The organism is Sagittula marina (assembly GCF_014196795.1).
Classification (GTDB): Bacteria; Pseudomonadota; Alphaproteobacteria; order Rhodobacterales; family Rhodobacteraceae; genus Sagittula; species Sagittula marina.
Window position 1 is genome coordinate 1 of record NZ_JACIEJ010000002.1, and the last position, 229652, is coordinate 229652.

Below are 229652 nucleotides of genomic sequence, written 5' to 3' on the forward strand. Positions count from 1 at the left end.
GGTGTTCCGAGAACCGCGTCGAGTGGCATTACATCGCGCCGGGAAAACCGATGCAGAATGGCTTCGTGGAGAGTTTCAACGGTCGGATGCGCGACAAGCTGCTCAACGAGACCATGTTCCGCAACCTGGCCCATGCCCGTGTCGTGATCGCCGCCTGGGCTGCCGACGACAACATCGAACGCCCGCATTCGGCTTCAGGTTACGAGACCCCGGCCGACTATGCGCGGACCCTGACCACCGCAATCGCCCGCCCCGCTGCGCGAGATGAAAGCTCCGCGCGTCGGACGATTGCTCAACCTGCGCCAATCGGCGTAAACAACCCTCGGACTCCGGTCGCGGCTGGATGAAAGTTCAGGGCAGGTCAGGTGTTGCAGATGAGTGGAGCGGCGACGACAGAAACTCTTCTTCAGCGCTTGGCGCACGCGCAGGTGGTACTGGCCGGCTTAGTAGTGGAAGACACTGCCTTCCTGCCGTTCTTCGAGCGGGTCGAGCAAGAGATTGAAATGCTCAGAAGCAAGAGTCAGGCTCTGGAGCGTGCGCGAAAACTGGCAGCGGGTTAACAGAAATCGTTTGGCACTCTCGGCATGATCGGGAGTGCCTTCCTGTTTCAAAGGGCGATAAGGCTGATGCACTCGAGTGCTCTCCTCGGCGAAGCGCCGTTACCGTATTGCTCACGACTAAGCTGGTGACCCATGAAGTCTCTCCTTATGCGCTCATCGACGCCCGCTTCGAGAAGACGGTCCTCAAAAGCGTGGCGTAGCCCATACATCGAGTGCTTTGGTGTCTCCATCAGTCCATTCCCCCTGAGGAACTTGTTGATGGTCGCAGATAGGCCGGGCTTGTCGCGATAGCGCGGAAACCCGTCACGGTATTCCCTGAAGGCCTCTAGGCTGACGCCTGCCAAGGGAATGTCGCGAATCGCGCGGTCGGTCTTTACTTCCCGCTCGTCAGGCCGGATTTCGATCATGGGTACGGCGCCCTCCAGCTTTATACGTTGAGGCAGCAAAGCTGCGCCCTCGATGGGACGGTAGCCTGTGTTGATCATGCCCAAGAGAATGCAGCGCGCCTGAGTGTTCAAACCTTTCAGGGCATCGGGCTCGAGCAACCGGTCCCTGATCCAATTCGTGCTGAACGGGCATCGCGGCTCCTTTCGGCCTTCCTTGAAACTTAGACCGCTGACAGGCAGATCGTATCCAAGTCGCTTCAGGTCATTGACCCTCTTCAGAACCTTTGAGAAGTGTGTGAGGTCTTTGTTCGCCGTGCTCGCCTTGCAGGAGCTCTCGTTTATGCGATCCGCCCACCATGCCCTGAAATCCAGCATGTCGTCGCGACTGATCCCTGAAACAGCCTTGTCTCCGACAACATCGACAAAGTTCTTGAAGGCCTTGATCACGGGATTGCGCATCCGGCGGATCTGATCGTCGCTCTTTCCCCGCTGATCAGTCTCCGTCAGTTCCCAGTAGAGGTCCAAGGCGCGTGTCACGGTGATCTTTGGGGGAGGCGTCGTGCCAAGCAGGGCGCTGGCGGCCTGAAGGCGCGCTTTTCTAGACCCTGCGCCAACCGCCTCTACTCGGGTGACGATGTCTTCGACCGGCCCTTGAAGAAGTTCGTTTGCTTCGATGAACTTGAAGCCCTTGGCCTCGGCGAGGTCGCGTGCAGCGTGCCAGCGCTCCTCGGGCACAGAGGAGGCGCCATTGAGCATGGCGTCCCACTCACGGATCATCTCTGCCCAAGCGCTTTCTGCACGATTTTTCAGCCAAAGTCTTGGAGTCGGTATCCAGCGAGATCCAGACTACCTTTCTGGATTCGACCGAGGCGTATTTCCTCGGGACACGCTTGACGAGTTCGAGATTACCGTTTTTTGATCTTGACTTGATGCTCATCAGGTCCTCTCCGCGCAGTGCTGCGAGGGGCATAATGTGCAGCATATTGTACAGCAAGATGTACAGCAGAAACGACGAGATTGCACAAAGAGCGCAACGCGCTTGACGTAAAACTCTTTATTTTCAGATGTTTGCGTGTTGTCACCACAAAAAGGTGATGGCGGAGACGAAGGGATTCGAACCCTCGAGACCCTTCCGGGCCTACTCCCTTAGCAGGGGAGCGCCTTCGACCACTCGGCCACGTCTCCGCTAACCCGTTTAGAGAGGCATTGCCTGAGAAACAAGGCGAAAATTGATCTTTTTTGGCAGGTCTTGCCGCGCAATAAATATCATATATGTTCGATGAGGTCACCGAAAAACCTTTTTCAATCAATGCGTTGATGACGGGAAAAACCACGACTCCGAAGGTTCATCAGCCATAAAAGCATGTAGGCTCCGATCATCTCGCGCGGGAATGCTATAATTGCGAGACTGGATTTCGTCGCTCTCGCACGTGGACGCTCCGCCGCCCCCCTGCCAGGCGCGAATTTCCGTTGAGACCCGCAGGTGGCCAACTCCTCGTAATGAAAGACGCACCGCCCCCATTCATCTGCAGAGGCAGGCGCGTTCGACGCTTGCACTCCAATCTAAATGCGACACGCCTGCCTTGCCTGGCAACCTTGGCTGGCACAGGGAGCGAGCCTATGGCGATCCGGCTGAACGGACAGCTTCGGAAACCTGCTCGGCGGTGGTGCAGCTACTGTGTGTTGGCTTTTGACGCTATTACGGCGTCGCCGCAGACTGCGTGTAGAAAGTGTTCCTCCCCCTCTGGGGGCCGACCAAGCTCAAAGCAGGCGCAGAAATATGGACGATAGAATGAATACTCTGCCGTCACTGGTTCTTCGATCCCGCGGAGTGAACCTTTAGCGCCGCGGTCGACGGACACGTCGCCGGCTCTCAGCAAAGACAGGGAAGGCCGTTGCCAAGGCTCATCCGTTCGCGTCTCAAGGTCTTGACCCCGGCAAGCGCTTCGCCATGATCGCTTAGGGTTTAGACCGGATAATATTGCGCCCTACAGCGCGGCAGTGGTGTTGCCGGCCTACGACATGAAAAGGGGAGTTGTCCCCAAATCGTCACTGAAGGCGGCGATGACCGACGTGGGGTGACACGTCAGAAACACGCTAACGCCGCAGGTGACGAAGCATGGATTCAATCGCATAAAACGCAAACAAGCGAGTGCAAGCCGCAGGTTGGACTGGCGGAGTTCTCGGGCTTCCGGTGTCTTAAAAAAGATATCAAGTATTATCAGAGCTCTCCTGTACCCTCTAAGGAAACAGGCAAAACAAAAAACCGCGCCCACACCTGACGGCGGACGCGGTTTCCAACAACCTAAGCTAACCCTTTTGGGTCAAGTGTTGAACAAGAAGTGCAGCACGTCGCCGTCCTGTACGGTATAGTTCTTGCCCTCGGCGCGCATTTTTCCAGCTTCCTTTGCCGGGGCCTCACCGCCCAAGGAGACGAAATCCTCATAGGCGATGGTTTCTGCGCGGATGAACCCCTTTTCGAAATCACCATGGATCACGCCTGCTGCCTGCGGGGCAGAGGTGCCGTGTTTGATCGTCCAGGCACGGGCTTCCTTGGGGCCGACGGTGAAATAGGTTTCCAGTTCGAGCAGCGCGTACCCTGCCTTGATCAAGCGATCCAGACCGGCCTCTTTCAAGCCCAGTTCACCAAGGAATTCTTCGGCTTCCTCGGCGTCCAGCTGTGAAATCTCTTCCTCGATCTTGGCAGAGATCACCACATGCGCATTGCCCTGTGCTGCGGCCATCTCGGCCACTTTTTGCGACAGCGCATTGCCTTCCGCAGCCTCGCCCTCATCCACGTTACAGACGTAAAGGATCGGCTTGGACGTCAACAGTTGCAGCATCTTCCACTGCTTCTGGTCGTCCTCATCCACCTCGACCACGCGTGCGGGCTTGCCCTCTTCGAGCACGGCCAGGGCCGCCTTCATCAGCCGCTCCTGCTGCACCGCTTCCTTGTCGCCGCCGCGCACCTTCCGCGTGATGTTTTGCAGCCGCTTTTCCAACGACTCCATGTCCGCGATGATCAGCTCTGTCTCGATGGTTTCCGCATCACTGACAGGATCGACACGCCCATCCACGTGGGTCACGTCCTCGTCTTCGAAACAGCGCAGCACGTGCGCAATCGCATCCGTCTCGCGGATGTTGGCCAGGAACTGGTTGCCCAGACCCTCGCCTTTCGAGGCGCCCTTGACCAGACCGGCAATGTCCACAAACGTCATCCGCGTGGGAATGATCTGCTTGGAGCCGGCAATGGCCGCCAGCTTCTCGAGACGCGTATCGGGCACGGCCACGTCACCGACGTTCGGCTCGATTGTGCAAAACGGAAAGTTCGCTGCTTGCGCCGCTGCCGTTTTTGTCAATGCGTTGAAGAGCGTCGACTTGCCCACGTTGGGCAGCCCCACGATTCCCATTCGAAAGCCCATGCGCGTCTCCTGTTATCCGAGGCTGTGTCCAAGACGGGCCGCTTCTATGCGCAGGGCGACGTGGGCGCAAGGTGCTGCTACGGTAAACCCGCGCACATCAAGGAGAGACCAGCGATGAAAGTTCACCCCTACCTGACGTTCGACGGCACCACGGCGGAGGCAATGACCTTTTACCAGGCCGCGCTCGGTGGCGAGCTGACCATGATGATGTACAGCGACATGCCTTCCGGTGCCGACATCCCCGAGGGTGCCGGCGAAAAGGTCGCCCATGCGCGCCTCGAGCTTGAGAACATTATATTGCAAGCCTCTGACAGATTGGACGGCTCGGGCGCAGGGTTCAAAGGCTTCGACCTGCAGATTGACCTCAGCGATGTGGAGAAAGGTCGTGCGCTGTTTGACGCGCTGGCCGAAGGTGGGGACATCCTGATGCCTTATGGCGATGTGTTCTGGGCACGCGCCTTTGGCACGCTGCGCGACAAGTTCGGCGTGCCGTGGATGATCCACGTCGGCTAGCCACTTGAACGCAAAAAGCGCCGGAGCCCCGGCGCTTTGCAGTTTCCAAGTCGATATGGTTTCAGCCGAAACGGTTCGGCGCCGGATCGGGCTTTTTTGCGAACCAGACGATCAGAATGATCGCGCCGATCAGCGGGATCAGACCGATCAACAGCCACCAGCCACTCTTGTCGATGTCATGCAGGCGTCGCGCCCCGATGGAAAGGCTCGGCACGATGATCGCCAGCGACCACAGGCCCGACAACACGCCAATTCCCAACATAAAATCCACAAGGCTGAAAACGATGGACCCCGCGAAGCAGCCCAGCCAAGCCTTCCAGTACTCACCGCGGTTCGCTCGTCCCTCGAACACGATGTAATTCTGAAAGAAACGCGTCAGAGCTTCCTGAAAGCTGACGTCTTCGTGATAGTTGCGGCCAGCCGTGGCCATTTCTGCAGTGGTGTCCATGGAATTGCTCCCTCAAATGCTCTTCGCAAATGTATTGATCTTGTCAAATGCCCAAACATGGGCTTGCTCGTTCGCGCATTAGATCATCTCCCCCCAAACGCTTTCAATCGGGAAATGACGCTAGGTCAGGAATTCCTGCCCACCGCTTTGGTCAGGAAGCCGTCATGCCTGCGGCAAATATCATGCGGCCATGCGACCAGAATCGCCAGATCAGCAGAGCGCAGGCCACGCTCAACCCCAGCACAAGACCCATCCAGACCCCAACCGCGCCCCACCCCAGCGTAAAGCCGAAGACCAGCGCGCCGGGCATCCCGATGCCCCAGTAGGACAGCGCGGCCAGCACCATGGGCACCCGCGTGTCATGCAAACCTCGCAGCATTCCAAGGTAGTTCACCTGCAACGCGTCCACCATCTGGAAAAGCGCGGCCAGGGCCATCAACTGCACGCCCACCGCGATCACCGCAGCGCGCTGTGGCTCGCTCGGGGCGACGAACAAACCGACCAGAAACTCCGGCAGCGTCAGGAAGATCGTGATCGACATCAACGCCACGACGACGCTCAAAACCGTGATCACTTGCGCACCACGGAACATATGGTCCACATCGCCCCGGCCCATTGCATTGCCCGCACGCACCGTGGCCGCATTCGACAGCCCCAGTTGAACGACAAACGTGGCGGTCGAAATCTGCAACGCCACCCCGTGCGCCGCCAGCGGCACTGTCCCCAGCCAGCCCATCAGCACCGAGGCGCCAGCGAACAAAGCAACTTCGGCCAGCGTGGTCAGGCCAATCGGCAGCCCAAGTGAGAACACCCGTGCGAACATCTCCCAATCGGGTCGCCAGAAGCGCGCGAACAAGGTGTGCTCCGGCAGGCGGCGCAACGCGTATGCCACAATCAACCCAAGCGAGATCGCATGCACCGCCAAAGACGCCAGTGCCGCGCCCGCGATGCCCATTTCCGGCAGACCCAGCTTGCCGAAAACCAGCAGGTAGTTCAGCGCCCCGTTCACCACGGCCGCCGCCACTGTCACCCACAACACGACCCGGGTCAGCTCCAACCCGGCAAGGTAATTTTTCATGACCATGACGCCAAGCGCGGGCAGCATACCCCACCCAGCGATCCGCAGGTAGGTCTGCGCCATCTCCGCGATCTCCGGCGTCTGACCCAAGGCCAGAAGCACCGGGCCAGAGAACCACAAAAGTGGCATCACCATCGCAAAATACAGGATCGACCACCACAAGGCCATACGCGTGGCGCGGCGGATGCCCACCTCGTCCTCGCGCGCGGCATAGGTTGCCACCATGGGCAGGATCGCCCAGGCGTAGCCCGATCCGAAAAGAAACAGCGTGAAAAATGCAGAGGTTGCAAGCACCAGCGCCGCCAGTTCGGGCACGCCGTACCAGCCCACCACGATTGTGTCGGTCAGTCCGATGGCGAATTGCGCCAGGTGCCCGCCTACAAGCGGCAAGCCAAGCTTCAGAATCGCGCGCAAATGGTCGGGATATGTCATTACGGGGGCTGTCATCCTAGCGCCCTACCCCGGCCCCCTCGCCCTAGCAAGAGGCAGCAGGTCACGACGCCGACACACGCTGCGCACAATCCTTGCGTGCTTTTTGCACGACTTTATGCCGAATTTTCGTAAAGTGATGTGAAATCAGTCATCTGACAGATCCGACCGGCGAATCTTTTTCCAAGATGCCAGGATCTTTCTGAACGTCCGGACTGCGGAGATCCACTGCGTGAGGCTTGCCAATACCACCCACTTTTCGACGCGTGGCTGTAATGGCCGCCGGAAAACCTGATACAGCAGGTCGGCCCAAGGCAGATCGACCACATCCGGGAAATGCCCGGCACCCTCGTCATGAAATGTCTTCTCCGGACGGCATATGCTCCCTTTCAAAGGCCTTGGCACATGATGCGGGGATTGACTGATGACTTCGCCGGGATGATTGGTATCCCGCCGACCCGTCCCCCTTTGGACAGCTGCGTAGCGGGAGGCGCTCCCCATGTCGCGCGCTAAAACGGCTCGGCGGGAAGCATCGCACTGTTTTTTCCAAATCTGAACCTCACGGCTTTTGGCTCGTGACGAACTGGTCGCCACAGTCCCCCGGCTCAATGGTGCATAATGATGGCCGTACCAGAACAGCCTGCTGTTTTTGGCAAGGACGTCAGGGCGCAGGCTGTTGATGTGGTTTGAGATGAACCAGGGCAATTTGATCCCGATAGGACACACCAATGCGAATGGCGTTGCAGAAATAACGGCAATCTTGCGCGCTGTCGCCGTAGGCGCCTTCTGTTTGCCGATGCATTATTGCCGTCCTCGCAAAAGCCCGCCTGAGGTCATGTCACTTCGGCCCATTGATTTTCCCCACCGCTTACGGCAACAGATCAAGGACTTTATCCGGAGACAGCCATGACCCGTATCGAATCCAAGTTCGCCCACCTGAGCACAGACGGCAAAAAAGCCTTTGTCGCCTATATCATGGCGGGCGATCCGACTGCGGAAAAGTCGCTCGATGTGATGAAGGGTCTGCCCGCCGCCGGCGTCGACATCATTGAACTCGGCCTGCCGTTCACGGACCCGATGGCCGATGGCGAGACCATTCAGCTTGCTGGTCAGCGTGCGCTGGCAGGCGGGATGACGCTGCAAAAGACCCTCGATATGGTCAAAGCGTTCCGCGAGACTGATAACGAGACGCCAATCGTGCTGATGGGATATTACAACCCGATCTACAATCGGGGCGTAGACAAATTCCTCGCCGACGCTGCAGAGGTTGGCATCGACGGCCTCATCATCGTGGATTTGCCGCCCGAAGAGGACGATGAGCTCTGCATTCCCGCGCAAAAGGCGGGCCTGAATTTCATCCGCCTCGCCACGCCAACCACCGATGACAAACGTCTGCCCAAGGTCATGCAAAACACCTCCGGCTTTGTTTACTACGTCTCCATCACCGGCATCACCGGTGCGGCAGCGGCACAGGCGGCTGATGTCGCCCCCGAGGTTGCGCGGATCAAAGCGGTTTCCGATCTGCCCGTGATCGTCGGCTTTGGCGTGCGCACCCCGGAAACCGCGAGAGAGATTGCCGCTGTTGCAGATGGCACCGTCGTTGGCTCCGCCATCGTGGCCCAGATCGCCGATGGCAAATCAACTGCGGATATCCTTGCTTTCGTCAAATCTCTCGCCGACGGTGCGCATAGCGCCTGAATCCTCAAGGTTTCGGCCCAAAAGGCGCGCCATCTCACGCGCGAGGTGTTCGCGTCTGACCGGTTTGCTCACATGGGCATCGATCCCGTTTTGCAGGTATCGGTTCACCTGATGGGTCATGGCGTTGGCTGTCAACGCCATGATCGGCACCGGTGGCAGTCCTTCCGCCGCCTCCCAAGCGCGGATCTCTGCGGCCGCTGTCAACCCGTCCATCACCGGCATATTCACATCCATCAAGATCAGGTCGAAACGCCCGTCCTTTTGACGCGTCACCGCCTGCGCACCATCTTGCACAAAGTCCAAGGTCAAATCGAAGGGCTTCAAGATCAGCTTCAGCACGTGCTGGTTGGTCAGGCTGTCTTCGGCAACCAAGATGCGCCATGCCCGCTGGCTCAGCACGTCTTCGGGTTCTAAAACCGGGAGACGTTGCCCGCGACGATTACAGTGTGGTGCGTTTTCGAGGTGCACTGTTGCCCGAAACAAGGCGCCGCCTGCGGCGGAGTCCTCATAGGTCAGATCGCCCCCCAACAAACGACAAAGACGCTGAGAGATCGCCAAGCCCAAACCGGTGCCTCCATGAACCCGATTTACCGTTTCATTCGCCTGGCTGAACGCATGGAACAGCCGCTTTTGCTCCGCCTTGGGAACGCCAGGCCCGGTGTCATGGACTTCGATGGTGAGAATTTGATCCACTTGCGAAACCACGGTACGGACGGCACCCACCTCGGTAAACTTCACCGCATTGGACAACAGGTTGCCGATCACCTGCCGTAGCCGCGTAGGATCGCTGACACGCAAATCGCTGGTATCCACCAAGACGTCGAGACTGAACTCCAGCCCTTTTGCTGCCGCCACCTCTGCGTACAGCGAGCGTAGTTCGCGGCATAGCGCCCCGAGGTCGAACCGGCGTTGCTCCACCTCCATCTTGCCTGCTTCGATCTTGGACAGGTCGAGCAGATCGTCGAGGATCGCCAACAACGCGCGTCCAGACGTCAGGATCGTATCCGCCATCTCTGCTTGCGTTGCGTTCAAATCACTGTCTTGCAAGCCAGTCGTCATGCCAAGGATAGCGTTCATCGGGGTGCGGATCTCGTGGCTGATCACGGCAATGAAGGCGCTCTTGGCGGCGTTCGCGGACTCAGCCTGCGTTTTGGCCCGCTCCAGCTCCTGTGTGCGCCGGGCCACCTCCTCCTCAAGCACCTCGGCCTGACAGCGCAACGCCTCGTTTGCCTCCCATAAAGCCCGGCTCTTTTCTTCGAGGAGATCCTCCGCCTCCTGCCGCGACCGCACCGCGCGCTCGTATCGCCGTCGCGACACGCGGTCCGATGCTGAAGGCGGATCCTCGATCATGCTATGCCAGCCCCCGGCTCGCGCGGCGTGTCCTCCGCCCCGTGCGAAACGTCTGTCCACTGGCCTGCGATTTCAATCATGGTGATGTCAAAGGTGGCTTCCCGATCTGAATCGCGGGACACCTCCACTGACACTTTGTCACCAAAGGCATCTGCGCAGGCTCTGATGAGCCCCTCGCAAAATGCCACCAAGGGTCGCTCCGACACATAGCGCATCCGAAGCCGTCGCGGTCCATCCCAAGCAGTCTCGAACCGAGGTAGCTCAGCATCGGGGTACAGCTTGCGCACCTCCACATGCACCTCGTTTTCGATCGCGGCGAGCATCTCCAGCGACGATGCTTTGCCTTCAAAAAAATGCGGGTAGAACACTTTGAAACGATCCAGCATCCAGCACCCGAAAGCGCGTTGGAGATCCTCCCCGGACATGCCCGTTCTGGCTGACAACGCGCCAACGATCGCCACCAGCTCCGAACAGGGATAATTGCCCACCCGGCTGTAGGCCCCGCCCGATGCCAGAGCCAATTGATCCAGCACCTCATCAAGCGCCTCTTCCCCCACGGTCTGCTCTGCCATGGTCAGCAATTCCGTAAAAACAATCCCCTTCACGATCGGACCCTCGCATGCGCACACGCATACCTGATAGCCGCATCACATGAACAATCGCTTTAAACATCTTGCTCCACGCACACCGCATTGGTAACAATCCCTTACCAATTTTAACGGCACGGAGGTGATCATGCCCACCATCACCAATATCGAAGATCTCAAACGCCTCCACCGCCGCCGCGCGCCCAAGATGTTCTACGACTACTGCGAAAGCGGTTCATGGTCGGAACAGACCTTCCGCGAGAACACCTCCGACTTCGATCAAATTCGCCTCCGCCAGCGCGTTGCCATCGACATGGCCAACCGCAGCACGGCCACCCAGCTTATCGGTCAGGACGTGGCCATGCCCGTCGCCCTCGCCCCCGTCGGCCTCACCGGCATGCAAAATGCGGACGGCGAGATCAAAGCTGCCAAAGCCGCAGAAAAATTCGGCGTCCCCTATTGCCTGTCCACCATGTCCATCTGCTCCATCGAGGATGTGGCTGCCAACACCTCCAAACCCTTCTGGATGCAGGTCTACACCCTGAAGGACGACGACTTCATGCGCGGCCTCTTCGACCGCGCCAAGGCGGCCAACTGTTCCGCGGCCGTCATCACTGTCGACCTGCAACTGCTTGGTCAAAGACACAAAGACCTGAAAAACGGTCTCTCTGCCCCGCCCAAGCTCACGCCCAAATCCATCGCAAACATGGCGACCAAGGTGCCTTGGGGCCTTGAGATGCTCCAGACCAAGCGCCGCTTCTTCGGCAATATCGTCGGCCACGCCAAGGGCGTCAACGATCCCGCTTCGCTCACGACATGGACGGCTGAATCCTTTGACCAGTCGCTCAATTGGGACCGCATCCGCGAGTTTCGCAAGATGTGGAATGGTCCGCTCATCATCAAGGGGATCCTGGACCCCCGCGATGCGATTGAGGCTTGCAATGTCGGTGCCGACGCTATCGTTGTTTCCAACCACGGCGGTCGGCAGCTCGACGGTGCGCTTTCTTCGATCCGCGCGCTGGAGCCGATCATGGATGCCGTCGGCGACAAGATCGAAGTCCACCTCGACAGCGGCATCCGCTCCGGCCAGGACGTGCTCAAAGCGGTCGCCATGGGGGCCAAGGGCGCCTGGATTGGCCGTGCTTATATTTACGGCCTTGGGGCCATGGGCGAGGCTGGCGTGACCAAGGCGCTGGAGGTCATTCACAAGGAACTCGACACCTCCATGGCGCTCTGCGGCCACCGCGACGTGAACACCGTGGACCGCGACATCCTGATGGTGCCAAAGAACTTTTCCGGCGACTGGTCCTGACGTCCCGAAACGCAAAAGGCGCGCCAGACCCTCGTCTGACGCGCCTTCATACAGCACAATAAACAGTTAGGCTTTGTCGCGCGCCATCCGCGCCTTGCGCAAAGCAGCGGTCTTGGCGTCGCGTTTCTGGGTCTCGGTGTCGATCAATTCCTTTGCCGCATCAGAGGTCTTCTCCATCGCGGTCTTGGACGGCTTCTTTGACGCCTCGATGCTCTCAGGCACCTCCGGCCGCTTCATCCCGGTGCGCCCAGACATCATTTCTTCGAACGTAGGTTTCATGTCAGCACCTCTTTGGTCGTGAAAATTACAGCGTGCAAAGTCATGAAGCCCCCTCCTGAACACCGCCCGCAAGATGCGACGGCCCGTTTCTCGAAGCCTACAACACATTTCGATGAAGCGCGACGAGAAGAACGTAATTGAAGTAAGCCATTGAGGCGGTTCGTCAAGATCAAGCCTGATACGAGAGGGCACCGAACGCGGGCTTCGGTCGCAAAGAAGTCTGCGGCTTAGTCATAAAAGACTGGTCCCGCCGCCGCGTCACGCGTTTCGAGACATAGCTGCCTTTCAAGCGCGAAACGACGATGTCCGAAAGTAAATTCACGCTGGGGCAGTCCGAGGCCGGGTCGCCGGAATATCAAGGGTGGGTCACACCCATTGGGCCGCGGGCTGGATTGGCCACAACACACGCGCCTCGTCCCACGACACGACCGCCAATTGCGTTCTGTCTGCGGTCAGCGCATTTGCGGCCAAATAGGTCAATTTGATGATAGAGAGTTTTGGCCCATCGTGACCGCCGAGGCGCGAACGATGAAAAAGCCCGCGAAGATAGCCTGCGAAAAGCTCTTCAAAGACATCAGGCGGGCAACCCGCAAACAGTGTTCCCCCTGGAGAAATCAGAAGCGGTTTCGATGGCCTGCGCGGTGAAGACACACGTGCGAGATCGCATCCCAGACGTGGTGCGCACCAATTCGGTCAAACTGGCGCTCAAGGGATCGGCCGAAATTCATTTGGATAAAGCCGCCTTTGGTCCCAACTACCTGATGCGGGGCGGCGAATTAAGGCTGAACATGCATCATAGCAGCCCCCGCAGAGAACCTCATAAATTGTTTTTGATATCAAAGCATAAGAGCTTTTGCGGCTTCCAGTTTCCCCGCAGATTGCTAAAACCGCGGAACACAATTAGCTCACTGTTGGCAAAAGATGCTTTCGCTGCGAGACATGGCTCACATCTGAATTCAGGGCGCTACCCCCTTACCCGGGTCCATGGCCGCTCCAGAAACGCCTTGCCAAGCCAGTCGATCCATCCTAAAGGCTCCGCTTCACGCGGGGTGACAGCCTTGGAGGCACCCCCATCATCTAGGAGATACAACATGGCTGGTGAGATTCCCGATCTTCACGCCGAGGTCCGCGCGGGGGCAGGCAAGGGCGCCGCTCGTGCAGCACGCCGTAATGGCATGGTCCCCGGCGTCGTCTTTGGTGGCGACAACGACCCGATGTCCATTCAGATCCCCTTCAACGTGCTGTTGAAGAAGCTGAAAGAGGGCCGCTTCAAGTCCACGCTTTTCAACCTGAAGGTCGAAGGCCAGGACGACGTCCGCGTCATCTGCCGCGACGTTCAGCGCGACGTGGTAAAGGATCTGCCGACCCACTTCGACCTGATGCGCCTGCGTCGTACGTCGAAAGTGAACCTCTTCATCCCCGTTGAATTCATCGGCGAAGACGTTGCTCCCGGCATCAAAAAAGGCGGCGTTCTGACCGTTGTCCGTCCGGAAGTCGAACTGGTTGTGACTGCGGGTGACATCCCCGAGAAAATCACCGTGGACCTGTCCACGCTGAAAATCGGCGACATCGTTCACATTTCGGACGTGACCCTGCCGGAAGGCGCGAAGCCGACCATCGACCGTGACTTCGTCATTGCCAACATTTCGGCTCCGTCGGGTCTCGCAGCATCTGACGACGACGATGAGGTCGAAGAGACCGAAGTCATCAACCAGAAAGACGAAACCGTCTGATCTGGCTACCGACATTGTCGGACGACTTTCGAAGGCCCTCACCCCGGTGAGGGCCTTTTGCGTGTCACGGGGTCAAAACTTGTACCGCCTCGAACACCTCCAGTTCCGGCGGGCCCTGGTACATGCTGGCGGACGATTTCGCCCCGCTGTGCGCCTTGCGAAACGCCTCTGATGTGGTCCAAGCCTTGAAGCTGGCCTCATCCTCCCAGACCGTATGCGACGCATAGAGGATATGGTCCGCCCGTTCCGGGCCTCTCATCATAGCGAAGCTGACAAAACCTGGTACCTCCTTCAGGTGGCTGTCGCGCCCGCGCCACATGTCTTCGAAGGCCTGCGCCTCGGCCGGCACCACCTTGAATCGGTTCATCGTGAGATACATCGCCTTGCTCCGTTTGTGTTTGGCCCGTTGTGACTTGGGCCCGATCTGGACTACATAGGCGTAACGCAGCACAGGCGGAGGGCAAGGTGCAGATATTCGTGGGCCTCGGCAATCCGGGGAACAAATACGCCGGCAATCGACACAACATCGGCTTTATGGCGCTCGATCGTATCGCGGAGGATCATGGCTTTGGGCCGTGGAAGGCCAAATTCCAAGGCCAGATCGCAGAAGGTCGGCTGGGCGGTGACAAGGTTGTGCTTTTGAAGCCCGCGACCTTCATGAACCTGTCCGGCCAATCCGTGGGCGAGGCCATGCGCTTCTATAAACTGGAACCAAGCGACATCACCGTTTTTCACGACGAGCTGGATCTTGCGCCGAGCAAATGCCGGGTCAAGATGGGTGGAGGTCATGCCGGGCACAACGGGCTGCGGTCAATCCATGCCCACATCGGAGAAGCCTACCGCCGGGTGCGTCTGGGCATCGGCCATCCCGGCCGCAAGGAGATGGTCGCTGCCTACGTGCTGCACGACTTCCACAAGGCCGACGAAGCGTGGCTTGATGATCTGATGCGCGGCTTGTCGGATGGCGCACCGCACCTGGCAGATGGCGATCAGGGCAAGTTCCAGAATGCCGTCGCACTGCGCACAGCCCCTCCCCGCTCCTCAAAACCGCCCAAGGCGAAGAGCGAGGCGCCTGAACCATCGCCGGAGCCCCCCACGGAAGACGCACGCAATCCGCTGCAACGTCTTGCAGACAAGTTCCGCTAAGATGCTGCGTCGGGCCGGATATGCTTGCCTGATCTTACTGGCCGCACTCGCGGCATTCGCGCTCTGGAACCGAGAGGCTTTGGTCCGTCTGGCTGCGGTGAACGCACTGTTTGACGAAGACAGGATCGTTCATAATTTCAGCCATATGGACGAGCTGTTTCTCAGCGCCCCAATGCACATGACGGGCCAGCCTGTGCCTTTGCCCGAAGGTCCGGCCTTGGTCATGCCCAATGATTGGGAGGACTGGCTGGCGCGGCGATCGGTGACAGGCGTCGTGGTGCTAAAGGATGGCGCACGGGTGCATGAAAGCTATCACCTTGGCACCACCCAGGACGATCAGCGCATATCGTGGTCGGTGGCGAAATCCTATTTGTCGGCGCTCTTCGGCGTGTTGCTGGACGAAGGTCATGTCGAGAGCCTGGACGTGATGGTCACTGAGATCGTGCCAGAGCTGCGTGGATCTGCCTATGAGGGCGTGAGCCTGCGCAACGTGTTGCAGATGTCCTCTGGCGTGTCGTTCGACGAGGACTACCTGGATTTCTGGAGCGACATCAACAAAATGGGCCGGGTTCTGGCGTTGGGCGGCTCAATGGACGCTTTTGCCGCCGGTCTTGACGCGCGGGAGCGCCCTGCGGGCGAACGCTGGCAGTACGTTTCCATCGACACGCATGTTCTTGGGATGGTGGTGCGCGCTGCCACGGGACGGTCCTTGCCCGATCTGATGCAACAGAAGATCCTTGACCCCATAGGCGCGTACGGCACCCCCTATTACCTGATCGACGGGCATGGCGTGGCCTTTGCGCTGGGAGGATTGAACCTGACCACCCGTGATTTTTCCCGACTGGGAGAGGTTTTCCGACTGGAGGGCCAGTTCCAGGGCAAGCAAATCGTGCCGCACGACTGGGCTGTGGAGAGCGTCACCGCCTCTGCCCCCACCGCGACGGGACGGAAGGGATATGGCTATCAGTGGTGGACCCCTTCTGACGCCCGCGCTGGCGAATTCATGGCTCAGGGTGTCTATGGGCAATATGTGTACGTCGATAAGCAGAGCGGCACCGTGGTTGCGGTGAACGCCGCGGACCGTCAGTTTCGTGCTGCGGGTGCGTCGGACGACGCGCTGAACATGATGCGCCGTATCGCGCGACCCGAAGAGGAGTAGAGATGCGTAAAGATCCAGAGATCAATGTGTTGGGTGAACCGATCACGTCCTGTTCGACCGACCCGCTAACCGGGTTCTTTCGTGATGGGCACTGCAATACCTGCGCCGAGGATCACGGCAGCCATACGGTCTGCGCCGTGATGACGGCGGAGTTTCTGGCCTTCTCCAAGTACGTTGGCAACGATCTGTCGACGCCCCGGCCCGAATTCGGCTTTGCCGGGTTGAAGGCCGGCGATCACTGGTGCCTGTGTGCGGGTCGTTTCCTGCAAGCCCACGACGAGGGATGTGCCCCCAAGGTCAATCTGTCCGCGACGCATCAGGGGGCGCTGGAGATCGTGCCGATGGATGTGCTTGAGACACATGCCTTCTGCGAAAGATGATCTGTCGGCTTCGCGGTCCGGTTTCCAAACAAAAGGGCTTAGCGACTTCTCAAGGCCAGACACGCCCCAAGATGGTGCGCTGAACTGCGATACTTCTGTAGTTCAAGGACGTGATCTGCTCGGACAAGTTCCTCCACCGCCTTTGTGCAAGGCGGCGCGCCGAAGACGCGGGCCAACGGGCCAGTGAAGCCGCCTCCCCCTGTTGTGATCATGACGACCGTCAAACACAGGTTATGAGGAAAGTACGATGATGTGCCGCATTCACAATCGGGCGCGATGAGAGTGCAGCACACAAAGCGATTATTGGGGACATTCGCTTTGCGGTTCGTGCTTGATTTACGCACCATTCCACTGCGGGTGGACGTCATTTCAGCAGGAAAGCCGCAATAAATCCAAGGTGAAAGGCCGTAAACTGTTCTACGGCCTTATCAGCCCGGAGCGTTACCCCATGTCAAAGCCAAGATGCTTTGCCACGGTGAAGATGTCCTTGTCGCCGCGACCGCACATGTTCATGCAGATGATGTGATCCTTCGGCAGCTCTGGCGCGATCTTCATCACATGCGCCAGTGCGTGGGAGGGTTCCAACGCAGGGATGATGCCTTCGGTCTCGCAGCACAGCTGAAAGGCTTCGAGCGCCTCCTTGTCGGTGATCGACACATATTTGGCGCGGCCCACGTCATGCAGCCAGGAATGCTCCGGCCCAATCCCCGGATAGTCGAGACCAGCAGAAATCGAGAAACCTTCGAGGATCTGGCCGTCCTCATCTTGCAGCAGGTAGGTGCGGTTGCCGTGCAGAACGCCGGGACGCCCGCCGGTGAGGGAGGCGCAGTGCTCCATCTTGTCGTTGACGCCCTTGCCGCCGGCCTCGACCCCGATGATGTTCACCGACTTGTCGTCGAGGAACGGATAGAACAGGCCCATGGCGTTCGATCCACCACCGATCGCGGCGATGATGGTGTCGGGCAGACGGCCCTCTTGTTCCATCATCTGCTCCTTGGTTTCCTTGCCGATGATCGACTGGAAATCGCGGACCATTGCGGGGTACGGGTGCGGACCGGCGACAGTGCCGATGCAGTAGAACGTGTCGCGCACGTTGGTCACCCAGTCGCGCAGTGCGTCGTTCATCGCGTCCTTCAGCGTGCCCCGACCGGAGGTCACGGGAATGACCTCTGCGCCCAGCAGCTTCATACGGAAGACGTTGGGCTGCTGACGCTCGACGTCATGCGCACCCATGTAGACAACGCATTTCAGGCCGAACTTGGCGCAGACCGTCGCGGTGGCCACACCATGCTGCCCCGCGCCGGTTTCGGCAATGATGCGGGTTTTGCCCATGCGACGGGCGAGGATGATCTGGCCCAACACGTTGTTGATCTTGTGCGCGCCAGTATGGTTCAGCTCGTCGCGCTTGAGGTAGATCTTGGCACCGCCCAGACGGTCCGTCAGACGCTCAGCGAAATAGAGCGGCGAGGGCCGACCAACGTAGTGTTTCCACAGCCAGTCCATCTCCTCCCAGAAGGAATCGTCGGTCTTGGCCTTCTCATACTCTTCTTCGAGCGCGAGGATGAGCGGCATGAGCGTTTCGGACACAAAGCGCCCGCCGTGGATGCCGAAACGACCCTTTTCGTCTGGGCCGGTCATGAAGCTGTTTACGAGATCGTCCATTGCGCCTCTCCCCTGTTTGACCGCAACTGAATAGAGGATGCGGGGCGGTAAAGGCCAGAGGCAAACTGCCGCTGCCGCCCCTAGTCGCCAGGGTTTGATCGTGACGTTGGGCTTGCGTCCTTGGAAACGCGCGGCTTTGGTGGCTGCTAGACGCTGATGAAGGCCAAATGTCTGGCGCCCTGTCAGTGGCACCTCGCCTGCGACGGTTAAAGTAGCCAGATTCGCGCCAATGCTGTCTACTGGGTTCTCAGGAGGTTTCGTGCTTGCGCAACTCTGTCACCGAAGGCGGCGTGACCGGCGACGAGGTGGACCTGACACATGCCAGTCATACGGGCATCGCGGTAGAAGTTGCGCGCTATTTCGCGGGCAGCGGGTGCAACGAACACGCCAGCGTTGATGCGTGTGGACGAAGCGCCTATAGCCCGAGGCTATCCTCCTTTTGCATTTGATGGTGCTGACATGACTCTGACCCGACGTGATTTTTTGAATGCCTGTGGCCTTGCTGCTCTGGCAGCTGCGCTGCCCGGTGGCCTTCTGGCGGCCTACGCACCGCGCCCCGACGGGTGGAAGACGTTCTCTCTGACCACGCGGGTCGATCTGCCCGCAGATGGCAAAGCTGCGCAGGCCTGGGTGCCGGTGCCCTACTTTACCGCAGACGAGTGGACGCGCCCCGGCGAGACCACGTTTGCCACGAATGGTGACGCGGAGCTGGTGGTGGATGACGTGCAAGGCGTGGCCTTTGTCCATGCGCGCTGGGAGGCAGGTCAAACGCCGGAGTTGCAGGTGGTCTCCACGGTAGAAACCCAGAGCCGCCATGTGCCACTGACAGAAACCGGCGCGACCATGAGCGACGCCGAGCGCGCCGAACTGACCGCGCCAACAGATCTGATCCCCACCGATGGCATCGTGGCAGAGACAGCCGCCATGATCACCGACGGCGCGGTCAACGATCTGGACCGTGCGCAACGCATCTACGACTGGGTCGTGACCGAGACAGAGCGCAATCCGGACACCCGCGGTTGTGGACTGGGCGATGTGGCGTCGATGCTGCACACGGGCGATCTCACCGGCAAATGCGCCGACCTGAACGCGCTCTATGTTGGCCTGGCGCGGGCCTCCGGCCTGCCGGCGCGCGACTTGTATGGTCTGCGCGTGGCGCCATCGTCCTTCGGATACAAGGCGCTTGGCGCGGGTTCCGAGGTGGTCACCGGCGCGCAACACTGCCGCGCGGAGGTCTTTGTCGAGGGCATCGGCTGGCTGCCGGTCGATCCGGCAGATGTGCGCAAGGTTGTGCTCGCCGGGGCGGACGAAGGGCTGACGCTCGACACGCCGAAGGTCGTCGACGTGCGCAAAGGCTTGTTTGGCGCAGCCGAGGGCAACTGGGTCTGCCTGAACGATGCGCATGACGTGGTGCTGCCGGGGTCCACGCGCGGCGCGCTGCCGTTCCTGATGTACCCGCAGGCGGAAATCGATGGCCGCGCCCAGGACGAACTGGACCCGTCAAGCTTTACCTACACAATCACGGCACAGACGGTCTAAGGGCCGCCCGTTCCAGCGCGGGGTAACGCAAAGTCAGCGTGATCCCGCGCGCCACAAACGACACCATCAAAGCTGCCCAAAGCCCGTGATTGCCCAAAACCGGCATCAGGGCAAAAACGGCCGCGGCATAGACCATCGCAGAGAGCGCCATCATGTTGCGCATGTCGCCGGTCCGCGTTGCGCCGATGAAAATGCCGTCGAGCATGAAAGACGCCAGCGCCACGATCGGCGCGGCCACGATCCACGGCAGATAGGTCATGGCCGCTTGCTGGACCTCCGGATCCTTGGTCATCAGAATGATGATCGCATCGCCGAACAGCCAGAACCCCAGCATGAACATTGCGGTACTCCCCAAGCCCCAAAGGCTGGTTATCCACGCCGCCTGTCGCAACCGGCCCAGTGCCCGCGCGCCCAGCGCCTGCCCCACCAGCGCCTCCGCGGCAAAGGCAAAGCCATCGAGCGCGAAGGAAATGATGTGCATGAATTGCAGCAACACCTGATTTGCGGCCAGTGTCACCGCACCAAATCGCCCGCCCAGCAGCAAAAAGCTGACAAAGATAGCCTGCAACAGCAGCGAACGGATCATGATGTCAGTGTTGACCACGGCCATCCGCTTTAGCCGCACACGGTCAAAGATCCGCGCCCAGTCCCGCCATGCGGGACCCTGAAAGGCGACCCGGCAAAGGTACAGCCCCATAGCCAGGCCGGACCATTCCGCGAGGAAGGTCGCAAAGGCGACGCCGCTCACCCCCCAGCCGAATCCCAGCACAAAGGCCAGATCCAGACTCACGTTTACTCCGTTCATCCAAAGCTGAAGGATCAGAACGTCGCGCGTGCGTTCCTGCGCTATAAGCCAGCCATTGATCCCGTAAATGGCCACGGCGGCGGGGGCCGACCAGACGCGTATGGTCATGTAATCGCGCGCCAGAGCTTCGACCTCTGGCCCGGCGGGCGACACGGCAAAAGCGCCCGCAAAGATCAGGCTTTGCAGCAGGACCAGAGCCGCGCCGCCAGCAAGACCGATCATCAACGCCCGCGTCAACAAAGCGGCGACCTCTGCGCGGTCCCCCTGCCCCGTGGCCTGCGCCGTCAGACCGGCCGTGCCCATACGCAGAAACCCGAAAATCCAGTAGATCGCGCTGAGCACGATGGCCCCGACGCCCACGGCCGCGATCGGCTCTGGCGCGGGAATCTGCCCTACGACGCCCGTGTCCACGGCTCCGAGGATCGGCACGGTGATATTGGCCAGAAGAATTGGCATGGCGATCTTCAGAACGCGGGTGTGGGTTATGGGGGTAGCCACGGAAACCTCTTGGCAAGACGTTCCGCGACAGGACCCCGACACGCACCGAAGGTCAAGCGAGCGCCCTTTTCTTTGGACTGAAAATATCCACGTGGCGCATATGGCGCCCGCAAAGCGCGCCGGTCACTTGCCGGCGCCCGGTGACCCTAGTCTTTGCGCGGCATCAGGAAGTGCGCCGTGGCCTGCGCCAACGGCCTGTCACGGTTGTCTTGCCATGCCTCCGCCCGGACCGACGCATAACGCCGACCTGACCGCGTCACAAAGGCCCGCGCATAAGCGTCACGGGGCAGACCGGAGCGCAGGTAGTCCACGGTAAAATCAATGGTTTTCGGCAGGCGTGGAAGCTTGCCCTGTGCCATTTCCTCTGCATCCAACACGCCCGATTCCACATCGCCCCAGAGCCATGTCCAATTGAGCGTGACCATTGCCGTGATTTCGAGAAAGGCCGCCGTCACCCCGCCGTGGATCGCGGGCAGATTTGGATTGCCAATCAACGCCTCATGAAACGGAAGAACCGCCGTCAGCTCATCTCCGCGCCGGTCGAATTGCACGCCGAGCCACGAAACATAGGGCATGCCATTGACCAACGCCGAGAGCGCCGCATCACGACGTTGTTTCACCACTTGGACAGGTTCGGGAGCTGGCCGCGTCATCATTTCCCCTCCTCTACGGTACCTTGTTCCACTGTGAATGCGCCAGTTGCCGTGGCCACGGGCCGGTCGGTGTCATCATCCAGCGCGGTGGCCCGCACAAAGGCAACCGATCGCGTGATGTGGTAGCATTCCGCCCGCGCAACGATGGTCTGGCCCGGTGTTGCCGGGCGCATGTAGTCGATACGCAGGTTGATGGTGGCCGTTCCGGCGGGGGCGCGTGGGTGGCTCATCACCGCTGCGCCGCCACAGGTGTCCATCAAGGCCGACACCGCGCCACCGTGAATGACCCCGGTTTCAGGATCTCCGATAAAGCGTGGGTCGTAGGGCATCTCGATTTGTGCCGTACCGTCGCCAATTTCAGTGATACGCATTCCAAGTGCTTGGGAATGCGGGATGGTCTCGATGAATTGCCTGGCAATTTCGGCCTTGTCGGCGGTCATGATCTGTCCTGATATATTTTTCGCGAACGGTGGCACGCAGCGGCGCAGGGGTCAATCATGTGCGGGATGGTTGTCCTTCCGGACGCGGCGGAATAGCCTGTGCTCAGGGTAGAGGAGAAGCAAAGCGATGGAAAATGTGCGTCTGAGCTTCAAGGAAATGTGCGCGAAGTTCGATGTGACTCCGCGGACCTTGCGATATTATGAATATATCGAGCTTTTATCCCCCGAGCGCGAGGGGCGGTCCCGGTACTATGGACCGCGCGAAATCGCCCGGATGATCCTGATTCTGCGCGGCCGCAAATTCGGATTTCAGCTGGAAGACATCCGCCAGTGGTTACAGATCTACGAAAAAGAAGGCACGCAAGCGCAGATGGAGGCGTGGGTGGACATGGCCGATCGGCAGCTCCGTGAACTCGCGGAGCAGAAGGCTCAGATCGAGGAAGCCATGGCCGATTTGAAGGCCCTCAGAGACGAGACATCGGCCAGCCTGAACGCTTGACGTTAGGGACGGCTTGGTCCGGCAAAAAGGCGCTTGGACACTGGCGGATAGCCGCTCAGACCCATGAATCGCCAGCCAAAGCGGTTTGGCTAAAGCTTATCATTGGTCAGGACGTTACGTCACGGGTGGGGAATACCGGACCCGTGCGGGCTTGTGTGCTGCGCCAGAGTTACGACATGAGCATATGTCGAATGCAGGAAGCCACGTAAGCAAAAAAGTGACGCAGCGTACAGGTTACGTCAACAGAATTTCTTGTTGTAAGGATGGGACGTTACTCGCCCCCTCTGCGTTGGGCCTACGCAAACAAGGATACGCGAGATGACAACAGATGAAAAAATGATGACGATTCGGGAGATGTGCGACACCTACGATGTGACCCCGAGAACACTGCGTTTTTATGAACAGAAGGAGCTGCTGACCCCTATCCGGGAAGGTCAGAAGCGTCTGTACACAAAGCGCGAGCGGGCACGGTTGACGCTGATTTTGCGCGGCAAGCGCTTTGGCTTCAGCCTTGAGGATATTCGCCAGCTTCTGGATCTCTATGCCGTGGGCGACCAGCAGCGTACGCAGTTGGAAAAAGCCTATGAGATTGCGGAAACGCGAATGGCGGACATGGTCCGGCAACGCGATGATCTGGATGCCGCCATCGGCGAGCTGAAGGAACAAATGGAGTGGGGCGCAAAAATGATCGCCTCAATGGAGAATAAAGAGGCGGCGGAGTAACTTCGCTGCCGTTGACCCGAGATGCAAACCTCGGGTGACGATTAGGGAGAGAGACCATGCCGAGCTACAACGCACCCGTCAAAGACCAGATGTTCGTGTTGAACGACCTTCTCAAGGTCGCAGAGCAGGACATTCCGGGGTACGACGACCTCGACCGTGAGACATTGGAAGCCATCCTTGACGAAGCAGGCAAGGTGGCGCGTGACGTTCTGGCCCCGCTGAATGCGGTTGGCGACCAGCAGGGCTGTGTTCTGGAAAACGGTGTGGTACGCACGCCGGATGGCTTCAAAGCCGCCTTTGATCAAGTCCGCCAAGGCGGCTGGACGGCTTTGGACTGCGATCCCGAGTATGGCGGGCAAGGCTTGCCATATGTGGTGGCAACGGCCGTTGGTGAACAGTTTTCCGCCGCCAACATGGCGTTCAACATGTATCAGGGTTTGACCCACGGGGCCTACTCCGCGATCCACGCTCATGGCTCTGACGCGCAGAAGGCGACGTACCTGCCTAAAATGGTTACGTGTGAGTGGACCGGCACAATGAACCTGACGGAGCCGCATTGCGGCACCGACCTCGGCCTGATGCGGACCAAGGCCGAGCCACAGGATGACGGCAGCTACAAGATCACCGGGCAGAAGATCTTTATCTCAGCCGGTGATCACGACATGTCCGAAAATGTCATCCACCTTGTTCTGGCAAAGATCCCCGGTGGGCCGGATGGCATCAAGGGCGTGTCCCTTTTCATCGTCCCAAAGTTTTTGGTGAACGAAGATGGCACTGTCGGCGAGCGCAATGGCGTTTCCGTTGGCAACCTCGAAGATAAGATGGGCATTCACGGTAACTCCACCTGCGTGATGAACTACGACGAGGCGACCGGCTACCTGATCGGGACCGAGCATAAAGGCATGCGCGCAATGTTCACCATGATGAACGAAGCGCGCGTGGGCGTCGGCCTTCAGGGATATGCGCAATCGGAAGTCGCCTATCAGAACGCTCTGGCCTACGCCAAGGATCGGCTTCAGGGCCGGTCTGTGACAGGTGTGGAAAATCCCGATGGCCCAGCCGATCCGCTTATCGTGCACCCCGATATTCGCCGCAGCCTGTTGGACCAGAAGTCGTTCAACGAAGGCGCGCGTGCGTTCACTTTGTGGGGCGCTCAAATGATCGACCGGGCACACCGCAATAACGATGCGGCGGCGTTGGGACTGATCTCGTTGATGACACCGGTCGTGAAGGGTTTCCTGACCGACCGCGGGTTCGATATGTGCATCCAGGCGCAGCAGGTTTACGGCGGTCACGGCTACATTGAAGAATGGGGCATGTCCCAATTCGCCCGCGACGCGCGGATCGCCATGATCTACGAAGGCGCAAACGGTGTTCAGGCGCTGGACCTCGTTGGCCGCAAGCTGGCGCAGGATGGCGGGAAACATGTCATGGCATTCTTCTCCATGGTGACTGAGTTCATCAAGGAGACGAAGGGCCGCTCTGAGACCTTTGACGCGGACTTCCGCGAACCTCTCAAGGCGGCGTCCAAGGATCTGCAAGCAGCGGGCATGTTCTTCATGAACAACGGGATGAAAGCGCCCAATGCGGCGCTGTCGGGATCTTATGATTTCATGCATCTCTTCGGCCACGTCTGCCTTGGCCTGATGTGGGCGCGCATGGCGATTGCCGCAGAGGACCGGCTGGCCGCGGGTGACAGCGACGCTGCGTTCCTGAACGCCAAAATCGCAACCGGGCGCTACTATATGGCACGCCAACTGCCCATGACTGCGACGCATCTGAAGCGGATCGAGAGCGGAGCCGATCCTGTGATGTCTCTGGACGCGGAGCATTTCTGAGAGGAAGGTGGGCTAAACCCCACCCAGCCTTTCGGGAGGCCAGATGCCCAAACGTTTTCGCCTGACCCGCCATTTTCCAATCGCAATGACAGAGGACGGCTACCGCAATCTGAAACGGTTCGCACATGAGGCGGGGTTGGACGAGGGAGAGGCGCTGTCATTCCTGTTCGAATATTTCGATCGGGTCACAGACTCTGAGGCGTTGGGGTATCACCTACGGCAGTTCAACAGCGATCTGGAGGAGCGCAAGTCATGATAAATAGCCCCATATTCAAAGCCTTGACGGTGGCTGCAATGTTGTTGCCTGCAGGGTTCGCCCAAGCAGATGCACCGACAATGGACGCGCTGACGGGCAGAGTGACATCGCTCGAGGGAGAGATCGAGAACGGGGATCTGGCGGCGACATTGGACTACATGCCCCCTGCCCTGCTGTCCCATCTGGGTGGTCTGGCCGGAACCGATGCCACCGGGTTCAAGGAAATGCTGCGCACGCAAATCACCGATGTCGTGACGGCCGGGGATTTGCAAGGTGCGACCTACGATGTGGAGCTGGACGGGGCCGAAGTAGCGCAAACCGACACCGGCCGCGCCTATGCTTTGCTGGAAGCCGTCTCTGCTTTTCCCGGGCTTGGCGTGCCTGAAATGCGCACTGGCATGGTGGCGCTGATGGATGATGAGACGTGGTATCTGGTGCGATTGGAAACGCCGATGCACGGGGCGATGTTGGCGGAGGTGTATCCTGATTTGGCAGGACCACTGGATATTCCAGCAAGGTAGAATGTCTTGGTGAACCAGGTGCAGATGGGAAGAGCAAAAGCGCGATAAAAATGAGTACCTATAGAAGCAGAGAAGCAGAAAGGCCGGTTTTCGAGCCCCGCCGCGGGGCAGCATGCGGCCTTCCTGCCGAACCCGAGCCGTTGGCTAGGAACGGGGCTTCTCCACTTGCGGTCATCGGCTCTTCAGCCTGTACCGCGCACACATGTTAAGGGCGTTAAGGTTAATGCTCCGTGAGCAAAGACCGACTTTGCTTTAGAAATACCTCCTCGGGGGACCAAGGGTGTGAAACGCCTGATGGGGAGGAGAACAGAAATGCGACGGGAGGACGGCGCAATGACGATGAAACTCTACTGCTTTGGAGAGTCCGGGCATTCTTACAAAGCGGCTCTGGCGCTGGAGCTTGCGGGGCTTGACTGGGAGCCGGTCAAGGTCGATTTCTTTGGCGGCGAAACCCGCAGCCCCGAGTATCGCAGCGACGTCAACGAGATGGGGGAATGCCCCGTGCTTGTTGATGGCGACATCCGACTGACCCAGTCTGGCGTCATTCAGCAATATCTCAGCGATACATACGGCCATTTCGGCGGCACTACGCCAGACGAAAAGCGAGAAGTGCTCCGTTGGATTCTTTGGGACAACCACAAGCTTTCGTCCATGGCGGGCATGACGCGCTTTCTGATGAACTTCATGCCTGCTGAAAAACGCCCCGAGGAAGTGATCGCTTTCAACCAGGGGCGGCTGCAATCGGCTTACAAAACCTTGGACGCTCACCTCGATGGTCGCGAGTGGATCGTGGGCGATGCGCCGACAAATGCCGATCTGACCTGCTGCGGTTACCTGTTTTACCCCGAAGCGTTCGGCTTTGTCCGCGCGTCCTTCGGCAACATTGATCGCTGGCTGTCCAACATCGAAGCGCTCGATGGGTGGAAAGCCCCCTATGACCTGATGCCCGGCTCCCCTGCGGACCGCGCCTGATTATTCCGACGCCAGAAGGACATACCATGACCGAAGCCTATATCTACGACGCCGTTCGGACCCCCCGCGGCAAGGGCCGCAAGGACGGGGCCTTGCACGAAGTGACTTCGTTGCGCCTGTCCGCCCAGGTGCTGAACGCGGTAAAGGAGCGCAACGGCCTCGAAGGACATGCCGTCGAGGACGTCATCTGGGGCAATGTGACCCAAGTGATGGAACAGGGAGGCTGTCTGGCGCGCTCTGCCGTGTTGGCCTCTGATCTTGATGAATCCATCCCCGGCCTGGCGATAAACCGGTTTTGTGCCTCTGGCATGGAAGCCGTGAACCTGGCCGCAAACCAGGTCAAAGGTGGCGCGGGACAAGCCTATATCGCGGGCGGCGTCGAAATGATGGGCCGTGTTGCCATGGGCAGCGATGGTGCGGCGATTGCCGTGGACCCCAGCGTTGCGATGGAAAGATATTTCGTGCCGCAGGGCATCTCCGCCGACATCATTGCGACCGAGTACGGCTTCAGCCGTGACGACGCCGATGCTTTGGCCGTGGAATCTCAACGTCGCGCCGCGGCTGCCTGGGAAGACAACCGGTTTTCCAAATCGATCATCACCGTGCGCGACCAGAACGGCCTCGCCATCCTTGATCATGACGAGTACATGCGCCCCGGCACCGATATGCAGGCGCTTGGCAGCCTTAAACCCTCGTTCAAGGAAATGGGCGAGGTCATGCCCGGCTTCGACACCATCGCCATGATGAAGTACCCGCATCTGGAGCGCATCAACCACATTCACCATGCGGGCAACTCTTCCGGTATCGTGGATGGGTCAGCCGCTGTGCTGATCGGCAACAAGGAGTTCGGCGAAGCTCATGGGCTGAAACCGCGCGCGCGCATCCGGGCCACCTGCAAGATCGGCACCGACCCCACCATCATGCTGACCGGACCGGTGCCCGCGACCGAGAAGATCCTCAAGGACAGCGGGATGTCGATTTCCGACATTGATCTTTTCGAGGTGAACGAAGCATTCGCCTCGGTGGTGCTGCGGTTCATGCAAGCCTTCGACGTGGACAGCAACAAGGTGAACGTGAACGGCGGTTCGATCGCCATGGGCCATCCACTGGGTGCCACCGGCGCGATCATCATCGGCACACTGCTTGACGAGCTGGAGCGCACCGGCAAGGGCACTGGCCTTGCGACGTTGTGCATCGCTTCCGGCATGGGCGCGGCCACAATCATCGAAAGGGTCTGATACCGGATGTCTGGGCAGGAGGAACGGGGATGCGCCATCGCGGCGCAGACGCCAATCACGGTCGGAATGGCGCGAAAATGCGCCGATTCAGACGTGTTTGCCCGGCATATCCTCTTGCCCGACGCCATAGTCGCAAGCGCGGGTTTAGTCGTTGTCGATACGGCTGAGCGCATGGGCGACATCTACACTGCATCTGAAAACAAATTGGCGAGGCACGACATCGCGCTTTTTGGAAGCACCGGGTTTTGCGCGGTCGTTGCGCCGAGACATCAAATCTCGTCCGCGCAGCTGACTACGACATTCGCAATGGAAACAACTGGACACTCGCCCTGCCCTCTTCCGTCCGCGATGCACAGATCGGCGAGAGAACGGAGCATTTCCATCCTCCGGACCGGTGGCTCGCCGGTGCTGTCTTTCGCCAACGAAAAGGATCATTCCTGATGCCGAAGATCGACATCGACAGCGTTCCGATCCGGACCAATTCCAGCTACCCGGCGCCTTTTGATGCATCCGTCACCGGGCGCAGCTCACAACGTCTGGGTGACGCCGCCGGGTTAACGCAATTCGGCGCAAATCTGGTGCGGCTGTTGCCGGGAGCAAGGGCCTCGCTGCGGCACTGGCATGAAAATCAAGATGAATTCGTCATGGTTACATCTGGCACATTGGTGCTGGAGGAAGACAGTGGCGAGACCGAACTGTCTGCGGGCGACTGCGCTGGCTTCAAGGCCGGCGTCGCCAATGGGCACAGCATGGTGAACCGCTCCGATGCGGAGGCTGTTTTTCTGGTGATCGGAACGCGGACCGACACGGAGGTCGCGCATTACACACAAGACGACCTGCGCATGGAAATGTCCGGCGGCCAGACGCGCTTTATGCCGCGAGAGGGCCGCGCACCGGCCGATAAGCCCGAGGACGGTGCCGGGATCTTTGCTCCGATTTCTGCCAACCTGACGGAGGCCTTGGTGGGCGGGCGTTTCGAGGCATATCGTGCGGCGTTTCACATGCCAGCAACGATCAATCCGCGGGTTGGCGAAGGCTACACCATCTCGACAGAAGAAGAGATGCGACAGGATTATGCCCTCTATCTACAGGCCGCAACCGAACAGGGGATCACGGAGATCGACCGCCGCGTGCAGCGGACGTTTTTCCTCAGCCCCGATGTGTGTGTGGTTGAGGCGGAGGTACATTTCCGCAACGCCGCGGGGGTAACCCTGGTCGAGCCCTTCGTCACCACCTTTCGCGTGGAGCTTCGCGGCGGTGAGTGGCGCATCGGACGGGTGATCAGCTCGCTGGGACATATCAATTGGACGCATGGCCTGTCGGGCATCAGCGCGGACATGAAATTCGAACTGGATTGAGCGCGCAAACGCGCCACGAGGCAATGGGAGAGACTGAAATGGCTGATTTCACGATGGATAAAGGCGCCGATGGCGTCGCCGTCATCACTTGGGACGTTCAAGGCAAATCCATGAACGTCATGTCGATGGAGGCCTGGCCCGAACTCGACGGGCTGATCGACGACGCGCTGGCCGATGACGCGGTGAAGGGCATCGTAATCACCTCTGGCAAAGCGGACAGCTTTGCTGGCGGCATGGACCTGAATGTCATCGCTCAGATGAAAGACAGCGCTGGCGACGACCCGGCCCGGGGGCTGTTTGAGGGGGTGATGGGCGCGCATGGCATCCTGCGCAAACTGGAACGCGCGGGTATGGATCCCAAAACCAACAAGGGCGGCAAGCCTGTAGCGGCAGCGCTGCCGGGCACCGCGCTTGGCATCGGTCTGGAAATTCCGTTGGCCTGCCACCGCATCTTCTGCGCCGACAATCCAAAGGCCAAGATCGGCCTGCCGGAAATCATGGTCGGCATTTTTCCGGGCATGGGCGGCACCACGCGTCTGGTGCGCAAACTGGGCGCAATGGGCGCCTCCCCCTACCTGCTCGAAGGCAAGATGATGGCCCCGGCCAAGGCGAAATCGGCAGGCATCATTGACGAGGTGGTCGAGGATCCGCTGGCCGCTGCCAAGGAATGGGTTCTGTCCGCCAAGGACGCCGATATCCTCAAGCCATGGGACGCCAAGGGCTACAAGATGCCCGGCGGCGCGCCTTACCACCCGGCAGGGTTCATGACGTTTGTCGGCGCCTCCGCCATGGTGCACGGCAAAACCAAGGGCGTCTATCCGGCGGCCAAGGCGCTGCTGTCGGCCGTCTACGAAGGCGCGCTGGTGCCGTTCGATACCGCGCTGAAGATCGAGGCACGTTGGTTCACCAATGTTCTGATGAACCCCTCGTCGGGCGCCATGATACGTTCGCTGTTCATCAACAAGGAAGCGCTTGAAAAGGGCGCGGTGCGGCCCGCCCAAGTGCCTGATCAGACCGTCAGGAGAGTTGGCGTTCTTGGTGCGGGCATGATGGGCGCCGGCATCGCTCTGGTCTCGGCTCAGGCCGGCATCGAGGTGGTGCTGATCGACCAGAAGCAGGAGGCTGCCGACCGCGGCAAGTCCTACAGCGCCGACTACATGGACAAGGGGATCGCCCGAAAGAAGGCCACGCCCGAGAAAAAGGACCAGATCCTGTCACGCATCACGGCGACAACGGACTACGCCGCGCTTGCTGACGCCGATCTCATCATCGAAGCGGTTTTTGAAGATCCCAAGATCAAGGCCGAGGTGACCAAGGCCGTCGATGCAGTGACAAACGCCGACTGCATCTTTGCCACGAACACCTCTACCTTGCCGATTTCGGAGCTGGCGAAAGCGTCCAAAAACCCGGAGCAGTTCATCGGCATCCACTTCTTCTCTCCGGTGGAGAAGATGATGCTTGTGGAAATCATCAAGGGCAAGAAAACCGGGGATCGTGCGGTGGCCAAAGCGCTCGATTTCGTGCGCCAGATCCGCAAGACGCCGATCGTCGTGAACGACGCGCGGTTCTTTTACGCCAACCGGTGCATCATTCCCTACATAAACGAAGGCATCCGCATGGTGAAGGAAGGCGTGTCGCCAGCCCTCATCGAGAACGCCGCCAAAATGATCGGAATGCCGCTGGGCCCGCTGCAGCTGGTGGATGAGACTTCCATTGATCTGGGCGCCAAGATCGCACGCGCGACCAAGGCCGGGATGGGCGACGCCTACCCCGATGGTGAGGTCGACGAAGTGATTTTCTGGATGGAAGAACAAGGACGTCTGGGCCGCAAGACCAAGGCGGGCTTTTACGACTATGACGAAAAGGGCAAGCGTCAGGGCCTTTCCGAGACGGTGAAAGCGCAGTATCCGCAGTCCGGTGACCAACCCAGCGTGATCGAAGTGCAGCACCGCCTGCTGTTCGTGCAGTGCCTTGAAGCCGTGCGCGCGTTGGAAGAAGGCGTCCTGATGGACATCCGCGAAGGTGACGTGGGCGCGATTCTGGGCTGGGGCTTTGCGCCTTGGTCTGGTGGTCCGTTGAGCTGGTTGGACATGATTGGCACGCCTTACGCGGCTGAACGCTGTGATCAGCTTGAAGAGACATATGGCACACGCTTTCACTGCCCGGATCTGCTGCGGGAGATGGCGAACAAGAACCAGACCTTCTATCGTCGGTTTGCTGTAAAAGCCGACGCGGCGTGAGCATTCTGACCAGACCATTGGAGGAGGGGAATTCGCAGTCCCCTCCCCTGCCGGATGTGTTGAAGATCCAGCCGTGATCCCGAGTGACACTCGCGTCAAAACAGTCGAATGCCCCTGCAAGAATTTGCAGGGGCATTTTGTTTCTGCCCCAGGGCGAACATCCAAAGACTGTATTGGAAAGCGGGTTTGGACGTTGAGCGGCCTGAAATTGCAGAGCATTTGGTCAACCACCCCGCTCAGGACATCCAGTGTTAGCGTCGCACGCACAGAGAGGGGAGCCAAACTCTGGTTTTATGCCTGCGCTTTGCTTCAAAGGCTTTTCCAACACTGTCCGGTCAAAGGTGACGTTCGGGTCTGGTGGAAAGGCTCAAAAAAACCAACGGTGTTAGCAAGAACGAATCTGCCAGCGACCTGGAGTCCTCGATGAAGAACATGATGAAATCCGCCACAATCGCAGGAGTGATTGTCGTCACGTCTTGCGTGCAGGCGATTGCGGCTGACAACATGGCCGGCGTTCAGAAAATCACGGTCGCTTCCGAGGAACGGGGAGCCGATCTGGAGGTGACGATCTGGTACCCAGCCTCTACCGGCGGCGAGAGCGTGAGCTTGGGCGAGAACATCTTCTTTGAGGGGACACCGGCCCTGCAGGGAGCATCCGTGCGCGACGGTACATTCCCCCTCGTGCTGCTGTCCCACGGGGCGGGTCTGGCCGGTCGTGCCGAGGCGATGAGCTGGATAGCCGCCCCACTGGCACAGGACGGCTTTATCGTCGCCGCGCCCACGCATCCCGGGAACACCGGACGGGACCGCTCGGCCGCAGAAACCATGAAGCTCTGGTTGAGGTCATCCGACATTTCAGCGACGCTTGATGCGATCAAGGAGGACCCGACGCTCCATCCACATCTTGCGAACGATCAGATCGGGGTTCTGGGCTTGTCGATGGGCGGCAACACTGCGCTTTCTCTGGTCGGTGCCAGGCTCGATCCCGAGCTTTTTGCAAGCTATTGCGACACGGATGAGCTCAACGCGTCACTGTGCGATTGGATGAACCAGAGCGGCGTAGATCTCCACAAGATGGACAAGAGGGCCGCCGGGCGAAACAATGCCGACCCCCGGATCCGTTTCGCCATGGCAATCGACCCAGCACCAGCAGATATCTTCGCCCTTGCATCCCTTGATGAGGTTTCGGTTCCGGTTTCCATCGTGAACTTGGGCAAATTGGCCGAAATACCTCAAACCATTCAGGCGTCGGAGATCGCTGCCGCCATTTCCGCCTCGAATTATCAGGTGATCGAAGATGCCAGTCACGCGTCCATGTTCCCTGAGTGCAAGGCAAACGCTGCCGAAATTGCTCTTGAGGAAGGCATCGAGGACCCGATCTGTACCGACGGGAATGGCGTCTCCCGTGACGCAATCCATGCTCAGCTCATAGAAATGACCATTGCGGCGTTTCGCAAGGCCATGCCTTCCGAGAGCTGATATCGCAGGTCGCCAAAATGGGTTTTACAGCCGCACCCGTTGTTGAGATGCCAAATTTGCGATCTGCACGTCTCCGGAGCATGCTCTGAAACATGTCGAGCATCAGCTCGGCGCGCGATAAGCGTGCTTGTTGCCCAAAGTGCCATCAGTAGGTTTTTGTCCGATGTTATTTGGCGTCGGAGGGTGCTCTTGATGAACGTGATCTTCTTCGAATGCCAGCCCTTGATCTGGAATGAGGCATCGAACGCCATCGGTTCGAGAGGATGCCGAATCCGCGGCGCCGTGGTCTTGTTGATCCCCAGCAGCCACGCACCGTGCGAAAGCCGAAGGAGGGCTCCTCCTCGATCCACTGCCCGGCAGCACATGCGCAGCATGTGTGAGATGGCGGAGCACCAATTCGGTTTTCACCAGCGCCTCGGCGATCTTTCCAGCCTTTCCCAAGGCCTTTTCTTGTTCCAGCGCATTCGCCAGTTACACGGTCGAGAAGAAGCGCACCCGCTTGCGATGATGCTAGGGGCAGTATTGTGCGACTGCGCAGCCGTATTCTGCTCAGTCGTTTTGGCCGTCTCCGCAGCCGAAGCATCCGGAAACAAGTCTTTTCGAGCCGGGTGATCGCAAGACACGCGCCAGCCTTCACTGTAATATGGGAGTGAAGGTGCAGTACCATCTTGCGCTACTATGGGATGCGTCCGCCTGGCATCAGTTGAGCGCCTGAGAATAAGCATGAGGCCGGTTGCAGCAGCACGCCGGAGTAAAAAGATGAAATCAAATGTGGAGCTGTATGTGGGGATGAAAAATCAGAGCGCGGAACTTCTGAAATTCATCATGCCCCTACATAAGATTTTGGCGGAGGCTCAGCCCGCCAAAGTCTAATTGCAAATTGGCGAAAACTGTAGGTTTTTCCCAATTTTTATGATTATTTTTCGATTTTATTGCAGGCAAGGTGTTGAACCATGTCGCAATACGTTGCACTCTTTTTGGCGGGTATTTTGTAGGGTAAGAAGTGCCGCGCCAAGTAAAAGAGCTATCCGCGCTGGATGTGCGCAGGTTGAAACATCCCGGACAAGGGCGCAATGCAACCTTTGCGGTTGGCGGTGTCTCAGGCCTTCTCTTGCAAATCACACCGTCCGGCGGGCGCACTTGGATTCTGCGTACGTCCGTAGGGAACAAACGCCGCGAAATCGGTTTGGGCGGTTTTCCTGATGTCACTCTTGCGCAGGCCCGCGAACGGGCGCGAGAGGTAAAGGACAAGATCCGCCAAGGCATCGACCCGGTGGAAGAACGCAAGGCCGCCCGCGCCGCGCTGGTGGCGTCGCAGCGCCGGGGCATGACCTTTGCGACCGCGACGGACAAATACCTTGCCGCCAAGCTGGACGCCTTCAAGAACGCCAAGCACCGCCAGCAATGGCAGAACACCCTGACGACCTATGCCATGCCCGACCTCGGGCCGATGCTGGTGGACGACATCACCGTGCAGGACGTGCTGCGTGTGCTGGAACCGATCTGGCGCGACAAGACCGAAACCGCGTCCCGGCTGCGCGGGCGCGTCGAATCTGTGTTGTCATGGGCGACCGTGGCGGGGCATCGCACGGGCGACAACCCGGCTCGCTGGAAAGGCAACCTCAAGGAACTTTTGCCCGCCGCTGCAAAGGTAGCAAAGCAAGCCAATCAACCCGCCGTGCAGATCGACGATGCGCCACGGTGGTTTACCGCACTGCGTCAGCGTGAAGGAATGGGCGCGCGGGCGTTGGAGTTTGCCGCTTTAACCGCCTGCCGCTCGCAAGAGGTGCGAGGCGCGACATGGGACGAAATCAACATGCAGGCCGCGCTGTGGATCATCCCGGCGGCACGGATGAAGATGGACCGCGAACACCGCGTGCCGCTCACGTCCGAGGCTGTCGCGCTGTTGGAGGTCCTGCAGCGCCATTACGGCAACCCGCTGGTGTTTCCCGCGCCCCGTGGCGGCGAACTGTCGGACATGACCCTGAGCGCGACCATGAAGCGTCTGCACAAGGCGGATGTAGAAGCGGGAGGCGCGGGTTTCGTTGACCGCGTAAGCAAGCGCCCCGCCGTGCCGCATGGTTTGCGCAGCACCTTCCGAGATTGGGTGGCCGAACGCACGACCTATCCCGGAGACATGGCAGAGGTTGCCTTGGCGCATAAAGTCGGGAACGCTGTCGAAGCATCTTATCGGCGCGGTGACATGGTTGAGAAAAGGCGGTCAATGATGGCGGATTGGTGTGGTCATTTGATCTCCGTTTTCAGAACAACGCCAGAGGATACATGACGTGGGGAAAAACTTGGTGCCTACGCGGCAAATCGTTATTGAAGATGTTACACTTCGCCATACACATTCTTCCGATATTTCCCTTCCAAATTGGGTTTTCGCGGGTGGCGATGGTGAGGTGCGCGATATCTGGGAAGTCGCCGTAACCCATCGACATGGTCGTCTACCTTCTTCCCGTCATGATTACTTCTTCGCTACTGAGAACGAGGCCAAAGAATTTGCCGAAAAAATTCTGAAAAATGGTTGCATGTTTAACGATGCGTCGATGAGTTATATCCAAAAAAAAAGAATGGTAAGGCTAATCATTGATGGGTTTGCCGGCGGCAAATGCCCAAGCCCCAAAATTACTAGGTCGTCTCTGCCTACGGCAATCACGATGAAGGCTGGATTATCTCAAGGCGAAGGGCAACCTAGTGCAGAAATCTTAGAAAACCTCGGTGCCACCCGAGTTGAGCAGCTTCAGTCGGAATTTGGAGAGGTTTGGTGGGCGGCTGCCGAGTTCGAATACTGTCAAATAAACCTCCCTTATAGCTCTCTCGCATTTATTGCTTCTGGGTATCATTTTTACCTCTTCGTCGCGGAAAACTATTTTCAAGCAGGATACCTGCTGCGTGACTTGGAGCAGTTAGCGACAAGTGTTGAGCAAGATGCAGTGCACTTAGAGAAAATGCGGGATTCCGCAAAGAAAAAGAGCGGCGATTCTTCTACGAGATTGCGTTCCAAGCGCCGCCAGAGTTTGTTGAAGGCGATCGAGCAGGTGGCGCATCGCAATCCGGACGTCGTAGGATTGGGCGAAAAACAAGTCCTGAAATTAGCATTGCCGATAGCAAAAAGTGCTGACCCCAGGTTGTGGGGGCAAGGCAGCGGACAGGTTGAAGAGTACTTGGCGGAGATCCGTCGAGGCGAGGCGGGTAAGCGCGTTAAGGCTAGGTACGAGGCAATCTTTCAGAGGCCAACCGCTTAAGGGGTTTCTCAAAAAGATGCTTGCCGCTTAATCGCTGTAGCCTATTGCGCAAACCGTTTAGGGGGCGGCGACAAAGGCTTATTTTACGCGACGCCAGCTGCCATCATGCCTTCAATTGCAGTACATTGGAGGCTAAAAAAAGATGGCACACACCTACCTTTCCGACACACAAGTCGCGGCGCGATACGGCGTACATCGGTCTTGGCCATGGCGTCGGGCAAAGCTTGATTCAACCTTTCCACAGCCGGTTGCCCTGACTCCCGGCTGTACACGGTGGAAACTTGCTGATCTTGAAAATTGGGAGGCACGGCAATCCGCCTAACCTTAACCGCCACCCAAGAAAGGGGCGGCGGCTAGGTATAAAGTTTTCTTGGCTAGACACCCGAAAGCTATCCCACCCCGCCCAGCCTATCAACGACTAAGGCTGAAAATGGCATACAAAAATTCGGAAGAAACTCCCGATCTCACATCTTGCGAAAGTGGTTTGAACCGCGATTTCTCGATGTTCTATAGTTTTTTGGTTGCACGCAGAGTGCGAAGTTTATGCGCAGATTGTTGCCTCTCTAACTTGGGGGGAGAGTGATGAACGCACGCGACCTCACCCAAATGCTGCGCGGCACGTGGCGTCGCCATTATGGCACCGCGCCGTGCCCTGTCTGCCAATCAGAACAACGTCCCGGGCAGAACGCCCTGACGCTTTCTGACGGCAACAAGGGGCTGCTGGCCCACTGCAAGAAATCCGATTGCGGGTTTCGTGACATCTTGGGGGCAGTTGGCGTCGCCCCCACGGCCCCCAAGGGATTTGCCCCGCCAGATCCAGCCCATCGCGCGCGACGTGAGGCGGAGGCCAAGCGCCGTGCAGCGCAGGCCAAGCGCCGTGCAGCGCAGGCCTGCGCAGTCTGGCACAAGGCGTTGCCGATCAGTGCGACCATCGCGGAAACCTATCTGCGCGGGCGGGGCATCACCTGCGCCTTGCCCGATACGCTGCGCTTTCACCCTGACTGCTGGCATGGGGCAACAGCGCGGCGGTATCCTGCTATGGTGGCCTTGATCGACTGGGGTGTAGACTTTGCGGTGCATCGAACATACCTGCGCGCTGATGGTTGCGGCAAAGCCGACGTCGACCCGTCCAGGGCCATGCTGGGGGCAGCATCTGGCGGCGCGGTCCGGTTGACGGATGAAGGCGGGCCGCTGGTGGTGGCCGAGGGCATCGAAACTGCACTGTCGCTCGCATCAGGGCTGTTGCAACGCCCCGCGACCATTTGGGCGGCGCTGTCCACTTCCGGGCTGCGGGGCCTGAAAATCCCTTTTGAAACTGGGCGGCTGACCATTGCGCCCGATGGGGACAAAGCGGGCCGCACGGCGGCAATTGAGCTAGCCGAACGGGCGCACGCCTCTGGCTGGATCGTCTCGACCCTTCCCGTGCCGAATGGGCGCGACTGGAACGACATTCTGATGATGAAAGGGGGCATGCCATGAACACCCCGCAACCAATCCCCTTTGCGCCCGAAGGCCCGCAACCGCTGGTGCGCGAAATAGCCTCCGGTGCCGCTTATCCGGTGGATCACCTTGGCCCACTGCGAGCGGCTGTCGAGGCGGTGCAGGCCCGCACGCAGGCCCCCGTAGCCATCCCGGCGGCATCGGCTCTCACGGTGGCGTCGCTGGCGGTGCAGGGCTTTGCCGATGTCGAAACGCTGGGCGGTGCGCGTCCTTTGTCTCTATTCGCCTTGACCATCGCGCGCAGCGGTGAACGCAAAAGCAGTTGTGACGCGCCCTTGATGGCGGCATTGCGCGACCATGAGCGCGAACAAAGCCGCGCTCGTGCCGATGCTGTCACCTGCTGGCAAAATACACATGCGCTGTGGAAGGGGGAGCGCGATCGGATCTTGGGTAAGATTCGCAATGGCGGGAGTGAAATTAGAACTGCCGCGCAGGCTGATCTTAAGGCTTTGGGGGGCGAACCAAGCGCCCCGCTTTCGCAAGACCGTACCGTAACTGAGCCGACCTTCGAGGGTTTAACCAAACTCTTTGCTGAGGGTCAGCCATCTCTCGGTATCTTTTCCGATGAGGGAGGACAGTTTCTAGGTGGTCACGCAATGAACAGAGATAATCGCACGAAAACTCTCGCCGCTTTCAACGACCTGTGGCAGGGCAATCCGATACGTCGCACAAGAGCAGGGGATGGGCATGCCGTTTTTTTTGGCCGCAGGCTCGCGGTTCATCTGATGGTTCAGCCCAGCGTGGCGTATGATTTTCTGGCTGATGCAATGACGGTGGATACCGGCTTCCTACCGCGATTTCTCGTTTGTGAGCCACCGAGCACCATCGGTACGCGGTTATACAGGGAGGTCGACATGGCTTGCCAGGCTATAGGTCAATTTGAATGCCGCCTACGGAAGATACTAAATGCGCCGATGCCTTTGATGGACGACAATCAATCCTTGGATCCCCGTGGGCTGAAACTCTCCATGGAAGCCAAGTTTCGGCTGATTGAGTTTGCCAACGAAGTAGAGGTGGCCCAAGCGCCAGGACGAGACTTCGACAGCATTTCAGGCTACGCATCGAAGGCTGCTGAACAAGCGGCTCGTATATCGGGCGTATTGACACTGTGGAGCCACCTCGACGCCAAGGAAGTTTCGGCTACCACGATGGTTCATGGGATTGAGCTGGCCCGGTATTATCTTTCCGAAGCGCTCAGGTTGACTGCCGCAGCACGGGTATCACCGCAGATCAGAAAAGCTGAGAAACTACGAAAGTGGCTAATCGAAGAATGCGAGTACGATCACGTGACAGTTCGGGACATGATGCGTTTCGGGCCTAGCGGAATGCGTGAGAGGCCTCAAATTAAAGAGTCGGCCGGCGTACTGGAACAACATGGGTGGTTGATACGGCTGCCAGAGGGAACAACCATTCGCGGGTCCGCCAGAAAGGAGTGTTGGCGCATCTGCAGGAGTGGCTAGTACTACAGCGACAACCGCGACACCCGCGACAAACCTCTAATTTTGTCGCGGGTGTCGCGGTTGTCGCAAACCAAAGACGACGGTGTGGGCAGGCCGTTAGATACCCTAAGAGAAGTAGTCCGGTGTGAGTACTGTTGGGCGACACGCCATGCAGTGTATGGATCACGGGTGAAACTCAAGCTAAAGGTGAACGTCTCTGCTGGCATCTGGTATCGAAAACTACTAAATTATGAGGCCGATTGAATGAACCCCGTTGAAATCGAGCAGGCCATTTCCGACCTCGCTGAGGCCCCCTTTGATGCGGCGGAATTTCCCTATGCCTTCCTTGAGGCCTTTGGGCGCAAGGCGACTGAGATCAAGAAGCTGCGCAAGGGCGACACCAACAAGTCGGACCTTGGCGGGGTTCTGCAACGCAACAATATTCACATGGCAACCTGCGCGCCTGGCGAAGTCTCCCAGACCCTCGCCGCGCTGAAGGACAGCCCCGCCACGACCAAACACAAGGCCAAGTTCATCCTCGCCACGGACGGCCAGACCTTCGAGGCCGAAGACCTGATCGGCGGCGACACCGTGGCCTGCGCCTACAAGGACTTCCCCGATAGCTTTGGTGTCTTCCTTCCCCTCGCGGGCATCTCGACCGTCAAGCAGATCAAGGAAAGCGCCTTTGACATCAAGGCGACGGGCCGCCTGAACCGCCTCTATGTCGAGCTGCTGAAGGACAACCCCGATTGGGGCAAAGCCGAACGTCGGCACGACATGAACCATTTCATGGCGCGGCTGATCTTCTGCTTCTTCGCGGAAGATACCGACATTTTCACCACCGCCGATCTGTTCACCGGCACGATCGACCGCATGTCGAACCGCGACGGCACCAACACACATGAGGTCATAGCCGAGATTTTCCGCGCGATGAACGTGGCGACCAAGGACCGCGCGAGCGCCAACCTGCCCCGCTGGGCCGATGCCTTCCCCTATGTGAACGGCGGGCTGTTTTCCGGTTCGACCGAGGTGCCGCGCTTCTCCAAGATTGCGCAGCGCTATCTCAGCCATATCGGCGGGCTGGACTGGACCAAGATCAACCCCGACATCTTCGGCTCGATGATCCAGGCGGTCGCGGATGAGGGCGAACGCTCTGTCTTGGGCATGCACTACACCTCCGTGCCGAACATCCTGAAGGTGCTGAACCCGCTCTTCCTCGATGACCTGAACGCTGCGCTTGAGGAGGCGGGCGACAATGCCCGCAAGCTACTGAATCTGCGGAACCGCATCGCCAAGATCAGGGTGTTCGATCCGGCCTGCGGGTCGGGCAACTTCCTTGTCATCGCCTACAAGCAGCTCCGTGCGATCGAGGCCGAGATCAACCGCCGCCGGGGCGAGGCTGATCGCAAGACGGACATCCCCCTGACCAACTTCCGCGGCATCGAGATCCGGGATTTCTCGGCCGAGATTGCCCGGCTGGCGCTGATCATCGCGGAATACCAATGCGACGTGACCTATCGGGGTCAGAAGGAAGCGCTGGCCGAGTTCCTGCCGCTGGACAGTCAGAACTGGATCACATGTGGTAACGCGCTGCGGTTGGATTGGTTGGCGATCTGTCCCCCAACTGGTACGGGCGTGAAGGTGAAAGCGGACGATCTGTTTCAGACACCACTGGATCAGGCACAGATCGACTTTGAGAACGAAGGCGGGGAGACGTATATCTGCGGGAACCCACCCTATCTTGGCTCGACTTGGCAAAGCAAAGAGCAGAAAGAGGATTTGCAGCGCATTTTCGGTGGTCGAACCAAGGGTTGGAAGTCCCTCGACTATGTCGGGGGGTGGTTTATGAAAGCCGCTGACTACGGGTTACACACGCCAACAGTTTCCGCTTTTGTGTCCACAAATTCAATATGCCAAGGCCAACAAGTTCCTATTTTATGGCCCCTTATTTTCGCCACCGGCCACGAAATTTCTTTTGCCCATACTTCTTTCAAGTGGATGAATCTCGCCAGTCACAATGCTGGTGTCACTGTGGCTATCATTGCAATCTCTAATGAGCCAAAATCGTCACGCCAGTTGTACACCCTCAATGATGCCGGAGAGACTGTTCTCAAGGAAGCGGGAAATATCAACCCGTACTTGGTATCTTCTGAAAACATAGTGATCCAGAAACGTAGCAAGCCAATATCATCTCTTTCGGAGATGACATTCGGTAGCAAGCCTGTGGATGGCGGCAATCTTCTTCTATCTTCCGAGGAGATACGCGACCTGAAACTCACGGATCAACAACAAGATAAGTTCATAAAGCCCATCCTTGGCTCCGCAGAATTTATTCGCGGGCAACAACGTTACTGCATTTGGATATCTGACAGTGATCGCAAAGATGCGATGCTTATACCGACCATATCAGATCGAATTCACGCTGTGAAAGCCATGAGGCTAGCGAGCCCGAAATCTGCTACGGTTGAAACTGCTGACGTTCCGCATCGCTTTGGTGAGGTGAGGCAGGTCGGAAATGAAACGGTTATTATAGTGCCAAGTGTTTCATCTGAAGTTAGGGAGTTCCTTCCTGTTGGATTTTGCGAGGCTGGAACGATTGTAACGAACCTTTCTTTTGCAGTTTTTAATGCTGAGCTTTGGAATCTATCGATCGTTGCATCGCGGCTTCACTTGAATTGGGTTGCTACGGTATGTGGTAAGATGAAAACGGATTATCGTTACTCCAATACCCTTGGCTGGAACACCTTCCCCGTCCCCAAACTGACTGAGAAAAACCGTGAAGACCTGACCCGTTGCGCCGAAGACATCCTTCTGGCGCGCGAGGCGCATTTCCCGGCCACCATTGCGGACCTCTACGACCCCGAAAAAATGCCTGCCAACCTCCGCGCGGCCCATCACCGCAACGACGAGACCCTAGAACGCATCTACATCGGTCGCCGCTTCAAAAACGACACCGAACGCCTCGAAAAGCTCTTCGACATGTACACCAAGATGACGACGAAGGTGTCGGCGTGATAGAAGCTTTAATCGGTTTGGTAGGCGTCGTCGTCGGTAGTTTTCTTACTATCTCCAAAGATAGCTATGCCGCGTGGCGTCAGCGTAGAATGGAGGGATCTTATTCGGCTGTTAGATTGGTCTTCATTCTGCATGAGTACGCTGACAACTGCGTGGATGTGGTTCAAGATGACGGTACGAGCGAAGGCCGCCCAGCTGGCCGGACCCAAAGCGGCGAAGAGTATCATCAGGCTCAAGTTCAGCCCCCGGAGCCACCCGCTTTCCCTAGTGACATAGCGTGGCGTAGTCTACCGAATGATCTTATGCATCAAGTCTTGGGGCTCCCCAACAAGGCAAGGACGACTGATCGATATATTTCCGGACAATCCGAGTACGTCGCATTTCCTCCAGACTACGCCGAGTTTTTTGACGCAAGGCAGGAGGGTTATGCCAAGCTCGGATATGATGCCTTAGTGTTGGCCGAAAAACTTTCTGAAGAGTATGGCATAGCAGATACACACAAAGCGGATCTGGGATTTGAGTGGGACGCAAAAGCCTTCTTGCTTGAAAAAATTGAAGAATTTTCATCGCGCCGCAAGGAGCAAGAGGCGCGAAGTTCGGTCATATTCGATGTGCCGCCTCATTTCCCACCTGCTCTAGAGAATAGTTCGAATGACAAATAAATCTGTTCCCTCTGTTTCCGTTTCCTATCCGGCCAATGGCAGTTCCACCAAGTCCAACGAGCTTGGGATGCGCACTATGCAGGAGCGCGCCTATGAAAAGCGTGGCGAGCAATACCTGCTGATCAAGTCGCCGCCCGCCTCGGGGAAAAGCCGGGCGCTGATGTTCATCGCGCTCGACAAGTTGCACAATCAGGGCCTGAAGCAGGCCATCATCGTGGTCCCGGAGAAGTCGATCGGATCGAGCTTCGCCGATGAGCCGCTGTCCAAGTTCGGCTTCTGGGCCGACTGGACCGTCGCGCCGCGCTGGAACCTCTGCAATTCGCCCGGTGGTGACAGCGGCAAGGTCGGTGCAGTCAGAAAGTTCCTAGAAGGCGACGACCAGATCCTCGTCTGCACCCATGCCACCTTCCGCTTTGCCGTCGACAAGTTCGGGATCGAGGCCTTCGATGGCCGGCTGATCGCGGTGGACGAGTTCCACCATGTCTCGGCCAACCCCGACAATAAACTGGGCGCGCATCTGGGCACCCTGATCGCGCGTGACAAGGCGCATGTGGTCGCCATGACCGGATCGTATTTCCGCGGCGACACCGAGGCGGTTCTGTCGCCCGAGGACGAGGCGCGGTTCCAGACGGTGACTTACACCTATTACGAACAGCTCAGCGGCTACACCTACCTGAAGACGCTCGACATCGGGTATTTCTTCTACAGCGGTTCCTATGCCGACGAGCTCTTGAAGGTGCTCGACCCTCACGAGAAGACGATCCTGCACATCCCTAACGTCAATTCGCGTGAAAGCACCAAGGACAAGCATCGGGAAGTCGAGCACATCATCGACGCCTTGGGCGACTGGCAGGGCACTGACCCGGCAACTGGCTTCCAGCTGGTGAAGCGCCCCGATGGCAAGGTGCTGAGGATCGCCGACCTGGTGGACGATGAACCGGCCAAGCGGGACAAGGTTTCCGCCTCGCTCAAAGACCCGAGCCAGAAGAACAACCGCGATCATGTGGACATCATCATCGCGCTCGGGATGGCGAAGGAAGGCTTCGACTGGATCTGGTGTGAACACGCGCTGACCGTAGGCTATCGGTCGAGCCTGACGGAGATCGTTCAAATCATCGGGCGGGCCACGCGGGATGCGAAGGGCAAGACCCACGCACGCTTCACCAACCTGATCGCTGAACCGGATGCTTCGGAAGAAGCGGTGCGCGAAGCCGTCAACGACACGCTGAAGGCCATCGCGGCGAGCTTGCTGATGGAGCAAGTGCTGACGCCCAAGTTCGAGTTCAAGCCGAAGACCCCTGCCAGCACTGCACAGGACGGCTTTGACTATGGCGAGAACGATTATGACGAGAGCAAGTGCAATGTGGGCTTCAACGAGGAGAAGGGCACGTTCCAGATCGAGATCAAGGGCCTAACCCAGCCCAAGAGCCCCGAAGCCAACCGTATTTGTGAGAACGATCTGAACGAGGTCATCACGGCATTCGTGCAGGACAAGACCGCGATCGAGCGTGGGCTGTTTGATGAGGAAATGGTGCCGGAAGAGTTGACTCAAGTGAAGATGGGCAAGATCGTCCGTGACAAGTATCCCGAGCTGGACGAGGCCGACCATGAGGCGGTGCGTCAACACGCCATTGCCGCGATGAATTTCACGCAACAGGCCAAGAAGACGCTGTTGGGAGATGGCACCGATGCGCCGTCGAACACAGCCTTTGTCGATGGCGTTCGCCAGTTCGCCATGAGCGTCAAGGACCTGGATATCGACCTGATCGACCGGATCAACCCGTTCAGCGAAGCCTATGCGATCCTTGCCAAGACCATGAGCGAGGAAAGCTTGAAAGAGGTGGCTGCAGTGATCGAGGCCAAGAAGATCAAACTGTCCCCGGAGGAAGCCCGAGACCTCGCAAAGCGTGCTGTGAAGTTCAAACAGGAGCGCGGGCGGCTGCCGTCATTGACCTCCGCAGATGCCTGGGAGAAACGCATGGCCGAGGGCGTGGCCTTCCTCACGCGCATGAAGCAGGAGGCGATGAATGGCTAATATGTTCACCGATGATGACGATGCCCTGCTGTCCGAGCTGGGCATCGAGGTCGAGAAGAAGAAGCAGGTCGCGCGGACGCCCCGCGAGGAACGGATCATCGCGGGCTTCGAGGATATCCAGAAATTCGTCGCCGAGCATGGACGCCTGCCTCGGCATTCCGAGGACGGCGATATTTTCGAGCGGCTATATGCCGTGCGCCTTCAACGGCTGCGGGAGCTGCCGGAAGCCGCTGCGCTTCTTGCCGACCTGGACGCTGATGGCCTGCTGTCCGGAGCCGAGGTGACGCCCGTTGCCGACGATCTGGATGATGACGCATTGCTTGCAGCGCTTGGCGTCGAGGTAGAGGCATCCCCTATCACCGAGCTGAAGCATGTCCGTTCGAACGCCGAACGCAAGGAGGCGGAGGACATCGCGAACCGTCAGCGGTGTGAGGATTTCGAGACCTTCCAACCACTGTTCGAGAAGGTACAGCGCGAACTGGAGTCCGGGCAGCGTGAAACTCGCCCCTTCGAGCTGAAGGCAGAGATCCAGAAGGGTCGCCTCTTCATCGTGGAAGGGCAAAAGGCCTATGTCGCGGAGATGGGCGAGGAGACCCTTACCGATCAAGGTCGAACGGACGCCCGTCTGCGCGTGATTTTCGACAATGGCACGGAAAGCAGAATGCTGATGCGTTCGCTTCAGCGAGCTTTGAACAAGGATGAGTCTGGTCGGCGGATCACCGATTCCGTCGCGGGGCCATTGTTCGCGGACGCGCCCGAAGAGGGCGACAGCACCACCGGCACGATTTATGTTCTGCGCAGCAAATCCGATCACCCAATGGTGTCCGAGAACAGGGACGTCGTGCACAAGATCGGCGTGACCACATTGGGTGTCGAGAAGCGGATTGCCGGTGCGCACCTTCAACCTACCTTCCTGATGGCGCCGGTAGAGGTCGTGGCGACCTATGAACTCTACAACATCAACCAGACCCGACTTGAGAACCTGATCCACCGGATTTTCGGGACTGCAAAGCTCGATATCGAAATTCCGGATCGGTTTGGTCGTCCGGTGACGGCCCGAGAATGGTTCCTGGTGCCGCTTTTCGTCATCGACGAGGCCGTTCAGAAGATAAAAGACGGCACGATCACCAAGTTTCGCTATGACCCAGAGCAGGCCAGCCTCGTGTCGCACCCATAGAAAGTAGCTAAGTTTGGCGCGGTGGCCAAGCTGGCTTCCTTTAGCTGAAGCCACGCAAATTTTTATGTAGGTGTGCTCTGTTTCTGCATCTGGAGGCAGAGATTTTACAGAGTGCGAATTTCCCGCAAGGGCCTATTAAGCCGCTTGCTTGAAGCAAACATACCTGAATGCACGTGGATGTCTGGATGGGCTTAATGATAGATAATGTTGACTTTGATCGCACATGAAACTGAGCGGCTGTTGCAATCCAATGCAAATAAGAACTTTTCGTTTGATGGGTATTTAGGCGGGTAAGTCGCTTAAATCTTAAAATTTTCCTGTAAAAACAGCGTGTAATGGCGGAGGCTCAGGGATTCGAACCCTGGGGACGCTCTCACGCCCGCTGGTTTTCAAGACCAGTGCAATCGACCACTCTGCCAAACCTCCGGTCGGCGATCCTCTAGCGCGCCAATTGCGATTCTAAAAGCACTCAGTTTGAAAAATCGACAGCTCTTCAGATTGCAGGCTTTTCAGAAGGCCCGCTAAAGGCTAATCTCACGTCAAAAGGGCGCAAAACGGCCCGAACCGAGGCAACACCGCAGTTCCAAGCTGCAATTCAAAGATCATCGCAACCGGCCAACCCGGTGCGTCGTCGCGCAATGCGGCAACAGAAGGCAAGAGGCACCTGATGAGCGGTAGATATTCCAAAAGCAGACTTCTGCGAGCCCCCCTCCTCCTGACAACATGTCTGGTGTTGGTGGCCTGCACGGAGGGGCAGATGCCCGGCTTTCTTCAACCCAAAGCCCAAGGGGAGCAGGTGTCTCGCGGTGCGGCTGGCGTCAGTGGCGCTCAAGAAACCGAGCGTGATGTAGAAGCCCCTGAAATCTTTGCCGCCAAGGAACCCGGTCTTTGGGACGGCCGCCCGTCGCTGGGAGGGGTTTGGGTCGCGCATCCGGACGTCAAGGAGCCGGAACGAGCGATCATTCGCAATACCGACAACGGGCAGTACGTGATCGGTGCGCTCTTCCGTAAGGAGCGTGCAACGCCTGGCCCCCGTCTTCAGGTTTCGTCCGATGCGGCCGCAGCGCTTGGAATGCTGGCAGGCGCACCGACAACACTTGACGTCGTAGCCCTGCGCCGCGAGCAGGTTGAACCGGGCCTGGCTGCCAAGCCTTCCGGCGCGGACAAAGATCTGGTTGGCGCGACAGGTCCAGCGCTTATGACCGCCGCGCCAGATGTGAGCGAAGGCACCCTCGACCCAGTTTCGGAAAATGCGGCCAAGGCGCTGGATGCGGCCCCCACTGTAACAGCCCCTGCTCAAACTGCGGCGCTTTCACCCGCTGCATCGAAGCCGGTCCCGGTCACCGCGAAAAGCAAGCTGAGCAGACCATATTTGCAAATCGGCATTTTTTCAGTTGAGCAAAATGCCTCGAACACGGCCGTGGCCATGCGGCAGGCAGGGCTGATCCCATCAGTCAAACCCGGCACGTCATCAGGTAAGCCGTTTTGGCGTGTGGTCGTTGGCCCGGCGCAGACGACACAAGAGCGCGACGCACTGCTGAAGACGATCAAGGCGAACGGGTTCGAAGACGCCTATCCTGTCACCGACTGATCGCGGGACTTTTTGCCGCAAATAGGGGCGATTCCGCATCAAAGCTCAAAATCTGTGGCCGTATAGGCGCGGTTTCGAGCGTAGAACCATATAGCGCTCACGTCTGCGTGGCTCAGGCGATCTCCCGCCTGAAGCGGGTGACACCCGACCAGACATGCGCGATAACTGGCGCGTAGCAGATTCGATCATGGACCAGAGGCCCGCCAATGACCCGCACCATGCACAGGACCCGACAGCTTTTCGCTTCAGCCGCGCTGTTTGCGCTGATGGCGACTGGGGCGCACGCTTTTGACACCAAGGCTCGTGCGGCGTTTGTTGTAGATGTGACCACCGGCACTGTTTTGCTGAACAAGAACGCCGACGAGGCCCTGCCCCCGGCTTCCATGTCAAAACTGATGACGCTTTATATCGCCTTCGAAGCGATCCGCGAGGGGCAGTTGTCTTTGGAAGAGCGGCTTCCAGTCTCGCAGCATGCAATGTCCTATACGGGCTCCACCATGTTCCTGAACACGCAGGACAGGGTTAAGGTCGAGGATCTTCTGCGCGGTGTCATCGTCCTGTCCGGCAATGATGCCTGCGCGGTTTTGGCAGAAGCTCTGTCCCCCGACGGCACGGAACAAGGGTTCGCCCGACTTATGACGCAGCGGGCGCAGCAGCTCGGCATGACCAATTCGAAATTCAAGAACGCGTCCGGCTGGCCTGCCGAGGGTCACGTCATGTCCATGCGTGACCTCAGCTTGCTGGCGACACATATCATCAAGGACTTCCCGGATTTCTATCCGATGTTCTCGGAAAAGAAATTCGCCTTTGACGGACGCGCACCGTCGAACACGTCGAACCGAAACCCGCTGTTGTCACTTGATATCGGCGCCGATGGGCTGAAAACGGGTCACACTCAGGAGGCCGGGTACGGCCTCGTCGGGTCCGCCAAGGATAACAATCGCCGCATCATCTTTGCAATGACCGGCCTCGACAACGCGGCTGACCGCGCCGAGCAGTCAGAGGCCATCGTGAACTGGGCTTTCCGGCAATTCGCGGAACAGACCATCGTCACCGAAGGGATGCCGGTCACCCAGGCTGAACTTTGGCTAGGGGCCGAAGACAGTGTTGATCTTGTGGCGGAAAAAGACATTACACTTTTACTGCCGACCATGACCGTTGGCGGCGTTCATGCCGAAGTTGTCTATACAGGTCCGATTGAAGCGCCCGTTCAGAAGGGCCAGCGCCTTGCCGAACTGATCATCCAACCCGAAGGCCTACCTGAGACACGCGTCCCGCTGTTTGCCGGGAAGGACGTGGCCGCCGGTGGTTTTGTTGATCGCATGATGACGGTGAGCCAGGCCTTGTTCAAACGCATCGCCGATCAGCCGCGCGGCGAAGCACAGGCGCAGGTCGAAACTCAGGACGCCTCGTGAGCAAGGGGCTGTTTCTGTCCTTCGAGGGCATCGACGGCTCCGGCAAGTCCACGCAGGCTCGACTGCTGGCGGAGCGCCTGACCGCAGATGGCAGATCCCCTCTTTTGACCCGTGAACCCGGCGGCTCTGCCGGGGCCGAGGAAATCCGCGCCTTGGTTCTGCAGGGGGACCCGGATCGCTGGTCGCCCGAGACGGAATTGCTATTGTTCACTGCTGCGCGCCGAGACCACCTTGAACGGACGATCCGTCCGGCCTTGGCCGATCAGCGTGTCGTAATCTGCGACCGTTTCGCCGATTCCACGCGCATGTATCAGGGGCGCCAAGGCCTGCGACAGACTGTCGACACATTGCACGACCTGATTATCGGGCGAGAGCCAGACCTCACACTCTTGATTGACATGGACCCGAAAGCCGCCTTGGCGCGTGCCAAATCCCGCGCCACGATGGAAGAACGGTTCGAGGACTTCGGACTTGAGCTTCAACAGCAGATGAGACAGGATTTTCTTGCATTGTCGGAGGAATTTTCCGAACGGATCCACGTAATCGACGGCAATCGGCAGCCGGAAATTGTCGCCCAGGATGTTTACGCCATTGTCGCATCAGCCCTGATGGACACGGCCAGTGGCTGACATTCAGCCCGCTCCCGAGCCAGATCGCGTTGATGGTGCCCCGCATCCGCGCGAAACGCCGAAGATCTTTGGCCAGCCGCAGGCCGAGGCAGACTTTTTGACTGCATTTAATGCGGACCGCCTCCATCACGCTTGGCTGATGACCGGTCCGCGCGGTGTCGGCAAGGCTACGATGGCGTGGCGCATCGCGCGCTTTTTGCTGGCGACGCCGCCAATAGACGATGATGGCCTGTTCGGCGCGCCGCCGCCCGCCACGTCGCTTGAGATTGATCCCGAGCACCCTGTTTCCCGCCGATTGGTCGCGCGCTCGGAGCCGGGGCTGTTTCTCCTGCGCCGCGGTGGCAGTGGCACCGGGGAAAGCGAGCAGAAGAAGAACTTCGAGGATGGCAAGTTCTCCGCCCTGATCCGGGTGGATGAGGTGCGCAAGATGTCGCACTTCTTTTCCATGTCGTCGGCAGATGGCGGTCGGCGGGTTGTGATCGTGGACGCCGCGGACGAAATGAACGCTCAGGCGGCAAATGCCCTGCTGAAAATGCTGGAGGAGCCGCCCGCGCGCTCAACTATCTTGATGATCTGTCACCAACCGGCGCGCCTGCTGCCCACGATCAAGAGCCGGTGCCGGACCTTGCGCCTTTCCCCCTTGGGCCACGGCGACATGCTGGCCGCATTGTCGCAGGCCGGCGTCGACCTTCCACCCGGGGACACAGAAGCCCTCAATATTCTGTCCGAAGGGTCTGTCGGGACGGCGATCCGTCTGCATAGGCTGGACGGGCTGGAGCTCTACCGCCAAATTCTGTCTGTGCTCGGCACTCTGCCACAGCTTGACCGAAGTGCCGCATTGTCGCTGGCCGAAAGTTGCGCGGGCAAGGGGCGTGAAGATCGACTTGCCCTTCTGCTGACGCTGACGGATCGTATCGCGGCGCGACTGGCGCGGACAGGCGTGACCGGCACACCTCCGCCGGAAATTGTGCCGGGTGAAGGCAAGGTGCTCACCCGCCTGTCTCCGGATCCTGCGCGTGGGCGTGCCTGGGCACAAGCCATCCAGGATGCGGGCGACCGCGCGCGTCACGCCATTGGCGTGAACGTTGATCCCACACTTCTGGTCAACGACCTGTTCCTGCACTTGCAAGTCGCGGCCTGACGCATCGCACCGTCCTCCTGCCGTCCCACCTCGCAGGCGACTGCTGCGCCCCGTCTTTTTTTCCCCATTTGGCGTGAGAAATTGGCCTACGCGCACAAAGCCACAACATGAATCGCTGCAAGAATATTTTTTACGCGCGACAATATTGATTCGTCATTTCTCGGAACTGGGCATCCCAAAAATCCGTCGCAATACCGCTCAGGTTGCACCTTACCCTAGGTGAAATACACTTTAACACCATAAAATGCTATTTTGCGCGCCACTTTTAGAAAATTTGCCCGCTCCGAGTATGCACTTTCTGCATGGCAGCAATGACGATGCAGGCATTGTGCAAGCGCAGCATTTCCTCCATCTTGAGTTCAACAGCGACACAAGCAGTCGCAAGATTTTCGCCAACGAGGCACGGAACAATGGCAGATACAACAGAGTTCAAGACACAGGCACACGGCACGGAAGTCGCCGGTTTTGCAGGTCTGATTGCAGCATTCAAAGCGCACGTCGCACGTCGCAAGGTGTTCAACCAGACCTTCCGCGAACTGTATGCGATGTCGAACCGTGATCTGGCCGACCTTGGGTTGGTACGCGCCGAAATTCGCCGCGTCGCACTTCAGGCGTCAAAGGAAATCTAATACGGACTGGGGCTCTCCTCCTCCCTGCCCCTACCGTCTACGGCGGCGCATCTTCTCCTCCTCCCTGGATGCGTCGCCATACTAACACCGGTCCAAATGGGCCAAGACATGCCGGACCCCTCTCCTCCTCCCTGGGGTTTCCGACATCAGCGACGGTGCCTCTCCTCCTCCCTGGCACCGTCGCATCCAGATAACGGGTTTCATTCCTTTGGTCTGCGACCCAGCCATGCCGAGCCCCTCTCCTCCTCCCTGGGGCCTCGACATAAGCGGCGGCACCTCTCCTCCTCCCTGGTGTCGTCGCGCGCTTTTCAGGCAACCTCGCCCTCAAGGGCTTGGACGCCACAACATGCCGGACCCCTCTCCTCCTCCCTGGGGTTTCCGACACGAGCGACGGTGCCTCTCCTCCTCCCTGGCACCGTCGCGCTTACAACCGGCCTCCTCTTCCACGGGGATTTGGTGGCCAAGACATGCCGGACCCCTCTCCTCCTCCCTGGGGTTTCCGACATCAGCGACGGTGCCCCTCCTCCTCCCTGGCACCGTCGCACCACAGATTTGGTTCGGGGCCCCTACCCTCCTCCCTGGGGCGCTCGTATACTCGGCCCGCGATGAAACCGTCATCGCGGGCTTTTTCCATTCCTGCACATGCTTGAATTGGCCACTTAGGGATCGCCTTGGGTGGGCGGGCCGCTTTTGCGCAGCAAACAGGTCCGCGCGACCAGCTGCCCGCCCTTCCCCTTTGTCCGCCCAACAGGTAACACAGCAGGCAAAGAACGAGGGGTCCAAGCCATGCCTTTGGAAAAGACATTCAACGCCGCCGAAGCTGAACCGCGCCTGTCCGCCAAATGGATCGACAGCGGGGCTTTCCGCGCCGGGGCCAACAAGTCCCGTGACGAGAGCTTCACGATCATGCTGCCGCCGCCGAACGTGACCGGCGCGCTGCATGTGGGCCATGCCTTCAACCACACACTGATGGACATTCTTGTTCGTTGGCACCGGATGCGCGGCTTTGACACGCTGTGGCAGCCCGGCCAGGATCACGCAGGCATCGCCACCCAGCTTCAGGTCGAAAAGAAGCTGAAGGCGGAGCAGAATCTGCGCCGCACCGACATGACCCGCCAGGACTTCCTGGGCCATGTCTGGGATTGGAAAGCGCAATACGGCGATACAATCATCCAGCAGATGCACCGCTTGGGCAGTTCCTGCGACTGGGAGCGCAATGCCTTTACCATGTCCGGTGCGCCGGGCGCGCCAGAGGCCGACAGTCAGGGCAACTTTCACGATGCGGTGATCAAGGTCTTTGTCGATATGTACGACAAGGGCCTGATCTATCGCGGAAAACGCCTTGTGAACTGGGACCCGCATTTCGAAACCGCCATCTCCGATCTGGAGGTGGAGAACGTCGAAGTCGCCGGTCACATGTGGCACTTCAAATACCCTCTGGCCGATGGCGTGACCTACACCTACGAGGAAAAGGACGAAGACGGCAACGTCACCTTCTCCGAAGTGCGCGACTATATCTCCATCGCCACCACCCGACCTGAGACAATGCTGGGCGACGGCGCGGTAGCGGTGCATCCAGACGACACACGTTATGCCTCCATCGTTGGCAAGCTCTGTGAAATCCCGGTCGGCCCGAAAGAGCACCGCCGCCTGATCCCGATCATCACCGACGAATATCCGGACGCGAACTTTGGCTCCGGTGCGGTGAAGATCACCGGCGCGCATGACTTCAACGACTATCAGGTGGCCAAGCGCGGCGACATTCCGCTCTACCGCCTCATGGATCGCTCCGGCCGGATGCGCGATGACGGCGCGCCCTATGCAGAGGCCGCCAAGATTGCCATGGAGGTCGCGCAAGGCAATCGCAAGCTGACCGAGGCCGAGACCGATCTGATCAACCTCGTGCCCGATCACCTGCGCGGCCTGGACCGCTTCGAGGCGCGCGAACAGGTCGTCGCGGAGATTACCGAAGATGGCCTTGCCGTGATGACCGTTGCCACCGACCCGCGTCTGGGCAAGGCTGTCAAAAAGCCGCTCGCGCCAGAAGAAGGTGGTGAAGACCGCAGCGAAGAACTCGTCCCGCTGGTCGAGGCAAAGCCGATCATGCAGCCCTTCGGTGACCGGTCCAAGGTCGTGATCGAACCGATGCTGACCGACCAGTGGTTTGTCGAGGCCGAGAAGATCTCCGGCCCCGCCCTGGACGCCGTGCGCGATGGACGCATCAAGATCATGCCGGAATCAGGTGAAAAGACCTACTACCATTGGCTTGAAAACATCGAACCCTGGTGCATCTCGCGCCAGCTTTGGTGGGGCCACCAGATCCCCGTCTGGTACATTCCGGGCGAGGAAGACTGGTATCCGATCTGCGCGGCAACCGAGGAAGAGGCGCTCGAAAAGGCGCGCATGATGTCCGCCGAAGGCACCGAATTCCGCATCGTTGCCGATATGGCCGAGGCGGGAGAGGTCCTGTCAGCTGTCCGTGACGCCATGAACGTGGGCGACGAAGGGGCGATACGGTCCTTTGACGCCCCGATGCAGCTGCCCATGTTCCGCGACCCCGACGTGTTGGACACATGGTTCTCCTCCGGCCTCTGGCCGATCGGCACGCTTGGCTGGCCAGAGGACACGGCGGAAATGAAGAAGTATTTCCCGACAGACGTGCTCGTCACCGGTCAGGACATCCTGTTCTTCTGGGTCGCCCGCATGATCATGATGCAATTGGCCGTCACCGACGAAGTCCCCTTCCACACCGTCTATCTTCACCAGCTCGTCCGTGACGAGAAGGGCAAGAAGATGTCCAAAACCACCGGCAACGTCATCGACCCGCTGGAGATCGTGGATGAATACGGGGCCGACGCGCTGCGCTTTACCAATGCCTCCATGGCGTCCATCGGTGGCGTGCTGAAGATGTCGGTGGACCGTATCGCGGGCTATCGGAACTTTGGCACAAAGCTTTGGAATGCGTGCCGCTTCGCCGAGATGAACGAGGTCTTCACCCATCATGAGACCGCCAACGACGGCGCGTGGGTCGTGCCGGCGCAACAGACCGTCAACAAGTGGATCATCGGAGAAACCGCCCGCGTGCGCGAAACCGTCGATCTTGCGTTGCAGGAGTATCGTTTTAACGATGCGGCGAACGCGCTCTACGCATTTGTCTGGGGCAAGGTCTGTGATTGGTACGTCGAATTCTCCAAGCCGCTGTTTGGCTCCGAGGATGATGGCGTTGTCGGCGAAACCCGTCGCACCATGGGCTGGGTGCTGGACCAGTGCCTGATCATGCTGCACCCCATCATGCCTTTCATCACCGAAGAGCTCTGGGGCACGCTTGGCACACGTGAAAGCCTGTTGGTGCATGCCGCCTGGCCGACCTACGGCGCATCTGTGGCGGATCCCGCGGCAGACAAGGAGATGTCCTGGGTCATCGGTCTGATTGAGGGCGTCCGCTCTGCCCGGGCGCAGATGCATGTGCCTGCGGGCCTCTATGTGCCGATGTTGGTCACCGGCCTTGGCGCCGAGGAGCGCGGCGCATGGGACCGCAACGAAGTGCTCATCAAACGTCTCGCCCGCATCGACGGCCTGACCGAAGTTGACGCCTTCCCCAAAGGTTGCGTCACCATCCCCGTCGGCGACGCGACCTTTGGCCTGCCATTGGCGGACATCATTGACGTGGCCGAGGAAAAGGCGCGCCTTGAAAAGACGCTCGGCAAGTTGGCAAAGGAATTGGGTGGCCTGCGTGGACGTCTGAACAATCCGAAATTTGCCGCCTCCGCCCCGGATGAGGTCGTCGCCGAAGCGCGCGCCAATCTCGCCGAGCGGGAAAGCGACGAGGCCAAGATCAAAGCAGCTCTCGCACGACTGGCAGAAATCGGCTGAGCCGACTCTCTGGGTCGCGCCCGTGGCGCTACCCGCCCACAGTGGGAACCTCGCCCCGAAGCGAGACCCACATTGTAATCAAGCAACAAGAAAGCCGGTGATGTGCGTCACCGGCTTTTTTCGTTTGGTTGAGTGGATAGTTTAGCCGCGCCAGAACCGTACGGTGAACAGCGCATAGACCGCCAGCAATTCCAACCGCCCCAAGAGCATTGCAAAGCTCAAAACCCACTTTGCCCCGTCCGAGAGACCCGCGAAATTGCCCGCCGGCCCGATTTGATCACCCAGGCCCGGCCCGATGTTGCCCAGTGCCGTTGCTGCGGCCGATACGGAAGTGATGAAATCCAGCCCCATCATGCCCAACACGACGGACAGCAAACCCAGGGAGACCACAAAGAACACGAAGAAGCTCATGACCGAGCTTAAGACGTCGTGACCGACCGGCCGACCGTCGTAGCGCGGGACAAAGACACCATTTGGCGAACGGATGCGGCGCAGCTGCACTTTGATGGACGCGAAAAGCAGTTGGTAGCGGAATATCTTTACCGAACAAGCCGTTGAACCCGCGCAGCCCCCGATCAGACCGATGAAGAAGAACAACGCGATCAGGAACGGCCCCCACGCCATGTAGTCAACGCTGGCGTATCCGGTGCCTGAAATGATGGAAGTGATGTTGAACAATCCTTCGCGGAACGCTTGCTCCGGGTGATGCGGGAATATCCACATCAGGGTGACCGCCGTCACAGCAACCAGAAAAAAGATCGTGCCAAGAAATGCCCGTACCTGACTGTCGCGAAACAGGGCTGTTTGCGACCCGTTGAGCATCTGGACGTAACGGACAAAGGGCAGCGCCGCGAGAACCATAAAGACCGATGCCACATACTCCGCTGACCCGGAAAATGCGCCAAAGGAGGCATCGTAATTCGCGAAGCCACCGGTCGAGACCGTCGTCATCGCGTGCACCGTCGCGTCAAAGGCACCCATGCCGGTGAAGATATAGCACACAGTACAGGCCAGTGTGAGCGAGATGTAGATCGTGGAGATCGACGAGGAGATCTGCGTCGCGCGGGGCAAAATTTTACCCATCGTCTCGAAGGCTTCCGACCGGAAAATCTGCATCCCCCCGACTTTGAGTTCGGGAAGGAAAACCATGGCAACCACAATGATGCCGACCCCACCCAGCCATTGCAGCAAACCCCGCCACAACAGCAAACCTTTCGGCAAAGTGTCGAGACCGGAGAACACCGTCGATCCGGTGGTCGTCATGCCGGACATGGCTTCGAAAAATGCGTCAGTGTAGCTGGCGTTGGTTTCGCCCAGAACGAAAGGCAATGCGCCAAAGACGGGCAGCGCCACCCAAACCCCGGTGGTCAAAAGGAAAGTCTGCTGGATCGACAGGCCTTCCTGGACGCGATTGGCACAGGCCAGCGCGATCATTCCGCCGGTCAGGATGGTAAGAAGACTGCTTTCCAGAAAGACATGCCATTCGCCGCGTCCCTCTGCGAGGTCCACCAGCATCGGCAGCAACATGCAAACCCCCAGAGCCGTGACCAGGAGGCCAATGACATAGGCGACGGGACGAATATCAAACATGCGCAGAGCCTTGGGGCGCATGTTCGATGCTGTCAAGCATCCACGCGCATCTGACCTATCGTCTTGCTCTCAGGCTGCCAGAAGGTCACGGAAGACAAATGGAAGAATGCCATCTCGGGTAAGGCCAAGCTCGGCCAATTCACCATCTGAGCGAACCTCCAACTCGATGATGTGGCGTAGTCTCGCCCGCCTCAGGCTATAGGGATTAAAGCCCAACCCCTGCTCCACGAAAAAAAGGTCAATGCGAGCCCCAAGCTGCGCATGGCCCATTGTGATTTTCACGTTGTCACTCGGCATTTCGGAAACCTCTTTTGCGTTTGGGTTTCCTCCCATCGCGTCATAGGCTGCCACGGATGACATTGCGAAACAGTTAATCCATCGCGTTTATCAGCAAAACGCGGGCCATATGGCGCACAAACGAGCAGAGCGCAGGCAAGCGCACTGCTCGTCAGCACTCATCCAACGTGGAAAAGGCTCGCAAACAGACGGGGATCAAGGCTGTCCTGAGCGAAGCGTGTGCCTTCGTTCAGCACGGACACCGCATCGTGACTGTGCAGGCTTTCCTGGTGACTGGCCACGACCCGGAAGTCGCTGACCCGAGTATCCTGCTGAAGTTGTTCGGCAAAAAGCCGCGCCGCGTCCTCGACAAATATCGGGTTGGCGGCGTTCAACTCAGCGAACGCTTGTTCGTCCTCACGTTTCACCATTACCTGTGTTTCCGTCGGAACCGCACGGCGGCACATTTCGATAAGGTCTTCGAACCACAGGCAATCGCCTTCCCGGACCTCCACCGATACCCGCGCGACAGAGCGCTGCGAGTGTGGCGTTGCCAGTTGACCGCGTTCGCGGCGAGCGTGCTCCGACAGTTCGAGCGAACACGGGCACGTAGAAGAATAGACGTAATCAAGATGCATGATCTTGACCCGCTCCTCCCCCTTGTCCACCAACTCCAGAGCGATGTCGTAATATTGGTAGCCCACCAAACCGGATCTCAGGCTTTCGACCTTCAAGGGAAACCGGAAAGCCATGTTGATCCGCGCATCGAAGCTTTCAAGGTCGTTTTTGTAGTCGTCCAGAGCCGCTTCAATCACTTCGAAGCTGAAAGTTTTCTCCGCGTGGACGTAGAAGGACCGCATGATACGGCTCATGTTTATGCCCTTCTTGTCCGCATCAAGGCTGACAGTGCCTGTAACGCTGCTCTCCAAGCACAAATCGCCGTTGTCACGGGTGCGGTAGCGCAGCGGAAGCCGGAAATTCGAGATGCCCACGTGCTGAATCATGCGGTTTTCGCCGCGAATGAGTGACGAAGGACCATTCTGCAGGTCAGGCATCCGGGCTTTGTAGGCTGGGTCGACTTCGAACTCTTCAGGGTACTGACGGGACAGCACGGGATAGGCGTCGGGCGTCGCATCAGTGGCGAAGCGGACCAGTGCCGGATCAAGCTGCTCGATCTCCGCATCATGCGCGCCGCCAGCCCAGCGCTTGAGCAGCGCCAATGCGGCTTCTGCGTCTTCACGGCTTGGTTTGCGGTCGATTTCAGGCGAATGCATGTTCATGTCAGGGGGGCCCCCTCAGCCAACGGTCTTGCTGCATAACGTAGGTAGTGCAGCGTTGATTTCCAACTTTGCTATAGTCTACGCACTGCGACGCCCCCCGGATCACTCTTTTCCGACGTCAGACAGCCTCAAGCGCCTGCATCAGGTCCGCAAGAAGGTCGTCAGGGTCCTCAAGACCCACAGACAGACGCACCAGTCCCATGGAGATGCCAAGTATATCCTTTTGCGCCTGCGGCAGGCGCTGGTGCGTGGTGGTTGCAGGATGCGTCACGATGGATTTCGAATCTGCAAAATTGTTGGAAATGGTGAAAATTTCCAACGCATTCAGGAAACGGAAACATGCCTCCTTTCCACCGTCAATCTCGAAGGCAACGACCGTGCCGCCAGATTCGGCCTGAGACATGGCAACCTCGTGTTGCGGATGGCTGGCAAGACCCGGATAGCTGACACGGGCCAGTTTGGAATGCGTCTCCAGCGCTTGTGCGATTTGCAAGGCACAACCAGCCTGTGCACGCACGCGCAGATCGAGCGTGTCGAGCGACTTGAGGTGCACCCAGGCAGAGAATGGGTTCAAGGCCGCGCCCGTGTGTTTCAGGTAGGTTTCGATCGGACCACGAATGGTCTCCCGATCGCCACACACCACTCCGCCCAACATACGCCCCTGCCCGTCCACGTGCTTGGTCGTTGAAATAACGCAGATATCGGCGCCACACTCTGCGGCGTAGGAATAGATGGGCGTCGCCATCGCGTCATCCACGATCACCTTTGCGCCAACCTTATGAGACACCTCCACCACGTGTCGCAGGTCGATCACCTCAAGCGTCGGATTGGAGATCGCCTCGAGGAAGACCAACGTCGTATCATCACGGATCGCCGCGTCCCAAGCTGCGTTATCCGTGCCATCGACAAGCGTGATTTCCACGCCAAACCGCGCCAGAACGCTCTCCAGCACATAAAGGCAGGATCCGAACAAGGCGCGTGACGCCACCACATGGTCGCCCGTCTTGGACAGAGCCATCAGGGCGCCATTGACCGCAGCCATCCCGGACGCCGTGGCAAATGCATCTTCGTAGCCTGTGATCGCCGCCATGCGATCCTCGAACATGCGCACGGTCGGGTTGCCATAACGGGCGTAAATGAACTCATCCGGTCCAGCCTGCACGAAACGCTCTTCGGCAGCTTCGGCAGTGTCGTACACAAACCCTTGCGTCAGGAACATGGCCTCGCTGACTTCGCCATATTGCGAACGGCGTGTGCCACCGTGAACCAGCGTTGTTCGCTTGCCGCGTGTCTTCTCTGTCATCTTGTTGTCCTTCGAACAAAAAAGCCCCATTTCGGCCAAGCGAAAGGGGCTTTCGTCTGACCTCTTTAGCGGTTTTTGGACGGCTGTCGCGTCCGTGGCCCACAATCCGGTAACAAAGCGCCACGTCGCTGCCATAGAGCCATTAAGAATTCATTTCAAGCCTGTCACAGCGCTGTCACCGCTCTTTCATCCGGCTTTTGCAGGCTATCGCTACAGGCTTTTGTCAATGTCTCGTGGATCGCTGCCATGCCGCTTCTTCGCATCACCGTCACCGAGGGCTCCGCCGCCTTGCATGGCTCCTCCGCGCCTTTGTTAAGCGCACTGCGTGATGCACTGGCTGAGGATGCAGGGCCAATCACCGTAATGGTCCACGGGTTCAGATATCAGCCCGGTCGTGCAGGAAACTGCCCGCACGAGACCTTATTTGCCCGCGAGCCCAGAACGACCAGGCGCATTGTCGGCTGGCCCCGTCACCTTGGGTTGCGCGGTCAAGCGGGCGAAGGTCTTGGGATATCGTTTGGATGGCCAGCACGCGGCACGGTTTGGCAAGCTTTCGAGCAGGCCGACCTTGCTGGCCGCGCCTTGGCCACGTTTTTGTCGGATATTCGAACGCTGGCGCCTGAACGGCCCATTCACGCCATCGGCCATTCAATGGGGGCCCGCGTCATCCTCCGCGCGATCCGTGACAGCGATCCAGAAACCCTACGCCGCGTGATTTTGTTGGCCGGGGCGGAATTCGAAGAGACGGCGAAGATCTGTCTCACCTCTCCTGCCGGCCTGCACACACAGGTGCTGAACGTCACCAGCCGAGAAAACGATGTGTTCGATTTCATGTTGGAGCACTTGATCACGGCCCCTGGAAAAAGATCCAAGATGCTCGGCCATGCGGCGGGAGGTTCACTATCCATACCAAATATGGTCACGCTTCAGCTAGACGACGCGAACAGTCTGCAGGCCCTGCGGCGCGCCGGCTTTCGCATCGCCCCGGCAGAGCGTCGCATCTGCCATTGGTCCCCCTATCTGCGGGCCGGCGTCTTTCCGTTGTATCGCGCTTTCCTGTCGGGCCAAATGCCTCTGGTCCAGTTGCGCGCGACGTTGCCAGATACACACGCGCCTCGGTGGTCTAGATTGTTCCCCCGACCAAGGTCGGCACATCCGGTTATCCTCACCGCTCATTAAGTTCACCTGGCAACACGAGCTTTCATACAAAAAGCGCTATCTTGCGAGGTGACTGTTTCCGAATGTTGCGTTTCCCGTCTCGCTGACTGCATCATGCCGGGACACCTACCGGAGCGCGATTTACATTGGACGACTTTTTACTTCAGGCCACCGTTTTCCTTGCAGCTGCCGTCATTGCTGTGCCCATAGCCACGCGGTTTGGGCTGGGATCGGTACTTGGGTACCTGCTCGCCGGTCTGATTATTGGACCCGGCCTTGGCCTCGTAGCGCATACCGAAGATCTTCGTCATTTCGCTGAGTTCGGCGTGGTCCTGATGCTCTTTCTCATCGGTCTGGAACTGGAGCCCCGTGCGCTTTGGGATATGCGCCACAGGCTGATCGGCCTGGGTGGTCTGCAAATTCTGCTGACGACGCTGGCGATCATGGTGGGCGCCATGACCTTGGGCTATCCGTGGCAAACGTCCTTGGCTGTGGGCATGACGATCGCACTGTCATCGACCGCAATCGTGCTTCAAACGCTGTCGGAAAAGGGATTGATGCAGACCAATGGCGGTCGCTCGATCTTTTCCGTCCTGCTGACGCAAGACATTGCCGTCATTCCGATGCTGATCGCCATGCCTTTGCTCGCCGTGGTGGCCAAGGTCTCCGTTGGCCCGGACGGGTCGATCCGTCGTGCCGTTGACAACGGAGCAATGACCAACGGTGCTGCAGAAGACGGCCACGCCAGTATGTCACTGGTCGATGGGCTGGAAGGCTGGCAGGCAGCAGGCGTGACGCTCGGCATCGTCGCAGCGATCATTCTCGCCGGGATCTACGGCGCGCGGCCGCTTTTCCGGTTCATCCACACCGCGCGCCTGCCGGAAATGTTCACCGCCGTGGCGCTGCTGATCGTCATCGGCATCGCGTTCCTCATGACGCTGGTCGGTCTCTCCCCCGCTCTCGGGACCTTTCTCGCGGGCGTGGTTCTGGCCAACTCGGAATTCCGGCATGAACTGGAATCTGACATTGCGCCGTTCAAAGGGCTGCTGCTTGGGTTGTTCTTCATCACTGTGGGCGCGGGCATCGACGTAGAGCGCCTGATGGCAGAACCCGTCCTCATGGTGGGACTTGCGCTGGCCGTGATCCTGATCAAGGGCTTGGTGTTGTACTTCATAGGGCGCGCCTTTGGCCTGCGAAAGCGAGGCCTGTGGCTGTTCACGTTAGGGCTCGCACAGGCGGGCGAGTTCGGCTTTGTCCTCGTCTCCTTCGGCCTGCAACAAAGCGTTTTTCCAGAAATGCTGGCGAGCCGGATGTTGTTGGTGGTCGCCTTGTCGATGCTGATCACCCCACTGCTGTTTTTGCTGTTCGACTTCATCCGGGCAAGGCTCGAAACGGAGCAGGAACAAGCGCAAGCCGACGTGATCGACGAAGAAGGGCCGGTCATCATTGCGGGCATCGGTCGTTTTGGTCAGGTGGTGAATCGCCTGGTGCAAAGCTCCGGCTATCGGACGGTGGTTCTGGATCACGATATGCCGACAATTCAATTGATGCGACGCTTTGGGTATAAGGGCTTCTTTGGCGACCCAACGCGACCAGAGTTGCTGCATGCAGCCGGGCTCGGGTCCGCCCGTGTGCTGGTGGCAGCCTTGGACGATGCGAAGTCGACGACCAAATTGGTAGCCTATGCACGCCGCGTGCGACCGGATCTGCACATTGTCGCCCGTGCCCGCGACCGAAACCACGTTTATGCACTGTATCAGGCGGGGGCCGATGACATCGTGCGCGAAATGTTCGATGCCAGCCTGCGCGCAGGACGTTATGTCTTGGAAAACATTGGCATGAGTGAATACGAAGCCGCCATCGCGGAAGAGACATTTTACCATCACGACCGGCAGACGGTGCGTGATCTCGCCAAACTTTGGAACCCCGCGATCCCCGCTGTGGAAAACGAAGCCTATATCGCGCGCGCCCGCGAACTTGAGAAAGAGTTGGAAACAGCGCTTTTCACGGCCTTGGAAGCACGGGGAAAACACGACGTGGCCTGAACTGTTATCCTCACGCGGCCCGCGCAAGAGGATTTGTTCTGCGGGCGCCGATCCATCGGCGTCACTCTTTGCGGTTGCCCACGGCCTGAGATAGGCCCTGCGGTTCACGATCTGCCGGAAATATACCTTTCCGACACACCAGACGCGCAACCATCCCGAACCTTGCCCCCCCCCCTACAAACCGCCTTTGCAGCTGGGCTAAGCGGCGAGACCTTCTCGGGCGCGATGGGACCTGATCGTCCTCTATGCGGACCGGACGTGCCGACCTGTATCGGACCGCGATTTGGTGGAGCGGATCGATAATAGTCTGTCAGTCTCTGAAACCCAAACCTGGTAGATGTCTTCATAGGGCGCGAGCCCGCTGAGCGTCCTGAGCCTGCGTGCGACTTATACGCTGTCGACTCACTGCACCATGCGAAATGGACGTGCGCTTAGAAGCGCCTGTCGATAAGTCTTCAAAATATTGCAAACTCAAGAAGAACAAACGAAAACGGCCCCCGCAAGGGAGCCGTTCAGTCTGAAATCAATAATAGATTTATGCTGCGCGCAGGCCGAGCACATCGTCAACCTGCTTGGCGGCGGCTGCTTCGTCGCCAGAGACAGCCGCAATCTCGCGGGTCAGGCGTTCCAGCGCAGCCTCGTACAGCTGACGTTCCGAATAGGACTGTTCACGCTGATCGTCGGCACGGTGCAGGTCGCGCACGACTTCCGCGATGGCGATCAAATCGCCGGAGTTGATTTTCTGCTCATACTCCTGCGCCCGGCGCGACCACATGGCGCGCTTCACCTTGGCTTTACCGCGCAACGTCTTCATCGCCTCATCCACCACGTCGGGGGAGCTAAGCGACCGCATACCGATTTCCGTTGCCTTGTGGGTGGGCACCCGCAGGGTCATCTTGTCCTTTTCAAACGAAATCACGAAAAGCTCGAGGCTCAGGCCTGCGATCTCCTGCTCTTCGATGGACACAATCTGGCCGACGCCATGCGCCGGATACACGACATAGTCATTGGGACGGAATTCGGATTTCTTCGCTTTGGTCATATACGTCTTTCCTCGCAGCACCGACCGCCTTTGCGCGCTTCTACTCCACGGACAAGAAAAAACGCGGAAACCTCATAGGTTACCGTGCCCCTGTTCATCGGTGTTCAAGCTATGGCCCAAAGGTTGCAGTCTCTGGACAACAAGGCGGATCGCCCTGCGCAGCGTGTCATCATGTAAACAATACATATAACATAAAAAGCGGGCCTAGGATAGCGCCCTGCTCATTCGAGAAAATGCAATACGGTCAAGTAGATAACTGCCGTCACTGCACCTTTGATCCGCTCCAGCGCGAATCAATCACGAAGTCAGCCGCCCTCGCCGGGCGCTTCGGAGAAGTACTTCTCCAGTTTGTCAGACTCGCCATCACGCTCTTCGGCTTCGGGCAGCGGGTCCTTCTTGGTGACGATGACAGGCCACATCTCGGAGTACTTGCGATTGAACTCCACCCATTTCTCCATCTCCGGCTCGGTGTCCGGACGGATGGCATCGGCAGGGCATTCGGGTTCGCAGACACCACAATCAATGCACTCATCAGGATGAATCACAAGGGTGTTTTCTCCCTCATAGAAACAATCCACGGGGCACACTTCAACACAATCGGTGTATTTGCAGCCGATGCAGTTGTCGGTCACGACATAGGTCATTGTGAGATCACTTCCGTCTAGAGCGTCAGGGCTTAGCTAAAGCAGCACCCTGAATCATTCAAGCGTCCTACGGCGATCAAGATCGAGTTTCCGCCTGTCACGCTTCGTCGGACGCGCATTGCCTTCGTCACGGACGATTGGCGAAACATCCGTTCCGTCACGGGGCTTTGGCGGAGAAAGATCTTCGTAGAGCGCCTGCGCTTCCGGCGCCGGACCGCGGCGTTCGCCAGGTGCAATCACCTTGATGACCCGCACATCGCGGCCTTGTGAAAAGGTCAGCACATCCCCCGGCCCCACGCCGTAGGCGGGTTTGGCAATGTGCTGACCGTTGACGCGGCAATGCCCTCCAGACACGACCTTGGCAGCGAGGCTGCGGGTCTTGAAAAACCGCGCGTGCCATAGCCACTTGTCGATGCGGATCTTGGAGGACACCGCCGAATCAGTCACTTACTTCTTGCCTTTCAGCCCCATGAGAGCCGCAGCAAAGGGGTTGTCCGGATCAATCGGCTTGTCCTTGCGCGGGGGGCGTGCCTCGGCAGATTTACCGCCTTTCGGGGCACCCTTCCCTTTGGGACCGCCTTTGCCTCTGGGACCGTTGCTGCCGGGCTTACCGCCCCGTCCGCCCTCTCCCTGAGCATCACGACGCGGCTTGTTCGCACCACCGCGACGTTGATTGCCCCGGTTTCCACCGCGATTGCCACCCCAGGTGAAGGTGTAGAAAGCCTCCATCTCGGGGCCTGCCACGCCTTCGTCAGGCGCGGTGCCGGGCAGAATTTCTTCAGCCGGAATTTCAGCAATGACATTCTCGTTGGACTCCGCATCCATCGTCTCGGCAGGCTCCGCCGAAATAGGCGCCTCGCCCGCATCTTCCAGCTCTGCGATTGGCTCTGCAATATCTGCGGGCGCCGGTGTTTCCGCCGCATCTGGTTCCAGCGTCGGCGCGGTCTCCGAAGCGACGTCCATGACAGGCGTGTCTTCAGAAGCGACCGTGGCATCCCCCTCGACCTGCTCGCCTGTCTCGGGCTGAACAACGGCGTCGACCGCTTTCACCTTTGCGCGTTCGCCTTTTTCGGCGCGATAGCCAAGGCCTTCCATGAGGTCAGCGAACTGCTCCAGCGTCATACCAGTGATGGAGAGCATGTCCGCTTTGGCTTCAAAGCCTCCGCGGCTGTCCTCGGAACGCAGCATGTCTGCCAGACGCTCCAGCATGTCGATACGGATCGCGCGTGCACCGGCCTTGCGGTAGCCGGACAGCGTGTAATGCTGGCTCGGCACCTCGGCCATGTTCGGTACGGTCACCAGTCCGGGCGGCGGCGCTTCGGGGAATTCATCCAGACCGTTGGACAGCGACCACAGCACCAGACGCAGACGCGTCGGAGCAGGCTTGAGCAGCAAGGGCATGAAGATGGTGAACTGACCGAACCGCACGCCGTGCTTGCGCAACGCGCCACGGGCGTCCTGATCCAGGGCCTTCACCTCATCGGCCACCTCGGAGCGCGGGATGATGCCCATCCCCTCGACCAGACGGAAGGCAAAGCCGCGCGCCAAACCGGTCAACAGCTCATCGTCGCGCATCTTCACCAGCGGCTCGAACTGTGCGGCAATCTTGCGGTCCATGAAGTGCTGCAGACGACGCTCTACCTTCTGCGCCACATCGGGACCAGCTTCATCATCCACGAACGCCACGACGCGCGGCTTCAGCGGATCGTCGCCTTTCGACAGCTTCCCGACAGCCTGATCGCCCCACATGAGGCCACCCTGCTCGGTGAAATCGATCTCCGTGTCAGGGGCATTGTAAAAGCGGTCCGCGCGCAAATGAAAATGCGGCGTCAGGGCCTGGGTGGAGGCTTGACGCAATGTCTTTGCCTCCTGCCCCTGCGCTTCCTTGTCTTGACGGAAGCGGAAGCCTTCCAGCTTGCCCACGACATGACCCTCGACGGTCACTTCTCCAGAATCGTTTACTTCGGCCAAGAGGGCCTCCTTCTGTTTCAACCGGCGAAGCAGGACGCTGGTCCGCCGGTCTACAAATCTCTGTGTCAATCGGTCATGCAATGCATCCGACAGGCGGTCTTCTACAGCGCGAGTCGTCCCGCGCCAATGCTCTTCGTCCCGGGTCCATCCCTTGCGCTGCGCAACATAGGTCCAAGTCCGAATATAGGCGAGCCGTTTTGACAACGCATCAATGTCGCCATCGGTTCGATCAATTCTTTTGACCTGACGTGCAAGGAAATCGTCAGGAATTGCGCCGGACTGGTGCAAATGGCCGAAAATCGTGCTCAGAAGGCCCGCATGCTCCGCCGGCGAAATGCCGCGAAAGTCGGGAATCCTGCACACGCTCCACAAAAGGCGCACACTTTCGACAGAGGAGGCCCTGGCCTGAACCTCCGCCTCCGCGGCCATGGCGCGCAAGGCCCGCAGGTCGTCGGCTTCGCGCGCCTTGGACAAAACATCCTGAGCCGGCGACACGTCGAGCGACCGCTCCAGCGCCTGGATGGAGCCAAAGTTCAGCTCAGCCGAGCGCCACTGCAGTTTCTTGATCGGTGTGAACTGGTGATTGCAGATGGCATCAGCCACGTTCTCGTCAAGCGGCGGCGCCTCCCCCGTTACCCCGAACGTGCCGTCTGACATTCCGCGCCCGGCGCGCCCGGCGATCTGAGCCAACTCGTTCGGCATCAGCGACCGCATCCGGCGTCCGTCGAACTTCATCATGCTGGAAAACGCGACGTGATTGATGTCGAGGTTCAGCCCCATACCAATGGCGTCGGTGGCGACAAGGTAATCCACCTCACCGTTTTGATAGAGGTCCACCTGCGCGTTGCGCGTCCGCGGCGAAAGCGCCCCCATGACAACGGCCGCCCCTCCTTTTTGCCGCTTCAGCAGCTCGGCGATGGCGTAGACGTTATCAATGGAAAATCCGACAATCGCGGTACGCGGCTGCAGGCGGCTGATTTTCTTCGACCCTGTGTACACCAGCTGGGACATACGCTCGCGGCGCACATATTCGACGCCCGGCACAATCTGCGCGATCGGCCCGCGCATGGTGTCAGACCCCAGAAACAGCGTCTCATGCGTGCCGCGCATCCGCAGCAGCCGGTCGGTAAAGACATGGCCGCGCTCCGGATCAGCACAAAGCTGGATCTCATCTATCGCGACGAAATCCGCGCCCATTCCCTCTGGCATCGCTTCGACCGTGCAGACCCAGTACTGCGCCCGCGGCGGAACGATCCGCTCTTCGCCTGTGACCAATGCCACAACGGAGGGACCACGCACCGCAACAATGCGGTCGTAGACTTCGCGCGCCAGCAAGCGCAGCGGCAGGCCGATCACACCCGTTCGATAGCCCAGCATCCGTTCGATGGCATAATGGGTCTTGCCCGTATTGGTCGGACCTAGAACAGCCGCGACCCGCGCTCTCATTGACATGCGCCCCTGTGCGATCCGCCGTTACAGCGTCACGCCCTTTACCTTGGTTTCAAGCCGCTCCAGCGCGTCGATGACGTCCGGGTCGTGCGGTCGCAGGGTCAGTACCTGTTCAAAGGCCCCATAGGCAAGCACCTCGTTGCCCAATTGTTCGTGGATCGCCCCGACACCACGAAGCGCTGCAAAATGTTCCGGGTTCAGGGCCAGCACACGCTCCAATGCATCCAGCGCAGGTCCAAATCGCTCCTCCTGGTAGTACGCAAGGGCGAGACCGTGCCAACCTTCGGCAAATTCAGGCGCATGATCGGTCAGCGCCCGAAAATGTTCAGTCGCCGCGTCGAGCTCTGACACGTCCAGGGCATCGCGCCCCCGCTTCAAGAGCAGGTCCATCGCCGGTGAACCGCTCTTTGACCATTCGGTGATGATCTGATTCTCCAGCCGCAGCGCAGAGGTTTCATCCTCCGCCTGTTGCAGCTCCGACATCAGCGTATCGAGGCGATCCTGTGCCAATCCTGCGATTGGTAGGGATATCATGACTGTGGCGAGAAATGCCGTGACGATACTTTTGAAATTCATGTCACCTCTGCTCATATCCTGTCATGAGTGTAGCGTCCGTGCGCGGAATGAACAGCGCACGTTTTTGAGAGAATGAAGGAGCGACGTATGAGCGAAGTTGTGACCGCGGCCGTGACAGCCCTGAAGTCCAAGATGGCTGGCGAGTCCTTTGAGGGCAGCGCAAAATTCGTCATCGAGGACGAAGGCAGCGTGATCATCGAGGGTGACGACGTGCGTGAAGGCGACGAGGACACCGACGTCACATTGACCGCCGACCAGGAAACATTCGAGGCGATCCTGTCCGGTGACCTCAATCCGACGGCTGCCTTCATGGGCGGCAAGCTTGCAATCGACGGCGACATGTCCGCGGCGATGCGCCTTGCCGGAGTCCTTGCCTGATGGACCTGACCCCCGCGCCTTTCTTTGCTGATCTCGCCGAAGGCCCTGCCGGCGCCCGCGCCTGGTGGGTCAAGGCCGCAGATTCGCTGAGGCTGCGCATTGCGCACTACCCGTCCGAGGGGACGCGGGGGAATGTGCTGCTTTTTCCGGGCCGCACGGAATACGTCGAGAAATACGGCCGCGCCGCAGCGGTCTTCGCCGAGGCCGGATACCACACACTCGCCATTGATTGGCGCGGTCAGGGATTGGCAGACCGGATGTTGGTCGAACGACGCACGGGCCATGTCGATCTGTTCGAGGACTACCAGCGCGACGTCGCCGCCATGACATCGCTGGTCGACGTGTTGGACCTGCCGCGCACGCAGCATCTGGTTGCGCATTCGATGGGCGGTTGCATTGGTCTGCGGGCGCTGATGGACGGACTGGACGTGACCTCCGCTGTGTTCACCGGCCCGATGTGGGGCATTCGCATTGCAAATCCCGTGCGTCCGGCGGCTTGGGCGATCGCGCGGATGTCGAAGTCGATGGGTCTTGGCCATATGTTTGCGCCCGGCACCGGAGCAATCAGTTATGTCGTTGGCAGTGATTTCAACGACAACAGCCTCACCCGCGACCCGGAGACGTGGGAGTACATGCGCCGCCAGGTCCTCGCTCATCCCGAATTGCAACTGGGCGGCCCTTCCCTCAATTGGTTGCATGAAGCACTGGCCGAGATGCGTCTCCTGTCCCGTCGCCCCGCGCCGAACGTCCCGTGCGTATGCTACACAGGCACCAATGAACGCATCGTTGATATCGATCGCATCCGCGCCCGAATGGCGGAATGGCCGAGCGGACGGCTGGAAATGGTGGCCGATGGCGAGCATGAGATCATGATGGAAGTGCCCGCGACCCGTAACCGCGTGTTCGCCGACATGATCGACCACTTCGCCACGGCAGGAGAGGCACAGGCGCTGACCGCCTGATTGTCCTCGCCAAGGTCATAAAGCGCATTATCTCCGCTGCATGACCGATCCAGTTCTCACCTTCACTGACCGGGGTATCTACTGCCCTGCCGGCGATTTTTACATTGATCCCTGGCGCCCCGTAGATCGCGCTTTGATCACCCATGGCCATGCGGACCACGCGCGGCCCGGGCATGGGCGGTACCTTGCGACCCACGCCGCTTTGCCGGTCATGCGGCACAGGCTGGGCGACATCACTGCCGAAGGCATCGCATACGGTGAGACACGGCAAATCGGCGGCGCAAACGTGTCGTTTCACCCCGCCGGCCACCTCCCCGGATCTGCGCAGATCCGTATCGAGGTGGACGGTTATGTCTGGGTCGCGTCAGGCGATTACAAAACCACCGACGATGGGTTCTGCGAGCCGTACGAGCCTGTACGCTGCCACAGTTTCATCACCGAATGCACCTTCGGCCTCCCTGTGTTCACATGGGAACCACAGGCGAAGGTCGCGGAAGAGATCAACGCTTGGTGGCAAACCTGTGTTGCCGAGGGGAAAACAGCTTTGTTGGGCGCCTATTCCCTGGGGAAGGCGCAACGGCTCTTGTCCCTGCTCGATCCAATTGGCCCGATCCTCACCCATGGTGCAGTGGAAGCCACAAACGAGATACTCCGTACACAAGGATACGCTCTTCCCGAGACAATTCACGTCACGCCAGACTTGGACGTAAAGGCACAGAAAGGCGCCTTGGTGCTGGCACCGCCATCGGCCTTGGGCAGCCAGTGGGCCCGTCGGTTTCGAAACCCTTCCACCAGCTTTGCCTCTGGCTGGATGAGGATACGCGGCATACGTCGCAGGCGGGGCATGGATCGCGGTTTTGTTCTGTCGGATCACGCCGACTGGCCCGGGCTTCAGGAGGCCATCAAGGCCACCGGCGCAGAAACAGTCTATGCCACGCACGGCTACACCGAGATCTTCTCCAAGTGGCTGAAAGAAGAAGGCTATGACGCACATGTGCTGCAGACCGAATTCGGCGACGATGGCCAAAGCGAGGAGGCTGTATGAAACGCTTCACCCGCCTTTTTACCACCCTCGATCAAACCACGAAAACCACGCTCAAGACGAAGGCCCTTGCCGAATACTTCATTACGGCTCCGGACGAGGATAAACTTTGGTGCATCGCCCTCTTCTCCGGCAGGCGGCCGAAGCGGGCGATCAACGCCACCGAATTGCGCAACCTCGCAGCGGAACAGGCGCGTATCCCCCTTTGGCTGTTCGAGGAAAGCTACCCGATTGTCGGTGACCTGGCCGAGACCATCTCGCTGGTATTGCCCCCCCCGACGCGCGACAGCGATCTGCCTTTGTCCCGCTGGATCGAGCAGCTCCGCGCGATGACGGGTCTGCCGCTGGACGAGCGCAAAGCACAAATCCTTGACGCATGGGATCAACTCGACACAGCAGAGCGTTTTGTCTTCACGAAGCTTGTGACCGGCGGCTTTCGCATCGGAATATCACGCAAATTGATGACCCGCGCCCTGGCTCAGGCCACCGATCAGGACGAGGCCGCCTTGGCGCTCAAGCTTATGGGCAATTGGACGCCGGAGACCACAAGCTATCACGACCTCATCGAAAAGGATGACCCGCGTGCCGATGGCTCACGCCCCTATCCTTTTTACCTGGCCTATCAATTGGAAAGTGAGGCGAAAAATCTAGGTCCACCAGCGGATTGGCAAGCAGAATGGAAGTGGGACGGAATTCGCGGCCAGTTGATTTTGCGCGACGGTGAACACCATCTCTGGTCACGCGGAGAAGAGCTGTTGACAGATCGCTTTCCGGAATTCGAGCGAGCTCCGGATTTTCTGCCCGACGGCACCGTCTTTGACGGAGAACTGCTGGCGTGGGACGATGGCCCCCTTCCCTTTGCAACATTACAGCCGCGCATCACGCGGAAGACTGTTTCCAAAAAACTTCTCCGAGACGCGCCCGTGTCCCTACTGGCATATGATTTGCTTGAAATCGGCGGTGACGACATCCGCCACCTTCCCTTGAAGGAACGCCGCCAATGCCTTGAAACAATGCTGGAGAATGCCCCGCCGGATTCTCCTGTACGCCTTTCGCCGAAACTCGATTTCGAAAGCTGGGACGCACTGGCAGACACCAGAGCAACTGCAAGAACGCACCGCGCCGAAGGCCTGATGTTAAAACGCTGCGACGCGCCATACCTTGCAGGCCGCAAAAAGGGCGATTGGTGGAAGTGGAAGCTGGATCCGCTGACCGTCGACGCTGTGATGATCTACGCGCAACAAGGGCATGGCCGCCGCGCCAATCTGTTTACCGATTTCACATTTGCGGTTTGGAATGGCAACGAGTTGACCCCATTTACCAAGGCCTACTCAGGGCTCTCGGACAGTGAGTTCGAGGAAATCACCCGATGGGTTCGGCGCAACACATTACAGCGCTTCGGCCCTGTCCGGCAGGTCAAGCCGGAGCATGTTTTCGAGATTGCCTTTGAGGGCATTCAGGAAAGCCCGCGACACAAATCGGGCATTGCCCTGCGTTTTCCACGCATGAGCAGATGGCGCCGTGACAAGCCTGTGAACGAAGCAAATTCTCTCAATGACCTGAAATCGTTGTTGAAACTCTACGGATGAGATGCAATGTCAGACGCCGTGGGTCACATTCCCTTCGATGGAGCGCCCAATACGCGGTATTGCTTGAGCACCGAAAGGGCATTTGATTTGCGCATAATTAGCCTAATTCTACTTGTCTCCGCAGCCGCGCCCGCCGCTGCGCAATCCGTCAAATTCGAGGGAACCGTCGAGGCAGGAGTGACCAATCTGGCTGAACTCCCACTTTTCGGGGCTATGGATGCTACTGCGTCGGTGCCGTTTCCCACATCCCGTCCTCTAAGCTTCGAAGTCGGTACATATCTGTACGCCTTGGACGGGAAAAACCCGCATGAGACCTACGCTGCCTTCGTTTGGGACGGGCGCATTCGGCTCGGGGTCGTGCGCCCCGCCTTTGATTCGGTAATTCCATCGGTCTTTGAACACACCGCGCCGTACCTTTCGTATGACCGCCTTGAATACACGCGGAGCCACAACACTGTCGAAGCCATGCGGCGCACCGCAGTGCCTTGGGGAATGTCTGTTGACGGTGAGATGGAGGCCTTGAAATGGTCTGTATCGGCGCATGGCGCCCACAAAGGCGGCTTTCGTACAGCCTCAGCCGCACTTTCGCGGGAAAGTGGCCGCTATGAGTTTGCCGCCGCTCTAGAGGGCATTTGGTCGGATGATGGACAACACGAAGGTGTGAATGCGAAACTTGGCACGCGCGCCGATTTTGGCAGTCTCGACCTGTCGGCCGCATGGCTAAGCATGGCCGCAAACGATCGTCCAAACGCGATTGCATTGAAGGCTGAACTTGATCTCACTGGCGACTATCTCATTACAGTCATGGGTGAATTTTCAGAAGATCAAGAGGACGATGCCTACGGGCTCGCTGTAAAACGCAGCTTTGATCAGTATGGAGATGCCGTCCTCGCAGCGACAGACGGCGAAGCAGGTCCCGGATTGCACCTGACATATGCATACACGTTCTGAAAGGGCGGGGTCATTTCCCCGCCCAGTTCGAACTTGATCGCAAGAGCCTTAACCGCCAGCTGCACTGCTACCCCGCCTGAGCCGAGCGTACATGCTTGTACGCCTTCTGAAATCTCAGGGGGTAAACACCGACTGTTAAGACAGACAGGTGTCGGAGATCCAGAAAATCGCGCACTAACCGCCTAGCGTGCCCTTCCCGACATGTCGTGGCCACGAAGCGTTTCGTTTCACAGACGGTGTTTCCCGGCTTGGCTATATGTCTGAGAGCCGATTACTCCGAGCTCGCTTCGTCCGGCGACTCCTCCTGCGTATCAGGCTCCTCCTGCGTACTGTCTTCCTGCGCACTGTCTGTGTTGGTGTCTTCCGACGCGGCCGCATCCTCTTCAGATGTGTTCTCCGATTGATCGGAGGCATCATCTGACGACTGGGCTGCGTCTTCCGCATCAGTCAGAACCGCTGAGCAATCAGATCCAAGTGTCACGCCTTGCGACGTCAACGCCATGATTGACAAAGCACATTCTGTTTCCTCGACGCTCACAGTCGTTGTGCCACCGGTTCCCAAGTTTACGGTTTCCCGATTGACCGATAGCCGTGCAGAGCCTTGCTCCGGTTCCAAGCGAGAGACGAAAACGCGCAACGCCCCATCCGCAAACAGCGCGGTACTTCCAACCGACAGCGCATCGCTCACTTCCATGTCGTCGCTCGGCATTGCGCCGCCACCGCTACCACCGTCGGAGGAGGCCACAGCAGAGGCTGCAATTTGCGCGCTGTTTGCCATGCTCGACGACAGCTCATCCATAGCCGCCTGAACAGCTTCCGCCTGAGACGCGCCAGCTTCGGAAATCTGCGAGGACAGAGCGTCGCGCATGTCTTTGATCTGCTCGGAAAGACCCTGGGTCTGTTCCCCCATGCTGGCGGCCATTTCCTCTGGATCAACCGTATTTCCCGTTACGGCGGCTTCCAGCGCGGTCAACTGTTCCTGGATCGTCGCAAGCGCAGTTTGCGTGCTCGTCGCTGCATTGCTCGCCTCTTCCCGCGCGGGCTGAATTGTCCGACTGATCGCGTCTTGCATGGCAGTGTCGCTCATGCCGTTGCCGATGACCGTGCCGCCGATCAGGCCAACAACCAGCCCCCCCACCGCAAAAATAAAGCCCTTGGTATCCATGTTCGAAATCTCCTCCACTAGATGAATCGCATCCTTCTCCTGACGTTGAGTTAGCTCAGAGATGCTCGGTGTCCGCAATTCTTTTAAGCCCGCTGCGCCTTGCCATCCCCGCAACCTCACACCTATGTCTGTATGCAAACGTCAATCATCCGAGGTTCAAAATGCCCCTTTCGCTTCCCCGTCCGCTTTTTGATGCAAATGCCACTTCTGGCGGCAAGGATCTGGGCCCTCTGCCGGAGTGGGATCTGACCGATCTGTACCCGGCACCCGACGCGCCGGAGCTGAAGCGAGATCTCGATTGGTTGGAGAACGCGTGCCGGACCTTCGCAGAAGATTACGAAGGCAAGCTGGACACACTCGACGCCTCCGGGTTTCTCGACGTCATTCAACGCCACGAAAAGATCGGGGCGATCGCAGGCCGTATCATGTCCTTCGCCGGTTTGCGGTACTACCAGCTGACGGTGGATTCCGAGCGGGCAAAGTTCCTCTCCGACATGCAGGAGAAGGTAACAAACTACACGACGCCACTGGTGTTTTTCACGTTGGAGCTCAACCGGCTGGACGATGCAACACTGGACGCCCTGTTTGATGCCGATGCTGACCTTGCGCGCTACAAACCCGCCATCCGGCGCATCCGCGCGCTGAAACCTTACCAGCTCTCTGACGAGATGGAGAAGTTCCTGCATGATATGGGCGTGGTTGGCGACGCCTGGGAAAAGTTGTTCGACGAAACCATCGCGGGACTGACCTTCGAGATCGACGGCGAAGAACTCGGGATCGAGGGCACGCTGAACTTCCTCACCGATCAAGACCGCAGCAAACGCGAAGCTGCCGCGCATGAGCTGGCACGCGTTTTCGGTGAAAACATCCGCACGTTCGCACGCATCCACAACACCACCGCGAAGGAGAAAGAGGTCATGGACCGGTGGCGCGGAATGCCCACCGCTCAGACCGGGCGTCACCTGTCCAATGATGTGGAACCCGAAGTCGTCGAGGCGTTGCGCAATGCCGTGGTCGAGGCCTACCCGCGCCTGTCTCACCGTTACTATGAATTGAAGCGCAAGTGGCTTGGCCTCGACCGAATGCAGGTCTGGGACCGCAACGCGCCGCTGCCGATGGAAACCGATCGCGTCATCGACTGGCCCGAAGCGCGCGAGATGGTGATGGATGCCTACAACGCCTTCGATCCACGTATGGGCGAAATCGCGACGCCCTTCTTTGACAAGGGGTGGATCGACGCCGCCGTGAAACCGGGAAAGGCGCCCGGCGCTTTCGCCCATCCGACCGTCACCGACGTACACCCTTACGTCATGTTGAACTACCTCGGAAAACCGCGTGATGTCATGACCCTGGCGCATGAACTTGGCCATGGCGTACACCAGGTTCTGGCAGCAGATCAGGGCGAAATGCTGTCCTCCACTCCCTTGACGCTTGCGGAAACCGCCTCCGTCTTTGGCGAGATGCTGACGTTCCGCAAGATGCTGGAAAACGCCAAGGACCAGAAGGAGCGCAAGGTCATGCTCGCCGGCAAGGTCGAGGACATGATCAACACCGTCGTGCGCCAGATTGCCTTCTATGACTTTGAATGCAAACTGCACGATGCCCGTCGCGGCGGCGAGCTGACCCCGGACGACATCAACGCGCTGTGGATGTCGGTGCAGGCAGAAAGCCTCGGCGAAGGCTTCGACTTCATGGAAGGATACGAGACGTTCTGGGCCTATATTCCACACTTCGTGCATTCGCCGTTTTACGTCTATGCCTATGCCTTCGGTGACGGTCTGGTGAACGCGCTCTACGCGACCTACGAAGAAAATCCCGAAGGCTTCCAGGACAAGTACTTCGACATGCTCAAGGCAGGCGGCTCAAAGCATCACAAAGAGCTCCTCGCCCCCTTTGGTCTCGACGCAACCGACCCCAAGTTCTGGGACAAGGGTCTGTCGATGATCGAAGGCTTCATCGACGAGCTTGAGGCGATGGAAGACTGACATTGGCCAAACGTGAAGGGCCTTCCCGGCCCTTCACCCTTATGGCTCAATAGGCCTGAGCCCTCAGGGCCGACGCAGCTGCTCCAGATACCCCGCACGCACCGCCTCGGGGTGAATGATGCCCAGCTGTGCCGGGATCTTTGGCAGTTTCAGCACCCGCGCGATGGCAAATCTGTTCCTGCCACCGCCCGTGCGAAGCGGTTCGCCGTCCCGCGCGATGTGAAAGAAAATACCCTCATATTCGCGCCGCAAGTGACCGGGAAGCTCGCTGCGCGGACGCAATGTGCCCGTTTTCTGCGCATCTTCGTAGACCCGATCCAGATCTTCGTAGCGCGCCATGATCTCTTCGAGTGTGCGCGCGCCTTCGGAAATACCTTTCTCGGCGATCTTGCCCAGATGGTAGTCCACGATGCCGGTTTCGGCCCAGCTCATCCCCTTGACAAAGTGATCGTGGATCACCCGCGCCGCCCGCGTTTCGGGAAGCGGTTCACGCGATTGATCCCAGTCGCCCGCGACGACCATGCCACTTTCCCGCCGCCTGTACGCACGATCCACCGCCCTGTGCGCAAATTTGATGTCACACGGCGAAATGTAGATACGCTCGTCACTGAGGGGCGCTCCGGGCCCGTAGCGAAAGCGGTTCCATACGTCCCGCACCACCTTCTGCGGCACCCCCGCAGCAAGCTGGCGCCCAAGACGTGTCTTCGGTTGATCTGGATGCGGCATCTTGGACCCTCAATTTTCCGATCGGGCCGCGCGGTGCCCAAAACGCGGGAAAATCAAATCGGTGCCGAGCTGTCAATGCAGGGTTGTGCCGTCAGCGACCAGCGCGGATATGCGGATAAGCTGCCAGCGCTTACTTCAATTGGCTGTCCTTCGATCCCCGTCGATTGTACGACGATTGCCGCACGTCGCGCCCTTGCCGCTCGGCAGCGCAGTCCACGCAAAACTTTACGCCGGGCAAAGCGACGCGCCGCTTCTCGGGGATCTCCTCACCACACTCAGCACAGTCCATCAGGCTTTCTCCGACAGGCGCGCGCCGCAGCTTCATCCGCTCCAACTCTTCCTGAATCGAAGCTTCCATCTGTTCATTTTCCGCTCCGTCGCGGCTCCATCCTCCAGCCATTGCGTGCCTCCTTGGGGCTTTGCTTGGATATTCATCCAGTAATATAGGGCATCTTTGGATTTGTCGCGGTGTCGCGTCGTGGGTCACACCACGTGCCGATGTGATGGCGCGAAGAGCGCCCCACAACCGAATGAGATCATCGATCCGTCTGGCCGATCATGATTAAGGTTTTACAGCAGACGCTCAGCGTTTTGCGGGACGCCAGCCCGCAAGCCGCGCATCCTCTGCCGTGTCAAAGCAGCGCTCGCCCTTCGACAGGTTAATCCGCGTCGCTTTGTAATCGCGCTGCCCCGGCATATGATAAATGCGTTCAGCACCGTCCCGGCTGATGTTGCCCTTTATAACGCACTCTTTTTGCGCGTTTTTTGTGGCCTTCTGCGCTGATCGCTTGCGGTACTGCGCCGGCGGATCGAATGCGACCGCATGAAGCCCGAGCCCGGCCTCACGTGCAGCTGTCTCATGCGTTGTGTAGTCCATGGAGTACCGCGTGAAAGCCACGGCAAACCCGCGGCTCACCATCTGTTCACCAACATCCTCGCCGTCAACAAAGCAACGCGCGACGATTCGGTCATAGCGATCCCGGTCAAGTTCGACACAACGCGCCATCCGCCCCTCGACCATTTGGCGCAGATTTTCAGTCACCCAAGCGCCGCAAGCCCAATGACCGGAGCCGCCAGCCCCGCAGTGTTGCCCCTGCTCCGGCGCATCTATGCCATGCAAGCGCACACGCGCGGTGCCAACGTCGATCGTATCGCCGTCGATTACGCGAACGGAACCGACAAGATCGGTGGCAGAGGCCTGGGAGGCGCACAAGGTCGACACGCCAAGCGTGACGATCAGGAGCATTTGGTTAACGGAGTTTAACATTCCCTTTATATCGCCACAGCATCTGGCGAGTACAATGTAAAAAGGTCGTCAACCTTAACGCTAAAACTGCCTGCGCCGTGTCACGGAGTCATCTTCGCGCTTTGGATGCGGGGCTGCGCCTTCCGCGGGGGGTGAACCTGAGACGTCCCGTGAACGCCCAAGGCGCGAAGCCCGGCACCAACACGGCGGGACCGCGCGACCTCACGCCCGTAGGGACCTTGTGCCGGGGCAAATGCCAAGCCAGATGCCACGAGATCTGCGCCAATCTCGCGCCTGCCATCAAGACAAACGGCCTCTGTTACCTCATTGATTTCAGGTTTCATTTCGACACAAAGGACATCTCGTCCGTCGTAGCGCGCGGCAACTTCGCCAGCAGCCCAAGCCCCACATGCCCAGCCGTGGTCGCACTGATGGTTCACCGCTGGTGCCCAAATCCCTGATAGTTTGAAGACCTGTCCGCGCACACGCAGGTGCCCGGCATCCAACACCTCCGCCGGACCAAACACCACGCGGGTTTCAGAGGACGCTGGCCCCGCCAGAGCGACAAGCGCGAGAATTTTTACAAAGTTTAACATACCGCTAAGCTGACCAACGCAGACCGCCAGATCAAGCCTTGCCGGTAAGTATGCTTAACGCGCGCCCCTTTTCGCACCGGGAAGCACGCGGAAACTGTCGCATCATGCAAAAGCAACTGCTTTTCGGCTGTCAAATGCCCGATACAGTCCCGACGGTCCGTTCCGTTAAATCCGGCCCGCCCCGCATGGGACGCACCTATCGTGTTGGCAAATACGTCAGCTTCAAAATTTCAGCGTGCCCAGGACGCGGTTCTGCGGCAGGCGCGCCACTTCGATACCACAGTCTGTGCGGCGCAGGTTGTAGCCGTAACCACGCATCCGAAAGCGCCACTCCGCGTCCGACAGAACCTTCTCGCGCTCACGCAACAGGAAGGCTTCGATCTCGATCATGTCTTCAGTCAACTTGTTATCCGCAAACATTTTACACTCTCCTGAAAATCACTGTTTACAGATCAAGAAATGCCCATGAAACAAGGCGCAATTGCGTCCAAGGCGCGGACTTTTCGCGGTTTGAGAACAATCCCGGCACCTGCCCGCAGTTCGTTGCAAGCTCAGCGACTGTGACCGCCCCCCCCCCGCGCATTGGACCAAAGCCACCCAGGCCGAGCTCTTGATGCTCAAGCCGCGATATGCCCCGTGACGGATGCCCGCCTCAGCCCAAGGTTAGGGACACGGCAATCGCCCACATGGTCAGCCCGACCAACAGGTCCAGCACGCGCCAGGCTGCCGGACGTTTGAACACCGGCGCCAGAACCCGTGCGCCAAATCCCAGCGAAAAGAAGAAGGTGGTCGAGGCGGTCACCGCGCCAAACGTAAATGGCACCGCTTCATAGCGGGCGGAAATCGTCCCCAGCAGCACCACCGTGTCGAGGTAGACATGCGGGTTGAGCCATGTGAGCGCGAGGCAGGTCAGCACGGCTTTGCGGCGGCTCTGCGCGCCCTCCCCGGCCTCCAGCGCCTCTCCTCCCTTCCAGGCCGACCAAAGCGTCCGTGCGCCGTACCACACCAGGAAGGCCGCGCCGAAGACGCGCATCGCCAATTCCAGCCCCGGAACCGCCATCGCCAGCGCCCCGAACCCGGCCACACCTGCGGTGATCAGCAGGGCATCCGACAGCGTGCACACCAACACCACGGGCAGCACATGCTGGCGGCGCAAGCCTTGCCGCAGCACAAACGCGTTCTGCGCGCCGATGGCCATAATCAGGCTAAAGGCCAAGGCAAATCCCGGCAGGTAAGAGGACCAGATGGCCTGCATGTCTCATGCTCCTTGTCGTCGTCGCCTGCAGGTACGCAGCACCGCTGGATTAAGCAAATTAAGGATTCTAAAACTGGTGAAGCAGCTCTAATCCAGACGAGGTCCCGCAGCATGTACGATCCAGCCCAACTGGCCGCTTTGGAGGCCGTGCTTCGCCTCGGCGCCTTTGACGGGGCCGCGGCGGAGCTGGCGATCACGCCCTCAGCCGTGTCGCAACGCATCCGTGCATTGGAGGATCGCGTCGGTGCCCCCTTGGTTTTGCGGCAATCCCCCGCCCGTGCCACGCCCACCGGCGCCCGGCTGTGCCGCCACGCGCGGGAGCTGGCCCTGCTGGATGCGGCCTTGGCACAGGATCTGGGCCGCGTCGCCGAGGCCCGCGTCAGGATCGCGCTGAACGCCGACAGCCTCGACACCTGGGCCATTCCGGCCTTGGCAGAAACGGACTTCCTGTTCGATATCGTGATCGAGGATGAAACCGCCGCGCACCACATTCTGCGCGAGGGAGAGGTGTGCGCCGCCATAACCACCCGCGCGGCGCCGCTCCAGGGATGTGATGTGCTGCCGCTCGGCGTCACGCGCTACATCGCGACCTGTGCGCCAGGCTTTGCAAAGCGATACTTCCCGGACGCCGTCACAGCCGCCACGCTGGGCAAAGCGCCGATGCTGGATTTCTCCGGCAAGGACCGCCTGCAACGGGGGTGGCTGGCGGATGTCTTTCCCGACGCCCCCGCACCTCCCGTCCATATCCTGCCCTCGACACATGGTTTCGTCACGGCATCCGTCGCAGGGCTGGGCTGGGGGCTGAATCCCCTGCCGCTGGTGGAGGACCACATTGCCAACGGCACTTTGATCGCGCTGTCGGACAGCCCGCGCGACGTGGCCTTGTATTGGCAGGTCAGCAGCCACCTCGGCCCGGCCTTGCGCCCGTTGACCAAGGCGCTGCAACGGGCGGCGCGAAACGCGCTTTTGTCGATTCCGCAATAGAAAACGCGCGGCAGGCTCCCCTACCGCGCGCTCTTACATCCCGCCGAACCCGGTTCAGCCGTCGAGCTGCGCCATGACCTCATCGGACGCCTCGAAGTTGGTGGTGACGCGCTGCACGTCGTCGTCTTCTTCCAGCGCATACACCAGCTTCATCAGCGTGGTCATGCCGTCCACGTCCATCTCTGTGGTGGTGGTCGGTTTCCAGATCAGCTTTGTCGACTCGGATTCGCCAAGGTCGGCTTCCAGAGCGTTCGCCACCTCGTTCAGATCCGTGTCGGCGCAATAGATCACGTGACCATCCTCGGACGATTCCACATCCTCGGCCCCGGCCTCGATCGCCGCCATCATGATGTCGTCAGCATCGCCTGCGTCTGCCGGATAGATGATCTCGCCCTTGCGCTCGAACATGAACCCGACGGAGCCTGTCTCGCCCAGATTGCCGCCGTTCTTGGTAAAGGTCGACCGCACGGTAGAGGCGGTGCGGTTGCGGTTGTCGGTCATCGCCTCGACGATCACCGCAACACCGTTCGGGCCGTAGCCCTCGTAGCGGATCTCTTCGTATTCTTCACCCTCGCCACCGATGGCCTTCTTGATGGCGCGTTCGATGTTGTCCTTGGGCATGGACTGGCCCTTGGCTTCCTTGACTGCCAGGCGCAGGCGCGGGTTCTTTTCAGGATCGGGGTCGCCCATCTTTGCCGCGATGGTGATCTCCTTCGACAACTTGGAGAAGATTTTCGCCCGCAGTTTGTCCTGACGGCCCTTGCGGTGCTGAATGTTTGCCCATTTGGAATGGCCGGCCATGATCTCGCCTCTTCGGGTAGACTGTTTGAAAATTCGCGTCTCTATAATCCATCCACGCCCCTCTTGCCAAGGCCACCCATTGCGCGACGTCCTGTCCGCGCGTAAGCCAGCGTCATGGCCCGGTTTCTTCTCCTCCAGTTGCGCCCCGAAACAGAGGCGAGCGACGATGAATATCACGCGATCCTCGACAAGGGCGGTCTGCGCGAGGCGCAGGTGCACCGTCTCCAGCTCGACCGAGAGGACCTCCCCGCCACATTGGACCCGCGCGATTATGCAGGCGTGATCGTCGGCGGCGGCCCGGGCTGCGTTTCCGATCCCGCCGACACCAAGGACCCCGTCGAGGCCCGGATCGAGGCCGCCTGCCTCTCCCTGATGCCTTCGATCACCGGGCACGACCTGCCCTTCATGGGCTGCTGCTACGGTATCGGCATCCTGGCCCACCACTTGGGCGCAGAAGTGTCAAAGGCCCGCTACGGCGAACCTGTGAGCGCCGTCACCTGTACCCAGACCACAGACGGCCAGGCCGACCCGCTGATGCGCGCCCTGCCCGCTCAGTTCGACGCATTTGTCGGACATAAGGAAGCGGTGCAGCATCTGCCCGAGGGCGCGGCGCATCTGGCCCGGGCAGACAGCTGCCCGTACCAGGTGATCCGTCACGGGCAGAACGTCTACGCCACGCAATTCCACCCGGAGGCCGACGCCCGCGGGTTCGAAACCCGCATCCGCATTTACCGGCACAAGGGCTACTTCCCGCCGGAGACCGCAGACGCGCTGATCGACATGTGCCGCGCGGCGGATGTGACCCATCCCGAAAAACTGCTATCGGCTTTTGTTCAACGCTATCAATGACCTCTCGCGACCGGCCCGGTCCCGAAAGCTCCGCCTCGTGCGTTTCATAACGGAAAGAACATCGGGATGAACAGCGCCGCCAGCGCCCCCATGATCAGGTTCAGCGGCAAGCCGACCTTCACGAAATCCGTAAACTTGTAGCCACCCGGCCCATAGACCAGCGTGTTGGTCTGATAGCCGATCGGCGTGGCAAAGCTCAGGCTCGCCGCCACCATCACCGCGACCACCAGTGGTCTCGGATCGACCCCGATCGCCGACCCGATGCTGACCGCAATCGGCGTCACGACCACGGCGACCGCGTTGTTCGACACCGTTTCGGTCAGCAGGCTGGTCAGCAGGTAAATCCCCCAGACCAGAGCCCAGGGCGGCATGCCGTCCATCAGTGGCGCCACGGCGCCGGCGATCATCGACACCGCGCCGGTGTGCTCCAACGCGGCGCCCACCGCCAGCATGGCAAAGATCAGCGCCAGAAGCTGCCCTTCCACAAAGCTGAACGCCTCCTCGCTGTCGATGCAATGTCCCAGCAACACTACGGCCACAGCCACCACTGCCAGCGCAAGGATCGGCGCGATCCCCAGCGCGGCAAGCACGACGATGCCCACAAGCGCGGCCAGGGCCACCGGCGCATGCCCGCGCCGAAACGCCCGCGCGGATGGCTGTGTCACGTCCACCAGCCCCATTTCATCAGCGAGCCGCTTGATGTCTTCCGGGTTGCCTTCGAGCAGCAGAGTGTCCCCGATCCGCACCACCAGTTCGTCCAACTGCCGCCCGATATTCTGGTTCCGCCGATGCACTGCCAGCGGATACACCCCGAACCGCCGCCGCAGACGCAGCCCGCCGAGGGAGCGGCCAACCATCTTGCAACCCGGCGTGATCAGGACCTCGACCGTGCTGGTCTCCTTGGACGACACCTGATCCACCCGCTTCAGCGACGGGTCGCGTTGCAGCGACAAAAGCTCGGTCATCTGGGTGCGCAAGACCACGCGGTCGCCCACCTGCAACGTCACGTTTTCAAGGTTGCGTCGCAGGGATTCATCGCCACGCACCACGTCGACCAGCCGAACCCCCTCGCGCTTGAACAACTGCACGCTCAGAACTTCACGCCCGATCATGTTGCTCTCCGGCGGCACCACGGCTTCGGTAAAGAACTTCATCCGCGACCGATCCGACAGCATCCCCGCCATGCTCATCCGTTCCGGAAGCATCTTCGGCGCCACGAAAAACAGATAGCACATGCCCACGGACACCAGGATCAACGCCACCGGCGTGACCTCGAAGATGCCAAAGGGCTCCAACCCCTGCGCACGCGCGACACCATCCACCAACAGGTTGGTCGACGTCCCGATCAGCGTCAGCGTGCCGCCCATGATGGCGGCGTAGCTCAGCGGGATCAAAAGCTTCGATGGCGCGATTTTCAACTGCCCGGCGATCTGCACGAAAACAGGCAGCATCACCACAACGACCGGCGTGTTGTTCATCACCGCAGAGGCCAGAACCACAACGATCAGGATCACCGACATCCCCAGACGTGGCCGCACCGCCACCTTGCGCTGCGCATAGGCGGTGAACGCGTCCAGCGCCCCGGTCCGCACCAGCGCGCCCATGACGATGAACATCGCCGCGATGGTCCAGGGGGCCGGGTTCGACAGCACGCTCAGCGCATCGTCATACGGCAGCGCCCCGAACAACAGCAGCGCCGCGACGCCCCCGATGGCCGTGACTTCGGTTGGATACACCTCGCGGATAAAGAGCACGAACATGCCCACCACAACCGCGATGGCAACCCAGGCCTCCGCCTGTTGGCTCAAATCAATCCATCCCATTTCGGCTGTTCCCGCCTCGCGTATGCTGCTCGTCAAACGGACGTAGTCTGCAGTGCCATCCAGGTGGGCACAAGCGGGATGCGCAGGCGATGCCCCGGCGTGTCATCCGCTGCTGTCCGTCTGAGCATCTAGGGGCAAGCTGCCGTCAGGACGGTCCGCATTGCACCAGCCGCCCACCCTGGCGCACCATGGCCATGGATTTGGGTTTGCCGGTGAGATCGTCGGTCTCGATGAACACACCGGACAGCGTGGCCTCGCCCTTGGCAGGCTCGAACCGGCCTTTCGACATGCCGTTGACAAAGCGGCGCAACGGCTCGGCCGGCTCCATCCCGATCACGGAATTGTAGTCGCCGCACATGCCCGCGTCGGACAAGAAGGCCGTGCCCTTCGGCAGGATCTGCGCGTCGCCCGTGGGCACGTGGGTGTGCGTGCCGACCACAAGGCTTGCCCGTCCGTCGCAGAAATGGCCCATGCCCATCTTCTCGGATGTTGCCTCGCAATGCATGTCCAACACGATGGCCTGCGCCTGCCCGCCCAGCGGATGACGTTTCAACACCTCGTCCACGGCGGCAAAGGGGCTGTCGTAATTGCGCGACATGAACACCTGGCCCAACGCCTGCACCACCAGCACCTTGCGCCCGCGCGCATCGCTGTACATCGCGGCACCGCGCCCCGGCGCTTGCCGGGCAAAGTTCAGCGGCCGCACGATCCGGGTGTCGCTTTCGATGTGCGTCAGCATTTCTTTCTGGTCAAACGCATGGTCGCCCAGGGTGATCACATCGGCGCCAGCCTCGAAGATCTCCTTGGCGTGGGCTGCGCTCAGCCCGTGCCCATTGGTGGTGTTCTCGGCATTCACGATAACGAAGTCGAGTTTCCAGTCCGTCCGCAGTCCCGGCAGCCGGTCCACGATCCCCTGCCGCCCGGAGCGGCCCATTACATCGCCAAGAAAGAGTATACGCATGGGCAGCAGGCCTAATGCGCCGCGCCGGAAAAGCAAAGACCCAAACGCAAGCCGGACCGCCAGTTTATCGGCAGTCCATGGCGGTCTTCAGGGCCGCTTCGCTGTAGGGGCCGATCCGCGCCACCTGCACCATGCCGTCAAAGTCTACGGCCACCAGATCCCGCCAGTCGCCAGAGGCCAGCACCATCTCCTGTCCCTGCCCGCAATCGCGCAGGCCACCGGCGATGAAGTCCCAGCCGATGCGATGATTGGTCAGCCCCCCTTGCGTCGCCACTTCGGTCAGCCTGCCCTCGGTGTAGCGCCAGATCCGCAAGGTCTTTGCCAGATGAGGGCGGTCGATATAGGCGATCTCCACCGCACCGTCACCGTCCAGATCCACCGCGCCGATCACCGACAGCCACCGATTGCGCTGGCCGATGTGCGGGGTTGCCGCCACTTTGGTCCCCGTGCCGTCATAGATCGCCAGTTGCGCGCCGCGCGTCATCTGGCTTTCGACGACGATCACTTCGGCACAGCCGTCAGGCCCCAGATCGCTGACCAAAGGCGCAATGTCCTCGAACACCCGGTCGTCAGGCAATGTCACCCGCACCCTTCGCAGGGTGCCGTCCATGTCCTCGGTCTGCAACAAAAGGCCGCCGAACTCGCCACCTCCGCCCAAGACGTTGTGACCATAGCGCGTGACCGGGTCCACATAGCGCGCCCCGGTGATACAGGGCGCGGCCTCGACCGCTGCGGCGCCCGCCACAAGCGCCAAAGCCAGACACGCGCCGCGGGTGAGCGCGTGCCAGATGCACCACGGTTTGCGCGGCGCTTGTGCGGGCGGCCCCAAGGGAACCGCCCAGCCCATCAGATCTGCTTTTCCGGCATCCGCACGACCAGACCGTCCAGGGCGTCGGTCACCTTGATCTGGCAGGTCAGGCGCGACTTGGTCGGGTCGGGCTCGTAGGCGAAGTCGAGCATGTCTTCTTCCATATCCTCACGCGGAGGGAGCTTTTCCACCCACGACGGGTCCACGTAGACGTGGCAGGTCGAACACGCGCAGGCCCCGCCGCAATCCGCTTCGATGCCCGGAATGCTGTTGTCCCGTGCGCCTTCCATGACGGTCAGGCCATTGGCGACCTCCACCACATGTTCCGTCCCGTTATGCTCGATGTATGTAATCTTTGCCATGTCACCGCTCCTCTCCGTTTGATCGCGGGCATGATTAGACATCCCCACGTCTCTCTGCCAGCGCCTTTTGCACGTTCTCCGGCAGAAGTGAAATGCGACGCCTGAAAACCACGCTAAGGTGATTGGCGGAATCGCTCAAATGTTCTATTTATGTTCTCATGAATTGGCCCCGTCCCCCTTCCGCCCTTCCCGCAGAGCTCCTGTCGCGTCCGCCGCTGGGGGCCCGCATCACCGTGGCCGGGCTGGTGATCCTGCGGCAACGCCCCGGCACCGCCAAGGGCGTGATTTTCCTGACGCTGGAGGATGAGACCGGCGTGGTGAACATCATCGTCTGGCGCGCCATGTACGAACGGTTTCGCCGCGCGGTGATCGCCGGACGGATGCTGCGTGTCACCGGGCGCTTGCAGCGGGATCATGGCGTGTCCCATGTCATCGCCGAGGAGATTGAGGACATTTCGCAACTGCTCGACCGGCTGCTGGATCCCACGCTTCCACAAGGCCCGGAAATACGGTAGCGTTTCGCCGGACAACAGGCACGAAAGAGGCCAAAGCAGTGACACCCAAGCCCGATACGCGCCCCGCCGCGCGTCTCGTCTGGACCGGCGCGCGCCGCCGGGCTGCCTTCTGCGCGCTGTTGTTGTCCGCCACCGCTGCCTGCACGGATGGGCCTACGAATTCCGGGCCGGACGATACGGTCTATTCCGACATACAGCCCGTCGCCTTGTCCCCCGTGCCGCTCGCCACGCCTGTCATCGCCCTTTCGGACGGACGGTGTCAGGCGCGCGAGGAAACCCCCGCCGTTTACCAACAGGTCATGGGCGAGGTCAGGGTCATTCAGGCCGAAATCGCCGAGGATGGCACGGTCGTCACGCCCGCCGTCTATCGTCGCGCGCCGGTGCCCAAGGTCGTGAGAGAACGGTCCCAATTCATATTCGAGGCCGTCTGCGGCCACCAGTTGACGCCGGAATTCATCTCCTCCCTGCAACGTGCCTTGGCGGCCCGCGACTACTTTGCCGGCAATGTCACCGGCCGGATTGACGCGCCAACCTCCGCCGCCATTCACCGCTACCAAAAGGAACGCGGTCTCGACAGTGCGCAGCTGTCGCTGGAAACCGCGCGCTCTCTCGGGCTGATTACGGTGGACCTCCCCGATCCAAAAGGCTGACAGGGCCAGCAGATTTGCGGCTTTCCCAATGTCACCTTCTGCGCCATCGTCAGGCAACCCAAGGAGACGCCCCATGACACAGACAATCACGACACAGACAATCGGATTGATCGGCAGCGGGATGCTTGGCGCGGCCATGGCACGGGGATGGCTGGACAGCGGCATCCTGACGCCAGACACCTTGCTGATTGCCACCCGGAGCGGCACCAGCGACGTGCCGGGCGTTGAGGTCGTCACCGATCCGCAGGCCCTCGTGAGCCGCTGCGATGCTCTGCTGCTCTGCGTGCCTCCGGACGCGCTGCCGAACGTGAAGATGCACGCCCCAAACCTGCCAATCCTGTCCGTCGTGGCCGGCGCCACCCAAGACCGGCTGTCCAGCCTCTTCGGCAGCGCCCGCATCATTCGCGCCATGAGCAGCCCGGCCGCCGCCCAGCGCCTTGCCTTCTCGCCGTGGATTGCCAGCGCCGCCAGCACTGCCGCCGACCGCCAACTTGCGCAACATCTGTTCGGCGCCCTCGGCAAAGCTGCCGAAGTCACAGACGAGCACCATATCGACGTGTTTACCGCGCTGACCGGCCCGGTGCCCGGCTTCGTTGCCGCCTGCGCCGCCGCGATGTCCAACCATGCTCGATCAGAGGGCGTGCCAGAGGAAATCGCCACCGCAGCGGTCAAACAGCTTTTCCTCGCCTCCGGCATCGCAATGACTGACGATCCCCGCGCGCCAGAGGCCTTGGTACAGGAGATGATCGACTACGCAGGCACCACCGCCGCCGGGCTGAGCGTGCTCCGCGATGGTCCGCTGCGGAACGCACTGGCAGATGGGCTGCGCGCCGCCACACAACGGGCGAAAACGATCGCAGAATAGCCACGCAACGAAAAAAGGGCGCCCTCTCGGACGCCCCTTGTCATTTTGTGTCCAAGCTTTACTCGCTGCCAAGCCCCAGCGCGACAAAGCGCGGGTCGCCACCACGGCGCACCAGAAGCAGGATGGACTTGCGCCCCTCGTCGCGGGCTTCCGCCACGCGGTCTTCCAGCTCACCCACGGTGCTAATCGCACTCTGACCAGCCTCGGTGATGACATCGCCAGCGCGCAGCCCCTTCTCAAAGGCCTCCGCTGTCTCGTCCACCGACATCACGGCGAGACCGTCGATGCCAGCCGGCACCTGCAGCTCTTCGCGCAGCTCGTCCGTCAACGGCGCGAGCGTCAGACCGATGGCCTCCATTTCCTGCGGCTCATCTGCCGGCATGTCGGCGGATGCGGGAATGGCGGTGTCGCCTTCTTCGCGGCGGCCCAGCGTGATCTTCAGTGTCTGGGTTTCGCCGTCACGGTTCACGACCACGCGCACCGTCTTGCCCACCGGGGTATTGGCCACGGTGCGGACAAGCTGGCGGGTGTCCTGCACCTCGACGCCGTCAAACGACATGATCACATCGCCTGCTTTCATGCCGCCTTCCATGGCGGGACCTTCCGGCACGTCGGAGACAAGCGCACCCTTGGCGTCGGCCAGTGCCAGCGCTTCGGCCACGTCTTCGGTCACGTCCTGGATCCGCACGCCCAGCCAGCCGCGGCGGGTTTCACCGAACTCCTTGAGCTGATCCACCACGCGGGTCACCACGTTCGACGCCATGGAGAAGCCGATGCCGATGGAGCCACCATTGGGCGACAGGATCGCCGTGTTCACACCGATGACCTCGCCGTCCATGTTGAACAGCGGTCCGCCGGAGTTGCCACGGTTGATGGCCGCGTCCGTCTGGATGTAGTCATCATAGGTGCCCGACAGCGCCCGGTTGCGCGCCGATACGATCCCGGCAGACACGGAGAAGCCCTGGCCAAGCGGGTTGCCCATGGCCATGACCCAGTCCCCGACACGAGAGGTGTTGGAGTCGCCGAAGTTGACGTATTTCAACGCGTTGTCGGCCTCGACCTTCAGCAGCGCGATGTCCGTATTCGGATCGGTGCCGACCAGCTCCGCAGGCAATTCGAAGCCTTCGAAGAACTCGATCTGAATTTCATCCGCGCCTTCGATGACGTGGTTGTTGGTGACGATATAGCCGTCTTCGGAAATGACGAAGCCGGAGCCCAGTGCTGACGAGCGACGCGGGCTTTGACCGTTCGGTCCCTGGCGGTCCTGGAATTCACGAAAGAAATCCTCGAACGGCGACCCTTCGGGAACGATGCCCTGCGGACCGGTGCGGCCTGCAACCGTGGTCGTGGTCGTGATGTTCACAACGGCGGGGCTGATACGCTGCGCCAGATCGGCGAAGCTTTCCGGCGCGCCACGGGCGTGGGCCATCAGCGATTGCGAAAGGATCAGGACCATCGAGAGCGTCGTCAGCCAGAAAAGCCGAAGCGGCGTCGCATCCTCCCGAGTCTGCGCGATAACTTGCGGTTTCAAAGAGATCTCCTTGTCTCTGGTCAGGTCAATTGCCCCCACCCTCAGGCGACAGCTGCCCTGCGTTCTGTCTTCAGTGTGTCTTACATAAGCGCAACGGCGCAACACCAAAGCTATATGTCGGCCATCTCACGCCCAAGTGACGGCCAGTGAGTGAACCGCGCGCGGGTCCCCTGCAGCAAAGCTGAGACCGGACACCCCGCGCGCGGTACGATAGCATGACGCGGCAAATCCCGCCGGACGCAGGTCTCAGCCCCGCGCCAGCCACAAGACCAGAATGCCGGTCACAGCCGACAAGAGGCCCACAGTGCGCCGCGCCTCCAACGGCATCTCGCGCAGCGCCTCAAGCAGTCGCTCCACAAGCGAAGGGGCCAGTGCGTACACCAGCCCCTCGATCACAAGAACCATGCCGATTCCCGTTGCTATGTCACTGAACCCCATCGGATCAGTTGCTTTCCTCGGATGTCTCCGGCTCGGCCGGTGCATCGGTTTGAGTTGAACCGGTGTCCTCGACAGGCTCACCCACCGGGGATGTGTCGGTGGCCGGGCCATCGACCGCATCATTGGCCTCCTGTTCTTCGGCTTCCATGTCACGAGACACGTCTTCAGCCGTCGGGGCCACAGGATCGGCCGCCGGTTCGACGTTCTGCAACGTTTCAGGCGTTTCGATCGGCGACGTCGGTGTGATCTCACCCTCGCTCTTGAAGTAGTCAAAGAACTGGCTGTTCGGCGTCATCACCATGGTGGAATTGCCACCCTGGATCGCAGTCTCATAGGCCTGCAAGGACCGGTAGAACGCAAAGAAGTCAGGGTCCGCACCGTAGCTGTCCGCAAAGATCGCGTTCCGCTCGGCGTCCGCTTCACCGCGTGTCACGTTGGCTTCACGGTCGGCTTCCGACAGGGTTTCCACCACGGTACGATCCGCAAGCGCGCGCACGCGCTGTGCCGCTTCATTACCGCGGGCGATCTCGTCGGCCGCTTCCCGTTCACGCTCCGCCCGCATACGGGCAAAGGTCGCTTCAAGGTTTTGCGTCGGCAGGTTGGTCTGCTTCAGCCGCACGTCCACCACGTCCAGACCCAGCGAGCGTGCCTCGCCCCGCGCCTGATCCCGGATACGGATCATCAGATTGCCGCGATCCTCGGAAAGGATGGTGTCAGACGTCACCTGATCGGCACCCAGAACTTCGCGGATCTGCGCGTTCAGAATACCTTGCAGACGGTCTTCGGCCACGCGCACGCCGCCAACACCGACAGCCTGACGAAACTGAACCACGTCCTGAATACGATACCGCGCAAAGGCATCGACCACGAGACGGCGGTCATCGGAGGGTGTGACCTCGATGGTTTCGGTGTCCAGCGACAGGATACGGTCGTCATAGGTCACGACCTCGTCCAGCAGGGGCATCTTGAAGCCCAGACCGGGCTCTTCCTTGACGCTTTGAATTTGGCCAAAGCGCATCACCAGCGCCTTTTCACGCTCATCGACCACAAAGATCGACGACAGCAGCACCACCAAGATCACGACGATGGCGGGCAGGATATAGGTTGTCTTGTTCATCTCTAAGCCCTCCCTCAGTTCGACTGGCCGGATTGACCGGACGAGCGGCTAAGCTCGTTGAGCGGCAGATACGGCACGACGCCGCCTTCGCCACCGGTCAGCGCTTCGTCGAGGATCATCTTGTCCACGTCGCCCAGCACTTTTTCCATGGTTTCAAGGTACAGGCGGCGGCGTGTAACCTCCGGCGCCTGCGCGTATTCCTGCTGAACAGAGGTAAAGCGCGCGGCCTCACCCAAAGCACCGTTCACGACCTGCGCGCGGTAGCCTTCAGCTTCTTCGCGGGTCTGCGCAGCCTGACCACGGGCCTCTGCGACCACACGGTTGGCGTATGCGTCCGCTTCGCGTTCCAGACGGTCACGCTGCTGCTCGGCGGCCTGCACTTCGCGGAACGCATCAATCACCTCGGAGGGCGGCTCTGCGCCACGCAGGTTGACACGGACGATGCGGATGCCGCTTTCGTATTCATCAAGCGTCGTTTGGATATTCTCGCGCGCGGTATCGGCAATCAGCCCACGGTCACGGTTGAGGATCGGCGCAAGGTTGGACGCCGCGATGATCTCGCGCATCACGGATTCGGACACCGCCTGAACCGTCAGCTTCGGATCTGCGATGTTGAACAGCATCAAGGCCGGGTCAGCGACGTTCCAGACCACCTGGAAATCAATGTCGACGATGTTCGCATCCGTGGTCAGCATAAGACCGTCGGAGCGTCCGCCGCCAATGGTTTCCGTCCGCTCGGAGGTCACGTTGACCTTGTCATAGGTCACAAAGGGCCAGGGCGCAAAGTTCAGACCCGGCTCGCCGGTGCTGGAATAGTCGCCAAGGAAAAGCTCGACCGACTGTTCTTCGGGCTTCACGGTGTAAAAGCTCGAAAACGCCCAGATGCCCACCAATACAAGAGCACCCAGACCGATCATCCCCTTGGAGATGTGCGGACCGCCGCCACCGCCGCCGGAGGGACCATTTGAACGCCCCTTCCCGCCGCCGCGACCGCCCATAAGAACGCGCAGTTGCTCCTGGCCTTTCTTCATCAGCTCGTCGATCTCGGGGATCTGGTTGTCCTCGGGACGACGTCCGCCGCCACCACCACCCGAAGGTGGGCGCTGGTCATTGCCGCCACCCTGGTTGCCACCACCCCCCCAGGGGCCGCCGCTGTTTCCTGCCATGAAGCTCTACCCTTCTTTGAATTCAATATATTCACGTATCATAATCATACCTGTGCACGCCGGCGTGGAATTCAACCTCCATCACCTGCGGCATTCACGGCACCAGCCCGACAGATTGCCGGGTTGGCGCAAGACCGTATCACACAGTGCGCGTCGGGTTGCGCATCGTGACGATCTCCTCCGACATGGTCGGATGCACGGCGACGGTGCGGTCAAAGTCCTCTTTGGTCGCCCCCATCTTTACGGCAATTCCGGCCAGCTGGATCATTTCCCCCGCGCCCGGCGCCACGATATGGCAGCCCAGAACCGTGCGGTTCGCCTTTGAGACGATAAGTTTCATCAAAACACGTCCTGACCCATCTGCAAAGGCCGTCTGCATCGGACGGAACGAGGTGCAGTAGACCTCCACCTCCTCCTGCTCGGCCGCGGCTTCCTCGGTCAGGCCCACGGTGCCCATCTCCGGCTGCGTGAACACCGCGCTTGGGATCAGTTCGTGATCCACCGGCGTCGGGTTGCCATGGAAAACCGTGTTCACAAAGGCCATGCCCTCGCGAATCGCCACCGGTGTCAGGTTCACCCGGTCGGTCACGTCGCCAATGGCATAGACAGACGGCACGCCGGTCTGGCTGTATTCGTCCACCTGGATCGCGCCATTGCGCCCCAGCTCAAGCCCCAGCCCTTCGATCCCCAGGTCGTCGGTGTTCGGCTTGCGCCCGGTGGCAAAGAACACGGCGTCGAAATCGCGGATCGTGCCGTTGGTCGCCTTGACGCGCAGCGGGCCGTTGCCAGTTTCCTCGACCTCGGAATGACCGTATTGCACGTCGTCTACCGGCGCCTCGCCCATGTTCTCGGCTTCCGGCGTCCCGATCTTGTGCATCTCGACGATGGTTGTCCCGGTATGAAGGTCGATGCCGCGGTCCGACATGGCCTCCGCGATCAGGCCGCGCGCTTCGTCGTCAAAGCCGCGCAGGATTTGCGCGCCCCGATAAAACTGCGTCACTTCGACACCCAGGCCATGCAGGATGCAGGCGAATTCACAGGCGATGTAGCCGCCGCCCACGATCAAGACCCGCTTCGGCAGCGTTTCGAGGTGGAAAATATCGTCCGACACCATGCCCAGATGTGCGTTCGGCATGTCCGGGCGCATCGGGCGTCCGCCTGTGGCCACAAGAATGTGCTTGGCTGTCTTTTCCTCGCCGGTGGACAGCGTGACGGTATGCGCATCCTTGATCGTCGCGCGCGCGTCAAACGTCTCTACGCCGGAGCCTGCCAGCAACTTGCGATACACCCCTTCGAGACGATCAAGCTCGGCGTTCAACTTCTGGCGAAAGGTCGTCCAATCGAACTGGCCGTCCTGTATGTCCCATCCGTAGGCACGTGCAGCGGCGGGCATGTCCCGGTATTCGCTGGCAAAAACCATCAGCTTCTTGGGCACGCAGCCGCGGATGACGCAGGTCCCGCCATAGCGGTCTTCCTCTGCCAGCGCCACTTTTGCGCCCGCCTCGCCGGCGGCCACGCGCGCCGCCCGCACGCCGCCGGAGCCGCCGCCGATGACAAAGAGATCGTAGTCGAATTCGCTCATGATCCGCTCCGTAAGTCTGGGAGTATTAACTTGGCGGGAGGTATTTCATGCGGCGGCGCAGAAGGCCAGAGCCGCCGCTCTCACCTCCCGGCGGTGCGCGCCATTTGCTCTTGCGCGGGCAGCTCGGCATCCGGCCAGTAGTGCGTGAGGACGCCCAGCGCATCCTGGGCCTGAACGTGATCGAGGCGCGCAAACGGCAACACGTCCACCCGCCGCGCGCTGCCATGCCCATGGGTGACGTAGCTGCGCACGAGATGGCTGCCGACGCGGTTCAGCTCGACACTGGTAACCGCCCCCCACGGGATCCGCGCGCCCTGCCCCTTGCCCGGCCGATCCGGCAAATGCAGGCCATCCGCATCAATGCGCAGAACCTCCGTCACGCTTGGGCGGATCAGGCCCCACATATGGGCAATCAGCAAACCGGCGATCATCATCACGACCAGCAGATTGAAACCGATCCAGAACCAGGACAGATCCGGCTGCTGCAGATCCTGAAAAAGACGCCATAAAAACCAGCTCAGCAACACAACGGCGATGGCCTCATGCACGCGCGACAACGCCCCGCGCCCCGTGGACAGCGTCGCCTCGAAGCTGGGTGCCTCCGCCATGCCTGCTCCGCTTCAGATGTCGCTGAAAAGGTTGTCGTCTTCGACAAAGGCCAGTTGGCTTTCGCTGATCGTGCCTTCGTTGATGTCGCGCACTTCGACGCGCCCGTCACTGTGCCCCACCACAAGCTTGTCGCAAATATCTATGAACAGCCCATTCTCCACCACGCCGGGGATCTGGTTGAGCACCATAGACAGCTGGCGCGGATTGCCGATGCGCGACAGGTGCAGGTCAAGGATATGGTTCGCCTCATCCGTGATGTAGGGCCGCGCACCGTTCATGCGCAGCGTGGTCTGCCGCCCCATCACGTCCATCGACACCAGAACCTCTTCGATCAGCGCCTGCGTGGTTTGCCAGCCAAACGGGATAATCTCCAGCGGCAGAGGGAACGCGCCCAGCGCCTGCACTTCCTTGGCGGCGTCGGCGATGACAATCATCTGGTCGCTGGCCGTGGCCACGATCTTTTCCTGCAACAGCGCGCCGCCGCCGCCTTTGATCAGGTTCAGATCCTCATCAAATTCATCCGCGCCGTCGATAGTCATGTCGAGCCACTTTGCCTCATCGAGGCTGATGACCTCCAGCCCCACATCCCGTGCAAGCTCCGCCGTGCGGGTCGAGGTCGGCACCCCCTTGAAGCGCAGGCCGTCTTCGCGGACCTTTTCCCCGAGACACCGCACCAGCCATGCCGCGGTCGACCCCGTCCCAAGGCCGACACGCATTCCGGATTCCACGAATTCCGCCGCTTGTTTGGCCGCTACAAACTTGGCCTTGTCGATGGGCGAGAGTTCTCCGGACATGTCTTTCCCCCTGTTCAGCTGACGGCACACTTATATCAGGGACATGGCGCGGTGCGAGGTGCAATTGCCTAAAGCCCGCGACACTTGGGCAAAGCATCCAATCCCGCGCGTTTCATGCACGAAATATCCCGTTCAAGGCTAAAAGTACCCACCACCGAAGCCACCATTCGGGTTTTGGTCCAAGCCGTTTTCCAACTGTACCAGAAATACCCAAAATCATCCATCAAACGCAGCCTGGTTTCACGCGATGGAGGCGCAATTTTGCGCCGGATTTCCGGAGCTTTTCGCACGCTCGCAGAAAATTCGTCACTCTTTCGGTAGTCCTGTTCTCAAGGCGTGAAACGCGACCGGAACCCAGCTTTCGTGCAGAACTTTACCTGAATCATACATGAAACGGCGCATTCGCTGAATTGTCAGCTGACAATTTATGATGGATCCACCTCTCTCCGCCGTTTTATTGCCAAGTTTGACGGCGACACTTCACGTGCAACCACAGGGAGAAGAAAGAAACCCATGCCTGATCGCCAGACCTCCTGCCGGCTCACCGGTCCGGACGCCGTGCGTCCGGCCCCCCTTCGTGCCGACCTCTTCTCACGTCTCTTGCGCAACAGTCAGCCGGTCCATCCCATGATGGCTGCGGAGGCCACGGTCATTGGATACCCTTTCGACGTTCTGGTCCTCGATGGGCTGGTGAGGCGCAACGCCCCACCGCGAAAGAGCTGACCATCACAGTGGAATAGGCACGCCAGCAGCCTGGATCGTCCCGGTCGGTGCGCCCGTCGGGGACCCGCCAACAGGCTCGTCCGTCACGGCCAGGGTCGCCCCCGGAACGCGCGCCGCCATGGCGTCAGACAAGCGCGTGGCAAAGGTCCCGTCCTCGGTCGCCAGACCCAGCGAAATGGGCTCAGCCCCGGCAGGGATCAGCCAGACCTCCAGCGACCGCCCCTCGGGCACGGCGCCTGCGGTCAAATCCAAAGACACCGTGTGGGACGGCGGATCGATCAGCACCGCAAAGGCCAATTGCCCTTCCGCCGGTGCAAGATCAGCCCGGATCCGCCCATCGCCCGGCGCCTCGATCAAGATGCCCGACATGAAGACAGCCCAAGCGATCAGCGCGCCGCCAACGGCCCCCATCAGGTAGGGCACGAGCGACCGCCATATGGGCGGCTCAGGCGCACCATGGACCGCCAACTCGATTCGCTTCAGCACGCGCGCCGGCGGCGTCTTGGATGGCATGCCATCGGTCAGCGTGACAAAATACTCTGTCCACGCGTCGACATCCTGAGCAAGATCGCGATCCTGCGCCATGCGCGCCTCGAAGGCCAGACGCTCGTCGCCGGAAAGCAAACCCAGCGCATATTCAGCTGCTTGGGTCTCGATCTCGCCGGGTTCATCTGTGAGGGGTTCATCGGTCATCCGCCCAGACACTCCCTCAGTTGCATAAGGCTTCGTCGTAGCCAGGTGCGTACGGTGTTCAGCTTAATCCCGGTCTCTTCTGCGATCTCCTGGTAGGTCAGCCCTTGCAGGTACACACGCTGCACCATCTCGGACCGATCCAGAGGCAGTTCTGACAGGCACGCCTGCAACGCCTTCGCCTCGGACCGCATTTCCGCCTGTTGGGCTGGTCCCGGCGCGTCGTCGTACAAACGCTCGGCAATATCCACCGGCGCCATGGCAGATCCCTCGCGACGCGCCTTGCGCAGGCGGTCGATGGAGGCGTTCCGTGTGATCGTGATCAGCCAGGTCATGGGAGAATATCCATTGCTTCGGTATGCGCCCGCCCGATCCCAGAGTTTTACATAAACTTCCTGCAGGACCTCTTCGGCCAGCGCTTCGTCTTTCAAGATACGAACGCTCACGCCAAAGAGTTTCGCCGACGTGCGAGAATAGAGGTCGCGAAAGGCCTTTCTGTCAGCCATGGCAACCCGCGCGATCAGCGCTTCGATCTCTTCCTGCGGTGTCATACTGTCTGAACCACCCATCCCCCTTGCCCCTTCTCGCGATATGTTGCACCAACGCGTGCAAGACAATGGATCAGAGGACACGGGCACCATGGCGGACGGCACGATCGATATCAACGCGAAACCGACCGAGGAAATCTCGGTGCGCGAAGTCTTTGGCATCGACTCCGATATGGTCGTGCATGGCTTTCCGGATCGCACCGACCGCGTGCCGGACATTGATTCCACTTACAAGTTTGACCCCGACACCACGCTGGCCATCCTTGCGGGGTTCAACCGCAACCGCCGTGTGATGATCCAGGGATACCACGGCACGGGCAAGTCGACGCACATCGAACAGGTGGCCTCGCGGTTGAACTGGCCGGCTGTGCGCGTCAACCTCGACAGCCACATTTCGCGGATCGACCTGATCGGCAAGGATGCCATCAAACTGGTCGACGGCAAGCAGGTGACGCAATTCCAGGAAGGCATTCTGCCTTGGGCGCTGCGCAACCCGACAGCGATCGTGTTCGACGAATACGATGCCGGTCGCGCAGACGTGATGTTCGTGATCCAGCGGGTTCTGGAAACAGACGGCAAGCTGACGCTGCTCGACCAAAACCAGGTCATCACCCCGCACAAGTACTTCCGTATTTTCGCCACGGCCAACACCGTCGGCCTTGGCGACACCACCGGCCTCTACCACGGCACGCAGCAGATCAACCAAGGTCAGATGGACCGCTGGTCGCTGGTGGCGACGCTGAACTACCTCAGCATCGACGCCGAAACCGCGATCATCCTGTCCAAGGCCCCGCACTACAACAATGAAAAGGGTCGCAAGACCGTGCGGCAGATGGTGACCGTCGCGGACTTTACCCGCCGCGCCTTCATGAATGGTGAATTGTCCACCGTGATGTCGCCACGGACCGTGATCGCCTGGGCCACCAACGCGGAAATTTTCCGCAACATGGGCTACGCCTTCCGCGTTTCGTTCCTGAACAAATGTGACGAGCTGGAGCGCCAGACCGTGGCGGAGTTTTACCAGCGTTGCTTTGACGAAGAGCTGCCGGAAAGCGCTGCGTCGATCAGCCTGGGTTAACTCCGGTAGACAGCACCCGATACAACGCGCGTCCAACAGGGCGCGCGTTTCGCTTTTCAGCGGGTGTCATCGCTACGGTCGTAGGCGCTGCGCATCCCGAGCTCGGCTTGCTGCATGAGGACGCGCGCCTCCGCTTCGATCCGCTCCAGCCGCGCCTCCATCCCGTCTAGAAAGCCGCCCATATTTTGCACGTCTGTGCCCACACCGGACAGCTTTCTCAGCATCGCCTTGACGCGGTCGACGCTTGGTCCACCGATCTTCAGCATCCTCTTGCTGACCTTCGGCTCGGGAGCCTGACGCATACTTCCCGGATGTATCGACATGTCCAAGATCCTCTCGTTGCATCCGGTAAGTATGACGCAAAGGTTAATGCTTCGCTTTTACATAAACTTTTAGTTTATTTTGAACGGATGAATGCCTGGCCGGTCTCGGTAACAGTTTTCTCCGAAAATGGCCGTGGTTCCGACGCTCTATGTGGCAGGGCGAACGATCCCGCCAGAGGCGAAGGTTTACCGCCCTAGCGAACGGAACGCCGCCAAGAAAGCAGGCTGGAACGATGCTGCGGCATGGGACAGCGCTGTTTGATGTGACGGCTGTGCGATGTGGCAACCTATCGTTCACAGGTCTCTGCTAACCTTTGAAGCCATGATATATCCGCGCCCCTTCCCCCGGCTCGCGCCGTTGATCCTGGCCTTGATGCCCGGTTTGGCCAGTGCGGCGACCGGTCCGCCGCCGCCTGAGGGCGCGCTCAATCTGGCGGCGTGTCATGGATTTTACACTGCCGTCGTCGAACACAGCCGCCTCGTCGCCACGGAAAACGACGCCGCACGCCTGCGACGTGACATGCTCGCCGCAATGATGAACGCCCTTCTGGCAGAACAGGTGGAGAACAGAAGCTACAAGGTGGCGTTGATGCAGTCGCGTGTCCGCGCCCGCAGCCAGATGCGCAATTTGTTTCGCAACGCGGACTTCGACAGTGACCCGCGCCGCAATCGCATTGCCAAGGGACAGATCCGACGCAGCCTTCGGGCTTGTGACAGCCTCATGATTGGCAACCGAACCGCACACTCCTGAACATCGCTGCCACGCGCCCCCTTGCCAAGACCGTCCGCAGGGTTCAAATCTGCAACCATGAGCAAGCCCAGCGACAACCCCGCCGATCCGTTCAAGAAGGCCCTTGCCGAGGCCACCAAGGTCATGGCCGACGATCCCGATCTGTCGGTCAGCTATACGGTGGACCCTGCCGGCGTGTCGGGCGATGCCATGCGTCTGCCGCAGGTATCGCGCCGCATGACCCGTGACGAAGTGCTGCTGGCCCGCGGCACGGCGGACGCCCTCGCGTTGCACCGGCGCTATCACGATGCGCCCACCCATGCGCGCTACCTGCCGCAAGGCGATATGGCCCGCGAGCTGTACGACGCCATGGAAACCGCGCGCTGCGAAGCCATGGGCGCACGCGACATGCCCGGGACTGCCGGCAATGTGGACGCCAAGATCGGCCATGAGGCCGCGCGCCGCGGCTACGGTCAAATTCGCGACCGGGCGGAGGCGCCCCTTCCCGTTGCCGCCGGCTATCTGATCCGCCATCTGGCCACGGGCCGCGACCTGCCGCCCGATGCGGCCAACGTCATGGAACTTTGGCGTGGTTTCGTGGAGGAACAGGCGGCCGGCACACTGTCCGACGTCGAGACCGTGCTGTCCGACCAGTCGGCCTTTGCCAAGTTCGCGCGCAAGATGATCACCGACCTGGGCTATGGCGATCAGCTTGGTGATGATCCTGACAATATGGATGACGACGCCGACGACGACGGCGAGCAGGATGGCCAGGACGAAGAGGAACAGCCTGATTCCACCGGCAATGACGAGGATGAGGGTGAAGAATCCGAAGCCTCGCCGGAGCAAAGCCAGGAGGAAACGCAAGACCCCTCTCAGGCGCAGGTCAGCATGGACGACATGGCCGACCAGGAGCTGGGAGACGAGGCGGAATTGCCCGAGGGCGACGCCCCAATGGATCCGCCCTCGCCGCAGCCGATTTCCGACGCCGATCCGGATTATCGTGTCTACTCGACGGAAAACGATGAGGAAATCGCCGCCGAAGACCTCGCCGAGCCAATCGAACTGGAACGGCTGCGGGCCTACCTCGACCAACAGCTGGAGCCCCTCAAGGGTGCGGTGAGCCGTTTGGCCAACAAGCTGCAACGCCGCCTGCAGGCGCAGCAGAACCGGTCTTGGGAGTTCGACAAGGAAGAGGGCGTTCTTGACGCCGGTCGGCTGGCGCGCGTGGTGGCGAACCCGACGACGCCGCTGTCGTTCAAGGTCGAGAAGGACATGGAATTCCGCGACACCGTCGTGACCTTGTTGCTGGACAACTCCGGCTCGATGCGCGGGCGCCCGATCTCGATCGCGGCGATTTGCGCGGATGTTCTGGCCCGCACGCTGGAACGCTGCAACGTGAAGGTCGAGATCCTCGGCTTCACCACGCGCGCCTGGAAGGGCGGGCTGGCACGCGAGGAATGGCTGAACGCCGGACGCGAGCAGCAACCCGGCCGTCTGAACGACCTGCGCCACATCATCTACAAGCAAGCCGATGCGCCCTGGCGACGCACCCGCGACAACCTTGGCCTGATGATGAAGGAAGGCCTGCTGAAGGAGAACATCGACGGCGAGGCGCTGGAATGGGCGCACCGGCGCATGGTGGGACGTCCCGAGGCGCGCAAGATCCTGATGGTGATTTCGGACGGTGCGCCGGTCGATGATTCCACGCTGTCCGTGAACCCGGCGAACTATCTGGAAAAACACCTGCGCGATGTCATCGCCATGGTGGAAAAGCGGCGTCAGGTCGAACTGCTTGCCATCGGGATCGGCCACGATGTGACGCGCTACTATGATCGCGCGGTCACGATCACCGATGTGGAACAATTGGCGGGGGCCATGACGGAACAGCTGGCCTCTCTGTTCGACAGTGATCCACGCGCCCGTGCGCGGTTCATGGGCGTGAACCGCGTCGCCTGACTGGGGTGGCGGTTGGCCTTCAGGCCGCCGCCTGCCCCATCAAGGCGCGACCATAGGGCGAAGTGCCGGAGACCGCGTGTTGACAGGCATTGATCTGCCAGACGCCGTCTTTGTGAATGTAGGTTCCCATCACGGGATATGCTGCGCGGTGCAGCACATTGCCGTGGCAGATCATACGCGTCTCATGCGTGGCCTTGATGCTGCCATCGGGCTGCATTTGGGCAGAAACACAGCTGCGGACCAGATCCTTCAGACCAATCTGCGCGTAGTGATCGCGGATCGCGGCAAACATGGCGGCCAGCTCCGCTGGCGTGGTGACGCTGTGGTGACCGTCGAAGGTTTCAAACCGCGCGGGCAACAGGAAATGTCGGGCGTAGGTTTCGAAGTCGCCCTGCAACAGCGCCTGCCCGGTTGTTTCGAGGACCGCATCCACGATTTTCTTTGCATCCGCTGTCATCGACGGTCTCCTGACTGGCCACGCTCATCGGCGCTGCACGTTATCTATGACCTTTACGCGGCGGCGGATAGGGGAAGTCAAAACATCTTTACCGAGACCTCAGGCGTCGGCATCTTCTTGCCCTCGCCTGCAGGCCAGATACTCTGCGCGCCAAAGGAGATATCAATGTTCCAGAGCTTTACCGAAACGGCCTCTCCCGCGCAGGGACCGGCCCGCCTCAGCGCCCTTCAGGATCTGCTCGCCGACCGTGGCTTTGACGGATTTCTCATCCCGCGCGCTGACGCGCATCAAGGCGAATATGTCGCCGCTCATGATGACCGCCTTGCATGGCTGACCGGGTTTACAGGGTCTGCGGGCTGGGCAATCGCGCTGCGCGACCGCGCCGCTATATTCACCGACAGCCGCTACACCGTGCAGGTGAAGGCGCAAACCGCCGATGTGTTTGAAAAAGTCGACTGGCCGGGTATTTCGCTGTCCGACTGGTTGGCGAAGGCGCTGCCGCAGGGGCGCCTTGCCTACGATCCATGGCTGTTGACGGTCAGCCAGAAAAAGGAACTGGAAAAGAACCTGCCAGAGGTCGAGCTGCGCGCCACCGACAACCTGATCGATGCCTTGTGGGAGGATCAGCCTGCGCCGCCGATGGCTGCGGCCTTTGTGCACCCGATGGACCTGGCGGGCGAATCCCACATGGACAAGATCGCCCGGCTGGCCAAAGACATCGCGCCGCAGTCTGCGGCTGTCATCACCCTGCCGGATTCGATTGCCTGGCTTCTGAACATCCGCGGCGGGGACATCCCGCGCAATCCGGTGGCGCATGGCTTTGCCATACTACATGCCGATGCACGGGTGGATTTGTTCATGGACCCGGCGAAAACCGATGGCATTCGCGATCACCTGGGCGACAGCGTGCGCCTGATGCCGGTGGAAGCGTTTCTGCCCGCACTTGCCGCGCTGACCGACCCCGTGCGCATTGACCCGGAGTCCTGTCCCGTTGCAGTGGTTGATGCCTTGGCCAATCCGGTCGAGGGCCGCGATCCGTGCATCATGCCCAAGGCGCGAAAGAACCCGGCGGAACTGGAGGGCAGCCGCAACGCCCATCTGCGCGACGCCACCGCGATGGTGCGGTTTCTCGCATGGCTCGATGCCCAGGCGCCCGGCACGCTGACCGAGATCGCCGTGGTGAAGCAACTCGAAGCCTTTCGGGCGGAGACCAACGCGCTGCGCGACATCTCCTTTGACACGATTTGCGGTGCGGGAGACCATGGCGCAATCGTGCATTACCGCGTGACGGACGCCACCGACCGCGCCGTCCACGAAGGCGAGCTGTTGCTGGTGGATTCCGGGGGCCAATATGTCGACGGCACGACCGACATCACCCGCACGATTGCCGTTGGCGAGCCGACAGAGGAACACCGCGATGCCTTTACCCGCGTGTTGAAAGGCATGATCACCCTGTCCCGCCTGCGCTTTCCCAAGGGGCGGTCCGGGTCGGATATCGATGTGCTCGCGCGTCACAGCCTGTGGGAGGCGGGCCTCGATTATGGCCACGGCACGGGCCACGGCGTCGGCGCATATCTTTGCGTGCACGAAGGGCCGGCGAGCATTTCGCCCAAGGGGCGCGTCCCGCTGGAGCCAGGCATGATCCTGTCCAACGAACCGGGGTTCTACCGCGAGGGAGAATACGGCATTCGCATTGAAAACCTCATCATTGTCGAAGAGGCCCCCGCCCTGCCGCGCCAGAGCGTCGCACAGATGTACCGCTTTGAAACGCTGACGTTGGTGCCCATCGACCGCCGCCTGATCGTGCCGGAATTGCTGCTCGACGCAGAGAAAACCTGGCTCGACGGGTATCATCAGAGAGTGCTGGATACGCTCCTTCCGCATGTCGAAGATGCCGCAGAAGACTGGTTAAGGGTTGCATGTGCCCCCCTCTGACATGTCTATGTCACAATACCCGGCCAGTTGGTCAGGAGTGAGGGGACGGCGGGATCTCACTGCCGCCACCTGACCATTGCACCGGGCACGTCACTCAGGGAGATCATGACTATGACCAAGCACATCACCATTACACCTGCCGTGGGCACTTGGGTTGTTCGCGCCGGTGGCGCCGTGCTGGGCGAATCGTCCCGTGCGCTGGAGCTGGTCGAGGGCGATCTGCCTCCGATCATCTATTTTCCGCGCGAAGACCTTGGCATGGCGTTCTTTGACGCCACGGACCACAAGGAAACCTGCCCGCACAAGGGCGAAGCTTCTTACTTCTCGATCATGTCCAAGTCGCGGACCTACGAAAACGCGGTCTGGTCCTACGAGAGCCCCAAGGAAGAGGTCGCAGAGATCAAGGGATACCTCGCCTTTCACGTCCAGGACGGCGTGGCTGTCGAACAGGTCTGAGGTCCTCCGGCTTTCAACGGCCCAAAAGCCTCGATCCGCGTGATCGAGGCTTTTTCTTTGGCCACACGCCGGATCAGCGGAAAACCCGCGCTGTTAACCTCTTTTTCGCGGCCGTTATTGAATAGCAAACCACCTGCCCCCTAGTGTTGCGCATCGTTTCAAGCCGAAAGGATATTTGATGTCTCTGCGTCTGCCCTTTTTCATGTCCATCGTACTCAGTGTTTGCGCGGTGCCGGCCCTGGCCGCCCAAGGCGTCATAGACACGCCCCGTGGCACCACGGTGGAGATGCGCAACGGCCCGGCAGCGGCGTTTGACATCGAGAGGCTGCTGCGCGACGGCACCGTGGTGGACATTCTGTCCGACGATCCTGCGGGCATGTGGGTGGAAGTGCGCGGCCCCTCCGGCGCGACCGGCTGGATCCCGAGGTCCAAGCTGGAGGACCCGGAGCAAGAGGCCGAAAACACGCTGCGCCGCAGTGCCGACCGCCCGGACTGGATCCGCAGAGACGCCTCTGATGACGCGCGCAGTGCCCGGCGTGATACGGTGACCAACACGCCCACACGCAGTGCTGGCCGCACCACGACCGCGGGTGGATTTGACCGCGACGCCTCTGGTCGCGAGACGCTTTACGTCAATTCCCCCTCTGCAGGAGCTTTGAACCTGCGCAGCGGTCCCGGCACGAATTACAACATTCTGGATCAACTCGCTCACGGCGATCAGGTCGTCATCCTGGGCGGCAGCGCCCCGTGGCGACGCGTGCGCGCCGAAAGCGGATGGACCGGATATGTGTATGGCACCTACCTGTCCGCCACACCCCCTGACCAGCTGCAACCGCCGCGCACGCGTCCCACGGATCCGCCGTCGGCCGGTCGTGTGGTGGACACACTTTGGGTCGATGCGCCGCAATATGGCGGATTGAACCTGCGCGCAGGCCCCGGCACGTCTTATGACATCCGAGAGACGATGGACCACCGCTCCCGTGTCGAACTGCTGGAAGGTGGCACCGAGACATGGAAACTGCTGCGCAGCGACACCGGCGAAGTGGGGTTTGCGCACGTAGATTATCTGTCTGAGAATCGGCCGCCCCGTGCCGTTCCGAGCGCCGATGATCGGCGGCAGGACTGGCCGCGCCAACGCGACGAACGGAAACGCAATGATCGCAACGTTTTGCGTGTCACGCCTGAGGATTTGCCACGCATTCTGGCGGAATGTGCCTTCTCCGGAGACAACCTCGAAAGCTGCGTGGTGCGGGAATTGGGACGCGGCAGCCGCTGAAGGAATGAGCGGCGGGCTTAGGAATGCTCTTCCTCGGCCGTGGCCGCCAACGCCCGGTTATAGGCCTTCAAGGCGTCTACGTGGAACAGGGCGCCTTGCAGAACCGGCTGCCCGTCCTCCATCGTCACCACGGGCAGGAACGGTTTTGTCGAACTGTCGAGCAGCGGCAAAGCGGTTTTCAACGTCGCGTTCAACTGAACGTAGAGCCCCTGCTCTACCATTTCGAGGCAGACATCCTCGTCCGCGGCACCCTCGTCCGTTGGTTTGCGCATGACCCCTTTCACCCGGAACATCCCCAAGAGGTAGGCTTGTGGCCCGGCGGCCAGCGCGACCTTGCGCCGCTCCAACTGCGTGAGGAAGAACGACCGATGCACCACGCGGCTGGCCAGCGCGGTCGACATGGAGACCGAGATCATCACCGCCAATCCGGTCTGCCAGTCCCCGGTCAGTTCAAACACGATCAGCGTGGTGGAAATCGGCGCCCCCAGAACCGCCGCCGCCACAGCGCCCATCCCGGCCAATGCGTAGAGGGTGAAGGCGGAGGAAGCCTCCGGCACCAGCGCTGTCGCCAGGTGGCCGAAGGTCAGACCGGTCAGCGCCCCTACCATCAACGACGGGGAAAAGATGCCGCCCCCCATACGACCCGCGATCGTGATGGACACGGCGATGACCTTAATGATCGCAAAGACCAGAGCCTCCCACATCAAAAGCTGGCCGGACAGGGCCAGGCTCGTGGTCTCGTATCCGACGCCAATGATATGTGGAAACCAGATCGCCAAGGCACCCAGCAACAGCCCCGCCACCGCAGGCCGCAGCCAACGTGGCAGGCCAAGACGCTTTTGCAGCTCTGTCTCCACATCGTCGGCAAAGAAGATCGCCCGTATCATGGCAACGGCGATGATTCCACACACCAGCCCCAACAGGAAAAACGCCGGCAGTTCGAGGTAGAATTCCACCGTAGTGGTGCCCGGCAAGATGAATTCCGTTACGTCACCGTAGACCAGTCGATTGACCACGGTTCCCGCCGCGCTGGCCACGACGATCGGTGCAAAGGCGTGCAGCGCAAAGTGTCGCAGCACCACTTCCAGCGCAAAAAGAGCACCGGCGATGGGCGCGTTGAAGGAGGCGGAGACGGCCGCCGCGACCGCACAGCCCAGGAGATCGCGCCCGGTGATCCCGTCCACCCCAAGGCGGTTCGCCATCCAGGTGGAGGCCAGGGCGGCCATATGGACCACGGGCCCTTCCCGCCCCGTGCTGCCGCCCGTGGACAAGGTGATCCACGAACAAAGCACGCTTGCCACGCCCGCGCGCCGCTCCACCCGGCCATCGTTCAAAGCCGCGCCTTCTATGACGTCTCCCACGGAGCGGACCCGCCCATCAGGCGTGAACCTCTGTAAGATCAGACCGACGACAACACCGCCGCACACAGGGATCAGGAGAACCAAAGCCCAGTGCAGTTCCCCGGCCCAGCTTGCCAACATGTTAACATCTTCCGTGCCATAAAGCGCCGCTTGCAGCACCTCCACAGCGAAACGAAATCCGATGGCCCCCAGTCCGGCGACAACCCCCAGGAGCAAGGCAATGAACCAAAAGCTCAGCTGCCCCGGTCCGCGATGTCGAACCATGTCCCAGCCGCGATTCAGGTCGCTCTGGATGGTTTCCCAGTGTTGCCGGAACACACCTCGCACGATTGTCTCCTCTTTCACCGCGACTTTAACCCCGTCAGACCCTTAGATAAGGTAACTGCGTGAAAAATCGGAGCCTTACTATGTCCCTCGCCCAGGCGCTTGACGACTTGCAGCTGTTCCTAGGCGAACGTTTCAGCAGGTCCAAGCCCGATCTCGATGCGCACGCTCAATCCGAAAGCCATTTCCCCCCTGCGCCGCCGGATGCAGTGGCCTACCCCGAGAGCACAGCAGAGGTGGCGCAGATCGTAAAGGTCTGTGCCAAATACGATGTGCCTGTGGTCGGATGGGGCGCGGGCACATCGCTCGAAGCGCAGGCGCAAGCCGTGCGTGGCGGCATCATCGTTGACTTTGCACGCATGAACCGTGTGCTCAATATCCGGGCCGAGGATATGGATGTCACGGTCCAACCCGGCGTGACGCGCGAGTCCCTGAACGAGGAGCTGCGCGCGACGGGCCTGTTCTTTCCGGTGGATCCCGGGGCCAATGCCTCACTTGGTGGGATGGCGATGACCCGCGCCTCTGGCACGACGACGGTGCGCTACGGGTCGATGCGTGACAACGTGCTGGGGTTCGAGGCCGTTCTGGCCGATGGTACGGTGATCCGCACGGGAACGCGCGCGCGAAAGTCTGCCGCCGGCTATGATCTGACGGCCCTGCTGGTCGGATCAGAGGGCACTCTGGCCCTCGTCACCGAGATCACGCTGCGCCTGCACGGGATTCCGGAATCCATTTCCGCCGGGATCTGCGCCTTTCCGGACATGCACACCGCCGCAAATGCCGTGATGGAAACGATCCAGATGGGTATTCCCATGGCGCGCATCGAATTCGCCTGCGCCGACACCGCACGGGCTTTCAACACCTATGCCGGAACGGACATGGCACCGCTACCGCATCTCATGGTGGAATTTCATGGCTCTCCCGAAAGCGTCGCCCAGGACGCCGCCCGCTTTGCCGAGATCGTGGCAGATCACGACGGCACCGATTTCCAGTGGTCCGCGCGGGCGGAGGAGCGCAATGCGCTCTGGGCGATGCGCCACAATGGCTATTACGCGATCCTCGCCTCGCGGCCCGGCGCACGTGGGCTTGTCACCGATATCTGCGTCCCGATCAGCCAACTTGCCCGCGCCGTCGAGGAAACCCAGGACGATATTGCCGCCTCTGGCATCCCCGGCCCGATCCTCGGCCATGTGGGCGACGGAAATTTTCATGCGATCCTCTTGATCGATCCGGATATTCCGGCAGAAATTGACATCGCCAAGGCCCTGTCAGCGCGCATGGCAGAGCGGGCGCTACGGCTTGGCGGCACCTGCACTGGCGAACATGGCGTCGGCCTTGGCAAGAAGGATTACATGCAGGCGGAACATGGTCACGGCTGGCAGGTCATGGGCGCGTTGAAAGCGACGATGGACCCCCAAGGCATTCTCAACCCAGGCAAGCTTGTGCCGGGACGCTAGCGTTTATCCACATAAAATCAGCACCCGCGTTGCGGCCAGTGTGGCGCGGGTGTGGCGCGCATCTGCCTCTGGCGGCTTCAAGGCCCCTGTCACGCAGCGCAAAGGCACATCGCCAACAAGCAGGTCGAGCCACAGCGAAGCCGCATCCTGTGCCTTCTGCCGAACCAGCCCTTCGGCGCGCAAACCTTCAAAAAAGAGCAACACCCGCGGGAACACGCGGCCACGTCCGCCCTCTGCCAAGAGAGCGCCAAGCTGGTTTTTGGGATCGGCGGCGGCGGCGCGGTTCAGTTCGATGGCACGCGGAGACAAAAGCAATTCCAAGAGCAAGGAACCAAGCTCTATCAACGCGGCCTCATCGCGCGCCTGCGTGACCTGATCCAGACGGTCGGAGATTGCGTCGACATTGCGCGCGATCAGCATGGCAAAAAGGCCCGACTTATCGCCGTACCAACGATAGAGTGTCTCGTTCGATGCCTTGGCTTTGCGCGCGACAGCCAGCATCGACATGCCGCCAAACCCCTTTTCCTTCAGCAAATCATAGGCGGCATCAGCAATTTGTTTTTCACGGGCTTCTTTTTCGTCCGGGGTCATGCGGCATCCGATTTCCAATTAGGTGTTGACTCAAAACCGTACACACGATTACGGATATAGCAAGGCGTACATTAAATTACGGAACTTCCAACCGAGGTATTTTCCATGATCGATCCACTGCCCACCCGAGCCGCTCTCGCGACACTTCTGGCAATTCACCTATTGATGCTCTTTGCGCTATACACGGAAACGGCGCCGCACCCGCCGCCGACCATTCCACTGTTCGCGCTGGGTCCATTCTTGACCGCAGTCATCGCCATCGGATGCGCAACATGGATGATGGCCGGCCGCCCTGGCGCAACTTGGCTGAGTGTCGTCACCGCAATATTGGCAATGGTCTCACTTGGCCCGCAAAAATACGTCGACCCGGCGTTTGCAGAGATCTGGCCCGCCGTAATCACCGGCCAGGTCGCGATCTTTGTCCTGCTGGCGCAAGCGCTGGACGCCTTTCGCACACGGACAAAGGCACAGGCTGACGTGACCACCTAAGCCGCACACCAGCTTTCGCCCCGGTGAAAACGCAACAGGCTCAAGGCCTTGGCAAGCTATCCTGCCAACAGCGCCCGCGCCGCGGCCCGTGCGGCGTCGGTCACCGTGTCACCGGACAACATGCGCGCGAGCTCCGTCTCTCGTTCATCCGCATCCAATGGCACAACTTCCGAAAGCGTCATGCCCTCTTCGACGCGCTTGGCCACGCGCCAATGGTGCGCGCCCAAAGCCGCCACTTGCGGCGAGTGCGTCACCACAAGAACCTGTCCCGCGTCGGCCAAAGCCTTGAGGCGACGGCCCACAGCATCCGCTGTTGCGCCACCCACGCCACGGTCGATCTCGTCAAAAATCATCGTGACGCCCTGCCCTGCTTCCTCGTGAAGCGCGACCTTCAGGGCCAGGAGAAATCGAGATAGTTCACCGCCCGATGCGATTTTATTCAACGCTCCGGCAGGTGCACCGGGGTTGGTCGCAACGCGGAAGGTCACCGCATCTCGCCCCTCGGGCCCGTCGGGGGCTTCGGCAACCTCGGTCTGGAACACGGCTCGGCCCATCTTGAGCGGCTCAAGCTCTGAAGCCACCCCTTTGTCCAAGCGTACAGCTGCTTTCTGGCGCAGTTCGGTCAAGGATTTCGCCGCATCCGTATACGAGATTTCGGCATCTTTGACCGCGGCTTCCAACGCGCCAATCTGCGCCTCGCCCGCGTCCAACGCAGCCAGGCGCGCGCCAAGTTCCTCTGTCAAACTTGCCAGATCGTCCGCTGCCACCTGATGTTTACGGGCCAAGCCCCTGAGCGCGAACAGGCGTTCCTCGGTGTCCTCGAGCTCGGACGGATTGAAGTCCAACGCATCCAGACAATCGGCCACACCGCGCGCGGCCTCATCCAATTCGGCCATGGCACGCACCAAGGCCTCGATCGGGGAATCAAGCCGTCCGTCGGCCTTTTCAGATGCCCCTTCCAGCCAGCGCAACGCGCCAGACATGGCCCCCTCGGCGCCCTCATATCCAAGTGCCGATGAAGCCTGAGCGATATCGGCGCGGATTTTCTCCGCCGCCTGCATCTGCCGCCTGCGGGTGTCGAGCACAGCCTCTTCGCCCGGCTCAGGAGACAGGGCTTCCAGCTCCGCCACAGCGTGCCGCAGGAAATCTTCCTCTGCGCGCACCTTTTCCAAGGCCTCACGGGCTTGCGCCAGATCCTTGCGCGCCGCGCCGACCTTGCGCCACGCCAGCCGCACGGCTTCTTGCGCCGGTCCAGCGACCGCGTATTCATCAAGGATCGCGCGATGCCCTTTGGGATCCAGCAAACCCTTGTCGTCATGTTGTCCGTGCAGTTCCACCAAGGTGTCGGACAGACGCCGCAACACCTCCCCGGACACACGGCGATCATTGACCCAACCGGTCTTGCGACCGTCCGCCGTGTTCACGCGCCTCAGGATCAGTTCGCCGTCAACGGGCAATCCCGCGTCACGCATGACATCCCATGCGGCGTGATCCGACGCGAGATCGAAGACGGCAATCACCTCGCCCTGAGCGGCGCCCGCGCGCACCAGTTCGGCCCGCCCGCGCCACCCCAGAACAAAACCCAAGGAGTCCAGCAGGATGGACTTGCCCGCCCCTGTCTCGCCAGTGAGCACGTTCAGGCCGGGCCGGAAATCCAGTTCCAGCCGGTCGATGATAAGCATGTCCCGAATTTCAAGCGCGCGCAGCATAGGTCACCAAGAGCCTCTGGAGCGTAAGACGGGGAGAGCCTCCCCGCCGCCCCCTCAGAGCCACTCACCTTTCAGCATCTGGCGGTAAACCGCACCCAGCCAATTGCTGTCGAAGGCTTTCGGCTCCAGCCCTTGTTTGGTCAGCAATGCATAGCTGTCTTCGTACCATTCCGTAGACTGGTAGTTGTAGCCAAGCACCGCGCCAGCGGTCTGCGCCTCTTCCAGCAGGCCCAACGACAGGTAGCTTTCCACCAAGCGGTGCAACGCCTCTGGGGTATGGGTTGTGGTCTGGAAATCCTCGACCACCACACGGAACCGCGAGATCGCCGCGCCGTAGTGCTGACGCTTCAGGTAGTAGCGCCCGATTTCCATTTCCTTGCCGGCAAGGTGATCGAAGGCCAGATCGAATTTCAGCACCGAAGAGCGCGCATATTCGCTGTCGGGATAGCGTTCGATCACGGCGCGCAGGGCCTGCAACGCCTGAAACGTCAGCCCCTGATCACGCCCCACCAGTTCGATCTGATCGTAGTACGACAAAGCCAGGAGATACTGCGCATAGGCCGCGTCATCATCGGCAGGATAAAAGTCGATAAAGCGCTGCGCCGATGAGCGTGCGTTCTCGTAATCCTTATCCTTGTGATAGGCGTAGGCCTGCATGATCAGCGCACGCTTGGCCCATTCGGAATAGGGATACAGACGCTCGATTTCACCGAAGTAAAATGCGCCGTCTTCCCAATCCTTGCGCGACATCTCGTATTCGCCGCGTTCAAAAATCTGTTTAGCTGTATAGGTTTCCAACGGCGCACCGTCCGGCCCCACACCTTTGCGCTGCAGTTCACCGCAGCCCGACAACAGCAGAACAACGATGCCCATCCCGAACACCACAGCCCGCGATCTGCCCCCAGTCATCACCACCACCGTCCTCTGTTCTTCCCGGCCCTCACGCGGAAGCGATCATCGAGCCATCTTTGGACCGGGTCTAGCATACTAATTCGGCGGGCAAAACGCCCTATTGGCGGATTGGGAAGATGAAGGTCGCAAGAAGTTGCCGCAGCCATGACGTGCAATAGGACCAGCGGCTTCAGGCGACGGCCACTTGCGGGATCTCATCGCTCTCCACGCCTGCGCCCGGAAGGCTGGCGGCCGTCATCGGGTCACAGGTCACCAACCGCCATGCGCCCGGCTTGGCGAACATCGCGCGCAACAGGGCATTTGTCATGGCATGACCCGCCTTGTGCCCCTCGTACAGGCCAAGGATCGGGGCACCGGCGAGGGCAAGATCGCCCAACGCGTCCAGCATCTTGTGGCGCACAGCTTCATCCGCGTGACGCAGGCCGCCGGGGCTGAGGACCTTGTCGCCATCAACCACAACTGCATTTTCAAAGGTGCCGCCCAAGGCCTTGCCCGCGGCGCGCATCGCGTCAACGTCGGACGCGCGACAAAATGTGCGGCTGTCGGAAAGTTCGCGAACGAAGGTGCCATTGGCAAGGCTCAGCCGCTTTTCCTGACGACCGATTGCAGCATCCGCGAACTCGATCTCGAAGGACATTTCCAGGCCGTTCGACGGCTCCGCCGACGGCGACAGGCGCGCCCAACCGGATGGCGTCTGCACCTCGATGGTGTCGAGAACCTCGATGGCCCGGATGCGCGCATTCTGACGACGAAGACCGACCGAAAGGATGCCGCGCACGAAGGGAACGGACGACCCATCCAGGATCGGTGCCTCCGGCCCGTCAATCTCGATCAATGCGTTGTGCACGCCGCAGCCGGCCAGCGCGGCCATGACGTGTTCAATCGTCGAGACCGCCACGCCTTCGCCGTTAACTATTTCCGTACACAGGGGCGATGTTTCGACCACGTCCCAGCGCGCCGGAATCAAACCGTTGCCAACTTCGACATCGGTTCGACGAAACCACACGCCATGGTTCGCAGGCGCTGGACGAATGATCATGCGCACGGCTGCACCTGAGTGCAGACCGGTGCCTTCGAAGATGGCGCTGGAGCGCAAGGTGTTTTGCACGAGATCATCCTAACGTTTTGCACGCCTCCCGAAAACGGGTGCGGCTCTGAGGTTAGAGATAGGGCATGGGGGGCGGTGGCCTCAAATCAAAGATTGTAACCGAGTGAAACATCTACCAGTGGCCATAGGCGCTGCCCCGCGCAAATCGCTTTTGGATACAGGCAACCCTCTGATATAAATCAATATATCATGTTGTTCCTCGTGAGGCGCGCCGCCCACAAAACACGACATCCACCACAATTGCTACAAGACTGTGACACAGATGTCTGCTTCAGGCGACCAGTTGGCCGCAATCGAGCGGGGCAGCTACCCACTCACAGATGGTTCATCCGACACCACTTAGCGATGCGAGGTGCCTTGAGGACACGTGACCGGACGAAAGGGTCGCAAACTGGAAGGCCTGATTGACGACCTGAAACCCCCTTGGGCACCGCAGACCATGCACGAAGTGACGCAATCCATAAACAAAAGCCCCTTCCCGAAATGGAAAAGCGCCCCCTGTTTTCCAGAGAGCGCCATCCAAGAGGATCTCGGTTACCCGAGACGATTTCTTTAGGTTCGGTACGTTCAGTTTGCCTGGCGACGCAGGAACGCCGGGATCTCGATACGGTCTTCCTCCGGGTCCGCTTCCGGAGCGGGCGCAGGTGCCGGGCGTTGGCCCTGCATCGGAGGCTGACGACGTGCGGGCTGCGCCGGTTGCTGCTGCTCGCCGCCGTGGCCAGTCATCCGGCCGATCAAGGAATTCACCGAGAAGCGCGGTTTGTCCTCACCCTGAGCGGCAGCAGCATCCGCTGCGGCACCAGGTGCTTGGCCGTGCTCGTCACGGGTACGGGCTGCGGCTGCCTTCAAGCGATCCAGAGCGGCAGGGCTCGGCTCACCGGGGACCGGCTTGCGCGGAGCGACGAAATCGTTCGGGTCCGCTTCGATATCGGCCTGAGGACGGAAATCCGCGACCTGTGGCTGGTAGGCTGGCGGCGGCAGGCCGTCGTCATCCATACGCACCGGCGCAGGGGTCTGCGCCTCGTCTTCGAAGACGTCGTCCATGTGGTCGTCAGAGGCGGACCGGTTGGACTCCATTTCGTCAAACAGCGGTTCCTGTACAGGCTTCTGCGCCACGGCAGGCTGGGCCTTCGGGGCGGGCGCCGGAGCAGGCTCCTCAGCAGCGGCTGACTGCTGACGCAGCGGATGCGACAGCGAACGGCGCGGGACAGGCGTGTCGGCGATGTTGTCAGTCGCGTCGATGCCGGTGGCCACGACAGACACGCGCATCATACCGCCAAGGCTTTCGTCCATTGTCGAGCCGACGATGATGTTGGCGTCCTGGTCCACTTCTTCGCGGATGCGGTTCGCCGCTTCGTCCAGTTCAAACAGGGTCAGGTCAGTGCCGCCCGTGATATTGATCAGCACACCCTTCGCGCCCTTGAGCGAGATTTCGTCCAACAGCGGGTTCGCGATTGCCTTCTCGGCGGCCTGAATGGCGCGATCTTCGCCCTCTGCCTCACCGGTGCCCATCATGGCTTTGCCCATCTCGTCCATGACGGCGCGCACGTCGGCAAAGTCGAGGTTGATCAGGCCGGGACGGACCATCAGATCGGTCACACCCTTCACGCCCTGATACAGGACATCATCCGCCAAAGAGAACGCCTCGGTGAAGGTCGTCTTTTCATTGGCCAGACGGAAAAGGTTCTGGTTGGGAATGATGATCAGCGTGTCGACCATCTTTTGCAGCGTCTCGACACCTTCCTCAGCTTGGCGCATGCGTTTCGCGCCTTCGAACTGAAAAGGTTTCGTGACAACACCGACGGTTAGAACGCCAAGTTCACGCGCTGCCTGAGCAATGATCGGGGCCGCGCCAGTGCCGGTTCCGCCGCCCATACCAGCGGTGATAAAGCACATGTGTGCGCCCGCCAGATGGTCCACAATGCTCTCGATGCTCTCTTCAGCGGCTGCGGCGCCTACGCTTGCGCGCGCCCCTGCACCAAGACCTTCGGTGACCTTCACACCCAGCTGGATGCGGCTTTGCGACTGGCTTTGCTGGAGCGCTTGAGCGTCCGTATTGGCGACAACGAAGTCGACGCCTTCGAGCCGTTTTTCAATCATGTTGTTGACGGCGTTGCCGCCTGCCCCGCCCACGCCAAAGACCGTGATGCGCGGCTTCAATTCATCCTGTCCGGGCATGGAAAGGTTCAGTGCCATGGTTTGTCCGCCTGTGTTCTTATCGACTTGGTTTTCTCACCCATCCAGGCACGTAGCCTGCCTGTTAATGATGAGTTTACCGGGATTAGCCCTTGGCGTCACGCAAAAATCTGGGTTAATCCACCAAATATGGCAGAAAAAAGGCTCCCAACCGCGCCTTTTCGCTGTCGCGTCCACATGCAGTAGGCAAGAGTTCGCGCACCACAAATCACGGCGCAAAGCGCACCGCATCAAAAGTGTCTACAGGTCACGTTTGGATCCTGCCCGATCCCGGTATGGCGGGTTTATCCCGCCGTTATCCACAGAGTTCCTAACAGCTGTGAAGCCTGCCGTCACCCCCATATTGTGCTCGGTTTACCTGCACACGCCAAATTGACGGTGGATATCTAGAGCAAGGTCCGACACGGGGGAACCCTTCGTGCCAGACCAAAGCAAAATCATATCACCAGTTGTCGCGGAACCATTGCACCGCCCGCTTCAACGAGCGGGCCGGATAGCGATCAACCGGCAATTCGAAGTCCCACCATTCGTCCTGCGGATGCGCCGCGAAAAGCGACAGGCCCACGGCCCCGGCAAATCCCGGCCCGGTCGCGGCCTGCGGCAAACCGTGCACGCGCAGCGGACGCCCCAAACGCACCTGCTGCCCAAGGATCTTGGACGCCAGGCCATCAAGCCCGGGGATCTGCGATGCGCCGCCTGTCAAAACGATCTGCTGGGACGGCAAATGGTCAAAGCCCGCAGCGTCCAACCGAGCACGCACATCTTCGAGGATTTCCTCAACCCGGGGACGCATGATGCCGATCAATTCGGTTCGGGACACCGTGCGACGATCATGTTCCCAGTCGCCGGTTTCCCCACCGCATTCGATCATCTCGCGGTCGTCCATGCCCGTGGCCTGAACCCCGCCATAGAATGTCTTGATCCGTTCAGCTGTCGCCATGGGCACTTGAAGTCCCATGGAAATATCGGAAGTTACATGGTCGCCGCCCATCCGCACGCTGTCGGCATAGATCATGTGCTTCTTGATGAAGATAGAGATCCCCGTCGCGCCGCCCCCCATGTCGATACACGCCGCGCCGAGCTCTTGCTCGTCTTCGACCAGAGCCGCGATGCCAGAGACATAGGCCGAAGACGCCAGGCCCGCGAGCTCCAGATCACAGCGCTTGACGCAATGGGCGAGGTTCGCCACCGCCTGCGCCTGCACCGTAAGCATGTGCATGTCGCAGGACAGCTCTGTGCCGATCTGGCCGCGCGGATCAATCAAACCCGAACGATGATCCAGGGCAAAGTTTACCGGCTGCGCGTGCAGCACTTCCCGGTCGTGGCCAAAGTCCGGCGCATCACAGGCTGACAGCACGCGGGCCACGTCCTGCTCATCCACCGTGACGCCCATGACATCCACCTGCCCGGCCAAGCCATAGCTGCGCGGATCAGCACCGGCGAATGCGGCAATCACGTGATCGACGCGAATGCCCGCCATCTTTTGCGCGGCCTGAACGGCTGTGCGAATGGCGCGCTCGGTTTCCTGCATGGCGCTGATCTCGCCAAAGCGGACACCGCGCGATCGGGTCGTCGCGGCACCGATCACGCGGAAACCGCTCTGCCCCGCCAACGAACCAATGCCGTCGTCACGTGCCTCCGTCCCGTCGAAGCGCAGGACAAGACAAGCAACCTTGGACGTCCCCACGTCCAGGATGGCCACCACGCCCCGTTGCATCGCCGCGCGCCGCATATTCCGCATCGCGCGCTGGGATTCGTATAGCTCGATCATTGCCGCTGCCCCGTTCTGTTCAATTGCCCGTTCCCAGGCCTGCCTCGATCAATTTGATACGCCACATCTGTTGTGTGGCCTGGTCTGTCATTCGGATCACCGGCCGCCGTGGCAGCCGCAGATCCACAACCGTCAGGTCGCGCGCCAGCAGGTCCACCTGCGGCGCCATCGCCATGGCGATCACTCTTTCCAAAGCTTGAACCGGTTGTTTTTCCGGCAGCATGATACGCTGGTCACGGTCCAGGACAACATCCCAACGGCGCGCCCCGATGCGTTCAAACCCGCGCAATCGCATCTGAATGGGACCGCTCACCGACCAAAGACGCAGAGCCTGCGCCACGGCATCCTCGGAGGCCTCGCCCGCAATCACGGGCAGATCCGGACGGTCGCCACGTGAATTCGCCGGGCCAACCAATACGCCAGCCTCGTCAAGAAGACGCAGCCCATCCGCCGTACGCCAAAGTACGGCTGGCTTGCGCTCATCCACATCAATCTGCAGAACGCCGCCTTGGCGAATGCGCACCTCAACCGAGCGAATTGGATCCAGCCCCCCAATCCGCGCCTGCATCTCTGAAAGGTCGACATCGAAGGAGCTGATCGGAAAGTTGTATGGCAACTCGGCGCGGATCAGTTCGGCAACCGGTTCAGAGGCGCCATCGATGGCCATCAATTTGACCTGAAATTCGGGACGGCTTTCCACTGCTGCACGCACGTCAGCGACCATCAGATTGAAAGCTTCACGGTTGTTTTCAACGGAAAACCACGCTGAAACACCGCCAACCACCACCGCAATGGGCAGCGCAACGCGAAGCGCGAAGCGAAAGATCGGGGTCAGCATCAGCCGTTCCAGCCGGTACTTCAGTCGGCTGGCGGTGGGGTCGAGCCGCGCCATGCCCATATCCGGCATGTCATCATTGCTCGGCTCCGGCGTGACCTCCAGGTCACGTTCGTTGCGGATCACCTGTCGCAAGATGCGTCCTCCACCATCCATGCGCAAAACTGGCCAAAGCTCATCTCATGCAGCGCAGCGTGTTCGGGCGACAGTGAGGTCGGTGTCATACCGGGCTGGGTGTTCGTTTCCAGCAAAACAAGCCCGTCGATGCCTTTGGCATCGTCCCAACGAAAGTCCGTTCGGCTGACACCGCGACAGCCCAAGGCCCTGTGGGCGCGCAAGGCGTAGTCCATGCAGGCTTCGGTTATGCCATTTGGCAATTCTGCCGGGCAGACGTGGCGCGACCCGCCGGACTTGTATTTCGCATCGTAATCGTACCAGCCGTCAGTGAAAATCTCTGTCACTCCCAGAGGGCTGTCCCCCATAACCGTACACGTTAATTCGCGTCCTGGGATAAAGGCCTCCACCATCACCGTATCCGGCATTTCGGGGCCAAGAACAGGCGGTCCGTTGGCCGCGTCATGCACAAGATAGACGCCGACCGAAGAGCCTTCGTTGTAAGGTTTCACGACGTAAGGCGGCGGCATCACGTGAGCCGCCATAACGCACGTCTTTGATTTAAGAAAACTATCCGCAACAGGCAGATTGGCCATGCGATAGGCGGTTTTCGTCTTTTCCTTATCGATTGCCAAGGAAGAGGCAAGCACCCCGGAATGTGTGTAAGGCACGCGAAGCCACTCAAGCAAACCTTGAATGCAGCCATCCTCACCCCACCGGCCATGCAGTGCATTGAAAACCACGTCCGGGGCGATCTTTGCAAGACGCTGGGCCACATCGACGCCAGCGTCCACTTCGAACACCTCGTATCCTTCGCCCCTCAAGGCAGCGGCACATTCCCGACCGGAAACCAGCGACACCTCGCGCTCAGCTGAAGGTCCGCCTTTCAGTACCACAACCTTCGGGAGTGTCCTGCTCGACATCCCAAAATCGCCTTTTGCCCGGGGGTTGTCCCCCATGTCATCTATCGACCTGCCTGTGGTCGTGCCCCCGTCCGATGTTCTTATTCTGGATCATGAGGCGGTTTTCGACCTGCAGCAGGCAAATCACCCGGCAAGCCTTGCCACATCTTAGCCGCATTCCCAGCCCATGGAAAACCCTTTTTCGTTAATTAGATACCGATGACTCCATGGGAGCACACCCAGCGTACCCGGGTCCGTGCACTACCTGCGGATATCACGGCGCTACTATGCTGAAGTCGACCTAAATCGGCCGGAAAAGCCTAAGGTTCGCCAACTCGGATCACCTCCCAGACCAGATCCAAGCCAGAGGTTTCACGCACTTTCTCGCGAACCTCTTCGCCCAAGCGTTCCAAATCGGACGCCGTAGCATCCCCCGTATTCAACAGAAAATTGGAATGCTTTTCAGACATCTTGGCGCCTCCGCGACGGGCTCCGCGCATGCCAGCGTCATCGATGACCTTCCAGGCCTTCAGCTCATGTGTGTCATCTGCTTGGCCCGTGGAGGAAAATCCCGCCGGATTCCGAAACGTGCTGCCTGCGGTGCGATCCTTCACTGGCTGGGTTTCATTCCGCTTCGCCAACTGCTCCTCCATTCGAACCGCCAGCACATCCGGGTCGCCTGACGGCGCCTGGAACACGGCCTCTACCAGCACTGCGCCCTCGGGGAGCACCGAGGAACGGTACCCAAAGGCGAGGTCCTCGGGTGAGAGTTTTACCACATCGCCGGTACGTGTGACTGCTGTCGCTTCGACCAAGACATCTGCCACGTATGATCCATAACACCCCGCATTCATCCGTATGGCCCCACCGATAGTGCCCGGTATCGTGCGCAAAAACCCGAGGTCCAGCCCCGCGGCGGCCGCCCGTTTCGCAACATGCGCGTCCAAAGCCGCGGCGCCGCAGCGCACTCTGCCGCCGGCGATATCGATTTCATTGAAGCCACGCCCCAAGCGGATGACCGCGGCACGCAGACCACCGTCCCGCACGATCAAATTCGACCCCACGCCCATCGGAAAGACCGCGATCTCGTCAGGTAACGCGCTCAAGAAGGTGCACAAGTCATCAAGGTCCGCTGGTTGAAAGAACCAATCAGCGGGTCCGCCGACACGAAGCCACGTCAGATCGTTGAGCGGGCGCTGGGGCGTCAAGCGCCCCCGAATTTCGGGCATATCCATCATGGCAAAACTGCTATCCCGGCGCTACGTCCAAAGCAATAACCACACGCATAATAGCCTACGCCTGCGCGCTGCCACAACGCCATGTCGGGAGAGAATTATCCGCCCTCTGGCCCCGAAATCACGCGTTTTCCCCAACGTGCGAAGTATACCAAAGGCCAGCGCAAGACGCTCATCCCGCCCACCAATATGACCAAACCGATCCACGGGCCATTTTGATATGTAACGAAGCCGACCAAAGGAATGCCCAGACCGATCAGCACATAAGCGCGCGTCCAATGATTGTCGCTTGACGGGATCATTGCGGCCAGATTGGCCAGCACTGCCCACAGGCAGGCAAGTGTTAAAGAGAGCGTCATGGCTCACCTCCGGTTGCCCCCTCAGGCTGCGGTCAGTGTGCCAGCAACCGGGCTTTCACACAAGCCCGCCGACCAATGCAATTGCAGACAACAGCGATCCAACCACCGGGGGTTAAAGTTGGGACCAAGGAAGACGTATCGTTCGCCCATGAAACGAAAAAGGGGCCGCTGACGGCCCCTGAATCAGTCATTGGCTGCTCTCTACTTCGACAACCGATCCGGAAGGCCATTCGCCCAAGCAGAGATCGTCCCGGCCCCGAGGCAAACGACCATGTCACCTGGCCGCGTCTGCTCACGAACCAACCGCTCCAGATCGTCTTCGTTCATGACTGCGCGCGCGTGACGGTGACCATGCCGTACAAGACCCGCAACAAGATCGTCGCGCGATGCACCCGGTATGGGCTCTTCTCCAGCGGAGAAGACCTCCGCAATCGCGACCACATCTGCCTCGTTGAAACAGGTGCAGAACTCTTCGAAGTGATGCGACAGGCGCGAATACCTGTGCGGCTGATGCACGGCGATGACACGTCCCTCACAGGCCTGGCGCGCGGCCTTCAAGACAGCCGCGATTTCGACCGGGTGATGACCGTAGTCATCAATGATTGCGACGCCATTCACTTCGCCGACCTTTGTGAAGCGCCGGTTCACGCCCCCGAAAGCGGCAAGCGCCGTGCGGATCTCATCGCCTGACATACCCAGATGTCGCGCCACAGCAATGGCCGACAGAGCATTGGAAACATTGTGATCGCCCGGCATGGGCAGCACCATGCCCTCGATCACCTCACCCGATGCCTGAAAATGTACATCGAAATACGCCTCGCCGCCTTTGTAGGTCAGGTTTACAGCCCGGACGTCCGCCTGCGTGTTGAAACCGTACGTCACAATACGGCGATCCGTGACGCGCCCAACAAGGGTCTGAACCTCAGGGTGATCGGTGCAGCAGACGGCCAAGCCATAGAAGGGAATGTTCGACACGAAGTCGTAAAAGCCCTGACGCAAGTTCTCGATCGAGCCCCAGTGCTCCATATGCTCCGGGTCGATGTTGGTCACGATGGCAATCGTCGCGGGCAGACGGTTGAAGGTGCCGTCAGATTCATCTGCCTCCACCACCATCCACTCGCCCTGCCCCATCCGGGCGTTTGAGCCGTATTTGTGAATGATGCCGCCGTTCACAACAGTGGGATCAAACTGGCCGGCATCAAGCAGCGTCGCCACCATGGTTGTCGTGGTGGTTTTGCCGTGGGTTCCGGCAATGGCCACGTTGGATTTCAGGCGCATGAGTTCCGCCAGCATCTCTGCCCGGCGGACCACGGGCAAGCCGCGGCGACGCGCCTCGTCCAGCTCCGGATTGCCGGGTTTGATGGCAGAGGAAATCACGACGACTTCGGCGCCATCGAGGTTCTCGGCGCGCTGTCCTTCGAAGATCGTCGCCCCCATCTCTGCCAGGCGCGTCGTGATCTTGGAGGCCTTCAGGTCGGACCCCTGGACAGTGTAGCCATGGTTCACCAACACTTCGGCAATGCCGGACATGCCGATGCCGCCAATCCCGACGAAGTGGATCGCCCCGACGTCCCCGGGCAGCTTGGTTGCTCCAATCATGCGCGCGCCCCGCTCATTCTCCAGATCTTTCATATGCTGCCCTTTCCTCAGAGTCATATCCGGCCAGTTCTTCGACCAGCGCGGCCAGATGCGCTGCCGCATCGGGTTTTGCCACACTCAATGCCGCTTGCGACATCCGAATGGCACCTTGTTCATTTGACAGGATCGCCTCGATGGCGTCCCGCAGGCTCTCTATCGTCAATTGCGTCTCAGGGATGCGGATGGCGGCCCCTGCCTCCACCAACGCCTGGGCGTTGACCGTTTGATGGTCGCCGGTGGCAATTTTCAGAGGGATCAGGATCGAAGGCCGCCCGATCACCGAGATATCAGCCACCGACGATGCACCAGACCGCGAGACCACTAGCTGGGCTTCGCTCATCAAGGCAGGCAGGTCATGGAAAAATGGCTGCACGTCGGCCTGCACACCATTCTCCGCGTAATAGGTGGCGACACGTTCGCCATCCTCGTCCCGCGCCTGATGGTAAACACGCAGATTTCCGACCATGTCCAGTTCGAGCGCCGCGATGGCGGGCGGCACCACATCGGACAGAATGCGCGCGCCTTGCGAGCCGCCGATCACCAGCATCGACATCGGGTAAGGTCCCGGCGCGATATAGCCGGCCGCCGCGCGTTCGTGCACTGAGGCACGGACGGGGTTCCCTACATGCACGCCTTCGACGCCGTCGGGCAATGCGGTGGGCCAGGTGCCGCAAGCAACGCGATCGACCTTCTTGGCGAAGAGTTCATTCACCCGGCCCAGCACGCCATTTTGCTCATGGATCATGCGCGGACGTCGCAGCACCCAGGCCGCCGTCAGGGCGGGGATGGATGGATAGCCCCCAAAGCCAACGACAGCGGCGGGCTTGTCCCGCGACATGCGCAGGATGGCCGAAAACACGCCCCCCGCCACACGAAATGGCACCATCAGTTTGGCCAGCGGACCACCACGTGAAAAGGTTGCGGAGGTGACTTGTTCGATCTCGACGCCATCAGGAAATGCGCCAGTGTAACGGGCTCCGCGCGCATCCGTGGACAGCTTGACCCGCCAGCCGCGGGCCAGCATTTGCTCTGCCAAGGCCTGAGCGGGAAACATATGCCCACCAGTGCCTCCAGCTGCCATCACCAACAGAGGCGCTTGCTCCGTCATACCGTCACTCCCTCGACACGTATCTGCGGCCACTTATAGGAGTCCCGCAGGTCCGTCCACCAATGGTAGAATCAGACGGGATCAGCGGCGTCCCCCGCGCAAGATATCGCCGATTTCGCCTTGCGGACGCGTGCGCGTCAGCGCCAGCAACATGCCGACCGCTATGCCGCCTGCAATCAGGGACGAGCCGCCGTAGCTGACAAACGGAAGGGTCATGCCCTTTGCCGGCAGAAGGCGCACGGCCACGCCCATGTTGATCATCGCCTGCACGCCAAAGATCGCGGCGAGACCTGTTCCTGCCAAGCGGATGAACGGGTCACGTTCGCGCATCAGCCGGATAAAGCTGCGGACCACGATGGTTGAATACAGGGCCAGCACGAACATCACCATGACGAGGCCGTATTCTTCGGCGGCAACAGCAATGATGAAGTCGGTGTGCGCATCGGGCAAAGACCATTTTACCGTGCCTTCGCCGACTCCCACCCCGAGAAACCCGCCCTCTCGGATGGCGTTGGTCGCATACCCAAGCTGTGTGGTCGGGTCGACCTCGGGATTGAGGAAGCCGTCGATGCGGCGCGCGAAGTGTTCGGATGCATTGTAGAAAAAGGTCCCAGCCATGACGACAACGCCAGCCAGCGTGGCCAGCAAGACCATCGGCGCCCCGCCGACAAACCACATCACAGCCCAGCTGAACAGGATCAGCGACGCCTGCCCGAAGTCCGGCTGCATCGCCAGCATCAGAACAATCGCAACCATGATGACAAAGGAGTAAAGCCGTCCGGGAGGGCCGCCCAATTCCTGCCCCGCAGCCATCAGCCAAGCGGCCACGATGATGAAGACCGGCTTGAGGAACTCAGACGGCTGCACCGAGGCAAAGCCCAGCGAGTACCACCGCGTGGCCCCTTTGCCGAAGTCCGTGCCCAGAATGGGCAGGAAGGCCAGGGCCACAAACGCGAGGAAGAAACCGACAACGGCCATACGCCGCACCATCAACGGCGTCATGAGCGACGTGACAAACATCGTGATCATCGCCAAACCGCCGAAAAACGCCTGTCTTTGCACATAGTGGAACGTCGCGAGACCATTGCGCTCGGCAAGCGGCACAGAGGCCGCCAGTCCCAAAAGCAACCCCACCGCAAAGAGGATGAGGATGCACGACAAGCTCCACCTGTCGACCGTGCGCCACCATTTGGGCAACACAGGTTCGCCGCCCGCAACGGGCATTGCGCCATAAACCATTTCTGTCATGAGGACACCGCTCAACTGCCTCGGAAAAGCCCGGTTTTCCGGGTCTACCCTTGAGCATATCGCAAATTGCTGCCACAGGCCAGACAAAAGGGGACGCTCGGGGACCGTACTTGTGCAGGTGCACTATGCACATCCGGATACGGACCGCGCGCGGGTGTCTCAGGACAGGTTCCGAAGAATTTTGGCCAAGTCAAAGCAGGTGCGTTAACATGTCGAAAGCCACGCGATACGAGACCATCATTCTTGGCGCTGGTGCTGCTGGGATGATGGCGGCGGCCCATGCCGGTCCGGGCGTTCTGGTGATCGACCACGCCAAGGCGCCGGGTGAAAAGATCCGCATCTCCGGCGGAGGGCGCTGCAATTTCACCAATATGGATGTGACTCCGGCCAACTACCTGTCGGAGAACCCGCATTTTTGCAAATCTGCCCTGGCGCGTTACAGCCAATGGGACTTCATCGAGCTGGTCTCGAAACACGGGATCGCCTGGCACGAAAAAACACTCGGCCAGCTGTTCTGCGATGGCAAAGCCACCCAGATCATCGACATGCTTCTTTCCGAGATGAACAGAGCCGGTGCAGAGCTCTGGCTGCGCACCAGCGTCGTGGACGTCGCGCATCGTGACGGCAGATTTACGGTTGTTTTGGAACGGGAAGGCCGTCGGGCAGAGGCGACCGCAGCAAACCTTGTTTTGGCCACCGGCGGCAAATCCATTCCGAAGATGGGCGCCTCTGGCCTTGCCTACGATCTGGCGCAACAGTTCGGGCATGACCTGGTCGAGACGCGGCCCGCCCTGGTTCCGTTCACTTTCGACAAGGGCCGCTTTGGCGATCTGTCCGGCACGGCCCTTCCCTGTCGCCTGTCGAATGATCGCGCGCAGTTTGCCGAGGCGTTGCTGTTCACCCACAGGGGGCTATCCGGGCCGGCTGTTCTGCAACTTTCGAGCTATTGGCGCGAGGGGGAGGAGATCGTCGGAGACCTCGCCCCCGGCGTAGATGTGGCCGAGACCCTCAAGCAGGCGCGGCAGTCCAATGGCAGGCGTGCGCTCACCACGGAGCTTTCCCAGATATTGCCGTCGAAACTTGTGAGCCTTCTCGGGCAAACGCATGACCTGAAAGGCAATCTTGCAGATATCCCCAACGCGCGGATGGATGCACTGGCAAACGTTATCCACAACTGGCGCGTAAAGCCCACAGGCACCGAAGGATATCGCACCGCCGAAGTGACGCTGGGCGGGTTATCCACAGAAGGATTGGACAGCAAAACCCTGATGTCCAAGCATCTTCCGGGCCTCTACGCCATCGGCGAAGCGGTCGACGTGACCGGCTGGCTCGGTGGATATAATTTCCAGTGGGCCTGGGCCTCCGGCGTCGCCGCCGGAGCCGCCATTCGGGAGGCGTAGGTCAGGACTTTAGTCCGACACTCCCAAGGCCTTTTGCACACAAGCGATGAAATCCTCGCCACGCCGCTCAAAGTTGTCGTATTGATCGAAACTAGCCGCGGCCGGTGCCAAAAGCACAACCTCGCCCGGTTGCGCATCTGAAACGGCACGCTGAACGGCCACCTCCATCAACCCGCAAATTTCTGCGTCAACCTGAGACAATCCGAGCGCAAATCCCTCGGCCTCCCGTCCGATCACGTAGGCTTTTGCAACACGCTCCAATCCCGGCGTCAAAGCGTCCAAACCACCCTCTTTCATCAAACCGCCGCAAACCCAGCGCACCCGGTCAAAGGCCAGAAGTGCCTTCAAGGCCGAGTCCACGTTTGTCGCTTTGGAATCATTGACGAAAATCACGCCGTTCGCCTCTGCGATACGCTGCGACCTATGTGGCAGGCCGCCGTAGCTGCGCAAACCCGCTTCGATCTCGCGAGGGCCAAGCCCCAACGACCGACACGCCGCCCAGGCCGCGCAAGCGTTCTGATGATTGTGCGCCCCCGGCAATCCCGCAATATCGCGCAGATCGACTGAGCCGACCTGACGCCCTTTGCGCCACTCCGCCAAAAACCCTTTTCGGGCAAAGACATACCACCCCGGGCCAGTGAGCTTTGTGGTGGCGATACGGATCACGCGATCATCGCCTCTTCCCTCGGACAGTTGACCGGCCAGAAACTGCCCCTCGACCTCATCGACGCCGATCACGCAACGGTCCGGACCACCTTCGGCGAAAAGCCTACGCTTCGCAGCAAAATATCCCCCCATCCCGGCGTGGCGATCCAGATGGTCTGGCGACAGATTGGTAAATACGGCCACATCCGGTGTCAGGCTTCGTGCAAGCTCCGTTTGGTAAGACGACAGCTCAAGCACGACGACACCGCCTTCAGCGGGAGGATCAATGTCCAGAACCCCGCGTCCGATATTCCCGGCCAACTGGCTCTGCCGTCCCGCTTGGGTCAAAATGTGATCTATCAAGGCCGAGGTGGTGGATTTGCCGTTTGATCCCGTCACCGCGACCACACGGGGCGGACGATCATATTCGTCGAAGTTGACACTAAACGACCGGAAGAACAGCCCAATGTCGTTATCCACAGCAACACCGGCTTGCAAAGCACTGGCAATGACCGGATTCGGGGCCGGGTAGAGATGCGGGATACCAGGTGATGTGACCAGGCAGGCCACGTCGTCGAACGCCCCGTCACGGGTCAGGTTTCGCGCCTCGAACCCTTCGGCCTCGGCCCGCTCGCGCGCACTTGGCGTATCGTCCCAGATCACGACGTCCGCCCCTCCGGCACGCAAAGCTCTCGCCGCTGCAAGGCCAGATCGACCCAATCCCAAAACGGCCACAGTCGCGCCGTCGAATCCTTGAACCGGTATCATGTCCTACCCCCGTTCACGACTGCGGCCCGAGACGTGCCCGGGCCGCTCAAAATTATCCAAATGTCTCAGCGTACTTTTAGCGTGGCGAGACCAATGATGGCGAGGATCAGGGAAATAATCCAGAAGCGGATGACAATCGTTGGCTCCGCCCAGCCCTTCTTCTCATAGTGATGATGGATAGGCGCCATCAGGAAGACACGTTTGCCCGTACGCTTGAAATACAGCACCTGAATGATGACGGACATCGCCTCGACCACGAACAGGCCGCCCACGATGCCAAGCACAATCTCGTGCTTGGTCGCCACCGCGATCGCGCCCAGGGCGCCACCCAATGCCAACGACCCTGTGTCGCCCATGAAAACCGCCGCTGGGGGCGCGTTGTACCAAAGGAAGCCAAGCCCTCCGCCGACAACGCCAGCAGCAAAGATCAGGATTTCGCCGGTGCCGGGCACGTAATGCACGTCAAGATATTCGGTAAAGTCAACGCGACCAACGGCATAGGCAATCACGCCCAGCGTCGATGTCGCGATCATCACCGGCATGATCGCCAAGCCGTCCAGCCCGTCCGTCAGGTTGACCGCGTTGGCGGCTCCCACGATCACAATCATGACGAAAGGGATGAAGAGGAAAGACATGTTGATCAACGTGTCTTTGAAAATCGGCAGCGCGAGTTGATAGCTCAACTCTGGCGGATGATACTGTGCTGCCCAAAAACCAGCGACACCGGCGATCAAAAAGCCAAGCAACAGCCGCACCTTACCCGGCACGCCCGCGGTGTTCTGCTTGCTGACCTTGGCGTAGTCATCCGCAAACCCGATGGCGGCAAAGGCCATCGTGACGAAGAGCACCATCCAGACAAAGGGATTGTCCAGCCGCGCCCACAGGAGAGTCGACGTGACCAAGGCGCCAATGATCAACAAACCGCCCATGGTCGGTGTGCCCGCCTTGACGAAATGCCCTTCGGGGCCATCGGTACGGATCGGTTGACCTTTGCCTTGCCGTTTGCGCAACACGTTGATTAACGGCAGGCCAAACAAGAATCCAAAGATCAGAGCCGTCAAAAATGCGCCGCCTGCGCGGAAAGTGATGTACCTGAAAAGGTTGAAAAAATCACCGCCATCACTCAGTTCGGTCAGCCAATACAGCATGGCGATCCCTTCCTACCCTTCGAGTTCTGCGGGGGCTTGGCGCATTTTCCGAATGGCGTCAACCACGCGTCCGACACCCATGCTTAACGACCCTTTGGCCAGCACAACATCGCCGGCGTCGAGATCGTGACGGACCCGCTTTGCCAATTTGTCGCTGGTCTCGGCCCAATGTCCGCGGCGGTGCATTGGCAGGTTCTGCCAAAGCTGTCGCATCAGCGGTCCAATGCAGTGCACCACGTCGATCCGTTTCAGATGAGGATTGTCAGCCAATGCCTCGTGCAAAGCTGCTTCATCCCGGCCCAATTCCTTCATATCCCCAAGATAGGCGATGCGACGCCCCTTATCGTGACGCCCGACATGGTTCAGTGGCTCTGCCGCAGCGAGCACTTCCAGCGCGGCCCCCAAGGACGTCGGATTAGAATTGTAAGCGTCATCAATCAGTTCAAGCGACATCCGTTCATCCACCGGATCTAGCTGGATGCTTTCACGCAGACCCCGTCCTGGTCCAGGCTGCCATTGCGCCAACGCAGCCAAAGAAAGCGCACGATCAAGTTTCAAGGCAGACGTAACTGCAAGTACGGACATCCCATTCACAGCGAAGTGGCGACCCGGTACCATCACTTTGTACAGAACCGGCGTACGCCATGCGCGCCCCTGCACGACCGTGCAGGAATCTTGCACGCGCACATCAGACACCCGATGGTGATTGTGCGCCGCCTCCCCGAAAGAGATACACCGTTTGGCTTTTGCGCCTGCCGCATCGCGCAGGATATGGCTGACCGAAAGGTCTCCGTTGTAGATGGCAGTGCCGCGCGGCTCCAATCCCTCGAATATGCTCGACTTTTCGCGAGCGATACCCTCAAGGCTTTCAAAAGCGGCCATATGCGCCGGGGCCACGATAGTGACAACTGCCACATGCGGACGCGCCATCCGCGCCAGAGGCGCGATTTCGCCTGGGTGGTTCATGCCAATTTCGACAACCGCGAAATCAGCATCCGCAGGCATACGCGCCAAGGTGAGTGGCACGCCCCAATGATTGTTATAGGACTTTTCTGCCGCATGAACGGTGCCCTGTGCGCCCAGAACAGTGCGCAACATCTCCTTGGTCGATGTTTTTCCGACGGAGCCTGTCACCGCGACAAGTCGACCACGGAACCGTGCACGTGCAGCTTTGCCAAGTGCTTCAAGTCCGGCCTGTACATCGTCGACAATGAGCAACTTCTCGGGGTTATCCACACCTTCGGGGATATGGGTCACGAGGGCTGCAGCAGCGCCCTTGTCCAAAGCCTGCTTTACGAATTCGTGGCCATCCCGGGCCGCCTTCAAAGCAATGAACAGATCGCCGGATTCAAGTGTACGCGTATCGATGGATACGCCTGTTGCCTGCCAATCGGAGGCCACTGTTCCCCCAGTTGCCGCCGCCGCGTCCCGAGCCGTCCAAAGCATCACAAACCCTTCCCGTCCAGCGCCGCCACTGCCACGCTGGCCTGTTCCACGTCGTCGAAGGGAAACACTGTCTCGCCAATGATTTGACCTGTCTCGTGCCCTTTGCCGCAGATCAGCAATGCATCACCGGGACCGAGTGCATCCGCCCCCCGCAGGATCGCTTCAGCGCGATCAGGCACTTCAATCGCAGAGGGCGCGCCTTCCATCACCATGGCGCGAATGGCTTTCGGATCTTCGCTTCGGGGATTGTCGTCCGTGACAATAACCGTATCCGCGTGTTCGGCAGCCGCCGCACCCATCAGTGGCCGTTTACCGACGTCCCTGTCACCACCTGCGCCGACGATGGCCACAAGCCGCCCCATGACGTGCGGACGCAGCGCCTGAATAGCCGTGGCAACTGCGTCAGGCGTATGAGCGTAATCAACGAACACCGCAGCACCGTTGTCCCGTGTTGCCGCCAATTCCATACGGCCACGCACTGTGCCTAGCAGCGGCAAGACATCGAAAACGTCATCTGGATCGCTTCCGCAAGCAATCACAAGTCCAGCGGCAAGCAGAACATTTTCCGCTTGGAAACCACCGATCAGGCCAAGCCTCTCCTGGCGAACCTCATCGGCAAAGCTGATCCGGATTTCCTGGCCAGTCGCGTCAAAGCGCTGCGCTTGCAAACAGATATCGGCCCCACTGCGGCCAACGGTCAGAACGTCCTGACCTCGCGCGCGCGCGATCGCCACCATGTCCACACCCCGAGCGTCGTCGATATTAACCACTGCAACGCCGTCTTCTGGAAGAACGCGGGCAAAAAGTCCCGCCTTGGCAGAGAAGTAGTCCTCAAAGCTCGCATGGTAGTCGAGGTGGTCCTGACTGAAATTGGTAAATCCCGCAGCTGCCAGCTGAACGCCGTCGAGCCGGCGTTGGGCCAATCCGTGCGAAGATGCCTCCATCGCCGCGTGGCTCACCCCGGATTCAGCCGCCCCGGCCAACATCCGATGCAGGGTAATCGGCTCCGGAGTGGTATGGCGCAAGGGAGCGGTCCAATCGCCCTCAACACCGGTCGTGCCAAGGTTCACCGCCCGTAGCCCAATTTCCTGCCAGATTTGTCGGCAAAACGTTGCAACCGATGTTTTGCCATTGGTGCCCGTCACGGCCACGACCGTTCCGGGCTGTGAACCGGACCAAAGCGCGGCCGTGTAGGCCAGAGCCTGCCGGGGATCTTCGGCGATGATCAGCCCCACTCCAGACGCGTCGATCACGTCCGCCGCCAGCTTGGCCCCGGTCGCATCTGTCAGAATGGCAACGGCGCCCTGGCGCACCGCGTACTCGATGAAATCTGCACCATGGACACGCACACCTGGAAGCGCCGCAAAAAGGTAACCATTCCTGACCTCGCGTGAATCCACAGCGAGGCCGGTAATCAACATGTCCCGGTTGCCTCGGGTTGTCAGCCCCAGGTCCTTCAGGCTTTTGGGTTCAGAAGTCATGTCCGCGCCCCTCATGGTCTCGGCAGTATGGTCAGAGCGGCCTTGCAGCCGCTCCTGCGCCCCGCAACCTTTCGCTCAGTCCGAGGCACTTGTCGTGACCAACTGCCCTGTATCGTAGTGTGGACGCAAGCCCAGAAGAGGTGCAATCCGGCCGATCATTTCTGCGGCCACCGGCACCGACGTCCAGCCCGCGGTGCGGCGCGGTTTGGATCCTGCCGTGTCCATCGGTTCATCCAAGGTGACCACCAACACATACTTCGGGTTATCCGTCGGAAAAATCGAAGCAAAAGTGTTAATGTTCTTCTCCTTGTAGTAGCCGCCGCCGTTTTCTTTGGGCTTCTCTGCGGACCCTGTCTTACCGCCCACACTGTAGCCAGGAACCTCCCCGAAAGAGGCTGTCCCGTCCTCGTTGCTGACCACCTCACGCAACATGTGGAGCGCGTCTTTTGCAACGTCTTCACGGAACACCACGTCTTGATATTGCGATGTCGTCTGCTTCAACAGAGTCGGTTTCACCATGTGCCCCCCATTGGCGATCGCGGCGTAGCCGGTTGCCAAGTGCAACGGGGTCGTTGAAATGCCATGTCCGTAGGAAATGGTTACCGTCGACAGGTCCGTCCAGCGTTCGGGGATCAATGGCTTACCGCCGTGCGCCTCCACGATCTCCAACGGTGTCGGGTCGAACAAACCCAGGGTTTTCAGGAACGTCTGCTGACGTTCTGGCCCAATAGCAAGCGCAAGCTTACCGGTGCCACGGTTGGAGGATTTGACGATGATCTTCTCTACCGAAATCTTGCCATAGTTGTGGTTGTCGAACTCACCAATGCGGTGGCCACCGACTTTCAATGGCGGCGAAGTGTCGATAATCGTGTCCGGCTGAACGAGGTCCAGCTGCATAGCCTGGATGGCCGCGAAGATCTTGAAGGTCGACCCAAGCTCATACACGCCCTGCACGGCGCGGTTGAACAATGGGCTGTCTGACGGGCTGCCCTGGACCGCTGGGCGAGGCCGATCATTCGGGTCGAAATCGGGCAGCGATACAATGGAAATCACCTCACCCGTGTGGACATCCATCAAGACCGATGCCGCACCTTTGGCGTTCATCAGCTTCATGCCGGCATCCAGCACTTCTTCTGCCGCAGCTTGAACCGTGAGGTCGATGGACAGCGTCAATGGGACGCCTTCCCGAGCAGGATCGCGAAGTTCCTTGTCGAAAAATCGCTCGATCCCGGCGGTGCCGATCACCTCAGCGGAATGGACGCCTTCCTGACCGAAAGACGCCCCGCCCAGCACATGGCTGAGGATCGGGCCGTTCGGATACAGGCGCATCTCGCGCGGTCCAAACAGCAAACCTGGCTCGCCAATGTCATGCACGGCTTGCATTTGCTCCGGGCTGATTTTCTTGCGCACCCAGAGGAACTTACGCTTTGGGTCCATAAAGCGTGCTGCCAGCTTTTCGGCATCCAGGTCCGGGAATATTTCGGCCAAGCGCTGCGCGGCACGCTGCGGTTCAATCATCTGCTGAGGATGCGCATAAAGCGAGTGCGTCGACATATTCGTCGCCAACAGCCGGCCATGGCGGTCCGTGATGTCCGCCCGGCTTGCGATGATTGACGCGCCTGACGCCTGGGCGCGCGGCTCCGACGGTTCAGAGGCCGATAGCATACCCATCCGGGCGCCGATCACGCCGTAGGCGCAAAAAAACATGACGGCCAGGACGAGCAGACGCCCCTCTGCCCGCAGGCGCATCCGGTCGCGCATGTCCTCGTGACGGATGCGGCGGTTCTCGCGTTCGATAGCGTCGGGATTCTCACCCTTTTGACGTGCATCCAGGATGCGGGCCAGAGGGCGCAGCGGAATACGGGTCATGGGTTGGTTGCTCCCACGCTGGAGATGTCGACGCCTTCGCTGATGTCAATTTCAGGCGGCAATGGGTAGGCGACCTGGTCAATGCGTCCAAACTGATCTGGGCGAAGTGGGATCAACCCAAGCTTGTCAAAGTTGAGCTCTGTCAAATCGCGCAGTCGGTCGGGGCGGTTCAGATAAGCCCATTCAGCACGCAGGATCGCAAGCCGTTCGCGCGCGCCGGTGATCTCTGCGCGCAGACCTTGCGCGCGGTCCAGCTCATCCTGAGTTTGGTAATTCTCGCGGTAGGCCCAATAGCCGGACCCGATCACAGCCAGGGCCGCAAGTATGAACAACACGGTTCGCATGTCACATCCCCTTTACTTTGAGCCACGCAACATCGGCATGGCAATTTCATCCGCCGCAACAGCGTCTGCGGGCAATTCCGTGCGCCGCGCCACGCGCAGCTTGGCCGACCGGGCACGCGGATTGCGCTCCAGCTCATCCGGGTCCGGCCCCAGCGCCTTGCGCGTCAGAATTTCGAAGGGCGCCTCAGCCTCGGCCGTTTCTGTCGCATAGCGGTTGACGTGCCGCTTCTTGTCGCCGTGAAGCTGGAAAAACCGTTTCACCATACGGTCCTCAACGGAGTGGAACGTCACGACGGCCAGCATGCCGCCAGGCTTCAACACCCGTTCTGCCGCCATGAGCCCCTGCCAAAGCGCTTCGTATTCACCGTTCACCGCGATGCGCAGCGCTTGGAAAGACCGCGTTGCCGCGTGGGCCTGACCCGGCTTGGTCCGCCCAATCACACGTTCGATCATTTCCGCCAAAGGCAGCGTACGCTCAAAAGGCCGATCCTGCACCATGGCGCGGGCGATGCGACGGGACTGGCGTTCTTCTCCATATACATAAAGAACCTCTGCCAAAGCCTCGGCAGACAACTCATTCACCAGATCGGCGGCAGTCTTCCCGGATTGGCCCATCCGCATGTCCAGCGGTCCATCGCGCATGAAAGAAAAGCCACGCTCTGCCCGATCGAGCTGCATGGACGATACACCAAGGTCCAGAACGACGCCGTCCGCGGCTTCCACAACCTTATCCAGATTTGAGAAATTCTCTCGAACAAGGGAAATTGCAGGCCAATCTCCCAGCCAGTCTTCGGCCATGTCATGCGCCATCGGGTCGCGATCAATACCAATGACGCGCTCGGCCCCGGCCTCGACCAAGCCGCGGGCGTAGCCGCCTGCGCCGAAGGTTCCATCGATCCAGACGCCGCTGACCGGCGCCACTTCACGTAGCAATGGCGCCAGCAGGACGGGAATGTGCGGCGCATCGGAGGAGTGCTCCGCATCGGACATTTAGAAGCCCTCCTCGTCGAGCAACTGCACCGGATCGAAATCCTCGGGCAGTTCATCAAGATATTCTTCGGCCTTGGCGAGTTCTTCCTCTTCGTAGACCGTCGGCTCCCAGATCTGGAAGGTGTCCACATTGGAGGCGAAATAAGCTTCGTTTGTGATGCCGATCTTTTCGCGCAGTTTGGCCGACAGGACGATACGGCCTGTCTCATCAACACTGGTTGTCACGGACCGGGTGGAGAAGAGCCGCTCCAGAATGCGCCGCTTGGGGTCACCCCGTTTCATGGATGCGATGCGATCCTCGACCGCCTCCATCTCCTGAACAGTGTAGCATTCCAGGAACTTGCGACGGTGATCCCCGTAGACGATCACAAAGTTCGGGTTCAGACCTTCGGTCCAGTCAGGGTCACCGGCTTCGAGGACACGGCGAAAGGAGGCCGGAATCGAGACCCGCCCCTTCGTGTCGACCTTGTGCCGACTTTCACCTCTGAACCTCAGCCTGCGGCTCACTGCCTCTGGCCCTCCGCCCCCTGAAAAAATCCGCCTTCAAGACGTAAAAACGGCGGGTTGATCTGCTGCCACTGATCAACCCGCCGCTGACCCGCGTTGGCGGGTGTCTCCGACTGCGCGCGCCACCTGGGGGGATGTCTGCTCGCCCGCGCGCCGGATCCTTGTGTTCACGATGAAAGCGAGCGCCTGTATGAACCTGCTCTTTGTTATTGTTTTGAGTATCGGTTGGGATCGTTTGGTGTCCCGTATGCCCGTCTCATCGTGTGAATTAGGTTTGCCATGGGAATACATGGGAAGCAACAGAAATTTGGGGGAAAAGCGGTGCTTGAAGCGGCATGACTGACGCCAGCCTCCTACCTATTGTGGTGAAATTGCGGCAGGACTCCGCCCATATGGTGCCACATTAGTATTAGAGCACCATATGTTCCCAGACAGACGCCCGTATGAAATGGCCCATGCTTTCCCAAAAAACTTCCCTTCGCGCGCTGCGAGTCCTCGAACTCGGCCCGGATCAAAACGAACAAGCAACGAACACGCTATCCGGTATCCGTGTTATCCACAGATTTAGGGATTTATCCACAGGGAACCATCCCCGCTCGCGTCTCTGTGATTCGTGATTGCAACCAGCTGGCGAAGTTCGCCCATGTTTTCCCATGAGTTCAAAATGGGACCGCATGGGACAGCCTAACGCGACGCGTTTGTAGCGCGATTGTAGCGCGACACGTTTCTTTGCAGTGCCAGACACAGTTCTTTACAGCAACGCGATTTTTGGCAGGGAGGCGTAAAGCCCCCCTCGCCGTCAGATGTTCGCCCCGACAGTCAGGTTCGTGGCGTTGATCACATGGCCGTCGAAGTCGTTGCCGTTCACCAGCCCGCCCGTCACGTTGTCATCCACGTCCACCGCCTGCGCATAGATGCCGGTGATCGTGTTGCCCGTTACGTTCAGCCGCGTCTGTTCGGTCCCTGACAGCATCTCCACCACGGCCAGCCCGGCAGCGTCCATGTCAAGTTCGTTGCCACGCACCGACAGATGCGAGGCCGACCCCTTCCACAGCTCCGCCGTCAGCGACCCCATCAGAGCCTGTAACGTGATATGGGTGCAGCCCGGTCCCTGCGCGAACACCGCGCCGGGGGTCAACTGCCCACCCAGCACCCGCACCCTGGTCGGGCGCGCCGTGACATCGCCCGACGGCCCGTCCATCAGCAGGCGGACGCCCTTGCCACGGCCCCCGCCCAGATGCAATCTATGAACCGCACATCGCTGATCGCCCCCGCCGCCGAAGCATAGAGCCGCACGTTTGCTTCGTCATTGCCCGGCGCGGAGGTCACCGGTCCGAGCGCACCAGCGTCATCATCACCACAAACCTCAGCTTCTCAGAATGGGCGCAGGTCTTCGGCGACGCAAAGATGCCCCCCACTCCTCGATCGGCTCACACACCGCTGTCACATTCTCGAAACCGGAAACGACAGCTACCGCTTCAAGGCCAGTTCCGAGGCAGCAACGAAAACTGCAAGGGAGACCAAAACATCGACTGCGTCACAAACCACGACGCATAATTGAGGGTGGGTCAAATCTCGGTGAAAATACCCGGTCAGTTCTCTGTGACAATCAACAGGTCAAAGCCGTGCACCGTCCATCAGATTACCGCCTGATCCTCGTTTCAGAAAACACCGCCCGCTATGACCCGCAGGAGCTGCGCGGCGCGGAAATCAACACTCCAAGGATTGTCGGAAAGGCCGTGTGGCGGGGACATTCTGCAGAGTAACCAACCACTTAGTCAGGATTTTGCGGCTGGACCTCGGTTTCTGAACTGATGGTCTAGATCTCCGTACAAACCTTTGTAAATGCGTAGGTTTGTACAGGTTTGGGAAGAGTGTTTTTGCGAAATTTTCATCAGAACAGCAACAATTGGTCTGGATTTTTTCGGGCGCCCCTGCGACCTTGATCCGAGAAATGTACAACATCTCGATATTGTAGGTCGGTAAAATTCCGGATCTGGATATCGCCCTTGGTCGGCAGATCGCGTTCGATTCCGTTGATCCGGGTCTGAAACGCCTCCTTACCGTTTACAAACCGGGCGTAGACCGACAACTGGCTGCGCTCAAAACCGTCGTAGAGCAGGAAACTGCGAAAATCTGTGGCCGCCTTGCGCTGTGGCTTAGTGTCGGTCGGCAGATCGAATATTACGAGTACCCACATGATCCGGTATCCTGACAAATGGGTTGAGCGAAGGGTCATCCACCGAGCCCCGCGAGCATCAGCGCGTCTGGCGTTCTCGGCAGGGCCATTGCAAGCTTTCCCGTTTCGAACCTCTGCCCGAGAGAAATAGCGAGTCTCGAAAGCGCAACCGAGACCGGGCTTTGCCCGACAGCCAAAGGCAGATCGAGGGCGATCAACCGGGCCAACTCCTGTTTCGCCTGTGTGTTAACTTGGGTGCCATGGCGCGCTGGAAGCCGGTGGACAGTGCAATTTACGAGCGGGCGGAACGGTTCCATGAAATCATCTGCAAGGGCGAAAGCATTTCCCCTGTTGGAGTGATGCAACCCGATGCCCGGATGCAAACCTGCGGCGACGATGGCGCGGGCGGTGGCGGCACGCAGCACGGTATAGCCGTAATTCAGTAGCGCGTTGATATCGGGTGGCTCGCGGTTCCGACGAAAGTTATTCCCCATCCTCAGAGGCCAATAGTAACGTGCGGCCTACGCTTCGAGATTGCTGCTGTCGCCACTTGAGACTTTGCGCGCCATCATCTCCAGCGGGGCATGCGCATGGCCATGCGCCTCAAGTGCGGCGACCTGCATTCGGATCTTTGCGATGACGACGTGCTTCCACGCCGGCTTGATCAATGGAATTTTGGCTTGCCATTGCGCCCGCGGGCGCGCCCCTTGGGCTTAATGCCCGTCGAGTGGCATTAGGACTAAGCGCGGGACATGGTTAGCCGCGCAAAACACCACTGGCGCACCGCGATCCGCAAGCAAAGCACTCGAACAGGTGGTGCCATGGGCATGGATGATGACGGCGGTGATTTCATCAAGCGCGACCCGGCCGATCTCGGCCCCGCTCCCGCTGACTTTCAAGAAGCCTCTTTCACGCGAAAGATGGCGCCCGTCACTTGCGATATCAATGACCCGATCCAATTTGAAAACCCGAAGTCAACACGACAAATCACTGGAAGGGTGGCACTGATTTTTGATTCTTGCGAATCTGGTCAGATTTTCAACGGTCCAGGGTCCCGGATACAGCCGATTTCATCGACAACAACACGCCGAATCTTGGACTTCACAAGAGTGCCGGAACCCATTTGCAGAAACTTGAACGGATCTGTCTTGTCTCGATATCTCGCGTCGCAGTTTGCGTCCTTGTGAGGGGCGAGAAACAGGCCGTTTGCGCGATCAAGTTTTTGTACAAAATAGATTTTTGTTTTGTTTTCCCTTTCGATAGCGACCATGTCTTTCTTGAAAATCCGCAGGATCCGTTTGGCAGCCGGATGCGGTCGCCTCTCAATTCCGGTGTGAGCTTCATAGGTGGTTACGACCTTTGGCTCGATCTTTCCATTCGGCAGCTTCCACAGCTCAGAGCAATAATTGCTGTCGCCCATATAGGCCTTGAGCGGCTTGCCTTTTTCGGTCTCACCGATCTCGACGCGAGCGGATTTTTGAAGGGTTTCAATCAGGCGCACCCGGCGCAGGCCCTGATAAGGGCTGTCTTTCTCGGAAAACGCGCGCAGCGCTTGCTCTAAGTCTTTGCCATCTTTGCCTTTGGTCGCGACACAGAGCGCGTTCTGTAATTGCGGGTCACGGATATTCTTGCCCTTGGTCGTAGGCTCGATGTCGCCTGGCTTCAGGGACAACAGTGGCGTGCGACTGCCCACGGTAAGATCGTCAACAACACCGTAGGCCATGTCATTATGCAACTGCCCCGCCGTGCTATCCTGCCCTTTTTTACGCGCATCGACGTCGATACGGCCGTGATCGGCACGGTGGCTGACCACGATCTTGTCAAGCTGAGTGGCAATGTCGGTGCGGAAATGCTCCCACGGCTCGGGCGCGTAGCACGGGCGATCAACTCCGCGGATTGTGCGGCTTGCTCCCCCTGACCGGCGGCTTTGGCGATCCGGTTGATCAGGCTGCGGTCGGTGGCGGCGGCATCAATGCCATGGTGCCGATGATCGGTGCGGCTTTTGGGTTTCACGGCGTCGTGCTCCTTGTCGCTCAGCAGGGAGTTCACCCCCCAATGCCGCCGCAGCATTTCGGTCATTCGTCCGGGCACAGCCCATACATGGCCACCCTCGGTGAACAATGTGTCAAGGTAGGCGCGCGATTTACGCGAGAGATATTGCGTATCGACAAGTGCACGGTCGAGGAAATCACTCTCGCCCTCGCAACGCTCCATGGCATCGGGGCCGAAGCGCCACTTTTTACCATCAGAAAGGTTTTTCAGGTTGGACTCGATTGCAGCCCAACGCGTCGGTTCGCCGCCCCACGCCTCATGGGGCGCCCGGTTGCGCTTCTCGCGATTTGCCTCTTTTAGGGAAAGCGTCTTATTGGAGAAACTGTCGTCCAGCGTTCGCGAATAGGGCAGGATATGGTCGATGTCACAATCGCCATTCAGCACCATCGCTGAAGTAATCGGCGCGCCAGTATAGGGGCAGCAGCGCGGGCCGATGGCCGGTCCAAGCTCCTCAGACAAACGCAAGAGCATGCGATTATGGCCGGTGTTTTAACCCCGTGTTCGCGCAGCGTTTCACTGCGCCGTATTGCATTCGCCGTGGTGTCGCGATTGCGATGAACCGCGTCTTTTTTCTGATGCTCGAATTGTTTCAGCTCACGCGCTAGGACGTGTTTACAAAAGGGTTTCACACGAGGGTTCAGTCGTGATTCCAGCTGGTATCTGCGATGGAGACCCGCTTGGCACGAGACTTGATGTCGGACGAGGGATGGGCGTTCTTTGAGCGTTTCATCTTGGCGGTCCGCGCTCCGAACGGGCGCAAACCTACCAACCACCGCCTTGTTCTTGATGGAGTTTTCTGGATTGCACGCACTGGTGCTCCGTGGCGGGACCTGCCCGAAGAGTTCGGCAAGTGGTCGAGCGTCTACCGACAGTTCCGACGATGGATGCTGGCGGGGCTTTGGGAGGACATTATGGACACGCTGAACCAAAGCGGTGTCGCGCAGGACGCACTGCAGATGATCCCCTCTCATTGTTTGCAAGCAAACAACTGCCGGGCAGTGGACAGCACCGTCATCCGCGCCCATCATCCACTGCCCGGCAGGGCATTGCGCGAGCAATGTCCCGAGAGGGAGGCAGCGGGCGCAAAAGGGGGACTCTGCGGCAGGGTTTTGGCCGTTCTCGACGGTCAGGCGGGAAAACGATCCACTGGATCGTTTTCTGACCCACCTTCCACTTCACGACCAAGATCCACCTCCGCGTCAATGGCGAGGCATTGATCCGCCATTGGTCCGAGGACAATGCCGAGCGGCCTGCCCATGAGGACAGAGATCACACCGGGCCAGACGTCGGACTATCTGGGCTTCGATCTGGTCATGGCCGATAACTTGCCCGAGCCGAGCGTCCTGTTGGCAGACAGGGGGTATGATGCTGACAGCATTCGCCAAAAGATGGACGCGCGGGATGTGCTGACACAAATCCCGATGCGCAAGTCTCGAAAGATGCGCATCGGCGTCGATCATTCGCCATATTCCCTGCGCAATCTCGTCGAGCGATGCTTCAACAAGCTGAAGAACGCCCGCCGTGTCGCAACCCGCTACGACAAGACTGCGGAGAGCTTCCTCTCCTTCATAGACATCGCGTCCATCCGCCTATGGTTACGTCTTTTGTCAACATGACCTAACAGCTGCCTTTGCAATTTGATTGTTGCGAGGACATGTGGGATGTCTGGTTCAGTTCAGAATTCGCGGTCGAGCCGTTAACAAGTTCGAAGTAGCACCACATTGAAGCGCGCTCTGCGGGGCGCGTTCTCCTTTTCCAGTCGTAGCGGCTTGCATGCAAATCCAGCTACGTGGTTGCGAAAAAACGCGGACAGCCGGTAGGCTCATCGGGCCCTGCAACCGCTCGAAGGAAATCAGATGAATACCGCACCGTCAAACGCACACGGGTCCCATGTCCAGGGTATGCTTCTGATGTGTGTGGGGGTCGCCTGCCTGAGCGCCAACGATGCGATCGCCAAGGCCTTGACCGACGGGTATTCACCTCTCCAGATACTCTTCTTGCGGAATGTCATCGCCTTGCCCTTCACCATCGGCATTGCGCTGTTGATGGGCGGGCGCGCGGCACTGCGCTCGCATCGACCTGCCGCTCATTTGCTTCGTGGCGCGCTTTGGGTCGGTGCCGCGTTGATGTTCTTCACGAGCTTCATCTACCTGCCGCTCGCCGAAGCGACCGCGCTGATTTTCGTCGCTCCGTTCTTCATCACCGTGATCTCGGCATTGTTTCTCGGGGAAGACGTGGGGTGGCGGCGCTGGATGGCGGTTCTCGTAGGATTTCTTGGGGTTCTCCTGATCATCCGACCGGGAGGAGCGGCGTTTCAAGTGATCTCTCTTCTGCCGGTGGCGACAGCGCTGGTGTACGCGCTGCTCATGCTCAGCGCCCGCTGGGTCGACAAGCGCGAAAGCGTTTGGACTTTGCTCGTTTACTTGACAGGGGCCGGAGCGTTGCTGAGTGCGCTGATCGTGCCTTTCGTCTGGGTTCCGGTCCGCGCTGGGGACCTTTGGCTGTTCGCGGGCATCGCAATCTTCGGCACCGCCGGGATGACAATGATGACCCAAGCATTCCGCTTGGCACCTGCGGTGGTCGTTGCACCGCTCGACTACACCGGCCTGCTCTGGGCCACGCTCTTTGGATGGCTCATCTGGCGCGAAAGCCTGGACCTGATCACGGTTTTCGGTGCGACAATCATCATCGCGAGCGGCGTTGTCACGATCCTGCGGGAGCACCGGACCGCTTCGTAGAGCGCCATGATGGCAAGCTAGAGAGCTGGAGATGGTCGCCGTCTGCCGGACAGTGATGCACCACCTTCGGCGCCGGCGCCCCCTTCAGATCCAGTCACCAGACGCGGCCGACACGATGATGCGGCATTCTCGAGCCGGAGAGCTCAAAAAGGCGATTAGGCCCCAAAAATCGCTTCGCAGTTCCGAGATCCGAACCAGCACAAAACGATGCCAGTCTTTGGCCGATAACGCCCGTTTGAACCGTATTTAAAAGGGGTTTGAGCGCGAAGCCTCGCACGCTTCATATAATGACACTTACAAACCGCAACAGCATCCTTGGAGTCACTTCGGCATCTACTGCAAAAAGCTAATTTCGGGTCAGAACCGGAATCTGCCAGCCGTCAGATCCATCGTGCAGGTCGCGTAAAGGTTCGCCTTCAGATCCCGCTCGGACCCGCAGTCGGTCAGCGTCGTGTCGAGGATCGGGCAGTGGCTCTCGGCTGCGAAGTGAAAGCCTTAGGAGGCCGATCCGCCCGACCGGTGCCGCGTGAACCGCGTGCCGCGCACATGTAGGCGATGCAATCCTCCAACACGCTTTCCTGACCGCGAACGCCAAAGCCCCCCCCGATCCGACCCAGCCCGAAGGTCCGGTCCCGCCATAACCGCTCCCGGCATGTGGCGGATGTCCAGAACCGTGCGATTGTTGGTCACGACCTTCACATCAGAGGTGACCACGATGCCGGTGTCGAGACGGATATACGCATCCTGCAGGTTGATCACCGATCTGCACCGAGCGGGCCCAGGCCGCGTTCCACGCCGGCCGCCCACTGTTGCGCACCGCCGGGCTGTTTTATCCGGTCGCGGTTGCCTGTGCGTGCTTGCGAATGCGCGACCCATGATTGGCAGATCGTGACATGCTGCGGCGCGACATCGGCGCTTCTGACGGACGCGGCTTTTGAGCCGGTAGGAACAGGTGCTGCGGAAGCTCCTTTAACCCAGATGTCCAAGCAGCCTGCATCTGTGCGCACTTCGGTCGGTATCCAACTTAAGCCATCTAGAATGAAAAACAGTACCGGCGCCCTGATCAGCGCCGCAGCAATCGTGGTGATCACGACCGCTGCGCGCTATACAGGCACCGATGCGCGCCCTCTTGTCGACTTATCCCGCAGAGGGGGCGAAGAAGAACCGGATCATTTCGGCGCTGGCATCGGGGCCGTTTGGATCAGCATAGCTGCCTGCCGGCTGCCCACCTGACCACGCGTGTCCAAGACCCTCGACGATCCAATGATCCACTGTTTCTGTGCCGTCGGCGTCCAAGGTCGTGCAGCGCCGATAGGACCGTCCGCCCATGGTGCCCGCAGACTCGGTTTGAAGTGACTGCCCCGGACCTCCTTCCAGAGCCTGGCGCACGATCTTCTCACCGTTAGACGGGTGAACCGTGGCATCGGCATCGCCGTGGAAGACGATGGTCCGCGCGGCCGCAGTGCGCGGCGCGCTCTCGATCGTGTTCCCAGCCATTGCCGCGAAGGCGGAGGGAACGTCCTTCGCCGCACCTGCGGGCAGACCGGAGTGGGCGCCCACGGCCTTGAAAAGCTCCGGATAAGTGCCACCAAGGATGACAGCCATCGCCGCACCTGCGGAGAGGCCTGCCACGAACACTCTGCCCTCGGGAATGGCGTGGCGCGCGATTACTTCGCGCGTGAGGCCTGCAAGGATTGCAGGCTCGCCCCGGTCGCGCGCCTGGTCGCCCCGGCTGAACCAGTTCCAGCAGGACTGAGCGTTGTCACCGCGCGATTGTTGCGGATAGACGACGACAAAGCGATGCTGTTCGGCCAAGGCATTCATTCCGGTGCCTGCGGCAAAGTCCTCCGGTGTCTGGGTGCAGCCGTGCAACATCACGACGAGGCCGGTGACCCCGTCTTGCGCGGAGGCAGGCACATAGGTGCGGTAGCCGCGCGTTCCCGCCGCGCAGGTAAAGCTGTCGGCGTCAAACTGCGCGCCACCGGGAAGGTCCAAGGCCTCGGCAGGCTGTCCTTGGGGTCGGAGGTGCGCCATCAGCCCCGGCAGCGCCGCGGGACCGGTGTCACCGACAGAGGCCAAGGGCGTGCCGGACTGCGACCCGGCGCCAAGACCGTGCCTGGCCAGCGTGCGGGTCACGAGGTCGTTGGCGGAGGTAAACTGCGCGGCGCGCGTTTGCCCGGTCGCCTGGCGCCATGCGCCGACGTTGAGATTCATCATCTGCTTTTCCTTGCAAAGAGCCGCCGCTACTGGATGCGGTCAGCGAGAGCCTTCTTGATGTCCGCGGATGCCTGAAGGCTGCCGAGAACCGTGATTGAGCCGATGGTCGCCAATGCGAGGTCGGGCGTGACATCGGAGGCGATGCGCGCGAGGCCCACCACCTTGATATGCAGGATTTCGCCAGCCGCACGAAGCTGTTCAAGCTCCGCCCGGCCAAAGTCCCGCAGGCCCAGCTCCATGGTGTGGCGCTCGATGGAGCGGTCTACGGCCTCCCCATGCGCATCGAGTTGCTTGCGGATCGCCGTGCGGATGAAGTCGCTGCGGTTCGAATAGAACCCTTCCTGGACCAGCAAATCGATGCGACCAAGGTCGACGAAGCCGAGATTGATGGTGATCTTCTCGTTCTCAGGCTGCTTATCCCTGAAGTGTCTTATCTCTGCCATTGGCGTTTCTCCATCTGCATGGATGGTATATGGCTGTTTTATCGGAGTGCGCAAGTGCTTCGTGCTCGATTTCGTCCTTGCGAGCTGCAAGGTGTGCAACGCGCGGCTGATCTGGAGGCCTAAGCCGCATGGGTGCTTGCCCGCCTTGACCGTCATTGCCTAGGCCGCCGCCTTTCCCAAAGTCACTCCCCACCATCGTTCGAATGCCCGGCCAGATCGACAAGGGGGCAATTTGGCATTTCAGGTCGCGAGGTTTCGCCCTTGAACGAGGCGCAGCTGTTCTAAGGGACGAGCATGCGCGGCGATCCGGTTAGGTAGCAGCGCTTCGCTCCAATCCGAAAGCGGGCAGCCGGCCATCGCCACCATCAAAAGATGTGTCGACCGTCGGACGGATTTCAGAGCGCTCTACAGTCGGTCGTTGCTCAATGTCTTTCGCGCGCAAGGTCCCCCACGCCGCAAGGCGGCGATTTCGCGTTTTGCGCGGACCAGCACTTTACCCAGCAGGGAACGCATTCCGAAACGGAAGCGGCCGTCACACGGCATGCTTCTTCTTCGCGATTGCCTGCAGTGCGGCGCCTGATTGGATGTCCCAAGCGATCGGTCTGTTTCGCTATGGCTTGTTCTGATGCGCGGCCCTGAAACACCTTCCGCTCGGGGAGCAGTCAGTCAGCCGAAACCGTGGCTTGATTGGAAATTTCCGCCTTTCACGTTAGGTAACCGCTCAAGGATTGCATGTAGACTGCTGGTGCTGCCGATCAGGCGCCAGTTTAGTGCGCAACTGATGAGGAGCCATCCAATGTCCAAAGAAACCCAAGCCCCAACGACCGAGGTTGTCTCAGGCTGGACCGATCCGACGCTGGATTCCGTGCGTGGAACTGAAACCCCCAAAGACCCGAACAAGGGATATATCGCCCTGCTCGGCTGGAGCTTTAACGCAATCAAGGCGGCTCAGAAATTTGACCGCCGCTACGTTGTAGTGGCGCCCGACTGGGCCGCGGATTTTTGCCAGGCCAATAACATTCCGTTCATTCCCTGGGACTTTGCGCGGCTCAATGACAGGTCGATGGAAATCGCCCAGCGCCTCAAGGACGACGGCGTCGATGTGGCCATCCCGCTGTTCGAGGAAACCGTTGAATGGTCCGGCGCGATCAACTCGGTGCTCATGGACAAGCCGCGCATGTACGGGCAGTCCATCCTGTTCCGCGACAAGGCGCTGATGAAGCGCCGCGCCCAGCTGGGCGGCATCCGTGTCGGCATCTTCGAAGAAGCCTATGAAAAAGACGACATCATCCGCTTCATGAAGCGGGTCAATCAGACGCTGCTCAAGCTGGACGGCGACCCCGATGACCCGATACACGTCAAGGCTTTCGACAAGGCTGGCTGCCTGGGCCACCGGATGATCCGCGATATCGAGGACATCGACAAGATTCCCGAAGAAGAATATCCGCTGTTGATGGAAAGCCATCTCGACGGTTGGGAATTTGCGGTCGAGGCTTGGATTCATGATGGGGAAATCAAGTTTCTCAACATCTCTGAATACGTAACCTTGGGGTATTCTGTCTTCGTACCGGCCACCAAGGAGCTGGAGAGCTGGCGCGACGCGATCACCAAGCAGATCGAGAAGCTGATCAAGACGTTTGACATCAAGTTTGGCCAGATCCACCCGGAGTATTTCGTCACCTCCGACGGCGAGATGTACTTTGGCGAAGTCGCCTATCGTCCGCCGGGCTTCAAGGCGTTTGAGCTGATCGAACGGGCCTATGGCTTCAGCCCCTATCAGGCGTCCATGCTGGTGTTCGACCCCAAAAGCACCAAGGAAGAGGTCGACGCCTTCTTCCCCCGTGAGGTTGAGGATGCCAAGTGCTACGCGGGCTGTTTCGGTGTCTATCCGCGACGCCGCGTGGTCAGCAAACTGGAAATGCCGAAGGAAACAACGGAACATCCGTATTTCGAGTCGCACGAACTGGTTGCGCCCACAGAGGAAACTGTCCCGGACAGGTCGGCCTTTGGCACGCACTGGGGGCTCTTGTTCTTTGCGGGTGATGATCCCATAAAACTGCGAGATCTGCTGAAAGCGCAGGAAGAGTTGGATTTTTACGTCTGATGAGAACGCTCAACGACGACCAAAATAATAATATCGACAGCCGGGCGTCCTGCGCCCGGCTGTCGGATGATCTGGACGTCGCGATTGAAGAACTTCGACAGGCGCAGCCCGATACCAAACTGGAAGCTCAGCGAGCCGTTTTGACCCTTGTCTGGCAGCTGTTGCAGACAGAGGGCGGGATGGATGTGATTTTCGAACGGGCTGTCCCCATGGATCTTGCCGGAGTGTTTGCCGGATCGGACTGGGACAAGCCGGAGGCTTTGCTTCCACAGGTTTCGGCCAACACGCTGCTTGCGGAAGACACGGGTCTTGTTGCCATCGAGGTTGCAAGCCTGTGCCGGTTCCTATCGGTTGCTACGGGCGCGACACGCCACCGCAACTTGCATCAGGACACCGCACGGCATTTCTTGACGCAGGTCCTTGCCCTCAATCTCAGGGATATCTTTGGCCAGCCGGACGAGGCGACGCGGTCCTTGGGCGAGCGGCAAGAGACCAAGGAACGGATCCTGCGGTTCATTTCCGAACACATCGGCCTGACGGACGTGCTGGGCGCGCTTGTCACTGAAATCTGGCGACTGCTTGAACAGCGCTCGGTTCAGGTCGGCGTTGTCAAAGACATGATTGCGCAGATAGCCATCGCCCTGAACGAAAACGGGACCGAGCCGGGCAGCGAGCGGCTTGGCGCGGAACGTCTTGTGAGCGCCCTGTTCGGCCCGACCGTCGCCTCTCTGGATGATCCGGGTGTTGCCGCTTACCTTGAACGGATCGAACATTTTGACGAGGCCGCCCTGTCCCGCGAGGCGATGGGCTTCGCGCGGGCGATGCATGACACCGGTCTTGTCTCAGACTACCATGTAACATTCCTGCTATACGCGCTGGATTACCATGATCGCGCGCTGGTGCCCGAAACGCTGGGCTTGGGAACAACCGGTCTGGATTGTTGGCGCCACTACCGCCGCCTGATCGAGGACCTGATCCGCGCGGGCGTCACACTGTCGACGCCTCAGGCCATTTACGGACTGACAATGCTGCTGGAACGTGGTGTTCTGCACCATGCGCCGATGGTCCCGGCTCTGGATCGGCAATTGCGGCAAAAGGTGCGCGGTTCCGCCCGTGACCGCATCAGCCTTGGCTTTGGTGATGTTGTTTCGCCGGAGACGCATGTTCTTGCGGGCGTGCTGCAAATCATCGGCCAGCCACTTGGCGTTGGCCAAGGCGCCAATCCCACCTGTCAGTCGGCGCGCGCCATTGCCATGTGGTCTCAGGTCGAACCTGACTACCTGCTTCGTATCATTCATCAAGCCTCGGAATTCGATGCAATTCTGATGCATTTTGAAGGAAACGAGATCAACTCTGCAAACTTGCCCGTCGGTCTGGCCGGATTTGGCCCGATTGACGCTGATCCTGTCTCCGTGCTGTTGGTGGCACATCTTGACAAGATCTATGCCCGTATGGGGCAGCTTTGCATCGGGCGTGATGGAGATCCTCATCGTTGGATCAACCCTGAGTTTCACGGATGGTGGGTGTCACGCGACTGCGCTGTCGCCGTGGATGTGGCGACCGGAAAACTCGCGGATTACGACAGTTTCCTGCGCCGCTTCTTTGCCACCTATCATCCGCATCACAATGGCGACCTTCCGGTAAGCCACCCCCAACCCGCCGGCATCGCGGTCACAGATCCAAATCAACAATTCATTGGCTGGCACGCCATTGCCATTCTGCGTGTAGCAGAAGACCAAGCCGGAAACATGCGTGTGTATTTTTACAACCCGAACAACGACAGTGGGCAGGATTGGGGCGGCGGCGTCGTGGTGTCGACCAGTGGAAACGGCGAACGCAGCGGCGAAGGCTCCCTAGAGTTCGGGCACTTCCTGTCCCGGGTTTACCTGTTCCACGACGACTTGTTCCGCGGCAATGAGACATTGGAAGATGTATCCGAAGCCGAGATTGAATTGGTCCGAAAACAAGCAACGGACAGCTGGGCCGCCGACCGGCTCTGAGCCGTGACCATTTACCGGCATCATAAGGCGTCACCTTTGAACGAGACGGTGACGCCAGCACTTTCAAGCTTTGTGGTAATTTGCCCTTGGTGCCTATGCTGATGCCAGACGAAGTCCTGGTCGCCCGCTCGCCCCGCGCCCCGCGCCCCGCGCCCCGAGGCATGTAACACCCATTGCGGTCGATCATTGCAGTCCGACCCCGAAAACTCGGCATTCTGAGTACGATATCGGTAATAAAACGTCTCGACTAACCTCGACCTTCCCTCTCCTCGACCGGACGCGCGGCTCTGCTCCAGCACAAAGCCCTTCGAGCAAAGCACTACGCAACTCATGCATCGCCAGATTAACCTACAGCCTTCTTCGCAGGAGCTTGAAGATACAGAGGTGCCGTCGTCTTGACCCTCTGCGTGTCCTCCTAGATACCAAGGCACAAAGGAGGCCCCATGATTACCACGCCCCTCATTACAGACAGCCACTGCCATCTCGACTTCCCGAATTTCGACGAGGCCCGCCCGGACTATATCTCGCGCGCAACGCAAGCCGGGGTGCATAGAATGGTGTCCATCTGCACCAAACTGCGCACAGAACCGCAGGTCCGCGCCATTGCCGAGACCTTCGATCCGGTGTTCTATGCAGCCGGGACCCACCCGATGAGCGCCGCAGAAGAGCCCCTTGCCTCGGTAGAGGAGCTTGTGAAGCTCTCCGAACACCCCAAATTCGTGGGCATCGGCGAGACCGGGCTGGACTACCATTACACGGCAGACAGTGCCGAGGTGCAGAAGACCTCGCTCAAGATCCACATCGAGGCGGCGCAGGAAACCGGCTTGCCGCTCATCATTCACAGCCGCGACGCGGATGATGACATGGCGCAGATCCTGACAGACGGCTACCGCGCGCGTCCCTATACATGTGTGATGCACTGCTTCTCCTCGACGCCCGGCTTGGCCAGGGCCGCGCTCGACCTGGGGTTCTACCTGTCCATGTCGGGCATCACGGCGTTCCCCAAGTCACAGGAGCTTCGGGACATTTTCGCCACCGCGCCGCTGGAACGGATATTGGTCGAAACGGACAGCCCCTACCTTGCACCGCCGCCCTATCGCGGCAAACAAAACGAGCCGTCTTACGTCGTGCACACCGCACAAAAGGCGGCAGAGGTCTTTGGTCTGTCCTACGAGGATTTCGCCAAGGCGACAGAGGCCAACTTCGACCGGCTGTTTTCCAAGGCCGCCAGCTGGTCCCCCGCGCAGGTTTCCGTATGACGGATCAGCTGCGGTTTACGATCCTTGGATGCGGCTCCTCCGGAGGTGTGCCGCGTCTCGGCGGCCATTGGGGAGAGTGCGACCCCTCCAATCCCAAAAACCGCCGTCGCCGCTGTTCGATGCTGGTGGAGCGGATTTCTGACGCTGGCACCACCCGCATTTTGATCGACACCACCCCCGACATGCGTGCCCAGTTGCTTGATGCAGGCGTCGGGCACCTTGACGCCGTGGTATGGACCCACGCCCATGCGGATCATGTGCACGGCCTTGATGACCTGCGCCAGATCGTCTTCAACACCAAGGAACGCCTGAATGTCTGGGCAGACGGAGAAACGCAGAACGACCTGATCTCGCGCTTCGCCTATGCCTTTGTTCAGCCCGAAGGCTCGCCCTACCCGCCCATCTTGAACCTGCACACCATTGATGGACCGCTGACCATCACAGGCAACGGCGGCGACGTGACCTTGACACCTTTCCGGGTAAACCACGGCGCCATCGACGCTTTGGGCTTTCGCATCGGCGACCTCGCCTACCTGCCGGATGTGGTGAAGATTCCCGAAGCCGCCTGGGAACACCTGCATGGCCTTGAATGCTGGATCCTCGACGCGCTGCGCCGTACACCGCATCCCACCCACGCACATCTGGCACTGGCCCTGGAATGGATCGAACGCGCGCAGCCCGATCATGCGGTGCTCACCAATATGCATATCGATCTCGATTATGACGCCGTGGCCGCCGAGACCCCGGATCACATTACACCGGCCTATGACGGCATGGTCCTGACGTATGACGTATAACGGGCGCCCCTGTGCCCTTCGACCCTAGGCCCTCCTGATGCAAGCGCTCCTTGATGTCATTCTTCCCGTCTTCCTCCTTATCGGGGCGGGATATCTCGCCGCGTGGAAGGGGGGCTTCGGCGAGAGTGCGGTCGACGGGCTGATGAAATTCACCCAGAACTTTGCCATTCCGTGCCTGCTGTTTCGGGGCATCTGGCAGCTTGACCTCGGGCCGGATTTCAACCCATGGCTGATTGTCTCGTTCTACACCGGGTCGGTGACAGGTTTCACCGTAGGTCTGCTTGGCGGACGTTTTCTGTTTCGGCGCGATTGGGAAGACGCCATTGCCATAGGCTTTTGCTGCCTGTTTGCGAACTCGGTCATGCTGGGCCTGCCATTAACCGAACGCGCCTACGGCGAAGGGGCCCTTCAAGCCAACTATGTCATCATCGCCCTGCATTCGCCGATTTGCTACGGCATCGGGATTACGACGATGGAGGTCTATCGCGCCGGGCGGGATAAGCTGCCAGGCGCACAAGTGCCCGCAAGGGTGCTCAAAGCCATGTTTCGCAACGCACTGGTGATCGGCATCTCGTTGGGCGTGATGGCCAATTTGACCGATGCGAAGCTGCCTGCTGTCATCACCGACGCGCTCGATCTGATGATCCGCTCCGCCTTGCCGGCGGCTTTGTTCGGCATGGGGGGCGTGCTCTACCGCTACAAGCCGGAGGGCGATTTCCGTGTCATCGCATTTATCTGTGCGGTGTCCTTGCTGTTGCACCCGGCGATCACCTTTACGCTGGGCACCCTGACGGGACTGTCGACCGAGGCAAAACGCTCCGCCGTACTGACGGCTGCGATGGCGCCAGGGATCAACACCTATGTCTTTGCCAACATGTACGGGCGCGCGCGGCGGGTCGCAGCCTCAGGCGTTTTGATCGCTACAAGCTTGTCCTTGCTGACCGCCTGGGTTTGGCTGTCACTCCTCCCCTAGGACTTATGCGGTCAGCCGCGTCGGCCACTGGACGATACGCGCCACGGGCCGTATCGTCCGGCGCATGACCCATGCCGACCGTCCCATGTTGGGCATTTCATTGATGCTGGCCGTTTGCCTGTGCGCCCCTCTTGGTGACGCTTTGGCAAAGCTGTTGGGCGCGCATATCTCGGTTGGTCAGATCACAACCCTGAGGTTCGCCGCCCAGACGCTGATCCTTGTGCCGCTCAGCCTAGTTCTGGGGCGATCATGGAGTATGTCGCTTGGGACGTTTGTTCTTTTGCTTGCGCGAACGCTCTGCCACATCTCTGGCATCATGCTGATGGTCACCGCGCTGCTCTACCTGCCCATCGCCGATGCCATCGCCATCGCTTTCGTCATGCCCTTCATGGCGCTGCTTCTTGGTCATGTGTTTCTGAAAGAGCACGTGGGTCCGCAACGCCTGGCTGCCTGTGCCATAGGCTTTGGCGGCACGCTGATGGTCGTTCAACCCGCATTTGCCGAGGTCGGCGCACCGGCCTTGCTTCCATTGCTCGTCGCCTTTGTCTTCACCTTGTATATGCTGCTCAGCCGCAAGCTCGGGGTCCGACTAGACCCAATCGCACAACACGCCGTCGCCGGTCCGATCGCCTTGGCCCTGCTGGTTCCCGTCATGGCATTGACGCCCGTTTCCGTGCAGGAAATGTCGTGGATTTCGCCCACCTTGCATATCTGGCTCTTGATTGTTCTTATGGGGATCGTCGGAACAACGGCGCACCTGATGATGTCCTGGGCCCTCAAATACGCCCCGACAAGCACGCTTGCGCCGATGCAATATCTCGAAATTCCCGTTGCGACCCTGATTGGCTGGCTGATCTGGCGCGAAGCTCCCGGCCCGCTCGCCAGTTGCGGCATCGCAGTGACCATTGGCAGCGGCCTTTATATCGTCATGCGGGAACGGGCCAGTGCGGCGCGTTCTCTAATGACGAAACCAGTGCATCCAGGTGCTCCGCCGGCAGAATAAGCAGCATCCCTGTCGCTTCGAATTCAAGGCGCACAGGGCCTGAAACTTCGTTAGAGGTGCCCGTCACCCCACCGGGGGCAAAGGAGATCCCGTCCAAAGGCCAGCGCAACCCCTCTGACCGCGCTGTAACCCGCCGCATGGGAAAAAGCGAAAACCGCGACCCGATGGGCAGATCCAGCACGATATTGGGCGGGCAATGACAGACCACATCATATTTCCCCACCAAGACGCAGCGCGTCTCCGGTCGCCGCACCAGTACATTCATTGCGGCCAGCTGGTGATCCAACCGGCGTCCGAGGAACCCATAGCCTATGACCAGCGGCGCTTTTATGTGGCGCAAACATTTGTCGAAATCTGTCGACTCTTGCTCTGCCACCTGGCGCAGAACGCCAGGCGCAAGCTGCGCCTTCACGTCATCTGAAAGCGAATCCATATCGCCAAAGACCGCGTCAGGCATCCGCCCCGCCGACAACACAGGGTTCGCTCCGCCATCTGCGGCCACGACAACCTTTGCATGCTGCAAAACTTCTCGCAGAACTTTGTCCTGCAAGGCACCGCCGCCCACCAAAACGACCTGCGCCGTTGTTTCAACAATTTTAACGTTCATGGCAGATTAATGGCAATTCGAGAAACAGACCACAATCAAGTCACAAAATGATACCCTTGTGGGCACAGATTCGTTCAGCTTTGGTCCCGATGATCATGGTAAACACACTATTGCATAACGAACGAAAGTGAACAGCACATGGTGAGTTCGAGCAAGATCCTGACCGTCTCCTACGGCACCTTCTCCTGTACGGCGGAAGGGTTTGAAGATCCGCTCGCGGTGGTCAAGGAAACAACACATTTCTTCCGAGGTGTGGTCGGCAATGACCGTTTCTTTGGCGCAGAGCCTCCGCAGTTCGATTCCGAGATGGCGACGGAAATGATGCGCGCCCAGCTTGCCCAATCATCGGAGCATGGCGAGGGCAAGCTCACGCTTGGCTCCCCCATCAAGGCGGCCTCGTCCAGCGCACTCAGCGCGGCACTTGCGGCGGGACCGACCCGGCGCGCAGCCGACCCCGAGCCGCCCACAGATACGCTGCCCGACGATGACACAATTGAGGCAACCGCCGTTCTGACCGAAATCCCGCTCGACACAGCGGAGGCTCCGCTGCCCGAAGTTCCCACTGCCATCGTCGATGAAGCGCCGAAAACCGTTGTTGAAACGCCCCTTCCGCAGGCGGACGACACGGGGGCGCGGGCTGCATATCAGCCTGATGCGGCCGAAACATCTGACGACTCCTTTATTGCCGATACGGTGGCTGCCGCCACCGCGGAGGTCACCGCGCCTGCTCCGCGGCCCTCCACTTCTGAAAGCGTGGCCGCCAAACTCGACCGCATCCGCGCCGTCGTTGCCAGCAATGACGCGCAAGAGGCAAACATCGAAGACGGCTATGACGCTGATGAGACCGACGAAGTCGATCCTGCGTTCATCGCAACCGCCGAGATGCCGGTCCGTGCAGAAACGAGTTTGATTATCGCTGACGATGATATCCCCGGCGAAGAAGAGGATGACGACGCTCTGACCGCGCTGCTTGGCGAATTCGACAACGACCGGGCGCCAGAGACTGACGACACTCCAACGACCGCCCTGACCAGGGAAGCCGAAGCCCCTGAATGGGACGAGGACCGCGTCCTTGCAGACAGCATCGCGAGCCTGATGGGAGACACTACGGCGGGGCCACACCCCGCCGAGCCGGAAATTTTGCAAACCAATGTCGAAAGCACCGCCGACGAGATTTTCGAAGCCCCCACCGCGGCGGACGACAACAACTTCGACGCCTGGGATATCGCCGAAGAAACGACGGGCCACGTTGAGGATGCTATAGAGGCAGCGGACTTTCCGAACGTGCCAGAGGAAGACAAGACACCTGAGGCGCCCGAGCCCGCGCAAGCTCCGCTCCGAGCGCGGGTGGTCAAGGTAAAACGAGCTGATTTCCAGCGCGCGGTTGAACAGGGCGCACTGGAAGAGATCGACACTGAGGAGGAGACCGAGGCCGCCGATGCCTCTGCCGACAGGGCCGGAGCCTCGCCGGTGCCCATGTCCGACGAGAGCACCCTGTCGCCTGAGGAAGAAGACGAACTCGCCCGCGAACTCGCGGCCGTCAAGGCAGAGCTGAGCGGTGAATTCGACGATTGGGATGAAGACGAGGACGACGAGGATGCCACCCGCAGGCTCCATGCCCGTTTCGACGAAGAGACAACTGACGACGACACTCCAATCCGCGCTGAGGGCTGGGATGACGAAGCCTCTTATTACGAGGATGATGACGAAGAGGACGGTCAGTCGGTCGAAACTGGGCCATTTCGCCTCGACAACCCACTTGTGTCGGCAACCGACACCGGGTCTGAGGAGGATGAGGACGACGACGCGCGTATGCGCTGGCCCGCCGACCTCGATGCCATCGATGCCCGAATGGCCGGCTCCCTGGGCACACCCGACCGCGCAGCGGACAAGACGGAGGACGGTCTTGAGGAGATGATCCGCGACTCCGCTCGCAAGACTGTTAAGATGGCCAGCCCTGCTCGCGTGATGCTGACGGAACGCGAGGTGAAGGACGACGATACCTCGCGCCTGATGGAGCAGACCGATACGGAAATGGAAGAGCCCGAAGGCAACCGTCGCCGTACCGCAATCGCTCATCTGCGCGCCGCCGTTGCCGCGACCAAGGCGGACCGGCTGCTCGGCCGACGCGCTGATGCGGCGGAGGTTCAGGAGCCTTACCGCGAGGACCTCGCCAATGTGGTGCGCCCGCGTCGTCCGCAATCCGCGCCTGCGGCAAGGACGGAACGCCCGGTCGAGCAGGCATCGCGCCCTGCCCCGCTGAAGCTCGTAGCGGAACAGCGCGTCGAAGACGAAACCGCGCGAAAGGCATCTGTGTCCTCAGACCTGCCACGCACAGTTCCGGTGCGTCCGCGCCGGGTGCAGCGTGTGGCAGACGTGGACTCCCACGAAACCGGGTCCACCAGCGACAGCGACGGCTTCGTCGCTTATGCGGAACAAGTCGGTGCCACCGAACTGCCTGAATTGCTCGAAGCGGCGGCAGCCTACATGGCGTATGTAGAGGGCCGCGATCAGTTCTCGCGTCCGCAACTGATGTCGACGGTGCGCCTTGCCGAAGCCCAGGAATCCTCTCGCGAGGATCGCCTGCGCAGCTTTGGTCAACTTCTTCGCGAAGGTAAGATCAAGAAGACCGCAGGAGGTCGCTTTACCGCCTCTGACCGGATCAGCTTCAAACCGGACCGCGCTGCCGGGTAAACAGCTGCCTAGAAGACATCCAAACGGCGCCCCATCGGGGCGCCGTTTCCGCATCCGGGCGTAAAATGCCCCATGCGACAGACACATGCCTTTGGCGATCAGGAGACTTTGGCAAATACGCCGCGGCCAAAGGCGAGCTAAGCAGACAGATGAGCTCCGACCAGACCGCGATGTTTGGCAGAGGGGCGGCGGCACTGGCCTTTAAAGTGACGCAGGAAGCCCGACGGCCATCGCAGTCCATCCGGTAAGTACGATGGCTGACCTCAACGAAAAACGGCCCTCCCAACCGGGAAGGCCGTTCTGCTACTTCAATCCGTCATCTTCAAACTCGACCGGATCCGCGTCCGGGTCTGCCTGTCCCACGCCCTTGAAGACGAACTTGAACGGCAGCGCCCAGACCACGCCGAGCGCCACGTAAATGATGAACTCCAACCACAACGGCGGGCGATCAAACAGGCTCAACAGGAACCAGACCGCTGCAATATAGGCCGGCAGGCCAAAGATCAGCAGAACCAGCGACCAGCGCCGCCGTGCCTTGTACGACAGTTCCATGCGTCCCTCCTGCGGGTCAGTCGGCAAACGGGTCCGTCACAAGGATTGTGTCGTCCCGTTCGGGAGAGGTGGACAGTAGCGCCACCGGGCAACCGATCAACTCTTCGACACGGCGCACATACTTCACCGCAGCGCCCGGCAAATCGGCCCAAGAGCGCGCCCCTTCGGTCGACTCAGACCAGCCCTCCATCTCTTCGTAGATCGGCGTGCAGCGCGCCTGCTCTTCAGAGGCGAATGGCAAGTAGTCCATCGTCTTGCCGTCCAGCTCATAGCCTACGCAGATCTTCAGGGTCTCGAAGCCATCGAGAACATCCAGCTTTGTCAGGGAGATACCGTTGACGCCAGAGGTCGCACAGGTCTGACGCACAAGCGCTGCGTCAAACCAGCCGCAGCGACGTTTGCGGCCCGTCGTGGTGCCGAATTCATGGCCACGTTCACCAAGACGCTGACCGTCATCGTCGTCCAGCTCGGTCGGAAAAGGACCTTCGCCAACGCGGGTTGTGTAGGCTTTCACGATGCCCAGAACATAGTCGATCGATCCCGGGCCGATCCCTGTTCCGGTCGCCGCCTGCCCTGCGATCACGTTGGACGAGGTCACAAAGGGATAGGTGCCAAAGTCGATGTCCAGCAAAGCCCCTTGCGCCCCTTCGAACAGGATACGTGAGCCCGCCTTGCGCTTTTCGTTCAGCACCTTCCAGACCGGCGCGGCATAGGGCAGGACTTTTTCTGCGATGTCGCGCAGCGCCGCCAGCAGCGCGTCACGGTCCACGGGCTCGATACCCAGCCCACGGCGCAGCGGATCGTGGTGCTGCAACGCGCGATCCACACGTGCCTCCAGCGTCGCCGGATCGGCAAGATCGGCCACGCGCACCGCACGGCGTCCCACCTTATCCTCGTAGGCCGGGCCGATGCCGCGACCTGTGGTGCCGATTTTGGTGCCTTTGCTGGCCGCTTCTTCGCGCGCCCGGTCGAGCTCACCATGGATCGGCAGGATCAGCGGCGTGTTCTCAGCGATCATCAGCGTTTCAGGCGTGATTTCAACACCTTGAGCGCGCACTGTCTCTATCTCGTTCATCAGGTGCCAAGGGTCCAGCACCACGCCATTGCCGATCACGGACAGCTTGCCACCACGCACGACGCCGGATGGCAGCGCGTGCAGCTTGTAGACCTTGCCGTCGATCACCAGCGTATGGCCTGCGTTGTGACCGCCTTGGAATCGACAGATGACGTCGGCACGCTCCGACAGCCAGTCCACGATCTTGCCCTTGCCTTCGTCGCCCCACTGGGCGCCGACAACCACGACGTTTGCCATATTTCTGAGTCCTTTCGGTGATCTCAAACCCGCGCCCGTATAAAGGCGCAAGTGGCATAGCGAAACCTCAAAATCGCGCGAACCGCCACGGACGGTGGCCTTTACAGCGCGCCGCGCATCCCCCACCTATAGGCGCGATCAAGTCGAGGAAGCTCCAATGTCCTTTTTTCTACGCTGGCTGTTCGCCTTTTTGCTGCTGGCCGCGACATATAATCCGACGGATTGGAACTACGTCCGCGGCGCACAAGCCTACTGGGGGCAGACACCCTCTGTGGTGACATTGGTCGGGCTGCTCCTGCTCGCCGGATATGTCATCTATCTGCGCGCAACATTCAGGAGCATCGGGCCGGGCGGGGTTATTTTCGTGCTCGCGCTCTTCGGGGCGCTGTTATGGGTTGCAAGCGACTTTGGCCTGATTTCCATCTCGGACCCGGGCCTTGCCACATGGGTGGCCATCCTTGCAGGCTCTCTGGTTTTGGGCATCGGCATGAGCTGGTCGATCATTCGCCGCGCGATCTCCGGGCAAGTGGACACCGACGACGTCGAGGAGTAACGCATCCCTTGCGACCGCAATGCGCCTTGCGTCTCCGGCACGCATCCCCTACATAGCCGCGAACTCCGCAATGATCGTGCAGGCCACATGCAGAACGTCGTACTAATCATCCATCTTCTCCTTGCCCTCGGCCTGATCGGGGTCGTGCTGCTTCAGCGCAACGAAGGCGGAGGCCTTGGTATGGGCGGCGGTGGCGGCCCGGCCGGATCTCGCCCAGCGACTTCGCCGCTGGCGAAATTCACGTGGATGCTCGCTGGCGCCTTCATCGTCACCTCCATCACGCTGACGATCTTCGCCGCACAGAATTCCGCAGGCTCATCGATCCTCGATCGTCTTGCGCCGCTGGGCTCGCAGTCCTCCGATGACGCCGCACCGACCGTTCCGGGCGCGGATCTTGATATGGACAGCATGTTGCCCCCGCCCTCCGCAGACGGCTCAACAGCCCCGCTGACGCCTCGCGCAGACTAAACCGACCTCGGCACAGCATTCCTGAAAGGCGGCTTGAATTGGCCGCCTTTTTCATGTCTGGCGTCAAGGCTGGAATGCCGAAATACTTACAATCCCTTGCTTATCGGCGCCCCCTTTCCCACATGATTTAGCGTTGATCTGGACTTTATGGCTCGAATCCGCTATTAGCTAAATCCCGTGTTGCAGCCGGTGACACATGCGGTACAAGCCCCGCTGTCCGGCGGCGCGCTCGCCCGCTTGGGCATCAATCGACAGGCAAGAACACGGGGTTCCCAGATGGCGCGATTCATCTTCATCACCGGTGGTGTGGTCTCTTCGCTCGGCAAGGGCTTGGCCTCCGCCGCGCTTGGCGCGCTGCTTCAGGCACGGGGCTATTCCGTCCGCCTACGCAAACTCGACCCCTACCTGAACGTCGACCCGGGCACGATGTCGCCCTTCGAGCACGGCGAGGTCTTTGTGACCGACGACGGCGCGGAGACCGACCTCGACCTTGGCCACTACGAACGCTTTACCGGCGTGCCCGCGCGGCGCACCGATTCCATTTCCTCGGGACGCATCTACACCAACGTCCTGGAGAAAGAGCGCCGCGGCGACTACCTTGGCAAGACCATTCAGGTGATTCCGCACGTCACCAACGAGATCAAGGACTTCATCTCCATTGGCGAGGATGAGGTCGACTTCATGCTCTGCGAGATCGGCGGCACTGTCGGCGACATCGAGGGCCTCCCCTTCTTCGAGGCCATCCGGCAGTTTTCGCAGGACAAACCGCGCGGCCAGTGTTTGTTCATGCACCTGACGCTGCTGCCGTGGATCAAGGCGTCTGGCGAGCTGAAGACCAAACCGACGCAACACTCCGTCAAGGAATTGCGCTCCATCGGTCTTGCCCCCGACATCCTCGTCTGCCGCTCCGAAGGTCCGATCCCCCAGAAGGAACGCGAAAAGCTCGCGCTTTTCTGCAACGTCCGGCCCGACAGCGTGATCGCGGCGCAGGATCTGAAATCCATCTACGAGGCCCCCATCGCCTATCACCGCGAGGGGATGGACCAGGCCGTTCTCGACACCTTTGGCATCACGCCTGCGCCACGTCCGAACCTGTCCAAGTGGGAAGACGTGTCTGACCGTATCTTCAATCCAGAGGGCGAAGTCACTGTCGCCATCGTCGGCAAATACACCCAGCTTGAAGACGCCTACAAATCCATTGCCGAGGCGCTGACACACGGCGGCATCTACAACCGCGTGAAGGTAAAAGTCGAATGGGTCGACGCCGAACTTTTCGACCGCGAAGATCCGGCCCCCCATCTTGAAAAATACGATGCCATTCTGGTGCCGGGCGGCTTTGGCGAACGCGGCACCGAAGGCAAGATAAAAGCCGCGGAATACGCCCGCACGCACAAGATCCCCTACCTCGGCATTTGCCTCGGCATGCAGATGGCTGTGATCGAAGCAGCGCGCAACGTGGCAGGCGTCAAGAAAGCCGGTTCCGAGGAGTTCGACCACGAATCCGGCGAGCGCCGCTTCGAGCCTGTCGTCTACCACCTCAAAGAGTGGGTACAGGGCAATGAAAAGGTTAATCGCCGCCCGGACGACGCCAAAGGTGGAACCATGCGTCTGGGCGCCTACGATGCGACCCTGACCGAAGGCTCCCGCGTGGCGCAGATCTACGGCAAGACCACGATCGACGAACGCCACCGCCACCGCTACGAGGTCGACACCAAGTACAAGGATCAGCTCGAAAAGGCGGGGCTGGTGTTTTCCGGCATGTCACCCGATGGCAAACTGCCGGAAATCGTTGAATGGCCGGACCACCCGTGGTTCATCGGCGTTCAGTTTCACCCGGAGTTGAAATCCAAACCCTTCGCGCCGCACCCGCTGTTCCGCGACTTTGTACGCGCAGCCAAGGAAGTCAGCCGGCTGTTCTGATCCCCCTGATCGGGGGATCTCCGGTCTAAGAAGACAAATGCAAAAAATCGACCTGAGCGCCCCTCAGGTCGATTTTTATATTTCAGAAACTCGGATCAATTGCTGCGAAGATGCTCAGGCGGCTCAAGGCGTTCGGGAGGAATGGCCCGCACGGTTCGCACTTCTGGTGGCGACCTTGCTCAAAAGGCGACAGCATGCCGCCCTTTGATCAGAAGATCAGCCAGACCAGGGAAACGGTCATAAGGACCGCACTTCCAAACACCCAGCAGATCACACCAAGACCGCCCGAGGGAGACTCAGCCTCGGGTTCGTGATGGATCGACACCATGCGATCGGATGCAAGGCGCTGCTTCTTCCAGACTGCCAGCGCTCTTGCCGACTCGTCCGGGAACACCATCGTAGGGCTTGTTAAGTCAGTCGGCCAAAACGTCGTTGGCGACATTGTTTTGTCGGAGTTCATGGCTTCGTCTTCCGTTACAGTTTTGGTCAGACACAGTCGCCACTCTTTAAAACACTCTTGGCTTGATGCTCGCGGTTCTACCGGAGGCAGAAAGCTTTCATTGCGGACCCACGGTCACCTTCCAAACCTCACCCGTGCGGGCGTTGATGCTGAAACGGTTACCCAAGGACACAGCGCCGCAGCGAACCTTGTAGACATGATCCGCTTCCGCCGGCGCCATCGCGTTGACACCCTCGCAGGCATACCCGGCAGAGTTGATAAGGAAAGCACCCATCTCATGCATTTGATGGCGGTTCAACGCCGATGCCGCGCTAGCGGTAAAGCCCATAACCAAGGACGCTGTTAGCGCAATATCGGTGATTTTCCTGAGCATTTGATGGTACCTCGGTGTCCTCATTTTCTTAATCCTGACTGATTATGCAGGCGAAAACGCGGCATTGCACACACGTATAAAGCAAGTCTCCGGTTGCAAAAATGTCGGGTTGCCCTGGTGATGAATGCCAAAAGCACTTATTTTTATGGCGCAAACGTCTGTCGCGCAGGCGACACTTGGGCAAATTTAAACTCTTAAAATTGCATTAATGCCCTCACTCAACCGCAATGCGGTGTGCTTTTGCCCCCTCAATTATGGCGCGAATCGGGCAGACGCCATAGAATCACCACAACCATACCGGTCTCTAGGCGTTCAGGGGACGGCGCTGCCTTCAGTTTGTTTTCATCTGACCGGTTTCCCCAAAACGCCCCGGTCGGTCCGGGCCTTCCAACGGGTTTAGCCTTGTTTAGGAGCCGTAAAACTCGCGGCGCGATAGCGGCTCTTGCCCGCCGTATCTCAGCAGCTTACGCAGGGGGTATGTTAAGCTATCAACACGCCTTCCACGCCGGGAACCTCGCCGACGTACACAAGCACGCCGCGCTCGCTTCCGCGTTGGCTTATCTGACGCGAAAGCCAAAGCCCCTCTCTTATATCGAGACGCACGCAGGCCGCGCGTTGTACGATCTGTCAGGGGCCGAGGCGCAAAAGACGGGCGAGGCTGCGCAGGGAATTACAAAGATCCTTGATCGTTTGCCGACAGAAAATCCTTATCGGCAGACCATCGAGGCAATCCGCGCAGAGCATGGCCCGAACGCGTATCCTGGCTCGCCGCTCATCGCGCGCCACCTGTTGCGAGACACGGACAGTTTGCATCTTGCTGAACTGCACCCGCAGGAACACGCGGCCCTGCGTCAAACCATCCGGGCGAGAAATACGCACGTACATCAGCAGGACGGCTACGAACTGGCGGTCTCGCTGACCCCACCGGACCCGCGCCGCGGCCTATGCCTGATTGACCCGAGCTGGGAGGTGAAGTCAGATTATACCACTTTGCCCAAGACCGTGCAGACGTTGGCAAAGAAATGGAACGTCGGCATTATCATGATCTGGTATCCGATCCTGACCGATGCACCGCATCTGCCCATGCTTCGCAGCTTGGAGCAGGATCACCCGGACGGCTTGCGGCACGAGGTTCACTTCCCGCCCGCGCGGGACGGGCATCGCATGATCGGCTCCGGCTTGTTCACGGTCAATCCGCCCTGGGGGCTGGAGGCGGAACTGCAACACCTCACGAAAACCTTGTTTTCAAAGCTGAAACCCTGACCGCCCGGCCCCCGTTACTTTTACGATAGCATCACACAGACGGGGGACCCCATGTTTGAACGCCTGACCCACTTCTTTGCCAACAAGGCTCCCAAGCAAGCCCCTTTGCCCGCGATGGATGCCAAGCACGCCCTTGGCACGCTTTTGGTGCGCGTTGCGCAGATCGACCGCGCCTACCTTTTCGAGGAAATTGAGCAGATCGACCGGATCCTCGCCGAGTGGAACGACATCAATCCTGTCGAGGCCGCCAAGATGCGCGCCATGTGCGAGCGGCTGTCAGAAAGTGCCGGCGAAAGTGAAGAACTGGCCGACTTGATTCGAGAGCACGTCGATTACGCGCACCGCCTAGAAGCCGCACAGGCCATGTGGAAGGTCGCCTTGGCGGACGGCATCACTGATCAACAAGAAGAGGCGCTGATCGACTTGATCGAAAACCACCTCAGTGTTGAGAGCATGGATTCCGAAGCCGCACGCGCCTCCGCAGTGATCTCCTGACGTTCCACACGAATCTGTGCCCTTGGCACGGTCGAAGACGAGACTATAACCTCCTCATGTTTGCTGATTTCCTCCGCCGCCTCACCGCGCCCCAGCCCGAGCAAATGCCGGATGGAGACGCACGTCTTGCCCTCACAGCGCTTCTGGTGCGCGTTGCCCGCGCCGATGGGCAATACGAGCCGGCAGAAGTGCGGCGTATCGATCGGATCATCGCCACGCGCTACGGTCTCGACGAAACCGAAACGAACGAATTGCGCAGCCACGCCGAGCAGTTGGAAACCGAGGCCCCGGATACCGTTCGCTTTACCCGCGCCATAAAGGACGCTGTTCCCTACGATGACCGGATCGCCGTGATCGAGGCGCTTTGGACTGTCGTTCTGGCCGATCATGAGCGCGACGAACGCGAAGACGCGCTGTTGCGTCTCGTTTCGAACCTTCTGGGCGTAAATGATGTGGACAGCGCGCTCGCCCGGCAGCGCGTCGAGAAGGCCACATAACACGCCACGGGAGAGCAGGTCGAACACCGATCTGCTCAACGCAAATGCATCACCCGCATGACGGGACGTTAGCGCCACAAAAGTTTGGCAAAGCTCTTGCAAAAGATCAGGAATTAGGCGTCTGATGCCTGAAATTCCATCGCCAGAGGCAACCTTGACCGACGCTGCCACAGACACGCCCGTCATACAGATCCGCAACCTTCACAAAGCCTATGGCGCACTGGAGGTGCTGAAAGGCGTCGATATCAGCGCGCCACGTGGACATGTGATTTCCCTCATAGGATCATCGGGATCAGGCAAATCCACGCTGCTGCGATGCTGCAACCTGCTTGAAGACAGTCAACAGGGCGAGATTCTGTTCAAGGGCGAACCGGTCACATGGCGTGGCGAGGGCCACCATCGTCGGCCCTCGGATCCAAAGCAGGTCCTGCGCATTCGCACCAACTTGTCCATGGTTTTCCAGCAGTTCAATCTGTGGGCTCATATGACGATCCTGCAAAACGTAATGGAGGCGCCGCTGACCGTGCTCAAACGCGAGCGGGCAGAGGTCGAGAAGGCCGCGCGCGGATACCTCGCCAAGGTCGGCATTGGCGACAAATGCGATGCCTACCCGGCGCAATTGTCTGGCGGCCAGCAACAGCGCGCCGCCATTGCACGCGGCCTGTGCATGGAGCCAGAGGCGCTGCTTTTCGACGAACCTACCAGTGCGCTTGATCCGGAATTGGAGCAAGAAGTGGTCAAGGTCATCAAGGCGTTGGCCGAAGAAGGCCGCACCATGATCATCGTCACCCATGACATGAAGATGGCCCGCGACGTCAGCGATCATGTTGTTTTTCTGCACAAGGGCATGATCGAAGAAGAGGGGCCGCCAGAAACGCTTTTTGGTGCACCGAAATCCGAGCGGCTTCAGGGCTTTCTCATGTCCACCGTTCACGATTGAGGCGGCGTTAGACCGCACCGACCGGGCCTCAGGCCCACCACTAAGGGAGCTAAAAATGAAAAAACTACTGATCGGAACCGCTGCGCTGGCGATGGTGGCCGGAGCCGCCTTTGCCGAAAGCCATTCAGTTGTCCGTCTGGGCACCGAAGGCGCCTACCCTCCGTACAACTTCATCAACGACGCAGGCGAAGTCGACGGTTTTGAGCGGGTTCTGGGGGATGAGCTTTGCGCGCGTGCCGAGATGACCTGCGAGTGGGTCACAAACGATTGGGATTCGATCATTCCGAACCTCGTTTCCGGCAACTACGATGCCATCATCGCAGCGATGTCCATCACGCCCGAGCGTGAGGAAGTGGTTGCGTTCACTCAGAACTACACGCCTCCTTCCCCGTCGGCTTTCGTTGCCATGGGCGATGTGGACCTCTCTGGTTCCGTGATCGCGGCGCAGACCGGCACTATTCAGGCCGCGCATGTGACCGGCATGGATGGCGCGACGCTGCTGGAATACCCGACGCCTGATGAAACCGTCGCAGCGATGCGGGCGGGTGAGGCGGATGCCGTCCTCTCCGACAAGGATTACCTGCTTCCCGTCGTCGAGGGATCCAGCGGTGAGATCATGTTCATCGGTGACGACGTCCCGCTCGGCGGTGGCATCGGCATGGCCTTCCGCAAAAGCGACCCGGAAATGCGTGCGAAATTCGATGCAGCGATCCAGTCCATGAAGGACGACGGCACGCTGAACGAGATGATTGCAGAGTATCTGGGCGAAGACAGCCCGGCATTCTAAAGCTCGCCTGCGCCCCGACCGTCGCGCCGGGGCGCATCTTTCAGGAGACCGACCATCTTCACCTGTGCTGACCCATCGACCCTAGAAGGTCTGAGCTGGCTGTTGTGCTATCTGACCACGGGCAAGCACATGGCCTTTTACGCCTCTTTCGGGACCGTGTTGCTGCTGCTTGCGATCACAGCACCGGTGGCGCTGGGATTTGGATTTGCCGCAGCCATGGCGGCACGGGCGCGATTTGCACCGCTGTCCTGGCTCGGCAAAGGATACATCGCCATCGTGCGAGGGGTCCCGGATATCGCGTTTTTCCTGTTCTTTGTGATCGCGTTAGACCAATTCTTCGAATGGATTCGTCATGAGGTCAAATGCCCCGACTGGGATCAGCCGATCCGTCAGGGCAGCGACTTTGTCGTGTGCCAGGCGGCCAAGCTGCCATTGGGCAACGCGGCGCAATGGGTTCATGAGACCTACGGCTTTCTGCTTGCCGTTCTGACCTTCTCGATTGTCTTCGGCGCCTTTGCCGGGAACGTTTTGTTCGGCGCCATGCGCGCCGTACCGCGTGGCCAGCTGGAGACCGCCGAAGCCTACGGGATGAACCACCGACAGAGCTTCTGGCGCATCCTTGTGCCGCAGATGTGGGTCTATGCCCTGCCCGGCCTGTCGAACCTGTGGATGGTGCTGATCAAGGCCACCCCGCTGCTGTTCCTTCTGGGCGTCGAGGACATTGTCTATTGGGCGAAGGAATTGGGCGGCTCGAAAACCGCACGGTTTACCGACTACCCGCACGGGGACTGGCGCATGTGGTATTTCGCGGCGCTCTTGGTGTTCTATCTGGTCTTCACATGGGTGTCCGAAAAGGTGTTGAGCCGCGTCATGGCGCGTTTGACGCTTGGCCAGGCAACAACCGGCGGCGAAGCCCAAAGGAAGGCTGCGTAATGGAACCCGTAGATCAGCAGCACGTCCTTTCGACGCTGCACACCGCACGTCCCGACATCGACCGTCCGAAGAAACGGGGGCACGGCGCATGAGTTGTTGGGCAACGGTTCAGGAGTATGCCTTTCGCTCATTGGGATTTGGCGAGCGGCTGCTTCCCCGGGACGATTTCACTTTGTGCCAGCAAGTGACGTTGATCGGCTCCGGTATGATCTGGAACGTGTACTTTGGCGTCGTGGCGCTCTTGTTTGGCTTCTTTCTTGCGACGGCCGTGGCTCTGGGCAAAGCATCATCCAACGTCGTGCTCCGCAAAATGGCGGAATGGTTCATCTTCATCTTCCGCGGTTCACCGCTGTTTATTCAGTTCTTCTTTGCCTACTTCGCGTTCCTGTCGCTGAAGCAGGTGTCGGATGTGTTTGACGCGCTCCCCTCCGCATGGCTGGGCGCGTTGATCGTGCTGTTCCTAAACACCGCCGCCTACTCCGGAGAGATTTTCTACGGCGCGCTTCTGAGTGTACCCAAAGGCGATATGGAAGCAGCAGACGCCTACGGAATTTCCGGGTGGCCCCGGTTTCGCAAGATCACCTGGCCCACCATGCTGAGACTGGCATGGCCCGCGTATACGAACGAGGCGATCTTTCTCTTTCACTCCACGACATTGGTCTTCTTCTCAGGCTTTCCGGCCTGGCAGCAACGGGGCGACGCGCTTTATTACGCCAGCTACTTCGCCGACAAGACCTTCAACCCGTTTGTGCCCTACCCTATTCTGGCTGGATATTTCATTCTGGTCACGCTGATCATCATCGGTGTCTTCGGTGCAGTGAACCGCCGTTTGAACCGACACTTGCCGGTTGCCTCACGCCCAAGGTTTCGCTTCAGACCAACTCTACTGCGTTAAATCTCGGCACTTTCTCACAGGGTGCCCTAGCGTTAACCAATCACCCGGTTTTGTCGCAAAGTGTACACCGGGTACGAGTTCGCCCCTCCCTGCAAACCACTGAATATGTCAACTATTTCCGCATTATAGACTCATAGAGGAAACACGATGATACCGTCGTTTATCTTTGGTCTTTATATAGTGCGAATTGGTTTAATCGCGGGCACCTACATGATGCTCGAACGGGCTGAGTTCTACCGTGAACTGCCCAGACACAAACGCCGCACCCTTTGCTTGGGGTGCATTGCCGTCTTTTTGGTACCGATTGAAATCTTGTCACTCTTATTCTTTGCGTGACCTTTATCACGCTCTGAGCTTGCAATCGGTGGTCTCTTCTCGTTATCTCTGAATTTGATCAAATCTCGAGAACGAGGCCACCATGCCTGCCCCCGCTGCCTCTTGGCTGCACGAAAACCCGCATATCCGCACCATTCGCGCTGCTGCCTGTGACCTGAACGGTGTCGCACGTGGCAAACGGATGCCAATTCGCTCCGCCATCAAGATGCTTGACGATGGAACGCGTTTCCCCTTCTCCGCCCTGTCGGTGGACATCTGGGGGGAAGACATTGAAAACAGCCCCCTTGTGTTCGACAGCGGCGACCGGGATGCCACCCTCTTCCCGACCGAGCGCGGCTTTGTCCCGATGCCTTGGCTGGAGGCCCCCTCCGCGCTGATTCCACTGTGGATGTATCACGACGACGGACGGCCCTATGACGGCGACCCTCGCCACGCCCTGAACTATGTCCTGCAACGCTACAAGGCGCGCGGACTGACACCGGTTTCGGCTGTAGAGTTGGAATTCTACCTGATCGACGACTCGGGGCGAAACCTGCGCGTGCCCGTCTCCCCCCGTTCCGGCAAGCGCCGCGATATGGCAGAGGTCCTGTCGATCCGCGCGCTTGACGCCTTTGATACGTTCTTTACCGACCTCTACGACTATTGCGAGGCCATGGATATTCCGGCCGACACGATGATCTCAGAGGCAGGCCTTGGTCAGTTCGAGGTCAACCTTCTGCACCAAGAAGACACCCTGAAGGCCGCCGACGATGCCTGGCTGTTCAAGCAGTTGGTGAAGGGCCTTGCCCGGAAGCACGGCTTTGCGGCGTCCTTCATGGCGAAACCCTACGCCGATTATGCAGGCTCCGGCATGCATGCGCACTTCAGCGTGTTGAACGAGGCCGGCGAGAACGTTTTCGACAATGGCGGCGCCGAAGGCACCGAGCTTTTGCATCACGCCATCGCAGGTTGCATGGCCGCGCTCAAGGACAGCACGCTGATCTACGCGCCCCACATGAACAGCTATGAACGCTTTGTTCCCGGTGCCCACGCGCCCGGTGCGATCTGCTGGGCACATGAGAACCGCACGGTTGCGATCCGTGTCCCATCCGGCAGTCCGGCGGCCCGCCGCATCGAGCACCGTGTCTCCGGCGGTGACGTGAACCCCTACATGGCGCTGGCAGCGATCCTTGGCGCGGCACTCGTGGGCATCGAGGACGGCGAGATGCCGCCTCCGCCGATCACGGGCAACGCTTATGCGCAAAAACTGCCCACCATTCCCACCGACTGGGAAACCGCCATTGATACGTTCGAAAACTCCACGATCATGCCGCGCATTTTCCCGCGTGAAATGATCCGCAACATGGTCATGATGAAGCGTCAGGAATGTCGTGACATGGAAGATCTGACAGAGAGCGAACGCACCGACATCTACCTCGATACCGTCTGACCCCCGGCCCCGTAGAGGGGCCGGATCTACGGTTAACCAAATGGTGATCCATGAAAATCGGCATTTTACAAACCGGTCCCGTACCCGAAGACCTCGTCGAGGCGCACGGACATTACCCCGACATGTTCGTCCGGATGCTGGCGCCCTTTGGCTTCGACTTTCAGACCTGGGCTGTGCTGGACGGCGAGTTCCCTGACACCATCCACGAAGCCGACGGCTGGCTCATCACCGGCTCACGCTTTGGCGTCTATGAAGACCATGCCTTCCTTCCGCCGCTGCGCGACATGATCCGCGACATTTTTGACGCCTCGATTCCCTTGGTCGGCATCTGCTTCGGGCATCAGATCATCGCCCAGGCCCTCGGCGGACATGTAGAAAAATACACCGGCGGCTGGTCCGTCGGGCCGAAGCGGTACACATTTCCTGACGGCGACAAGGTGATCCACGCCTACCATCAGGATCAGGTCATCACCCCGCCGGAAGGCGCGCAAACCATTGCAAGCAACGACTTCTGTGCCCATGCCGGGCTATATTATCCGGGCAAGGCGTTCAGCGTGCAGCCACATCCGGAATTCAACGATGCCTACGAACGTGCATTGCTGGAAACCCGGGGCCCCGGTGTGGTACCCGATGAGCGGCTGGACGAAGCCGGGGCCGCACTTGGCACCCCTCTGGACAGTGCCGACATCGCTGCGATGATCGCGCGATTCTTCCGGGAAAGGACCATCGAATGAGCGATTTCAGCAACGACATCCCAGAGGCCGCGAAGCTTTACCTTTCAGAACGGCGCCTGGACGAGGTCGAATGTATCATTCCCGATCTGCCCGGCATTGCGCGCGGCAAGGCGGTGCCTGCGACCAAATTCGCGAAGCAAGAGTACTTTCATCTGCCGGACTCGATCTTTTACCAGACGATCACCGGCGAATGGGGCGAAGCTGCGGGCGCAGACGGTTTCATCGAACGCGATATGATTCTACGCGCGGACCTTAGCACGGCCACAGCAGCGCCATGGACCGGCGACTGGACGCTTCAGGTCATCCACGATGCGTTTGATCGCCATGGCGAGCCTGTGCCGTTTTCCCCGCGCAATGTGCTGAAAAAGGTCGTGCAGCTCTATCACGATCAGGGTTGGGAGCCCGTTGTTGCGCCGGAAATGGAATTCTTCCTCGTCGCGCGCAACATTGACCCGGCGCATGACATCAAGCCGATGATGGGTCGCTCGGGGCGCCCTGCAGCCGCGCGTCAGGCCTATTCCATGACGGCCGTGGACGAATTCGGCCCGGTCATCGACGACATCTACGATTTTGCGGAGGCGCAAGGTTTCGAGATCGACGGCATCACACAAGAGGGTGGCGCCGGCCAGTTGGAAATCAACTTGCGCCACGGTGACCCGGTAAAGCTCGCTGACGAAGTTTTCTACTTCAAGCGTCTGATCCGGGAGGCCGCGTTGCGCCACGACTGTTTTGCAACCTTCATGGCAAAACCTATCGCGGATGAGCCTGGTTCGGCCATGCACATCCACCATTCCATTCTGGATGTGAAAACGGGGAAGAACATCTTCTCTGATGACGATGGCGAAGAGACCCCGGCATTTCGCCATTTCATCGGAGGAATGCAGCGGCACATGCCTGCTGCGATTGCCGTCCTTGCGCCATATGTGAACAGCTATCGCCGTTATGTGAAAGATCACGCCGCGCCAATTAACCTTGAGTGGGCACGCGACAATCGGACAACCGGTATTCGCGTTCCGCTTGCCCCACCTGCGGCCCGCCGTGTGGAGAACCGCGTCGCCGGCATGGATTGCAACCCTTACCTGGGAATAGCAGCATCCCTGGCCTGTGGGTATCTCGGCCTGATGGCAGAGCTTGAGCCCACGGATGAGTTCCGGGGGGATGCATATGAGGGCGACGGTGACTTCCCTCAGGTTCTGGGGCAAGCATTGGAATTATTCGAAGAAGCGCGTGATTTGCACGAAGTTCTGGGCCCGGAGTTCTGCCGCGTCTACGGGATCGTGAAACGTTCCGAATATGAAGAATTCCTGCAGGTCATTTCCCCGTGGGAGCGGGAGCACCTGCTACTCAACGTTTGATCCCCCGGGCCGCCGCACGGCGTCACACCTCGAAGGCTTCGCCTGATAGGGCGCAGCTGCCCCTGACGCCCTTGGTGGGATAACCTGGGATACCTTTGACCGAAGAGGCCGCTATGAACCTGCTGTTTTCCAATGATCGACGTGGACAGTATCCAGACAGCTGGTACGCCGCGACGGCGGGTCGCCTCTCACCGTTTCCAAAACTCGAAGGGAGCGTCAGGGCGGATGTCTGCATCGTGGGCGGCGGTTACACTGGCCTGTCTGCAGCGCTGCATATGGCCGAGGCAGGACTGGATGTGGTGCTCCTCGAAGCGCATCGCGTGGGGTTTGGCGCATCTGGACGCAATGGCGGGCAGCTTGGGTCCGGTCAGCGGCAAGACCAACTGACGTTGGAAAAGATGGTCGGGCCAGAAGCAGCCCGACACATGTGGGACTTGGGAGAAGACGCCAAAGCGCTTGTCCGTGATTTGGTCGCAAAGCATCGGATCGACTGCGCGATGAAACCTGGTGTGGCTTGGGCGGCCACCTCCAAGTCATCTTACGATTGGATGCGCGGCTTTGCAGACCACATGGGCCGTACTTACGATTACGGCATCACTGCTTTGCCGGAAAAGGATTTTCACGCAGTCTGCCCATCGCCTGCCTATCGTGGCGGCATTCTGGATATGGGCGCGTCGCACCTGCAGCCCCTGAAGCTTGCACAGGGCTTGGCGCGCGCCGCAGATAGCGCGGGCGCAAGGCTTTTTGAAGATAGCGTCGTGACGCATATCGCGGAGGGAAATACCGTAACCGTATATACGGATACGGGTCATGTGCAGGCGGATCACCTTGTTTTGGCAACCGGTGGCTATCTCGGAGGTCTGGAAAAGCACGTTGCCTCAAAGGTCATGCCAATCAACAACTTCATCGTCGCGACAGAACCATTGGGAGAGGCTGCCGATCAGGTCTTGGCACAGGATGTGGCCGTGGCAGATGATTTATTTGTGGTGAATTACTTCCGCCTGTCCGAAGACAAGCGGCTGTTGTTCGGCGGCGGCGAGTCCTACGGGTATCGCTTTCCCAAGGACATCCGAGCGACAGTACGCAAACCGCTTTCGCGCATCTTTCCACATCTGGCGGAGGCCGCCCTGCCCTTCGCATGGGGCGGAACCCTCTCCATCACGCTGAAGCGTTTGCCGCATCTGGCACGCCTCGCACCGAACATTCTCTCCGCCTCGGGTTATTCCGGGCATGGCGTTGGCAATGCGGTTCAGGCGGGAAAACTACTTGCCGAAGCCGTGCGGGGCCAATCGTCGGGATTCGATGCCTTTGCAGCCCTGCCCACCCCGACGTTCCCGGGCGGCGCAGCGCTACGTAGCCCGCTTCTGGTTCTGGCGATGAGCTGGTTTGCATTGCGAGACCGCCTCGGCCTCTGATTTTTGTTTCCGCTCTGACACGCATTTGCTGTTTATTTGAACGGGGAGCATTCACTCTTTGCGTTTTCGGCGAATTGTTTTACATTTTTCGAAACCGAACTTAAGGATTTTGAAAACCATGATCCCGAACATGCATGACGCCGAGCCAATTCCTGCGGAAGCCCGGGCCGAAATCGACAGACTACTCCAGTCCGGTGATCTTTTCCGTTACACAGCTCCGGAAGACGCCCCTGTTACCCTTCTGGAGCGTGAGTTCGCGGCGGAGATGGGCGTGCGCTACGCTTTGGCCGTGTCATCATGCTCGGCCGCATTGTTTCTGGCGCTCAAAGCGCTCGACCTGCCGCGCGACGCCAGAGTGTTGATCCCGGGTTTCACGTTCGCGGCGGTTCCTTCATCCATCATCCACGCGGATCTGGTCCCGGTTCTGTGCGAATGCGGCCCGAATTACCGCATCGAGATCGACGATTTCACCGCCAAGCTCGACACCGTGTCAGCCGTCATAGTCAGCCACATGCGCGGACACACTTCCGACATGGACGCGATCCTTGAGCTCTGCGACGCGCGCGGCATTCCGGTGATCGAAGACGCCGCTCACAGCCTTGGCACCACATGGCATGGCCGAAAAATCGGCACTTTGGGGCGTATCGGTTGCTTTAGCTTTCAAAGTTACAAAATGCTCAACGCGGGCGAAGGCGGCATTCTGATTACCGATGACCCGGACCTCGTGGCGCGCGCAGTCATTCTGTCCGGCGCCTATGAACATATGTGGCAAAAGCACCTGCGTCCCGGGGCAAACACCACCGAACTGGAGCAGGCGTTTGGTCGTTGGCAAAACAAGCTGCCGCTATACAACCTTCGCATGTCGAACCTCTCCGCCGCAGTGATCCGCCCACAAATACCCCATATCGCGCGACGTGTGACCGATGGGCGGCGCAACCATGATCATGTGGCAGCGCAGATCAATGCCTCGCCCTGGATCTCTGTGCCCGAAAAATTGCCACCCGAGGACCGCGCCCCGGACTCGTTGCAGTTCAATCTCGATGGAATGAGCGAAGCGCAGGTCCGTACCTTTGTTGCTGTCGCCGCGGAAGCCGGGGTCAAGGTCCAGGTCTTTGGCCTCACGACAGACAATGCGCGTGCTTTCTGGAACTGGCAATTCTTGCCAGAACAGGTAGACCTTCCGAAAACACGCGCCATGTTGATGTGCGCATGTGATACACGACTGCCCGCGCGACTGACCCCCGCCGACTGCGACGCGGTCGCGGAAATTCTCATCCGGGCCGCAGACACCACAATGTCCGAGACATTGGCTTACGGGACTTAATTGATGTGAAACAGGGCAAGAGGCACCCCGCGCGCCCCTTGCCCTGAACATACCCGTGCCTATTTGCGCGCGGCCTGTGTCATGCAGCGGATGGTATCAACAAGATCCAAGACTAATCTGTAAAACGAAAAAAAAGGCGCAGCTTTTGCGCGCCCTTTCAACATTGATCGCAGCCGGAAGGCTTACTCGCTCATTTTCGACAGCTTGGACTGCAGGTCAGCCAGCTGCTTCTTGATATCGTTGAGATCTTCGCCCTCGGTCTTTTCCGGTTCCGGACCGGACGCGCCCATCGGCACACCGCCGGTCATCGCCTTGAGAAACGCCTCTTGCTGCGCTTGCATGGCTTCGATGCTTTTGGCCATGGACGGGTTTACTGTCTGCACGCCCTCAACCCACTTCGACTGGCTGTCGCGAAACAACTCGAACGTCTGTGCAAGAAACGCCGGAACGGTCGATGTTGCCTGCGTCGTGTAGCTGCGTACAAGATCCGTTAACACACTGATTGGAAGGACAGATTCGCCCTTGCTTTCATGTTCGGCCACGATCTGCAGCAAGTATTGTCGGGTGAGATCATCCCCGGACTTGAGGTCGACGATCTGCACGTCGCGGTCGTCGCGAATGAACCCCGCGATATCCTCTAGCGTGACGTAGTCAGACGTCTCGGTGTTATACAGGCGACGACTGGCGTAGCGCTTGATCAGCAACGGTTTTTTCGTGTCGGCCACAGGCTCCCCTCCCTGGCAGATGCAGCAATGCAGAAAAGCCTATGCGAGCGCAGCACAAAAGGAAAGCCCCCGCAGATGCATGGCAGCCAAGCATTGGATTGTGTTGGTTTGCCCGGTTTCGTTAACCAGATATTAACGATCCTTAAAACAAGCTTCCCTGCTCCGGCGGTGTCTTCCCGGGCTTGCTGCGCGGCTTCTGCTTCACAGTGGGCTGTTGGGTCGGTTCCCCGGCTGCAGAGCCAGTATGATCCAGTGAAAGCACGCCATCAGCAAACTCGATCTCCAACCGCTGAGCCGTTTGCGCCGCGTCCCGAGATGTAACCAACGCGCCGTCGCCCCGCACCACCGCGTAGCCGCGCTTGAGGGTCGCGCGATAGCCCAGCGTTTCGTTCAGACGCCCAAGCGCGTCAACTTTGCTGCGCGCTTCAGCAATTCTTGCGCCCTGCACTTCCGACATTCTGTTGCCCAAGCGATCCAACCGCTCACGCCCCTGTGACATCTCGCGCTGTACGCCACGCAGCGAAAGCCGCCCGGCGCGATCGGCCAGCCGAAGGCGCTCAGCCTCCAACGCGCGACGCAGGATCGACGGACGCAGCGAGCCTGTCACCTCTGACAGATGCAGGCGCTGTCGATCCACCCCACGCCGCAGTGCGGAAGGCAGGCGATCGCCCATCACGTCCAGACGTTGACGTGGCCCATCCATCAACGTCTCGGCACGTGGCAAGGCACGCCCGAGGTCACGCAATCGCTGGCCGCGATGCTCGATCCGCAGTCCCATGGCCCGCGTCATGCGCGCGCCGAAATCCCGCGTCACCGCCGCCAATTCCATACGCACTGGGACCGCGAGCTCGGCCGCTGCTGTGGGCGTAGGCGCGCGCCGATCCGAAACAAAGTCGATCAGAGTCGTATCCGTTTCGTGGCCGACGGCTGAAATCAACGGAATGTCCGAGGCCGCCGCTGCCCGCGCCACCGCTTCTTCGTTGAAGCCCCAAAGGTCCTCAACCGATCCACCGCCCCGCGCCACGATAAGCAAATCAGGGCGCGGCAAGGGTCCGCCGGGCGTCATAGCGTTGAAGCCCTCGATGGCACGCACCACTTCGGGTGCACATTTTGCACCTTGCACGGCCACGGGCCAGATCAGCACCTTGCGCGGAAACCGATCCCGCAACCGATGCAATATGTCCCGGATCACCGCACCGGACGGTGAGGTCACAACGCCGATGATTTCCGGCAAATATGGCAAGGGTCGCTTCCGAGACTGGTCAAACAATCCCTCTGATGCCAACAGCGCCTTGCGCTTTTCCAGCATCGCCATCAAAGCGCCCGCCCCGGCCGGAGCAATATCCTCGATCACGATCTGATATTTGGACTGTCCGGGAAAGGTGGTCAGACGGCCCGTGGCAATGACCTCCATCCCCTCTTCGGGCTGGGTCGCCAACTTGGCCGCGACGCCTTTCCACATGACACCGGCAATCACCGACCGGTCATCCTTGAGATCCATGTAGACGTGCCCGGACCTTGGCCGCGACACGCGCCCCACTTCGCCGCGTACCCGCACATGGCCAAAGCCGCCCTCGATGGCGCGTTTCACTGCGCCGGACAGTTCCGATACCGAGAATTCCGGCGTGTTGTCGGCCCCGCCAGCGCCATCGTCGTCGATCAAGTCCATCAGCCAAACCTTGCCCTTCACGCGCCCCGACCTTAAAGCACGGCTCAAGGAACCGAAAGCGCCCGCCTGCTTCTTTGGGCCCCGAAATATCTCGGGGATCTGAGGCTGGCCGAGGAAGGCGCCCGGCCAGACAAGGAGCACGCCCATGAACATCCTCATCCTCGGCAGCGGTGGCCGCGAACATGCCCTCGCATGGGCTGCGCTCCAGAACCCGAAATGTGACAAATTGATTGTCGCACCGGGCAACGCCGGCATCGCGCGTATCGCCGAATGTGCAAAAATCGACATAAATGACGGCGGCGTGGTGGCTGAATTCGCCGCAGAGAACGCCATCGATCTGGTTATCATCGGACCCGAGGCGCCGCTGGCGGCAGGGGTTGCAGACCGTTTGCGCGAGGCAGGCCTTTCAGTTTTCGGCCCTTCCGCCGAGGCGGCAAAGCTTGAAGCCTCCAAATCCTTTACCAAGGAAATCTGCGACGCCTGCGACGCGCCCACCGCTGCTTATGGACATTTCACCGACGCCGATGCAGCAAAGGCCCATATTCGCGCAGGAACTGCCCCGGTCGTGGTCAAGGCAGATGGACTGGCCGCAGGCAAAGGCGTGATTATCGCCGAAACCCTCGACAAGGCCTGTGACGCCGTGGACGACATGTTTGGCGGCATCTTCGGTGGCGCGGGCGCAGAAGTCGTGATCGAAGAGTTCATGACCGGCGAAGAGGCGTCCTTCTTCGTCCTTGTGGACGGCAACGACTGCCTCCCCATCGGCACAGCGCAAGACCACAAGCGCGTCGGAGAGGGCGACACGGGTCCGAACACGGGCGGCATGGGTGCCTATTCTCCCGCACCGATCATGGACGAAGCCGTGACGCAAAAAGCGTTGGACGAAATCGTGCGGCCCTGCATGGCCGAGATGGTCAAACGCGGCACACCCTATCAGGGCGTCCTCTATGTCGGTCTGATGATCGAAAATGGCCAACCGCGCCTTGTGGAATACAACGCACGCTTTGGCGACCCGGAATGCCAGGTGCTGATGCTCCGGCTGGGCGCACAGGCGCTCGACCTGATCCAGGCCTGTGCCGAGAGGCGCCTGTCAGAGGCCCAGGTCAACTGGGCTGACGATCACGCGATGACCGTTGTGCTGGCCGCCGAAGGCTACCCCGGTGATTACGAAAAAGGCACTGTGATCAGCGGTCTCGACAAGCTGACAGAGGATTCCATGAGCGTCATGTTCCATGCCGGCACGACTGAGAAAGATGGCGCGATCACCGCATCAGGTGGGCGGGTCCTGAACGCCACCGCTCGCGGTGCGACTCTGCAGGAAGCCCGCGACCGCGCTTACGCAATGGTGGATGCCGTGGAGTGGCCGCAGGGCTTTTGTCGCCGGGATATCGGATGGCGCGCCCTCTGAGCACATACCATTGCACACGTAATGTTCGGCGCTTCAGCCGGGCGTTATGACCTCAGCCTCTGTGACGATCAGGTCCAGAGGCTGATCCGTGTCTTCCAAAGGCAGGTCAGCCATTTCCTGCGCAGCAAATGCAAATCCGATGGCCATGGTCGCGCGCTTGGCCCGCAATTTCTCCAGTGTGCGGTCGTAAAAACCACCGCCGTAGCCCAGCCGCCCACCAGCCCGGGAAAACGCCACCAATGGCACGATCAGGATTTCAGGCTCCATCCTTTCACCAGACGCCGGGATGAGAGCTCCAAACGCTCCGACCGTCATCTCGCAGTTTGGCTCCCACACGCCAAAGGTCAGCGGCTGACCTGCTGCCTCGATCACCGGAACGCCGACCACACCATATGCCGACGCCTCGGCCATGGCGGCCACAGGGTCGATCTCCGTCCGTATCGCCATGTAGCCGGCCGTGGCCACGCCCCGATAGCCCGCCAAAATCTCGCTCAATCTGCCGGCCTGGCCAGGCAATCGGCTGTCAAACGCCGCCTTGCGCGCAGCAAACGCCGCCTTGCGCGCCTCAGCTTTGCGGTCATCAAGGCTCATAGCAGCACCACCACCGCCAAGCCAAGAAAGGCGAAGAAGCCAACCACATCCGTTACGGTCGTCACAAACGCGCCAGAAGCCAGCGCCGGATCAACACCGACCTTTTCCAAAACCACAGGGATCATAATGCCCGCCAACCCGGCGATGACCATATTGATCACCATGGCTGTTGCGATGACGCCACCGAGTGCGGGCGAACCGAACCAGATGATGCCAACGATTCCCATGACCACGGCAAAAGCCATGCCATTGATAAGCCCCACAACGCCTTCTCGCCTGATAACCCGCCAAAGGTTCGACCCGGTAAGGTCTTTTGTGGCCAGAGCACGCACGGCAACAGTCAGGGACTGCGTCCCTGCGTTCCCGCCCATGGACGCGACGATAGGCATCAACACCGCCAACGCCACCACTTCTGTGATGGCTGCTTCGAACTGCGCAATCACCAGCGACGCCAGAACCGCGGTCACAAGGTTCACCCCAAGCCACGGGATACGGCGCTTCACCGTGTCGACCACCCTGTCCGACAGCCGCGATTCACCATCCACACCGGCAAGCCGCAGGATGTCTTCTTCGTTTTCTTCATCCAGAACGGTCATGGCGTCATCGATCGTGATGACACCAACGAGCCGCTCATTGCCATCCACCACCGGTGCCGAGATCAAGTGGTATTGGTTGAAGGCATAGGCCACTTCCCCCTCGTCGCGCAGCACCGGTATGACATGAAACGACTCTTCGGCGATGGACTTCAGCGTCACATCCCGCGCCGACGACATGATCCGACCCAGGGTCACATTCCCCACGGGGCGCAGCTTTGGGTCCACCAGAACCATGTGGTAAAATTGTTCCGGCAGGTAGTCCGTGGAGCGCATGAAATCGATGGCCTCACCAACGCTCCAGTGTTCCGGCGCCATGACCACTTCGCGCTGCATCAAACGCCCGGCCGAGAACTCGGGATAGGTCAGCGACTGCTGAACAGCGAGACGGCCGCTTTCTGTCAGAACATCAAGGATCGCGCCTTGCTGCGTTTCATCGAGATCCTCGATCAGATCGACCACGTCGTCCGAATCCAGTTCCCGCACGGCCTCTGCCAGGACCTGCGGCGACAGGGCGCTGATCACCTCCTCGCGCAGTGTTTCATCCAGCTCCGACAGAATGTCGCCGTCGAATTCCTGACCGTACAGACGGATCAGCCGCATCCGGTCGAAGGCATTCACCTGTTCCAAAAGGTCGGCGATGTCTGCCGCGTGCAGCGGCTCCATCAGCGCGACAAGCTGGTCCCGGTCTTCCGTATCGACGGCATACAGAATCTGGGCAACCGCCTTGCGGTTCAGATCATAGCCCTCGTCACGCACCTCTTCCGTTTCGGGTGCTTCGCTGGTCTCTGCCATTTGGGTGCCTCCGCCTGTATCGGTCCGAACACTACGTCATCACCCATCAGAGCAACAGGCCCGATTGTCCTTTTGCGCGCGCAGCATTACCCTATGCGCAAAGGAGATCCAGATGACCGCAACGCTGCACCTTGGACAGTTGATCCAGTTCAACGCAAACCCGTTTTTCGAGGGCGCAAATGCTGCAAAACATGTCATCGAAGGTGCAATATTGGTCGATAATGGCATGGTCGAACAGGTCGGTGAAGCACAGACCCTTCGGGCTGAACATCCTGATGCTGCGGTGCAGGATCACGGCACCCATTTGCTATTGCCAGGCTTTATCGACGCACATGCGCACTATCCCCAGACAGGTATGATCGCGAGTTGGGGCAAACGTCTGATCGATTGGCTCAACAGCTATACCTTTCCGGAGGAAATCCGGTTCCAAGACCCGGCCTACGCCAAGGAGATGGCAGAACGCTACCTCGACATCTTGCTCGCACATGGCACCACGACGGTCTGCAGTTTTTGCACCATTCACCCGACATCCGTCGATGCGTTGTTTGAGGCGGCAGCCAAGCGCAACATGCGTGTGTTTGCAGGGAAAACCTGCATGGACCGCAACGCACCCGACGCGCTTAAAGACATGGCACAAACTGCATATGACGACAGCAAGGCGTTGCTGGACCGTTGGCATAGAAAAGGCCGCGCTTCCTATGTCATCACACCACGCTTTTCGCCCACCTCCACGCCAGAACAGCTGTCTGCGCTGGGTCAACTTTGGGCGGAACATCCAGACTGCCTGATGCAAACCCATCTGTCAGAGCAGGTGGACGAAATCGACTGGGTGCTGTCGCTTTTTCCGAAAGCAAGAGACTATCTGGATACTTACGAAGCGCATGGACTGCTTGGGCGGAATGGCCTTTACGGGCACGCCATCCACCTGACGGATCGGGAAAGATCCCGCCTCAAAGAGGTCGGAGCAGGACTGATTCACTGCCCAACGTCGAATACCTTCATCGGATCCGGATTGTTCGACATGGATGGTTTGACGCAAGCGGGCCATACGGTGGGGCTTGCAACGGACACTGGCGGCGGCTCTTCTTTTTCGATGCTGCGCAGCATGGCAGCGGCCTACGAGATCGGCCAACTCCGCGGTCGCGCGCTGCACCCGTCAGAACTGCTTTGGCTCGCCACAGAAGGCTCCGCCGCTGCACTGCGAGACGACAGTATCGGGCGGCTTGTGCCCGGCGCCGCGGCGGATTTCATCGCGGTCGACCTGGCCTCCACCCCAGCCATCGCCCAACGCGCCACACGCGCCGACGACATATGGGAGGCGCTCTTTCCGACCATTATGATGGGCGACGACCGCGCCATCGTGCAGACATGGGTTGCGGGCAGTCCCGCCCTCTAGGAATTGGCGATCAAACTGAGGCTGCTGAGCGCTCAGCAGCCATCCTTCCCCAGCACCAACACCCAGATATCTCCAGGTGCACGGACAAGCCCGTAATCCACCACGTCCGGATTCAGAATATTACTTCGATGCCCCGGCGATTGCACCCAATCGCCCAGCACTTCATGCACTGACTGCTGTCCCTTGGCGATGTTCTCGGCAATGGCACAAGCTGCGTACCCAGCCGCCCGAGCACGCTGCAGCACATTGCTGCCGCTGGAGCCTTGATGATCGAAGAACCCGCGGCGGGCCATATCCAGCGCGTGCGCTTTAGCGGCTTCCTCCAGTTGCGCGGAGGGCGCCAAGGGCCCAAGGCCCTGCTCTGCCCGAAACCCATTCAGCATCTGACGCACGGGCTGCGCGTCACTGCTCTGCGGCAAACTGCCAGCCATCGAAATACCTATCACAATCGGCGCGATCTGATGAAAAATGCCGTTTCTCATTCTCGAATGTCCCTAACATATTCCCGACGCGACAATACCGTAGGCGATAATATATGTCGCAAACCCAAGCCCTGCTGGCGATTGTATCTATCCGTGATCGGCTTGGTTAATGTCGAATGCCTTCTGCTTTGTCATAGCTCTCATCCGCGCATTGAACCGCTGTTCCTCTTCGTCCGTGCGGAACTGACCGGCGGCTTCTTTAAAGCGTGCACGCCAGAATTTTAATTTTGCCACAAAGCCCAAGCCATCGCTGATAGTTCCGCCATTTCTTGGGTCGCTGGCATCGTTTCACCGATCGCTGCGTAAGCGTACGTCCCTTTTCTTCAAACAGAGTGAGTTTAAATGCTCTGTGACGCGCCTGCCAATAGCGATGTACGGGTTGAGCGCCACGATCCGGCCCCGAAGCTTCGCGACCTGCCACTCGAAGTCTTGAACCATGCCGCGCGCAGATCAACACCCGCAGGATCTCTGAGCAGCGGGCCTTGGACAAACACTCTGGCGCAGACTGTCTCCTTGTTCGGCTGGGCACTGCGCAGGCAGAGGTCGACGGCTCGCCAAGGCAATGATCCCACTCGTAAAAGATCCCCGCATTGGTCAACTCCGCGCGTCAATCTGCAGGGTTCTGCCGATTGAACCGTCCACTGCGCGAGAGGCATCATGTGGGGCCACAATTCGCAACCAACGTGCCTGCCCTTCTGACACTTCCAAGGCTTCGCCAGGGTATCAACTGAAGCGCGAGGGCTTTGCGGTCGCGTCGGCCATGTTTGCATCATGATTACGACAAGCGTTGCTTTGGTCAAATCCGCAACGACGCAGTGCGGGCGACAGGGCCACTCTGCCAGTTGATGTCGTCGATTTGTGTGAAAGCGGCTGCGTCGTCGTGCTTGCAGGCTTTGCGCGGAGCTGCCGTCTCGAACCCCGTCTAACGTATTGCGTTGAACACAGGGTCTCACCTTGGCTTTGCAAATATGCAATCTCGAGACCACTGGATCACGCCAAGCGCGCGGCCAACTTATTTTGTCGCCGGATCGCTTTAGATACGTCGAAAGTCACCACATGCCCATCCCGCACGATCTGACGGCCTTCAACCAGCAGATGCTTCACCCGCGTCGGACCTGCCAGCAACAGCGCCGCCGGATCCCAGCTTCCGGCACTCTCGATCCCCGAAACATCCCACATCGCGATATCCGCGCGTTTCCCCACAGCAATTTGACCGCAGTCCTGCCGCCCCAGCACCTCTGCGCCGCCACGCGTTGCAATCCGCAACGCCTCTCGTGCGCTCATGGCATCGGCCCCCCGCGTCACGCGCTGCAACAGCAGGGCCTGCCGGGCTTCGCCGATCAGATTGCCCGCGTCGTTTGACGCCGAGCCGTCCACGCCAAGCCCGACCTTCACGCCCGCATCACGCATGGCCCGGACTGGCGCAATGCCAGACCCCAGCCGACAGTTGGAACATGGGCAATGCGCCACCCCGGTTCGCGAACGGGCAAAAAGGTCGATTTCTGCTCCGTCCAGTTTTACACAATGCGCATGCCAGACGTCGTCTCCAGTCCAACCCAGGTCTTCCGCATATTGGCCTGGGCGGCACCCGAAATGGGCCTCGCTATAGGCGACGTCTTCGTCATTTTCCGCCAGATGGGTGTGCAGCATGACCCCCTTGTCACGCGCCAGAAGCGCGGCTTCGCGCATCAAATCGCGGCTGACCGAGAACGGTGAGCAAGGCGCGACACCGACCCGCACCATCGCTCCCTCTGTCGCATCATGAAACGCATCGATCACACGGATGCAGTCCTCCAGGATCGCGCTCTCCGGCTCCACCAGCGCATCAGGAGGCAATCCACCGTCGCTTTCACCGATGGACATGGCCCCGCGTGTGGGATGAAAGCGCAACCCCACCTCACGCGCAGCCGCAATCGTATCATCCAGGCGGGCGCCATTGGGGTACAGGTACAGATGGTCGGAGGTCAGCGTGCAGCCAGACAGCGCCAGCTCCGCCAGGCCAATCTGCGCAGAAGTGAACATCTCCTCGGGGCCGAACTTCGCCCAAATGGGGTAGAGCGTCTGTAGCCAGCCAAACAGCAGCGCGTCCTGCCCACCAGGTACGGCGCGCGTCAAGGTCTGATACAGGTGATGATGGGTGTTGACCAAGCCCGGCGTGACAACACAGGACGCAGCATCGATCACCTCGCCGGTGCTGGTCAGCCCCGTGCCGATTTCTGCAATGACTCCGTCCGACACCCGGATATCGACGCCCGAAAGCTCCGCCCCTGCGTCATCCATCGTCAGTACCGTTTGCGCGTTGCGGATCAGCCAATCGGTCATATGGTGCCCCTTCAGAAGCGTTTGAGGATCTCCAGCGCCTGCGCGTGTATGCTCGGGTTGGCCGCTGCGAGGACCCTTCCACCGTCGTGCGCGGGTCCGCCCTGCCAGTTGGTGACGATGCCCCCTGCCCCTTGGATGACGGCCAGCGGCCCCTGGATGTCATAGGCTTGCAGCCCCGCCTCGATCACAAGGTCGATCTGGCCCATCGCCAACAGCGCGTAAGCGTAGCAATCCATGCCATAGCGCACCAGCTGGACCTCATCACGAACGGCCTCAAAGCCTGCACGCTCCGCCAGGGTGCCTACTTCGGGAAAGGTTGTGAACAAAATCGCATCGCCCAGCGCACCGGTGGTCCGCGTGCACAGCGCTCCACCGCCGCGCGGACTTTGCCAATTGGCCATGCCCAAACCGCCGCGGAACCGCTCTCCCGTATAGGGTTGGTCTATCATGCCAAAGCGCGGCCCGGTCTCGTCAGAGACGGCAATCAGCACGCCCCACGTGGCCGTGCCAGACATAAACGCGCGGGTGCCGTCAATCGGGTCCAAAACCCAAGTCATCCCCGTGCTGCCGCTTTTATGTCCGAATTCTTCGCCAAGGATTGCATCGTCGGGCCGACGCGTTGCCAGAACGGCGCGCATGGCCTGTTCCGCTGCCTTGTCTGCTGCTGTGACAGGATCAAACCCCGTGCTCAGCTTGTTTTGCACCTCAAGCCCGCCGGATTGGCGGAAGTATGGTAAGATAACGTCTCGCGCTGCATCGGCGAGTGCCTCAGCAGTGGAGGTCAACTCCTCTGCCAGCTCTTTTGAGATATCCACCAGCATTACCTCTGCGTTAGCCAGACCCTCCTCCGGCTATCGCAGATAATGTCTTGGCTCAAGCCACGTCAGACAGGACGCGCGCCAACTCAAACAGGCGACGGCGCTGGTTTTCCGGGATGGCGTAGTAGGACCGAACGAGGTCGAGTGCTTCTTTGTCGCCCAGGATGTCAGACGGAACATTTTCCGATGTCAGGGCCGCTCCGCTCTCGGACTCTATGCCCTCGAAGAAGAAGCTGACCGGAACTTCCAAAGAGTCGGCGATATCCCAAAGCCGGGATGCGCTGACACGGTTTGCCCCTGTCTCGTACTTTTGAATCTGTTGGAACTTGATACCGACCTTCTCAGCGAGTTGCTGTTGGGTCATGCCCACGAGCCAGCGACGGTGCCGAATTCGCTTGCCAACGTGAACATCAACGGGGTGCGCCATCTTTTTTTTCCTGTTCTTTGGGTTTGGCCGATGAGCGGCCCGGTAATTGGATCGTGACCCGTACCAGCCTCATCCTGCACGTGTATGACCTATGGTGCTACATCAAATATGTATCCAAAATCAACCCAAACAAGCGCCTAAAGATGGTAAACAAGTTTGCTTTTCAACATAAAGTTGAAAAAACTTAAGTATTGTTGATGTGGGGCTGTACGACGTTCATTCTTCAATTCAAAGCATCGGCGCATTCGCGCAGGAGTAATACTCGAAAGAATAGGAGCACCCTATGCGTGCGTACGTAGTACCAGCCCCAGACACACGTCCAAGTGTAATCACAATTCCGGAACCTGTACCCGCAAAAGGAGAGATTCGCGTCCGAATCGCCGCCTGTGGGTTGAATTTCGCTGACCTTCTCATGATCAAAGGCACCTATCAGGACACACCGTCCCACCCTTTCACGCTCGGAATGGAGGTTGCAGGGGTTATTGATTCGCTGGGCGACGGCGTCAAGGGCTTCGCTATTGGCGACCGTGTGGCGGTCTTCGGGGGCCAGGGCGGGCTGGCGGAGCTTGGCTGTTTCGACGCCATCCGCGCGGTCAAACTGCCCGACGCCATGCCCTTCACCGACGCCGCAGCTTTTCAGATCGCTTATGGCACCAGCCACGTCGCGCTGGATTATCGTGCGCGCCTGCAGCCAGGGGAAACATTGTTGGTTCTGGGCGCTGCCGGGGGCGTCGGCCTCACCGCCGTCGAGATTGGCAAACTCATGGGGGCAAATGTCATCGCCTGCGCACGGGGCGCGGACAAATTGCAAGCCGCCAAAGCCGCCGGTGCGGATCACCTGATTGACGCAAGGACGCAAGACATCCGTGCCGAGGTAAAGTCACTTGGCGGGGCGGATGTGGTCTATGATCCTGTCGGCGGCGAGCAATGGGACGCGGCCTTTCGCGCGTGCAAGCCGGACGCTCGCCTTCTGCCCATTGGCTTTGCCTCAGGCGAGGTGCCGCAAATCAAATCCAACCACCTCCTGGTCAAGAACCTCTCTGTTCTGGGGGTCTATTGGGGCGGCTATCTGGCCTTCAAACCGGAGGTCCTGACGGACAGCCTCGCGACATTGATGCAATGGCACGCAGACGGCCGGCTGCACCCGCATGTCTCCAACACCTTTCCATTGGATCAGGCCGATGAAGGTCTCGAAATGCTGCGCACCCGCAAATCAACCGGTAAAGTCGTGATTACGATCCAGGATCTGTAAAACAACACTCGCCCCCGGCAGCCCTGCAGCACGAGGGCGAGTACCTTCCAGACCTTACGCTCTGTCAGCCGCCCAGATCATGTCGATCATCTTTTGCGTGCCCTTGGAGAACTCCAGCGGACAGGGGTACGCCACCCCATCCAGCACAGACGCATTGAATGCCTCAACTTGCTTTACATAGTGATTGATCGCAGGAAAGCGCCAGCGCGTGACCTCCAGCGACGTATCTTGCACCTCGACAGACGCTTCGCCGTAAACGCCCGCGTTGAACGGCGCGGTCAGTCGCATCACACCACCGTCTCCATGAAACACAACTTCCTGGAACGGCGCCATGCGCATCGACACGACACTGCTGTAATGGAACGACGGAAAGCGCGCCGTGACATGGCTCCAGACATCAACGCCGTTTTCGCGTTCAATACATGTGGACAGGATGTCTGAAGGCTCCTCCCCGGTCACAAAGCGCACCGTGCCATATGCATAGACACCAATGTCCGGGATGGCGCCGCCGCCGGTTTCAGGATTGTTGCGTATGTTGCTGGTGTCTGCGCGGTTGTCGTAAGAGAACGCCACCGACACACGTTTGATTGTGCCGATTGCCCCCTCTTCGTACAACGTCTTGGCCTTGGCCCACTGCGGGTGGTGCACAACCATATAAGCCTCTGCCGCCAGCTTGCCTGAGCTGTCACGTGCCGCGATGACATCGTCGAACTGTGTCGCTTCCATCGCAAGAGGCTTTTCCACCAATACGTGCTTGCCTGCATGCAAAGCCTTCTTTGACCACTCCACATGCAAATGGTTTGGCAGCGGAATGTAGACTGCGTCAATCTCCGGGTCGGCCAATAAATCGTCATACGACAGGTGCACCTTCAGACCCGGCGCATACGCTGCAAAAGGTGCCGCCTTCTCGGTCGAAGACGTGGCCAGCGCCACGAGTGCCCCGCGTTCGCCGGCATGTATCGCACGTCCCATATGCTCCCGCGCGAATTTCGCCGCGCCTAGAATGCCCCATCTCACGTGGTGCGCCATTGTTCCTCTCCCTCACGTCTGTCCGCCCACGTTAGCGCACAGACCTGCGACCGCAAGCCACGGCCGACGGCATGCAAAAACCCCCGCCGGATGTCTCCGACGGGGGCCAACCCGAACCTTTGAATCTGTGAGGGAAGTCTTGGGCAGGGTCGTCAGGAACCGGCCGCTCAACCGATCCCTATCTCATGCACTAGCGAGCATACCATGCTCTTTGGCAAGCTCTTGCATGCGCTTTTGCAGTTTTTCGAACGCCCGGACTTCGATTTGGCGGATACGCTCACGGCTTACGTCGTACTGACCGGACAGATCTTCCAGTGTCACAGGCTTTTCCGCCAACCGACGCTGGGTCAAAATGTCTTTTTCCCGATCGTTCAGAACGTCCATCGCGGCGGTCAACAGTTCCCGGCGCGCTTCAAGTTCGTTGCGCTCGGCGTAATCCTCAGCTTGATCGGCATCTTCATCCTCCAACCAATCCTGCCACTGCATCGTCCCTTCGCCTTCGGACCCGACGGTCGCGTTCAAGGACGCATCGCCACCGGACAAACGCCGGTTCATGGAGATCACCTCGGTCTCCGTCACGCCCAGGTCGGTGGCGATCTTCTGAACATGCTCCGGACGCAGATCACCGTCTTCCAATGCACCGATCCGCGACTTCGCCTTCCGCAGGTTAAAGAACAGCTTCTTCTGTGCAGAGGTCGTGCCCAGCTTTACCAGCGACCAGGACCGCAGGATATATTCCTGAATCGAAGCACGGATCCACCACATGGCGTAGGTCGCCAGGCGGAAGCCCTTCTCAGGGTCAAACCGTTTCACAGCTTGCATCAGGCCGACGTTCGCCTCTGAAATCACCTCTGCCTGCGGCAAGCCGTAGCCGCGGTATCCCATGGCGATCTTGGCCGCGAGTCGCAGGTGAGACGTAACCATCCGGTGCGCGGCCTCAGTGTCTTCTTCCTCGACCCAGCGCTTGGCCAGCATGTATTCCTCTTCCGGTTCCAGCAGCGGAAACTTCCGGATTTCCGAAAGGTAGCGGCTCAGACCGGCTTCCGGCGACGGCGCCGGGAGATTTGCATAGTTGCTCATGTCTGTCCCTTTTCTGGCGATCATGTAACGACCTTTAACATCCAAATGGGTATGCGAGAGCGCCGTTTCAAGTTTCATATTGCCTAAACGTTAAACAATCCTAACCGTTCCCAATCCGAAAGAAAGGCGTTGTAACACGATCTAACGTGCATGTGCGCACAGCCCGCCTTCTTTTCTGACATTTTTTATCAGCTTTCAGGAAGGCACAAGAAAGAACCGCCCCAACGGGAGGTTTTCGTCGGCTTTTCTGCAAAGGGATGACGGCGGAACGAGAGCGCTGTCAGCCGCGCAGCGCGGCCAGCATCTCGGCCATGTCCTGCGGCAGCGGCGAGGAGAACAGCATTTCCTCCTCCGTCGCGGGATGAACGAAGCCCAGCTCCGCCGCGTGCAGCGCCTGACGATCAAATGCGTTGGCCGAGGCAAAGCCCTGCACCGACAACGCGCTTTCCTTCAGCTTGCGCCGACCACCGTAAACCGGATCGCCGACCAGCGCATGGCCCGCATGTGCCATATGCACACGGATCTGATGCGTGCGCCCCGTCTCCAACCGGCATTCCACCAGCGTCAGGCAAGCAGGGTCTCCAAACGTCTCCAGCGGTTTGGCATGGGTGATCGCGTGCCGCCCCTGCCCGTCAAAGAACACCGCTTGGCGCTGTCGATCTGTGCGGTGACGCCCAAGGCCGGAAGTGATGCTGATCTCGCCCCCCGGCGCGGTGGACACGCCGCGCGTGCCGATCAGGCGTGGGTCCGCCAGATCCGGCACCCCGTGCACCAGCGCCAGATAGGCGCGACGGGCAGTGTGTTTCTCGAACTGCTTCGCAAGGCCATGGTGCGCCCGGTCGGACTTTGCCACGACCAAAAGCCCACTGGTGTCCTTGTCGATGCGGTGCACGATGCCGGGACGTTTCTCGCCGCCAATACCCGACAGCTCCCCGCCGAAGTGGTGCAGCAATGCGTTTACCAACGTTCCCGACGGCGACCCCGGCGCCGGATGCACCACCATCCCTGCAGGCTTGTCCACCACGATCAGATCGGCGTCCTCATGAACGATGGACAGCGGAATATCCTGCGGCAGCACATCATAATCCACCGCCTCCGGCACCGCGATTTCGATCACGTCACCCTCGGCGACGCGCGCTTTCGCATCGGTCAACACCTCGCCGCCGCGTGTCACCGCGCCTTCGGCGATCAATTTGGACAGGCGGGTGCGCGACAGGGACGCAGCCTCTGGCACATCGCGCGCCAGCGCCTTATCAAGACGCGGCGGCGGGTTGGCCGTGATCGTGACACAAAGGCGCTCCATGGACGCTCCCGAGACTGCTGAGTATCAGCCCCCCCGCAGCCTGCGCATCCTGCAAGCCATGGTGACGCTGCTCATGGTGGTGATGATGGCCGGGATCATCGCAATCGCCAGCCTGCTTTGGCTGCGCTATAGCAAGGCACAGGCCCCTCTGCCAGAGCTCATCACACTGCCCGACGGAACGCAGGCCACCGCCTACACCCAAGGTTCGGACTGGTACGCCGTAGTGACGAACGACGATCAAATCCTCATTTTTGACCGCGCCACCGGACGTTTGCGCCAAACGATCCTTATCGAATGACCGCATTCCCTTCCAATGCCTGCGCTTCAGGCAAAGCTGACCTCCACATGGCCAAAGGCGCCAAAATCCGCCTCCACATGTGACCCCGGCGGGCATTCCACGGGCCTGATGAAAGACCCCGACAGGATGACCTGCCCCGGTTTGATTGACTGACCATAGACCCCCATGCGTTTCGCCAACCAGACGATGCCCATGACGGGATCGTTGAGCACGCCGGCGCCGAGCCCCGTCTCCTCCACCTCGCCATCGCGCGCGACAATGGCTCCCGCCCAGCGAAGGTCCACGAGACGCGGATCATGTCGTTGATTGCCAAGCACAATCCCGGCGTTGGCCGCATTGTCGGCAATCGTGTCCACGATGACGCGCGTCTTGCCGCTCGAAGGGTCGGCGCGAAAGATCCGTGTGTCGAGGATCTCCAGCGACGGGCAGACGAAGTCCGTTGCGGCCACGACCTGCTCCCGTGTCACATTGCCCTCCAGGGGAGCCTTCATGACGAAAGCGATTTCCGCCTCTACACGAGGCTGGATGAAACGCCCTTCCGGCACCACGCCGCCAGACTCGAACACCATGTCATCGAACAACACGCCCGAATCCGGGGTATCGATCTTCAGCGCGTCCTGCATCGCCTTTGATGTCAAACCGATCTTCCAGCCGATGACCTTGCGGCCCGCGACGCTTTTTGCCGTCATAAGCGCCGCCTGAACCGCATAGGCCTCATCCATGGTCATGCCCGGATGCTGCACCGACAAAAGCCCGATCTGGCGCCCCGCGTCTTCAGCCGCCAAAAGCGCCTGTGCCGCAGCGTGAATTTCCTCGTCCGTCATTCATCCACCACCGTATTGCGCAGCACACCAATTCCCTCGGCTTCCACCTCGATCACGTCACCGGGCTTGAGCCAGATCGGCGGATCGAACCGCGCGCCTGCGCCGGTGGGCGTTCCGCAGACGATCACATCGCCGGGCACCAACGTGGTGAACGTGCTGACGTAGTTCACAATATAGCGAAAATCGTACAGCATCCGCCCCGTTCGATCCTTCTGCCGCACCTCGCCGTTCACGCGGGTTTCCAAGGCGATATCATCAAGTTGCGAAGGATGGGTAAACGGCACCAGCCACGGGCCGATGGACCCGCTCTGGTCCCAGTTCTTGCCCTGCGTCACGTTGAATTTTGCGTGGCGCACCCAATCGCGAACCGTTCCCTCGTTGCACAGGGTGATCGCCGCGATGTGGTCATAGGCGTCTTCCCGCGCGATGCGACGCCCGCCCTTGCCAATGACGATGGTGACCTCGCCTTCGTAATCGAGCTGTTCGGACTCCGGCGGCCGCACCAAGGCGCTGCCATGACCGACAAAAGACCGCGCAAAACGGATAAAAAGCGACGGGCGCCCCGGAGCTTCCTGCCCATCCTTGTACTCCGCATTCCTGTCGGGAAAGTTGACACCGACACAGATGATCTTCTCCGGATCGCGGACCGGGATTTCCAAAATCGCATCCTCATGCGGGATCTTCGCCGGGCGGCCCATACCCGCCTGTGCAAGCGCCTTGAGCGCCCCAGCCTCAATCACCTGCCGCAGCGCTGAATGACCTTCAAATCCAGTCAGATCGATCAGACCATCGTCGCTCCACAGCCCGAATTTAGCAGCGTTGTCATGCGTAAAACTGACGAATTTCACCATCCTATTGCCTCCCCGAAATCTCGGCGATCACATCGACCGCCATCATCACATCGTCCCGCGTGCAGTCGAACTGCCCAACCTGAAAGCGCACAACTCTCCGGCCCGCGTGCATGCCTTGCGTCACATAGATCCGGCCGTCCGCATTGATCGCATCCACCAGACGTTGCTGCGCTGCATCATCCCCCGGCCCCCGGAAGGTGAACAGCGACAGGATCGGCTCCGTCACGATCTCAAAGCCATGATCGCGCAAGGCGCAGCAAACCTCACCGGCCCATGCCACATGATTGCGCATACGTGCGCGAAGCCCCTCCAGCCCGTAATAACGCAGCAAGAACCATAACTTGAGCGCCCGGAACCGACGCCCGAGCGGAATCGTCCACTCGGAGTAATTCACCACCTCCGCACCGGAGGTCTTGAGGTACTCTGGCGCGATCTTCAGCGTATCCACCTGCTGCTGCGGGTCTTTCAGGAACTGGACAGAGCAATCGAACTGCGCCCCAAGCCATTTATGCGGGTTGAAGACAACGGAATCGCACGTCTCTATGCCACGCCACATCTCGTCGCGGATCTCTGGGCAGATCATGGCTGACCCGGCCCAGGCCGCATCGCAATGCAGGTAAAGCCCCTCCTCGGCGGCCACGGCACCGACCGCCGCCAGATCATCCCAAGCGCCGATGCCGGTGCCGCCCGTGACGGCCACGATCCCGGCGGGAACGTGTCCTGCCGCGCGATCCTCGGCGATGGCCCGCCGCAGAGCCACTGCATCGACGCCAAAGGTCGGCGCGCCCACACTGGGCAGTTTGACCAGATTGTCCTGACCGATCCCCGCCACCCAACAGGCGCGGTCCACCGACGAATGCGCCTGCTCCGACACGTAAACGCGCAAAGCGCCCTTGGCGGACAGCCCCTCTCGATTGCCGGACCAGTCGCAGGCCCGCTCACGCATGGTCAATACTGCGGATAAGGTGGCGGAGGATGCCGAATCCTGGATCACACCGGACCATCCTTCAGGCAGGCCCACCGCCTGACGCAGCCAGTCCACCATGACGCCTTCCATCTCGGTCGCCACCGGAGAGGTCTGCCACAACATGCATTGCGGTGCCATGACGCTCACCAGCATCTCCGCCAGCATGGACACCGGCGCGGCATTGGCGGGAAAGTAGGCAAAGAACCTCGGATGCTGCCAATGGGTCAGCCGTTTTGGTACGATATCGAGAAAATCGGCCCAGATCGCCTCCATCGCCTCGCCCACCTCAGGGGGGGCATCGGCCAAGAGCGCAGCCGCCTCGCCCGGTGTCACATCCGGACGCACAGGCCGATCTCTCAAGCCCTCGTGATAATCGGCACCAAACTGCGCCGCGCGCTCCCCCCAACGGGCGAACTCCTCCCAATCCATCAAGACCTCCTACGGCGCACCGTCCTGCTTTGAGCTGCTCCCGACGCCAAAGCCAGCTTACCCTCTGCGTCGAGCTCACATACCCCTCATGCAAACACTTAACATGTTAACCACAAGTGCGCCACCCGCATGAAAATGCCGCAGCGCTGCGTGCAGATTGACCACTATGGACGACCCCGCCCAGCGCATAGCCGCTATGCATTCGCAACGCATTGACGCAGTGCAGCATCCCGCGCACTCACGGGTCAGACAACTGCAATGTAGCGAACAGGAGAGACCGATGAAAACCGGCACCAAACTCCCCGACGTCACCTTCCGCACCCGCGTCCGTGATGACAGCATCGAAGGGCCCAACCCCTTCCGCTGGGAAGACAAATCCACCGCAGACTACTTCGCTGGCAAGCGCGTGATCCTCTTCTCCCTGCCCGGCGCGTTCACGCCCACATGCTCGACCTACCAGCTTCCCGGATTCGAAAACAACTTCGGCGAGTTCCAGGCACAGGGCATCGACGAAATCTACTGCCTGTCCGTCAACGACAGCTTCGTGATGAACCAGTGGGCCAAAGCGCAGGGCATCGAAAACGTAAAGGTCATCCCGGATGGCTCCGGCGAATTCACCCGCAAGATGGGCATGCTGGTGCACAAGGATAACCTTGGGTTCGGTCCGCGCTCCTGGCGCTATGCGGCCATCATCAATGACGGTGTGGTCGAAGCATGGTTCGAAGAGCCGGGCCTCATGGACAACTGCCCCGACGACCCTTATGGCGAATCCTCACCCGAAACTCTGCTGGCACACCTGACGCAGGCCGTCGCCGCCGAGTAACTTATCCGAAAGCCGCTCCCTCGCGGCTCAAGGGCACGAGAAAGCCCCGCCAATTACCGGCGGGGCTTTTTTATGGCCGCGGGGTCACATCAATCCGAGGTCGCGCCGCCCTGCTCACACAGCCGCCACCCGCGCGTGCGCCGGATGACATCCAGATGCAGGTGATCGTCATGTGACGCGTTCGAGCCCGGCCCCAGCACCGTGGTGAACTCCATGCAGGCCGAGGCGCGAACCGCATCCTGAAAGGCTTCCGCCATTGATCCCTGCGCCTCGCGCGGCTCAACGGGGATGGGCGGCCCGTTCTCGAACGTGAAACCCATCACATCCACAGCGTTGCCAAACGCATGTTCCGACAGCTTGCCGTCGGCCACATTGTTGCGGCGGCGACAGATATAGCCGGAGCCGTTCCTGACCTCGGTCAGTGCGCCCCGCTCCTCTAGCCGTTCAGCTGCGGGAAGAACGAAATCGTGGACCCAAAGAGCCATCGCTTCCGCTGTTTCGCACCGGATCACCGCCGGCGGGGTTACGGCCACCCCCGGCGCGATCTCCGTCACCTCCAGCGGACGAAGAATGCCGCAATCCGCGTCATCGTCGGGGATAATCGGATCAACTTCGGTGTACGTCACTCCCATGCGGTCAAGTGCTGCGAGGCATACGGCATATTCGGTATCATCGACCCGCAACTCGTCCCGCATGCCTTTTGGCAAGGCCTCTGCCTTGACTCCGCCAGGCAGGGCCTCCTCCGCGGGCACCTCGACATCTGGCGTCTCTGCTTCGACGATGCGCGCCTTGGGACGAAGCGACTCCTCCGGCCCCTCTTGCGCCCAGACCGGCACAGCGCTCAAACACAGGATCAAACCCCAGCGTTTCACTCCAGGAACTCCACAGACACGCCATCCGACACCATGTGCGCCAGCTCGGTCACGTCCCAGTTGGTGAAGCGCACGCAGCCATGGCTGTGGTTCTCGAACAACTTCGCCGGGGAATCCGTGCCGTGCAAACCGTAGGTGGGCTTCGATAGATCGATCCAGACGGTCCCCACCGGTCCATTCGCACCCGGCGGAAGCGTCAGCGCTTCCTCAACGCCATCGGCCTCGAAGTTCACGTCCGGGTTGTAACTGTAGGTTGGATTCATCGCGACCGCCTTCACATGCATCGTGCCAGAGGGCGACGGCGTGCTGTTCGATCCGATTGCCACCGGATAGTTCGCCAGAACTGCGCCGCCCGCGTCCAGCGCCACGGCGCGCTGCGACCCCTTGTGGATCTCGATACGATCCACCGTACCTTCGACATATTCACCGGGATTGGCCACCACGATGGTCTCTCCCGCCGCAAAACCCGCCTGAGGGTTCATGGCGATCAGGGCATCTTCATCCATGTGATACCGTTCGGCCAGCCTCTCGGACACACGCAGGTAGCCAAGCTCGTTCATTTGCGCCTTTTCCCGAACGTTGTCCGGGATAGAGGCGGTCAGACCGGACACATCCTCCGCCGTTACGCTATACTGCCCCAAAACGGGTTCAGCCGTGTTGCCCCCCAGCAGCATCCAAACTTCAGGGTCCAAGATCCCATCCACAGGCAGGCCTTCGCGCTGTTCAAAGGCGCGCAAGGCGCTTTCGCTCATGCCGCCCTTGTAGCCATCAATCACACCGGGAGAGATCCCCGCACGGTCCAGCAAGATCTGCAGCTTCATCGTAAGACCGGACTGTCCTTCTGGCAGAACACCACCGGTGTAGGTCGCAACCTGAACCTCCTCTGGGGTCAGTGCCAAGGCGGGGCTGGCAAGCAAGAACGGAAAAATCAGAGTGAGGGTGCGCATTTAAGGTGCTCCATGTGTCGGAGCTCCCCAACGCGTGAACCCCCATATGGTTCAGCCGCTCTTGGGTTTGCGTGTCTTCTTACGGGGCGATGCAAGTGCATTTGCGGCACTGCCTCCGGACAAACGTCGCGCATTGGCGCTTGCACTTGCCTCAATCGGCTTCAAAGCCTCCGCCATAACGATGGCGTACCCTTTGTTGCCCGACATGGCGCGCATGGCCATCTCACCGCCGCGCGCAAAGGCTGAGGGCTTCTCAAGCACCATGCGGGTGAATTCCTGAGGTTTCATCACACCCATTGCCATCTGGGCCATCCGCGTCTGAACCACCACCGCCGCCGACAGCATCATCTGAGAAGTGGACAGCGCCACTTTTTGCCAATCCGTCGTGGCCTTCATCATATCTTGGAACATTGGTGAACCTCCTGTGGTCATCTCATACAACCACATTCGGAAAGGAAACGTTCCTCTTTTTTGCTGCATTGCAGCATTCCACCCCACGCATAACGTCGCAGGCATGACCAAGGCTCTGTTCTAAAACGCTTTTGTGACGGGGCTATCTTTCCACCAGACCTTCGCCGTGTCTACGGGGCCGGGTTCATAGAATGCGACCTTGGTTAAAATTAGCTGACGTCCAAAACGCGCTGCCAGCCAATCCCAAGAAGGGTGCCCTCACAGCAGCCTCACGATAGCCGACAGCCGCTTCAGATACTGGCCCCAAACGGCCAAGCCCTTGGCATGCAACAAATTCCCCAAAATCTCACGGAAACCGTCGCCATTCGTGCACCGCGATAGCCCGCTTCAGCACGGGAACCTGCACACTTTGGGAATCATCATCGGCGATCTTGTCCGAAAGGCGGAAATCCATCCGGGTCCCGCCGCGCGCCAGCCGTCCAATCAGTGCTCATCTCCCGTGACGGACCATCCTGAGCGCCACCGCACGACAAAGCCACGCCCCAAGCAACTGGCGGGTGAACTGTCATGACTTTGGGGAGAGTAATGGTACCACCTCCCCGGCTCGAACGGGGGACCTCCTGATCCACAATCAGGCGCTCTAACCTACTGAGCTAAGGCGGCACTGGCAGGCGATTTACAGAGACCCTACCATGATTGCAAGCGCGAATCCGGCAAAATTTTCAATCTTGGCCACAGCTTCGACTCCATCCGCCGTTTGAAGCCCGTCGCACCGAAAAAAGACCTTCGCCAAATCAGGGCGCCGCCGAAGGTCTCCAGCGAGCGCATCCCCTTCCCTGCCCGCCAGATGCAGCTGCGGTGGAATGGCCTCTCTCCTTGCAATACACCCCTCTGCGCGCTAACTGGCACAACGACCGTCAAGGGGCAGGACAATGGGCATCAACGACGAATCCGACATCGAAGCAAACCTCCAGATCGGGCCGACCGATAAGGGTATGGTACGGCTGTTCATGTTTGCTGGCGATCTGGAGATCCCGATGGATTTCGAACCGGACGAGGCCGACGACATCGCAGAGGAGCTGCGCGCCGCCGCCGAAACCGCACGCCAGATGTCCGCGGCAGGCAAGCCTGGCAAGGGCAAGCGCAAGTAACCACCTCCATGTTACTTGACCGCATGGACACTTGGTCGATTGTGTTTTGCGTCTTCAAACTGGTGGCGATAAACGCTCTGCGCGCGTAAGGCGCCCAATCCATCGAACGCATGCATACCAGTTCCTATGCCAACGCGCTGTGGAGGCAGAAAAAATCTGCACCGAGTGAGGCGCGCGGCCTGATTCACCTTCGGCGCGGGGGCGCGCTCATTGCGCTGACCACCGCGCTGGGGCTGATCCTGCCGCCCGCGTCCCTGTCCTCCCAAAGCCACAGCACGATCTTCCTGTGGTCCGTGGCGGGGTTCTACCTCGGGACCAACGCAATACACATCCATCGCGCGACCGATTGGGTTCAGCATCTGCTCGCGCCATCTGCAGTTGGCTTGGCAATGGGCGTCACATGGCTTCAGCTTTTCGGACCCGCCCTGACCGAGCCGCACGCCGAACCCCACTGCAGTCCCGCGCCGGGATCGCGCAAGCCCTGCAACCGCCGCGCCGCGCAAAAGGCGAACTTTTGCACCAGTTTCTTGCGCCGCGCCGGAGCGATCTTGTCTTCCGGGCCCATGCGCAGAATTTCCGCGTCATAGCCATCGGCGATCAACAACCCGGTGTCCTCTGGCAGCAGATCCGTTTCGAACGCCTGATCCACCGCCCAGAAATAGCGGTCACACCACGGCAGATAGCCCTGCCACTTGCCGTCGCTCATGAAATCCGCGCGCGACGATTTACATTCGATGATCCACAACTCGCCTTTCGGCCCAAGCGCCATCACATCGACCCGCAGCCCCCGGTCCGGCACAAATTCCTCCACCGTGGCAAAGCCAAGGCTGCTCATATGCCGCGACACCCCGCGCGCCAAAAGCTGGCCAGGCGTCAGAACAGGCTCCATCGGATCTACACGCAATTCCATGCTCAGAATATGGACATTTCATGAACAAACGCAACCCAGCCGGGCCACTGCTTGCAAATCGCTGACAAAACGACATCTTTCCAAACAGCCATTCCCGGAGACACGATGCAGCCTGAAGACGCCCCCCTGACCCGCAACGCCGCCCAGGGCGTGCGCTATGCGCGCGAACTCGAAGCCCATATCAACTGGCTCGACACGTTCTCTGGCACGGCGCTTGGCGTGCTCTCCGTCGCCTCCGGCATTTACACCTATCTCGGCGTGTCCTCGCTGCTGGACGACAACGGCGCCATGTCTGTCTTTGCCGCCATCGCCTATTCCACCGCCGTCTCTGTGGGCATTTTTGTGTTTTGGTCCTATCTGATGCGGCTGTTTCCGGCTGTGCGCACCAATCGTGCCCGCGCTGGTCTGCTGGGCGCGATGGGCATCGGCAGCCTCGCCATCGTTGCCATGTCGTCCTGGCTCAACGCCGCCGCGCTGGCCGGGTCTGCCGCCGTCGAACAACATCTCGCCAAGACCGTACAGGATTACCAAGTGGCGCTGGAGCGCGCGCACGAAATTGCCCTCACCGGTCAGGCCCTCGAACGCGATGTGTCCCGCACCCGCCAGTCTTTCGAAGACCTCTCCGAACAGGAGGCCGCTGGCTCCCTCTCCGGCCTCGCCGGTCGCGGCGCAGTCTTTCGCGTGCTGCGCCAGAAATCTGCCGAGTTGCAGGCGCTGGAAACCCAGATCGCCGCGCAAACCCCGCTCGTTGAAAGCAGCTTTACCGAGGGCAACACAATCCTGTCCCGGATGCGCGCCCTCACCGTCGAACCCGGCAATGTGGAAGCCCGCTCCGTCGAGTTTTCCGAAGCCGCCGTTCGCCTTCAGGGCCTGATCACGCAACTCCGCCAGCTCTCCGTCGCGCCGCTGGTGGAGCGCGCCGCCCAAGACCTCGCGGCTTCGGTTGTGTTGCCCGAGCTGGACAGCACAACCGCTGCAGGCCGTGCCGATCAATCGGCCACCATCACGTCCGTTCTCGAAGTGCTGGGCCAGCGTGCAGCCACGCTCGAACGCGCAGCTCAAACCGTTCAATCTCTGGAACAGGCCACAGACGTCACCTACACCCCAATTTCTGCCGCAGATGCAGTCATCCTCTACGCCCGCAACTTTGTGCCAAGCTGGGCCGGAGCCATAGCCATCGACCTTCTGCCCGCAGTTCTCGTCTTCATCCTCGCCATCACGCACGGGGCCATCCGCAACAGCCGCGATGGCACCGGGATCGAGGACACCATGACGCTTGCTGAACTGCGCGCAGCCGTGGGCGCCCTGCGGGATGTCGAAGCCCTCGCCGCCTCACAGCCCAACCCGGACTCGCCCCCGACCAGAGCCGCCGCACCCGAACCTGCCGCCGCGCCCGAGACAAAGGCTGCCGCCGAATGACCTCAGTCGCCCCCGCACACTCAGAATCTCTTCGGTCCAATCGGGCTGCAGAGGCAACGGTTCACCAAGACCTCAAGGCGAGCGGCCCGCCGGCCAGCTCCACAGAGCGCCCCAATGGCTGACACCTCCCCCCATCCTATCGCGCGCACCCTCGGGGCCGTACTGGTGTTTCAGCTTCTGATCGGCGCGCTGCTGATCCTTGGCGACATCCGCGACGCCCCCTTGTCCCTACCCTTCCTGAAGCCGAACGCGCCACGCCTGTCGGATCCGGTTCGCCCCGGCGATCAGCGGCGCACGTTCAACCCGTCACGTGACCGCCCCTCGACCCAGCCCGCGCGCAATCCCGGCGAACTTCCCGATCGACTCACTCTGACGTTTGAAGACGCGCAATGGCGGCTCGAAGGTCAGATCTCTGCCGAAGACGCAGCGCGCCTGATCCCACAAATCGACGCCGCAGACCCTCCCGTCACGGATCTCGTACTGCAATCCCCGGGCGGATCGGTCCGCGACGCGCTCGACATCGGTCGGCATCTGCGCGACCGCGGCATTGCCACCACGGTCCTGTCGGGGGAAATCTGCTACTCCGCCTGCCCCTATCTGTATGCCGGCGGAGAAACCCGCACGGCAGAGGAAAACGCATCCATCGGCGTGCATCAACATAGCTTCGGGGAAAACACCTTCTTGCCGGCTTTTACGGCCATCGACGACATTCAGCGCGGTCAGGCAGAGGTTATGTCCTACCTCGACGACATGGGGATCGACGTCCGCGTGATGCGTCACGCGCTCGCCACGCCAGCCGATGAAATCTATATTCTGCTGCCCGAAGAGCTTGAGCGTTACAATTTCGTGAACCCTTCCGACAGCTAACCCCTTGTCAGCGCGCCTTGCGCGACTTACCTGCGTGACAGGCGGGTTCTGCCCTTCTCGTCACACGGGTACATTCCGGTGGCCTTAAGCAACTCCGAGGGAGCTGGCTCTGCTATGACCGTGGTCATACTACCTGGCGCCCACCTGTATATACAGGTCCTCGGGAATGCGTCACCCAGACGGTCGAGGTGGTTCCCGCCGCAAAATTTCTTCGGGAGTTTTGCGGCGGTGGACATCGGCACAGCGCCTTTCGAACCCTGACAGATCTGAACCTATCCACACGATGCACTGTTCATACAAAAACGGCATCCAGTCGCCTGAATGCCGCTCGTAGGTTCTCATGGCTTGGTTTAGCTGCGCCGCAGAACATCCCGGCGTGGCGCGGCCTCAGCCGTCACCCGTGCGCGTTCACCAGTTATACGCGGTGCGCGGCGGCCACCGGACGGACCATCACCCTCGCCCATGCGCATGATGGAGATGGCAAACTGCACACCCGCAAAGACGATCCCATTCCCAAAGAACAGCATACCAACAGCAATCCAGCCAACAGGCGACGTGCTGACCAGATGCCCAAGGTTCGCGATGTTGTAAAACAGCAGGGCGCCAACAAACAGCGCCGACAGACCGAACCCGGCAACGCAGTGCGTGATATACATCTTGATGAGTTTCGGCATGGTCGCCTCCGTTACGATCACTACACAAAGTAAATCCAGCCAGCACAAAAGCAAGCGCACCTCTTGCCGCACCCCGCCAGACCAGATCCGCCAGACATCACGCGCCGCGCCACGGGATTTACCAATTTTGACGCCACGTCACACCAACAGATTAACAACCGACCGGTTTGCCCCGGAAAACCGGTCGGTTCGCAGGTAAACGATCCTCCATTTCGATTAAAAAATCGCCAACATGGTGCTTCAAAAGGTTTCCAACAGACCGCGCAGCGCGCAACACCCCACGCCAAAAAGTAAACGCGCGGCAGGTTAACCCCACCGCGCGGTGCATTAATTCGTATAAGTGTTGACGGTCGTTAACCGTTTCAGAATGCCTCTGGCTTGGCCTCGCGCGCCATGTGGTCCAGTACAGCGTTCACAAATTTTGGCTCCTTTCCATCTGGAAAGAAGGCCGCGGCCACGTCCACATATTCTACGATAACGATCTTTGGCGGTGTATCCGTAGCAACGAATTCGGCGCCCGCCGCGCGGAACAGAGCGCGCAGAACAGAGTCGATGCGCCCGATGGGCCACTTGGCCACCAAGGCGCGATCTGTCATCTGGTCGACCTTCGCCTGCCAGTTCACTGCCTCCTTCAAGACATTGGAAAACAAATCAATATCGCCGTCGATGAACTCGTCACCCTCGTCGGTGACCATGCCGAAACGGTGGTTCAAAAACTCCGTCTTGACTCGATCCAGCCCGGCTTCGCCCACTTCCATCTGGTACAACGCCTGCACCGCATAAAGCCGCGAAGCAGAGCGCATCTTACGCTTTTGGTTGCCCGACAGTGGCTTGGGCGGGGCGGCCTCGGGCGCAGTCTCGTGGTTTGTCTCTTCTTCGGTCATGCAACCGGTCCCTTTCCGTCGCCCGCCACCTGGTATTCGCCACTGACAGGCTTGAAGCCAACACCCTTGCGCTGGCTGCCAAATTTCTGTGACAGAGCAATGAGATGCAGTGCTGCCGCTGCCGCACCGCCGCCCTTGTTCTGGCCTTCTGAATCAGCCCGCACCGCAGCCTGATCATAACTTTCCACTGTGAGGATACCGTTACCGATGCACAGCCCCTGCAAGCCCAAGAGCGTCAGCGCCCGCGAGCTATCGTTGCAAACAGTATCGTAATGCGTGGTTTCGCCCCGGATAACACAGCCCAGCGCAACGTAGCCGTCGAAGTTCGACAGCCGCTCTGCGATGCCGATGGCCGAAGGCACCTCCAGCGCGCCGGGCACTTCGATGATCTCGTACCAGCCGCCCACGGCTTCGACCTCGGCGACCGCACCCTTAACAAGTTGGTCGGCGATGTCCTTGTAGTATGGCGCCACCACAATCGCGATCTTAACCGACTTGTCGATTTCCGGGCGTGGCAAAGTATAATGCGTTTCGTTCGATGCCATCAGCCCAGCTCCGAGATCTTGCGGGTTTCCACAATGTCGAGGCCATAGGCCTCAAGTCCGACAATCTTCGGCTTTGGCGAATTGGTCAGCAAGACCAGCTTTGACAGTCCCAGCGACGACAGAATCTGTGCACCAAGGCCGTATTGACGCAGCGTCTTGGGCGACACTTCCTCGCCCACATCCAGCTTCATCGCGGTGTCCCGCAGCAACACCACAACGCCACGGCCTTCTTCGGCAACGGCCCGCATCGCATTGCGATATTCGTCGGCGCGCCCAACAGGGCCGGTGCCGACAACGTCCAGCAGCGGGTCTTGTGCGTGCATCCGGACCAGAACCGGTTCATCGCCAGAAATATCGCCTTTTATCAAAACGATATGCTCGTCGCCATGCGTCTCGTCAGTGTAGATGCGCAACCGCCATTCGCCGCCGAACTCGGAGGTGATGTCTTCTTCCTTGGCTATTTTCACAAGGTTGTCGTGACGGCGACGATAGGAGATCAGGTCCGAAATCGTGCCGATCTTCAGCCCATGACGTTGCGCAAATGTCACCAGTTCAGGCAACCGCGCCATGGTGCCGTCGTCATTGATGATCTCACAAATCACCCCCGACGGGTTCAACCCGGCCAGACGTGACACGTCGACGGCAGCCTCCGTGTGACCCGCACGGACCAGCACCCCACCGCGCTTGGCGCGCAGCGGAAAGACATGGCCCGGCGTGGCAATGTCTTGCGGCCCTTTGCTGGCGTCGATAGCCACCTGCACGGTGCGCGCGCGATCCGCGGCCGAGATGCCTGTCGTCACGCCTTCGCGCGCTTCGATGGAGGTGGTGAAAGCCGTTTCATGACGTGACGAATTGTTCGTCGACATGAGAGAAAGCCCAAGCTCTTCAATACGATCTGCGCTCAGCGTCAGACAGATCAACCCGCGCCCGTACAGCGCCATGAAGTTGATGGCATCCGGCGTGGCCCATTGCGCGGGGATCACCAGATCGCCTTCGTTCTCGCGGTCTTCGTGGTCGACAAGGATGAACATGCGCCCGTTGCGCGCATCGTCGATGATTTCCTCGACAGACGAGATCGCATCACGCCAGTTCTGTTCCACTTCACCCGGGGTCTCGTAATCGCTCATGGCACCTCGCCTCCTGATCAATGGCGAAATACGCCAGAGCGCCGCGAAAGGCCAGAGGGCCCGCGCCTGCATCAGCGCAGTTTATCCGCCACGCTCAATGACTGCGCAGCCTTAGTCGAAGATATCCTCGATCAGGTCGAAAGCCTCGTGCAGCAGACCTTTGCGCTTGCGTTTGGCCTTCTTCTTTTTCGTCTTGCGCAGCGCCATTTCCACAAGATCCAACGGCGACTGCGCGGCCGTGCGATGACCCTTTCGCCCTTTTCGCGGCACTTTATGCGCGGCCTTGTCCACCGCATCGCTGCGAAGTTTCTTCAGGTCATGCAGCGGCGCCCCGCAAGAGGAACAGGCCAGTTCATGGCTCGCCTCCCCCTTCAGGACGAGTGCCGCGCGGGTGCCGCAATAGCAGCAAGTGGCGATCTTGGTGTTTGGCATACTCAGCAGATAGGCAAGCAGTGGAGCTGATTTCAAGTCGCAGCGCCCAATACGCCCAACGTCGGACCACCTATCGTCCGCGACGCATACACCAGGGCAAGGACGCCGGCCACACGCTCAGATCTTTTCGAAGCCACCAACACCCGGCAAGGTAGATGCTTCCCACGAGACCCTGTCATTGGTACTTCGGACGGGATCTTTAGAATTTTGCTTAAAGGAGAGCTGCATGCTCGCTTTCATATCTCGACCCATGGTTCGGATCGTGGACCGCTATCTGCCTGATCCATTTGTTTTTGTTCTGGTCCTGACCCTGGCCGCAGGTCTTGCCGCTGTCCTGACACAAGGCACCGGCCCCCTTGAGGTCATCACCTATTGGGGAGACGGTTTCTGGTCTCTGCTGACCTTTTCCATGCAAATGCTCCTGGTCCTGGTCACAGGCTACATGATGGCATCGACGCCGCTCGTCCGCCGAGGGCTGGCCGCGCTTGCGGGACTGGCACAGAGCGCAGGCGGCGCGATCCTTCTGGTCAGCCTGGTGTCGCTGGCGGCTTCCTGGATCAACTGGGGCTTCGGGCTTGTGGTCGGCGCATTGTTCGCGAAGGAATTGGCGCGCAAGATCAAGGTGGATTACCGGCTATTGGTGGCGTCAGCTTATTCCGGTTTCATCGTCTGGCACGGTGGCCTTGCCGGATCCATTCCGCTGTCCGTCGCGACGGAAGGCCACCCGTTTGCCGATATCATCGGGATCGTGCCAACCTCTGACACCATTTTTGCGCTCTTCAACATATGCATCGTCGCGGCCTTGTTCATTGTCGTGCCATTGGTCAACCGCGCAATGATGCCAAAAGAAGAAGAGGCCGTTTACATCGACCCTGCTCTGCTGGAGGAAAACAGCTACTCACGCCCGGAAAACCCAACTCCGGCGGAACGTTTGGAAAACAGCGTGGTCTTGTCGGTGCTTGTCGGAGCGGGCGGAGCAGCCTGGCTGATCCAGTATTTCGCCACCGGCGGCGGGCTATCACTGAACGTCATCAACTTCTTGTTCCTGACGCTCGCCATTTTGCTGCACGGCACACCAAAGAACCTGCTCAACGCCCTGACTGACGCGGTAAAGGGCGGCGCGGGCATCGTGATCCAGTTTCCGTTTTACGCCGGGATCATGGCGATCATGGTGCAGTCCGGGCTCGCAGCCAGCATTTCAGAGCATCTTGTAGGCTTGGCCTCTGCCGCCACCCTGCCCTTCTGGTCCTTCATTTCGGCAGGGATCGTGAACTTCTTCGTGCCCTCAGGCGGCGGCCAATGGGCAGTGCAGGCGCCGGTCATCTTGCCAGCGGCTGAGGCGCTGGGTGCCGACATCGCGCGTACCGCGATGGGAGTCGCTTGGGGCGACGCCTGGACAAACATGGTGCAGCCTTTCTGGGCCCTGCCGATTCTTGGTATCGCCGGTTTGCGAGCCAAGGACATCATGGGCTTTTGCGTTGTGCACCTGATCCTGTCCGGGGTGGTCATCTCCGTGGGGCTGACGTTCCTCTGACATCAGGCACCTACTAAAAACGACCGCTCGGTAGCAAGCCGGGCGGTCGTTCTTTTGATCAATCGGGCGCACCCATCCGGCGAAGCGATCAGCCTTTGACCGCGTAGAGCGCGACAGCGGCGGCGTTCGACACGTTCAGCGACCCAAACTCTCGCGCGAACGGGATCTTCACCAGCATATCCACGGTCTCGCGTGTTTTGGGGCGCAACCCCGGCCCTTCAGCCCCCAGCACCAAAGCGATGGGTTTCTCAAGCTTGCCGGCCACCGCTTCTTCGATGGTCAGCTCCGCTTCACCATCAAGACCCAGCACCAGATACCCGATCTCCTGAAGCGACGTGATCGTGTCCGCCAGATTGCGTTCGCGCAGATAGGGTTGACGCTCCAACGCACCAGAGGCGGTTTTTGCCAGGGCGCCCGTTTCCGGCGCTGCGTGGTGTCGTGTTCCGATCACCGCTTGCGCGCCGAACACCTCCGCCGACCGCAGGATCGCCCCGACGTTATGCGGGTCCGTCACACGGTCTAGCAGGACGAGGCGCAAGACCCCTTCACCACTGATCGCCACGTCCTCCAGCCGCCCCCAATCCAGAGGTTTGACCTCAAGCGCCGCGCCTTGGTGTACGGACTGCGGGTCTAGCGGGGCGCTAAAGCGGCGGGGATCCGAGATTTCCGGCTCGATGCCAGCCTCTGCCACCGCATCTGCCAATTTGTCCGCGGCGTTGGGCGTCAGGATCAGCCGCAGCTTTTCTCGCCGCGGGTTCATCAGCGCGTCCCGCACCGCATGGTGGCCGAAAAGCCAGACGGTCTCCGCCGCAGAGGCCTTTCGCGCCTGTTCCTTCTCTACCACCCACTTCGGTTTCTTCGCCATGAACCTGCCCTTTTTGCGTTGCGCCCCTCTTGCCTGTGCATTTGTCGGATTCCAAGAATTTTTCTTGTTGACGCCCCCAAGGGTCGGCTGTAATCAGCCCCCCACGCTCCGAGGCGACATGCTTCGGAACGCACGGTGGGCGACAGGCCGCAAGGTGTGGCAGGGGACTGTAACTCCCTCGCGGAGACGCACGCCTGGTTCGATTCCAGGGTCGCCCACCATTTTCACACGAGAGAAAAGTTCAAATCAGTTTCCATTAGCAATAAGCCTTAAAAGTCCAATTTTCGGTACTTTTGGCGGCTTTGCAGGCATGGATTGCAGACGAAACCACTATCATTACCCCTGATCGCGAGCGCCATCTTTGCCAGCGCCAAGTCCCGCAGCACGTTAAAACGCGTTGAATTTCCGCCATTGAGCATAAACGCCCGAATCTGGACGGCCGCGTGTCATATGCTCACCACATGGATTAAAACAAATACCGCGACCTACGAAGACGGTATTCGCTATAAATCCCGGCCCAGATGTCCTGCCTCTACCTTCTGAACCGCAAGATCGAGTCGAATGCGACTCCACCAAGCTCAAGATGGACCGCAAAATCGTGCGCGTTGCGCGGGACGACGCTGTTGCAAGGTGGCTGGGTATGAAATTCACCTCTGTTATCCAACATAGGAGTACACTTCGTGCTCTGACTGCGGATCGGCACGAATCGCATCAGGCCGTTTGGTCGTCACGGACGATGTCGCCTGCAATTGTAAGCCTCTCGCAGCAGTTGCCGAACCATTTGCCGAAACCTCTACCATGGCTATACCGGAAAGTGACGGTCGATATTTTCCATGTCGGAGCGACAGTCATCTTCCCGTACATCAACGGCCCCAATAATCCACGACGTCGACATGAAACATGTGTGGCCACCGTAGACCTTAAAAGCCAAGTGATTTGAACGAGCGCGCGGAACCACACAACCAGTCCCGACACCAGATGATCCGGGAATTTCATGTCGCCCCGCGCAGGGCTATTCGGCGCGCCGCCCGGCCAAAAAACTGACCGAAAAGAACAACGCTGCAGCACAAACCACACTCGGGCCAGCGGGCGTGTCAAAGACCCAAGCCCCCCACAAGCCCCCTAGCGCCGACAGAACGCCAAGCGCCGCCGTGCCCGCCAACATGCCTTCCGGGGTGCGGGACCATGGCCGCGCCGCCGCTGCCGGGATGATCAGCAATGCACCAATCAAAAGCGCACCGACCACTTTCAGCGCCACAGCTACAACCAAGGCCAGCGCAAGCATGAGGGTCAACTGCTCTCGCTTGGGGTTGATTCCTGCCGCCCAAGCAAGGTCTTTGGACACGGTTGAGGTCACCAGACGGGCCCAACGCCAGCCGATCAAAACGGCTACGACGGCGCCACCGCCCCAGATCACCGCAAGGTCTCGCTTTGTGACGGCAAGGATATCGCCAAACAGGTAGGATTCGAGGTCAAGTCGCGGCCCCTCCACAAGGCTGACGGCCACAAGACCAAGGGCAAGCGCGCCATGCGCCGCGACACCAAGCACCAGATCTGCGCTGTGCCCTCGCCCTGACAGCCACGCCACGGTCAAGGCCATCAGCAACGCTGTGGCCAGGGTCGCCGCAAAAATCGGCACGGAAAGCGCCAAGGCCAGCGCCACGCCCAGCACCGCCGCATGGGCCGTGGCGTCACCGAAGTAGGCCATGCGACGCCAGACCACAAAGACGCCAAGCGGCGCCGCTGCCAAGGCCGCTCCGACCGCAGCCAGCACCGCACGGACCAAAAAGTCGTCCAACATCAGGTGTCTTCTCCGTGGGTGTGATCGAGCTCACAGGTCTCGTCATGCCGGTGCGAATGTTCGTGGCGATACAGGGCGAGCGCGCCGCCCGTCCCTGTGCCAAACAGCGCGCGATATTCCTCGGCCTGCGCCACGACTTCAGGCCGCCCCTCGCAGCAGATATGGCCGTTGACGCACAGAACACGGTCACTGGCGCTCATCACCACATGCAGTTCGTGACTGACCATCAAGACAGCGCAGCCCAAACTGTTCCGCACATCTTCGAGCCGCTGGTAAAAGGCAGCCTGTCCCGGCTGGTCCAACCCGGTGGTTGGCTCGTCAAGGATCAGCAGTTCCGGCCGATCAAGCAACGCACGCGCCAACAACACACGTTGAAACTGGCCACCGGACAGCGCGGTCAGAGGGCGATCTTCCAACCCTTGGGCCCCGGCCTCCGCCAATGCCCGCGTACGACCCTCCTCGGCCACGCGTTTCGGAAGGTTCAGAAACCGTCCGACCGTCATCGGCATTGACGGATCAAGCCGCAACCCCTGGGGCACATACCCAAGCCGCAGCCCGGCACGGCGTGTCACACGACCCGCTGCCGGGGGGAGCGCCCCGATCAGGGCCTTCAACAACGTTGATTTGCCAGACCCGTTCGGGCCCACAACCGTGACAATTTCCCCGGCTTCGATTGCAAAACTAACGTCGCGAAGCACTTCTCGTCCGCCGTGGCGGATACTCAGCCCTTCGGAACGGATCAGCGCACCTTCTAGCGTCACTCCGCCGCCTCGCTCTCGTGGCAGGCGGGGCACAGGCCCTCGGCCTCGATCACGACCTTTTCAACGTGAAAGCCCACTTCCTGCGCGGCATTTCGCACAACACGACCGGCCCGCGGCGCCGGGGTTTCCGCGATTGTCGAACATTCGCGACAAATCAGGAAGGTCGGCGCGTGGTCTACATCCGGCGTGCTGCAGGCGATGAACGCATTCAGCCGCTCGATGCGGTGCACCAACCCATTCGCCGCGAGGAAATCCAGCGCGCGGTAAGCCACCGGCGGTTGCGATCCCAGCCCCTCGGCCCGCAGATGGTCAAGCACCTCGTAGGCCCCCATTGCGCGGTGCCCCTCAAGCAAGATTTCCAACACGCGACGGCGAACAGGAGTCAGCTGCGCCTTGCGTTCGGCGCATATGTCTTCGGCAGCTTTCAGCCCCGATTTGATACAGTGCTTGTGGTCATGCGCCTCGAAGCTCTTGATATCCATGATTGAAGCCTCCGTCATTTTGGGCTTGATATGTTATCCTGTAACTCACTACAAGCGGCGCGAATGGATAGAAGGAACGCCATCATGCCCCTCATGCCCTCCCTGCTCCGCACGCTTACAGCCAGCGCCGCCGTTCTGACACTGGGCGCACCGATGGCTCTGGCAGACGAGCTGCTTAGCGTCACGGACATTCCCCCGGTGCACAGCCTGGTGTCAATGGTCAGCGGCGATGACGCGGAGGTTGCCCTGCTCTGGACCCCTGCAAGTTCTGCACATTCCATTGCACTGAAGCCCAGCCAGGCGCGTGCAATTGGCAATGCCAGTCTGGTGGTCTGGATCGGGCCGGAGCTTTCACCGGGGCTTGAGGACCAATTCACAGCCCTCGCCCCGAACGCGCGGCAGATTGTGCTGTCTGACGTGGCAGGCACGCTCCATCTGGCATTTCGCGAGGGCAGCTTGATGGACGATCATGATCACGGCGCCCCGGCCGCGCACGAAGATCACTCTGACACTCACGACGATCACGACGATCACGACGATCACGACGATCACGACGATCACGACGATCACGACGATCACGACGATCACGACGATCATACAGCTGAGCATCACGATGACCACAACCATTCCGATGCAGCCTACGATCCGCATATGTGGCTCTCGCCCGAAAACGCTTTGATCTGGCTGGACGCCATCGCCAATGCCATGGCGGAGATTGATCCTGAAAATGCCGACAGCTATCAGGCCAACGCTTCCGAAGGGGTCGCGCGCATCAAAGCCGCGAGAGACGCCGCCAAGTCGACTCTCAGCGCCGTTCAGAACCGGCCGCTTGCGACATCTCATGATGCGTTTCAATATTTCGAGAAGGCTTTCGAGCTGACCTTGATCGGCGCCCTGTCGGATGGTGATGATGCGGCGCCTGGACCCGCGCGTCTTGCCGAGCTGCGTGACCACTTGGCAGAGGAGCCGCCTGTCTGCATCTTGACGGAGCCGGGCACGGACGCGCGTTTGCTGGACGCGGTGGCCCCCGAAGGCACGCCCCGCGTTGCTTTGGACCCGCTCGGCAGCGACCTGCCACGCGGCGCGGACCTCTATCCTGCGCTGATCGAAGACCTCGCCACCCGTATAGCCGACTGCGCCACGCAATAAGACCGTGGGGCGGTCAGGTGAATGCGCCGCGCCGCCCTTCAAACTTTTCTACGGTGATGCCTGCTGCCTCCAACGCCGCGCGCACCTGTCGCGCGATCTGAAGCGCGGTGGCCCCGTCCCCGTGCAGGCAGATGGTGTCCACAGGCGAAGGGATCGCGTCGCCTGTTTCAGGCAAGATAGCCCCCGCTTGCACCATTTTGACGATCCGGCTGGCGGCGTGGTCAGGGTCGTGGATCACCGCCCCCGGCAAACTGCGGTCCACCAGCGTCGCATCCGCGTTATAGGCACGGTCGGCAAAAATCTCCCCGGCCCAGAAGCCGCCCAGCCGTTCCATGACCCGTTGCTGCTGTGTCGCGGCCAAGACCATGACGATGATCTCCGGTGCAACCTCAAGCGCCGCGCCATAGCAAGCCTCGGCCATGGAGGCGTCCTCGGCACACATATTCGCCAAAGCGCCGTGCAGCTTCAGATGTCGAACTTCGGCCCCAACAGCCTTTGCCATGCCCAGCGCCGCGCCAAGTTGATACTGCACCAAGCTGCGCAGAGCCTTCTCTGGCAGGTGCATGCGACGCCGGCCAAAGCCTTGCAGATCGGCATAGCCCGGATGCGCACCAACACCCACGCCGCGCGCTTTGGCCAAGCCCATGGTCCGCGCCATCACCTCCGGATCGCCCGCGTGAAAGCCGCAGGCCACATTGGCGGAGGTGATGACCTCCAGCACATCCGCGTCCTGGCCCATGACCCAGGAGCCAAAGCTCTCGCCCATATCCGCGTTCAGATCGACCTTCATCGCATCACCTCTCCGTCCGTCACGCCACTGACCAGATCGTAGGCCAGCAGGTTTATGTCATGTGGGTCCCGGACCAGCGGGGCAACCTGTGCGCGCAGCCGATCAAGTCCGGTGCGATAGGCACGCTCGGCAGCCAGAGCCTCCTCACGGCTGACGAAGCGAAAGCGCAGCTTCGCCCCCGGCGCGGCCTGTGCCACACGCGGCAAATCGGCCGGGATCACCGTCCCGATCCGAGGATAGCCGCCGGTGGTCTGGCATTCGGCAAGCAAGATATAAGGAGCCCCATCGCCGGGAATCTGGATGTCGCCGGGGGTAATGACCTCCGACAATATGCGCCCGCCCGCCTCCAGGCCGTAGCCCTCGGCAGAAGGCTTCAGCCGCACACCCATGCGGTTGCCCCGTGTGTCACGGGTGAAATGGTCCGTCTCGAACCTGTCGCGCATGTCCTTGGGAAAGACATCGGTTTGCAACGACGGAAGAACGCGCAAAGCGCCTCCCGCGAAACGGTCCGACACCCCCAGCCCAAGGCCAGAGACCCCGCCCGGATCCTCTCTGAAAGCAATCGTGTCGCCCGCCTGTAGCGGTCCGCTGATGCCAGCCGCCAAATGCGCGCTCATCGCGCCAAGGATCAGCGGCAGGTCGATCCCCCCGCCCACGGTCAGATACCCGTAAACCCCTTGGGTCACGCCGCCGATCTCCAGCACAGCGCCGGCAGGCACAGCGTGGGATGCATTCCAGCGCAGTGGAACACCGTCAAGCGTCGCGCGCATGGGGGCCCCGGTCAGGGCAATCCGCGCCGCTCGCCCAAAGCGGAACCGCCCGCCCAATCCGGCCATCTCCAACGCCGCGCCAACGGGCTGCTTCAGCAGCGCCGCCCCTTCGGCCAGAGCAAGCCGATCCGCCGCACCGCCGCGTGACACACCCTCCCCAAGGTAGCCGGGCCGCCCACTGTCCTGAACAGTGACGCCCGGCCCAACCTCCAATATCTCAAGCGCGCTCATGTCAAAGGCTCCACTCGGATGCCGTCACCCTCCAGATTGGCAAACTCCTCCGCAGAGATCGCAGGAAACTGCACCACGTCGCCCGCACGCAGCAGGAAAGGCGTCTCGCTCTCGGGTTGAAACAACCTAGCCCTAGTCTGCCCCACATGCCGCCAACCGGTCGGTGTGGTGACGGAAAACAGCACCAGCTGTCGGATCGCCACCACCAGGGCGCCCACTGGCACCTGCGGGGTCAGCGCAGTTTGCCGTGGAATGTCCCAGGCCTCCGGCAGCGTGCCAAGATAGGGCTGACCGGGGGCAAACCCGATGGTGGTCACGCGCACCTCGGACTGAGAAAGGGACGCGATGGCCTCCGCCTCGGTCAGGCCCGCGGCCTCTGCTGCCTCGGCCAATTGCGGCGCGTGATCACCGCCGTAGACGGTGGGGATGTGCAACCGTCGCCGTCCCTCGGGAAGGTCCGCGCAGTACCAATCCTGCGCCGACAGCCGCTCGGTCAACGTTGCATGAAGGTCGTCCAGGGAGATGCCAAGCGGATCAAACCGCACAAAGGTCGACACAAGAGAGGTGGCGCATTCCTCGATCCCGGTCGGCGCGTCCCGCTCCAGACCCGCGCGAAAAGCCAGAGCCGCGCGGTTCGCAGGTTCGGACAGGGCATCGCCAAACCTCACAAGCAACCCGTCCAGTCCCACGGGATCTATTCGGGGAAAGCGGGTCATGCGCCAGAACGGATCATGTGCGCGCGCCCCTGTTCAGCCGCTCGACTGGAGATCCAGAGGACCAGGCGGCCTCCATCATGGCAATATCTCCTGCATCGCGGTCAGAAAACGGCGCACCTCCCCCATACTGTTGTAATGGGCGAGCGACACTCGCACGCAGGCATCCTGCCCCAAAGGCGCGAGAATGTTGCCGGAATAATGATCTGCCTTGCGCAGATGCGTGCGCACCCCTGCGCCATTGAGCCGTTCGACGATTTTCGCTGATGGCAGGCCCTCCGCCCAGAAGCTGACAAGCCCTTCGCGCGCTGGATTGTCCGCGCCGCCAACGATCTGCACGCCGGGCAGTGTCGCCAGCCCCGCAAGGTTGCCAGTGCCGTGAACCATCGCCTGCGTCAGGGCGGTCTCATGTTCGTGGATCGCTTCTCCGGCCGCCTCGATCCGCGCACGTGGATCAGACGCATCGCTGACCTGGGCGCCCAGCCAGTCGAAGTAATCGACCACTTCGGAAAACGTCGCATAGGCTCCGGTATCGCGTGTGCCCAATTCCCAGTTGCCTTCCGGCCCACCGATCAGCGTGTCATGCGCCAGCGCGGCCAATCGGTCCGACAACCATGCCACGCCGTAGCCGTGGCGCGAGAAAACCTTGTAGGGCGAGATCACATAGCCATCGACACCCGCAGCGGTGAGGTCAATTCCGCCATGGCACGCGTGCTGGATACCGTCCGCGATGATATAGGCGTCGGGCGCCACAGCCCGCACCGCCGCAACAATGGCAGGCAGATCCATGGACATGCCGGTGACCGGAGAGGTGTGCAGGATCGTGACAACGGCCGTATCAGGCGCAACTTCAGCGGCGTATGCCTCTGCCGTAACGGAGCCATTGGCGTCATCATGCGCGACCAGAACATGCCGCCGGTCCGATTGTGCTGCCCAGCGGGCCGCTGCACTGCGTGAGGCAGGATGCTCCACGGTAGATCCCAGCACCACACCTTCGGGCGCACCCAGGCAGGCGTCTTTGATCAGACGAAACAAAAGCTCCGTACCGCTTTCGCCAAAGATGACCGTGCCGCCATCCGCATTGAAAAACCTGCGCACATCGGCCCGGGACCGATCAATCACCTTGACCAGCGCCTGGCTCGCAGGATTATCGCGCCCCTGATTGTCCGGGATCGCGGCAAAGCGGGCGGAAGTCTCGACCACTGACTTCAGCGTCAGAGCACCGCCTGCGTTTTCAAAGAAAATGCGCGGCCCGGTGAAGGGGCATTCCTCCACATGGACAAAGCGCGCGCGAATGGCGGAAAGAAGCGTGTCATCAAACATAAGCCTAGGCGTAGCCCGCGCCCCGCAGAAAGAAAAGAGGCCGCCGTGCAGAACGCCCGGCAACCTCAAGGCATCAGTGGGGTTTGCCGTCGGTATCCGCAGCGTCCAAAGCGTCGATGGCGGCCTGCGCGGCCTCCTCGATGTCGTCCGGATCCTGCGAGGGGACAGCGTAGTCGCCGCCAAACCACTTCGCCAGATCCACATCCGCACAGCGTTTGGAACAGAAGGGCCGGTACGTCGCGTCAGTCTTTCGATTGCAAATCGGACAGCTCACAGCAGCCCCCTGATCGCCACCCGATCCCTTTTGCGTTGAAGTTCCAGCATCCCAAGGTTTGTCCATCCAGACACAATGGTTTCCACCTTGTCCTTCTTGAGCGCGGCCTTCAGCGCCCCCTCGACCACGCGGCGGTCCTTCTTGGGCATGGGCGCGGGGTCGATGATCACAACACCGCCCAAGCCGCGCAAACGCAACTGCCGTGGCAGATCGCGAAAGGCCGCCAGATTGGCCTTCAGCCCTGCGGCCGGCGACGTGTCATTGCCGGTGTTCACGTCCACTGCGACCAGGGCCGTGGTCGGCTCGATCACCATGGAGGCCCCACCGCCCAGTTGCACCGTCGGACTTTTCAAATCCTCCAGCATTTCGTCAACGCCATGACGGGCAAAGCTGCCACTGTCCGCGTCAACCTCTGCCGGGTCGGTCCACTCGCGCCAGGCAAGAGCATGCGGCCCCTCCCCCGCGACGAGCAATTCTGCTACACCGGTGGTATCTGCAAGCACATTGCGCGCCAGCTCTGCCATGGCAATGATGTCCTCGGTGATCTCATCTTCTGCGCCATGTACACAGGACGACCGCAGGATAAGCCCCGCGCCCTCTGGCAGGCTGACCTCGGCCAATGCCTCATGCACCAGCTCCAACAGCGAATCGCGCATGTCGTCATCACGGATCTGCCGCGAGACATTCAGCCCCGGCGCGTCCGGCGTGACGATGGCGTAGCGGGACTTGAACAACAGCCGCTGCGTGACCGGGATCGCCTTGCCAGGCTCCGCAAACCCCGTGACCTGCACGAGGATCGGCGCACCGGGGCGAAGTCCCTTTACCTGACGCAGAAAGGCGCTGCCGTCGGGGGTGTCGAGGAACATGCCACCCTGCCCCTTCATCGGCCGCTGCGCGATGGCGCGGTAGATGTTGCCGGGGCTGGGCCGGTCATCCTCGATCAGCAGATCTTCAAGCTGGCCGTCAACGACATGTGCTGCGGCCTCCCGACCGTTCCACGTGTCCAATGCGATGGTGCTGCCCTTCATGACGCGTCCTTGTACAGAGGGTATCCTGCCGTGTTTAGCAGATTTGCGGTTTCCGCCAATGGCAGCCCGACCACAGAGGTGAATGAGCCCGAAATCCACGGGATAAAGGCACCCGCCATTCCTTGAATGCCGTAACCGCCCGCCTTGCCGCGCCAATCGCCAGAGGCAAGGTAAGCGTTCAGCTCTTCGTTCGACAGCATCTTCATCTTGACCTGTGTGACAACGTCCCGTTCCCAGATTTGGTCCCCCCTGCGCACGGCAACGGCGGTGATGACCCGATGACGACGCCCGGACAGCGCCGTCAGAAAACCGGCCGCCTCTTTTTCATCCGCCGGCTTGCCCAGAATACGACGGCCCAGCGCGACGGTGGTGTCAGCAGACAGCACGATGTCATCCGGGTCAGAGAGGATCGCTTGCGCCTTTTCCCGTGCAAGACGCACGCAATAGGGACGCGGAAGCTCTCGGGGCTTCGGGTCCTCATCAATGTCAGGCGGGCGTATATCGTCAGCGGTCACGCCAAGTTGGGCAAGCAAATCACGGCGGCGCGGGCTGCCAGATCCAAGAATGAGGCGAGGTTTGGTCATGAGAGGCCTTTGTCGCAACTGCACAGGAAAGTCGGGGCGAGCCACGCCCTACGCCAGTTTACACGGATGGGAAAGAGTTTGCCGAAAGCGGCTGTCAAAGCCAGACACGAAAACGCCGGGCAAGGCCCGGCATTTGATCGCATCGGTGGACGCCAGCAACAAGCCTGCAAAGTGCTCAGGTCGCTAACACCCGGTGTCTTGGTATCCGGCAGCTGATCTCGCTTCAAAGCGTGACTTGGCAGCGCTGCCTCCGCGCCGAAACGCGAAACCGCTTATTTGAAGCGGTAGTTGATGCGGCCCTTTGTGAGATCGTAGGGCGTCATTTCTACTTGGACCCGGTCGCCGGCCAGAACTCGGATGCGGTTCTTGCGCATCTTGCCTGCCGTGTGCGCGATGATCTCATGGCCGTTGTCAAGCTCGACCCGGAACGTCGCATTCGGCAGGAGTTCCTTCACGACACCGGGAAATTCGAGCGTATCTTCCTTGGCCATGGTCTCTCCTAAAATAACCGCCCCTGCAAAGACAGGGGCAAGGCGAGCTACGATATGGTCCTATCTTTCGGGATTTTCAAGTCACATCTTGGCAGACGATCATTTCAATTCCGTCAACGGCGCAGGCGCGTCCCGACCCGACTGGTCATCCCAATGCAAGCGGTTCAGCACCACACCATCGGCCCGCACCGCATCGACCTGCGCCAAATCCACATCTGCATAGGTCCAGCCAGGCTGATCCAGAATGCCTTCGGCGATAACACCAGTGGACGGAAAGCCCTTGTCTGGCGGGCCAAAGACCCCCCCGGCGCCACAATTCGTGTCCACAGCCTCGGACCAGTCGCAGTCACCCACGGTCGAGGACATGGCCACAACACATTGATTTTCCAACGCCCGAGCCATCGCCCCGATCCGTACACGCCAATACCCGGCCAACGCTTCGGTACAAGACGGGACAAGCAAAAGCTGAGCCTCCGCCAGCGCCCGCCCAAGCAACGGGTATTCCGAATCATAACAGATCAGCACACCGATTCGTCCAAGCGCGGTGTCGAACACTTTCAGCCGATCTCCACCCTTGATGCCCCAATCCTCGCGTTCGAACCGGGTCATGATCTGCTTATCGAGCGTGACGACTCCCCCTTCCGGGCCGAAAAACCTTGTACGGTTCACCACCGGTCCGCCCGCGCTCTCTACCGGAGCGGAGGCCGAAAGGATGTGTACGCCATAGCGCCTCGCCAATTGCGAATGGAGCGCGTCGACCTCTGGGATACGCTCTGACACAGCGCGAATCGACGCCTGCAAATCCATTGCGACCTCACGGCCCGCCAAGGTTGCCAACTCCATCGCACCGTATTCAGGAAAAACCAGAAGATCGGCCCCCTGCCCCGCGGCCTCGCTGACCCAAGCATCGAGCTTGGTCGCGTAGGCGGACCAGTCAGGCAAAAAATCCATGTTGTAAGCGGCGGTCGCGATTTTCATCAAAGCCTCATCACATCAGTCAAGTTGCCGGATCCAAGCCTGCAACAGGTGCGGCGTCTCGTCCCGATTGCCAAGGTCTGTCCAGCAAAAAGTCGCGGTGACACCGTCCGCTTTGGCGTATCCCCGATTACGCCAGAACGCGTCCAAGGGACGATAGCCCTCTGGCCGATCGGGATGATCCTCTGATCGTACCACCCCACAAAACAGCGTATAGTCAAAACCTTGCCGCCGCGCCTCGGCTTCGCGTGCGTCAAAAAAAGCGTGACCCAGACCGTGACCGCGATACTCGGGCAAAAGCACGCTTTCGGCGCAATAGAATATCTTCTCCACGGGCGGCATTGGACCCGTCAACTCCGAGGCATCTGCGTGGTCAGCCAAGGGCATACCGGTCGCCGCACCCACGATTCGGTCATCGTCGCGTACAGCGACCAGAATTGCGTTCTGGTTCTGCCGGTAAGAGCGCAGATACTTCGACTCATACGCCAGATCACCCTCGTAGAGATACGGAAAGGCTCGAAAAACGTCGATCCTTAACCGCGCCAATTCAGGCAGCGCGGCATCCAGCGCTTCCCCGGTCAACCGTGTCACCTCAAGCATGCGAAGCCTCTCTCTTCGTGATCAGGAAACCTGGCGCACCCAGTCGGCAAGGTTGTAATAGGTGACCACACGGCTGATCTGCCCACCCTTGAAGGAGAAGAAAGACCCGGCGGGCAAACGATAGGTTTGGCCATGCGCCTCAGGCAATCCTTCGTCTGTCGCCTTATAGGTGCCGTTCACGATGAATTCTGCGGCACCGCGCGTGCCGTCTGTATTGGCGAAAAAAACCATGTCAGTCAGATTTTCCGAGTAACAATGATCCATATGGGCAAGAAACTCGCCAAACTTGACCTTGCCTACACGGATCTGCCCCTCGTTGACGTGATGTTCCACATCGGGCGTGAGGCAGGCCAACATGCCCTCGTTATCACCTGCGTTGAAGGCTTCGAAATACCGCGCGATCACATCCTGGGTCATTGCACCCTCCGTTAACGTGTTTTCTGATCGCATACCCTAACGTGACTGGCTCATCCACACCGTCGGAAGTCGGCATTCGTGACTTCATCCACGACGGAAGGGACCGTTAAAAATGCCAGGTTTCGCGTAGCTTTTTAACAATCTGATCGCGGGTTTGCCGATAAGCATTAAGTTTTTGCTCGCGGGTTTCGCCTATACCCGTCGGGTCCATCACTGGCCAATACTCAACGGTGAGGTGGTAAAAGCGCGTTAGATCCAAAGCGCGCCGTTGCGAGGCAGGTGACATGGTCACAACACAGTCGAAACCCGACAGGGTTTCGCCCATTTCCTCCATTTCTTCAAAGGAGCGCGATCGGTGCCGTTCCAACTCGACCCCAATCTCCTTGCAGGCCGCGATGGCGAAACCGTCAATCTCAAGGTCATTCACGACACCTACTGACTGAACATAGACGTCGGTGCCGAAAAATTTCTTCATGATTCCTTCGGCCATGGGAGACCGCACGGCATTGTGATCGCAGCTAAAAAGGACCGATTGCGGCAGTTGACCCAAGTCACCCCCCGAAGTGCAAAACGCAGACAAGCGTAAATAGCCTGCGCGCCGTGGCGTCGTCCACCTCTACCTTGCCGTCCAGCCGCTCCTGCAGAATGCGGGCGCCCTCATTGTGAATGCCACGCCTCGCCATATCGATGGTTTCAATCTGGCTAGGCGCTGCGGTTTTCACGGCGTCAAAGTAACTTTTGCAGATCTGGAAGTAGTCCTTCACCACCTGTCGGAACGGAGAGAGAGAAAGGTGAAATTCTGCCGCTTTCTCATGACCTTCGGTCGTCACATCAAAGACCAGTCGCTTGTCTTTGATGGACAGGCCCACGTTATAGGGACCGGGCGGCACAACTCGATCATCCCGCGACGGAAGGGAGAAGCTGTTCTCCTCCATGAGGTCAAACATGGCAACGCGCCGCTCCTGATCGATTTCGGGAGTCGAAGGCGGCAAATTGCCGTCATCCAGATCAATATGCGCAATATGTGACATTTGAGGCTCTTTCGCAGGTGCAGAAAAAGTTAACCCAAGGGCACGATATTTGGCAAGCGTGACGCTTAGTACTTTCTGATAGGTTCACAAAGCTCAACGCGCTGCCAGCACCCCAAACGCGGGGAAAAGGCCATGGAATGACCCCTCAGGAAACCCGTGCCTATCAACGGTTCAACTTTTCCAGCCGCGCCGAGACGGACAATCCGTGCGCTTCGAGGCTTTCGGACCGCGCCAGCGTCTCCGCCGCTGGCCCAACGGCCTGCAAAGCCTCGGGCGTCATGCGCGCCATGGTCGTGCGTTTGACAAAATCCATCACAGACAGGCCGGAGGAAAACCGTGCCGAGCGCGCCGTAGGTAGAACGTGGTTCGGTCCCCCAACGTAGTCGCCGATCGCCTCCGGCGTCCATGCACCAAGAAATATCGCGCCTGCATGGATACATTTTTCCGCCAGCTTATCCGGCTCCGCGACACAAAGCTCGAGGTGCTCCGGCGCGATTCTATTGGACAAGGCAGCGGCTTCTTCCAAGTCTTTCACAATGATTACGGCGCCGAAGTCTCGCCAGGAGGCCGCCGCGATAGCGCGCCTCTCAAGCGTCTGGAGCCGCGCGTCGACAGCCTGCATCACGGCCTTGCCGAAATCGGCGTCGGTGGTGATCAGCAAGGACTGCGCACTTTCATCATGTTCGGCCTGGCTCATCAGATCCAGCGCGATCCAGTCGGGGTCATTATCACCATCCGCAATCACAAGGATTTCGGAAGGACCCGCAATCATGTCGATGCCAACCTTGCCAAAAACGCGGCGCTTCGCAGCGGCCACGAATGCATTTCCCGGCCCGGTGATTTTATCGACTGGCGCAATCGTTTCCGTGCCATAGGCAAGCGCGGCAATCGCCTGAGCGCCGCCGATGCGGTAAATCTCGTCGACACCAGCAATGCGCGCAGCCAGCAATACGGCGGGATTCGCAACGCCATCTGGCGTAGGGACGCATATGGCAAGCCGCTCGACACCGGCGACCTTGGCCGGAACCGCGTTCATCAGCACAGAGGATGGATATGACGCCAATCCCCCCGGCACATAGAGCCCCGCCGCCGATACCGCTGTCCAGCGCCAGCCCAATGTCGCACCTTCCGGATCGGTCCACGACGCATCTTCCGGCATCTGGCGAACGTGATACGCGCGAATGCGCTGAGCCGCCTGCTCCAAGGCACGGACCTCGTCCTCAGGCACCTTGGCGCATTCGGATTCGATCTCTGCCTCAGTAAAGCGCAACTGGTCAGAGCTCAGATCCAGCCGATCAAATTTACTTGTCAGCTCCAGAACCGCTGCGTCGCCGCGCGCCCGAACATCAGCGATGATACCCGCCACCGTGTCGTCGACGTCCGGGCTGTCCTCACGCTTGGCAGTCAAAAGCGCGGTGAAATGGCTTTCGAAATCCAGTTCGGCGGTGTTCAGAAAGACAGGCATGGGCATTCCTCCGTGACGGGTGGGACCTGATAGCGCGCGCGACGGGCGCACTCAACCGCGCTCGTTCTTCCGCAAACACAGACCCTCAGAATCAAGGCGATAATCGCTAGAGCGGAATTGACAGGTTAAGATTCATGAATCTTGCCGCTTTGCATGATGAATGCCCGGCAGACCTTTGCCCTGACGGGAACTTTCATACTGTCCACAGCCCAAAATGACGGGCTGTGTGTTAACCTTCGTGATCGGGCAATTTACCAGATGGCGCCGCATAGGGGCGCGTCACATCGCGCAAACCGACTTCGAGCGCTTCAACCTTGGCCCGCAAAGCGCCGTCCCCTGCCAACGTCAGAACGACAAAGCCCTCCGCATCGTCGCCCGGCTCCCAAGAGACAGCGAGCACCTGCAGGATGAGGTCCTTGTCCGCTCGATCGACACCTTGACTCGACACGCTCAGCACATTGTCCACCACCAGAACAGATTGTACCCGCTCAACGGGGCGATCAAAGCGCTTGGCGGTCTCCACGTCCTCCCACCGGACACGATTGATCAGCAGGCCAAGGCGACGCGCGCCTTTCTGCCAGCGAATTTCGGTCACAGGCAGGACCGCATCCTGCACAAGGGCCGACAGAACGCCAAGGTCATCGACGTCCAGCGCGCCAAGGTTCAGCGGACGTTCGCCGCCATCTTCAAAACGCGCATCTTCGGTCATTGGCCTTCAACCCGCTCGATATTGGCCCCAAGTGCAGAGAGCTTTTCCTCCACATTTTCGTATCCACGATCGAGGTGGTAGACCCGGCTGACCAGGGTCTCCCCCTCGGCCGCAAGACCTGCAAGGATCAAAGAAACGGATGCTCGCAGGTCCGTCGCCATCACAGGCGCGCCTTTAAGGCGTTCGACCCCCTTCACTGTGGCGTGACCACCATGCACGTCGATGCGCGCGCCCATGCGGATCAACTCCGGCGCATGCATAAAGCGGTTTTCAAAGATCTTTTCCTCAAGAACGGAGGTCCCTTCGGCGGTGCACATCAGCGCCATCATCTGTGCCTGCAGGTCCGTTGGAAAGCCGGGGAACGGCTCCGTGGTGACATCCACCGCCTTCACCCGGCCATTGCGGCGAGCGACCTTTAGGCCCTTTTCGGTTTGCTCAACGGAAATACCGGCAGCGTCGAGCTTTTCACAAAAGGATTCGACCAGCTCAATGCGCCCGCCCAGACACGTCACTTCGCCGCCGCAGATTGCCGGGGCCAGCATGTAGGTGCCCAGCTCTATCCTGTCGGTGACAACGCTATGGGTGGCACCGCCCAAACGGTCGACGCCCTGGATCGTGATGGTGGATGTGCCCTCACCCTCGATCTGTGCGCCCATCTTTTGCAGACAATGCGCAAGGTCAACGATTTCAGGTTCACGTGCGGCATTCTTCAGAACCGTAGTTCCATTGGCCAGCGTCGCGGCAAGCAAGGCGTTTTCGGTTGCCCCCACGGACACGAACGGAAACTCGAACTCGCCGCCGCGCAGGCCGCCGGCGGGTGCCTTGGCATGCACGTAACCGTCGCGCAGATCCATTTCAGCGCCCAGAGCTTCCATCGCCTTGAGGTGAAGGTCCACCGGGCGCGCCCCAATGGCACAACCGCCGGGCAGCGAAACTTCTGCATAGCCATAGCGCGCCAACAACGGCCCTAGCACAAGAATCGAGGCACGCATCTTGCGCACGATGTCATACTCGGCCCGTTGCGACGTCAGCGCATGGCTCGACATCGCCAGAACCTTGCCGTCCTGCAATGCCGTGACCTCGGCCCCCAGCGATTGCAGCAAAAGCGTCATTGTGCGGATGTCCGACAAGCGCGGCGCATTGGTCAGCGTCAGTGGCTCCTCGGACAACAACGTCGCCGGCATAAGCGTAAGGCAGGCATTTTTTGCGCCTGCGATTGGGATATCCCCGTTCAGCGGGCCGCCACCCTTTACCAGAATCGAATCCATTGCAGTCCTGCTCCTAAGCCTTGTCGTCACTCTGATCATCGGGGCCGGCGTCTTTGCCCGCCTGTTCGGCGGCGCGCGCCCTGGCCTGCGCTTTGCGTCGGGCAAGATTGGCCTTCAGCGCCGCCTTGAGGCGGTCCTCGCGCGCAGCCGCGCCATCCTGTCCGGTCTTACGAGTGCCTTTGTTCATGGATCGGATTTAGCCTGTTAAGGGTATCCGGTCCAGTGCGCGCGAGTTGGTGAAAATTTTTCGAAAAAGCCTCTTGTGCCCTTGGGCCTCCAAGGCTAGAAGCCCGCCACGGCGCTGCTTCAGCTAACATGCAGAGCCTTCCCGATTAGATGGGAAGCTCTAATTGCGAGGCAGATCTGGTTTACGAGCCCTACTAGAGCTCAGATGTGTCGAATTAAAGTCGGCAACATGATCTAGAGTTAAAGTGCTGTGGTAGCTCAGTGGTAGAGCACACCCTTGGTAAGGGTGAGGTCGAGAGTTCAATCCTCTCTCACAGCACCATTTATTTCCCAGTACTTTCGAGGCAGCAAGACAACGGCACTGTACGCCACTGATATGTGCCAGTCCATATGCCAACCGGGCTTGGCATAGTGGTCCTGAACGTGCTCCTCGCAAGGTTCATTGCACGAAGCAGAGCAAAGGTCGCATTTCTTTCATTCTGATCGTCCCGGCAAAGACGCCACACCTGCGCCCTACCGCCCAAAACAGAATGCAACTTCACGCAATGGGCACTGCGGACGCTTTCGCGCCCGAAAGAAAGGTCCGCGAGTAAAAGGTACCCTTCGCCCGGCGGGAAAAGAAAGTTACGCGCCTGAAGGACCGGGACAAGTTCCGCAAAAGACGTGGCAAGAATGACCGTGACCTATTCGCGGAAATTGGTGGTCCGCAAAAGCTGTTGGAAGAATTGCGCCAGCTTCGCAAGATGTCAGCGAATGCCTATGCCATATTGTCGCGCAGCCCTGACTTGCGCCTTTCCTCAAAACGTCAAAACGCCCCGAGAGGAATGAGGCGCGCGATAGATATCGAAGAAACTCAGCCCTCAGCCGAAGCCCTTGTCGGTAGACATCCCGACTATATAGGGCGAAGCGGCAGCTACACCTGCTCATCTCCTAAAGGGACATCCCTGCGAAACGCCCCTTCGGGCAATGGAGACTGTCAGGTCGCTGACTTTCAGGTGTGCGTTGCCCAAATGCGCCACCTCATCGCACGCGGCATTTCCGTCACAGAGGCCGAGGGACAGGTGCGGCCAAGACAATCGGAATCATGACGGAAACCCGATCTACGCAGCGGCGCTTGGTCAAACAAGAATCTCAAGTTTGGACGGTTAGCTCCCACTTGAACTGCCAACGGCGTCGATCAACGGTTTCCATGAAGGTTCTGCCGTTTTTGTTCGAATTTTCCCGTTGTCACCGCGCGGTTCTGGAAACAGCAGACGTCGTCGGCACGCAAGTGTCCGCGCCTCAGAGCCAATGCCTTGAGGACACCGTTTTTCAGCCAAACAGAGCCCGGATTCGGTCGCTACCAGTGCCATGCAATGCGCGAAAGGCGCATCAAGCTGGCGCCTGAACAACGTCGCCTCTCGCAGATCAGAACGGTCGCTTAGACAACCTGCCGCGCCACCCTCCGGGAGCGCTGCCAAGCGAAACGAGCCCGTCCGATGTGCACCATTTGCCAAGCACGAGATCCCAGCATCACGACCTATGAAAGCCACATCTCCGATGAGATGGCAGCCTCAAATGGAACCGAGACCTCCGTTTCGGCAACATTGCCAAGCTACACCCTGGACCAAGTCGCCGGTCAATTGACCCACGGCTACTGGAATCAAACCGGGCGAGATTGGCGCGCATTCGATGTCGAAAGCGGCGGCACGCTCAGTTACGATGTCTCTCAACTGGATAGCAAAGGGCAAGCAACTGCGCTCCAGGCATTCGAGGCATGGGAAATGGCCACGGGCATTTCCTTCAGCGCAAGCACCAGCGGATCGGCGGATATCGTCTTTACGGACGATTATTCAGGTGCTTACTCCTACTCCTATGTGGCCGGTCACGAGATCACCCAGTCCTACGTCAACGTAAATACGGGCTGGCAAACGTATGGCGGCTATTATCTACAGACCTTCATCCACGAAATCGGCCATGCAATGGGCCTTGGCCACGCCGGCAATTACAATGGCTCCGCAAATTTTGGAACTCAGGCGCACTATCAGCAGGACAGCTGGCAGTATTCCATAATGTCCTATTTCGGTCAGTGGGAGAATCCCTACACCAATGCCTCCGCGAACTACGTTGCCACGGCGCAACTCGCAGACATGACCGCGATGGCTTGGCTTTACGGAGCATCGACGACCGTAAATACGGGAAACACCGTATACGGAGATGGCACGACATTATCGCAGGAAGGCATGGACCTCTCTCGATCCTGGGCCGTGACAATCAATGACAATGGGGGGATCGACACCATTGACTTGAACAGCCGGTCCTCTTCGCAGCGTCTCGACCTTCGCAGCGAGCACTTTTCCGACGTGGACGGCGAAGTCGGCAACCTCGCGATCATGCGCGGCACCGTCATTGAAAACGCCCGCACCGGAAGCGGCAACGACCATATCACTGGCAATGAAGGCAATAACTTTCTGGAAACCGGCAGTGGCGACGATACGATTGTCGCCTCAACCGGCAATGACACCTTGAGCGGCGGCGCGGGCACCGACGAAGTGATCATGAATGGAAACTTCAGCGATTACAAATTTGGCGCAAAAGAGGGCCTCTCGATTGAGGATGGGGACGACACCACGGTCCTGCTGGGAATCGAAGCCGTCACCTTTGCTGACGGTGCAGCGACAATCGCCAAGTCGGCAAATGAAACCACTCTGAGCTACATCGCCGACGGGGAGACCTTTGTCTCTCAAGTGGTCACTTCTGATACCTCTAACACGCAGGACTGGACCTCTCGCACCGATGCCTTCGACGCTGACGGAAAGCTTCTGACACGCGTCACGGTCTTTGACGATGGGCGCATCGATAAAGAGGACTTTACAGGCCCAGACGACCCAGGCGGTCCCACGACAGAAACTCTGGTGGACACCACTGGAACACAGAAATGGGAAACCTGGACTCAAACCCGTGACGAGAACGGCATTTTGCAAAGCAGCGAAATCGTCATGGACGATGGCGTTGTTCGCACCACAGTGTACACCGATGGCGTTGCCTCCACCCTGACAGCAGTAGACACCCTCAATGCACATAGCTGGTCCAGCTACGTGGTCGCCTACGATTCGACGGGAGCACTCGCCAGCAACACAATGACGTTGAACAGCGGCGTTGAACGGGTCACCACGTACACTGATGGCGTTCGGACACGGGTGACGTCCACGGACGTCGCAGAAGTCTTGGCATGGGAGACAAAAACTCAGACGTACGATTCATCCGGCACCTTGCTCGAAAGCAGGGTGGATTTAGACAACGGGATCTGCCGTGAAACTGCCTTTGAGAACGGGCGAAAGACCTCTGTCACCACCACTGACGCGGACGACATCATGCGGTGGACCAGCCATACTGTGAGGTTCGACGCGGACGGCCAGCGCGTGTCGCAAAGCATGGTGCTGGATAACGGTTTGGGAATCGAAAAGGCCTACGCCAACGGCACGGTTGCTACCACCTCTGTAACCGACAACGAAGATCTCTATCGCTGGGACAGCTACGTCGATACCTTTGACGAAAATGGTCAACGGGTCAGCCGGGATCTAGTCAACGACAACGGGTTGGAAATCAAAAATCTATATGAAAACGGTCAGCGCGTTCAGGCCATCTCGACGGACGTCAGTGACATCTACAGATGGGAAACTTTGACAAAGTTCTATGATGCGTCCGGAACTCTCCAGTCTCAGCAAATGAGAATGGACGACGGGCGTGAAATTACCCGAACATTTTCGAATGGCCTCGAAACGGAGACCACAGTAACCGATACAGACGATGCTTTCGTGTGGGCGAGTCACACCCATCATTTCGGCGACAACGGAGATCGCGAGCGGCATGTGCTGACCCGTGACGACGGGTTGCAAATTGACACCACATTTACAGACAACCTGCGCAGCGCGGTGACAGTGACCGATGGCGGCGATCTTTACGAATGGTCAAGCTATACAACCAACTTCAATACGGCAACGGGTCACGCCGTCGAACGCGTGC

General features: G+C 60.0%; 216 protein-coding genes, 5 tRNA genes, 1 other RNA gene and 3 pseudogenes (1 of these 225 running past the window's edge). 97 read left to right on the forward strand and 128 right to left on the reverse strand.

Annotation, left to right across the window (positions count from 1 at the left end; all coding sequences use genetic code 11):
- On the forward strand, positions 1-347 hold a 347-nt coding region (locus GGQ68_RS03370; RefSeq protein ID WP_183963015.1), incomplete at its 5' end, for an integrase core domain-containing protein.
- A 27-nt stretch (positions 348-374) separates the two neighbouring features.
- On the forward strand, positions 375-560 hold the full coding sequence (locus GGQ68_RS03375; protein ID WP_183963016.1) for a hypothetical protein: 186 nt from the start codon (positions 375-377) through the stop codon (positions 558-560).
- Positions 561-607: 47 nt separating this feature from the next.
- On the opposite strand, the gene GGQ68_RS03380 is transcribed toward GGQ68_RS03375, so the two are convergent.
- The 3 genes from GGQ68_RS03380 to ychF form a co-directional block, all read right to left on the reverse strand.
- Positions 608-1723 carry a tyrosine-type recombinase/integrase gene (locus GGQ68_RS03380; protein ID WP_246429248.1) on the reverse strand — a complete coding sequence of 372 codons (1116 nt, stop codon included), beginning with the start codon at positions 1721-1723 and terminating at the stop codon, positions 608-610.
- A 318-nt stretch (positions 1724-2041) separates the two neighbouring features.
- Positions 2042-2131: transfer RNA gene (locus GGQ68_RS03385), tRNA-Ser, on the reverse strand.
- 1139 nt (positions 2132-3270) lie between these two features.
- On the reverse strand, positions 3271-4368 hold the full coding sequence (gene ychF, locus GGQ68_RS03390; protein WP_183963017.1) for a redox-regulated ATPase YchF: 1098 nt from the start codon (positions 4366-4368) through the stop codon (positions 3271-3273).
- Between the two features lie 114 nt (positions 4369-4482).
- Between ychF and GGQ68_RS03395 the strand changes: the two genes are divergently transcribed.
- Positions 4483-4881 (forward strand): VOC family protein, encoded by a 399-nt coding sequence (locus tag GGQ68_RS03395; protein WP_183963018.1) that lies wholly within the window; start codon positions 4483-4485, stop codon positions 4879-4881.
- Between the two features lie 61 nt (positions 4882-4942).
- Here GGQ68_RS03395 and GGQ68_RS03400 read toward each other — a convergent pair whose 3' ends face one another.
- From GGQ68_RS03400 to GGQ68_RS03410, 3 genes are all read right to left on the reverse strand, one after another.
- A complete protein-coding gene (locus tag GGQ68_RS03400; RefSeq protein WP_183963019.1) occupies positions 4943-5329 on the reverse strand; it encodes a DUF805 domain-containing protein in 387 nt (128 codons plus the stop codon).
- A 151-nt stretch (positions 5330-5480) separates the two neighbouring features.
- Positions 5481-6839, reverse strand: a complete 1359-nt coding sequence (locus tag GGQ68_RS03405; RefSeq protein ID WP_246429249.1) for an MATE family efflux transporter — start codon at positions 6837-6839, stop codon at positions 5481-5483.
- Between the two features lie 144 nt (positions 6840-6983).
- Positions 6984-7541 carry a hypothetical protein gene (locus GGQ68_RS03410; protein ID WP_183963021.1) on the reverse strand — a complete coding sequence of 186 codons (558 nt, stop codon included), beginning with the start codon at positions 7539-7541 and terminating at the stop codon, positions 6984-6986.
- 201 nt (positions 7542-7742) lie between these two features.
- On the opposite strand from GGQ68_RS03410, the gene trpA reads away from it, so the two are divergent.
- Complete coding sequence (trpA, locus tag GGQ68_RS03415) at positions 7743-8534, forward strand: tryptophan synthase subunit alpha (RefSeq protein WP_183963022.1); 792 nt, start codon at positions 7743-7745, stop codon at positions 8532-8534.
- On the opposite strand, the gene GGQ68_RS03420 is transcribed toward trpA, so the two are convergent.
- Positions 8475-9884 carry an ATP-binding protein gene (locus GGQ68_RS03420; protein WP_183963023.1) on the reverse strand — a complete coding sequence of 470 codons (1410 nt, stop codon included), beginning with the start codon at positions 9882-9884 and terminating at the stop codon, positions 8475-8477. The two genes, trpA and GGQ68_RS03420, sit on opposite strands and share 60 nt — an antisense overlap.
- Positions 9881-10489 (reverse strand): heme NO-binding domain-containing protein, encoded by a 609-nt coding sequence (locus GGQ68_RS03425; protein ID WP_183963024.1) that lies wholly within the window; start codon positions 10487-10489, stop codon positions 9881-9883. The genes GGQ68_RS03420 and GGQ68_RS03425 overlap by 4 nt, the downstream gene beginning before the upstream one ends.
- 130 nt (positions 10490-10619) lie before the next feature.
- Here GGQ68_RS03425 and GGQ68_RS03430 point away from each other — a divergent pair, with 130 nt between their 5' ends.
- Positions 10620-11783: an alpha-hydroxy acid oxidase gene (locus GGQ68_RS03430; protein WP_183963025.1), complete on the forward strand. Its 1164-nt coding sequence runs from the start codon at positions 10620-10622 to the stop codon at positions 11781-11783.
- 66 nt (positions 11784-11849) lie between these two features.
- Here GGQ68_RS03430 and GGQ68_RS03435 read toward each other — a convergent pair whose 3' ends face one another.
- On the reverse strand, positions 11850-12062 hold the full coding sequence (locus GGQ68_RS03435) for a hypothetical protein (protein ID WP_183963026.1): 213 nt from the start codon (positions 12060-12062) through the stop codon (positions 11850-11852).
- Positions 12063-13153: 1091 nt separating this feature from the next.
- Between GGQ68_RS03435 and GGQ68_RS03440 the strand changes: the two genes are divergently transcribed.
- On the forward strand, positions 13154-13795 hold the full coding sequence (locus GGQ68_RS03440; RefSeq protein ID WP_183964021.1) for a 50S ribosomal protein L25/general stress protein Ctc: 642 nt from the start codon (positions 13154-13156) through the stop codon (positions 13793-13795).
- A gap of 64 nt (positions 13796-13859) precedes the next feature.
- Here GGQ68_RS03440 and hmuQ read toward each other — a convergent pair whose 3' ends face one another.
- Entirely contained in the window at positions 13860-14174 is a 315-nt protein-coding gene (hmuQ, locus tag GGQ68_RS03445) for a heme-degrading protein HmuQ (protein WP_183963027.1), read from the reverse strand.
- A gap of 86 nt (positions 14175-14260) precedes the next feature.
- Here hmuQ and pth point away from each other — a divergent pair, with 86 nt between their 5' ends.
- The 3 genes from pth to GGQ68_RS03460 are packed head-to-tail and all read left to right on the forward strand — an operon-like array spanning position 14261 to position 16480.
- Positions 14261-14941 carry an aminoacyl-tRNA hydrolase gene (gene pth / locus GGQ68_RS03450; protein WP_183963028.1) on the forward strand — a complete coding sequence of 227 codons (681 nt, stop codon included), beginning with the start codon at positions 14261-14263 and terminating at the stop codon, positions 14939-14941.
- Between the two features lies 1 nt (position 14942).
- A complete protein-coding gene (locus tag GGQ68_RS03455; protein WP_183963029.1) occupies positions 14943-16100 on the forward strand; it encodes a serine hydrolase domain-containing protein in 1158 nt (385 codons plus the stop codon).
- Between the two features lie 2 nt (positions 16101-16102).
- Entirely contained in the window at positions 16103-16480 is a 378-nt protein-coding gene (locus GGQ68_RS03460; protein WP_183963030.1) for a DUF2237 family protein, read from the forward strand.
- A gap of 441 nt (positions 16481-16921) precedes the next feature.
- Here GGQ68_RS03460 and trpB read toward each other — a convergent pair whose 3' ends face one another.
- Positions 16922-18142 (reverse strand): tryptophan synthase subunit beta, encoded by a 1221-nt coding sequence (gene trpB, locus GGQ68_RS03465; protein WP_183963031.1) that lies wholly within the window; start codon positions 18140-18142, stop codon positions 16922-16924.
- A gap of 263 nt (positions 18143-18405) precedes the next feature.
- On the opposite strand from trpB, the gene GGQ68_RS03470 reads away from it, so the two are divergent.
- Positions 18406-18591 carry a hypothetical protein gene (locus tag GGQ68_RS03470; RefSeq protein WP_183963032.1) on the forward strand — a complete coding sequence of 62 codons (186 nt, stop codon included), beginning with the start codon at positions 18406-18408 and terminating at the stop codon, positions 18589-18591.
- Between the two features lie 10 nt (positions 18592-18601).
- Complete coding sequence (locus tag GGQ68_RS03475) at positions 18602-19681, forward strand: transglutaminase-like domain-containing protein (RefSeq protein WP_183963033.1); 1080 nt, start codon at positions 18602-18604, stop codon at positions 19679-19681.
- Here GGQ68_RS03475 and GGQ68_RS03480 read toward each other — a convergent pair.
- The 3 genes from GGQ68_RS03480 to GGQ68_RS03490 form a co-directional block, all read right to left on the reverse strand.
- Positions 19662-20942, reverse strand: a complete 1281-nt coding sequence (locus GGQ68_RS03480) for an MATE family efflux transporter (RefSeq protein ID WP_183964023.1) — start codon at positions 20940-20942, stop codon at positions 19662-19664. The two genes, GGQ68_RS03475 and GGQ68_RS03480, sit on opposite strands and share 20 nt — an antisense overlap.
- Before the next feature lie 188 nt (positions 20943-21130).
- A complete protein-coding gene (locus tag GGQ68_RS03485) occupies positions 21131-21637 on the reverse strand; it encodes a PaaI family thioesterase (protein ID WP_183964025.1) in 507 nt (168 codons plus the stop codon).
- Positions 21637-22077: a PaaI family thioesterase gene (locus GGQ68_RS03490; RefSeq protein WP_183963034.1), complete on the reverse strand. Its 441-nt coding sequence runs from the start codon at positions 22075-22077 to the stop codon at positions 21637-21639. Before GGQ68_RS03490 ends, GGQ68_RS03485 begins: the two co-directional genes overlap by 1 nt.
- Positions 22078-22204: 127 nt before the next feature.
- Between GGQ68_RS03490 and GGQ68_RS03495 the strand changes: the two genes are divergently transcribed.
- From GGQ68_RS03495 to GGQ68_RS03540, 10 genes are all read left to right on the forward strand, one after another.
- Positions 22205-22576, forward strand: a complete 372-nt coding sequence (locus tag GGQ68_RS03495; protein ID WP_183963035.1) for a MerR family transcriptional regulator — start codon at positions 22205-22207, stop codon at positions 22574-22576.
- Positions 22577-22894: 318 nt separating this feature from the next.
- Positions 22895-23299, forward strand: a complete 405-nt coding sequence (locus tag GGQ68_RS03500) for a MerR family transcriptional regulator (protein WP_183963036.1) — start codon at positions 22895-22897, stop codon at positions 23297-23299.
- 56 nt (positions 23300-23355) lie between these two features.
- Positions 23356-25137 carry an acyl-CoA dehydrogenase C-terminal domain-containing protein gene (locus tag GGQ68_RS03505; RefSeq protein ID WP_183963037.1) on the forward strand — a complete coding sequence of 594 codons (1782 nt, stop codon included), beginning with the start codon at positions 23356-23358 and terminating at the stop codon, positions 25135-25137.
- A gap of 43 nt (positions 25138-25180) precedes the next feature.
- On the forward strand, positions 25181-25393 hold the full coding sequence (locus GGQ68_RS03510; protein WP_183963038.1) for a hypothetical protein: 213 nt from the start codon (positions 25181-25183) through the stop codon (positions 25391-25393).
- On the forward strand, positions 25390-25914 hold the full coding sequence (locus GGQ68_RS03515) for a hypothetical protein (RefSeq protein WP_183963039.1): 525 nt from the start codon (positions 25390-25392) through the stop codon (positions 25912-25914). The genes GGQ68_RS03510 and GGQ68_RS03515 overlap by 4 nt, the downstream gene beginning before the upstream one ends.
- A 333-nt stretch (positions 25915-26247) precedes the next feature.
- Positions 26248-26886: a glutathione S-transferase family protein gene (locus tag GGQ68_RS03520; protein ID WP_183964027.1), complete on the forward strand. Its 639-nt coding sequence runs from the start codon at positions 26248-26250 to the stop codon at positions 26884-26886.
- Between the two features lie 26 nt (positions 26887-26912).
- Positions 26913-28124, forward strand: a complete 1212-nt coding sequence (locus GGQ68_RS03525) for an acetyl-CoA C-acetyltransferase (protein ID WP_183963040.1) — start codon at positions 26913-26915, stop codon at positions 28122-28124.
- A gap of 440 nt (positions 28125-28564) precedes the next feature.
- Positions 28565-29482 carry a cupin domain-containing protein gene (locus tag GGQ68_RS03530; protein WP_183963041.1) on the forward strand — a complete coding sequence of 306 codons (918 nt, stop codon included), beginning with the start codon at positions 28565-28567 and terminating at the stop codon, positions 29480-29482.
- 38 nt (positions 29483-29520) lie between these two features.
- Positions 29521-31722: a 3-hydroxyacyl-CoA dehydrogenase NAD-binding domain-containing protein gene (locus tag GGQ68_RS03535; RefSeq protein ID WP_183963042.1), complete on the forward strand. Its 2202-nt coding sequence runs from the start codon at positions 29521-29523 to the stop codon at positions 31720-31722.
- Between the two features lie 423 nt (positions 31723-32145).
- Entirely contained in the window at positions 32146-33201 is a 1056-nt protein-coding gene (locus GGQ68_RS03540; protein WP_183963043.1) for an alpha/beta hydrolase family protein, read from the forward strand.
- A gap of 387 nt (positions 33202-33588) precedes the next feature.
- Here GGQ68_RS03540 and GGQ68_RS24235 read toward each other — a convergent pair.
- A pseudogene (locus GGQ68_RS24235) lies at positions 33589-33711 on the reverse strand (ATP-binding protein); the annotation flags it as partial.
- A gap of 493 nt (positions 33712-34204) precedes the next feature.
- On the opposite strand from GGQ68_RS24235, the gene GGQ68_RS03545 reads away from it, so the two are divergent.
- From GGQ68_RS03545 to GGQ68_RS03585, 8 genes are all read left to right on the forward strand, one after another.
- Entirely contained in the window at positions 34205-35488 is a 1284-nt protein-coding gene (locus tag GGQ68_RS03545) for a tyrosine-type recombinase/integrase (RefSeq protein WP_343055836.1), read from the forward strand.
- Position 35489: 1 nt separating this feature from the next.
- Positions 35490-36452, forward strand: coding sequence for a hypothetical protein (locus tag GGQ68_RS03550; RefSeq protein WP_183963044.1), 963 nt, complete (start codon positions 35490-35492; stop codon positions 36450-36452).
- A gap of 582 nt (positions 36453-37034) precedes the next feature.
- Positions 37035-37931 (forward strand): DUF7146 domain-containing protein, encoded by an 897-nt coding sequence (locus tag GGQ68_RS03560; protein ID WP_221235516.1) that lies wholly within the window; start codon positions 37035-37037, stop codon positions 37929-37931.
- Complete coding sequence (locus GGQ68_RS03565; protein ID WP_183963047.1) at positions 37928-39412, forward strand: YfjI family protein; 1485 nt, start codon at positions 37928-37930, stop codon at positions 39410-39412. Before GGQ68_RS03560 ends, GGQ68_RS03565 begins: the two co-directional genes overlap by 4 nt.
- 243 nt (positions 39413-39655) lie before the next feature.
- Entirely contained in the window at positions 39656-42406 is a 2751-nt protein-coding gene (locus GGQ68_RS03570; RefSeq protein WP_183963048.1) for a class I SAM-dependent DNA methyltransferase, read from the forward strand.
- On the forward strand, positions 42403-43068 hold the full coding sequence (locus GGQ68_RS03575; RefSeq protein ID WP_183963049.1) for a hypothetical protein: 666 nt from the start codon (positions 42403-42405) through the stop codon (positions 43066-43068). The genes GGQ68_RS03570 and GGQ68_RS03575 overlap by 4 nt, the downstream gene beginning before the upstream one ends.
- Positions 43058-45103: a DEAD/DEAH box helicase gene (locus GGQ68_RS03580; RefSeq protein ID WP_183963050.1), complete on the forward strand. Its 2046-nt coding sequence runs from the start codon at positions 43058-43060 to the stop codon at positions 45101-45103. The genes GGQ68_RS03575 and GGQ68_RS03580 overlap by 11 nt, the downstream gene beginning before the upstream one ends.
- The gene (locus GGQ68_RS03585; protein WP_183963051.1) at positions 45096-46280 is read left to right on the forward strand and encodes a GIY-YIG nuclease family protein; all 1185 of its coding nucleotides are present in this window, start codon (positions 45096-45098) and stop codon (positions 46278-46280) included. Before GGQ68_RS03580 ends, GGQ68_RS03585 begins: the two co-directional genes overlap by 8 nt.
- Before the next feature lie 336 nt (positions 46281-46616).
- Here the strand turns inward: GGQ68_RS03585 and GGQ68_RS03590 are convergent.
- Positions 46617-46706 (reverse strand) — tRNA-Ser (locus GGQ68_RS03590).
- Positions 46707-47037: 331 nt separating this feature from the next.
- Here GGQ68_RS03590 and GGQ68_RS03595 point away from each other — a divergent pair.
- From GGQ68_RS03595 to GGQ68_RS03620, 6 genes are all read left to right on the forward strand, one after another.
- Positions 47038-47871: an SPOR domain-containing protein gene (locus tag GGQ68_RS03595; protein WP_246429250.1), complete on the forward strand. Its 834-nt coding sequence runs from the start codon at positions 47038-47040 to the stop codon at positions 47869-47871.
- Between the two features lie 206 nt (positions 47872-48077).
- Positions 48078-49286, forward strand: coding sequence for a D-alanyl-D-alanine carboxypeptidase family protein (locus GGQ68_RS03600; RefSeq protein WP_246429251.1), 1209 nt, complete (start codon positions 48078-48080; stop codon positions 49284-49286).
- Positions 49283-49915 (forward strand): dTMP kinase, encoded by a 633-nt coding sequence (gene tmk, locus GGQ68_RS03605; protein ID WP_343055837.1) that lies wholly within the window; start codon positions 49283-49285, stop codon positions 49913-49915. The genes GGQ68_RS03600 and tmk overlap by 4 nt, the downstream gene beginning before the upstream one ends.
- Positions 49908-51056, forward strand: a complete 1149-nt coding sequence (locus tag GGQ68_RS03610) for a DNA polymerase III subunit delta' (protein ID WP_183963053.1) — start codon at positions 49908-49910, stop codon at positions 51054-51056. Before tmk ends, GGQ68_RS03610 begins: the two co-directional genes overlap by 8 nt.
- Before the next feature lie 410 nt (positions 51057-51466).
- Positions 51467-51685 (forward strand): DUF1127 domain-containing protein, encoded by a 219-nt coding sequence (locus GGQ68_RS03615; RefSeq protein WP_183963054.1) that lies wholly within the window; start codon positions 51467-51469, stop codon positions 51683-51685.
- Positions 51686-52471: 786 nt separating this feature from the next.
- Positions 52472-55558 carry a valine--tRNA ligase gene (locus GGQ68_RS03620; RefSeq protein ID WP_183963055.1) on the forward strand — a complete coding sequence of 1029 codons (3087 nt, stop codon included), beginning with the start codon at positions 52472-52474 and terminating at the stop codon, positions 55556-55558.
- Positions 55559-55699: 141 nt separating this feature from the next.
- Here GGQ68_RS03620 and GGQ68_RS03625 read toward each other — a convergent pair whose 3' ends face one another.
- The 4 genes from GGQ68_RS03625 to GGQ68_RS03640 all read right to left on the reverse strand — a co-directional run bounded on the left by GGQ68_RS03625 (position 55700) and on the right by GGQ68_RS03640 (position 60007).
- Entirely contained in the window at positions 55700-57148 is a 1449-nt protein-coding gene (locus GGQ68_RS03625; RefSeq protein ID WP_183963056.1) for a TrkH family potassium uptake protein, read from the reverse strand.
- 69 nt (positions 57149-57217) lie between these two features.
- Entirely contained in the window at positions 57218-57499 is a 282-nt protein-coding gene (locus GGQ68_RS03630) for a hypothetical protein (RefSeq protein ID WP_343055838.1), read from the reverse strand.
- A gap of 104 nt (positions 57500-57603) precedes the next feature.
- Complete coding sequence (gene folE2 / locus GGQ68_RS03635) at positions 57604-58704, reverse strand: GTP cyclohydrolase FolE2 (protein WP_183963057.1); 1101 nt, start codon at positions 58702-58704, stop codon at positions 57604-57606.
- 118 nt (positions 58705-58822) lie between these two features.
- Entirely contained in the window at positions 58823-60007 is a 1185-nt protein-coding gene (locus GGQ68_RS03640; RefSeq protein WP_183963058.1) for an aminotransferase class V-fold PLP-dependent enzyme, read from the reverse strand.
- Between the two features lie 246 nt (positions 60008-60253).
- Between GGQ68_RS03640 and GGQ68_RS03645 the strand changes: the two genes are divergently transcribed.
- Both GGQ68_RS03645 and GGQ68_RS03650 read left to right on the forward strand, forming a co-directional pair.
- Positions 60254-61186, forward strand: a complete 933-nt coding sequence (locus GGQ68_RS03645; protein WP_183963059.1) for a DUF726 domain-containing protein — start codon at positions 60254-60256, stop codon at positions 61184-61186.
- A gap of 125 nt (positions 61187-61311) precedes the next feature.
- Positions 61312-63210, forward strand: coding sequence for a cation:proton antiporter domain-containing protein (locus GGQ68_RS03650; protein WP_183963060.1), 1899 nt, complete (start codon positions 61312-61314; stop codon positions 63208-63210).
- Positions 63211-63745: 535 nt separating this feature from the next.
- Here the strand turns inward: GGQ68_RS03650 and GGQ68_RS03655 are convergent.
- The 5 genes from GGQ68_RS03655 to GGQ68_RS03675 all read right to left on the reverse strand — a co-directional run bounded on the left by GGQ68_RS03655 (position 63746) and on the right by GGQ68_RS03675 (position 68892).
- Positions 63746-64252, reverse strand: coding sequence for a CarD family transcriptional regulator (locus GGQ68_RS03655; RefSeq protein WP_183963061.1), 507 nt, complete (start codon positions 64250-64252; stop codon positions 63746-63748).
- 305 nt (positions 64253-64557) lie between these two features.
- Positions 64558-64896, reverse strand: coding sequence for a ferredoxin FdxA (gene fdxA / locus GGQ68_RS03660; RefSeq protein ID WP_183963062.1), 339 nt, complete (start codon positions 64894-64896; stop codon positions 64558-64560).
- 54 nt (positions 64897-64950) lie between these two features.
- Positions 64951-65343 (reverse strand): RNA-binding S4 domain-containing protein, encoded by a 393-nt coding sequence (locus tag GGQ68_RS03665; protein WP_343055839.1) that lies wholly within the window; start codon positions 65341-65343, stop codon positions 64951-64953.
- Positions 65344-68319: a helicase-related protein gene (locus GGQ68_RS03670; RefSeq protein WP_183963063.1), complete on the reverse strand. Its 2976-nt coding sequence runs from the start codon at positions 68317-68319 to the stop codon at positions 65344-65346.
- Between the two features lie 21 nt (positions 68320-68340).
- Positions 68341-68892 carry a tetratricopeptide repeat protein gene (locus GGQ68_RS03675; RefSeq protein ID WP_246429252.1) on the reverse strand — a complete coding sequence of 184 codons (552 nt, stop codon included), beginning with the start codon at positions 68890-68892 and terminating at the stop codon, positions 68341-68343.
- 87 nt (positions 68893-68979) lie between these two features.
- Between GGQ68_RS03675 and GGQ68_RS03680 the strand changes: the two genes are divergently transcribed.
- From GGQ68_RS03680 to GGQ68_RS03700, 5 genes are read left to right on the forward strand one after another with little or no spacing between them, the layout of a single operon-like run.
- A complete protein-coding gene (locus tag GGQ68_RS03680) occupies positions 68980-69270 on the forward strand; it encodes an SCP2 sterol-binding domain-containing protein (RefSeq protein ID WP_183963064.1) in 291 nt (96 codons plus the stop codon).
- Positions 69270-70232, forward strand: a complete 963-nt coding sequence (locus tag GGQ68_RS03685; RefSeq protein WP_183963065.1) for an alpha/beta fold hydrolase — start codon at positions 69270-69272, stop codon at positions 70230-70232. Before GGQ68_RS03680 ends, GGQ68_RS03685 begins: the two co-directional genes overlap by 1 nt.
- A 40-nt stretch (positions 70233-70272) precedes the next feature.
- Positions 70273-71277 (forward strand): ligase-associated DNA damage response exonuclease, encoded by a 1005-nt coding sequence (locus tag GGQ68_RS03690; protein ID WP_183963066.1) that lies wholly within the window; start codon positions 70273-70275, stop codon positions 71275-71277.
- Positions 71274-72863, forward strand: a complete 1590-nt coding sequence (locus tag GGQ68_RS03695) for an ATP-dependent DNA ligase (protein WP_183963067.1) — start codon at positions 71274-71276, stop codon at positions 72861-72863. Before GGQ68_RS03690 ends, GGQ68_RS03695 begins: the two co-directional genes overlap by 4 nt.
- A 6-nt stretch (positions 72864-72869) precedes the next feature.
- On the forward strand, positions 72870-73814 hold the full coding sequence (locus GGQ68_RS03700; RefSeq protein ID WP_183963068.1) for a hypothetical protein: 945 nt from the start codon (positions 72870-72872) through the stop codon (positions 73812-73814).
- Positions 73815-74085: 271 nt separating this feature from the next.
- Here GGQ68_RS03700 and GGQ68_RS03705 read toward each other — a convergent pair whose 3' ends face one another.
- Positions 74086-74979, reverse strand: coding sequence for a hypothetical protein (locus tag GGQ68_RS03705; protein ID WP_183963069.1), 894 nt, complete (start codon positions 74977-74979; stop codon positions 74086-74088).
- Positions 74980-75140: 161 nt separating this feature from the next.
- Here GGQ68_RS03705 and GGQ68_RS03710 point away from each other — a divergent pair, with 161 nt between their 5' ends.
- Positions 75141-76964 (forward strand): M3 family oligoendopeptidase, encoded by a 1824-nt coding sequence (locus GGQ68_RS03710; RefSeq protein ID WP_183963070.1) that lies wholly within the window; start codon positions 75141-75143, stop codon positions 76962-76964.
- 63 nt (positions 76965-77027) lie between these two features.
- On the opposite strand, the gene GGQ68_RS03715 is transcribed toward GGQ68_RS03710, so the two are convergent.
- The 5 genes from GGQ68_RS03715 to GGQ68_RS03735 form a co-directional block, all read right to left on the reverse strand.
- Positions 77028-77486, reverse strand: a complete 459-nt coding sequence (locus GGQ68_RS03715) for a hypothetical protein (protein WP_221235517.1) — start codon at positions 77484-77486, stop codon at positions 77028-77030.
- Positions 77487-77820: 334 nt separating this feature from the next.
- Complete coding sequence (locus GGQ68_RS03720; protein WP_183963071.1) at positions 77821-78090, reverse strand: DksA/TraR family C4-type zinc finger protein; 270 nt, start codon at positions 78088-78090, stop codon at positions 77821-77823.
- 183 nt (positions 78091-78273) lie between these two features.
- On the reverse strand, positions 78274-78957 hold the full coding sequence (locus GGQ68_RS03725) for a thermonuclease family protein (protein ID WP_183963072.1): 684 nt from the start codon (positions 78955-78957) through the stop codon (positions 78274-78276).
- A 797-nt stretch (positions 78958-79754) separates the two neighbouring features.
- Positions 79755-79952, reverse strand: coding sequence for a hypothetical protein (locus tag GGQ68_RS03730; RefSeq protein WP_183963073.1), 198 nt, complete (start codon positions 79950-79952; stop codon positions 79755-79757).
- Positions 79953-80184: 232 nt separating this feature from the next.
- Complete coding sequence (locus tag GGQ68_RS03735; protein ID WP_183963074.1) at positions 80185-80787, reverse strand: LysE/ArgO family amino acid transporter; 603 nt, start codon at positions 80785-80787, stop codon at positions 80185-80187.
- Positions 80788-80898: 111 nt separating this feature from the next.
- On the opposite strand from GGQ68_RS03735, the gene GGQ68_RS03740 reads away from it, so the two are divergent.
- Complete coding sequence (locus tag GGQ68_RS03740; protein WP_183963075.1) at positions 80899-81771, forward strand: LysR family transcriptional regulator ArgP; 873 nt, start codon at positions 80899-80901, stop codon at positions 81769-81771.
- Positions 81772-81825: 54 nt separating this feature from the next.
- Here GGQ68_RS03740 and GGQ68_RS03745 read toward each other — a convergent pair whose 3' ends face one another.
- Positions 81826-82572, reverse strand: a complete 747-nt coding sequence (locus GGQ68_RS03745; protein WP_183963076.1) for a YebC/PmpR family DNA-binding transcriptional regulator — start codon at positions 82570-82572, stop codon at positions 81826-81828.
- Positions 82573-82686: 114 nt separating this feature from the next.
- Between GGQ68_RS03745 and GGQ68_RS03750 the strand changes: the two genes are divergently transcribed.
- Positions 82687-83421 (forward strand): glutamine amidotransferase, encoded by a 735-nt coding sequence (locus GGQ68_RS03750; RefSeq protein WP_183963077.1) that lies wholly within the window; start codon positions 82687-82689, stop codon positions 83419-83421.
- Between the two features lie 44 nt (positions 83422-83465).
- Here GGQ68_RS03750 and GGQ68_RS03755 read toward each other — a convergent pair whose 3' ends face one another.
- The 4 genes from GGQ68_RS03755 to GGQ68_RS03770 form a co-directional block, all read right to left on the reverse strand.
- Positions 83466-85244 (reverse strand): SLC13 family permease, encoded by a 1779-nt coding sequence (locus tag GGQ68_RS03755; RefSeq protein ID WP_183963078.1) that lies wholly within the window; start codon positions 85242-85244, stop codon positions 83466-83468.
- Positions 85245-85389: 145 nt separating this feature from the next.
- Positions 85390-86205, reverse strand: coding sequence for a TIGR00282 family metallophosphoesterase (locus tag GGQ68_RS03760; protein WP_183963079.1), 816 nt, complete (start codon positions 86203-86205; stop codon positions 85390-85392).
- Between the two features lie 64 nt (positions 86206-86269).
- Positions 86270-87052 carry an FG-GAP repeat domain-containing protein gene (locus GGQ68_RS03765; RefSeq protein ID WP_246429253.1) on the reverse strand — a complete coding sequence of 261 codons (783 nt, stop codon included), beginning with the start codon at positions 87050-87052 and terminating at the stop codon, positions 86270-86272.
- Complete coding sequence (locus GGQ68_RS03770) at positions 87052-87375, reverse strand: 2Fe-2S iron-sulfur cluster-binding protein (protein WP_183963080.1); 324 nt, start codon at positions 87373-87375, stop codon at positions 87052-87054. Before GGQ68_RS03770 ends, GGQ68_RS03765 begins: the two co-directional genes overlap by 1 nt.
- A gap of 158 nt (positions 87376-87533) precedes the next feature.
- On the opposite strand from GGQ68_RS03770, the gene GGQ68_RS03775 reads away from it, so the two are divergent.
- From GGQ68_RS03775 to GGQ68_RS03785, 3 genes are all read left to right on the forward strand, one after another.
- Entirely contained in the window at positions 87534-87890 is a 357-nt protein-coding gene (locus GGQ68_RS03775; protein WP_183963081.1) for an OB-fold nucleic acid binding domain-containing protein, read from the forward strand.
- 38 nt (positions 87891-87928) lie between these two features.
- Entirely contained in the window at positions 87929-88540 is a 612-nt protein-coding gene (locus GGQ68_RS03780; protein WP_343055840.1) for a peptidoglycan-binding domain-containing protein, read from the forward strand.
- A 73-nt stretch (positions 88541-88613) separates the two neighbouring features.
- A complete protein-coding gene (locus tag GGQ68_RS03785) occupies positions 88614-89405 on the forward strand; it encodes a pyrroline-5-carboxylate reductase family protein (RefSeq protein WP_183963082.1) in 792 nt (263 codons plus the stop codon).
- Positions 89406-89463: 58 nt separating this feature from the next.
- Here the strand turns inward: GGQ68_RS03785 and GGQ68_RS03790 are convergent, their stop codons facing one another.
- The 9 genes from GGQ68_RS03790 to GGQ68_RS03830 all read right to left on the reverse strand — a co-directional run bounded on the left by GGQ68_RS03790 (position 89464) and on the right by GGQ68_RS03830 (position 98606).
- Complete coding sequence (locus GGQ68_RS03790; RefSeq protein WP_425502946.1) at positions 89464-90936, reverse strand: DegQ family serine endoprotease; 1473 nt, start codon at positions 90934-90936, stop codon at positions 89464-89466.
- A 246-nt stretch (positions 90937-91182) separates the two neighbouring features.
- The gene (locus tag GGQ68_RS03795; RefSeq protein ID WP_183963083.1) at positions 91183-91374 is read right to left on the reverse strand and encodes a DUF2065 domain-containing protein; all 192 of its coding nucleotides are present in this window, start codon (positions 91372-91374) and stop codon (positions 91183-91185) included.
- 4 nt (positions 91375-91378) lie between these two features.
- The gene (hflC, locus tag GGQ68_RS03800; protein ID WP_183963084.1) at positions 91379-92491 is read right to left on the reverse strand and encodes a protease modulator HflC; all 1113 of its coding nucleotides are present in this window, start codon (positions 92489-92491) and stop codon (positions 91379-91381) included.
- 14 nt (positions 92492-92505) lie between these two features.
- Positions 92506-93657, reverse strand: coding sequence for an FtsH protease activity modulator HflK (gene hflK, locus GGQ68_RS03805; RefSeq protein WP_183963085.1), 1152 nt, complete (start codon positions 93655-93657; stop codon positions 92506-92508).
- Positions 93658-93796: 139 nt separating this feature from the next.
- Positions 93797-95239 carry an FAD-dependent oxidoreductase gene (locus tag GGQ68_RS03810; protein ID WP_183963086.1) on the reverse strand — a complete coding sequence of 481 codons (1443 nt, stop codon included), beginning with the start codon at positions 95237-95239 and terminating at the stop codon, positions 93797-93799.
- A gap of 80 nt (positions 95240-95319) precedes the next feature.
- Positions 95320-95847 carry a hypothetical protein gene (locus GGQ68_RS03815; protein WP_183963087.1) on the reverse strand — a complete coding sequence of 176 codons (528 nt, stop codon included), beginning with the start codon at positions 95845-95847 and terminating at the stop codon, positions 95320-95322.
- A 12-nt stretch (positions 95848-95859) separates the two neighbouring features.
- Complete coding sequence (gene rpiA, locus GGQ68_RS03820; protein ID WP_183963088.1) at positions 95860-96642, reverse strand: ribose-5-phosphate isomerase RpiA; 783 nt, start codon at positions 96640-96642, stop codon at positions 95860-95862.
- 726 nt (positions 96643-97368) lie between these two features.
- Positions 97369-98058, reverse strand: a complete 690-nt coding sequence (locus GGQ68_RS03825; RefSeq protein WP_183963089.1) for an anti-sigma factor — start codon at positions 98056-98058, stop codon at positions 97369-97371.
- Positions 98055-98606, reverse strand: coding sequence for a sigma-70 family RNA polymerase sigma factor (locus GGQ68_RS03830; protein WP_183964049.1), 552 nt, complete (start codon positions 98604-98606; stop codon positions 98055-98057). Before GGQ68_RS03830 ends, GGQ68_RS03825 begins: the two co-directional genes overlap by 4 nt.
- Before the next feature lie 88 nt (positions 98607-98694).
- Between GGQ68_RS03830 and cobS the strand changes: the two genes are divergently transcribed.
- Positions 98695-99681 (forward strand): cobaltochelatase subunit CobS, encoded by a 987-nt coding sequence (cobS, locus tag GGQ68_RS03835; RefSeq protein WP_183963097.1) that lies wholly within the window; start codon positions 98695-98697, stop codon positions 99679-99681.
- A gap of 56 nt (positions 99682-99737) precedes the next feature.
- Here the strand turns inward: cobS and GGQ68_RS03840 are convergent, their stop codons facing one another.
- Positions 99738-100004, reverse strand: coding sequence for a hypothetical protein (locus GGQ68_RS03840; RefSeq protein ID WP_183963099.1), 267 nt, complete (start codon positions 100002-100004; stop codon positions 99738-99740).
- A 322-nt stretch (positions 100005-100326) separates the two neighbouring features.
- On the opposite strand from GGQ68_RS03840, the gene GGQ68_RS03845 reads away from it, so the two are divergent.
- A complete protein-coding gene (locus tag GGQ68_RS03845) occupies positions 100327-100755 on the forward strand; it encodes a hypothetical protein (RefSeq protein WP_183963101.1) in 429 nt (142 codons plus the stop codon).
- A gap of 57 nt (positions 100756-100812) precedes the next feature.
- Positions 100813-102693: a cobaltochelatase subunit CobT gene (gene cobT, locus GGQ68_RS03850; protein WP_183963109.1), complete on the forward strand. Its 1881-nt coding sequence runs from the start codon at positions 100813-100815 to the stop codon at positions 102691-102693.
- Between the two features lie 19 nt (positions 102694-102712).
- Here cobT and GGQ68_RS03855 read toward each other — a convergent pair whose 3' ends face one another.
- Complete coding sequence (locus tag GGQ68_RS03855; RefSeq protein ID WP_183963111.1) at positions 102713-103150, reverse strand: hypothetical protein; 438 nt, start codon at positions 103148-103150, stop codon at positions 102713-102715.
- Positions 103151-103315: 165 nt separating this feature from the next.
- Between GGQ68_RS03855 and GGQ68_RS03860 the strand changes: the two genes are divergently transcribed.
- The 3 genes from GGQ68_RS03860 to GGQ68_RS03870 all read left to right on the forward strand — a co-directional run bounded on the left by GGQ68_RS03860 (position 103316) and on the right by GGQ68_RS03870 (position 106817).
- Positions 103316-105085 carry an aminopeptidase P family protein gene (locus GGQ68_RS03860; protein ID WP_183963113.1) on the forward strand — a complete coding sequence of 590 codons (1770 nt, stop codon included), beginning with the start codon at positions 103316-103318 and terminating at the stop codon, positions 105083-105085.
- A gap of 111 nt (positions 105086-105196) precedes the next feature.
- The gene (locus tag GGQ68_RS03865) at positions 105197-105541 is read left to right on the forward strand and encodes a DUF427 domain-containing protein (protein ID WP_183963115.1); all 345 of its coding nucleotides are present in this window, start codon (positions 105197-105199) and stop codon (positions 105539-105541) included.
- 178 nt (positions 105542-105719) lie between these two features.
- A complete protein-coding gene (locus GGQ68_RS03870) occupies positions 105720-106817 on the forward strand; it encodes an SH3 domain-containing protein (RefSeq protein ID WP_183963117.1) in 1098 nt (365 codons plus the stop codon).
- Positions 106818-106834: 17 nt separating this feature from the next.
- Here GGQ68_RS03870 and GGQ68_RS03875 read toward each other — a convergent pair whose 3' ends face one another.
- Complete coding sequence (locus GGQ68_RS03875) at positions 106835-108442, reverse strand: chloride channel protein (protein ID WP_183964051.1); 1608 nt, start codon at positions 108440-108442, stop codon at positions 106835-106837.
- Between the two features lie 143 nt (positions 108443-108585).
- Between GGQ68_RS03875 and GGQ68_RS03880 the strand changes: the two genes are divergently transcribed.
- Positions 108586-109959 carry an FAD-binding oxidoreductase gene (locus GGQ68_RS03880; RefSeq protein ID WP_183963119.1) on the forward strand — a complete coding sequence of 458 codons (1374 nt, stop codon included), beginning with the start codon at positions 108586-108588 and terminating at the stop codon, positions 109957-109959.
- Positions 109960-109962: 3 nt separating this feature from the next.
- Here GGQ68_RS03880 and GGQ68_RS03885 read toward each other — a convergent pair whose 3' ends face one another.
- Positions 109963-110550, reverse strand: a complete 588-nt coding sequence (locus tag GGQ68_RS03885; RefSeq protein WP_183963121.1) for a TetR/AcrR family transcriptional regulator — start codon at positions 110548-110550, stop codon at positions 109963-109965.
- Between the two features lie 105 nt (positions 110551-110655).
- Here GGQ68_RS03885 and GGQ68_RS03890 point away from each other — a divergent pair, with 105 nt between their 5' ends.
- On the forward strand, positions 110656-111039 hold the full coding sequence (locus tag GGQ68_RS03890; RefSeq protein WP_183963123.1) for a hypothetical protein: 384 nt from the start codon (positions 110656-110658) through the stop codon (positions 111037-111039).
- A gap of 56 nt (positions 111040-111095) precedes the next feature.
- Here the strand turns inward: GGQ68_RS03890 and recN are convergent, their stop codons facing one another.
- From recN to ftsW, 12 genes are all read right to left on the reverse strand, one after another.
- Positions 111096-112748, reverse strand: a complete 1653-nt coding sequence (gene recN, locus GGQ68_RS03895) for a DNA repair protein RecN (RefSeq protein WP_183963125.1) — start codon at positions 112746-112748, stop codon at positions 111096-111098.
- 54 nt (positions 112749-112802) lie between these two features.
- A complete protein-coding gene (locus tag GGQ68_RS03900) occupies positions 112803-113657 on the reverse strand; it encodes an outer membrane protein assembly factor BamD (protein ID WP_183963127.1) in 855 nt (284 codons plus the stop codon).
- A 172-nt stretch (positions 113658-113829) separates the two neighbouring features.
- Positions 113830-114768, reverse strand: a complete 939-nt coding sequence (lpxC, locus tag GGQ68_RS03905) for a UDP-3-O-acyl-N-acetylglucosamine deacetylase (protein ID WP_183963129.1) — start codon at positions 114766-114768, stop codon at positions 113830-113832.
- A 567-nt stretch (positions 114769-115335) separates the two neighbouring features.
- A complete protein-coding gene (gene ftsZ / locus GGQ68_RS03910) occupies positions 115336-116964 on the reverse strand; it encodes a cell division protein FtsZ (RefSeq protein ID WP_183963131.1) in 1629 nt (542 codons plus the stop codon).
- A gap of 442 nt (positions 116965-117406) precedes the next feature.
- The gene (ftsA, locus tag GGQ68_RS03915) at positions 117407-118735 is read right to left on the reverse strand and encodes a cell division protein FtsA (RefSeq protein ID WP_183963133.1); all 1329 of its coding nucleotides are present in this window, start codon (positions 118733-118735) and stop codon (positions 117407-117409) included.
- A gap of 19 nt (positions 118736-118754) precedes the next feature.
- On the reverse strand, positions 118755-119696 hold the full coding sequence (locus tag GGQ68_RS03920) for a cell division protein FtsQ/DivIB (protein WP_343055867.1): 942 nt from the start codon (positions 119694-119696) through the stop codon (positions 118755-118757).
- Positions 119693-120607 (reverse strand): D-alanine--D-alanine ligase, encoded by a 915-nt coding sequence (locus tag GGQ68_RS03925; protein ID WP_183963135.1) that lies wholly within the window; start codon positions 120605-120607, stop codon positions 119693-119695. Before GGQ68_RS03925 ends, GGQ68_RS03920 begins: the two co-directional genes overlap by 4 nt.
- A gap of 299 nt (positions 120608-120906) precedes the next feature.
- Positions 120907-121824: a UDP-N-acetylmuramate dehydrogenase gene (gene murB / locus GGQ68_RS03930; RefSeq protein ID WP_183963137.1), complete on the reverse strand. Its 918-nt coding sequence runs from the start codon at positions 121822-121824 to the stop codon at positions 120907-120909.
- Positions 121825-121919: 95 nt separating this feature from the next.
- Positions 121920-122180, reverse strand: coding sequence for a DUF2484 family protein (locus GGQ68_RS03935; protein WP_183963139.1), 261 nt, complete (start codon positions 122178-122180; stop codon positions 121920-121922).
- Between the two features lie 201 nt (positions 122181-122381).
- Positions 122382-123779, reverse strand: coding sequence for a UDP-N-acetylmuramate--L-alanine ligase (murC, locus tag GGQ68_RS03940; protein ID WP_183964055.1), 1398 nt, complete (start codon positions 123777-123779; stop codon positions 122382-122384).
- Positions 123780-123792: 13 nt separating this feature from the next.
- A complete protein-coding gene (gene murG / locus GGQ68_RS03945; RefSeq protein ID WP_183963141.1) occupies positions 123793-124926 on the reverse strand; it encodes an undecaprenyldiphospho-muramoylpentapeptide beta-N-acetylglucosaminyltransferase in 1134 nt (377 codons plus the stop codon).
- A gap of 81 nt (positions 124927-125007) precedes the next feature.
- Positions 125008-126174: a putative lipid II flippase FtsW gene (gene ftsW / locus GGQ68_RS03950; RefSeq protein WP_183963143.1), complete on the reverse strand. Its 1167-nt coding sequence runs from the start codon at positions 126172-126174 to the stop codon at positions 125008-125010.
- 209 nt (positions 126175-126383) lie between these two features.
- On the opposite strand from ftsW, the gene GGQ68_RS03955 reads away from it, so the two are divergent.
- Positions 126384-127574, forward strand: a complete 1191-nt coding sequence (locus GGQ68_RS03955; protein WP_183963145.1) for a BaiN/RdsA family NAD(P)/FAD-dependent oxidoreductase — start codon at positions 126384-126386, stop codon at positions 127572-127574.
- A 9-nt stretch (positions 127575-127583) separates the two neighbouring features.
- On the opposite strand, the gene murD is transcribed toward GGQ68_RS03955, so the two are convergent.
- The 9 genes from murD to GGQ68_RS04000 form a co-directional block, all read right to left on the reverse strand.
- A complete protein-coding gene (gene murD, locus GGQ68_RS03960; protein WP_183963147.1) occupies positions 127584-128987 on the reverse strand; it encodes a UDP-N-acetylmuramoyl-L-alanine--D-glutamate ligase in 1404 nt (467 codons plus the stop codon).
- 65 nt (positions 128988-129052) lie between these two features.
- A complete protein-coding gene (gene mraY, locus GGQ68_RS03965) occupies positions 129053-130135 on the reverse strand; it encodes a phospho-N-acetylmuramoyl-pentapeptide-transferase (RefSeq protein WP_183963149.1) in 1083 nt (360 codons plus the stop codon).
- Between the two features lie 12 nt (positions 130136-130147).
- Complete coding sequence (locus tag GGQ68_RS03970) at positions 130148-131584, reverse strand: UDP-N-acetylmuramoyl-tripeptide--D-alanyl-D-alanine ligase (protein WP_183963151.1); 1437 nt, start codon at positions 131582-131584, stop codon at positions 130148-130150.
- On the reverse strand, positions 131581-133062 hold the full coding sequence (locus GGQ68_RS03975; protein ID WP_183963153.1) for a UDP-N-acetylmuramoyl-L-alanyl-D-glutamate--2,6-diaminopimelate ligase: 1482 nt from the start codon (positions 133060-133062) through the stop codon (positions 131581-131583). The genes GGQ68_RS03970 and GGQ68_RS03975 overlap by 4 nt, the downstream gene beginning before the upstream one ends.
- A 75-nt stretch (positions 133063-133137) precedes the next feature.
- Positions 133138-134931 (reverse strand): peptidoglycan D,D-transpeptidase FtsI family protein, encoded by a 1794-nt coding sequence (locus GGQ68_RS03980; protein WP_183963155.1) that lies wholly within the window; start codon positions 134929-134931, stop codon positions 133138-133140.
- Positions 134928-135275 carry a cell division protein FtsL gene (gene ftsL, locus GGQ68_RS03985; RefSeq protein WP_183963157.1) on the reverse strand — a complete coding sequence of 116 codons (348 nt, stop codon included), beginning with the start codon at positions 135273-135275 and terminating at the stop codon, positions 134928-134930. The genes GGQ68_RS03980 and ftsL overlap by 4 nt, the downstream gene beginning before the upstream one ends.
- A gap of 12 nt (positions 135276-135287) precedes the next feature.
- Positions 135288-136265 carry a 16S rRNA (cytosine(1402)-N(4))-methyltransferase RsmH gene (rsmH, locus tag GGQ68_RS03990; protein ID WP_183963159.1) on the reverse strand — a complete coding sequence of 326 codons (978 nt, stop codon included), beginning with the start codon at positions 136263-136265 and terminating at the stop codon, positions 135288-135290.
- Positions 136266-136772 carry a division/cell wall cluster transcriptional repressor MraZ gene (gene mraZ, locus GGQ68_RS03995; protein ID WP_183963161.1) on the reverse strand — a complete coding sequence of 169 codons (507 nt, stop codon included), beginning with the start codon at positions 136770-136772 and terminating at the stop codon, positions 136266-136268.
- Positions 136773-137571: 799 nt separating this feature from the next.
- Entirely contained in the window at positions 137572-138015 is a 444-nt protein-coding gene (locus tag GGQ68_RS04000; protein ID WP_183963163.1) for a hypothetical protein, read from the reverse strand.
- Positions 138016-138107: 92 nt separating this feature from the next.
- Between GGQ68_RS04000 and GGQ68_RS04005 the strand changes: the two are divergent.
- Positions 138108-138333: pseudogene (locus GGQ68_RS04005) on the forward strand (ATP-binding protein); the annotation flags it as partial.
- Between the two features lie 333 nt (positions 138334-138666).
- Here the strand turns inward: GGQ68_RS04005 and cas2 are convergent.
- From cas2 to cas9, 4 genes are all read right to left on the reverse strand, one after another.
- Complete coding sequence (cas2, locus tag GGQ68_RS04010) at positions 138667-138972, reverse strand: CRISPR-associated endonuclease Cas2 (RefSeq protein ID WP_183963171.1); 306 nt, start codon at positions 138970-138972, stop codon at positions 138667-138669.
- Positions 138973-139007: 35 nt separating this feature from the next.
- The gene (locus tag GGQ68_RS24240) at positions 139008-139445 is read right to left on the reverse strand and encodes a CRISPR-associated endonuclease Cas1 (protein WP_246429255.1); all 438 of its coding nucleotides are present in this window, start codon (positions 139443-139445) and stop codon (positions 139008-139010) included.
- 536 nt (positions 139446-139981) lie between these two features.
- Entirely contained in the window at positions 139982-140674 is a 693-nt protein-coding gene (locus GGQ68_RS04020; protein WP_183963173.1) for a hypothetical protein, read from the reverse strand.
- A complete protein-coding gene (gene cas9, locus GGQ68_RS04025; protein ID WP_183963175.1) occupies positions 140614-141474 on the reverse strand; it encodes a type II CRISPR RNA-guided endonuclease Cas9 in 861 nt (286 codons plus the stop codon). Before cas9 ends, GGQ68_RS04020 begins: the two co-directional genes overlap by 61 nt.
- A 194-nt stretch (positions 141475-141668) precedes the next feature.
- Between cas9 and GGQ68_RS04030 the strand changes: the two are divergent.
- Positions 141669-142619 (forward strand): annotated as a pseudogene (locus GGQ68_RS04030) (IS5 family transposase).
- Between the two features lie 240 nt (positions 142620-142859).
- Positions 142860-143741, forward strand: a complete 882-nt coding sequence (locus GGQ68_RS04035) for a DMT family transporter (RefSeq protein WP_183963176.1) — start codon at positions 142860-142862, stop codon at positions 143739-143741.
- Positions 143742-144236: 495 nt separating this feature from the next.
- On the opposite strand, the gene GGQ68_RS04040 is transcribed toward GGQ68_RS04035, so the two are convergent.
- Genes GGQ68_RS04040 through GGQ68_RS04055 form a run of 4 tightly spaced genes read right to left on the reverse strand, consistent with a single transcriptional unit; the run spans position 144237 to position 146401 of the window.
- Positions 144237-144500: a hypothetical protein gene (locus GGQ68_RS04040; protein WP_183963178.1), complete on the reverse strand. Its 264-nt coding sequence runs from the start codon at positions 144498-144500 to the stop codon at positions 144237-144239.
- Positions 144497-144832 (reverse strand): hypothetical protein, encoded by a 336-nt coding sequence (locus tag GGQ68_RS04045; RefSeq protein ID WP_183963180.1) that lies wholly within the window; start codon positions 144830-144832, stop codon positions 144497-144499. Before GGQ68_RS04045 ends, GGQ68_RS04040 begins: the two co-directional genes overlap by 4 nt.
- Positions 144833-144878: 46 nt before the next feature.
- Positions 144879-145958: an extracellular catalytic domain type 1 short-chain-length polyhydroxyalkanoate depolymerase gene (locus GGQ68_RS04050; RefSeq protein WP_183963182.1), complete on the reverse strand. Its 1080-nt coding sequence runs from the start codon at positions 145956-145958 to the stop codon at positions 144879-144881.
- 26 nt (positions 145959-145984) lie between these two features.
- Positions 145985-146401 carry a CopG family transcriptional regulator gene (locus tag GGQ68_RS04055; protein WP_183963184.1) on the reverse strand — a complete coding sequence of 139 codons (417 nt, stop codon included), beginning with the start codon at positions 146399-146401 and terminating at the stop codon, positions 145985-145987.
- A 796-nt stretch (positions 146402-147197) separates the two neighbouring features.
- Between GGQ68_RS04055 and GGQ68_RS04060 the strand changes: the two genes are divergently transcribed.
- The 6 genes from GGQ68_RS04060 (at position 147198) to GGQ68_RS04085 (ending at position 154537) form a co-directional block, all read left to right on the forward strand.
- Positions 147198-148505, forward strand: coding sequence for an ATP-grasp domain-containing protein (locus tag GGQ68_RS04060; RefSeq protein ID WP_183963186.1), 1308 nt, complete (start codon positions 147198-147200; stop codon positions 148503-148505).
- Positions 148505-150505 carry a hypothetical protein gene (locus tag GGQ68_RS04065; protein ID WP_183963188.1) on the forward strand — a complete coding sequence of 667 codons (2001 nt, stop codon included), beginning with the start codon at positions 148505-148507 and terminating at the stop codon, positions 150503-150505. The genes GGQ68_RS04060 and GGQ68_RS04065 overlap by 1 nt, the downstream gene beginning before the upstream one ends.
- 443 nt (positions 150506-150948) lie before the next feature.
- Complete coding sequence (locus GGQ68_RS04070; protein WP_183963190.1) at positions 150949-151764, forward strand: TatD family hydrolase; 816 nt, start codon at positions 150949-150951, stop codon at positions 151762-151764.
- On the forward strand, positions 151761-152561 hold the full coding sequence (locus GGQ68_RS04075) for an MBL fold metallo-hydrolase (RefSeq protein WP_183963192.1): 801 nt from the start codon (positions 151761-151763) through the stop codon (positions 152559-152561). Before GGQ68_RS04070 ends, GGQ68_RS04075 begins: the two co-directional genes overlap by 4 nt.
- A 37-nt stretch (positions 152562-152598) precedes the next feature.
- Complete coding sequence (locus GGQ68_RS04080; RefSeq protein WP_183963194.1) at positions 152599-153534, forward strand: AEC family transporter; 936 nt, start codon at positions 152599-152601, stop codon at positions 153532-153534.
- An 85-nt stretch (positions 153535-153619) separates the two neighbouring features.
- Positions 153620-154537 (forward strand): DMT family transporter, encoded by a 918-nt coding sequence (locus GGQ68_RS04085; protein ID WP_343055868.1) that lies wholly within the window; start codon positions 153620-153622, stop codon positions 154535-154537.
- Here the strand turns inward: GGQ68_RS04085 and GGQ68_RS04090 are convergent.
- The gene (locus tag GGQ68_RS04090; RefSeq protein WP_183963199.1) at positions 154461-155144 is read right to left on the reverse strand and encodes a thiamine diphosphokinase; all 684 of its coding nucleotides are present in this window, start codon (positions 155142-155144) and stop codon (positions 154461-154463) included. The genes GGQ68_RS04085 and GGQ68_RS04090 overlap by 77 nt on opposite strands.
- 138 nt (positions 155145-155282) lie before the next feature.
- On the opposite strand from GGQ68_RS04090, the gene GGQ68_RS04095 reads away from it, so the two are divergent.
- Positions 155283-157838: a hypothetical protein gene (locus GGQ68_RS04095; protein WP_183963201.1), complete on the forward strand. Its 2556-nt coding sequence runs from the start codon at positions 155283-155285 to the stop codon at positions 157836-157838.
- Positions 157839-158141: 303 nt separating this feature from the next.
- Here GGQ68_RS04095 and GGQ68_RS04100 read toward each other — a convergent pair whose 3' ends face one another.
- Both GGQ68_RS04100 and GGQ68_RS04105 read right to left on the reverse strand, forming a co-directional pair.
- Positions 158142-158390, reverse strand: a complete 249-nt coding sequence (locus GGQ68_RS04100; RefSeq protein ID WP_183963202.1) for a DUF2842 domain-containing protein — start codon at positions 158388-158390, stop codon at positions 158142-158144.
- A 16-nt stretch (positions 158391-158406) separates the two neighbouring features.
- Entirely contained in the window at positions 158407-159702 is a 1296-nt protein-coding gene (locus GGQ68_RS04105; RefSeq protein ID WP_183963204.1) for an adenylosuccinate synthase, read from the reverse strand.
- A gap of 157 nt (positions 159703-159859) precedes the next feature.
- Between GGQ68_RS04105 and GGQ68_RS04110 the strand changes: the two genes are divergently transcribed.
- The 4 genes from GGQ68_RS04110 (at position 159860) to GGQ68_RS04125 (ending at position 162851) form a co-directional block, all read left to right on the forward strand.
- Positions 159860-160255, forward strand: coding sequence for a DUF6524 family protein (locus GGQ68_RS04110; protein WP_183963206.1), 396 nt, complete (start codon positions 159860-159862; stop codon positions 160253-160255).
- A gap of 87 nt (positions 160256-160342) precedes the next feature.
- Positions 160343-160723, forward strand: a complete 381-nt coding sequence (gene secG / locus GGQ68_RS04115) for a preprotein translocase subunit SecG (RefSeq protein WP_183963208.1) — start codon at positions 160343-160345, stop codon at positions 160721-160723.
- 276 nt (positions 160724-160999) lie between these two features.
- Complete coding sequence (gene pyrG / locus GGQ68_RS04120; RefSeq protein ID WP_183963210.1) at positions 161000-162643, forward strand: CTP synthase; 1644 nt, start codon at positions 161000-161002, stop codon at positions 162641-162643.
- A 37-nt stretch (positions 162644-162680) separates the two neighbouring features.
- Complete coding sequence (locus GGQ68_RS04125; protein ID WP_183963212.1) at positions 162681-162851, forward strand: hypothetical protein; 171 nt, start codon at positions 162681-162683, stop codon at positions 162849-162851.
- Here GGQ68_RS04125 and GGQ68_RS04130 read toward each other — a convergent pair whose 3' ends face one another.
- Both GGQ68_RS04130 and GGQ68_RS04135 read right to left on the reverse strand, forming a co-directional pair.
- Positions 162852-163103 carry a hypothetical protein gene (locus GGQ68_RS04130; RefSeq protein WP_183963214.1) on the reverse strand — a complete coding sequence of 84 codons (252 nt, stop codon included), beginning with the start codon at positions 163101-163103 and terminating at the stop codon, positions 162852-162854.
- A gap of 97 nt (positions 163104-163200) precedes the next feature.
- Positions 163201-163476: a hypothetical protein gene (locus GGQ68_RS04135; RefSeq protein WP_183963216.1), complete on the reverse strand. Its 276-nt coding sequence runs from the start codon at positions 163474-163476 to the stop codon at positions 163201-163203.
- 477 nt (positions 163477-163953) lie between these two features.
- Here GGQ68_RS04135 and GGQ68_RS04140 point away from each other — a divergent pair, with 477 nt between their 5' ends.
- The 12 genes from GGQ68_RS04140 (at position 163954) to GGQ68_RS04195 (ending at position 175879) form a co-directional block, all read left to right on the forward strand.
- Positions 163954-164739 (forward strand): 23S rRNA (adenine(2030)-N(6))-methyltransferase RlmJ, encoded by a 786-nt coding sequence (locus tag GGQ68_RS04140; protein WP_183963218.1) that lies wholly within the window; start codon positions 163954-163956, stop codon positions 164737-164739.
- A 51-nt stretch (positions 164740-164790) separates the two neighbouring features.
- On the forward strand, positions 164791-165234 hold the full coding sequence (locus tag GGQ68_RS04145) for a tellurite resistance TerB family protein (RefSeq protein WP_183963220.1): 444 nt from the start codon (positions 164791-164793) through the stop codon (positions 165232-165234).
- 56 nt (positions 165235-165290) lie between these two features.
- A complete protein-coding gene (locus GGQ68_RS04150; RefSeq protein ID WP_183963222.1) occupies positions 165291-165731 on the forward strand; it encodes a tellurite resistance TerB family protein in 441 nt (146 codons plus the stop codon).
- A gap of 154 nt (positions 165732-165885) precedes the next feature.
- Positions 165886-166671 (forward strand): ABC transporter ATP-binding protein, encoded by a 786-nt coding sequence (locus tag GGQ68_RS04155; RefSeq protein WP_246429256.1) that lies wholly within the window; start codon positions 165886-165888, stop codon positions 166669-166671.
- A gap of 55 nt (positions 166672-166726) precedes the next feature.
- Entirely contained in the window at positions 166727-167458 is a 732-nt protein-coding gene (locus GGQ68_RS04160; RefSeq protein ID WP_183963226.1) for a transporter substrate-binding domain-containing protein, read from the forward strand.
- A 102-nt stretch (positions 167459-167560) separates the two neighbouring features.
- On the forward strand, positions 167561-168391 hold the full coding sequence (locus GGQ68_RS04165) for an ABC transporter permease (protein ID WP_246429257.1): 831 nt from the start codon (positions 167561-167563) through the stop codon (positions 168389-168391).
- A gap of 88 nt (positions 168392-168479) precedes the next feature.
- On the forward strand, positions 168480-169286 hold the full coding sequence (locus GGQ68_RS04170; RefSeq protein WP_183963228.1) for an ABC transporter permease: 807 nt from the start codon (positions 168480-168482) through the stop codon (positions 169284-169286).
- Between the two features lie 418 nt (positions 169287-169704).
- Entirely contained in the window at positions 169705-171051 is a 1347-nt protein-coding gene (locus GGQ68_RS04175) for a glutamine synthetase family protein (RefSeq protein WP_183963230.1), read from the forward strand.
- A 50-nt stretch (positions 171052-171101) separates the two neighbouring features.
- Complete coding sequence (locus GGQ68_RS04180; RefSeq protein WP_183963232.1) at positions 171102-171785, forward strand: type 1 glutamine amidotransferase; 684 nt, start codon at positions 171102-171104, stop codon at positions 171783-171785.
- Positions 171782-173140, forward strand: coding sequence for a glutamine synthetase family protein (locus GGQ68_RS04185; protein WP_183963234.1), 1359 nt, complete (start codon positions 171782-171784; stop codon positions 173138-173140). The genes GGQ68_RS04180 and GGQ68_RS04185 overlap by 4 nt, the downstream gene beginning before the upstream one ends.
- A gap of 113 nt (positions 173141-173253) precedes the next feature.
- On the forward strand, positions 173254-174555 hold the full coding sequence (locus GGQ68_RS04190; protein WP_183963236.1) for an NAD(P)/FAD-dependent oxidoreductase: 1302 nt from the start codon (positions 173254-173256) through the stop codon (positions 174553-174555).
- 118 nt (positions 174556-174673) lie between these two features.
- Positions 174674-175879, forward strand: coding sequence for a DegT/DnrJ/EryC1/StrS family aminotransferase (locus GGQ68_RS04195; protein WP_246429258.1), 1206 nt, complete (start codon positions 174674-174676; stop codon positions 175877-175879).
- Positions 175880-176061: 182 nt separating this feature from the next.
- Here the strand turns inward: GGQ68_RS04195 and phaR are convergent, their stop codons facing one another.
- Together phaR and xseA are read right to left on the reverse strand one after the other, a co-directional pair.
- On the reverse strand, positions 176062-176604 hold the full coding sequence (gene phaR, locus GGQ68_RS04200) for a polyhydroxyalkanoate synthesis repressor PhaR (RefSeq protein ID WP_183963238.1): 543 nt from the start codon (positions 176602-176604) through the stop codon (positions 176062-176064).
- A 142-nt stretch (positions 176605-176746) separates the two neighbouring features.
- Positions 176747-178273, reverse strand: a complete 1527-nt coding sequence (xseA, locus tag GGQ68_RS04205; protein ID WP_183964063.1) for an exodeoxyribonuclease VII large subunit — start codon at positions 178271-178273, stop codon at positions 176747-176749.
- A gap of 145 nt (positions 178274-178418) precedes the next feature.
- Here xseA and purD point away from each other — a divergent pair, with 145 nt between their 5' ends.
- Positions 178419-179681, forward strand: coding sequence for a phosphoribosylamine--glycine ligase (gene purD / locus GGQ68_RS04210; RefSeq protein WP_183963240.1), 1263 nt, complete (start codon positions 178419-178421; stop codon positions 179679-179681).
- A gap of 33 nt (positions 179682-179714) precedes the next feature.
- Here purD and GGQ68_RS04215 read toward each other — a convergent pair whose 3' ends face one another.
- Positions 179715-180272 (reverse strand): 5-formyltetrahydrofolate cyclo-ligase, encoded by a 558-nt coding sequence (locus GGQ68_RS04215; RefSeq protein ID WP_183963242.1) that lies wholly within the window; start codon positions 180270-180272, stop codon positions 179715-179717.
- Entirely contained in the window at positions 180269-181660 is a 1392-nt protein-coding gene (gene mgtE / locus GGQ68_RS04220) for a magnesium transporter (protein WP_183963244.1), read from the reverse strand. Before mgtE ends, GGQ68_RS04215 begins: the two co-directional genes overlap by 4 nt.
- 112 nt (positions 181661-181772) lie before the next feature.
- Here mgtE and guaD point away from each other — a divergent pair, with 112 nt between their 5' ends.
- The gene (guaD, locus tag GGQ68_RS04225; RefSeq protein WP_183963246.1) at positions 181773-183056 is read left to right on the forward strand and encodes a guanine deaminase; all 1284 of its coding nucleotides are present in this window, start codon (positions 181773-181775) and stop codon (positions 183054-183056) included.
- A gap of 32 nt (positions 183057-183088) precedes the next feature.
- On the opposite strand, the gene GGQ68_RS04230 is transcribed toward guaD, so the two are convergent.
- From GGQ68_RS04230 to GGQ68_RS04245, 4 genes are all read right to left on the reverse strand, one after another.
- Complete coding sequence (locus GGQ68_RS04230; protein WP_246429259.1) at positions 183089-183538, reverse strand: CAP domain-containing protein; 450 nt, start codon at positions 183536-183538, stop codon at positions 183089-183091.
- A gap of 990 nt (positions 183539-184528) precedes the next feature.
- Positions 184529-185860 carry an 8-oxoguanine deaminase gene (locus GGQ68_RS04235; protein ID WP_183963248.1) on the reverse strand — a complete coding sequence of 444 codons (1332 nt, stop codon included), beginning with the start codon at positions 185858-185860 and terminating at the stop codon, positions 184529-184531.
- 11 nt (positions 185861-185871) lie between these two features.
- Positions 185872-186681 carry an inositol monophosphatase family protein gene (locus GGQ68_RS04240; protein WP_183963250.1) on the reverse strand — a complete coding sequence of 270 codons (810 nt, stop codon included), beginning with the start codon at positions 186679-186681 and terminating at the stop codon, positions 185872-185874.
- A gap of 52 nt (positions 186682-186733) precedes the next feature.
- Positions 186734-187105, reverse strand: coding sequence for a helix-turn-helix domain-containing protein (locus GGQ68_RS04245; RefSeq protein ID WP_183963253.1), 372 nt, complete (start codon positions 187103-187105; stop codon positions 186734-186736).
- Positions 187106-187388: 283 nt separating this feature from the next.
- On the opposite strand from GGQ68_RS04245, the gene GGQ68_RS04250 reads away from it, so the two are divergent.
- Positions 187389-188357, forward strand: coding sequence for an NADPH:quinone oxidoreductase family protein (locus tag GGQ68_RS04250; protein ID WP_183963255.1), 969 nt, complete (start codon positions 187389-187391; stop codon positions 188355-188357).
- A 54-nt stretch (positions 188358-188411) separates the two neighbouring features.
- On the opposite strand, the gene GGQ68_RS04255 is transcribed toward GGQ68_RS04250, so the two are convergent.
- The 3 genes from GGQ68_RS04255 to GGQ68_RS04265 form a co-directional block, all read right to left on the reverse strand.
- Positions 188412-189386, reverse strand: a complete 975-nt coding sequence (locus GGQ68_RS04255; protein ID WP_183963257.1) for a Gfo/Idh/MocA family protein — start codon at positions 189384-189386, stop codon at positions 188412-188414.
- Positions 189387-189569: 183 nt separating this feature from the next.
- Complete coding sequence (gene rpoH / locus GGQ68_RS04260) at positions 189570-190466, reverse strand: RNA polymerase sigma factor RpoH (protein ID WP_183963259.1); 897 nt, start codon at positions 190464-190466, stop codon at positions 189570-189572.
- 280 nt (positions 190467-190746) lie between these two features.
- Complete coding sequence (locus tag GGQ68_RS04265; protein WP_183963261.1) at positions 190747-191769, reverse strand: RluA family pseudouridine synthase; 1023 nt, start codon at positions 191767-191769, stop codon at positions 190747-190749.
- Here GGQ68_RS04265 and GGQ68_RS04270 point away from each other — a divergent pair.
- Positions 191768-192067, forward strand: a complete 300-nt coding sequence (locus GGQ68_RS04270) for a DUF6476 family protein (RefSeq protein ID WP_183963263.1) — start codon at positions 191768-191770, stop codon at positions 192065-192067. The two genes, GGQ68_RS04265 and GGQ68_RS04270, sit on opposite strands and share 2 nt — an antisense overlap.
- A 26-nt stretch (positions 192068-192093) precedes the next feature.
- Here GGQ68_RS04270 and hpaH read toward each other — a convergent pair whose 3' ends face one another.
- The 3 genes from hpaH to GGQ68_RS04285 are packed head-to-tail and all read right to left on the reverse strand — an operon-like array spanning position 192094 to position 195138.
- Positions 192094-192891 carry a 2-oxo-hept-4-ene-1,7-dioate hydratase gene (gene hpaH, locus GGQ68_RS04275; RefSeq protein WP_183963265.1) on the reverse strand — a complete coding sequence of 266 codons (798 nt, stop codon included), beginning with the start codon at positions 192889-192891 and terminating at the stop codon, positions 192094-192096.
- Positions 192888-193742: a fumarylacetoacetate hydrolase family protein gene (locus GGQ68_RS04280; RefSeq protein WP_183963267.1), complete on the reverse strand. Its 855-nt coding sequence runs from the start codon at positions 193740-193742 to the stop codon at positions 192888-192890. The genes hpaH and GGQ68_RS04280 overlap by 4 nt, the downstream gene beginning before the upstream one ends.
- Before the next feature lies 1 nt (position 193743).
- Complete coding sequence (locus GGQ68_RS04285) at positions 193744-195138, reverse strand: pyridoxal phosphate-dependent decarboxylase family protein (RefSeq protein WP_183963269.1); 1395 nt, start codon at positions 195136-195138, stop codon at positions 193744-193746.
- 280 nt (positions 195139-195418) lie between these two features.
- On the opposite strand from GGQ68_RS04285, the gene GGQ68_RS04290 reads away from it, so the two are divergent.
- Positions 195419-195961: a peroxiredoxin gene (locus tag GGQ68_RS04290; RefSeq protein ID WP_183963271.1), complete on the forward strand. Its 543-nt coding sequence runs from the start codon at positions 195419-195421 to the stop codon at positions 195959-195961.
- Positions 195962-196050: 89 nt separating this feature from the next.
- Here GGQ68_RS04290 and GGQ68_RS04295 read toward each other — a convergent pair whose 3' ends face one another.
- From GGQ68_RS04295 to GGQ68_RS04310, 4 genes are all read right to left on the reverse strand, one after another.
- Positions 196051-196833: an extensin family protein gene (locus GGQ68_RS04295; RefSeq protein ID WP_183963274.1), complete on the reverse strand. Its 783-nt coding sequence runs from the start codon at positions 196831-196833 to the stop codon at positions 196051-196053.
- The gene (locus GGQ68_RS04300) at positions 196830-197780 is read right to left on the reverse strand and encodes a L,D-transpeptidase family protein (RefSeq protein WP_183963276.1); all 951 of its coding nucleotides are present in this window, start codon (positions 197778-197780) and stop codon (positions 196830-196832) included. The genes GGQ68_RS04295 and GGQ68_RS04300 overlap by 4 nt, the downstream gene beginning before the upstream one ends.
- A 51-nt stretch (positions 197781-197831) precedes the next feature.
- Positions 197832-198191, reverse strand: a complete 360-nt coding sequence (locus GGQ68_RS04305) for a hypothetical protein (protein ID WP_183963278.1) — start codon at positions 198189-198191, stop codon at positions 197832-197834.
- Between the two features lie 586 nt (positions 198192-198777).
- Positions 198778-198854: transfer RNA gene (locus GGQ68_RS04310), tRNA-His, on the reverse strand.
- Positions 198855-199123: 269 nt separating this feature from the next.
- Here GGQ68_RS04310 and GGQ68_RS04315 point away from each other — a divergent pair.
- Positions 199124-199342 (forward strand): DUF6324 family protein, encoded by a 219-nt coding sequence (locus GGQ68_RS04315; RefSeq protein ID WP_183963280.1) that lies wholly within the window; start codon positions 199124-199126, stop codon positions 199340-199342.
- Between the two features lie 406 nt (positions 199343-199748).
- Here GGQ68_RS04315 and GGQ68_RS04320 read toward each other — a convergent pair whose 3' ends face one another.
- Complete coding sequence (locus GGQ68_RS04320) at positions 199749-200252, reverse strand: MmcB family DNA repair protein (RefSeq protein WP_425502950.1); 504 nt, start codon at positions 200250-200252, stop codon at positions 199749-199751.
- A gap of 105 nt (positions 200253-200357) precedes the next feature.
- Between GGQ68_RS04320 and GGQ68_RS04325 the strand changes: the two genes are divergently transcribed.
- The 3 genes from GGQ68_RS04325 to ssrS all read left to right on the forward strand — a co-directional run bounded on the left by GGQ68_RS04325 (position 200358) and on the right by ssrS (position 202737).
- Positions 200358-201671 carry a hypothetical protein gene (locus tag GGQ68_RS04325; protein WP_183963282.1) on the forward strand — a complete coding sequence of 438 codons (1314 nt, stop codon included), beginning with the start codon at positions 200358-200360 and terminating at the stop codon, positions 201669-201671.
- A 114-nt stretch (positions 201672-201785) separates the two neighbouring features.
- Positions 201786-202538, forward strand: coding sequence for a COG3904 family protein (locus tag GGQ68_RS04330; RefSeq protein ID WP_183963284.1), 753 nt, complete (start codon positions 201786-201788; stop codon positions 202536-202538).
- A gap of 42 nt (positions 202539-202580) precedes the next feature.
- Positions 202581-202737: non-coding RNA, 6S RNA (ssrS, locus tag GGQ68_RS24820), on the forward strand.
- Between the two features lie 151 nt (positions 202738-202888).
- Here the strand turns inward: ssrS and GGQ68_RS04335 are convergent.
- The 5 genes from GGQ68_RS04335 to GGQ68_RS04355 all read right to left on the reverse strand — a co-directional run bounded on the left by GGQ68_RS04335 (position 202889) and on the right by GGQ68_RS04355 (position 206200).
- Positions 202889-203212: a hypothetical protein gene (locus GGQ68_RS04335; RefSeq protein ID WP_183963286.1), complete on the reverse strand. Its 324-nt coding sequence runs from the start codon at positions 203210-203212 to the stop codon at positions 202889-202891.
- A 362-nt stretch (positions 203213-203574) separates the two neighbouring features.
- Positions 203575-204096, reverse strand: a complete 522-nt coding sequence (gene nusB / locus GGQ68_RS04340) for a transcription antitermination factor NusB (RefSeq protein WP_183963288.1) — start codon at positions 204094-204096, stop codon at positions 203575-203577.
- On the reverse strand, positions 204093-204641 hold the full coding sequence (locus GGQ68_RS04345) for a 6,7-dimethyl-8-ribityllumazine synthase (protein ID WP_183963290.1): 549 nt from the start codon (positions 204639-204641) through the stop codon (positions 204093-204095). The genes nusB and GGQ68_RS04345 overlap by 4 nt, the downstream gene beginning before the upstream one ends.
- Positions 204641-205768 carry a 3,4-dihydroxy-2-butanone-4-phosphate synthase gene (ribB, locus tag GGQ68_RS04350; RefSeq protein ID WP_183963292.1) on the reverse strand — a complete coding sequence of 376 codons (1128 nt, stop codon included), beginning with the start codon at positions 205766-205768 and terminating at the stop codon, positions 204641-204643. Before ribB ends, GGQ68_RS04345 begins: the two co-directional genes overlap by 1 nt.
- 111 nt (positions 205769-205879) lie before the next feature.
- Positions 205880-206200, reverse strand: a complete 321-nt coding sequence (locus GGQ68_RS04355) for a hypothetical protein (RefSeq protein WP_183964069.1) — start codon at positions 206198-206200, stop codon at positions 205880-205882.
- Positions 206201-206426: 226 nt separating this feature from the next.
- On the opposite strand from GGQ68_RS04355, the gene GGQ68_RS04360 reads away from it, so the two are divergent.
- The gene (locus GGQ68_RS04360; RefSeq protein ID WP_183963294.1) at positions 206427-207734 is read left to right on the forward strand and encodes a short-chain fatty acid transporter; all 1308 of its coding nucleotides are present in this window, start codon (positions 206427-206429) and stop codon (positions 207732-207734) included.
- Positions 207735-207822: 88 nt separating this feature from the next.
- Here the strand turns inward: GGQ68_RS04360 and rlmB are convergent, their stop codons facing one another.
- A complete protein-coding gene (gene rlmB, locus GGQ68_RS04365) occupies positions 207823-208599 on the reverse strand; it encodes a 23S rRNA (guanosine(2251)-2'-O)-methyltransferase RlmB (RefSeq protein WP_183963296.1) in 777 nt (258 codons plus the stop codon).
- Positions 208600-208736: 137 nt separating this feature from the next.
- Between rlmB and GGQ68_RS04370 the strand changes: the two genes are divergently transcribed.
- Positions 208737-208820: transfer RNA gene (locus GGQ68_RS04370), tRNA-Tyr, on the forward strand.
- Between the two features lie 791 nt (positions 208821-209611).
- On the opposite strand, the gene GGQ68_RS04375 is transcribed toward GGQ68_RS04370, so the two are convergent.
- From GGQ68_RS04375 to GGQ68_RS04385, 3 genes are read right to left on the reverse strand one after another with little or no spacing between them, the layout of a single operon-like run.
- Positions 209612-210400: a metal ABC transporter permease gene (locus GGQ68_RS04375; protein WP_183963297.1), complete on the reverse strand. Its 789-nt coding sequence runs from the start codon at positions 210398-210400 to the stop codon at positions 209612-209614.
- The gene (locus GGQ68_RS04380; protein ID WP_183963298.1) at positions 210400-211161 is read right to left on the reverse strand and encodes an ATP-binding cassette domain-containing protein; all 762 of its coding nucleotides are present in this window, start codon (positions 211159-211161) and stop codon (positions 210400-210402) included. Before GGQ68_RS04380 ends, GGQ68_RS04375 begins: the two co-directional genes overlap by 1 nt.
- Positions 211158-211643, reverse strand: a complete 486-nt coding sequence (locus tag GGQ68_RS04385; protein ID WP_183963299.1) for a Fur family transcriptional regulator — start codon at positions 211641-211643, stop codon at positions 211158-211160. The genes GGQ68_RS04380 and GGQ68_RS04385 overlap by 4 nt, the downstream gene beginning before the upstream one ends.
- An 84-nt stretch (positions 211644-211727) precedes the next feature.
- On the opposite strand from GGQ68_RS04385, the gene GGQ68_RS04390 reads away from it, so the two are divergent.
- Entirely contained in the window at positions 211728-212792 is a 1065-nt protein-coding gene (locus GGQ68_RS04390; RefSeq protein WP_183963301.1) for a zinc ABC transporter substrate-binding protein, read from the forward strand.
- A 13-nt stretch (positions 212793-212805) separates the two neighbouring features.
- Here the strand turns inward: GGQ68_RS04390 and GGQ68_RS04395 are convergent, their stop codons facing one another.
- From GGQ68_RS04395 to GGQ68_RS04475, 17 genes are all read right to left on the reverse strand, one after another.
- The gene (locus GGQ68_RS04395; protein ID WP_183963302.1) at positions 212806-213582 is read right to left on the reverse strand and encodes a LamB/YcsF family protein; all 777 of its coding nucleotides are present in this window, start codon (positions 213580-213582) and stop codon (positions 212806-212808) included.
- Positions 213579-214583: a 5-oxoprolinase subunit C family protein gene (locus tag GGQ68_RS04400; protein ID WP_183963303.1), complete on the reverse strand. Its 1005-nt coding sequence runs from the start codon at positions 214581-214583 to the stop codon at positions 213579-213581. Before GGQ68_RS04400 ends, GGQ68_RS04395 begins: the two co-directional genes overlap by 4 nt.
- Positions 214580-215299, reverse strand: a complete 720-nt coding sequence (locus tag GGQ68_RS04405) for a 5-oxoprolinase subunit B family protein (RefSeq protein ID WP_183963304.1) — start codon at positions 215297-215299, stop codon at positions 214580-214582. The genes GGQ68_RS04400 and GGQ68_RS04405 overlap by 4 nt, the downstream gene beginning before the upstream one ends.
- Positions 215300-215374: 75 nt before the next feature.
- On the reverse strand, positions 215375-216619 hold the full coding sequence (locus GGQ68_RS04410) for an aminotransferase class V-fold PLP-dependent enzyme (protein WP_183963306.1): 1245 nt from the start codon (positions 216617-216619) through the stop codon (positions 215375-215377).
- 73 nt (positions 216620-216692) lie between these two features.
- Positions 216693-216893 carry a DNA gyrase inhibitor YacG gene (locus GGQ68_RS04415; RefSeq protein ID WP_183963308.1) on the reverse strand — a complete coding sequence of 67 codons (201 nt, stop codon included), beginning with the start codon at positions 216891-216893 and terminating at the stop codon, positions 216693-216695.
- Entirely contained in the window at positions 216890-217921 is a 1032-nt protein-coding gene (locus GGQ68_RS04420; RefSeq protein WP_183963310.1) for a ribonuclease E/G, read from the reverse strand. The genes GGQ68_RS04415 and GGQ68_RS04420 overlap by 4 nt, the downstream gene beginning before the upstream one ends.
- On the reverse strand, positions 217918-218505 hold the full coding sequence (locus GGQ68_RS04425; protein WP_183963312.1) for a Maf family protein: 588 nt from the start codon (positions 218503-218505) through the stop codon (positions 217918-217920). Before GGQ68_RS04425 ends, GGQ68_RS04420 begins: the two co-directional genes overlap by 4 nt.
- Positions 218506-218777: 272 nt before the next feature.
- Positions 218778-218996 carry a translation initiation factor IF-1 gene (infA, locus tag GGQ68_RS04430; RefSeq protein WP_023849011.1) on the reverse strand — a complete coding sequence of 73 codons (219 nt, stop codon included), beginning with the start codon at positions 218994-218996 and terminating at the stop codon, positions 218778-218780.
- A 99-nt stretch (positions 218997-219095) separates the two neighbouring features.
- Positions 219096-219974 (reverse strand): carbon-nitrogen hydrolase family protein, encoded by an 879-nt coding sequence (locus tag GGQ68_RS04435; protein ID WP_183963314.1) that lies wholly within the window; start codon positions 219972-219974, stop codon positions 219096-219098.
- A 15-nt stretch (positions 219975-219989) separates the two neighbouring features.
- The gene (locus tag GGQ68_RS04440; RefSeq protein WP_183963315.1) at positions 219990-220571 is read right to left on the reverse strand and encodes a GNAT family N-acetyltransferase; all 582 of its coding nucleotides are present in this window, start codon (positions 220569-220571) and stop codon (positions 219990-219992) included.
- A gap of 21 nt (positions 220572-220592) precedes the next feature.
- A complete protein-coding gene (locus GGQ68_RS04445; RefSeq protein ID WP_183963316.1) occupies positions 220593-220988 on the reverse strand; it encodes a ketosteroid isomerase-related protein in 396 nt (131 codons plus the stop codon).
- 106 nt (positions 220989-221094) lie between these two features.
- Entirely contained in the window at positions 221095-221538 is a 444-nt protein-coding gene (locus GGQ68_RS04450) for an arsenate-mycothiol transferase ArsC (RefSeq protein ID WP_183963317.1), read from the reverse strand.
- Between the two features lies 1 nt (position 221539).
- Positions 221540-222019: a UPF0262 family protein gene (locus GGQ68_RS04455; protein ID WP_183963318.1), complete on the reverse strand. Its 480-nt coding sequence runs from the start codon at positions 222017-222019 to the stop codon at positions 221540-221542.
- 163 nt (positions 222020-222182) lie between these two features.
- On the reverse strand, positions 222183-223484 hold the full coding sequence (gene hisD / locus GGQ68_RS04460; protein ID WP_183963319.1) for a histidinol dehydrogenase: 1302 nt from the start codon (positions 223482-223484) through the stop codon (positions 222183-222185).
- A gap of 229 nt (positions 223485-223713) precedes the next feature.
- Complete coding sequence (locus tag GGQ68_RS04465) at positions 223714-224193, reverse strand: DUF2948 family protein (RefSeq protein ID WP_183963320.1); 480 nt, start codon at positions 224191-224193, stop codon at positions 223714-223716.
- Complete coding sequence (gene murA / locus GGQ68_RS04470; RefSeq protein WP_183963322.1) at positions 224190-225461, reverse strand: UDP-N-acetylglucosamine 1-carboxyvinyltransferase; 1272 nt, start codon at positions 225459-225461, stop codon at positions 224190-224192. The genes GGQ68_RS04465 and murA overlap by 4 nt, the downstream gene beginning before the upstream one ends.
- A 13-nt stretch (positions 225462-225474) precedes the next feature.
- Entirely contained in the window at positions 225475-225648 is a 174-nt protein-coding gene (locus GGQ68_RS04475; RefSeq protein WP_183963324.1) for a hypothetical protein, read from the reverse strand.
- Between the two features lie 246 nt (positions 225649-225894).
- Here GGQ68_RS04475 and GGQ68_RS04480 point away from each other — a divergent pair.
- Positions 225895-225969, forward strand: a tRNA-Thr gene (locus GGQ68_RS04480).
- A gap of 1156 nt (positions 225970-227125) precedes the next feature.
- Positions 227126-229652, forward strand: the 5' portion of a protein-coding gene (locus tag GGQ68_RS04485) for a M10 family metallopeptidase (RefSeq protein ID WP_183963326.1). Its footprint extends 65 nt past the window's final position; the window shows 2527 of its 2592 coding nt (coding positions 1-2527); the start codon lies at positions 227126-227128; its stop codon lies off the right edge, out of view.

Bases quoted from the DNA above. Each gene is read 5' to 3' on its own strand.
- GGQ68_RS04235 (WP_183963248.1), bottom strand. From the start codon at position 185,860: ATGACCGATTGGCTGATCCGCAACGCGCAAACGGTACTGACGATGGAT.
- cobT (WP_183963109.1), top strand. From the start codon at position 100,813: ATGAGCAAGCCCAGCGACAACCCCGCCGATCCGTTCAAGAAGGCCCTT.
- secG (WP_183963208.1), top strand. From the start codon at position 160,343: ATGCAGAACGTCGTACTAATCATCCATCTTCTCCTTGCCCTCGGCCTG.
- GGQ68_RS03565 (WP_183963047.1), top strand. From the start codon at position 37,928: ATGAACACCCCGCAACCAATCCCCTTTGCGCCCGAAGGCCCGCAACCG.
- GGQ68_RS04020 (WP_183963173.1), bottom strand. From the start codon at position 140,674: ATGGCCTACGGTGTTGTTGACGATCTTACCGTGGGCAGTCGCACGCCA.
- GGQ68_RS04390 (WP_183963301.1), top strand. From the start codon at position 211,728: ATGCCCCTCATGCCCTCCCTGCTCCGCACGCTTACAGCCAGCGCCGCC.
- GGQ68_RS04240 (WP_183963250.1), bottom strand. From the start codon at position 186,681: ATGCTGGTGGATATCTCAAAAGAGCTGGCAGAGGAGTTGACCTCCACT.
- GGQ68_RS03785 (WP_183963082.1), top strand. From the start codon at position 88,614: ATGACACAGACAATCACGACACAGACAATCGGATTGATCGGCAGCGGG.
- GGQ68_RS03440 (WP_183964021.1), top strand. From the start codon at position 13,154: ATGGCTGGTGAGATTCCCGATCTTCACGCCGAGGTCCGCGCGGGGGCA.
- GGQ68_RS03680 (WP_183963064.1), top strand. From the start codon at position 68,980: ATGAGCGAAGTTGTGACCGCGGCCGTGACAGCCCTGAAGTCCAAGATG.
- rlmB (WP_183963296.1), bottom strand. From the start codon at position 208,599: ATGGCGAAGAAACCGAAGTGGGTGGTAGAGAAGGAACAGGCGCGAAAG.
- GGQ68_RS04250 (WP_183963255.1), top strand. From the start codon at position 187,389: ATGCGTGCGTACGTAGTACCAGCCCCAGACACACGTCCAAGTGTAATC.
- cas9 (WP_183963175.1), bottom strand. From the start codon at position 141,474: ATGCTCTTGCGTTTGTCTGAGGAGCTTGGACCGGCCATCGGCCCGCGC.
- GGQ68_RS03900 (WP_183963127.1), bottom strand. From the start codon at position 113,657: ATGACTGGGGGCAGATCGCGGGCTGTGGTGTTCGGGATGGGCATCGTT.
- GGQ68_RS03405 (WP_246429249.1), bottom strand. From the start codon at position 6,839: ATGACATATCCCGACCATTTGCGCGCGATTCTGAAGCTTGGCTTGCCG.
- GGQ68_RS04060 (WP_183963186.1), top strand. From the start codon at position 147,198: ATGTCCAAAGAAACCCAAGCCCCAACGACCGAGGTTGTCTCAGGCTGG.
- GGQ68_RS03455 (WP_183963029.1), top strand. From the start codon at position 14,943: ATGCTGCGTCGGGCCGGATATGCTTGCCTGATCTTACTGGCCGCACTC.
- GGQ68_RS04375 (WP_183963297.1), bottom strand. From the start codon at position 210,400: ATGTTGGACGACTTTTTGGTCCGTGCGGTGCTGGCTGCGGTCGGAGCG.
- murA (WP_183963322.1), bottom strand. From the start codon at position 225,461: ATGGATTCGATTCTGGTAAAGGGTGGCGGCCCGCTGAACGGGGATATC.
- GGQ68_RS03845 (WP_183963101.1), top strand. From the start codon at position 100,327: ATGATATATCCGCGCCCCTTCCCCCGGCTCGCGCCGTTGATCCTGGCC.
- GGQ68_RS03765 (WP_246429253.1), bottom strand. From the start codon at position 87,052: ATGGGCTGGGCGGTTCCCTTGGGGCCGCCCGCACAAGCGCCGCGCAAA.
- GGQ68_RS03745 (WP_183963076.1), bottom strand. From the start codon at position 82,572: ATGGCCGGCCATTCCAAATGGGCAAACATTCAGCACCGCAAGGGCCGT.
- xseA (WP_183964063.1), bottom strand. From the start codon at position 178,273: ATGGACTTGATCGACGACGATGGCGCTGGCGGGGCCGACAACACGCCG.
- GGQ68_RS04180 (WP_183963232.1), top strand. From the start codon at position 171,102: ATGAAAATCGGCATTTTACAAACCGGTCCCGTACCCGAAGACCTCGTC.
- GGQ68_RS04035 (WP_183963176.1), top strand. From the start codon at position 142,860: ATGAATACCGCACCGTCAAACGCACACGGGTCCCATGTCCAGGGTATG.
- GGQ68_RS03600 (WP_246429251.1), top strand. From the start codon at position 48,078: ATGACCCGCACCATGCACAGGACCCGACAGCTTTTCGCTTCAGCCGCG.
- GGQ68_RS03625 (WP_183963056.1), bottom strand. From the start codon at position 57,148: ATGTTTGATATTCGTCCCGTCGCCTATGTCATTGGCCTCCTGGTCACG.
- trpA (WP_183963022.1), top strand. From the start codon at position 7,743: ATGACCCGTATCGAATCCAAGTTCGCCCACCTGAGCACAGACGGCAAA.
- GGQ68_RS03935 (WP_183963139.1), bottom strand. From the start codon at position 122,180: ATGACGCTCTCTTTAACACTTGCCTGCCTGTGGGCAGTGCTGGCCAAT.
- GGQ68_RS04400 (WP_183963303.1), bottom strand. From the start codon at position 214,583: ATGAGCGCGCTTGAGATATTGGAGGTTGGGCCGGGCGTCACTGTTCAG.
- GGQ68_RS03620 (WP_183963055.1), top strand. From the start codon at position 52,472: ATGCCTTTGGAAAAGACATTCAACGCCGCCGAAGCTGAACCGCGCCTG.
- GGQ68_RS03580 (WP_183963050.1), top strand. From the start codon at position 43,058: ATGACAAATAAATCTGTTCCCTCTGTTTCCGTTTCCTATCCGGCCAAT.
- GGQ68_RS03890 (WP_183963123.1), top strand. From the start codon at position 110,656: ATGATCGATCCACTGCCCACCCGAGCCGCTCTCGCGACACTTCTGGCA.
- GGQ68_RS03560 (WP_221235516.1), top strand. From the start codon at position 37,035: ATGAACGCACGCGACCTCACCCAAATGCTGCGCGGCACGTGGCGTCGC.
- GGQ68_RS03725 (WP_183963072.1), bottom strand. From the start codon at position 78,957: ATGTTAAACTCCGTTAACCAAATGCTCCTGATCGTCACGCTTGGCGTG.
- GGQ68_RS04100 (WP_183963202.1), bottom strand. From the start codon at position 158,390: ATGGAACTGTCGTACAAGGCACGGCGGCGCTGGTCGCTGGTTCTGCTG.
- GGQ68_RS03595 (WP_246429250.1), top strand. From the start codon at position 47,038: ATGCCCGGCTTTCTTCAACCCAAAGCCCAAGGGGAGCAGGTGTCTCGC.
- GGQ68_RS04245 (WP_183963253.1), bottom strand. From the start codon at position 187,105: ATGGCGCACCCCGTTGATGTTCACGTTGGCAAGCGAATTCGGCACCGT.
- hisD (WP_183963319.1), bottom strand. From the start codon at position 223,484: ATGCCTGTCTTTCTGAACACCGCCGAACTGGATTTCGAAAGCCATTTC.
- nusB (WP_183963288.1), bottom strand. From the start codon at position 204,096: ATGACCGAAGAAGAGACAAACCACGAGACTGCGCCCGAGGCCGCCCCG.
- rpoH (WP_183963259.1), bottom strand. From the start codon at position 190,466: ATGAGCAACTATGCAAATCTCCCGGCGCCGTCGCCGGAAGCCGGTCTG.
- GGQ68_RS04280 (WP_183963267.1), bottom strand. From the start codon at position 193,742: ATGGTGAAATTCGTCAGTTTTACGCATGACAACGCTGCTAAATTCGGG.
- purD (WP_183963240.1), top strand. From the start codon at position 178,419: ATGAACATCCTCATCCTCGGCAGCGGTGGCCGCGAACATGCCCTCGCA.
- GGQ68_RS03715 (WP_221235517.1), bottom strand. From the start codon at position 77,486: ATGGTCGTCGCGGGCGACTGGGATCAATCGCGTGAACCGCTTCCCGAA.
- GGQ68_RS03505 (WP_183963037.1), top strand. From the start codon at position 23,356: ATGCCGAGCTACAACGCACCCGTCAAAGACCAGATGTTCGTGTTGAAC.
- GGQ68_RS03735 (WP_183963074.1), bottom strand. From the start codon at position 80,787: ATGCAGGCCATCTGGTCCTCTTACCTGCCGGGATTTGCCTTGGCCTTT.
- ftsA (WP_183963133.1), bottom strand. From the start codon at position 118,735: ATGATCGAGCTATACGAATCCCAGCGCGCGATGCGGAATATGCGGCGC.
- GGQ68_RS04150 (WP_183963222.1), top strand. From the start codon at position 165,291: ATGTTTGCTGATTTCCTCCGCCGCCTCACCGCGCCCCAGCCCGAGCAA.
- GGQ68_RS03810 (WP_183963086.1), bottom strand. From the start codon at position 95,239: ATGAGCGAATTCGACTACGATCTCTTTGTCATCGGCGGCGGCTCCGGC.
- ribB (WP_183963292.1), bottom strand. From the start codon at position 205,768: ATGAGCGATTACGAGACCCCGGGTGAAGTGGAACAGAACTGGCGTGAT.
- infA (WP_023849011.1), bottom strand. From the start codon at position 218,996: ATGGCCAAGGAAGATACGCTCGAATTTCCCGGTGTCGTGAAGGAACTC.
- GGQ68_RS03655 (WP_183963061.1), bottom strand. From the start codon at position 64,252: ATGACCAAAGCGAAGAAATCCGAATTCCGTCCCAATGACTATGTCGTG.
- hflK (WP_183963085.1), bottom strand. From the start codon at position 93,657: ATGGCAGGAAACAGCGGCGGCCCCTGGGGGGGTGGTGGCAACCAGGGT.
- GGQ68_RS04465 (WP_183963320.1), bottom strand. From the start codon at position 224,193: ATGACCGAAGATGCGCGTTTTGAAGATGGCGGCGAACGTCCGCTGAAC.
- GGQ68_RS03645 (WP_183963059.1), top strand. From the start codon at position 60,254: ATGCCGCTTCTTCGCATCACCGTCACCGAGGGCTCCGCCGCCTTGCAT.
- GGQ68_RS03480 (WP_183964023.1), bottom strand. From the start codon at position 20,942: ATGCCAATTCTTCTGGCCAATATCACCGTGCCGATCCTCGGAGCCGTG.
- GGQ68_RS04130 (WP_183963214.1), bottom strand. From the start codon at position 163,103: ATGAACTCCGACAAAACAATGTCGCCAACGACGTTTTGGCCGACTGAC.
- GGQ68_RS04360 (WP_183963294.1), top strand. From the start codon at position 206,427: ATGCTCGCTTTCATATCTCGACCCATGGTTCGGATCGTGGACCGCTAT.
- GGQ68_RS04135 (WP_183963216.1), bottom strand. From the start codon at position 163,476: ATGCTCAGGAAAATCACCGATATTGCGCTAACAGCGTCCTTGGTTATG.
- GGQ68_RS04290 (WP_183963271.1), top strand. From the start codon at position 195,419: ATGAAAACCGGCACCAAACTCCCCGACGTCACCTTCCGCACCCGCGTC.
- GGQ68_RS04095 (WP_183963201.1), top strand. From the start codon at position 155,283: ATGGTGAGTTCGAGCAAGATCCTGACCGTCTCCTACGGCACCTTCTCC.
- GGQ68_RS03460 (WP_183963030.1), top strand. From the start codon at position 16,103: ATGCGTAAAGATCCAGAGATCAATGTGTTGGGTGAACCGATCACGTCC.
- GGQ68_RS03435 (WP_183963026.1), bottom strand. From the start codon at position 12,062: ATGAAACCTACGTTCGAAGAAATGATGTCTGGGCGCACCGGGATGAAG.
- GGQ68_RS03375 (WP_183963016.1), top strand. From the start codon at position 375: ATGAGTGGAGCGGCGACGACAGAAACTCTTCTTCAGCGCTTGGCGCAC.
- GGQ68_RS04410 (WP_183963306.1), bottom strand. From the start codon at position 216,619: ATGTTTGATGACACGCTTCTTTCCGCCATTCGCGCGCGCTTTGTCCAT.
- GGQ68_RS04090 (WP_183963199.1), bottom strand. From the start codon at position 155,144: ATGAACGTTAAAATTGTTGAAACAACGGCGCAGGTCGTTTTGGTGGGC.
- GGQ68_RS04105 (WP_183963204.1), bottom strand. From the start codon at position 159,702: ATGGCAAACGTCGTGGTTGTCGGCGCCCAGTGGGGCGACGAAGGCAAG.
- hmuQ (WP_183963027.1), bottom strand. From the start codon at position 14,174: ATGTATCTCACGATGAACCGATTCAAGGTGGTGCCGGCCGAGGCGCAG.
- GGQ68_RS04265 (WP_183963261.1), bottom strand. From the start codon at position 191,769: ATGGAGCGCCTTTGTGTCACGATCACGGCCAACCCGCCGCCGCGTCTT.
- GGQ68_RS04335 (WP_183963286.1), bottom strand. From the start codon at position 203,212: ATGCCGAAACTCATCAAGATGTATATCACGCACTGCGTTGCCGGGTTC.
- hflC (WP_183963084.1), bottom strand. From the start codon at position 92,491: ATGAACAAGACAACCTATATCCTGCCCGCCATCGTCGTGATCTTGGTG.
- GGQ68_RS04195 (WP_246429258.1), top strand. From the start codon at position 174,674: ATGATCCCGAACATGCATGACGCCGAGCCAATTCCTGCGGAAGCCCGG.
- GGQ68_RS03750 (WP_183963077.1), top strand. From the start codon at position 82,687: ATGGCCCGGTTTCTTCTCCTCCAGTTGCGCCCCGAAACAGAGGCGAGC.
- GGQ68_RS04455 (WP_183963318.1), bottom strand. From the start codon at position 222,019: ATGTCACATATTGCGCATATTGATCTGGATGACGGCAATTTGCCGCCT.
- GGQ68_RS03670 (WP_183963063.1), bottom strand. From the start codon at position 68,319: ATGTCAATGAGAGCGCGGGTCGCGGCTGTTCTAGGTCCGACCAATACG.
- GGQ68_RS04190 (WP_183963236.1), top strand. From the start codon at position 173,254: ATGAACCTGCTGTTTTCCAATGATCGACGTGGACAGTATCCAGACAGC.
- GGQ68_RS03795 (WP_183963083.1), bottom strand. From the start codon at position 91,374: ATGGGGTTCAGTGACATAGCAACGGGAATCGGCATGGTTCTTGTGATC.
- cobS (WP_183963097.1), top strand. From the start codon at position 98,695: ATGGCGGACGGCACGATCGATATCAACGCGAAACCGACCGAGGAAATC.
- GGQ68_RS03380 (WP_246429248.1), bottom strand. From the start codon at position 1,723: ATGATCCGTGAGTGGGACGCCATGCTCAATGGCGCCTCCTCTGTGCCC.
- GGQ68_RS03510 (WP_183963038.1), top strand. From the start codon at position 25,181: ATGCCCAAACGTTTTCGCCTGACCCGCCATTTTCCAATCGCAATGACA.
- GGQ68_RS03675 (WP_246429252.1), bottom strand. From the start codon at position 68,892: ATGAATTTCAAAAGTATCGTCACGGCATTTCTCGCCACAGTCATGATA.
- GGQ68_RS03720 (WP_183963071.1), bottom strand. From the start codon at position 78,090: ATGGCTGGAGGATGGAGCCGCGACGGAGCGGAAAATGAACAGATGGAA.
- GGQ68_RS04085 (WP_343055868.1), top strand. From the start codon at position 153,620: ATGTTGGGCATTTCATTGATGCTGGCCGTTTGCCTGTGCGCCCCTCTT.
- murC (WP_183964055.1), bottom strand. From the start codon at position 123,779: ATGATTGGAGCAACCAAGCTGCCCGGGGACGTCGGGGCGATCCACTTC.
- GGQ68_RS03640 (WP_183963058.1), bottom strand. From the start codon at position 60,007: ATGACAGAGAAGACACGCGGCAAGCGAACAACGCTGGTTCACGGTGGC.
- GGQ68_RS03530 (WP_183963041.1), top strand. From the start codon at position 28,565: ATGCCGAAGATCGACATCGACAGCGTTCCGATCCGGACCAATTCCAGC.
- GGQ68_RS03695 (WP_183963067.1), top strand. From the start codon at position 71,274: ATGAAACGCTTCACCCGCCTTTTTACCACCCTCGATCAAACCACGAAA.
- mgtE (WP_183963244.1), bottom strand. From the start codon at position 181,660: ATGGCAGAGACCAGCGAAGCACCCGAAACGGAAGAGGTGCGTGACGAG.
- GGQ68_RS04110 (WP_183963206.1), top strand. From the start codon at position 159,860: ATGTCCTTTTTTCTACGCTGGCTGTTCGCCTTTTTGCTGCTGGCCGCG.
- GGQ68_RS04160 (WP_183963226.1), top strand. From the start codon at position 166,727: ATGAAAAAACTACTGATCGGAACCGCTGCGCTGGCGATGGTGGCCGGA.
- GGQ68_RS04445 (WP_183963316.1), bottom strand. From the start codon at position 220,988: ATGACCCAGGATGTGATCGCGCGGTATTTCGAAGCCTTCAACGCAGGT.
- GGQ68_RS03420 (WP_183963023.1), bottom strand. From the start codon at position 9,884: ATGATCGAGGATCCGCCTTCAGCATCGGACCGCGTGTCGCGACGGCGA.
- mraY (WP_183963149.1), bottom strand. From the start codon at position 130,135: ATGCTGTATTGGCTGACCGAACTGAGTGATGGCGGTGATTTTTTCAAC.
- GGQ68_RS04345 (WP_183963290.1), bottom strand. From the start codon at position 204,641: ATGGCATCGAACGAAACGCATTATACTTTGCCACGCCCGGAAATCGAC.
- GGQ68_RS03775 (WP_183963081.1), top strand. From the start codon at position 87,534: ATGAATTGGCCCCGTCCCCCTTCCGCCCTTCCCGCAGAGCTCCTGTCG.
- GGQ68_RS03710 (WP_183963070.1), top strand. From the start codon at position 75,141: ATGCCCCTTTCGCTTCCCCGTCCGCTTTTTGATGCAAATGCCACTTCT.
- GGQ68_RS04140 (WP_183963218.1), top strand. From the start codon at position 163,954: ATGTTAAGCTATCAACACGCCTTCCACGCCGGGAACCTCGCCGACGTA.
- cas2 (WP_183963171.1), bottom strand. From the start codon at position 138,972: ATGTGGGTACTCGTAATATTCGATCTGCCGACCGACACTAAGCCACAG.
- GGQ68_RS03685 (WP_183963065.1), top strand. From the start codon at position 69,270: ATGGACCTGACCCCCGCGCCTTTCTTTGCTGATCTCGCCGAAGGCCCT.
- GGQ68_RS04355 (WP_183964069.1), bottom strand. From the start codon at position 206,200: ATGCCAAACACCAAGATCGCCACTTGCTGCTATTGCGGCACCCGCGCG.
- GGQ68_RS04300 (WP_183963276.1), bottom strand. From the start codon at position 197,780: ATGCGCACCCTCACTCTGATTTTTCCGTTCTTGCTTGCCAGCCCCGCC.
- GGQ68_RS03755 (WP_183963078.1), bottom strand. From the start codon at position 85,244: ATGGGATGGATTGATTTGAGCCAACAGGCGGAGGCCTGGGTTGCCATC.
- GGQ68_RS03395 (WP_183963018.1), top strand. From the start codon at position 4,483: ATGAAAGTTCACCCCTACCTGACGTTCGACGGCACCACGGCGGAGGCA.
- GGQ68_RS03690 (WP_183963066.1), top strand. From the start codon at position 70,273: ATGACCGATCCAGTTCTCACCTTCACTGACCGGGGTATCTACTGCCCT.
- GGQ68_RS04330 (WP_183963284.1), top strand. From the start codon at position 201,786: ATGGCTGACACCTCCCCCCATCCTATCGCGCGCACCCTCGGGGCCGTA.
- GGQ68_RS03535 (WP_183963042.1), top strand. From the start codon at position 29,521: ATGGCTGATTTCACGATGGATAAAGGCGCCGATGGCGTCGCCGTCATC.
- GGQ68_RS03540 (WP_183963043.1), top strand. From the start codon at position 32,146: ATGAAGAACATGATGAAATCCGCCACAATCGCAGGAGTGATTGTCGTC.
- GGQ68_RS04395 (WP_183963302.1), bottom strand. From the start codon at position 213,582: ATGAAGGTCGATCTGAACGCGGATATGGGCGAGAGCTTTGGCTCCTGG.
- ftsL (WP_183963157.1), bottom strand. From the start codon at position 135,275: ATGCGAACCGTGTTGTTCATACTTGCGGCCCTGGCTGTGATCGGGTCC.
- GGQ68_RS03515 (WP_183963039.1), top strand. From the start codon at position 25,390: ATGATAAATAGCCCCATATTCAAAGCCTTGACGGTGGCTGCAATGTTG.
- GGQ68_RS03400 (WP_183963019.1), bottom strand. From the start codon at position 5,329: ATGGACACCACTGCAGAAATGGCCACGGCTGGCCGCAACTATCACGAA.
- GGQ68_RS03495 (WP_183963035.1), top strand. From the start codon at position 22,205: ATGGAAAATGTGCGTCTGAGCTTCAAGGAAATGTGCGCGAAGTTCGAT.
- GGQ68_RS04050 (WP_183963182.1), bottom strand. From the start codon at position 145,958: ATGATGAATCTCAACGTCGGCGCATGGCGCCAGGCGACCGGGCAAACG.
- GGQ68_RS03880 (WP_183963119.1), top strand. From the start codon at position 108,586: ATGTCCCTCGCCCAGGCGCTTGACGACTTGCAGCTGTTCCTAGGCGAA.
- rpiA (WP_183963088.1), bottom strand. From the start codon at position 96,642: ATGTCCGGAGAACTCTCGCCCATCGACAAGGCCAAGTTTGTAGCGGCC.
- GGQ68_RS24240 (WP_246429255.1), bottom strand. From the start codon at position 139,445: ATGGGGAATAACTTTCGTCGGAACCGCGAGCCACCCGATATCAACGCG.
- GGQ68_RS04420 (WP_183963310.1), bottom strand. From the start codon at position 217,921: ATGAAGGGCAGCACCATCGCATTGGACACGTGGAACGGTCGGGAGGCC.
- GGQ68_RS03875 (WP_183964051.1), bottom strand. From the start codon at position 108,442: ATGGTTCGACATCGCGGACCGGGGCAGCTGAGCTTTTGGTTCATTGCC.
- GGQ68_RS04385 (WP_183963299.1), bottom strand. From the start codon at position 211,643: ATGGATATCAAGAGCTTCGAGGCGCATGACCACAAGCACTGTATCAAA.
- GGQ68_RS03815 (WP_183963087.1), bottom strand. From the start codon at position 95,847: ATGGCGGAGGCACCCAGCTTCGAGGCGACGCTGTCCACGGGGCGCGGG.
- guaD (WP_183963246.1), top strand. From the start codon at position 181,773: ATGACCGCAACGCTGCACCTTGGACAGTTGATCCAGTTCAACGCAAAC.
- hpaH (WP_183963265.1), bottom strand. From the start codon at position 192,891: ATGACGGACGAGGAAATTCACGCTGCGGCACAGGCGCTTTTGGCGGCT.
- ftsZ (WP_183963131.1), bottom strand. From the start codon at position 116,964: ATGGCACTGAACCTTTCCATGCCCGGACAGGATGAATTGAAGCCGCGC.
- GGQ68_RS04075 (WP_183963192.1), top strand. From the start codon at position 151,761: ATGACGGATCAGCTGCGGTTTACGATCCTTGGATGCGGCTCCTCCGGA.
- GGQ68_RS04185 (WP_183963234.1), top strand. From the start codon at position 171,782: ATGAGCGATTTCAGCAACGACATCCCAGAGGCCGCGAAGCTTTACCTT.
- GGQ68_RS04270 (WP_183963263.1), top strand. From the start codon at position 191,768: ATGGACGCTCCCGAGACTGCTGAGTATCAGCCCCCCCGCAGCCTGCGC.
- GGQ68_RS04215 (WP_183963242.1), bottom strand. From the start codon at position 180,272: ATGAGCCTTGATGACCGCAAAGCTGAGGCGCGCAAGGCGGCGTTTGCT.
- murG (WP_183963141.1), bottom strand. From the start codon at position 124,926: ATGACGGAGCAAGCGCCTCTGTTGGTGATGGCAGCTGGAGGCACTGGT.
- GGQ68_RS04435 (WP_183963314.1), bottom strand. From the start codon at position 219,974: ATGAAAATCGCGACCGCCGCTTACAACATGGATTTTTTGCCTGACTGG.
- GGQ68_RS03870 (WP_183963117.1), top strand. From the start codon at position 105,720: ATGTCTCTGCGTCTGCCCTTTTTCATGTCCATCGTACTCAGTGTTTGC.
- GGQ68_RS03525 (WP_183963040.1), top strand. From the start codon at position 26,913: ATGACCGAAGCCTATATCTACGACGCCGTTCGGACCCCCCGCGGCAAG.
- GGQ68_RS03830 (WP_183964049.1), bottom strand. From the start codon at position 98,606: ATGACACCGCAGGAAGAGATCGAAGCGCTGATCGCGCGGGTTGCCATG.
- GGQ68_RS04305 (WP_183963278.1), bottom strand. From the start codon at position 198,191: ATGTTCCAAGATATGATGAAGGCCACGACGGATTGGCAAAAAGTGGCG.
- GGQ68_RS03730 (WP_183963073.1), bottom strand. From the start codon at position 79,952: ATGTTTGCGGATAACAAGTTGACTGAAGACATGATCGAGATCGAAGCC.
- GGQ68_RS03840 (WP_183963099.1), bottom strand. From the start codon at position 100,004: ATGTCGATACATCCGGGAAGTATGCGTCAGGCTCCCGAGCCGAAGGTC.
- GGQ68_RS04325 (WP_183963282.1), top strand. From the start codon at position 200,358: ATGCAGCCTGAAGACGCCCCCCTGACCCGCAACGCCGCCCAGGGCGTG.
- GGQ68_RS03700 (WP_183963068.1), top strand. From the start codon at position 72,870: ATGTCAGACGCCGTGGGTCACATTCCCTTCGATGGAGCGCCCAATACG.
- GGQ68_RS03825 (WP_183963089.1), bottom strand. From the start codon at position 98,058: ATGACCGATGAACCCCTCACAGATGAACCCGGCGAGATCGAGACCCAA.
- GGQ68_RS04230 (WP_246429259.1), bottom strand. From the start codon at position 183,538: ATGAGAAACGGCATTTTTCATCAGATCGCGCCGATTGTGATAGGTATT.
- GGQ68_RS04255 (WP_183963257.1), bottom strand. From the start codon at position 189,386: ATGGCGCACCACGTGAGATGGGGCATTCTAGGCGCGGCGAAATTCGCG.
- murB (WP_183963137.1), bottom strand. From the start codon at position 121,824: ATGATGGATATGCCCGAAATTCGGGGGCGCTTGACGCCCCAGCGCCCG.
- GGQ68_RS03860 (WP_183963113.1), top strand. From the start codon at position 103,316: ATGTTCCAGAGCTTTACCGAAACGGCCTCTCCCGCGCAGGGACCGGCC.
- GGQ68_RS04175 (WP_183963230.1), top strand. From the start codon at position 169,705: ATGCCTGCCCCCGCTGCCTCTTGGCTGCACGAAAACCCGCATATCCGC.
- pyrG (WP_183963210.1), top strand. From the start codon at position 161,000: ATGGCGCGATTCATCTTCATCACCGGTGGTGTGGTCTCTTCGCTCGGC.
- recN (WP_183963125.1), bottom strand. From the start codon at position 112,748: ATGCTGCGCGCGCTTGAAATTCGGGACATGCTTATCATCGACCGGCTG.
- GGQ68_RS03485 (WP_183964025.1), bottom strand. From the start codon at position 21,637: ATGACGCGGCCAGCTCCCGAACCTGTCCAAGTGGTGAAACAACGTCGT.
- GGQ68_RS04070 (WP_183963190.1), top strand. From the start codon at position 150,949: ATGATTACCACGCCCCTCATTACAGACAGCCACTGCCATCTCGACTTC.
- GGQ68_RS03760 (WP_183963079.1), bottom strand. From the start codon at position 86,205: ATGCGTATACTCTTTCTTGGCGATGTAATGGGCCGCTCCGGGCGGCAG.
- GGQ68_RS04425 (WP_183963312.1), bottom strand. From the start codon at position 218,505: ATGACCAAACCTCGCCTCATTCTTGGATCTGGCAGCCCGCGCCGCCGT.
- GGQ68_RS04285 (WP_183963269.1), bottom strand. From the start codon at position 195,138: ATGGATTGGGAGGAGTTCGCCCGTTGGGGGGAGCGCGCGGCGCAGTTT.
- trpB (WP_183963031.1), bottom strand. From the start codon at position 18,142: ATGGACGATCTCGTAAACAGCTTCATGACCGGCCCAGACGAAAAGGGT.
- GGQ68_RS03585 (WP_183963051.1), top strand. From the start codon at position 45,096: ATGGCTAATATGTTCACCGATGATGACGATGCCCTGCTGTCCGAGCTG.
- GGQ68_RS03500 (WP_183963036.1), top strand. From the start codon at position 22,895: ATGACAACAGATGAAAAAATGATGACGATTCGGGAGATGTGCGACACC.
- folE2 (WP_183963057.1), bottom strand. From the start codon at position 58,704: ATGAACATGCATTCGCCTGAAATCGACCGCAAACCAAGCCGTGAAGAC.
- GGQ68_RS04125 (WP_183963212.1), top strand. From the start codon at position 162,681: ATGCAAAAAATCGACCTGAGCGCCCCTCAGGTCGATTTTTATATTTCA.
- GGQ68_RS03705 (WP_183963069.1), bottom strand. From the start codon at position 74,979: ATGGATACCAAGGGCTTTATTTTTGCGGTGGGGGGGCTGGTTGTTGGC.
- GGQ68_RS04405 (WP_183963304.1), bottom strand. From the start codon at position 215,299: ATGACCCGCTTTCCCCGAATAGATCCCGTGGGACTGGACGGGTTGCTT.
- GGQ68_RS03490 (WP_183963034.1), bottom strand. From the start codon at position 22,077: ATGACCGCCGACAAGGCCGAAATTGCCAGGCAATTCATCGAGACCATC.
- rsmH (WP_183963159.1), bottom strand. From the start codon at position 136,265: ATGTCCGATGCGGAGCACTCCTCCGATGCGCCGCACATTCCCGTCCTG.
- fdxA (WP_183963062.1), bottom strand. From the start codon at position 64,896: ATGACCTATGTCGTGACCGACAACTGCATCGGCTGCAAATACACCGAT.
- GGQ68_RS03980 (WP_183963155.1), bottom strand. From the start codon at position 134,931: ATGACCCGTATTCCGCTGCGCCCTCTGGCCCGCATCCTGGATGCACGT.
- GGQ68_RS03615 (WP_183963054.1), top strand. From the start codon at position 51,467: ATGGCAGATACAACAGAGTTCAAGACACAGGCACACGGCACGGAAGTC.
- GGQ68_RS03855 (WP_183963111.1), bottom strand. From the start codon at position 103,150: ATGACAGCGGATGCAAAGAAAATCGTGGATGCGGTCCTCGAAACAACC.
- murD (WP_183963147.1), bottom strand. From the start codon at position 128,987: ATGATACCGGTTCAAGGATTCGACGGCGCGACTGTGGCCGTTTTGGGA.
- GGQ68_RS03975 (WP_183963153.1), bottom strand. From the start codon at position 133,062: ATGACTTCTGAACCCAAAAGCCTGAAGGACCTGGGGCTGACAACCCGA.
- GGQ68_RS03770 (WP_183963080.1), bottom strand. From the start codon at position 87,375: ATGGCAAAGATTACATACATCGAGCATAACGGGACGGAACATGTGGTG.
- GGQ68_RS04320 (WP_425502950.1), bottom strand. From the start codon at position 200,252: ATGGAATTGCGTGTAGATCCGATGGAGCCTGTTCTGACGCCTGGCCAG.
- GGQ68_RS03885 (WP_183963121.1), bottom strand. From the start codon at position 110,550: ATGACCCCGGACGAAAAAGAAGCCCGTGAAAAACAAATTGCTGATGCC.
- GGQ68_RS03430 (WP_183963025.1), top strand. From the start codon at position 10,620: ATGCCCACCATCACCAATATCGAAGATCTCAAACGCCTCCACCGCCGC.
- GGQ68_RS03925 (WP_183963135.1), bottom strand. From the start codon at position 120,607: ATGTCGAGCAGGACACTCCCGAAGGTTGTGGTACTGAAAGGCGGACCT.
- GGQ68_RS03955 (WP_183963145.1), top strand. From the start codon at position 126,384: ATGTCGAAAGCCACGCGATACGAGACCATCATTCTTGGCGCTGGTGCT.
- ftsW (WP_183963143.1), bottom strand. From the start codon at position 126,174: ATGACAGAAATGGTTTATGGCGCAATGCCCGTTGCGGGCGGCGAACCT.
- GGQ68_RS03570 (WP_183963048.1), top strand. From the start codon at position 39,656: ATGAACCCCGTTGAAATCGAGCAGGCCATTTCCGACCTCGCTGAGGCC.
- GGQ68_RS04145 (WP_183963220.1), top strand. From the start codon at position 164,791: ATGTTTGAACGCCTGACCCACTTCTTTGCCAACAAGGCTCCCAAGCAA.
- GGQ68_RS03475 (WP_183963033.1), top strand. From the start codon at position 18,602: ATGACTCTGACCCGACGTGATTTTTTGAATGCCTGTGGCCTTGCTGCT.
- GGQ68_RS04315 (WP_183963280.1), top strand. From the start codon at position 199,124: ATGGGCATCAACGACGAATCCGACATCGAAGCAAACCTCCAGATCGGG.
- GGQ68_RS03740 (WP_183963075.1), top strand. From the start codon at position 80,899: ATGTACGATCCAGCCCAACTGGCCGCTTTGGAGGCCGTGCTTCGCCTC.
- GGQ68_RS04055 (WP_183963184.1), bottom strand. From the start codon at position 146,401: ATGGCAGAGATAAGACACTTCAGGGATAAGCAGCCTGAGAACGAGAAG.
- GGQ68_RS04170 (WP_183963228.1), top strand. From the start codon at position 168,480: ATGAGTTGTTGGGCAACGGTTCAGGAGTATGCCTTTCGCTCATTGGGA.
- GGQ68_RS03865 (WP_183963115.1), top strand. From the start codon at position 105,197: ATGACCAAGCACATCACCATTACACCTGCCGTGGGCACTTGGGTTGTT.
- ychF (WP_183963017.1), bottom strand. From the start codon at position 4,368: ATGGGCTTTCGAATGGGAATCGTGGGGCTGCCCAACGTGGGCAAGTCG.
- GGQ68_RS04440 (WP_183963315.1), bottom strand. From the start codon at position 220,571: ATGCTTGAGGTGACACGGTTGACCGGGGAAGCGCTGGATGCCGCGCTG.
- GGQ68_RS03520 (WP_183964027.1), top strand. From the start codon at position 26,248: ATGACGATGAAACTCTACTGCTTTGGAGAGTCCGGGCATTCTTACAAA.
- GGQ68_RS04475 (WP_183963324.1), bottom strand. From the start codon at position 225,648: ATGAACAAAGGCACTCGTAAGACCGGACAGGATGGCGCGGCTGCGCGC.
- GGQ68_RS04065 (WP_183963188.1), top strand. From the start codon at position 148,505: ATGAGAACGCTCAACGACGACCAAAATAATAATATCGACAGCCGGGCG.
- GGQ68_RS04080 (WP_183963194.1), top strand. From the start codon at position 152,599: ATGCAAGCGCTCCTTGATGTCATTCTTCCCGTCTTCCTCCTTATCGGG.